A 230,686-nucleotide genomic window follows, 5' to 3' on the forward strand; every position below is an offset into this window, starting at 1 on the left:
GCCGCCCTGCATGAAGCGATCGCCGCCCATAGCCGGCTCGGTATCCATGTCGTTGCCGATCTCGGCTATCATGACGACTATTCAACGCCGCTGCATATTGTTGAGGATGCGGTGCGGCGTCTCGCCTGCCTGCCGGTTCTGTTTGTCGGCGTGCGCTGTTCGCTTCCCGCCATCATGGCGCGCCGGTCCGCCTCGCCGGTCAATGGCAGAGCTGCCTATCTCCAAGGGTCCGAGCAGGAACCGATACCCGCTCCCGTGCAGCGCTGGCAAACGGCTGTGCATGAGCATCACGCCTATGATTTGGAGATCGACACGACCGATAAGACAGCCGAAGATTGCGCGCAGGAGATTCTGACCCTGCTCAACACACGCGGCCCGCAGCCGCGGTGTTTCGAGCGGCTTATGAAACTCTCACAGAAATAAGATAAAAGGAGCCACCATGAGCCAGTTGGAACGCCGCATCGACCAGGGCACCGGCCGCGAGCCTGCCGATATCGTGCTGAAGGGTGGCAGGTTCTTCGATCTGGTCACCGGCGATCTGGTGGAAGGCGATATCGCCATTTGCGGGGATACGGTTGTCGGCACCTGCGGCGATTACGAAGGCCGCGAAGAAATCGATATTTCTGGCAAGATCGTCGTGCCCGGCTTCATCGACACACATCTGCATATCGAAAGCTCGCTGGTCACCCCGCATGAATTCGACCGCTGCGTCCTTCCCTATGGCGTGACGACCGTGATCTGCGACCCGCATGAAATTGCCAATGTGCTGGGCACCGAAGGCATCCAGTATTTCTTGGATTCGGCCCTCGAAACCATCATGGATATCAGGGTGCAGCTCTCCTCCTGCGTGCCGGCCACCCATTTGGAAACATCGGGTGCCGATCTGCCGATCGAGCGGCTGCTGCCGTTCCGCGACCATCCCAAGGTGATCGGCCTTGCCGAGTTCATGAACTTTCCAGGGGTCATCCATAAGGACCCGATCTGCATGGCCAAGCTCGAGGCCTTCCAGGGCGGCCATATAGACGGTCACGCGCCGCTGCTGCGCGGCCGCGATCTCAACGGCTATCTCGCAGCCGGCATCCGCACCGAGCATGAATGCACCACGGCGCAAGAAGCGCTGGAAAAGATCCGCAAGGGCATGCATATCCTGGTGCGCGAGGGCTCGGTTTCAAAAGACCTCCACGCGCTGATACCTGTTATCACCGAGCGCCTGTCGCCTTATCTGGCGCTCTGCACCGACGACCGTAATCCGCTCGATATCGCCGAAGAAGGCCATCTGGACTACATGATCCGCACCGCCATTGCCCATGGCGTGGAGCCGCTCGCCGTCTACCGCGCCGCCTCGATCTCGGCAGCCCGGGCTTTCGGGCTGCGCGATCGCGGCCTTGTCGCGCCAGGCTACCGCGCCGATCTCGTCGTCATCGATAGCCTGGAAAGCTGCAAAGCGCAGACTGTGTTTGCCGCCGGCCGCAAGGTAGATGACTCGCTGTTTGCCACCCGCAAGCCGGTCGACCCTGTCGGCCTCGACAGCGTCAAGGCGCGGATCGTCAAGGCGGCAGATTTCTCGGTGCCGGTCAGCGAAGGCGAAGTGCCCGTAATGGGCGTGCTGCCGGGCAAGATCATCACCGAATATCGCCGCTACCGAATGCCCTCTTCCGGCAATCAGACCACCGTCGATCTCGACCGCGACATCATCAAGGTCGCCGTCATCGAGCGCCATGGCAAGAACGGCAATCACGCCAATGGCTTCGTCCAGGGCTTCGGGCTGAAGAAGGGCGCGATTGCCTCCACCGTCGGCCATGACAGCCACAATATCTGCGTGGTCGGCGTGTCCGAGGATGACATGGCCATCGCCGCCAACCGCCTCTCCGACATCAAGGGCGGCTTTGTCGTCGTGGAAGATGGCAAGGTGACCGGCGAGATCCCGCTGCCCGTTGCCGGCCTGATGAGCCTCGAGCCCTTCGAAAGCGTCCGCGACACCCTGCATGAACTGCGCAAGGCCGCCTATGCGCTCGGCACCACGCTGCAGGAGCCCTTCCTGCAGGTCGCCTTCCTGCCGCTGCCGGTCATTCCGCATTTGAAAATTTCCGACAAGGGCATGGTTGATGTCGACAAGTTCATGCTGATCGGTTGAGCAAATTTGAGACTCTGTTCATGGTGGTGTCGGGCTTGACCAGTGCCGGCATTTGCGGGAACGAGCGATACAAAACCATGTCCACGGCGGCTGTCGTTGCCGGACGCGACGACGAGATGCGAGCAACCATTGCAACAGAGTAGCAGACAGATCCGCCTGACGCTCAACCGCCTCTATTTTGGCCAGAGCACGTCAGCAATTCGCTTTCAATTCACCTTGATGGTGATTGATCTGGTCATCATCCTGTTTTTCCTGGCAGGTCCATATCTGAAAGATGGCCCCAGCTACATCGTGCTGGATTACTGCTTTGCCGGGTGGATTGCGCTTGAACTGATTGCACAGCATTTCGCGTCTTCCAGCACACGACGCTGGCTCATGCGGCCAATGACCTGGATCGATCTTTTCGTGCTTTGCACATTGCTGCTGCCGTATTGGCTGTTCAATTTCGCATTCTTGCGGGTGATGCGAATTTGGGCCGTGGTGCAGCGACCAATCTTTACGCTGATGCTGAAGCGGCTAAGCCTGTTTGATAAAGCCGATATCGTGACATCCGCCATCAATCTGCTTGTCTTCCTGTTCATGTTGACGGGCTTCGTCTACACGTTCTTTTTCAACCATATGCCCGGTATCGAAGGCTTCGTCGATGCCCTCTATTTCACGGTCGCAACCGTGACCACGACCGGTTTCGGTGACATCACGCTGCCGGGCCCACTGGGCAAGCTTACGTCGGTCGTCGCAATGATTACCGGTATCTCGCTGTTCGTGCGTCTGGCACAGGCCGTGGTGCGGCCTCTGAAGGTCACCTATTCCTGTCCAGACTGCGGTCTGAACCGCCATGATAAAGACGCCGTGCATTGCAAAGCCTGCGGACGTCTTTTGAACATCCCGGATGAAGGGGCCTAAAATACCGGGCCGAAGGCAAATGCTTTCGAGATGATTTGCGGCGTCATCGGGCCTTTACGACTTTTTGAATTCCGTCGCCCACGACATCAGCGACGGATTTGGCCGACGCCACTACTGATTTGGCGATATCGTCGACCCGGTCTATGTCCTGGTGGAAGGCAGAGAGCGCATCGCCGTGCAGCACGGTGCCGGCCGAGACCTTGGTCTTGGTGGGATCAGCGTATTTGTCGCCCATCCGCAGTTCGTAATAGAGATGCGGTCCGGTCGACAAGCCCGTGGAGCCGATATAGGCGATGACCTGGCCCTGGGTGACGCGGTCGCCGACTTTCAGTCCCTTGGCCGTCCCTGAAATATGAGCATAGGTGGTGGTGTAGCTGAAATCGTGCTTCACCCTGATATACTTGCCATAGCCGGACTCGGAGGAGATCTTGATGACGGTGCCATCGCCCGCCGCAAGGATCGGCGAGCCCAGCGGCGCATCATAATCAACGCCGTTGTGAAATTCCGGCCGGTGCAGGATGGGGTGCATGCGCCAGCCGAAACCGTCATTGCTGCGGCCACCCGGCACCGGATTGCCCATTAACGGCTTGGAGACGGAGCGGCCGTTTTCATCGAGGAATTCGGCGGCATGGCTGAGGGGGCCGTGGTAGCGATAGAAGCGCTTTTCGTGGCCGTCCTCGTCGACGCCGAGAAAGACCAGTTCGACGGTCCCGCTTTCGGTCTTGCGAAACACCACATGCAGCTTCGACAAGGCGCCATCGTCGGAGACCTGCAAGTCGTTGAGCTTCAGCAGATCCACCACCTGCAAGGCGACGATGGCAGGCACTTTCTGCTGCTTCATCCGGGCCATGACTTCAGGATAATCGGCCTTCGCCTTTGCCAAAGCCGAACGCTGTCCTGGTCCGCCCTCGTCTTCCACGACCGCTTCGTCATCGTGGCGGGCAAGGGCTTCGGCCACCATGCGATCATAAATGGCGCGGTTGCGGATTTCGTCCCATTTGCCGTCGTTCTGGCGGGCGATCAACCGCTCCTGGCCGCGTCGATCGACATAGCGTGCCAGCAGGATGTGAGAGCTTCCAGCCCCGCTATCACCATCGGAATAAATGATCTCCAGACGCTCGCCGGATTGCAGGCAATCCCGACCAAGTTGATGGCCAAGCGCCAGCCAATCCGGGTCTGAAATGGTCAATGCGCCTTCGATATCGCTGAAATTCTGCAGCTTCTTCGGCATGGCCACCAGGCGCTTCACCGCAGGCGCCGGGCTTTCGGTGGCGACGCTGACATTGATCGGCACGCCGCGCTCCGGCTGGCTCTGCGGCCTTGGCCCCGGATGATAGGCTGGAACATCGCGGCCGTCCTTGTCGAGGATCAGCGCGAACGGGTTCGCATGCATCGCCGGTACATTGTCATAGCCCGCCGCCATCTGCGGCATGTCGGATCCGGCCTCCGCGACCTCGTCGCCGGGAACCTTCGACAGGTCGATCGAGGTCGAGAAATAGGTATTGCTGGTGACCGTGCCGTCCATGCGGTCCTCGATCATTTCCAGCTTTGCGGTCTTCTGCACCGCGACCGGCACCCGCAGGCGCGGCTGCTTGCGGGTCATCTGGCGAATGCGCTTCGACAGCATCGCAACGGCGACACGCGGCGGCGGGCTGGCCGCCGGCACGTCCATGACCTTCGCCAGCAGACAGGCGGGCGCCACGCTCAACACCGCCAGCACCGTCACCAGCCGCCAGTGATTGCGTAGCGAAAAGCAGTGAACCGTCTGGCGGAAAGGAATGCTGCCGAAATCGTCAGCTGTCGCCTCCCCGGGCCTCATCGGTTCAAACCCCACCATGGGACCATGTCTCCTTCGCATTTCTGCGCCGACATGCACTGCGTCACATGGCAAAAATGGGACCAAACACATCAGGCGTGACCGGTTATGGTCCCGTTTTCACGCCGATGTGAATACTTGTCCACAAAGCCCATCCCGCCAACAACCGAGGCGGGACAGAAAATCAAACACGCGCGCAGAAGCCGTCGAGCGCTTCCAGCGAAATCACGCCCTTTTCGAATCGGCTGCGGACATCAGGAAGCGCCAGCACCTCTTTGACCGTCATATGCTCGGGCAGGCGCACATCCTGCGGGCCTCGCCGCATGTTGAAGACGAACAGCAGCTTTTCGCCGTTTTCCTCGCGCAGGAAGGCAAGCACGTCCTCGTTGATTTCGACGAAGGACATGGTGCCGTCACGCATGGCCGGATGGGCTTTGCGGAAGGCGAGCACCTGGCGATAGTGGTTGAGCACCGAGGCCTTGGCCTTTTCCTGGACATCGACAGCCAGCGCCTGTTGCTCAGGCGGCACCGGCAGCCAGGGCTTATCCGTGGTAAATCCGGCCTGGGCCTTGGCCTTTTCCCAGACCATAGGGGTGCGGCAGCCATCACGGCCCTTGAACGACGGCCAGAAGCGAATGCCATAGGGATCGCGCAGGTCTTCGAAAGCGAGATCGGCTTCCGGCAAGCCGAGTTCCTCGCCCTGATAGAGGCAGATCGAGCCGCGCAGGCTGGCAAGAATGGTGATGGCGAGCTTGGCCACCTCGGGCATTTCCTCCGGCCCATGGGCAAAGCGCGATACATGCCGCACCACGTCATGATTGGAGAAAGCCCAGCAGACCCAACCGTCCTTGACCATCGACTGGAAGGCGGTGACGCAATCGCGGATATGCGAGGGCGTGAAGCTGGGCCCCAGCAAATCGAACGTATAGCACATATGCAATTTGTCATTGCCGCTGGTATAGGCGGCCAGCGTCTTCAGCGAGCGGGTGCCGTCGCCGACCTCGCCCACCGTGGTGCGGTCGTCATATTCGTCGAGCAGCGCCCTCAGCTTCTTCAGGAAGCCGATATTCTCCGGCTGGGTCTTGTCATGCAAATGCTCCTGCATGCCGTAAGGATTGACATCAGGCGCATCGAGGCCGGCATCGGCACTGTCGGGAATATGGGCGGGATTGTCGCGCAATTCCTTGTCGTGGAAGTAATAGTTGACCGTATCGAGGCGGAAGCCGTCGACGCCGCGCTCCAGCCAGAAACGGCAGGCCTCCAGCACCGCCTGCTGCACCTGCGGATTGTGGAAATTCAGGTCCGGCTGCGAGGCCAGGAAATTGTGCATGTAATATTGCTTGCGCACGCCATCCCATTCCCAGCCCGGGCCGCCGAAGATCGACAGCCAGTTGTTGGGCGCCGTACCGTCAGGCTTGGCATTGGCCCAGACATACCAGTCAGCCTTGGGATTGTCGCGGCTGGCGCGGCTTTCGACAAACCAGGGATGCCGGTCGGATGTGTGGGAAATCACCTGGTCGATGATCACCTTCAGGCCAAGCCCATGGGCCGCCTTCATCATCGCATCGAAATCGGCAAGCGTGCCGAACATCGGATCAACGTCGCAGTAATCGGAGACGTCATAGCCCATATCGGCCATCGGCGAGGTGAAGAAGGGCGACAGCCAGATGGCATCGAGCCCGAGCGAGGCGATATAGGGCAGCCGTTCGGTAATGCCCTTGAGGTCGCCGATGCCGTCGCCATTGGTGTCCTGGAAGGACCTGGGATAGACCTGATAGATGACAGCGCCGCGCCACCATTCGCTGGATGATGTCACTTTGGCCTTGCTGGCGCGTTCGGTCTTGGCAGGCATATGGTCCATCCTGTGTTCATGGAAACTGGCGCTCCAAGACTATAGGGTTCCAGGCTGCGATTGCCAGTGGTGACGATCCGGTTCGACAATCAATCCACCTGCATTCCCCGCCTTCATTCCCCCTCTTTCATTCCATTGTTACAATGCTGCCCCATAAGCCGGAGTGACAGTGGCGGGGGCTTCTGCGTGATTCCCCGGCGAGACCGGCCCGATAGCAGGGTTGTGCGCCTCGCCGGGGAAGCATCACCGGAACGGCTGTACTGTCTTTGGGCGCAGACCCACCCGGATCAAGGAGCACGCGCGATGAGATTGACGATCGTGACCGATGCCTGGCATCCGCAGGTGAATGGCGTGGTCCGCTCCATCGAAAATACCAATGCCGAGCTCGCCCGCATGGGCGTGACCGTTACTATGGTAACCCCGGCCGATTATCGCAGCATGCCGATGCCGACCTATCCGGAAATCCGCCTGTCACTGGCAAGCCCCTGGCGCATCGCCCGGGCTATGAAGGACAGCCGTCCGGACCTCATCCATATCGCCACCGAAGGCCCACTCGGTCTTCTGGCGCGGCGCTGGTGCCTGAAGGAAGGGCTTGCCTTTTCCACCAGTTACCACACCCGTTTTCCGGAATATGTCGCAGCCCGCGCGCCGATCCCGCTCTCCTGGCTCTATGCCTATGTGCGCTGGTTTCACCGCGCCGGCGGCGCCTGCATGGTGGCCACCGAAAGCCTGAAACGCGAGCTGGAAACCAGGCGGCTTGGCAATCTGAAGCTCTGGAGCCGAGGCATCGATACGCAGCTGTTCCAGCCGCAACCGCAGCAGCCCGATCCCTTCGGCTTGCCCCGCCCGATCTTCATGACAGTCGGCCGGGTGGCGGTGGAAAAGAACCTGCCGGCCTTTCTCGATCTCGACCTGCCCGGTTCGAAAGTCGTGGTTGGCGACGGCCCTGCCCGCGCCGATCTCGCCGCCCGCTATCCCAATGTGCTGTTTACCGGCGTCAAATTCGGCGCCGAGCTTGCCGCCGCCTATGCTGAGGCCGATGTCTTCGTGTTTCCCTCAAAGACCGACACCTTCGGCAACACGATCCTTGAAGCACTCGCCTGCGGTGTCCCCGTCGCCGCCTTCCCGGTCACCGGCCCGATCGATATCGTCTCAGACCCCAAGGCCGGTGCGCTTAACGACGACCTGCGCACCGCGTGCCTGGAAGCGCTGACCTGCTCACGCGACAGCGCCCGGGCGCTGGCCGAGACCTTTTCCTGGTCGGCGGCCACGAAGCAATTTCTGGACAATGTGGTCGAAGCCAAGGTCAAGGGCCGGCGGCGCATGTTGATACGGCGGCTCGTGCAACGCCGGGCGCAGCGGCAGGCTGCGTCGTTGGCGGGCGATAAGTAACGGCCAGAACCAAGCTTTTGAGAGCAGCACCCCTCATCCGGCTGCCGCCACCTTCTCCCCACAAGGGGGAGAAGGAGAGATGCCGCACCGTTTTCACATCACTACTGCTACAGCGTGCTTAGTGCGTCTTATAAAACGTACGCCCACTGAAAAGACCTTGAGGAAGCCGCAGCGCTTATGACTGTCCCTCGCCCCCTTGTGGGAGACGGGTGCCGAGCGAAGCGGAGGCAGGGTGAGGGGTTTGTCGAGCACTACGCCTAACATCCCCGCCCCAAAAATCACCGCTTCTTGCGCTTGCCCTCGAACGGGTTTTCCGACGCCTTCAGATGAATGCGGATCGGCACGCCGGGCATGGTGAAATCGGCGCGCAGGCCATTGGTGAGATAGCGGATATAGCTTTCCGGCAAGGCGTCGGGTCGGGTGCAGGAAATCATGAAGGCTGGCGGACGGGCCTTGACCTGGGTCATGTATTTCAGCTTCAGCCGGCGACCGGAGACGGCCGGTGGCGGATGCTGGACCTGCACGCTATCGAGCCAGCGATTGAGCTTGGCTGTGGAGATGCGCTTGTTCCACACCATGTCGGTGTCGATGATCGATTGCATCAGCTTGTCGAGTGCGTAGCCGGTCTGGCCGGACATCGGCACGGCGCGAATGCCGCGCGCCTGCGGCAGCAGCCGCTCGGTCTTCTCACGCAGGTCAGCCAGTACCGCCTGCGGGTCTTCCACCAGGTCCCATTTATTGAAGGCGAGCACGGCGGCACGGCCCTCGCGTAGCACCAGATCGACAATCTGGATATCCTGCTTTTCGAATGGAATGGTGGCGTCGAACACGATGACCACGGTTTCGGCAAAGCGAATGGCGCGCAGCGTGTCGGCAACCGACAGCTTTTCCAGCTTCTCGATTACCCTCGCCTTGCGGCGCATGCCCGCAGTGTCGAACATCTTGATGGTACGGCCGCGCCAGTCCCATTCCACCGAGATGGAATCGCGGGTAATGCCCGCCTCCGGGCCGGTCAGCAGCCGGTCTTCGCCGAGAAAACGGTTGATCAGCGTCGACTTGCCGGCATTGGGCCGCCCAACGATCGCCACGCGCAGCGGCTTGGTGTCGTCATAGGCGGGCTCGTCGTCCTCATCCCCATCCTCGGTCGGCCGAAGCACGATATCGGTCTCGGCTTCGTCGTCATCCTCGGGAAAGGCCCGCTCTTCGCCCAGCGCCTCGACGATAGCGTCGCGCAGGTCGATCATGCCCTGGCCGTGTTCAGCCGAAATCGGCACCGGCTCGCCAAGGCCAAGTGTGAAGGCATCGTAGAAACCACCGTCCGAGCCGCGTGCTTCCGACTTGTTGGCCACCAGCACAACGGGCTTGCCGCGCTTGCGCAGCATGTCGGCCAGCGTCTTGTCGACATGGGTCAGGCCCATTTTCGCGTCGACCACGAACAGCGACAGATCGGCCTCGTCGATGGCGATCTCCGTTTGGGCGCGCATGCGGCCTTCCAGCGTATCGGCGCCCGCCTCTTCAAGCCCGGCGGTGTCGATGATCTGGAAACGCAGGTCGATCAGCTTGGCTTCGCCCGGCCGCCGGTCGCGGGTGACGCCGGGGGTGTCATCGACAAGCGCCAGCTTCTTGCCAACCAGACGGTTGAACAAGGTGGACTTGCCGACATTGGGGCGGCCGACGATGGCGACGGTAAAGCTCATGATTGGTATCCGGTTCTATGCGGCCCGTCTTCGAGCAGGCCTTGAAACAGTAGCGCATCGGCCTGGAAATCGCGAAGCGTTTTCAGGCCGATGCGTAAGATTTGGTCAGTCATTTTTGCCGCTCTGCGCTCTGTCCCAGCAATTAAGAGGACATAGGCACCAGCACTGTCTTACTCAGGGCGCCTTGCCGGCGGCAGCGATATTGTCCAGCATGATCTGGGCGCGGTTGGCGACATTGCGCGGCGCTTCAGGATCCTCGGTGATCTGCTGGAACCACTCGCGGGCGCGCTCCATCTGGCCAGCCTTGTAGGCGGCAAGACCGAGTGCCTCGCGGGCGGAGTGGCGCAGACCCTGGGTGGGGGTCGCCAGCGCTTCGACTTCGGCAGACACCTGGTCATAGGTGCCGTTGTCGATCAGCAGCCAGGCGGCGCGGATATGCGAGACGTCACGAATGACCTGCGGAACGCTATTGTCCTTGCCGATGGCCGTGAAGGCATCGATGGCAGCCTTGGCATCGCCCTTTTCGGCCATGAGGCTCGCAGCACGCAGCCGCGCCAGCACCGGATAGGCACCAAAGCCGTCCTTCTCGAGATCGGTCAGCGCCTTCAGCGCCTCATCATTCTTGCCATCGGAGGCAAGCTTGGTCGCGGCCAGGAAGCGGTCACCGGACTTGGAGGAGCGGTCGTCGGTATAGTAATCGTAGAGACGATAGCCGGCAGTGCCGACCACGATCAGCACCGCAATGCCGATAAACAACGGCCCCAGACGCCGCCAGACGCGCTGCATCTGTTCGGAGCGAAGCTCGTCATTGACTTCGCGGATAAAGCTGTCGTTCTGATCTGCCATCACATCGTCCGGGTATTGGGGCTTGTCGCGTATTTAAGAATAGAGTGCGCCTTCTACCCGATTTTTCAGGCATTGTAAGGGGGCGGAGCGCAAATCCCCACTCCGCCACCCGAAATGTGCCATTACATCGGCAGCGGCGACACGCCGATCAGCAATTCATGCAGTTTCAGCACGATGGCAACGTAGGCGACGAGACCGATCACCACGGCGTAGAGATCGTATTTTGCCGAGACGAAAGGCGCCCGCGTCAAAAGCCCGGCGCGCTCGCGGCGCTTCAGCGAAATTCGTGTGATCACGCCCCAGGCGAGGAATGTGCCAAATAGCAAGATCGAGCGCAGGTCACCGTTGGACAGCAGGTGAGCAAGGGCCCAGATCTTCACAGACAGCACCATGGGATGCTTGGTCTTGGTGGCGATATGGCCAGCCGGCATCAGGCTGGCCACAAGACAGATCACCGCAAACAGCATCAGCGTCAGCGTCAGGTGCGTCATGCCTTTTGGCGGGTACCAGACGTCGATAAACGGCGAAATGCTGTAGCCGTAAACGACAAGGGCAAGGCCGATAAGGGAAATGACAGAGAAAATTCCACGCCAGCGGTTCGCCCCAAAGCGCGCTACCAGCGCATCGTGCTGGCGCGGCGCGAAGGTCGGCATGAGATGCAAGACAGGAAAGATAATCAAACCAATGATCAGAATAAGCATGGAGCAACCCCGCGATGACAATGGCTTAGAGATAGCTCCTCTCCCCAGTCTTGACCAGCCTGCATATCAGGGCGGAAATGTGGGACTGAGCGAAGGAAGGCGACCGGCGCCCGTTTCAGCACCGGCCGCCATTCCCCACCAAAGCTTCGCCGCATTTGCCTTCCATGCAGCGGCATCGCTCACGACAGGGTTGTTCGCTTGGCTTCGTTTCGCTTTTTCTCCCTCACCCCCGCCTGGCTTCTGGCCGCTGGCGTCTGCCTTTCTGGCCCCGCCCTGGCCGAAAACGCCAGCACCACGGCCCATAAGCCAAAGCAATTGCTGCTGATTTCCTTCGACGGTGCCGCAGACAACAGGCTTTGGGAGAGAAGCGGCGAGATCGCCCGGAAAGCGAACGCGCATTTCACCTACTTCCTGTCCTGCACCACGCTGATTGCCCGTGGCCCGGCGTCGAAAGCCTATCAGGCGCCGGGCGAGAAGCCGGGTAAATCCAATGTCGGCTTTGCCCCCGACGAGGCCGATGCCGCAGCAAGGCTTGGCCACATCTGGCAGGCGCATCAGGAAGGCCATGACATATCGAGCCATGCCTGCGGCCATTTCGATGGCAAGGACTGGAGCGAGGCTGATTGGACCGCAGAGTTCTCGACGTTCAAGGCGGTACTGGCGAGCGCCTGGCAGAAGAACGGCGTCGGCGACAAGCAGCCTGATGGCTGGCAGGATTTCGTGAAGACCGGCATCAAGGGCTTTCGCGCACCTTATCTCTCCACCAGCAAGGGCATGGTGGCAGCTGAAAAGAAGGCGGGCTTCGTCTACGATGCCAGCCTCGTCACCAAAGGCCCGCTACCACCGGAAAAGGATGGCGCGCTGTCGCGCTTCGGCCTGCCGCTCATCCCGGAAGGTCCGGGCGACAGGCCAATCATCGGCATGGATTATAACCTGTTCGTGCGCCACTCCGCCGGCTTCGACAACCCATCGAAAAGCGCCGAATTTGAAGACCGCACCTACCAGGCCTTCAAGACCGCGTTTGAGGCGCAGTACAGTGGCGACCGCCACCCCATGCAATTCGGCTTCCACTTCGTGCTGATGAACGGCGGCGCCTATTGGCGGGCGATGGAACGGTTGGTGTCAGAGGTCTGCCACCGCGAAGACGTTGCCTGCGTCAGCTATTCTGAAGCCGTGACCATGCTGGAACAGCAAAACGAAAACGGCCGGAAAAATCCGGCCGGGTCTTCGTTTTAGATCGATAGCTGAAGATCAATAAGGCTTGTCGGCCGCGATCTCGCCGTCGCTTTCTTCGCGCGCCAGATAGCGCTGGTCGATCTCAGGCAGCGGCTGATCATCGATGGCCGCCTCAAACGCTTTCAGACGCTTATGGATCGAGAGCAGTTCGATGATCGTGGTCCAGGCTGAAACCAAGTATTGGAAAGAGCTGCTGACAGCTTCAAACGCTGTCCGAATCTGCTGGTAGATGCCGTAGGTTATTGCCCCAGCAACGATGGTCGGAACCAGCATGAATACCAAGAATAGAGCATCCGCTTGCACATAGAAGTAGCGTGCGACGTTGAAGTAGAGATAGTGGAAATACATCCTGAAATAATTTTTCCGAACATTGCTGAAAAGCGCCTTCACAGTTGGTGGCTGTGCACGATCGGCGTGGTCCTCACCGTAGACCAGTTCCTTGCGGTAGGCGGCCTCGACACGTTGATTACGAAAATTCAACCCGGGAAGCTTGATCCCAACGACAGCCAGCAAAACAGTGCCAAAAACTGACCAGAACAAAGCGAGCCAAAACAAGGAATGCGGTATAGCACCAAAGAAGGGAAGAGAAGTTACGTAGGAGGACAGACCAAATAAGATTGGCAAAAACACAGCCAACGTCATTACCGAGTTTATCAGGCTGATCCCAAGCGTCTCAAGCGTAGACGCAAACCGCATCGTGTCTTCCTGGACGCGCTGCGAAGCCCCTTCGATGTGGCGCAGCTTCTCCCATTTCGACATGTAGAAGTTGTTCATCGCCGTGCGCCAGCGGAAAATATAATGGCTCGTGAAGAAGTCCGTGAGGATAGACACGAACATGCTGAGAAAGGCGATGTAGGCAAAAACGATCATCAGATCATAGAAGTTCTCGACCGTAATCCCAGGCTTTTTGGCCAGCGCATTCTGAAGCAGGTCCCCGAACGGACGGCGCCAATTATTGATCACAACAGAAATCTGAACGCCAAAATAGGTGACCAGAATGATCAGCATCGACCCCCACACCGACCAGACTTTCCATTCATGATCCCAGGCAATAAACGTCCAGGCCAGACCGAACACGCCAAGCGACACCATAAGATAGCTGTAGAACCACAAATTCTCCGGCATTAGAAAATAGGTGAGGTCATAAGGTTCCGCCGTGCCTTCAGGCGACACGAAACCGAGGCTTGCGCCCAGCCCCTCAGCAAACAAATACCAGCCGAAGATGGCAACGAGCGTCCAGACTAGAGCCGAGGTGAAGAACAGTTTCGGCTTGGGGAAGAAGGAATGAAACACAGGCAATTCCCATAAGATGAGGCCAGGATGTGATCGGGCAAACTATGCCAGAAGCCGCAGTGCAGCAATGGCGCAGATACCACCTTAACGATTTGTAATCGCTGCAAAGGTCGTCATACCGTCTTTCTCCACAGGCTTGCGGCCAGAATGAGGCTGGCGAGCAGCACGGCACCGGCCACGAGGCTTGGCAGGGCAAAGCTGCGGCTGGTGGCCGCAAGCCAGCCGGCAGCAAGAGGACCGATCGTCTGGCCGATGCCGAAGGCGACAGTCATGATCGACAGAGCCTTGCGGGGGCTTGCCGGCACAAGGTGTCTCGCCAGGCGCAGGCCATAGGCTGTAATCGCCATGAAGGTCGCGCCGAGAAGCGTGGCCCCGGTCAGCGGTGCGGCTATGCCCGGCAGGCCGACCGAGGCAAAGACACCAACCGCCGCCAGAAGCAGTGCGAGACTGTAGGCTCCGAAGAGCCCGAGCCGGCCGAGCACCGGGCGCCAGGCAAACAGCGAGACCGCCGCCATGATGCCCGCCAGAAACCAGGAGAGAAATTCTGCCACCGGACCGGCGTGGGCCATGCGTGCCATGGTGACGATGAACGTGGCGGTGATCACATAGCCGAAACCGAACAGGCCATAGGAGGCAAACAGCAGCAGAAACGACCGGCTCCAGGCGAGCGGCGGCTCCTTTTCATGGCGGACCGCGCTTTTGCCAGGGGCAGGCAACAGCCGGCGGACGGCGAGAAAGATCAAGACGGTCAGCGCCGCCCCGGCCAGCCAATCGAGCCGCCAGCCGGCAAGTGCCAAGACGCCGTCCAGGTGCGACAATCCAAACACCAGCAGCGAGGAGGCTGCGATACCCGCGCCGACACCTCCGAAGTGGATGGATTGCGCCTGTTCGCCTGTTCTCGGGTCCGCTTGTAAGCCGACATGGGCAAGCACAATAGCGCTGGTGAAGATCATCGCGAATGCGCTCGCCACACCGGACAGGAAGCGGATGAGCATGAACAGGCCGACATCACTCGTCAGCGCCATGGCCGCCAGAAGCAGGCTGGTTGTCAAAAGCGACAATAGGGCCAGCCACCGCTCGCGTCCGGCGGCCCAGCCCTGCCCCGCCAGCACGGCTCCGGCGAGATAGCCGAGAAAATTGGCCGCAGCGATCAGCCCGGCATCATCGGGACGCAAATGTAGGTCTGCCATCATGCCCGGCAGAATCGGGGTGAAGGAAAAGCGGCCGAACCCCATGGCCGCAGCCATGGCCAGCGCCCCAGCAAAGGCGACGGACGGAAAACGACGATGGCGGGTAGGTAGGACGGTCATGCTGAGCTTATGACACCGCCGAATGCCCCGGACAAACCAAAAAAGCTGATGATGTCCTTCATCTGCGGGAATGGCTGCCGTGCTGTCGCCTCCAAATCATCCACCGAAAAATCCAGAAGGATACCGGAAACAAGGGCATCGGGCCGATTTAAATTCTCGGCTCGATGCTGTAGGGGAGGCACAAACCATTCAAGGAGTGCATCATGAGCGATCTCAGCATCAGCCAAGCCATCGACAATATCTACGCCTCGATCAACAACGACAACGAGGACATCGACCTGCATATCGCAGCACTCAAGGCCGCCATGGGGCGAGAAGGCGTCAAGGAAGCGGTGTTCGAAACCGCCAAGCTCGCCCAGCCGAACCGCCAGGGCCGCAAGATGATGCAGGCCTATTTCAAGAAGAAGGGTATCGCCGTCGGCTTTACCGGCTGAGCAAATTGTCGAGATACTCATAAACTCAGACGAATGAGGATGCTGGCGGAAACTTAGTCCGCCAGCGTCAGAATCAACGGCCCGTTCTTAGTCGCCACGACCGTATGCTCAAATTGCACGGTTGGCGCCTTGGGGTCGCTGTAAAGCGTCCAGGGGTCGTCGCCATCCTCGGCCCATTGACCGCCGAGTGACAGGAAGGGCTCGATGGTGAAAACCTGCCCCTCTTCCATGATCCGGGTCTCGTCCGGGTCGGCCCAGGTGGAAAGCTCGCGCGGTTCTTCATGCAGCGACCGGCCGATGCCGTGGCTGGCGAGATTGGCAATCAGCGTATAGCGGTTCTTGGCGGCAAAGGCGCCGATGGCCTGGCCGATATTGGCGAAGGGCGCGCCTGTCTTGACCTGGGTGACGCCGAGAAACAGCGCCCTTTTGCCATCGCGCAGCAGCTTGTCGATCTTCGGCTTGCCAGGCGGCACGATGAAGGAGGCGCCGGTATCACCGAAAAAGTCGTTCTTGACGCCGGATACGTCGATATTGACGAGATCGCCGCGGGCAATAACCCGATCGCCGGGAATGCCATGCGCCACTTCCTCATTGACGCTGATGCAGGTGGCGCCGGGAAACTGGTAGCAGAATTCGGGCGCCGATTGCGCGCCATTGTCTTCCAGCACCTTGCGACCGATCAGGTCCAGTTCGCGTGTGGTAATACCCGGCTCCAGGGCGGCGCCCATGGTCTTGACCGCCAGCGCACAGAGATAGCCGATCTCCTTCAGGTGCTGGAGTTCTTCGTCGCTGGAGATGATCATAGGCAGACTTTCGAATTTGGCGCTTTTCTCGCTGCTTACGCGCCCGCCGCCATCAGCGTCAACCCACTCCTAAAACATGCGCGATCTTTAAAATCGCTCACATGATTGAGGTCTGTGTTTTGACGCCTGTCGAGATCGCAAAACCGCGAGACGGTTTTACGCGCTCTGCTTGACCGCCTCGCGCACCAGCGGCGCGACTTTCGTGCCGTAAAGCTCGATACCGCGCATGATATCCTTGTGCGGCATAGGGCCTATCGCCATTTGCAGCAGGAAACGATCGTTCTTGAACAGGGCGTGGTGGGCGATGATCTTGTCCGCCACCTCTTCCGGGCCGCCGACGAACAGCGCTCCATGCGGGCCGCGCATCGCATCATACTGGCCGCGATTGGTCGGCCCCCAGCCGCGCTCGCGGCCGATCCGGTCCATCACTTCCGCCTGCGGTGCGTAAAAGATATCGGCGGCCGATTGGGTGGTGTCATGGATGAAGCCATGGACGTTGATCGAGGTCTTCAGGATCGAAGAATCGACCCCGGCCTTTTCCCCGCTCTGCCGGTAAAGATCGACCAGCGGTTTGAACCGGCGCGGCTCGCCGCCGATGATGGCGATGGCCAGCGGCAGGCCGAGATAACCGGCCCGCGCCACCGATTGCGGCGTGCCGCCAACCGCGATCCACAGCGGCAGCGGGTCCTGCAACGGTCGCGGATAGACGCCGCGACCCTGGATCGGCTTGCGGGTTTCGCCCTCCCAGGTGACAATCTCGTTGTCGCGGATCTCCATCAGCAGCTGCAGCTTTTCAGCAAACAAAAGATCATAATCATCAAGCTCATAGCCGAACAAGGGAAAGCTCTCGATGAAGGAGCCGCGCCCGGCCATCATCTCCACCCGCCCGTTGGACAGGAGATCGACGGTGGCAAATTGCTGGAACACCCGCACCGGATCATCCGAACTCAGCACCGAAACGGCGCTCGTCAGGCGGATGTTCTTGGTCTGCACGGCGGCGGCGGCCAGGATCGTCGCGGGCGACGAGGCCATGTAATCCGGCCGGTGATGCTCGCCGAGGCCAAAAACATCCAGCCCCACTTCATCGGCCAGCCGGATTTCCGCCAGCAACTCATCCACCCGGCGCTTGGCCTCCTGCCCCTTGTTGGCTGCTTTGGGGTCGACATCGGCGAAAGTGTAAAGGCCAAGTTCCATGGGGTGTATCCTCTGTTGGTGCACCGGCAGATAAGTGCAAATGCACCGCTTGGCAAACCCTGGGGTGAGAACGCAGCGTTCACCGGATGTGGCTATCAAGTGTCTTGAACGTCAGGGCAAGTCCGCCCCTCACCCCGCCTCCGCTGCGCTCGGCACCCCTCTCCCCACAAGGGGGCGAGGGACATTCGCAACGCTTCAGCCTCCCAGACATATTTGATGGAGAAGAAGGAGGCGGCATATCTCCTTCTCCCCCTTGTGGGGAGAAGGTGGCGGCAGCCGGATGAGGGGAGTCGAAGCCCGCAGCAGTTCCTCATACCCATAAAAATCAACTGCTTATGATATATTCCTGATTCATTTTGGAATCGACTTGAATCAGTTTCTCACAACCTTGATTCACCGTCTCAAAACGAGGTTAGCGTCCGGCGCACGGCGTCCTGCCAGCCTTTCAGTTTGTCGGCGCGGATGTCCGCATCCATGGCTGGCTTGAAGCGGTGGTCGCAGGCCCAGGCCTGGGCGAACTCGTTCATGCCGGGCCAGAGACCGACGCGGCTGGCGGCAAGGAAGGCGGCGCCGAGTGCGGTGGTTTCGATAATCGCCGGACGGTCCACCGGGGCGTCGAGCAGGTCGGCGAGACGCTGCATGGTCCAGTCGGAGGCTGCCATGCCGCCGTCGACGCGCAGCACCATCTCGTCTTCGCCGTTCTGCCAGTCCTTGTGCATGGCATCCAGCAGGTCGCGGGTCTGGTAGCAGACGGCTTCAAGGGCGGCGCGGGCAAATTCCGCAGGGCCAGTATTGCGGGTCAGGCCAAACAGCGCGCCGCGCGCCTCCGGGTCCCACCAGGGCGCGCCCATGCCGGTAAAGGCGGGCACGAGATAGACGGGTTGGCCGGGATCGGCCATGGCCGCCAGCCGTCCGGTCTCGGCGGCATCGCCGATCACCTTCAGCCCGTCGCGCAGCCATTGCACGGCGGCACCGGCAATGAAGATCGATCCTTCCAGCGCGAAGGTGGTCTTGCCATCCATCCGGTAGGCGATGGTGGTGAGCAACCGGCTCTTGGAGGCAACGCGGTCGGCGCCGGTGTTGAGCAGCGCGAAACAGCCGGTGCCATAGGTGGACTTGACCATGCCGGGCGCAAAGCAGGCCTGGCCGATGGTCGCCGCTTGCTGGTCGCCCGCCACGCCCAGGATCGGCACAGCGGCACCGAAAACGGCCTGATCGGTGACGCCGAAATCGGCAGCGCAATCCTTCACCTCAGGCAGCATGGCCGCAGGGATTTTCAGGATCGACAGCAATTCCCCGTCCCAGCAATGCTCGGCGATGTTGAAGATCAACGTGCGCGAGGCATTGGTGGCATCGGTGACGAAGCTCTTGGCCCCGGTCAGCCGCCAGATCAGGTAGGAATCGACCGTGCCGAAGCAGAGCTTGCCGGCTTCAGCCTTCGCCCGCGCGCCCTCGACCTCGTCAAGCAGCCAAGCGAGCTTGGTGCCGGAAAAATACGGGTCGAGCAGCAGGCCCGTCTTTTCTGTAAACAGCGGTTCCAGCCCGTCGCGCTTCAGCCATTCGCAAAAGGCAGAGGTGCGCCGGTCCTGCCAGACGATGGCATTGTGGATCGCCTTGCCGGTGTCACGGTCCCAGACGACGACGGTCTCGCGCTGGTTGGTGATGCCGATGGCGGCAAGATCGGCAGCCGTGATGCGGGCGCGGGCCAGCGCATCGTGGATCGAGTGCATGACGCTGTCCCAGATCGCCTCGGGATCATGCTCGACCCAGCCGGACTGGGGGAAGATCTGCGGGAATTCCTTCTGGCCCGTGCCAACGATCCGCATGGCGGCATCAAAGACGATGGCGCGGCTCGAGGTGGTGCCCTGGTCGATCGCCAGCACAAATCCGCTCATGATACTCCTCCCAGAGTTTTTCTAGAATTTCAGTTTTCGCTTTCTTTCGCTTGCGACAAGATACGAAAGTTTTAACTCAAGTCAAAATGCAAAATGAACCGCAAACGAAGAAGGCGTCGGCCCGGTCTTCGGTCTGCCAGCAACTGCACCTGATGCCGACGTGATCGCACAGGACAATTGCATAGCATAGCGGTTTGGGCATAGGTTTAACCGTGCTGCAGCGCAACCATCTGCGTCGCGTCCACTGTAGCCAAGCCTGTACAAGCCAAGCCCATTTCAAAAGAATTCATCGCATAGGGAGTTACGTCATGACCAGGACTGTCGTCATCACCGGTTCCACCAGCGGCATCGGGCTTGGCATCGCCCGCGCCTTCGCCGCAGAAGGCGCCAATGTATTGATCAACGGCTTTGGCCCGCTCGGCGAAATCGAGGCGATCCGCAAGGAGCTGGAAGCCCATGGCGGTCGGGCACTCTACCATCCCGCCGACATGACCAAGCCCAAGGAAATCGCCGAGATGATCGAAACGGCGATTGCCGAATTCGGGGGCATCGACGTGCTCGTCAACAATGCCGGTATCCAGCATGTGGCACCGGTGGAGGAATTCCCCATCGACAAATGGGACCAGATCATCGCCATCAACATGTCGAGCGCCTTCCATACCATGCGCGCCGCCATGCCTTCGATGAAGGAGAAGAAGTACGGCCGGATCATCAACATCGCCTCGGCCCACGGCCTGGTCGCCTCGCCGTTCAAATCCGCCTATGTCACCGCCAAGCACGGCGTTCTCGGCATGACCAAGTCTGTCGCCCTCGAAGTCGCGACGATGGGCATCACCGTCAACGCGATTTGCCCTGGCTATGTACTGACGCCGCTGGTTGAAAAACAGATCCCGGATACGGCCAAGGCGCGCGGCATTCCCGAAAGCGAAGTCAAGGACGTGATGCTGCATCTGCAGGCCACCAAGGAATTCGTTTCCGTCGAGGATATTGCCGCCATGACGCTGTACCTCGCCAGCGACGCTGCCAAGCAGGTTACCGGCAGCAGCTTCTCCATCGACGGCGGCTGGACGGCGCAGTAACACTCCTTCGCAATAACAGACATTAAAGACACAGAAACAGGAACTGCCACTTTGCGTGGCAGTTCGTATAAACTGGTGATTCTGATCCGGGCATCCGCAATCGCTCTCGAAAGGCCATCATGACCGACAGCATCCGTTTCCTGCTCAACGACCAGCCCGTGACGCTTGATAGCGCCGATCCGACCGGCACGCTGCTGGACTATCTGCGCCTGCAAAAACAGCTGACCGGGAGCAAGGAAGGCTGTGCGGAAGGCGATTGCGGCGCCTGTACGGTTCTCGTCGGGCGGCTGGTCAAGGGCCAGCTGCGCTACGAGACCGTCAATGCCTGCATCCGGTTCATCGGGTCGCTCAATTCCACCCATGTGGTGACGGTCGAGCATCTGGCAGCAAAGGACGGCAGCCTGCATCCAGTGCAACAGGCCATGGTCGATTGCCATGGCTCGCAATGCGGCTTCTGCACCCCCGGCTTTGTCATGTCGCTCTACGGCCTGTGGCTGGAAAGCGAGGCCCCCAGCCGGGCGGAGATCGAGCGCGCGCTGCAAGGCAATCTCTGTCGCTGCACCGGCTATGAGCCGATCGTGAAGGCGGCCGAGCAGATGGGCCACACCCGTCCGTCTGCCCTGTTCGATCCCCTAGCGCGCGAACGCGAGCAGATCGTCAAGACGCTCGCAGCCATGGCAGAGAGCGACACGATCGTGCTTGATGGCGATGGCCGCAGCCTGATCGTGCCCAACAGCGTGGCAGCACTCGCCAATGTGCTTGCCGCCCATCCAAGCGCGACTGTTGTGGCCGGCGCAACCGATGTTGGCCTCTGGGTGACAAAACAGATGCGGGTGCTGAACCCCGTCGTCTTCATCAATCATTTGCAGGAACTGCAAGACATCACGGTCGACGCGACCGGGATCTCCATCGGTGCCGGCGTCAGCTACAGCGCGGCCTTCGACTGTCTCAGGTCCGAAATCCCAGCCTTCGGCCGGCTGATCGAGCGGATCGGCGGCCAGCAGGTGCGCAACATGGGCACGATCGGCGGCAATATCGCCAATGGCTCGCCGATCGGCGACACGCCGCCGGCCCTGATCGCGCTTGGCGCGGAACTGACCTTGCGCTCGGCGTCCGGCACCCGCACCCTGGCACTGGAGGATTACTTCCTCACCTATGGCAAACAGGACCGCCAGCCGGGCGAATTCGTGGAAAGCGTTCATGTGCCGCGGCCAGGGGCGGACAGCCATTACGCCGTCTACAAGATCTCCAAGCGCCGCGACGAGGATATTTCAGCGCTGTGCGGCGCCTTCTATCTGGAAAAGGACGCCAGCCACCGCGTCACCACGCTTCGCATCGCCTTCGGCGGCATGGCCGGCACGCCCAAACGCGCCAGCGCTGTGGAGGCGTCCCTGATCGGCAAGATCTGGAACCGTGAAACCATCGACGCCGCCCGCGCCGCCTTCGATGCCGATTACCAGCCGCTGACCGACTGGCGCGCCAGCGCGGACTATCGCCAGCTGACGGCCAAGAACCTGCTGACCCGGTTTTTCCTGGAGACATCAGGTGAAGGGCAAGAGTTGCGGCGGTTTGCGGTGGAGGAAGTTTGATATGGGAATGAAGGATCAAATTTCGGTCATGGCTTCGCCCCCCTCATCCGGCTGCCGCCACCTTCTCCCCGGCGGGGAGAAGAGGCAGGCTGCCTTCGTCGCATTTCTATCGCAACCGTATCGAGCACGTCATATCCGGCATTTCCTCCTGGGCAAGACATCACCTCTCGTCTCTTCTCCCCAGCGGGGAGAAGGTCCCGGCAGGGGGATGAGGGGGGCGAAGCCCAATTTTGTTGCTGTCGTTTCCAGGAGCCAAGCGCATGGATAAGGCCGTCTTCACCACCGCCGCTGCCATCAATGGCCCGATGCATCAATCGCTGCGCCATGATTCAGCCCATAAGCATGTGGCCGGAAGTGCTGAATACATCGACGACATTCCCGAACCATCAGGTCTGCTGCACGGCGCGCTGGGCATGGCGGATCGCGCCCATGCCGAGATCGTGTCTATCGATCTTTCGGCCGTCAAAGCCTATCCCGGCGTCGTCGCCGTACTGACGGCAAACGACATTCCCGGCGTCAACGATGTGTCATCAGGCGGGCGCCATGACGAGCCACTGATCACCAAAGACAAGGTAGAGTTCCACGGCCAGACGATCTTTGCCGTCATCGCCGAGAGCCGCGACGCGGCCCGCAAGGCGGCAAGACTGGCCAAGGTGGATTACCGCGACTTGCCGTTCTGGACCGATATCGACGCCGCCATATCAAACGAGGCGCCGCTGGTCACGCCGGGCATGGTGCTGAAGCGCGGCACGCCGGAGACGGAACTCGATAAGGCCGAACACCGCCTTCAAAGTTCGATGCGGATCGGCGGCCAGGAGCATTTCTATCTGGAAAGCCATATCGCCATGGCGATCCCTGGCGAAGACGAGGATGTCACCGTCTGGTCCTCGACCCAGCACCCTTCAGAAATCCAGCATATCGTCGGCCATGTGCTGAACACGCCCTCGCATGCGATCACCGTCAACGTGCGGCGCATGGGCGGCGGCTTCGGCGGCAAGGAAACCCAGGGCAATCAATTTGCGGCGCTTGCCGCTTTGGCGGCCAAGAAGCTCAACCGCGCCGTCAAGTTTCGCCCGGACCGTGACGAGGACATGTCCGTCACCGGCAAGCGGCATGATTTCAAGATGGATTTCGACGTTGCCTTCGACGGCGCCGGCCGCATCCATGCAATAGAGGCGAAGTTCGCCGCGCGCTGTGGCTATTCCTCCGACCTGTCAGGCCCGGTCACCGACCGCGCCCTGTTTCACGCCGACAGCAGCTATTTCTATCCGCATGTGAAGCTGACCTCGCAGCCGCTGAAGACCCATACGGTGTCCAACACTGCCTATCGCGGCTTTGGCGGCCCGCAGGGCATGCTGGGCGCAGAAAGGGTGATCGAGGAAATCGCCTATGCTCTGGACAAAGACCCGCTTGAGATCCGCAAGGCCAATTTCTACGGCGAGACCGGTTCCGGCCGCGACCTGACGCCCTATCACCAGCAGGTCACGGACAACATCATCGCCCGCGTGGTGGAGGAGTTGGAAACCTCCTGCGATTACCAGGCGCGCCGCGCCGCCATCCTCACCTTCAACAAGACGAGCGCGGTCATCAAGAAGGGCATTGCGCTCACCCCGGTCAAGTTCGGCATATCCTTCACCATGACCGCTTATAATCAGGCCGGCGCGCTTGTTCATGTCTATCAGGACGGCTCCATCCACCTCAATCATGGCGGCACCGAAATGGGCCAGGGCCTCTATACCAAGGTCGCCCAGGTGATTGCGGATGGGTTCCAGGTGGATATCGACAAGGTGAAAATCACCGCCACCACGACAGGCAAAGTGCCGAATACCTCGGCCACCGCCGCCTCCTCGGGCTCGGATCTGAACGGCATGGCAGCTTACGATGCCGTGCGCCAGATCAAGGAACGGCTTGTGGCCTTTGCCGCGGAAAAATGGGGGGTATCTGCTGCCGAAGTGGTGTTCCTGCCCAATCGCGTCAAGGTCGGCGGCGAGGAGATCCCCTTCCCCGACTTTATACGCCAGGCCTATCTCGGCCGCGTGCAGCTATCGGCTGCCGGCTTTTACAAGACGCCGAAGATCCACTGGAACCGCGAGACCGGGCGCGGCACGCCTTTCTACTATTACGCTTACGGCGCTTCCTGCACCGAAGTCTCCGTGGACACCCTGACCGGCGAATATTTGATCGACCGCACCGACATTCTCCACGATGTCGGCAAATCGCTCAATCCGGCCATCGATATCGGCCAGATCGAGGGCGGTTTCGTGCAGGGCATGGGCTGGCTGACCACGGAGGAATTGTGGTGGGACGGCAAGGGCCGGCTGCGCACCCACGCGCCGTCCACCTACAAGATCCCGCTCGCCTCCGACCGCCCGAAGATTTTCAACGTCAAGCTGGCCGATTGGGCTGAAAATACCGAACCGACCATCGGCCGCTCCAAGGCGGTCGGCGAGCCGCCCTTCATGTTGGCCAATTCCGTGCTGGAAGCACTGTCCATGGCAGCAGCCAGCGTGGCCGATTACCGGATCTGCCCGCGCCTCGATACGCCGGCAACGCCTGAGCGAATTCTGATGGCCGTGGAACGGCTGAAGGAGGCAAAGCTCTAGTGCCACACGTAATCGCCGAGGGGGGAGTATCCGAGGGGGTTTTGCGGACATCGCTTTCAACATTCCTGTCGCAGCACCGCGACAGCGTCGCCGTGACCGTAACCGAGGCCAAGGGATCGACCCCGCGCGAGGCGGGCGCGCTGATGGTGGTGGCAGCGGGCAGCGTATTCGGCACGATCGGCGGCGGCCAGCTGGAGTATCTCGCCATCGCCAAGGCCCGCACAATGCTGGCCGGCGGCGAAGACGAAGCGAAGCTCGACGTGCCGCTCGGCCCTGAGATCGGCCAATGCTGCGGCGGCCGCGTGGCACTGTCGCTTGCCCGGCTGACGCCATCGCGCACGCAAGCTCTGCTGGCCGGAGAACAGACAGCCCGCGCCGCCTTTCCCGAGGTGTTCGTGTTCGGCGCGGGCCATGTAGGCCTTGCGCTTGCGGCGGCTCTCGCGCCCCTGCCCTTGCGCACCCGGCTGATCGACGCCCGCAGTGAGATTGATGGCGAAGTGCCGATGGGTATCGTGCTTGACCGCAACCCCATGCCGGAAATGCTGGTGTCGAAACTCGCCCCCGGCGGTGCGGCGGTGATCGTCACCCATGACCATGCGCTGGATTTCCTGATTGCCCGCGAGGCGCTGGCGCGCGACGATCTCGCCTATATCGGCATGATCGGCTCGGCCAGCAAGCGCGCCACCTTCTCCCATTGGCTGGCGCGCGAGGGCGAGGATGTGACAAGACTCGAGCGGCTGATCCTGCCGATCGGCGCAAGCCCGATCAAGGACAAGCGCCCGCCCGTCATCGCAGCACTCGTGGCCGCCGAACTCGTCTGCCGACTGCTGTAAGCTTCAGGCAGGTCTGGGATGCGAGGCGTGGACGGTAATCGCGCAGAACGGCAAAGAGAGAAGACATGAGCGCCCTGGAAAAACTGCAGGCCCAGCGCCAGAAACTGGAGCCCCTGTTGGATCTGGCGCGCCAGCATTCGGCAGCGGATCTCGCGCTTCTGCCGGACGAGGAGCGCCGCAAGATCGAAGGCCTGCAGCAGATGGCCTGCAAAGCGGCGCGAGAGCTGGCCGAAGTCTCCATCCACGTCAAAGACTATGCCGGCGCCCGCAACCTGCTGGAAGCGATCTTGTCGATCCGCCCCGACGCCACCGTGCATATCAGGCTCGCCGATCTCATCAGGGCAGACGGTCGCTGGGCAGACGCGATTGAGCAGTACAAGGCAGCACTTGCGTCGGGCGAGCCGACCGCTGATCTCTACGCCAGCCTTGCCGATTGTCTGAAAGAAGCTGGCCGCTATGAGGAAGCCAACGAGGCCTACGACCAGGCCTTGACCCTCGACCCACACCAGACTGACGCGCTCAAAGACAAAAGCTTCCGCCTGCTGATGCAGGGCGAGTTCGACCTTGGCTTGGCGCTGATCGAACGGGCCATCGCAGCCGCCCCTGATGATCTCATCGGTCACTTCTATCACGGCCAGGCACTACAGGGCCTTGGGCGGATGAAAGAAGCACAGCAAGCCTATCGCGAAGTGCTAGCGCGCGATCCCGATCACGTCGACGCCTATCTGCTGCTCGGCATGCTGACGCGCTATGACAAGCAAGCGCCCGAGATCGCGGCGATGCAGGCACTGCATGCAAGGCTCACCGACGAGCCAGCCCGGCGTCTGAAACTCGGCTTTGCACTCTATAAAGCGCTGAACGACATCTCCCGTTATGACGAGGCTTATCCCTATCTCGAGGATGCCAACCGCGAGCGCCGCCGCCAGTTTCCGACCTATGCCGTCGAGCAGGATCTCGCGCTGATGCAGGCGCTGGAGGAGCGCTTTACGCCGGATTTCGTGGCGCACTGCCATGCGCTCATGGAACAGGGAGGATACCGGCAGTCGGAACGGCCAATATTCGTGACTGGCCTGCCACGCTCCGGCACCAGCCTCACCGAACAGATCCTCGCCAGCCACGCTGACGTCTACGGCGCTGGCGAGCTGGAAACGCTGAGCTATGCGATAGCCGATGCCTTCCTGGAGCCTCACAGCCAGATCCTGAAAGGTGAAGACAGCCTGACGCCGCAGGCGCTTGCCCATGCAACCCAGCGTTATATCGCCCCAGTGCGCGCCCGGACGGACAAGCCGCGCATCGCCGACAAGATGCCGGTCAACTTCCTCTGGATCGGCTTCATCAAGCTGATGTTTCCCGCCGCAAAGATCATCGTCACCCATCGCGATCCGCTGGCCAATGGCTTTGCCCTCTATTCCAGCTATTTCCCCAGCGACGGCATGCAATATAGCTATGACCAGACCGAGACCGCCCGCTATATCGCCGCCCACCGCCGGCTGGTCGCCCATTGGCAAAAGCTATTCCCCGATGATGTGATGGAGCTCGGCTACGAGCAGCTGACAATCGACCAGGAAGCCGAAACCCGCCGCCTGCTCGCCTTTTGCGACCTCCCCTGGGACCCCGCCTGCCTCGACTTCCATAAGGCCGAACGCGCCGTGATGACCCTGAGCTCCGCCCAGGTCCGCCAAGGCCTCTACAGCGGCGTCGACAAGAAAACCGCGCACTACCGTCCTTGGCTGGGACCGATGATCGAGGAGTTGGCGCAGGCCGGCTTGGTCGAGCGAGGCTGAGCTTTCCACCCCGGCAGAACCAATCACGCCGCCAGCCCAACCAACCAATCTGCCTAAAACGAATGCATGCACAAATTTCTGCGCTTTGATGGAAAAGTGCCCTTCCCTTGGCGCGCGGGATTTTGCAATGTCGACGGTCGGGAGAGCCAAAGCATCGGCCGAAAAGTGGGAACCGGTTTTCGGATGACCCGATGCGAATAGAAACCAGAGCATGGCGCCCAAAGTTCTGCGTCCTATGCTTTCATGAGGTCTATAATGTATGAATTCGCCATCGCCTGGGAATGGCTGGCTTTTGCGGTCCGCTGGCTGCATGTCGTGACCGCCATCGCCTGGATCGGCTCTTCCTTCTATTTCATCGCGCTCGATCTCGGCCTCGTCAAACGTGCCGGCATGCCGGAAGGTGCCTATGGCGAGGAATGGCAGGTGCATGGTGGCGGTTTCTACCATGTGCAGAAATATCTTGTTGCTCCCGCTTCGATGCCTGAGCATCTCACCTGGTTCAAATGGGAAAGCTATGCCACCTGGCTATCGGGCTTTGCCATGCTCTGCGTGGTCTATTACGGCGGCGCAGACCTGTTTCTGATCGACCGCAGCGTGCTCGACATCAGCCAGCCGCAGGCGATCGGCCTATCCATGGCCTCGCTTGCCATTGGCTGGATCTGTTACGATCTGCTGTGCAAATCGCCGATCGGCAAGAATACCTGGGGTCTGATGATCCTCCTTTATATCCTGCTGGTCGCCATGGCCTGGGGCTATACGCAGGTGTTTACCGGCCGCGCCGCCTTCCTGCATCTCGGCGCCTTTACCGCGACGATCATGACGGCAAACGTGTTCTTCATCATCATGCCCAACCAGCGAGTGGTGGTGGCCGACCTGATTGCCGGGCGCAAGCCCGACCCGAAATACGGGATGATCGCCAAGCAGCGCTCTCTGCACAACAACTACCTCACCTTGCCAGTCGTGTTCTTCATGCTGTCCAATCATTATCCGCTGGCCTTTGCCACGGCCTATAATTGGATCATCGCCGCCCTCGTCTTCCTGATGGGCGTCACCATCCGCCACTGGTTCAACACCACCCATGCCAGAAAAGGCCGACCGATCTGGACCTGGATGGTCACAACAGTGATCTTCATCGTCATCATGTGGCTGTCGACGGTACAAAAACCCGGCGCCGGCGAGCATGCAGCGCTGTCGCCGATGCAGCAACAGTTCATGGCCGATGCGCATTTCGGCACAGCGCGCGATATCGTCCAGGCGCGCTGTTCCATGTGCCATGCGGCCGAACCGGTCTGGGAAGGGCTGACCTTCCCGCCGAAGAATGTGAAATTCGAAACCGATGCCGAGATTGCGGCCCATGCCCGCGAGATCTATATCCAGGCCGGAAGAAGCCATGCCATGCCGCCCGGCAATGTCTCCGAGGTGACGCCGCAGGAGCGCGCCCTGCTGGTGGCCTGGTATGAAAGCGCTGTGAAAGGCCAAAGCCAGCAATGACCAAGACCCTGATCCGCGGGCGCCTGCTCTCCTTCAAGAGCCAGCCCCGGCACATCACCGATACCGACAGCTATCTCTATGAAACCGACGGCGCCGTTCTTATCGAAGACGGCATGATCCTCGCGTCAGGCGGCTATGATCAGGTCAAAGTTGACGCCGACGAGACCACTGTCGAGATCGACCATCGTCCGCATCTGATCCTGCCCGGCTTCATCGATTGCCACGTGCATTTCCCGCAGATGCAGGTGATCGGTTCTTATGCCGCCAATCTCTTGGAATGGCTGAACACCTATACTTTCCCCGAGGAATGCCGCTTCGTTGAGACCGCGCATGCCGAGCGTATCGCCACGCATTTCTTCGACGAATTCCTGCGCCAGGGCACGACGACGGCGGTGGCATACTGCTCCGTCCATAAGACATCGGCCGACGCCTTCTTTGCCGAAAGCGCAAGGCGCGGCACCCGCATGATCGCCGGCAAGGTGATGATGGACCGCAACGCCCCCCAAGGCCTGCTCGATACGCCTCAGTCAGGCTATGACGAGACCAAGGAACTGATCGAAAGCTGGCACGGCCGCGGCCGCAACCTCGTGGCCATCACCCCGCGCTTTGCCATTACCTCGACGCCAGAGCAGATGGAACGCACCCAGGCGCTCGCCCGCGAATTCCCGGATCTGCATATCCAGACGCATCTCTCTGAGAACCGCGAGGAAATCGAGTTCACCGCCAGCCTTTACCCTGAGTCAACAGACTATACGGATATCTATGCCCGCTACGGCCTTCTCGGGGAGAAAACCCTGTTCGGCCACGCGATCCACCTGTCAGAGCGGGAGGCAGATGCTCTCGCAGAGGCGAGATCCGTCGCGGTGCATTGCCCAACGTCAAACCTCTTCCTCGGCTCCGGACTCTTTCCGCTCAAGGCGATCCAGCGCCGCGACAAGCCGGTGCGCGTTGCCGTTGCCACCGATATCGGCGGTGGCACCAGCTATTCCATGCTGCGCACCATGGACGAGGCTTACAAGATACAGCAATTGCTGGGCGAGCGGCTGAACCCGCTCGACAGTTTCTACCATATGACGCTTGGCAATGCCGAGGCCCTGTCGCTTAGCGATAAGATCGGCACGCTGGCCCCAGGCACCGAAGCCGACCTGGTCGTGCTCAACGCCCGCGCCACCCCGGCCATGTCCCTGAAAATGGAAGCCGTGACCTCGCTCACCGAGGAACTGTTCCTGATGCAGACGCTGGGCGACGACCGGATTGTGGTGGAAACCTATGTGGCGGGCGTGGGGAGCAAGCCGAAATAGCTTAACGATCCATTCATTTTTCAGGTCTCTGAAAGCTGACTGAAAGCTAGCCCTGCTACACCTGTTCCACCGTATCGTGGAGGAGACGCGCCGGGGAGCGCGCCACAGATACCGCTACAGAGGAGGATTACCCATGCGTTCTACCCGCACATTTTTCCGCGCCCTTTCGCTTTGCGCGGTTGCGGCTGTCGCTCTCGCCGGCAGCACGGCGCTGTCGCAGGCGGCCGAAAAGATCACCATCATGGTTGGCGGCTATGAAAAGCAGATCTATCTGCCTGCCAAGCTGACCGAGAGCCTCGGCTACTTCAAGGAAGAAGGTCTCGATGTCGAGCTTCTGAACGAAGCCGCTGGCGTCGACGCTGAAAACCAGCTTCTGGCTGGCGCCGTCCACGGCGTTGTCGGCTTCTACGACCATTGCGTCGACCTGCAGGCCAAGGGCAAGTTCGTACAGTCCGTCGTGCAGTTCAGCCAGGCGCCGGGCGAAGTGGAGCTGGTATCCTCCAAGAACCCTGAAATCAAAAGCTTTGCCGACTTCAAGGGCAAGACGCTTGGCGTGACCGGGCTTGGCTCCTCCACCAACTTCCTGACCCTCTACATGGCCTCCAAGGCTGGCCTGAAGCCGGGCGAGATCGTCACCATTCCGGTCGGTGCCGGCGGCACATTCATCGCCGCCATGCAGCAGAGCAGCATCCAGGGCGGCATGACCACCGAGCCGACGATTTCGCGCATGATCAAAACGGGCGAAGCCTCCATTCTCGTCGACCTGCGCACCGTGGAAAAGACCCGCGAAGCACTGGGCGGCACCTATCCGGCAGCCTCGCTCTACATGGAAACTGCCTGGGTCAACGAGCATAAGGAAGAAGTCCAGAAGCTCGCCAATGCCTTCGTCAAGACGCTGAAATTCATCAATACGCATTCGGCGGCTGAAATTGCCGAAAAGATGCCGAAGGATTTCTACGTTGGCGACAAGGAGGGCTACATCAAGGCTCTCGAAGCCGGCAAGGGCATGTTCACCCCCGATGGCGTGATGCCGGAAGATGGCCCGCCGACGGTTCTGGCCGTGCTCTCGGAATTCTCCAAGAACGTCAAGGGCAAGAAGATCGACCTGTCCAAGACCTATACGACCGAATTCGTCAAGAACGCCAAGTTCTGATCGCGCAATTGATGACTTGAACGGGCCGCCCCTGCCCTACGGGCTGGCGGCCCACACTTTATCCTTTGAAAGAACAACACTCTGCGGGCCTGGCGCTCGCCGGAAGGATGTCCCATGGCCAATGACCAGAGCCGGACCCCGGCTATCGAACTCATCAATGTGACCCGCCGCTTCGTGTCCCCCACCGGCAAGACGCTAACGGCGCTGAAAGATTTCAACATGGCGGTCGAGCGCGGCGAATTCGTCGCCGTCGTTGGCCCGACCGGCTGCGGCAAGTCGACCACGCTCAACCTCGTCACCGGCCTTGCCAAGCCCAGCGCCGGCGAAGTGCGGCTGATGGGCGGCCCGGTCAACGGCATCGACCCGCGCGTCGGCTTCGCCTTCCAGAAAGATGCGCTGTTTCCCTGGAAGAACGTCATCGACAATGTCATGGCCGGCCCGCTGTTTCGCGGCAAGTCGAAGGCGCAAGCCGAAAAGTCGGCTAAGGATTGGCTTGCCCGCGTCGGCTTGAGCAAGTTCCTGCACCACTATCCCCACCAGCTCTCGGGCGGCATGAGAAAGCGCGTGGCGCTGGCGCAGACCTTCATCAACGAGCCGGAAATCCTGCTGATGGATGAGCCCTTCTCGGCGCTCGACGTGCAGACCCGCACCGTGATGCACGAGGAACTGCTGAAGCTCTGGGCCGAGCGCAAGGCCTCTGTCATCTTCGTCACCCACGATCTGGAAGAAGCCGTGGCGCTGGCCGACAAGGTCTATGTGCTGACCGCAGGCCCCGCGACCGTCAAATCGGTCTACCCGATCGAGCTGCCGCGCCCGCGCGTCGTCTCGGAAATCCGCTACGAGCCGGCCTTTGTCGAATACTGCAAGACGATCTGGGAAGACATGCGCCAGGAAGTCGAAACCAGCTATCGCCGCGCCAGCGAAGCCGCCTGAGGAGGACAAGATCATGGCAGACGTAACCCTACAAAGCCCGGCCACCCCGGCAGCCGCCACCTTCCGCGCCGGCACTTCTGACAAGGAAATCGAAGCCGCAGCGCTGAAATCCGTCAAGCGTCGCAAGCAGATCGTGCTGTTTTGGCAGATCGCCATCCTGGTCGGCGTGCTGACTCTATGGCAGGTCGCTTCCGACCAGACCTGGATCGACCCGTTCTTCTACGCCAGCCCCTATGCCGTAGTCGAGCGCATCTATGACTGGGCAGTCAATGGCACCACCGAAGGCTCGCTGTGGTTCAACCTCGGCATTACCATGCAGGAAGCGCTGATCGGCTTCTTCACCGGTTCATTCGCCGGCGTCGTGGTCGGCATCGGCCTTGGCCGCAACAAGCTGCTCTCGGACATTTTCTCGGTCTATATCAAGGCAATCAACTCGATCCCGCGCGTGGTTCTGGCGCCGATCTTCATCATGATCATGGGCCTGGGCCTCGCCTCCAAGGTGGCGCTCGCCTTCATCATGGTGTTCTTCGTGGTCTTCGCCAACGCCTTCCAGGGCGTGCGTGAAGCCGACCAGGACATGATCGCCAATGCCCGCATCCTCGGCGCCAGCGACTGGCAGGTGACCAAGGCCGTGATCGTGCCCTCGGCCATGAGCTGGATCTTCGCCAGCCTGCATGTCTCCTTCGGCTTTGCCATCATCGGCGCCATCGTCGGCGAATTCGTCGGCGCCCGCTACGGCATCGGCCAGCTGATCTCGATCGCCAAGGGCACCTTCGACGCCGCCGGCATGTTCGCCGCCATCGTGCTGGTCATGATCATCACACTCGCCGCCGAATATGTCATGACCCTGATCGAAAACCGCCTGGCCAAATGGCGCCCGCAGCAGAGCCTCGACACGCACTGAGGGGAGCTGGCCCGGAAGGGTTTGGATTTGGAAGCCGCTCGCAATGGAGATTGCGGGCGGCTTTTTTGTCATTGCCAATTAAACTGTTTAATCTGGATAATCGAACGACCGCTTCGTGCTATCATTCATGTTGTTGAAACACTTCGGTCGGACGCCTGTAAATAGCCGTCTGCTTGTAACTTCCGCAAAGCGCCACAAGCGGACATTCTGAGGTATGGTCGGCTAGAGGCGAAGGCTCCATTTGTTCGAACTTGTTTCAATGCTGCTATCGCCCGACATTGCGGAGGAAAGAATGCAGTTCTCAACGTCATCCTCTCCAATTTTTTTGAGATAGCCGATCAACTCAAGAAAGTCCCTGTCTGGCAGGGTTGTCAAAAGCGTTGGATGGTTGGCAATTATCCATTTTTGAAGTTGCGCACTGAAGGTATCTCTGGACGCTCCCTCCATCCGGAGATCGAGGGTTTTGACGTAGAAGGGTGTGATAACGGTCTTCGTGAATTGCATGCCAATAGGACTTTTTGCACTATCTGGCACGCATTCGGAGATGGCGGCCTGTAGCCGCTTCGAGGTCCCTTGAGGATCAGCACGATAGTTGGCCAACACCCGCTCCGCACCTCTGACGTTAGGAACCTTTATAGTAGCGATCACGCCACCTACTACGAGCGCCACTGCGGCGAAGACAAATATAACGCGCATCGTCCATCCTTGTTTGCGCAAGGGCATACGCGAAAACAGTCAAAGAATTATGCAATTGGGTCGAGTAATTTTATCTAATCGCGCACCCGTCATCTTGCTGAAATGGCTGCTTTGGGCCAATTGCGGACCCAAAGCCGCAGCCTGTCGGTCGTAAAGCCTAAAAGCAGCAGACCGTTCATACAGGGGACACAAATCAAAATGCAGTCAGCGCATCCGCCAACACATCTCCCACTGTCACACCCCCTTCACGCGCCGGTGGTTAACATCCGTCAATTCTGCCCAGACGCGAGGAACATGACGTGACGGACGCGACAACTGCCGGACTTGCTCACCCCTCCCACGCCCATCATCCGCTCGAACGCCCGTCGGCGATCGGTAAGTGGTTCATGCCGCTTTTCCTGGTCGTGCTGCTTGGTGGCCTTGGCTATATCGGCTATGCCCTGAGCCAGGATTTGGAAAGTGCGGCCTATGTGCCCTGGGCTCTGCTTGGGCTGGCGCTGTTGATTGCGCTCGGCTTCGAATTCGTCAACGGCTTCCATGATACCGCTAACGCGGTGGCCACAGTCATCTATACCCGCTCGCTGCCGGCGGAAATTGCCGTGGTCTGGTCGGGGCTGTTCAATTTTCTCGGTGTGGTGTTTTCGTCCGGCGCCGTTGCCTTCGGCATCGTGTCGCTGCTGCCGGTGGAGCTGATCCTGCAGGTCGGCTCGGGCGCCGGTCTGGCCATGGTGTTTGCGCTGCTTGCCGCCGCGATCATCTGGAACCTCGGCACCTGGTATCTCGGCCTGCCCTCGTCCAGCTCGCACACGCTGATCGGCTCGATCATCGGCGTCGGTCTTGCCAATCAATTCATGGCCGCCGCCGGCACCGCGACGAGCGGCGTCGACTGGTCTCAGGCCACAAATATCGGCCTGTCGCTGCTGATTTCGCCAATCATTGGCTTTGCGTTTTCCGCCCTGATGCTGCTGGTGATGAAGCTCGTGGTGCGCAACAAGGTGCTCTACGCCGAGCCGAAAGGCAACCTGCCGCCGCCGCTGTGGATCCGTGGCCTGTTGATCTTCACCTGCACCGGCGTCAGCTTTGCCCATGGCTCCAACGACGGCCAGAAGGGCATGGGCCTGATCATGCTGATCCTGATCGGCCTGGTGCCGACGGCCTTTGCGCTGAACCGCACGCCGGACCCGCATTATCTACGCGCCTATGAAACCGCCTCGCGCAATGTCGAGATGGCGCTGCAGGCCTATGTCAAGCCGGGCGCCACAGTCGCGGATGCCCGCGCCGAGGTTGCCAATGCCGTGAAAACCAAGAGCTGGAACGACAACACCACGCTGGCGCTACAGCAATTTGTGCACACCTCCACCGAACAGATCTCGAAATTCCCGACGCTGGAAGCCGTGCCGACCGCGATGATCGGCAATATGCGCAATGACATCTACCTGATCGGCGAAGCGCTGAAACTGATCGACAAGAACAAGCTGCTGCCGATGCAGCCGGCCGATCTCGATGCGGTCAAGGCCTACCACGCCGCCGTCGACAACGCGACGAAGTTCATCCCGCTCTGGGTCAAGGTCGCCGTGGCGCTGGCGCTCGGGCTCGGCACCATGGTCGGCTGGAAGCGGATCGTCGTCACCGTCGGCGAAAAGATCGGCAAGACCCACCTTACCTACGGCCAGGGGGCTGCCGCAGAAATGGTGGCCATGGTCACCATCGGCGCCGCAGACCATTTCGGCCTGCCGGTCTCCACGACCCATGTCCTGTCCTCAGGCGTCGCCGGCACCATGGCCGCCAACGGCTCCGGCCTGCAATGGTCAACCGTGCGCAACATGATGCTGGCCTGGGTGCTGACCCTGCCCGTCTCGATCGCGCTGTCCTTCGTGCTGTTCCTCCTGCTGCGGCAGGTGTTTTGAGGCAAACCTGCGGCGGCTGGGAGACTGGCCGCCGCCGATGCCGCTAGAAGTGTTTCCAGAAAAAGTGAAACCGATTTTCCTCCGGAAGTACGTAAAAAAGAGTTGGAAAACTCAGAAACACTCTACAGCGCCGTGCATTTTTATAAAACGCACGGCGCTGTAACACTTTAAATGTGCTGTATACCATTGTCCTGGGGCGGGAGCAGGGCTTTCAGCGAAGAAACACCGGCTGACATGACGATGGTAGCTATGGTCAGGGCACCAATAAGCTCCGCCTTTTCTCGTCCGATCTCGACAAAGTCCAGCCCTGCGTAAAAAGCCATAGCAGATTTGCTGCTTTCAAGCACTCTGATTTCGACAGTCTCAGCTTGTTCAATGACGCGGATGGCCGTCCTTAGCAGTTCTGAGCCAATTCCACGACGCTGCTGATCGGGCAAAACATACAGCCCCCAGACATAGGCAATGCGACCACGTTCGGCGATAACAATGCTGCCTTGAAGCTGCGTGTCGATAACTGCGCAGTAGCCTTTTTCTCCAGCGCCGGGCAGCATGGCTGCCACACCATGTTGCTCCAGATCGGCAAGCATGGTGGCTAGAGCATCTTCCCCAAGACTTCGACGGTAGGTTGCCATCCAACTGGAACGCCATAAATCGATCAGAGCGCCACTATCCGCATCGGTAATCCCACGAATTACGGTCATAGCGCCTCATTCTCGCACATCGGTCACCGTATTAGACAGTAACTCGAAATCGAAAGCTTCGATTGATAGAACTGGCCACGCATTGATCCCATCCTCCGGGAAGCGCGGCAGAAAATGAAAATGCAGATGATCCACGGACTGCTCAGCGGAGCTACCATTTGCATTGAGAAGGTCGAAACTGGTCGCTTCAAGCCTGTCTGCTTAACGCTTAGAAAGGCTTTGGACGATCAACAGCAGATCCGTGCCCAGTTCCGCAGGGCAGTCGCGAATGTCGTGATAATGCTCCTTGCTGACGATGAGTGTATGGCCGTGAACGTCTGGCTTCAACGGAAAAAAGCAAATAAAATGATCACTTTCCAGTACAATATAGGCCGGAGATTGCCTGCCGATGACGCGGCAAAAATACAGTCGTTTTTAATTTCATACTACGATCCTTAACCGAGAGGCATGCCAGCAACACGGCAATATTCACGCAGACGTCTCTCACGCCCTCGGCAACCGCACCTCCACCTTCAACCCACCATCATCAGACGTGCCGAGCGTTACCCTCCCCCCGGCGCCGTCGACGACTTCCTTGACGATGGCAAGGCCAAGGCCGCTGCCTTCGGCCTGGGTGCCGATGATGCGGTAGAAGCGTTCGAACACCTGGATACGCTCGGCCTCGGCAATGCCGGGGCCGCTGTCTTCGACGCGAAGCACGATCTCGTTGCCGAGCGGCGTCACCACCACGGTCACCGTGCCCGGTGCGGGCGTATAGCGCAGGGCGTTGTCGACGAGGTTGACCAGCATTTCCTTCAGCATCGTGCCGTCACCGATGACGGGGGCGGCCTCGTCGGCGTCGAGCCCGATATCGATGCCCTGGCGCAGCGCCTCTTCCACCCGCGCTTCCAGCACCTGCCGGGCAACATCGGCCATGTCGACCCGGTCTGCACGCGGGGCGCGGCTGCCGGGTTCGGCCCGGGTCAGGGTCAGCAATTGTTCGGCAAGCCGCGTCACCTGCCGGGTGGAGCGGATCAGTGCCTGCAGCGCCTCTTCCCGTCGCGCCGGATCGGTTTCGCGGGCGGCAAAACTCGCCTGGGTGGACAGCAGCGTCAGCGGCGTGCGCAACTGATGCGCGGCATTGGCGACAAAGCGCCGCTGCGCCGCCATCTGCTGCTGCACCCGGTTCATGTAATCATTGAGCGCCTGCACCAGCGGCCTGAGTTCCGTATGGACAATGCCCTCGTCGAAGGGCTCCAGCTGGTCGCGGCGGCGCTTGCGCACGGCATCGCGCAGGCGCAGCACCGGCGCCAGCCCCCGGTTCAGCCCCAGCACCGTCACCAATCCGGCCACAAGCACCAACAGCACCTGACCGTTGAAATCCGAAAGCCATAATTGCGTGCGCATCGCCTGCTGGCTGTAGCGGGTCACGGCCACGGTCACCGTCACGCCATCGGCCACGCCGCCTTCGCTATTGGGCGCCTCGACCGGATGCAGCCCGACAACGGGATGGTTGAGCATCAGTGCGCGCACATTCAGGTTGCGAAACACCATGTCCTCGCCCTGGCGCATCCGAGCCGGAACCTGCAGATCGGCATAGCCGGCCACCAGATTGCCCCAGGCCGTCGTCACCTGATAGAAGACGCGGTCGCCATGGCCGGTGTCGAAAATCTCCAGAGCAGCTGGCGGAATATCCACTTCAGCATTGCCGCCGGCATCGACCCGCACAGCTTCGGCGATCATCCGGGCGGAGCCAAGCAGCATATTATCGGTCACGAGATTGGCTGTCGTGCGGGCGAGAACCAGGCCGAAATAGAGATTGAAGCCGATCACCCCGACCAGCGTCACCAGCACCCAGGCCAGCAATTGCGCCCGCAGGCTGTGGCGCAGCCGCAGAAGAACCCGCACCGGCGAGAGACTGGCACCGCTCCGGCCCATCAGGCCGCCCGCAGCATGTAGCCGAGCCCGCGCAGCGTGGCGATCTGTACCGCTCCACCTTCCAGCTTCTTGCGCACCCGGTGCACGTAGATCTCGATGGCGCTGGGATCGGTCTCGGCATCGAAGCCGAACACGCTTTCCGACAGTGCCGCCTTGGTTACGGTGCTGCCGGCCTTCAGCATGAGATATTCCAGCACCGAATGTTCGCGCGGCGTCAGCGACAGCACCTCGCCTTTGAGAGAAAACTGCCGCGTCGCGCTGTTCAGCACCAGATCGGCCACGGCGATTTCAGGGCTCGCCAGATCATGGCCGCGCCGGATCAGCGCACGCAAACGCGCCTCCAATTCGGCCATTTCGAAGGGTTTTGCCAGATAGTCGTCGGCGCCGGAATCCAGCCCCGCCACCCGCCCGTCCAGCGAGGCATTGGCGGTGAGGATGATCACGGGCACCTTGCTGCCGGCGCGGCGAATGCGCTTCAGCAGCGTCATGCCATCCACTTTCGGCAGCGACAGATCGAGCACGACGGCGGCGTAATCGGCAAGCTCGAGGAAATGCTCCGCCTCCTCGCCGTCATGGGCGGCATCGACGGTGTAATGCGCCTGTGTCAGCGCCTTGGCCAGCCAATCGGCCAGTTCATGATTGTCTTCAACGATCAGCAGTCGCATGATGGCTTGGTCATCCCCTCTTCCGCGCCCATCATACAGTCCTGCACAGCAAATACAGCCGTGCAGGCGATGATTTCCGCTGCAATCTCGTTGAATGTCAGAGCAGCGAGTTCATGCAAGCCAGCCGCTGGCAAGCGCACTCGCCCAATCCGGCCGGCCCCGTTCGGAAGCCAGCCGCGCCATGTCGAGATGGCGGTAGGGCACCAGCCTCGACGTGACCGTCCAATGTCCCTCTGTCTTGTCGAGGATAGCATAGGAGGCAAGAGGCGTTCCCGCCTCGACCCTGTGGTAGAAGGGCACATCGTCGTCATAGGCCGGGCAGCCAACGCTGCCGGGATTGACGATCAGCCGTCCATCCTCCAACCGGATACTGCGCGGCAGATGCGAATGGCCGCACAGGATCAGCTCCTGGTCGATGCCTTTGGCGAAGGCTTCAATTTCGACCCGGGATCTCAGATGCACCAAACCATCGGGGCTGACGCTATCCAGCCAATAGACATCGTCAATCTCGGGCGTCGCATGGCAGAGAAACACCTGGTCGCGCCAGACGGTGGTTACCGGCAGTTGCCGCAGCCAGTTCAGATGCCGGGGCGACAACTGATCATAGGCCAAGGCGTCGGAGGCATGCATATCCGCCCGCGCCAGCTCGATCAGATAGCGATCGTGATTGCCCCTGACGGTCACGAGTTCGAGCAGCAACAGCAAGTCGCCGGTGCGCCCGGCCTCCAGCGGCCCGGAAAAGCAATCGCCAAGATTGACCACATGGTCATAGGCAATGCCTTGCGCGGCGATATCCGCCAGCACCGCCTCCAGCGCCAGGCAATTGCCGTGAATGTCGGCTATGGCGGCAAAGCGCATGGCTCAGCTGCCGCGATAGGTGGAATAGCCGTAAGGCGAAAGCAGCAGCGGCACATGGTAATGCGCCTGAGGATCCGAAATGCCGAAGCGGATCGGGATCACGTCCAGAAACGGCGGATCGCTCAGCGCCATGTTCTGGCTTTTCAGATAATCACCGGCATGAAACAGCAGCTCATATTGCCCAACGCGAAACTCTTCACCAACGAGAATAGGCCCGCCATCGACACGTCCGTCGTCATTGGTGAAGATCGTCTTGATTAGCTCCGCCTCCTCGCCCTTCATCCGCATGAGCTGAATGCGCAGGCCAGCGGCCGGTCGGCCAAGCGCCGTGTCGAGAACATGGGTGGTGAGGCCGGTCATGGGCGGGGCTCCAGAATCACGTAAGGGGCGTCGAAGAAAAACTCCTCCAGATTGTTTCCCGGCCCGTCGCGATCCGCAACCAGAAAATCGCTGACCGCGCCGATTGCCATCAAGGGATGGTGCCAGACATTGCAGCGATAATTCACCCCCTGATGCGGCTCTGCCAGAAACACCTGCGGCACACCCGGCTTTCCATCGCGGTCTTGCGACACCGCCACCAGGAAGGACCGGCCAGACAAAGGCGAAAAGCTTTGGCTGCCGAGCGGATGACGCTCCATCATGTCGATCTCATAGGGAAAGGACCTCGGCTGGCCACGGAAGATATTGAGGATCACCCGCGCGCACTCGCCAATCACCTCAGGGCTGGCCAGCCCGTGAAACCGCTCGGTCGTGCCTCCGTTGATCAGCCGCATCCGTTCCGGATCGGCCTCGATGACATCGCCGAACTGTGCAAAGGCTTCAGCTGTCAGCGGACGCACGGCAAGGATAAGGGCAGAAGACAAGGTCATGGCAGGGTCCGGCTTGGAAATTAGATGCCTCTCCTGCATAGGCAAAATCTGGGAGGAGCGGAAGAGCGGTGAGAGGCGCTTCTTGAGGTCACCTTGGAAGCCAAGCCTACACTATCTCGCAACGCACGAGATCTGTGGCACCCACTCGGCCTCATCCCCGCATATTCACTTGTATTCGTCCCAGACCAATAGCTTGATCACAACTAGATCCTCCTCCTTATACATCGTTTTGAAAGTGACGTATGCGGCCGTCATCATAGATGTCGAAACCCCGGTTAAAAAGAATAAGAACGATAAGACGGACGTAATATCGAAAATATAGCGCAGAAGTTGGTGATGCCCGTGTCTATAAAAGATCGGAATCACCATCAGAACCGAAAGCGATGCGGCAAATCCTCCAAGGCAGATAAGAGATGTTCTCCGCTTCATCTTTCGCTCCTTAAAACGCCGCGCGTTTTATAAAGGCGCGTAACAGACGCTTTAACATTTTAAATTATGCAATAGAAATCAACAGGGCTCGTAAATTCGCACGTCGGCACGTCGACCGAAATCGTAAGGCGCTCCACAGCGCGGGTTGCACCCGCCTCCTCAATAGCACAAGCGCCGCATACCTTATCAGATACGCGGCGCCTGTGTTGGTCACACTTTCGAAATCCGACCGTTTCGGATCCTATGCGGCCTCAGCCCACTTTCAGCTCAAGCTCCTTGACCGCCTGCGGCCGGCGCAGGACCAGGAATTCCCGCAGCAATTCGGCCTGCACGATGGCACTGATATGGCCAGCGGGCTCGGGGTTGAGCATGTCATGATGGTTGCAGGCCATGTCGCGCAGATAGACGCGGCCCTCGACATGCGGCAGCCAGGTTTGCGCGTCGTAATGCAGAATAGCCTCCAGCGCTTCGCCGCCGGCACTTTTCTCGGCGCGGAAGAAATGCATGTCCACATCGATCTTGCCGGGTGTGAAACGCTGCGCGATATCGAGATGGTGCAAAATTGTCGACTTGGCCCGCTCGACGAAGTCAGGATCAAACTGGTTGACCTGTTCCAGCAGAACATGGTTGTCGGCATCGAACATTTTCAGCACGAAATCGCCGAGTTCGGCCAGCGATGGGTTGGCGCCCGCCGCCGCCTCATCGAAGCCGAGGAAGCCGAGGGCGGCGCGCGCCAGCGCAGCATCGTCCTGCAATTGCGGCGCAGGTTTGAAATGATAGCTGTCGAGCATGCCGAGGAAGGCAATGCTCTCGCCTTGGGCACGCAATTGCCGCACCATTTCATGGGCGATCAGCCCGCCAAGCGACCAGCCGAGCAGATGGTAAGGCCCCTGTGGCTGGATCTTGCGGATCCGCTGCACGTAAAGCGTCGCTATTTCCTCGATCGAGCGCGGGAGAGCGTTGAGATCATGAAGACCGTCCGACTGCAGCGCATAGACAGGCACATCTTCGCTGAGATGCTGGGCCAGCGCAAAGAAGCTCCAACCAAGGCCGAGAACCGGGTGGATGCAGAACAGCGGCGGGCGCGTGCCCTTGGCACGGATAGCAAGCACCGGCTCGATCAACGGTGAGCTGCCACCGGCTCCATCCAGATGCACGGCAAGAGCCGCAATGGTCGGTGTCTCGAACACGGCGCCGAGCGGGATATCGCCCTTCAACTTGGTGCGCACGGCCGAGATCATGCCTGCTGCGGCAAGCGAGTCGCCACCGAGCACAAAGAAGCTGTCGTGGATACCGATCTGCTCCAGGCCAAGAATCTCGCACCACAGTGCAGCCAGTCGCTTTTCGGCCTCGGTACCCGGTAGGGCGACACCGTCAGTCACCGTCCATTGCGGCACCGGCAACGCGTGGCGATCAGTCTTTCCATTCGAATTCAACGGAATGGCTTCAAGCACGACATAAGCTGCGGGGATCATGTGCATGGGCAGCACACTGCCCAACCGTTGCGACAGATCGGCGGGATCGATTTCGGCCCCATCTCGTGGCACGACGTAAGCGACCAGGCGCTTGTCGCGACCCGGATCGTCGCGCAGGATGACCACAGCTTCGCGCACTTCGGGCAAGCCAGTCAGCGCCGTCTCGATTTCGCCCGGCTCCACGCGGAAGCCGCGGATCTTGATCTGATGATCGTTGCGGCCGAGATAGTCGAGCACACCATCCCGGCGCCAGCGCACAAGATCGCCGGTGCGATACATGCGCGCCTCGCCGCCGGCGAATGGATCGGCCATGAACTTTTCTGCCGTCAGATCGGGCCGGTCGAGATATCCCTTGGCCACGCCAGCGCCCCCGATATAGAGCTCGCCGATGAAGCCCGGAGGCACCGGCTGGCAATGACGGTCCAATACGTAAACGCTGGTATTCCAGATCGGCCGGCCGATCGGCGCGGTGTCGAGATCACTGCCGGACAACGGCATATTCGTCGACCAGACCGTCGTTTCCGTCGGGCCGTAGACGTTGAGCACGGGGTGACCGAGCCGCGACATCTTGTGGGCGAGATCCGACGGCAGCGCCTCGCCGCCGACCAGGCTGCGAAGCCCCTCCAGCCCTTCGGCATGATCGGCCAGCAGCGCCCGCCACAGAGACGGCGTTGCCTGCATGATGGTAACGCCATGGTTGCGGATCAGACCGCTCAGGACCGCCGGGTCACGCACTTCCGAGCGCAGCGCGATCACGGTCTGAGCGCCGGCCAAGAGCGGCAGATATAGCTCAAGTGCTGCAATATCGAAGGAGATCGTCGTTACCGCCAGCAGTCGATCGTCCGCATCCAGCTTCAGCAGGTCCTGCATCGACAGCAGGAAGTTCATCAGCGCCTTATGTGGAATTTCCACACCCTTCGGCCGGCCGGTCGAACCCGAGGTGAAGATGATATAGGCGGTATCGGTCAAGGCCGGACCCTGCGGCAATGCAGAACCCTCACGCTGCAACGGCCCGTCGAGGAAGATCAGGTTAGCGATCCCATCAGGCAGATTGCCGGACACGTCTTGCGTTGTGATTACGGCCGCCGGGCACGCGTCTTCCAGGATCATCGCCACGCGCTGGGCGGGATCGGCCGGATCGAGCGGCAGATAGGCCGCACCCGACTTCAGCACTGCCAGCAGCGCCACCACCATGTTTTCCGAGCGCGGCACGGCCACGGCTACCAAGGCACCGGGCCGCACGCCCTTTTCGACGAGATAGCCGGCCAAATGGTCGGAAGCGGTATCGAGTTCGCCGTAGGTCATCTTGCGACCACCGAAGGACAGCGCCACGGCATCCGGCGTGCGGGCGGCCTGGAGGCGGAAGAGTTCCGGCCAGGTCTTTTCCGGCAGCTTATGGGCGGTGTCGTTCCAGTCGATCAATATTTCCTGGCGCTCCCAGTCCGATAGCAGACTGATGTCGCTGAGCGGCCGCGACGGATCGGCAAGAACGGCTTCCAGCAGGCGGGTAAAGCGGGCTTCGTGATCGGCCAGTTCCTCCAGCGTATAGAGCGCCGGATTGGCATCGAAATCGATGCGCATGTCACCATCGTTGCCACGGTCATAGGCGAAGATGGTAAAGTCGCCCATCGTGCCGTTCGACAGATTATGCGCGGTGGTCGGGTGCCCCGCAAATCGCAGGTCGTAATCGAAAGGCTCGATATTGACGCTTAAAAGCGCGATCTGTTCATCCTGGCGCACCATGCGGAGATCGCGGCGCATGTCCTCATAGCGGTAGCGCTGATAGCGCAGCGCCCGGCTCATCTGCTGCGCCACCTGCTTGGACACGTCCGCCCAAGACACGCCAGGCGTCATTGGAAAGCGCAGCGGCACGGCATTGGCCGTCATCCCCGGCACCCGGCGCATCGCTTGGCTGATACGGGCAGTCACCATGGTAATCATGGTGAATTCCTCAACATTGGTCGCCTTGGCATAATAGGCACCGACCAGCGCAATCATCGCCTGCGGAACGGAGGCGCCGAAAGCACGGCTGGTCTCGGCAAGCGCCTTGACGGTCTTGCGGTCGAGCACCGTCGTATGGCGCAGCAATCCGCCCGAGGGCTCGCCCTTCTTCTTCATCAGCGTCACCGGCTCGGGCAGAGCCTTCAGTTGCTCGGTCCAATAGGCGCGGTCGCGCTCGAAATGCTGGGAGCTGCGATAGGCGCGCTCCATTTCCAGCAGTTCCTGCGGCGAGCCGCAATCATAAGGTTCCGGCTGGCGGCCTTCGTTGAGCGCGTCATAGATATCGACCATGCGCCGCGCCAGAAGCCCACCGGAAAAACCATCCATGATCAAGTGATGCGCCCAGTGATACCAGACCCATTCCGCCTCGGCGAGCTTAAGCAGCGACGAGCCCCAGAGATTATCGTTGGCAAGGTCGATCGGCTTGCACAGCTGCTTGCGCATCCAGGCATCGGCGCTGGCGGCTGGATCTTCCGTTCCACTGAAGTCGATCACTTCAAACACGCCGCAATAGGCAGCCATCACCACCTGATGCGGCTGGCCGTCGACTTCCTTGATACGTGAGCGCGTTACGGCGAAATCGTCGGAGAGGCGGCGCAGTGCCTGACAAAACAGGCCGGGGTGAATAGGACCATGAATTTCAATGGATTCGGCCAGCACGAAGCTAAAATCCGGCGGTACAACCTTCTGCTTGACCCACAAACCCGCCTGAGCAAGGGAAACCGGAAAGACCTGTTCATGTCTGCCTACGAAAGACATTGAAAATACCTCGCTGAAAATCGGCCGAAACCCGAAAACAATTAAAAGCAAAAGAAGATAAAAGCGGCGAGCAAGTAAAACGGCAATCCGTTACCTCAAAAATCCGCCATATTGGAATGTGTGCAGATATACCCGGTAAAAACCATCCAAAATTCTTAAAAAACCACAATAGCCCCGAGAGAAAGATCACGGGTAAAACTTAATTTCATTTGAAACAGTGGCCTATTAGGCCGAAGAGCAACTAAAAAAACCTGCGGATTGAAATGCGGAAACTCAAACTTCTGATAATGATGAAAACAGCACTGACCTGATTTGTAAAGTGACTGTGGCGCGATAACCCGTAAAAATCAATGAAAGCGGCGGCCAATAGATAATGCGCTTAATGCTGAATTAATCGACCCCAGGTGGTAGGCGCATGCCGTTCACCGGAATGATTTCGACCTTCGTCTAACTCAAGTATATACAATGAAAATGAACCAATTTTGACACCGGCGCTGCACGTCAAACTGACCCGGAACGGGAAAACTGCGGCTCGGCAACAAAAACGAAATCAACTTAAAGTGGCAAAACAAAAACACATGCGCTTTGCATGAATGAATAGTATCATGAACTTGCTGTTAGACCGATACCGGTATCGATGATTTTATCGTTTCGAAATGTCGGCAACAATAACGCGAGAGGTTACCTCGCACATCACACCTAGCAGCATTCAAAATGGACGGATGCGCAACCCTGAGCCGCAAAATCAGTCCGACCACTTTGCGAAAACCATTGCCACACCAGCGGCATCATCGAATGTAGCGTCACTTGCGGCAACAGACCGACAAAGCAGGACATAAAGGTCAGCCGCTTGAAGTAGAAGCAAGAGCCTTGCCCCGCCCTGCGCTTGTCTGCAGGAAAGACCGCAAACCGGTCATGCCTGTTTGAACATTTAAAGTGACCGAGGGCGTCAAACACACATTTGCGGGTGCTGACCCCTTATCGCGACACAAGCACGACAGGCACGTTAGAAAAAACGCCCCGGTCGTTGGACCGGGGCGCGACAGTGAAATCAGGCAGCTTCCGACTTTGCGGTCGGCACTTCGGCGATGGTCTTCAGGACCTGCGAAGCGATCTGGTAAGGGCAGCCCTGGGAGTTCGGGCGACGGTCTTCCAGGTAGCCGCGGTAGCCGTTGTTCACGAAGGAATGCGGCACGCGGATCGAAGCGCCGCGGTCGGCAACGCCGTAGGAGAACTTGTTCCACGGAGCGGTTTCGTGCTTGCCGGTCAGACGCAGATGGTTGTCCGGGCCGTAAACGTCGATATGCTCTTTCCAGTTCTTGGCGAAAGCAGCCATGAGGGCTTCGAAATAGTCCTTGCCGCCCACTTCGCGCATGAACTTGGTCGAGAAGTTGCAGTGCATGCCCGAGCCGTTCCAGTCGGTATCGCCGAGCGGCTTGCAATGGAATTCGACGTCGACAGCGTATTTTTCGCACAGACGCAGCAGCAGGTAGCGAGCGAGCCAGATTTCGTCAGCGGCCTTCTTGGAGCCCTTGCCGAAAACCTGGAATTCCCACTGGCCCTTGGCCACTTCGGCATTGATGCCTTCGTGGTTGATGCCGGCAGCCAGGCAAAGGTCGAGGTGCTCTTCGACGATTTCGCGAGCGATGTCGCCGACGTTCTTGTAGCCGACGCCGGTGTAGTAAGGACCCTGCGGAGCGGGGTAGCCATGTTCCGGGAAGCCGAGCGGACGGCCGTCCTGATAGAGGAAGTATTCCTGCTCGAAGCCGAACCAGGTGCCTTCGTCATCCAGAATGGTGGCGCGGCTGTTGGAAGAGTGCGGGGTAACGCCATCGGGCATCATCACTTCGCACATGACCAGCGCGCCGTTGGTGCGGGCGGGATCGGGGTAAACCGCAACCGGCTTCAGAACGCAGTCCGAGCTATGACCTTCGGCCTGCTGCGTGGAGCTGCCGTCGAAGCCCCAGAGCGGGAGCTGTTCGAGGGTCGGGAATTCCGCGAATTCCTTGATCTGCGTCTTGCCGCGAAGGTTCGGGACCGGCGTGTAGCCGTCCAACCAGATATACTCGAGCTTGTACTTGGTCATTGTCGATCTCTCATAAGTCCAGCGCCCTGCATCGGGCGCACCCTGGGATGAATCTCCGGCAGTCCGGGAGTCGGCTTTTATGAAGCATGAACCGTGCCAGATACGCGATCATCCCGACCAGACAATCCAAAAATTTGCACGAACATAAGGAACAACTGAATAGCCACGGGATTTTTAACGGTTTTACGACACAATCGGGCCAGCCTAGCCAGCGCAAAGTGATGCAAGTGCAAAACAAAGCCGCATCGACGCTCGGAGTTTAGCCGCAGCAGAAGTGCAATGCAGCATAAATTGATTTATTTTTGGGCAATTTGCACTTTCTATGTGCAATTTTTCCGAAAAAGTGCTAGGAGATTCATCCGGGCGGAGGAGCTCGAGGAACAACGGAAGGCATTGCGATGACAACGAGCCTTGGTCGGGAATCGGCAACAATCTACGAATTCCCAGTGCGCAACCCGCAGCGACTGCGGGAAATGCGCGAACGCACTCTCAAAAAGCCCATCATCCTGGAAAGCGGCGCCGCCAGCTGGTACCACGAAGAAGCGATCCGTGAGGCCGAAGAGGCGCGCAAGCAGTGATATAGGCCGTCCGGCCCAGCAGCCTGCTGGGCCTCATTGGCTCGGAACGCGACCGTTTGTTCAAAGCGGCGTCTTCCGGCGGTCAGCCCTCGGCGGGAAGCATAGCCTCGAGCCGCAGCCGCGCAATCTTTTCGACCTGCATGCAGGCGGTGGAGAACTCGGCATCCTGACTGTTGGCGATGCGCGTCTCGAAGGCAGAGAGAATATCGTCCTTCGTCAGCCCCTTCACCGCGATGATAAAGGGAAACCCGAATTTCTCGGTATAATTGGTGTTGAGCTCGGTGAAGCGAAGGTGCTCCGCTTCCGACAGCCGATCGAGCCCGGCTCCGGCCTGCTCATTGCGGCTCTCCTCCGTCAGCTCCCCCGCGATTGCCAGCTTGCCCGCGAGATCGGGATGCGCGCGCAATACGCCCAGCCGTTCCGCGACGCTGGCGGTGCGAAAAATCGCGCTCATACCATCGTGAACGCTATCAGCGGTCAAAGGCTCGTCAATCAGTCCGGCATCGAAGGCCCGCTCGGCGATGAAGGGCGAATGCTCGAAAATCCCACCAAATTGCGCAATGAAGTCCTGACGTTGCATTGATGCCCCCTCTTTGAATGTATCCCCGGCATCCGTCGGCAATGTCTGCACAGCCGCTCTCGGACGCGAGCCGACGCCGCAGGTTTTTGTTATCGCGCGGTATCGTTTGACAGCGCTTTTCCTGCTTCGCCATGATGGCATCCAATACGTCCTTGGTGGGAAAAGGCAAGGCCGGCCTTAGAGCTCCGATCCGGCAGGCGATTGGGACTGAAATTCCAGCTCGAATATGTAGACCGTGTGTTGAACATCGCGCCCGCACACCTATCTATGATGCGGGCGTACCGCAGCCGCGGCTTTCTTCGCCCTTTCCGAGATTCCCGAACACATAAGGAGCGCCGCATGCCAATCGCAAGAGGTTATGCCGCAACCGACGCCAGCAAGCCGCTGGAGCCCTTCACCTTCGAACGTCGTGAGCCAAACGACGACGACGTCGTGATTTCGATCAAGTATTGTGGCGTCTGCCATTCCGACATTCACCAGGCCCGCAATGAGTGGGGCATGTCTGCCTATCCGATGGTGCCCGGCCATGAAATTGCCGGCGTGGTCACCGCTGTCGGCTCCAAGGTCAGCAAGTTTAAGGTTGGCGACCATGTCGGCGTCGGCTGCTTCGTCGATTCCTGCGCCCATTGCGCCGCACGCGATCCTGACATCGAGCAGTATCTGCCCGGTCTGGTCCAGACCTATAACAGCGTCGAACGCGACGGAAAGACACCAACCCAGGGCGGCTATTCTGACAGCATCGTCGTCAAGGAAGGCTATGTCCTGTCGATCCCGGACAACCTGCCGCTCGACAAGGCAGCCCCCCTGCTCTGCGCCGGCATCACGCTCTATTCGCCGCTGGCACACTGGAAGGCCGGCCCCGGCAAGAAGGTCGCCATCGTCGGCATGGGCGGCCTCGGCCACATGGGTGTAAAGATCGGCGCAGCCATGGGTGCGGAAATCACCGTGCTCAGCCAGACCCTGTCGAAGAAGGAAGACGGCCTGCGTCTCGGCGCCAGCCATTACTATGCCACCAGCGATGCCGAGACCTTCAAGACGCTGGCCGGCAGCTTCGACCTGATCATCTGCACCGTCAGCGCCGATATCGATTGGAACGCCTATCTCAACCTCTTGAAGGTCGACGGCACCATGGTTCTGCTCGGCGTGCCGGAAAAGCCGGTTCCCGTGCATGCCTTCTCGGTCATTCCCGCACGCCGCAGCCTCGCAGGCTCGATGATCGGCTCGATCAAGGAAACCCAGGAAATGCTGGATTTCTGCGGCAAGCACGACATTACGTCCGATATCGAAATCATCGACATCAAGGACATCAACGCTGCTTACGAGCGCGTGCTGAAGAGCGACGTGCGTTATCGCTTCGTCATCGACATGGCAACGCTTGCCGCCTGATCGACATGGAGGGGGATGCTTTGCATCTCCCTATCCCTGCTTGATCAACGGCATAGAGCCAACAAAAAAATCCCCCGGAACCGACCGGGGGATTTTCTTTTCTGGAGTTTGAGGCGCTGGAGATCAGCGTGCGGCGCGCAATTGCAGGCGCGAGACGCCAGCGGCAACATTGAGGCCTGTGCCGGTTTCGGCACTGAGCGGCTGCAAGCCGAAATTCTTGTTGCTACCGCCGACCAGCGCATTCCCACCCAGACCTACGCCGACTGAAGCGCGGGCGGAAGCGCCGACATAGGTCCCCGCCAATGCGCCCTGACCGGTGGTCGTCGGACGAACATTATAGACTATCCAGCGAATGTAGCTTTTGCCGGTGACGCCGACATCCAGGCCCAGCTTGCCAATCGAGCCGGTATAGCGCTCGACCTTGCCAGTGCGCTGTTTGAAATCGCAGGTGACGCTGCGGCTGGAGCCGATCAACATGCCAACCCCGCCAGCCACTTCGCAAGACAGCGTACCCAGCCGTTCTTTCGGCTGCGTCGCCGTCATCTGCGATGCGGGATGCCGAGTAGCGTGACGTGTGTTGGCGGCTTCCGCGGCCGGCGCAATTGCCATGGCGAGGGTCGCAATAGCGACAGAAGCAAAAATCGTTTTCATCAAACATTCCTTTTCGATGGCCCGCTTGTCTGGGGGCTGCGCCGCGACCGGCTTTAACCGACAGAGCGCAGAGCCTTGCCCATCAAGCGATCGACAGCCGTTGATGCGGCTGTCGATGACGATAGAGACCTGCATTTCAGGCGAGCGTGCGGCGCGGTTTCAAAGTTGATCACCGCGCATCGCTTCTGCGCCTTTTTGCGGCCTGTTTACTTCACGGCGTCTTTCGCCTTGCCGACAGTAGACTGAACCTTGCCGGCAGCCTTATCCATCTTGCCTTCAGCTTCCATTTTCTTGGAGCCGGTTACCTTGCCAGCGGCTTCCTTGACGTTGCCCTTGACTTCCTTAGCTGCACCTTCAACGCGATTCTTATCCATAATCTTCATCCTATCTTCGTGAGGGAAGACCGTTGTTGGTTTTCCGTAGCTTAAACGCCCCGACACGAAAATGGTTCGCCGGTCATGACGGAAAAACGCTGCCGACGATGTAAAGTGGTGCAGATGTTATGAGGACACGCAACTTTAGCGGCAATTAATTAGGGGTACGGTTTTTTAGATTGTGCCCGTATTATGAAATAACTTTTTAAGCTTCGGATCTTAAAGTGACGTCGACTGGATAAGACGAGAACTACCCGATGATATCACCGCCACGAGCAGCCCTGAATTTCAAACCATGTATGGTGATCTTCAGCTGCGTTGTCCTGTTTCTTTCTCTGGCGGTCTGGTTCGAACTCTCCAGCTGGAATGCCCAGCTGTCGCGGACCAATTCTTATATGACGCAGACGGCGCGGGCGATCGCCCAGCATACCGACGATGTGATCGAAGTGGCGAAACAGCCGCTGGCCGGCGTCACCTTCCAGATCAGCGACAAAAACAAGACTGTCCTTCATAGCCTCGAGCTAATCCATGTCATGCGCGATATGGTCAAGCGGTCGCCTTATCTGCGCAGCCTTGCCTATATCGGTGCGGATGGACGCCTGATCGAATCAACGGTCGACAGCTTTGCAGGCGGTCTCGACCTCTCGGGGCAAGCCTATTTCACCCGGCATCGCAATGACATCAGTCTGGAGCCGCTGATCGATGGTCCCTACAAGGGGCTGTTGTCAGAGCAGTGGTTCATCACGCTGTCGCAACGGCTCAACAATGACCAGGGGCAATTTGCCGGCGTCGTCGTCGCTACCGTCGATATCAAGCACTTCGTCAATTTCTTCAATAGCTTCGACACTTTCGACGGTGGCACTTTCGCCATGATCGACGCGACCGGGCGGCTATTGATCCGTACGCCGATGAACGAATCTGCGATGGGCAAGAGCCTTGCCGATACGCCCCTCTATCGCGACGCGCTGTTGGTCAGCAACAGCGGCAATTTCAACTATGTTTCGCCCTTCGACAACATCCGCAAGGCATCGGGCTACTTCAAGAGCAGCAAGACCGGCATAACTGCACTGGTGGCCATTCCAAAGCAGGCGGTCCTGCGCCATTGGATCCGCCTGGCGCAAACCCGCTGGCTCTGTTCGCTGATCGCGCTGGCGGCTTCCGTTGGCCTGGCAATCTATTTGAGCCGTCAGTCGGAGCTCAGACGGCGCGACGAGCGGATTATCGCCGCGCGCGAGGCGGAATTTCAGGTCATTGCCAATGCCTCATCCGACCTGATCGAAAAGCTCGATGATCACGGCATCCGCCAATATGTCTCGGCAGCCTCGCGCTCGGTTTTGGGCATCGAACCGGAAAAACTGGTCGGTCAAAGCATTCTCGAAAGCTACGATGCCGATGCTCGGCAATACTGGATCGAGGCGCTCGCCAACATCACCGCCGGCTCTTCGGTCGAAAGGCTGATCGTCCGCCGGCAAAAAGAGTCCGGCGAGTTGGCTTGGCTGGAGACAGTCGTCACACGGGTGCGTAGTTTCTCCGCCGGCAGCGGCATGGTGGCCGTCACCCGCGACGTGACCAGCCAGAAGCGGGTACAGGAAGAATTGGACCGCCTTGCCAATACCGACGAGCTGACACAGCTCTCCAACAAGCGTCACTTCACCGGCCAGCTGAAACGTCTCGCCAGCGAGGCCCGGATGGTGGGCACGCCGCTGTCGCTGCTGGTGCTCGATGTCGACCGGTTCAAGCTGTTCAACGATACCTATGGCCATCTTCCCGGCGACACCTGTCTTCAGGCAATCTCCGCCGAAATACAGCACACCATCCGCCAGGGCGTGGATCTTGCCGCACGTTATGGCGGCGAAGAGATTGCCGTGCTGCTGCCAGGCATGACAGAAACCGAGGCCTGGGCCATGGCCGACCTCATCCGCCACCGCATCGCCCTGCTCGGGATCGTCCATCAGAAAAACCAGCCCTGGGGCCATGTCACCGTCAGCATCGGCGTTGCCAGCCTCTGCCACGACAACGATCCCTCCGACGATGCCCTGTTCGTCAAGGCCGACCAGGCGCTCTATCTGGCGAAGAATACTGGGCGCAACAAGGTGGTCGGATCTGCTGATGTCAGCGACCAGCAGACCGCCGCTGCGGCTTAAAAAGCAATTTGCAGCGAAGCGGCCGGACACGGCAATAGGTTACCACCGACTGCGGTCATCTGACTGACGAATGCTACCACGCCGGCTTATGGTTGGCGTGCCAGTGACGGGCGATCTCGAGCCGGGTCGGCGTCCAGACCTTGTCATGGGAGAGCACATAGTCGAGGAAGCGCCTGAGCGCCGCAGCACGACCCGGCCGTCCGACCAACCGGCAATGCAGACCGACGGACATCATCTTCGGCGCGCCCTCGATACCTTCCTGATAAAGCGTGTCGAACGCATCCTTCAGATAGGTGAAGAATTGGTCGCCGGAATTGAAGCCCTGCGGCGTGGCAAAGCGCATATCGTTGGTTTCAAGCGTGTAGGGAATGATCAGGAACGGCTTGCCGTTTTGGTCGGGCACCCAGAAGGGCAGATCGTCGGAATAATTGTCGGAGGAATAGAGAAAGCCGCCCTCCTCCATGACAAGCCGCAGCGTATTGTCAGAGGGCTTGCCCTGATACATGCCATAAGGCCGTTCGCCTGCCACCTCGGTATGCAGCCGCACGGCTTCCAGAATATGCTGGCGCTCGACCTCCTCGGAGAAATCCTTGTATTCCAGCCAACGATAGCCGTGGCTGGCGATTTCCCAGCCTGCCTCGTTCATCGCCGCCACCGCCTCCGGGTTGCGTGCCATGGCCAGCGTCACGCCATAGACCGTGACCGGCACGTTCAGCCCGGTAAACATCCGGTGCAGCCGCCAGAAGCCGGCACGCGAGCCATATTCGTAGATCGATTCCATATTGAGATTGCGCTGGCCGGGCCAGGGCGCGGCACCGACGATCTCCGACAGCAGGTTTTCGGATGCCTGATCGCCATCGAGAATACAGCTTTCGCCGCCCTCCTCGTAATTGATCACGAACTGCACCGCCACCCGTGCACCGCCCGGCCAGCGAGGATCGGGCGCATGCCGACCGTAGCCGATGAGATCGCGGGGATAGGATTTATCGGTCATGCAAATCACCCTCTGCTTTTTTGGCAACGGTAGGCCCGTGCCTAGCGCTTGTCGAGAGGATGTTGCGCTGCAATTTCAGGGAAGAAAGCGTGACGCACTGGCGAAACAACCGGCGGCGGCAATGGCGATGCCTGACGCGATCCGCTCAAGCGATCTTGCGCGCCGATACCCGCCCCATCGGATGCAGCGAATGCACGACCAGCGGCGCCCCCGGCTCCCGCTCGACGAACAGCGCCAGATTTGAAAACACCACCGACCCCTGCAGCACCGGCGCGAAATAGGTGGCGGCGGCCTGGTGAATCCGATCACGCTGGCTCATGGCGACCGGCCCGGTCAGCGGCATGTAGAACCGATATTCGTCCAGCACGTGCGGATCGCCCCAGCGGTAGAGGTTGGCAAATTGCGGCGCGCTCAATCGCTCAGGCGCCATGCGCTCGATCTCCGCATCGCTGAGCGGTGCGCGGAACCGGTCGAAATTCTGCACGACCAGGGAGGCGACCCGTTCGAGCTGGTTCGACGGCTGGGCGAGCGTCAGTGCGCAGAAGTCGCCAAGCCGCGCAACTTCCAGGCCAGACAGAGTGAAAGGCTCGACGATGCCGGCAAAATGCATCAGCTCGCGCAGCAGCTGCGCCTCGCTCGCCTCTTCATGCAGGGCAAAGGGCGCCTTCAGGCAGGCATGAAAACCGCTGCGCCGGGGCAGCGCGGTATGAAAAGCGAGGTCGTGCAGGCCAAACCCAGGCAGAGCAGGATGTTCCACCGGTTCGCCGGAATAAACATTGCGTCCCAGCCAGCTTGCGGCCGCGAGCGACAAAGGATCACGCGCAGAAGGTGTATAGCAGATCGAATATCGCATGCGAGTGGCCTCCGGCAGCGACGGGCATCTCACGGACGCACCAGGAACGCTGCAAATATTTGTATTTTTTATACAATTTTCAATTCACGGCATGCTTGACCGGTGTTGCCCGGCCCTGGCGGAACAGAATCACTCCCATTCGGTATTCCGCATGGGCTGTCAGATAGGCGATTTGCATGACACTATGACGAAAGATAGCAGTGCTGAATTCACTTTAGACGGGAAATCACAGCGGCTTGATCGAAGTCGGGCATGTCGGCAGCATGTCGCAATCCGTCCGAAAGACTGTTTTATTCGCGACGATAGCGCGTGAAGCCCTGGGGTAGAGCACGGTTCAGGCCGGGTTCTGCGGTCTCGAGGCGACCTGCAGATGATGGGCGAAGGTGAAACCCGGCGGCAAAACCGGCTCTTCGCCAAAGATCGGCCGCAGTGCCTGGCGGGCCAGGCTATGGGCAAGGCCGAAGCTGATCTTGAAGCCGCCGGTGAGCGCGATCAGCCTGGGGTGATCGGGATGGGCGCCAACCATCGGATCGCGGTCGATCGCCTTCGGCCGCAGCCCCGCCCAGCGCTCCACCACCGGCGCCTCAGCCAGAGACGGCACCAGCCGGCGGGCCTTGGCGATCAGGGTTTCCAATTGCTCGTCCGTGGACGAGGGCTCCGTCCAGCGATTTTCGCTGGTGCTGCCGATGGCCACATGCCCGCCCTCATGCGGCACGGCATAGACGCCATCGAGATAGATCAGCGGCAAATCGGGATCGATATCGGCCTTCAGAAGCGCCGCCTGCCCCTTCACGGCCATACCAAGGGGCTGGGCATCGTCCGGGCTGAACCGGTTAAGCAGCGGAAAACTCCCTACCCCGGCCGTGATGATGGCATGGCCAAAGCTGATCGTCCGACCATCCGCCAGTTCTGCCAGTTGCCGATCAGGATCGACGGCCTTTACCGCAGCACCTTCAATGATCCGGCAGCGCGACGACGCAGACAGTCCCACCTTCAGCGCCGCCGTGAGCCCGCGCGGCGACACCCGCGCAGCCAGCGTGTCATGCACCAGGCCGGCACCGGTCACCGCCGCATCCGGCCAGCCGTCGCCGGCCGGCGAGCGGTCGATGACACCCCAGGCAAATTGCCGATCGCCGGCCCGCCAGGCGGTGACGGCGTCCTTTTGATGGCGCTCGGCGATCACCCGAAGATGCGGCTTGGGTAGTGGAATGAGCCGACCGGACCGACGGTAGCCAACGGCAATTCCGGTCTCTTCTTCCAGCAGGCGCGCTTCATCCTCCAGCGCCAGCAGCGCTTCGAACTGGAACTGCTTCTTGGTGTCCCATTTATCCGGCATATAAGGCATCAGCGCCCCGAGCAGCCCGCCGCTTGCACCGCTGGCGAGGGTAGCGCCATCGACCAGAGCCACATCAAGTCCGGCTTGAACCGCAAACCGCGCCGCCCAGAGGCCCATAATGCCTCCACCGACGATGAGAACATCGGGCCGCAGTTGACCGGAGACCGAAGCCGTCCTATCGCCTGTTTCCATGACCCAATCTCCATTCTCAACCGATCCGATGCCAGACGATAGCGGGCCGCAAGCCGAGATAAGGCAAGAGGGGCCGCTGACCTGGCAGGACGGCGATATGCCCTATTCCACCGCCTTTGGCGATCATTTTTACTGCCAGACCGATGGCCGGCTGGAATGCGGCCATGTGTTTCTTGCCGGCAATCACCTGCCGGAACGCTGGAGCGAGCGCAAGGCGCAAGCCGGATCCGATGCCGCCACATTTCGCATTGGCGAACTCGGCTTTGGCACCGGGCTGAACGCCATGGAGACCTGGCGGCAATGGCAGGAGACACGGCCGACTGATGGCCACCTTACCTTCGTATCCTTCGAGCTTTATCCGATGCGCGGAGAAGATATCGACCGGGCGCTGTCGCGCTGGCCGCAGATCGACCGGGAGCGGCAGGGTCTGCTGTCGCTCTGGCCGGAGACCCCGCAAGGCCGTGTCGAACTCGACCTCGACGCCCAGACCCGGCTGATCGTCGTCTGCGGTGACGCGCTGACCTCGCTTACGGATTGGGCAGAGCCATTCGATGCCTGGTATCTCGACGGCTTTGCCCCTGCCCGCAACAGCGCCATGTGGTCGCTGGAGCTGATGACCCGGCTCTATGAACTGACCGCGCCGGGCGGCCGCTTCGCCACCTACGCCGCCGCCGGCTTCGTGCGCCGTAATCTCAAGGCGGCAGGCTTCGACATTGAGCGCCGTCCAGGCTTCGCTGGCAAGCGAGAAATGCTGTGTGGAGCAAGGGTGGAAGGTTGAGGGGGAACCTGTGGTGCTGCGTCAAGCAGTGGTCCCTGACAGCTTGACCATCACTCTGGATTAATGTGGAGAGTATTCACATCGATTACGCCTGAGCACCGACACTAAGGCAACCGCCATGCTGCGACCGTTTATACCGTCCCAAAATCATAAGCGTTCGAGGCAATTCTAAGAGGCGATTTGGGCCCGAACTGATCAGCCCAGACCTCACAAAGCCGTCTGCCAAAAGTTTTCGGCTTCAAAAACGTCCTCATCCCCGTTTGGGTCGACATCAAGCTCCACCACAGCGGAAATGCCGGCGCCGAGCCAGTAGCCGATGCAGTCGCGCAACCGGTCGGGGCTGACGGTTTCGAGCACGAGATCGTCGAGGCCGGCCTTGTGGCAGGCGGCCTTGTCATAGGTGGACAGGTCCGTGGCAAGGCCGATCAGCACCGTCGGCGTGTCCTGTCCGTGCCGCTCCTGCCGGCCGGTCGCGCGGTCCAACTCTTCCTCGGCGCGCATCTGGCGCACGACATCGAGCGCCCGTTCGCGATCCGTCACCAGATCGATCAGCATGATGGCCGGGCGTTGCAGGCGCCAAAGCGCAAGCGCCTCATGCTCCTCGGAGAGATAAGCATGGCCGATCTCGATGGACTGAAGAGCTCGCTGGAAGAAATCGCGCACTGCTCCACCGGAGGCCAGAATCAGCAGATCTGTCCGATCGCCCGCAAAAGACGCAGGGCGCGGCGGCAAATCATGGACAAGGGACGCTGGTGGTGCTGGGGAGTGAGGCCAAGATGGCGATGGCCCGGCGGCAACCTGATGGAGCAGGTCGCCGAGATCATCCCGACCGCTCCCCGGCTGGGCCAGTGTCTCCGAAGATCCCGCTTCGCGTCGTGCCGTGCGCAGAACATCAATCACGGCATTGCGCAGCAGATTTTCGCCGACCGGCTTGGCCAGTTGCACCTGCACATCAATCCCCTCGGCCGTACCGCTGGGATTTAAGGGAGCTTCGGTCGCCAGAAGAATGATCGCCAATCGTTCAAAGCGTGAATCGTTGCGAAGCTTTCGCACCAGATCCAGCCCCCCGTCACTGCGCCGGCAGCCATCGACCAGCAGCAGTTCAATGGGGCTACCCTGGCTTTCCGCCTGTTCCAGAACCGCCAGCGCCAAAGCGGGATCATCGACCGCGACGCCATCAAACCCCCAGCGAAACAGCTGATCGTTGAGAATGCCGCAGCCGATCGGACTGCTCTCGAAAGCCAGAACCCGCGCCCCGCGCAAATGGAACCCGGCCAGGCTCGGCACTTTCTCGGCCCCGAGCGTGAAAGGCAGAGTGATCGTCACCGCCACGCCATGGCCCGGTTTGTTGTCCACCTCCAGCGTGCCGCCGAACAGATCGACCAAACCATAGGCGATCGACAGTCCGACGCCAGAACCATAGCGGTAATGCGACACTCCCACATGAGTTGGAAAGCGTGAAAAGGCAAGATCGCGTTGCTCTGCGGTAATACCGGAGCCGGTATCCTCGATGCGCAGCACCAGCCAGACGCGATCAGCCCCGGCCTTGGCATTGCTGGTTTCGTCATCCGAGGCAGGCCGGGGCATCTCGCTTTCGGACGGAATGGGACGAGACTCGTGGCGCATGCCGATATCGATCAGCACATGTCCCCGGTCCGTCGCCCTGATCGCCTCGCCCAGCAGATTGGTAAGAATTTGCCGGAGCCGCCCGGCATCGCCCGACAGCATATGGGTCAACTGTCCCTGGCCGCTTACCAGAAGTTCCAGATCCTTCTCCGTGGCGCGGCCGGCCATAAGCGTCACGACATCTTCCACCGCTGCCAGCGGATCGAACGGCGCAGAGCGTAATGTCAGACTGCCGTCATCGATCTTGGAGAAGTCGAGAATGTCGTTGATGACAGTCAGCAGCGACCGGCCAGACTTGACGATCACATCGACGAAGGTCTTTTGCCGCGCGTCAAGCTGCGAGGCGAGCAGCAGCTCGGCCATACCAAGCACACCGTTCATCGGCGTACGGATCTCGTGGCTCATGCTGGCGAGGAAACGCGACTTGGCCTTGTCGGCGGCCTCGGCTTGAACGGCCAGCGTCGTCAGCTCCGCCTCCCGCCGCTTCGCCTCGCTGACATCGCCGATCACGAACAGCCACCGATCCTCCGCGCTGGCAATGATGTCGATGCTGCGCCAAGCGCCATCGCGCCGCTGCACCACCGCTGTGGCAGAGCCATTCTGCCTGACCCCGGATTTCATCCGCTCGAAGAAGCGCTCGGAATCATCACCGAAATCGCCGCGCTTGGCGCAATAGTCCGCCAATTCCCGCCAATCCGCGCCGCCCACGACAAGCTGCGGCGACAGGTCCAGAATTTCGGCAAGCTTGTCGTTTCGGTAGAGAATACGGTCGCGCTGGATGACGCAGAGCCCCTGCGCCATGACCTGGGTCGCCTCTTCCAGCAGCTTACCCACATCCTGCAGCCGGGCGCGCGCCTCATCGATTTCGCGTTCGCGCAGCCGTTGCTCGGTATCGTCGGAAAAGGTCAGCATCGTCTGGCCATCATCGAGCGGCGACGCCGTAATGGCGATATGCCGACCATCGGCCAACACTACCTCGATCCGACTGACGTTGTTGAGATCGCGCAATTGCTGACTGTAGGCGGCAATCCGGCTTTCAAGACCAGCCTCCTCTTCGCTGGCCGTCAGCGGCCAACCCTCGGCATGGGCGTGCCTGAGATAGTCGGCAAAGGGCGTTCCAGTCAGAGGCTTTTCCTCGGGCCAGTTGGCCATGTTGCGCGCCATCGGGTTGGAAAAGGTCAACACCTGGTCGGCTCCGACAATCATGACCCCGACAGGCATGGTGCGCAGGATCGCCTCAATATCGTCATAGAGCTTTTCAGCCTGGGCCTTGGCTTCGCGCATATTGGCTTCGCCGATCTTCAGCAGCGACACATCCGCCAGCGTTCCAACGATATAGTGGGCGCCATCCGTCGCCTCGATCCGCTTCAGGCTGGTCAAAAGCGGCACGGTACTACCGTTGGGCATCACGATCAGCTGCTCACGCTCGGTCGTGCAGCCGGTCTCCAGCACCTCGAGATTTTCCGCACGCAGCATTTCGGCCTCGGCCGGAAACATCTCGTCCTCGCGCAGACCGTAGAAACGCGTGCGGTCACCACCGAGCATCTGCTCGTAAGCCGCATTGGCAAACACCAGCCGGCGTTCGCTGTCGCGCAGAAATACCGGCTCCGGCACATTTTCGAGCGCGGCGCGATAAAGGCTGCTTTCGCGCTCATAGGTCTGAGCTTCCGTGATATCGCTGTAGAGCAGCAGGCTCTGGCCATTGTCCAGCCGGCGGGCGGTGACTGAAATCACGCGTCCGCTTGCCAGATTGAACTGCCGAGGGCACCCTTCGTCAATGAGACTGCAGAGAAAGTCTGGTGCCTCACCGGCATCATTCTCCTCGGGCGCCTTACCGATCTGACCGTCCAGGTAAGACCCAAGTAGCGCCCGGAACGGCATGCCCACCGAAATCTCGAGGCTTAGCCCATCGAGGATCTCGGTAAAATTCCTGTTGAAATAGACGATATGCTCGTCCGCATCGAGCAGCAGCACGCCAAGCGGAAGGAGGTCGAGAAGCATGGCATGATCCGCACCCGGAGCGAACAGCGCGGCACCTGCCGCAGATGATCCGGCAACGGACGCGGCTGCGGATGCGGTCTGTGGCGCGGACGCTTCTGCATCGCGCCGCCAGCCTCGGCTCTTGATCCGCCCGGGACGTTCGCGAAACACACCGAAGATATAAGGCATCTCGTCTTCGGTGACGAAACGCTCGATCTGCACCCGGCAATGGCGCCGGCCACTACGATCGAAGCACAGCGCCAGATGCTCTTCGGCAAAGACCAGCGCCCGACGCTCGACATCTTCCCACGCAAGGTCTTCAGGCCGGTCGGTCAAAGCGCCTGCCCTCTGCCCGATGACCTCTTCAGGTGTAACACCGAAAAAAGCGGCAAAGCCATCGTTGACGGCGACGAAACGCAACTCGCTATCCTTGATGAAAGCAGGCACATCGAGGCCGGCGATCTTCTCGCATGCAATCTTGAGCAATCCGCCTTCTACCGGCAACGCTATCCCCTTAATACCGCTAAACAGACTGCCAGCGGACGCGGGCCTCTGCGTGCCCTTTATCCCGCCTGTTTTCCGATCCTAACACCGCGCATGGATCAAAACAAAGCACCTGTGGAAATTTAGCCGGCATGTTCAATCTTTCCTGAGCCTTTTTGGAAAACCCTGCCAAAACATGCCTTCACTGACCCGCGCCGTATCTTTGTGGCCAAGACAGGGCGCAACCAAAAAGCGACCTTAAAATTCTCATTAAATTTCAGTAGATTAAATTGGCAATCATGCTCTTTGATTTGGGCTAGAATGACGAGAATTTAATCTTGGCTCCACAATTTTATCATCAATCTGCCCCGTTTCAGGATCATCTTGACATCATTCTCTTCGGAGAAAAAGTTCTGAAAGGATTGAGCCATGTCCGTATTTCGCATGAGTATGTCTGCGGGCCTTGTTGCCGCTCTGATAGGTGGCTCGCTGATGGCCACGGCCCCTGCCGCAGAGGCCCACGACCGTTTCTGGGGTGGTGTCGCAGCCGGTGCCGTCGGCGGCATCGTCGGCAGCGCCATCGTCAACGGAATGGATGGTGGACCGCGTTATTACCGGTCCTACGGCCCGCCGCCACCGCCGCCGCCGGTCTATTACCGGACCTACTATCGCCCGGTCTATGTTTCGCCCTGCCATTTCGAGCGCCGCTACGATGAATGGGGCAATAGCTACCGCGTCCAGGTGTGCCCGCGCTAAAAGCCGTGACGGATAAATTTGCCGATACCGACGCCCGCCCCGGCCCATGCCGAGGCGGGCGTTTTTGCATTCTGCAATTATTCCGCAGGTGCGAAGAGCCTTGACATTCGCAAGGAGAAAGCGCAAATGCAGCACAAGCTTTCAGCCTTCCGGCCGCCGCGTGAGCGCGCCATTGCATCTGAGCCATGCTGATTTCGGCAAGGTGATGCAGAAAAGGTCTGGGCGCTTCAGATATGACCGCAGCAGCGGTCAAACGCGCCGAAAGTGCTTCCAACTTACAAGTTCCCAATTCACGCGGGGTTCTTGACGCCAAAGACGGTCATCATCGCAATGAGGCGATCGTGACGAAGCGTCTTGGCGCCCCGAAAGGTTTATGAATTGACCAGTTTTAACGAACTTGGCCTGTCGCCGACTATTGTCGCAACGCTGACCCAGCTTGGCTTTACCATCCCGACCCCGATCCAGGCCCAGGGCATTCCTGTCGTCATGACCGGCCGCGACCTGATCGGCCTTGCCCAGACCGGCACCGGCAAGACCGCCGCCTTCGGCCTGCCGATCATCGAGCTGCTGATGAAGGACGAGCGCCGTCCCGACAATCGCACCACCCGCACGCTGATCCTTGCCCCGACCCGCGAGCTGGTCAACCAGATCGGCGACAACCTGCGCACCTTCATTCGCAAAACGCCGATCAAGATCAACCAGGTCGTCGGCGGCGCGTCGATCAACAAGCAGCAGCTGCAGCTGGAGCGCGGCACTGACATTCTGGTCGCCACCCCGGGCCGCCTGCTTGACCTGATTTCCCGCAATGCGATTTCGCTGCGCGCCGTCACCCATCTCGTGCTCGACGAAGCCGACCAGATGCTGGACCTGGGCTTCATCCACGACCTGCGCAAGATTGCCAAGATGGTTCCGGCCAAGCGCCAGACCCTGCTGTTTTCGGCCACCATGCCGAAGGCCATTGCTGATCTCGCCGCCAGCTTCCTCAACAATCCGGTCACCGTCGAAGTCTCGCCTCCGGGCAAGGCCGCCGATAAGGTCGAACAGTATGTGCATTTCGTCAACGGCCAGAACCACAAGACCGAGCTGCTGAAGAAGACACTCGCCGATCATCCCGATGGCCGCTCCATCGTCTTCCTTCGCACCAAGCATGGCGCGGAAAAGCTGATGAAGCACCTGGAAGTTACCGGTTTCTCGGTGGCCTCCATTCACGGCAACAAGAGCCAGGGTCAGCGCGAGCGCGCGCTCAAGGGCTTCCGCGACGGCTCGATCCGCACGCTGATCGCCACCGACGTTGCCGCCCGCGGCATCGACATCCCGGCCGTCAGCCACGTCTTCAACTACGACCTGCCTGAAGTGCCTGACGCTTACGTCCACCGCATCGGCCGTACCGCCCGTGCCGGCCGCGACGGCATTGCCATCGCCTTCTGCGGCCCGGACGAAGCCCGCCTGCTGCGCGACATCGAGCGGCTGATGGGCATTGAAATTGCCGTCGCCAGCGGTGAAGCTCCTGCTGACCGTGGTCGTCCTGCCCGTCCCACCCGCCGTCCCGGCGGTGGTGCCGGCGCCGGCAACCGCAACCACGGCAATGGCCAGCCCCGCAAGGACGGCCGCCCGCAGGCACGCGGCCCGCGTGAAGACGGCGGCGAAGGTGAGAACCGTTCGGCCCGTCCCGGCGGCAACCGCAAGCCCGGCAGCCGCCCGGCCCGCCGCCCCGACCGTCCGCGTCAGGATGGCCCGGCCCGCGCCGGTGCCGGCGGCCAGCGCCGCGAACGGTAAAAATCACTACACGCAAAATAAGGAAAGGCCGGTTTATCCGGCCTTTTCGTTGTTTACATTTTTTGTTTCGCATCGGACCGCCTCATGCTGATCAAGCAAACCGATTATCACCGCATTTACAGCGTCATCAATTCGCTGCTGCTGAGCGAGAACGCCAATCCGGCCACGGCCAGCATGTATTTCAGCGTCTTCGGTTCCTACCTTTTGAAGCAGCACTTCAAGATCAATGCGACGCCGAAAAGCGGGCTGGCGGCCTATCGCTTCGGCAATGAGGTCATGGTCTTTGCCGAGCGCAAGGATGACGGCTTCCTGAGCGGCGACGGCGACAATTTCCATTGCTGGGTCGAGGCCGATGGCTGGGCGATCGACTTCATGGCACCCGCCTTCATGCTCGACGGCAAGGCCTTGCCCGCCAAGATGCTGCAAAAGCCCCTGAGGGCCATGGCTGATGACATCAGCAGCCTCAACGCATCAGGCGATTTCTTCTATATCTCGACACCACAGGCCACCGCCCGCCGCTTCGCCGGCTGGAAAGACGCCAGCGCCATCGGCGACCTCGCCCGGATCGCCGAACTCTGGTTTCGCAAATCCCCGAAAAAGATGATGCCGTCGATCACGGTCACAGGCGAATTCGGCTCGCAGAAACAGGTGCAGCTGACAGGCAAGCCGCTGACGGGAACATGGTGAGGTAAGCCGCATAACCGGCGAGCGGCTACAGCGCCTATCTCCGCTATTTCGCCAGCAATGCGTTGATCAGACCATAGGTCGCCTGGACGCGCGCCTCGTTCGGATAGTTCTTGTTGGCGAGAACGACGACGCCAAGCTTCTCGCCCGGCACCATCGCGATATAGCCGCCAAACCCGTTGGTCGAACCCGTCTTGTTCAGGATGACATTCTTCTGGGGTGGCAGCGGCGGGCTGATCGCTTCGACTGGCTGTGGCTTCATGATGAAATCATAGCCATTGCCTGAGGTCATCTCGGCGAGGTCGGCGGGCCAGGGATACTGTTCCCAGATCATGTCCTGGGTGAAATAAGCTGTCTTGTAGCGGCCTTGCTGGGTTGTCTCGATCGCCTTGCGCAGATCGCCGGGAACCTTCCCCTGCCCCAGTTCCGCATCGAGAACCTTCAGCATGTCTCTGGCGCTTGATTTCACGCCGTAGGCCTCCGCATCCAGCACGCCAGGGCTTACCCGAATCGGCGCATTGGTCTTGCGGTCATAGCCAAAGGCATAATTGCGCATCTCGCTTTTCGGCACGTCGATCCACGTATGATGCAGCCCGAATGCTGGGAACAGCATGGTCTGCGCCACCTGCTTGTAGCTCGAGCCCATTGACTTGCCGGAGATATAGCCGAGCATGCCGATGCTGATATTCGAATAGCTGCGCGCCCCCGGCTGCGGCGGATGCCAATCCTTCAGCCAGGTCACCAATCCATCGACATTGGAAATGCTATCAGGCACCTGCAACGGCAATCCGCCCGAATGATGGGTCGCGAGATCCATCAGCGTCAGCTTGTCCCCGATCGTGCAAGCGTCATTGCACAGGTGATGAGCCACGGTGTCATTGAGATTGAGCTTGCCACGCTGCTCAGCCAAGGCCGCAAGCGTAACGTTGAAGATCTTGCTCATCGAGCCAAGTTCGAACAGCGTATCCGGCGTCGCCGCCTTGTTATCGGCCCGCGATCCCAGGCCAACCGCATAGAATTCATGTTTGCCGTTCCTGGTCACACCGACGACGAGGCCAGGAATATCATATTGTTTTACAACGGGTTCAAAGGCAGCTCGGGCCTTTTCATCCAATCCATCGGCCAGAGCATTGGGACCATTTATGGCCAGCATCGCCACGCAAACCGCCACCAGCGACAAGCACTTTTTCATTCCACCCGCTCCACATCACCATTTCCCACAACGGCTCGCAGATACCGGCATCGTCCGGGCAAAGTTGTGGCACGCGGCGACAAGGGGAGGTTTTCCATCCCCTAATTTGTCAGCAGCTGCTAAAAAGAGCAGGTCAGGCGGATGCTAAGCGCTTATGCGGCACTAGCAAGCCGCTGCTTCGCCATCCGGTAGATCACGTCATTACCCGCCATGGTGTCGGCCAGAAACCGGTCGAACCCGGCGCGGCATTGCTCGGTCAGCGATACGGTCTTGCCATGCATGGTGAGAAAGCCATGGCTCTCGGCATCATGCAGCAGCACCCGCACATGGGTTCTGGAGAGGCCGAAAATCTTGCCAAGGCCGGCCAACGAAATGGCCGGCACGCGGCCATCCGGCTGATGGAGGCACAATTTCATCAGCTTCGTCAGCACCATCATCCCACCCTGACGCGGCAGGAAGAACGCGATGGTCGGATTGGCCATGATGAACTGTCGCGAATGAGCAACGAATGAAAAACCGATCTGGCGGGCGATCTTCTGGAACGGCTCATCGCCCATAAGCGGTTCCGGATAGCCCGGCTGCGGAAACAGCGCCTGCAGCGGCGCGTAATAGACCCGCAGCGCCTGCTTGTCGTGATCGAGCATCTTCTGGCTGGGCATGAGGATCTTTGCGCGCCGATCCCCCGGCGCCACCGCCGCCTCGACATAGCCCAGATCGCTCAATCGTTTCAAAATATCGTAGATCCGCCCCTTGCTGGCAATACCCAGTGCCGTCAGCTCCCGCTTCAGCAAATCGGTCGTCGGCCAAGTGTTTCGATCATGCTCGACATAACCAGCATAGGCGGTGATCAGCGTCATGAACACGAAAGCTCGGCCTTCATCGAACAGCAAGCGGTTCAGAACCTGCTGATTCTCATGCAGCCCAAGCATCGCCTCAATATAAACGGAACGGGCTTTATCAAAATCAGGATGCGAAAGAAACTCTTCTGCAGAGCGCATGAGCGAGACGTCTTGAAGCAAGGCAAGAACTCCGACAAATTTTAACAGCAATGATGAGAGCGAACTCGGTAACTTCCAGCGACTGGATCTCCGCGCCAAACTGTAAAAAAAGTCGCTTTTATCCACCGTACGAAAGCCTGCCGAAGCGGCCATAATGTTATTGACAGTAATTATAGGATAAAAATAGTCAATGTGGATATTTGGGCGCAGCGAGGTAACAGCTCGGGCAATAGCCGTCCTCCCGGTACCACCTTCACCCCCAACATAATATTCCGTCTTTGATCAAGGTTGACTTGCGCGGCACGTCAACTCCGTGTCGCCGTCGCAGAGCACAGCGAATTGACTTTTCTCAGAAATGCTTCTTAGCTAAGTTCATTCAACGTCGAGGACGTCATCGTGGGAACCGCCGCACTGATCAACCGCAGCCTCCCCGTTTTGATTTTTTTTGTTTGCTTCATAACCATTGTACGGTTCCTGGCCGATGGGACTGCGAAGCTCGGCATCTGGTTGAGAATGGCCGCCTCGTTCGCTGGCGCATGGTGGGGGCTCATCCTAGCCGTTGCGTTTCTGCTGTGGATCGTGGTCGGGCTTGGGCTGCTCGCACGGTGGGGAAAATTGCCCAAGTGGATCGTCAAAAGGAAATGGGCGATGGATGTATTGAACAGGCTTACCAATCGCGCCGCCTTGGAAGAGCGACTTAAGGGCGATGCAACACCCGTGTTCATCGATGCTAACGCACTCGCCGAAGCGTTGAAAGCGCGTGTCATCGGTCAGGATGCAATCTGCGACGATATCGCAGCCCAAATTCGCCGGCGCATGGCGCTTCAGCAGCGTGGCAAGCCCGTCGGCATCTTTCTCCTTGCCGGGCCTCCCGGCACCGGCAAGACCTATCTTGCCAAGTGCCTGGCAGAAGAACTGCGGCGTGCCCTGATCCATCTCGATATGACGCAATTTTCCCAAGCGCTATCGGCCACGATGCTGTTCGGCTCCCCAAAAGGGTATGTCGGCTCAAACAGTTATGGCAAGCTAACGGCAGGGCTTCGTGATACGCCGGATGCCGTGGTCCTTCTCGATGAAATCGAGAAGGCGCACCCCGAGGTCCATAAGAAATTCCTCACCTCCTGGAACGACGGGTTCGTGACAGAGGCATCGGATGGTCGGCCGATTTCTACGACGCGCGCCATCTTCATGCTGACGACCAATGCCGCCTCCGACGATCTCGAGGATGTGCGTAAGCAGGACGGGACGGATCAAGACGCGCTGCGCCGCAATGCGACCACTGCGCTGAGAGACGCGGGCTTTGCGCCGGAAGTGCTCAATAGAATCGATCGCATCCTGATATTCTCCAAACTTTACGGCCTGGATGTCGCGCGAGTGACGGCGTTGGAAATCGAACAGATGGTTCGCAGCTATGGCCTTGAGGTGGCGGACCAGGGTATCGATCCTGAATTACTGTTTAAAATGATGCAAAGACAGGAAACGCTCGCCGAGGCTGCCTCGTCGCGCGACATCGTCCGCTCCATCGAGGAATCGATAGCCGATTCGCTGATCACCGCGCGGCAAGACGGCGCTCGGTGCGTTGCTTTGATCGAGAGCGGAGAAGGCGTGATCGCGATGCCGGTTGAGCAACGCATAGAGCCCTGATAGGACGCCATAGAAATGGAGCCGGAATCCCAACCACAAGGAGCCGTCGAGCTTTCTAGCCTTTGGAAGGCAGCACTCTATGGCGCGACAATGTGCACAGCTCTCGCGATCATGCCTTTGATCGTTACCACGGAACCATCGCAGCCCTTGCTGGAACCGGTTAGCACGGCACCGCAGACGGAATCCGACGCCAAAACCGCCATGTCAAAACCCACGCCAGCAACATCTTCGCAGCAGACGCAGACCGCGCAAGATCAAACGGCATCAACGCCATCGGCTCCGACACCAGCAACACCGTCACCACTTCCCCAGCAACAACCAAGCGCCGCATCATCGCCTTCTCTATCCCCGAATGCCGTCGCCCCCGCTGCAATTGCGCCTGAACATGAACCTGCAGCGGCGGCCCTATCCAGCGAGATTGCCGAGGCCGACCAGCACTGCAAGGATGGACAGCAATCGCAAGCTCCGCTGGTCCCGCCTCCTCCGAGACCCGCGATCATCCTCGGCTTTTTGACCCCAGCTCAATCCGAACACTCCGTTGAAATAACCCAGGCCAAGACGAATGTCCTGATTGACCCGGCCTACCGGGATAATCTCCGCGCCAGCGTCCACCCGGTGAACGCGCCGAAGGACGCAAAGACGATCGCGATCATTCCCAAGGGCATGAACGTCCATATGGGAGACCAGGTCGCGATTGTCGGCTGGCATGCCTCGCCGACCCTTGCCTGCCGATATGTTCCCAACTCCGTCGTTGTCAGGTAAGCTGAGAGCAGGCATCCAGGCTCATAGTGCCGCGCCCGACTACCAACAGTTCCGAAGCAGCTTGCCTGCAACACGGTTCATTAGATTAAGACACCGTTTTCTCCACCGCTCCGCCCGGATATTTGCTCCCAACCCATGTTCTTTCTTCGTGATAAAGCGAGTTGACTTATCCGCGAAAAGAGAACATTTATAGAACAAATAGAGAGAGACGAAATGTCTGAAGCTGAAAAAATCATCGTCGTGCAATTCAAGAAGAACCGAGCCGGTGTTGTGCCTGGAGACATGCGGCAGGCATCAAGCGTGGCTTCCGCAGAAAAAATAGCCGGTTCCATGGCCGCCCGCTGCCTCGGCGTTGCTGCATACGCAGTAACGATCGACGAAGAGAGCGGCAGCATGATGAACCCGCGCCTGCTCGTCTCGCATGGGCAGATTTCGGACCTCATGCCTGACTGATTAAGGCACAGTCTCGCCGTCGCTGCATCTTGGTTGGGCGCCCGTTGCGCATATCGCCTTGTCAACCGTCCTGGCGCGACCGAGGCAACGCCTGCCGCATCGTAGCAATGGCAGGGCTGGCATCGGCATTGCATTTCTCAATGCGGTTTGCGCGGCTGGGCGTAGAGGGCAAAATTCCTATGCGATGCCTTATCATATTTTCATTGAAACTGAACTTCTTCAGGTTGGAAGCAACCGGGGAACCGCAGCGCGTTTATCAATAGGCGACAGAACACAGATCCGGGGATCACGCCATGACGAGTTCGGAAGGGCCTGAGACAGCCATGAGCCCCGATCGTTCGACCATCGTGTCCGTGCGCAAGATCATCCATGTCGATATGGACGCCTTTTATGCCTCCGTTGAACAGCGCGACAATCCGCAGCTGCGCGGCAAGCCCGTCGCGGTCGGCGGGTCGGCGGCCCGTGGCGTGGTGGCGGCCGCAAGTTATGAGGCACGCGCCTTTGGCGTCCACTCGGCAATGCCCTCCGTGACCGCCAAGCGCAAGTGCCCGGATTTGATCTTCGTGCCACCTCGCTTTGACGTCTACCGCCAGGTCTCACACCAGATCCGCGAAATCTTTGCCGAATATACGCCGCTCATCGAGCCACTGTCGTTGGACGAAGCCTATCTCGATGTCACAGAAAACCTGAAGGGCATGGAGATCGCCACCGAGATCGCGCTGGAAATCCGCGCGAAGATCAAGGGAGCCACTGGTCTCAACGCCTCAGCCGGCATTTCCTACAACAAGTTTCTGGCAAAGATGGCGAGCGACCTGAACAAGCCAAACGGTCAGGCTGTCATCACGCCCAAAAACGGGCCAGGGTTTGTCGAAGCCCTCCCTGTCAAGAAATTCCATGGCGTGGGACCTGCCACGGCCGAGCGCATGCAACGTCATGGCATCGAAACCGGGCTCGATCTGAAATCGAAGTCGCTTCAGTTTCTTCAGACGCATTTCGGCAAATCAGGGGCCTACTTCTATGGCATCGCACGGGGTATCGACGAACGGCAGGTCAGAGCAGATCGCATCCGCAAGTCTGTTGGTGCCGAGGACACCTTCGTTGAGGACATCGATGATTTCGATCTGGCCAAAGCCGAATTGCGGCCTTTGGTCGAAAAAGTCTGGCGCTACTGCGAGGCGCACGACATCAGCGCAAAGACGGTCACCGTGAAGATTAAGTATTCGGATTTCAGCCAGGCAACCCGCAGCCGCACCGTGGCAACGGCCGTGCCTGACAGCGAGACCATCTTGGACGTTGCAGAGCCTCTGCTTGCGTCGGTGTTTCCATTCAGGCGCCCCGTCCGGCTTCTGGGTGTCACCCTGTCGTCGCTCAGCTCAAAAGAGAGCGAACACGAACCGCAGCTTGCCTTGGAACTCTAACGCGACAAAGTTTGTCAGGGAAAAGTGGAAACCGGTTTTCCCGAAAAGACAAACGAAAAAGCCTGCCGCGGGAGGAGGTGCGGCAGGCTTTTCGAATAGACCGAGCAACGGCTGGGAGGAGGAGTGCCGCTGCTCAAACAGACGTCCCCATGGGAGGAGGAGGAGTGGGCCGTCTGAACTCGAAGCGTTGCGGGAGGAGGTGCATCGCTTCGATAAAAACAAAATACCAAATTTCACTGCACAAGAAATAGAGTTTGTTGCAGTGCAGCTATGCCGAGAATGCAAAGCCCCGAAGCCAGAAGAGACACGCCCTGCAAAGCAGCCTCCCGTGCTCCAGACACAGAAACGCCCGCGTCATCGGCGGGCGTAAATCGTTTGGGAGCTAATGAAGAAAGCGTCTTAGCGGGCGACCGACTGGCGTGCAACGCTGTGGATGTCGGCGCGATTGATGCCGAGATCCTGCAGCTCACGAGTGCTCATGCGGCCCAGTTCGCCAACGGTCTGACGATACTTGCGCCAGTTATTGAAAGAGCGTGCTACGTTCATGATGATCCCCTTTCGTGAGGTCTCTTGACGCCAGCAACCTTCTCGGTTCCAACGTCGTTTCGATGATTGGAATATAGGCTCATTCCCGCCGATCGATAAGACACAAGGCACGACGCCTGCCATGCGCGAAACGCATAGGTATTGCCGTCAGCGACCAACCTTGCGCTTCAGCCCCTGAACCGATCGAAGGCCGTCAACCGCTTGATCGGCGGATCGGCATCCGGATAGCGGTAGATTTCGGCTCGCAGATAAGAAAGCTCTTCTTCTAGCGCTTGCTCATCGACTTCGACCCACCAGGATTTTGGGCGACCGTCGCTTCCGTCAGACCAGCGATAGCCTCTCGCTTTGAGATGGTCCTTCATGTCAAAGGGGCTGTTCTCGGCAAAGATCCGGACACGCGACCGCTGGCTTGCTCGATAGAGTTCAGCAAAGGCGGTGGAGGCCGTTCCATCATTGTCCCTTGCGAGAACCTCCAGGAGCGCAAAACAATCATCGACAGCACGATGGCCCTCGTGGAAAAAGCCCGCCTGCCCGATCAGATAACCGAGCTTGGTGCCTTCATATCCCCGCGTCGACCAATCGATCTCGGCATTCGAACAGGCCCAGGCCTTGCCCGCAAACATCTGAGACAGCATCTCGCAAAATGGACGGTCGAAACCGGCATTATGGGCAATCACCAAATCCGCAGGTTCGATCAGCGCCTGGACGGCTTCCATATCAATCGATTGCGCTGCAACCATCTCGTCTGTGATGCCGGTAAGTCTCGTAACGTCAGCGGGAATGGACACGCTTGGCTGCTGAAGCCCGCCATAGATGCCGGTCACGTCGCCGATATTGCCTGCGGCATCGAATGTGAAGGCGATCAGTCCGATTTCGATGACCTCATCCTTGCGCCAATTCAGGCCGGTTGTCTCGGTATCGAGGATGATGCCTTTGAGAGGAAATTCCGGGCGTGGGCTTGGCGCGACGCTCCGCGGTACGAGTTTTGTGAGAATACGGTAGCGGCCGGTCTCCGACAGATGGCGAACCATGCCCTCTTCACTCCACGAAGCGGCCGGCTGCTCCGGCGTCACGGGTTTTGATTTGGCACGAACACCGTGTCGGCTGCCCGAGACCTCCCCCGAAAACATGTCGAACTGCTCTGCCATTTCTGTCGCCATCACTCCGTCGCCGGTTGCCGCTGTTCAGAACACGACATGACCCGCAGATCAACCATAGAGGAGCGTTTGGGGCAGTTAAATTAACAGAAACTAACGTTCAGCCTCATATCGAACACGAAGAGTCCTCGCCTTCCTGCCGAGACGATCGGTGCCGCCGCACGCGCAACTGTCATTTACGACTTCGTACACGCATCCTTTTTGATCTTGGTGCGTTTAGTGGGTCCCACATTGAATGGCTTACTATGAAAACAATTGTCCATCCCGAAGACCGCCTCCGACTCCTGCTTGCGCACAAGAACCGAAAAATGGCTGTGTCGGCCCATGCCTATGTGCGTGGCAGTACCCGCAGGTTCTATGAATGGTTAAATCAGGCGGATCATGCAGAGATACCTGCCGGGCCTCCGGTTTGGATCTGCGGCGATTGTCACATTGGCAACCTTGGCCCCGTAGGAAGCGGCGGTGGCGGGCTTGCCATTCAGATCCGCGACCTTGACCAGGCCGTGATTGGCAATCCCGCCCATGATCTCATCCGCCTGGGGCTATCTCTAGCCATGGCTGCCCGGTCCTCGGACCTTCCTGGCGTTGTCACTGCCCTTATGATGGAAAAGATGGTGGACGGGTACACCTCGGCCTTCCTCCTGGAGGCAACAGACGACGCCGACGATGTCCCGGTTCCAAAAACTGTTGCGGGGGCGATGCATGCGGCCGCCAGACGGTCCTGGAAACATCTTGCCGATGAGCGGATCGAGGGCGAGGCGGTTCTTCCCCTTGGCTCGAGATTCTGGCCCTTGTCGCAAGACGAGCGGCAGGAGGTCGAAGAATTCTTTTCCGACGAGAAAATTCGTCGCCTCGCAGCCTCCCTGCGTGAATCTGGCGATCCCGACCATATCCCCGACCATATCAGTGTGAAAGATGCCGCCTATTGGAGGAAGGGCTGCAGTTCGCTTGGGCGGCTGCGTATTGCCGTGCTGCTTCAGATCGGCAAGGGGAAGGAGCGACGCTACTGCCTGATGGATGTGAAAGAGGCCGCAAGGGCAGCCGCGCCCACCGACCCTTCCGCAGATATGCCGTCAGACGATGGCGAACGCGTATGTCAGGGCGCGCTTGCTCTGTCTCCTCATCTCGGGCGCAGAATGGCGTCGGGACGGCTGCTCGGCCGTGCCGTATTCGTGCGGGAACTGCTGCCGCAGGATCTCAAGCTGGAAATCGACACGCTGTCACAGGAGGAGGCCGTGTCGGTCGCCGAATTCCTCGCATATATCGTGGGACGGGCACATGCGCGCCAGCTCGATGCTGCGGCGCGTTTGCGCTGGATAGCAGAACTGGGTCGCAGCAACGGGTCACCATTGGAAGCTCCGATCTGGCTGTGGAATGCCGTCGTGGAACTCGTATCAATTCATGAGGCTGCCTATCTCGAGCACTGTCGACGGTTCGCTCTGAAATTGGAGCGACCAGACGAGGTGGTCGGCTAAGAGGTAACCTTCAGCTTTCTCCCAGATCATCCAAGACCGAGGTTGCTTCGCCTGAACATCCTCAAGGTCTCGATCCCCGCCCGCAAGACCCGGGGACATGACCTTAGGGAGGATAGGACAGCGGCTCCATTGGCGCCGCCTGTCCATTCAGGCACTCTGCAAATCGGAGACTCCAACCTTCAAAATATCGTCAGAGCTTACCTTGTTCGACAGAGCTAAAACGCAGCGCTCTGCCGTCTGCCGCGACGATGGCATCCATCTCTTCTGCAAGCGCATCGCGATCATCGACACCACGCAAGAGACGGCCGGCCAGCGTATCGAAACGTCCGGCGGCAATGTCGGCAATCAGGAGCGCAGCCCGCGACGGCTCTACGTTGACACTATCATCGAACAGCTTCTGGATGCCGGGCAGATAGGTTTTTCCCGCCTCCGATGAAAGCTGCAACTCGGTCATTGCACTGCGAACGAGACCGGGATCGACGGCGAAGGCGCGCACGTCGTTGCCAATGGTGGTGTCGTTCAGGCACTCCGTGAGACGCATGATGGCGGCCTTGCTGGACGCGTAGCCAGAGCCGTTAGGAAAGCTGTTGCCCGTTCCGCCGCCAACGAGGTTGACGATCCGGCCGCCGCCCCGCGCCAACATCTTAGGGGCAGCCGTGCGGCACGTGTTGAATGTACCACGCAGATTGATTTCGACATCTCGCCACCACACAAGGGGATCGCATTCCCAAATAGGACCGAACCCCTGAAATGAACCGTGGTTGTTGACGAGTACGTCGACCGGGCCCAATTCGCTCACCACGCGGGCAAAGGCATTTTCAACGGCGGCAAGATCGATGATGTCCGTCGAAACAGCAATCGCCTGCCCGCCCTCTCCCTTGATAAGGGAAACCGTCTCCTCGATCTCGGTCACCGTTCGCGCCAAAACGGCGACCTTCGCCCCTTCCCTAGCCTGCTGTAGAGCGATCTCTCGACCTATCCCTCTGCCACCACCAGTGACGACGGCGACCATGTCTGAAAGGCGAGCCATGCTTCCTCCTACGGCGTTTTAAAAGTCGATCTGAAAGCAGGAAATATGTCGCCTCGGCGCCTGATGGCAATGATGGCGACGCGATAAAGTTGGCTTGCACAGCCACGTAAACCAACTCCTTCCTTCCATCTCTCAGTCATGAATTGCAGTCTCGGCCGTTTGGCGTTGACCTCGACACCGTTAGGCGCGCGGCGAAACAAACCGTCACCCCGCTGTGCATTGCCGAACCTCCTGGTTTCCCGTGTTCAGGCTTTTGCTCTCCATTGATCTTTTGAACTGATGGCATTGGTGGCGCATCGCCGCTGTCACAGCCCCGTCATAAAATAAGGCGACAGGTTGCGCTCGATCAACTTTGGATGCTGGCATGGATTATTTCAGACGCTTCAACTTCTTGTTCGCAACACCCTCGTTCGACAGCGAGGACTTGGAGGGCGTTCGTTACAAACAGATCATCCAGGAAATTGAGCGTTCCGGTTTTGAAGTGGTGCGTGCCCGCAATCTTGATGACGCAGAGATCGTTGTTCAGACTGACGCCGCCATTGGCTGCATGATGGTCGATTGGGGCAAAAAGGGACTTGAAGGCAAGACCTCCCACCTCATAAACCTGATGCGCCGCCGCGGGCTGGATTTTCCCATCATCCTCCTGATCCGTGGAAAGCGTTTCGAGGACGTGCCGGTCGAGGTGCTCGACTTCATCGACGGTTATGTTTTCCTGTCGGAGGAAACGCCCGCCTTCATCGCCAAGAACCTGATCAGCCGTCTGAAGCAATATGCCGAAACGCTGAAAACGCCGTTCTTTGGCGCCCTCGTGGACTACGCGGAGGAAGGCAACCATCTCTGGACCTGCCCCGGACACAATGGCGGCGTGTTCTACAGCCGTAGCCCGATCGGCCGCGTGTTCATGGAGCATCTCGGCGAAGCGGTTTTCCGCGACGACCTCGACAATTCCGTGCTCGACCTCGGCGACCTCCTGACTCATGAGGGCCCGGCGCTTGCGGCACAGAAGGAAGCGGCAAAGATCTTCGGCGCCGAAAAAACCTATTTCGTGCTGAACGGAACATCGACCTCCAACAAGGTCGCGCTGTCCGCGCTTGTCACGGATGGCGACCTCGTGCTGTTCGACCGCAACAATCACAAGGCCGCGCACCATGGCGCGCTGATGATATCGGGCGGCATTCCCATCTACCTCCCGACCACGCGCAACGCCTATGGTCTCATCGGCCCGATCGAGTATGCGTCTCTGGACGAGACAGCGCTGCGCGCGCGCATTCGCGCCAATCCCCTCGTGAAGGATCCTGATGCCTGGCAAAAGCCGCGGCCGTTCCGTGTTGCCGTCGTAGAGCAGTGCACCTATGACGGCACGATTCACAACGCCGAGATGATTCTGAAATCGATCGGTCATCTCTGTGACTACATCCTCTTCGACGAGGCCTGGGCCGGCTTCATGAAGTTTCACCCGCTCTATGCCGGGCGGTTCGCCATGGGGCTCGCCAATCTCGGTCCTGACTCCCCCGGCATCATCGCCACCCAATCCACGCACAAGCAGCTCGCCAGCTTCTCGCAGGCCTCGCAAATCCACATGAAAGATCGCCATATTACCGGCCAGAAGCGGCGCGTGGAGCACCGGCGCTTCAATGAGAGCTTCATGCAGCACGCCTCCACATCGCCCTTCTATCCCCTGTTTGCCTCGCTCGATGTCGGCGCGCAGATGATGAAAGGCCGGTCCGGCGAAGTGCTGTGGGACGATACGATCCGCCTTGGCATCGAACTCAGAAAAAAGATGCGCGCCGTGCGCAGGGAATTCGAGGACAAGGAGCCGCGCGCAGAGCGCCGTTGGTTCTTCGAGCCCTTCGTGCCGGATCGCGTCTTGATCCCTGATGTTGCAAGCCCCGGCGCTTCGCATGACGTGCCATGGGAGAGTATTGCCACCGACCAGCTGGCGACAAACCCCGCTTTTTGGCACCTTACCCCCGATGCATCCTGGCATGGGTTCAGCGGTATGGAACAGGGGTTCGCGATGACGGACCCCAACAAGTTGACGGTGCTGACGCCGGGCTTCGACCGCAAGACCGGCCTCTATGCCGAACATGGCATTCCTGCCCCGATCGTAGCGCAATATCTTCGCGAAAACCGCATTGTAGCCGAAAAGAACGACCTCAACTCCTTGCTCTTCCTGCTGACGCCAGGGGTCGAGGCCAGCAAGGCAGGCACCCTGATAAGCGGCCTCGTGGCCTTCAAGAAGCTGCATGACGACAATGCGTTGCTGGAAGAAGTGATCCCGGAATTCTACCGTCGGCGCCCGGCTCGCTATGCCGGCGTGCGCCTGCGCGATCTCTGCGGCGATCTGCACCGCTTCTTCAGGGATGCTAATGTCAGCGCTTTGCAGTCAAAGCAGTTTTCTGCGGCGCACCTACCACCCATGGCCATGTCGCCGCACGACGCGGCACGCAGCCTGGTGCGCAACGACGTCGATTACCTGCCGATCGACGAGATCAGTGGACGCATCGCGACGACCCCCTTTGTGGTCTATCCACCTGGTATCGCCACCATCGTTCCGGGTGAGCGCCTGACCGATCTGGCGCAGCCGATGATCGACTATCTCAAGATGTTCGAATCCTGTTTCAACACCTTCCCCGGGTTCGAAGTGGAAATCCAGGGCGTCTACCGCGAAACGGATGCCGCCGGGCGCGTGCGCCTCTACACCTACGTCGTTGCGGAGTAGTCCGGCCATGTCGCAACAGATAATGGACCATGACAACCGCATCGTCATCCGGCCGTCACGCGACGCAGACGTGGAGGCGATGCTCGCGATTTATCGCCGGCATATCCGCCACGGCCTGGATGAGGGCGTGGACGACAGCGACACGCCCGAGCCGGACGACCTGCGGGAGCGGCGCAAGAACCTGAAGAGCAAACGCTTTCCCCATCTCGTCGCAACCATCGACGGCACAGTCGTGGGCTATGCTTACGTGGTGCTGTTTCGCAAGCGGCCGGCCTATCGCTACACGGTCAAGCACTCGATCTATGTGCATCACGACCATATCGGCAAGCGCGTCGGAAGCCAGCTGCTGCGCGGTCTGATCGACGCCTGTGCTGCAGCGGGATTCCGGCAGATTATCGGTTACATCGACGCCGACAACGTGGCTTCGCTTGCCCTGCACGATCGTTTCAACTTCGTGCGCGTCGGCCTGCTGCCGGCCGTCGCCTATCGCTACGGCCGCTGGGCAGATAGCGTCATGGTGCAACGTTCGCTGGGGACGGGTGCAACCACGCCACCTCCCCCACCCCCATTATCCACACGCTGACGCTCCACCACGGCTTATATGCCTGTTGCCTTCCACTGAGAACTGGCCCGGCGGGGATGCGTGTTGTAAAACTCACCACGAGATACAAGGGGCGTCCGAAAGCCGCCCATTAAATTAAAGTAGATGCGACTCTCTACGAAGGTAGCAGTCACGCGGCCATTGTTTCGTGTAACAAAGCTAGGCGCACAATCTGTGCCAAGGTCGCGCCGCGCCAAAGCACCGAGCAGAAGCGCGAGAAGTTCTCGGTGCGCAATGCGCTCGTTTTACGGATATCGGGAAGTCTTTAGAATTTTTGGCGCACCCGACATCCGCCATCTTTCTGAGAAAAATGATATAAATAGTTGAATAATAAAGATAAAATGTTTTTTATGTCACCAAAATGTGTTACGTAATGTGTTAGAAATTAAGTATCGAGCATATCCCATTCGTCGCCCAGAACCCAACGAAGCGCAGACAGCTTGCCGTTGATCATACCCCATTCGAAATCATCCCAAGGGCCGATTTCATCCGAACCTAGTTCTTCTTCGGTGCGTTTCATCGCTTCAAGCATGCCCTTCCAAATCTTCTCGGTAGTCATTTTTCGGCGGCCTTCTGGTTTCGCGTTATTCCATTCTTCCTCAGTAACCACTTCCTCCTCGCCGTCCTCTACAGCAGCGATCTTGTTCCACTTTCGGTTATACCAAACCTGCAAAAAAAGCTTGTGTTCAGCCTCTACCAACTCCGAAAGCTGCCTCGATTGTTGGCTGTACTCTCGTTCGAAAGTTACTTCTTCAATTAGATCACTGGCAAATTCATTCAGTAGCGCACCGAGATTGGTTGAGTATCGCGAAGTGGTATCATCGAAAAGGTGTGCTAAATCAGGATGTGGTAAACGTGTGTCCGCGCCTTTTTGGCTGAAATCATGAGTATTGTGAGTTACAAACGCAAAGACTTGGCCATCTGTCCGTTGAGCCAATGCATCGACGTAGCTTTCAATAATGATAGCGTCGCCGATACCGTTTATTTGTCGGTGAAATGGCGCAATTTTTCCTATCGCGCGATCCGCGGCCCTCGCTTTCATTCCGTCGGTGGCCTGTATTGGGCTAGTGGTGGCGAAAAGCTTCTCGATTAGGTCCACGGCTTCATTGACGGCCTCACCGCCCGTTGCAATACGATGATCGACATCGTTGAGTTGCTGCAAGGTTGAGTTGCGCCCTTCCTCCGGTGCAAACTGCACGATGGCCTCTCGGACGCGCTTGAAATGGCTGGAAAGGCTCGCTTTACTTGCGGCCATCACTCTATCGCGATTTCTCGCGAATTCATCGACGACCATCTGCGGTAGTATCAATTCCACCTCGTCGACTTCCGTCATTGCGAACAGAGCGTCGAGAATTGGAAGATGCCGATGATCTTTAGTGAGATCTAGCCAGACAGAGGTGTCAATGAGCAATTTCAAGGTCATCGTCAATCAAATGCCATAGAGGGGTAGGGATGAAACGTACAATATAAAAATCCCCGTTACTACAACGAGGTTTGGCGAGTGGAGAAACTTAGCTGTCGGTTTTTATCGGCTTAGAAACGCGGATTTGAAAACCGTCATCTCACTTTCCGGCGCGGCGGCGCTAGAAAGCTCAGTTTCACGCCTGTCGAGATCGATGTTGATCAGGACGCGGGCCGCGAGGCTGTAGGTGAAGGCGTCCAGGCACTCGGCTCGCCTCCCGGGGATGCGCTCGAACGCCCGCGTCGGCTGACCTCGTATATAGCGTACAATGCGCCGCTCGCTCACAAGCTCCTCAAAGAACCGCGCTTCCCGACCCTATTAGCCGGGACTGCAAGTACGCGCTTTACGATATCGTTGAGAGGTGCTGTTACTGTATTTTTTGGTGTAAAATGGCGCACCCGACAGGATTCGAACCTGTGACCTTTGGAATCGGAATCCAACACTCTATCCAGCTGAGCTACGGGTGCGTTCAGTGGGCGCTTGTGGCGCGAACCGGTACATAGCCTAGTCTGCCGGTCGCATCAATGGTGAATTTGCGTTTGTTCCACAGAAGCGCCGCTCGTCTATTACCCCCCTAAAATGAGGAATTGAGTTCAAAGATGTTTTTTCCCTATATTGTTTCAGAAGGTAATCATTCAATCGCAGAATTATCTTGTACAGATATGTTAAGAAGGGTAAAGATGGGCCGTTAATAGGAGTCGCAACGTGCCGGATTGTGGGATCCGGCACCGGAGAGAGAGGCTTTCGTTAGGGGCAATGAGCAATCAACATATTATTGGCGAATCCGCCGCTGGTCGACAAGGGGTTGTCGATTATTCCGGTCTGGTCCATTCGCTTGGCTTTCGCGTTCGCAGGGCTCAGCTGGCTATTCTGCAGGATTTTCAGGATGTTCTCGGCGGTCATGACATTCGTCCGGCCGATTTTTCGGTTCTGTCGGTGATTGCTGGCAATTCCGGCATGAAGCAGAGCGACGTGGCATCGACGTTGTCGATTCAGCGCGCCAACTTTGTCGCTATCGTTGATGGCCTGGAAGACCGCGGGCTGATCGAGCGCCGACGCTCCGATACTGACCGGCGCGTTTATTTCCTGCATTTGACACCAAAAGGTACGCAGTTCCTTGAAGAACTTCTGCCGAAGTGGCGCGAGCATGAGGAAAAGTTCATCGGCCGCCTCGGCGGGTCTGAGAAGCGCGATCAGCTGATTGAGTTGCTGAAGTCCATTTCAGACTAAGCATGTCGCACAAAGCATGCCGCCGCTGTTCCGCAGTAACGACATGCAAAAGAACGCCTTAGAACACGTTGCTCGAAGATGGATAAGCGGCAATGTGTTCTAAAATAATTCGGGGATAATTTGTTATCCTCGATTTTACACCATGGGACAGGTGTCCGATACGAGTGGGGACGCTACTTCGGACACCGTTACGTCAAAGCTATACCAGTACTTTAAAGCACATCGGGTCGATGCGTCCGTTTAGGACGACACCGGAGACCCGAGTCCGACCGGCGATCAGCGAAATTTGGCCCGCCGCCCTGCGTCCGTCAGCGTCGCCCGTTGAAGAGCTTGGTCTACGAGCCGATTGGCGAGCGTCATGCGCGTATGTGCTGCCTCGATAAACAGAGGATGCACTTGATCAGGGTGATTGAGCCGAGCAAAGGCGCGGCGTTTTGCGTTCAAGCTCGCCACGCTGTCATCACTCGCAATTCCCAAATCTTCTGCCACCTGTTCAGGGTCTAGCCGAGCCAGATGTGCCGGCATTTCGGGTGGCGTTTCAGGCTCCTGCGTGCGCGTCCCCTCCTCCACGACAGGTTCATCATCCGGCATGAGTTCGAGATACTGCTCCTCCGCCCATTTCGTCGCTTGGGCGGCGGCGATCGATTGCGTAGGGACACGGCCATGCAGCGATGTTTCCTGGACAAAACCGGTATTGAGGCCGGCAACGCGGTAGGCTTGCGCCTCCGCCTCACGCTCAGCCTCTTCGGTCTCCTCCCGCGAAAGCCGCTCGACGACGGATTGAAAGATTGATTGTCCCAACAACATCGCGCCTGTCCTGATTTGCTCTTCAGCTTACAGCACAACGGACAGAACGGAAATTGGTTTCCCCTGCGACAGCAAGGAACCAAAAACAGAGCAACAGATGGCGAACTAGACGATCAACCGCACCGGTCCGCGGGTTAGGCCTTGCTCCAGATCGGCATGGGCGGTCGCCGCGGCGGCGAATGGATAATCCACGCCGTCAGGCTGATCGAAGCCGGCGCTCAACATGTCGAACCAGGCCGTGGCTGCCTGGCGGTAGGCATGACGATCTGCCAGGAGGGTGACGATGCTAGGCCGGATCAGAGCGCGGTTCACCAGCAGCGCCGGGTCGACGGCTTCAGGCCTTGCCGCGATTTGCCCGATCGAGGCCACCAGTCCAAAGGGCCGCACCGCGCGCAGGCTTGCGGCCAGGGTATCACCGCCGATGCCATCAATCACGAAATCAGCGCCCCTGCCCCCGGTAAGCGCCAGAGTCGCCTCGACGAAATCCTCCTGTCTGTAGAGAATGGGATGGTCGAGACCGTAGCGCATCGCAAGGTCGGCCTTTTCCTGAGAGCTGACCGTGCCAAGCGTGATCACACCCTTGCTTTTCGCCCATTGTGACAGAACAAGACCCAGGCCGCCCGCTGCCGCGTGAATGAGAACAACCTGCCCCGGTTGAAGCTGCGTCACCGTCTCCAGCAGCATATGCGCGGTCAGTCCACGCAGAAACGAGCCGCCGAGTAGCCTGTCATCCAGTGCCGGTGGCGGTTTGATCGCCATGGACGCCGGTATGATCCGCTCCTGCGCATAGCTGCCAGCCGGCAATCCCGCATAAATCACTCGATCGCCTTTGCTGAGGCCGGTAATATCCTCGCCCACAGCCTCGACAATGCCCACTGCCTCGACACCGGGCACGGCTGGCAGCGGCAAGGCATAGATGCCATTGCGATGGTAGACATCGATATAGTTCACCCCGATCACCGTCTGGCGCAGGTGGATCTCGCGAGGACCGAGCAACCCGAGATCACGCGTGACCGGTTTGAGAACCTCCGCGGAGCCGGGATTTTGATAAGCGATCACATCAGGCATTGGCCTCTCCTTTGTTTGCAAGCCCGGTATAAATCATCGCAAAGATGTGCAAAATTACCCGGAATCGCGCACCCGCTGTGGAAAAATGCACAAATGAATTGGGATGATTACCGTTGCTTTCTTGATCTCGCCAGGGCTGGCAGCCTGTCGGGAGCCGCCCGGCTGCTGCATGTCGACCATACCACCGTCGGACGCCGGATCGCTGCGCTGGAGGCTGCTCTCGGCGTCCGGCTGATCGAGCGTCTGGGACGGGAAATTCGCCTGACCGATCAAGGCCGGGCTCTGGCGGCGCTGGGTTCGCCGGTCGAAGACGCTATGGCGCGGATTGAGCGTGCCGCCGCCGGCAGCATTTCGGCTATGGCGGGAGAGGTGCATATCTCGGCGCCGCCCAGCCTTGCGGCCATGGTACTTGCGCCCAATCTCGCCCGCCTGCATCAATCGCATCCGGCAATCGAAATCACGTTATCGAGCGAAAAGAGCTTTGCGGATCTCAACCGACGAGAAGCGGATATCGCCTTGCGGCTTTCGCGTCCGCTTGCCAACGGTCTCGTCATTCGCAAGCTGAGCACGATCCCCTTCCGGTTCTTCGCAAGCCGCGCCTACGATCGGCCGGAGGAAGATTGGGAATTTATCGCCTATCATCAGGCAGACGACCCGCTGCCGCAACAGACCTGGCTGATGCAGCATATCGGCAACCGGCGTGTGGTCTTGCGCTGTAGCGATGCGGCAAGCCAGACCGCGGCGGCTGCATCAGGCCTGGGCGTTGCGCTGTTGCCGGACTATCTGGGAGACGGCGATCCACGCCTCAGGGCATGCGACAGTGCCCTGCATCCGCCACAGCGGGACTTATGGCTTGTCGTGCATGAGGATATCAGACACGCACCGAGGGTGCGGGTCGTCATGGATTATTTGATCGATCTCTTTGCCAAAAAGGCGGGCTCTCCTTGAACCCGCCCCATTGGGCAGAGGACTTCTCAACCACCAAACGCGGATCAGCTCTGGCTCTGCGACTGGCTCTGGCCTGAGGTGACGATGCGGACCGTAACCGACATATCCTCTCCGGCGAGACCGATGCGCATGCCGGAAACCGGAGCGGCGTCGGCGTAGCTGAGGCCGGTGGCAAGGCGCACGTAGCGGGCGTCCGGGCAGACATTGTTGGCCGCGTCGAACCCGACCCAACCGAGCGAGGGCAGATGCACCTCCGCCCAGGCGTGGGTTGCCGCCTGCTCTTCCACGCCTTCCATCATCAGATAGCCGGAAATGTAGCGGGCCGGCAGGTTCAGCAGCCTGGCAACGGCGATCATGATATGGGCATGGTCCTGGCAGACGCCGGTTGCCGCCTCCAATGCCTGTTCGGCGCTGGTGTCGGTCGTGGTCGCGCCCGGCTCATACGCCACCTGCTCATGCACCCGCGCCATCAGGTCGTGCATCCTTGCAAGTTCGTTGTCGCCGGTCAGGCTCTTCGCCAGTTCGCGCAGCAGCTTGCCCGGCTTGGTGAGCGGCGTGTCGCGCAGATAAAGCCAGAGCGGCACATAACCGGTATGGGGGCCGTGAACGCCGGCCCTGTCCTCGGTCTCCACCTCGCCAGAGGCCACGATTCGCACGCTTTTTGCCTCGCCTTCGAAGGAGACGAGATGGGTGTGATTGCCGAACTGGTCGTTGAACCCGGCCTCTACGGTGGCGCCATCGACAGCAATCGTCCAGGAGATAACGCGCAAGCCCGGATGTTCGATCGGCGTCAGCCTCAGCCGCTGCAGCGAAAACTGCACCGGCTCGTCATAGCTGTATTCCGTCACATGGTTGATTTTCAGACGCATCCTGTGCCCCGCCTCACGCATAGAACCGGTAGCCCTCGTTAATCTCATGGCCCAGCCTGTTGTTGCGGGCAATGAAACTATCGAGAAACTCGTGCAGACCCTGGTCCATGACCTGGGTGATATTGCTGGAATGCAGCGAAGCGCGAATGCTGTCGGCCGTGTCATGGGCCGGCAGGCGCTGGCCGTATTCCTTGGCGATATAGCCGAGATTGCTGACGATCTTCTCGTAGCAATAGGCTAGCGAGCGCGGCATCTGGCCGTTGAGGATCAGAAAATCCGCAATGTTGACCGCCAGATACTCGCCGTCATAAACCCAGCGATAAGAGCGATGCGCCGACACCGAGCGCAGGATCGATTCCCACTGGATGTTGTCGAGCGACGATCCGACCTGGGTCACGGACGGTAGCAGCACGTAATATTTCACGTCGAGAATGCGGCTGGTATTGTCCGCCCGCTCGATGAACGTGCCGATTCGGGCAAAATTGTAGATCTCGTTGCGCAACATCGAGCCGTGGAAGGCGCCGCGGATCAGCCCCGCCCGCCGTTTCACCGTATCGATGGTCTCCGGCAGGTCGGCCGATTTCAGCTTGCGCGACAGCAGCTGCTTCAGCTCGATCCAGCATTCGTTTGTGGCTTCCCAGGTCTCGCGCGTCAGCGCCGTGCGCACCATGCGGGCATTGTTGCGGGCCGCGTCGATGCAGGACATCACGCTCGACGGATTGGCGGTGTCGCGCATCAGGAAGTCGATGGCGTCAGCCGCCGTCACCTTCGGATGGGCTTCGAGAAAAATATCGAGCACATCGGCGCTTTGCAGCACACCGGTCCAGTCATCCTCGGTGGCGCCGGAGCGGGTCAGCGAGACGCGCAACCCGGCATCGACCAGGCGAGCAATGTTTTCGGCCCGCTCGATGTAGCGGAACATCCAGAAGAGGCCATTTGCAGTTCTTCCCAGCATGACCATCAGTCCTCCAGTACCCACGTATCCTTGGTGCCGCCACCCTGGCTGGAATTGACCACCAGCGACCCCTGTTTCAGGGCCACGCGGGTCAAACCGCCGGGAATGATCTGCACCTTGTCGGACACGAGCACATAGGGCCTGAGGTCGACATGCCGGGGCGCGATGCCCTTGTTGACCAGGATCGGCACCGTGGACAGCGATAGCGTCGGCTGGGCGATGTAGTTGCTGGGCCGGCTCTTCAGCTTTTCGGCAAACAGCGCCCTCTCCTTCTTGCTGGCTGTCGGGCCGACCAGCATGCCGTAACCGCCGGAGCCGTGCACTTCCTTGACGACAAGCTCTTCCAGATGCTCGAGAACGTAGGCAAGGCTATCGGCTTCCGAACAGCGCCAGGTCGGCACATTCTCGAGGATCGCCTTGCGGCCGGTGTAGAATTCGACGATCTCGGGCATGTAGGAATAGATCGCCTTGTCGTCGGAAATCCCGGTGCCGGGCGCATTGGCAATGGTGATATGGCCGGCGCGATAGACATCCATGATCCCGGGTATGCCGAGAGCCGAATCCGGCCGGAACGTCAGCGGATCGAGGAAATCGTCGTCGACCCGGCGATAGAGCACGTCGATCGCCTCATAGCCGCGGGTGGTGCGCATTTTCACCTTGCCGTCGATGACGCGCAGGTCGGACCCTTCGACCAGTTCCACGCCCATCATGTCGGCCAGGAAGGAATGTTCGTAATAGGCGGAATTGTAGATGCCTGGCGTCAGGACAGCCACGCGCGGCTTGCCCTTGCAGCCGGGAGGCGCCAGAGACGCCAGCGACTGGCGCAGCAGATAAGGATAATCCTCGACCCGCTGGACCTTGTTGAGCTGAAACAGTTCCGGAAACATCTGCATCATGGTTTCGCGGTTTTCCAGCATATAGCTGACACCGGATGGCGTGCGGGCATTGTCCTCGAGCACGTAGAACTCGCCCTCGCCAGTGCGCACGATGTCGGTGCCGACGATATGGGTGTAGACGCCGCCCGGCGGGCGAAAGCCGATCATCTCGGGCAGGAAAGCATCGTTCTTCTCGATCAGCTCGCGGGGGATGCGGCCGGCCTTGATGATTTCCTGCTTGTGATAGATGTCGTCGAGAAAGGCATTGAGCGCCAGCACGCGCTGCTCGATGCCCTGGGCCAGCTTGCGCCATTCCTGGCCGGAAATGATTCTGGGGATGAGATCGAAGGGAATAAGTTTTTCCGAGGAATCTTCATGACCGTAGACCGCGAAAGTGATGCCGGTCTTGCGGAAGATGGTTTCCGCATCCCGCGATTTCGCAATCAGGTGCTTGGGGTCCTGACTGGAATACCAGTCGAAATATTTTTGGTAGGGCCCGCGCGGACTGCCGTCCGCCCTAATCATTTCATCAAATGCCAATGGCGCTATCCCCGTTGTTTTAGCCATATGAATACAGTGTCTTTTCCAATGCAAGAAGCGTGCACAGTCGCGACAAAATATTTCACGCCGGCGAAACCTGTTGAATGCTCGCCGAAAAACGAGGCGGCTGCCATCATCCTGATCAGATCTGCCCACGGATGAGGCGAAACCGACGCGCAAAAGAAACGCAGTTGCGAAAATTATAAGCAATTACCATGGGTTATAGTTCGCAACGCTAAATTATATACATCTGGCCTAAATTAGCGATTTATTCGCACTTTCCGTCTACTTATTTGTTGCAACGAATATGCGCCTGCAGCGCCGCCACGTCGCGGATCAGCGCCGGGACAGATGGGAGAGCTGTAATGGGTATCGACGCGTTTCAAGGTGCAAAGACGACCAGCAAGCTTTTGGCCCTGGAGGCCTTGAAGGCCAATATCATGGTCGCCGATGCCGGCCTCAACATTACCTATATGAACCCTGCCGTCATCGACTTGCTGAAAGAAGCGGAGCCCGACCTGAAGAAGGAATTGCCGCGGTTCAGCGTATCGACACTCATTGGCAGCAATATCGACGTCTTCCATAAGAACCCCGCCCACCAGCGCGGAATGCTGGCGGCACTGAAGCAGCGCCATGCCGCCACGATCCGGGTCGGCACCCGCGTGTTCGATCTTCTGGTGACGCCGCTGAAGAAGGGAAGCAAGGTCTACGGTTTCGTGGTTGAGTGGGCGGATGCCAAGGAGCGCCTGCTTAACTTAGACTATGCCGCCCAGATGGCCGCAATCAGCCGGTCGCAGGCGATTATTGAGTTCAGCGTCGATGGCGAGGTTCTGAGTGCCAACGACAATTTCCAGCAGATCCTCGGCTACCGGCTGAGCGAGATCAGCGGCAAGCATCACAGCATTTTCGTCTCCAAGGACTATGCCACCTCGCAGGAATACCGCGACTTCTGGCAGTCCTTGCGGAGCGGCAAATTTCAGGCGGCGGAATTCAAGCGCGTCACCAAGGACGGTCGCACGGTCATCATCGCCGCCTCCTACAATCCAATTCTCGACATGGACGGCAAGGTTGTCAAAGTGGTGAAATTTGCCACCGACGTCACGGCGCGCGTACAAACCGTCTCGGCGTTGGGAGACAGCCTCAAGCGGCTGTGTTCCGGCGATTTCGCCTTCCAGTTGACGGAACCCTTCGCTGCCGATTTCGAATTCCTGCGCCATGACCTCAACCGCTCGGTCTCGCAACTCGGAGATACGTTCAAGCTGATTGCGGCCAGCACGAGAGTGATGAGCGACGGCTCGCGCGAAATCAGCCAGGGCGTCAACGACCTGTCACGCCGCACCGAAACCCAGGCCGCCAGCCTGGAAGAAACCGCCGCGGCGCTCGATGAAGTCACGGCCAACGTCAATTCCTCAGCCCAGCGCGCTCAGGATGCCCGCACCGTTGCCGCCAAGGCCAAGGCCAATGCCGAAGCTTCGGCCAATGTCGTCGCCCAGGCGGTAGAGGCCATGAGCCGGATCGAGGACAGCTCCTCGAAAATTTCCAATATCATCGGCGTGATTGACGAAATCGCCTTTCAGACCAACCTTTTGGCACTGAATGCCGGCGTTGAGGCGGCGCGTGCGGGCGAAGCCGGTCGTGGCTTTGCCGTTGTTGCCCAGGAAGTGCGTGAACTGGCCCAGCGTTCGGCCAAGGCCGCCAAGGAGATCAAGGACCTGATCCAAAACTCGACCACGGAAGTCGCAAGCGGCGTCAAGCTGGTCAGCGACACCGGCACGGCGCTGACCGACATCAGCGACCTCATCCTACAGGTCAACGATCACATCGTCGCCATCTCCACCGCCGCCCGGGAACAAGCAACCGGCCTTGGCGAAGTCAACAGCGCCGTCAACAGCATGGATCAGACCACCCAGCAGAATGCAGCCATGGTCGAGCAGAGCAGCGCCGCGGCCTCCACGCTGGCGTCAGAAAGCAACAAGCTGGTGGAGATGATCGGCCAGTTCAAGCTGTCGGGCACGGCGACTGCGGCCTCCGGCTTTGGCAGCCAGGCTCATACGCCCGCCCATGGGCGGGCCGCATGAGGACCGCAGCCCCCCGCGTGCGCTATCCATGCCAGACGCTTCTCGTTCCTTCCGCTGGCCCTCCCAAGCCACAGACCGCAGCCGGCCAGGACATGGTCTGCTGCGGTCACCTAAATTTGTCTTGGCGCCGAGACCGGTTGGCGCCACGATAAAAAAGGTATGGCGGCGACTTCTGCTGCGGGCCTGGCCTGCGAGCGTAACGCCGTTTGTGAGGCATCGGTGGTTCACGGCGCGGAACCGCCCGGTTTCGGCGTGAAATCGATTCCGATTTGCGGTTTTATACGGTAGGCTTGCGACAGGATTGTTCGAATCACGACATGCGGCGCAACCGGGCCTTTTCCGCCCGCGCAACCGATGGTCTTTATGGGTCGGCAGCCACCGTTCCGGGCCCAATGTGGACCGGATGTGCATAAGTGGAAACGGCAGGGAAAGACAAAGCATGAAGGACAAGGGCATGGGATCGCACGACGCGCCGGGCACGCAAATTGAGCCGACGCGGCGTACGCTGCTGGCCGGCATGGCAGCAGCATTGGCCGCGCCGCTTGCCATACCCTCGAGAGCACTGGCTTTCGACATTCCGACCGAGCCGCGCCTGCTGCACCATGATTACATGAAGATGCGCGAGCGGTTCCACACGAGGCTGCTGCAGAAAGGCCCCGCCCCCGACAAATACGAGCCGCTGGAACCGCCGGAAGGCGCCAGCCGGATCTTCTATCGCTCCGGTCGCGGTGGCGAGCTGACGCTTGCTGCCTGGGTGTCCAACTACAAGCGCGAGCGCAAGTCCAGACCAGCCGTGTTGTTTCTGCATGGTGGCAACGCCATGGGCGCCGGCCAATGGACGCCGCTGAAGGGCTATATCGACGCCGGGTATGTGGTGATGATGCCGACGATGCGCGGCGAAAACGGCCAGATGGGTATCTTCTCCGGTTTCTATGACGAAGTGGACGATGTCCTCGCCGCCGCCGAGCGGCTGTCGCATCTGCCGGGCGTCGACCGCGAGCGCCTGTTTCTCGCCGGCCACAGCGTTGGCGGCACGCTTGCCATGCTCGGCGCGATGAGCACCCACCGCTTCCGCGCGGCTGTGCCGATTTCAGGCAATCCCAACGCATTCCGCTTCTTCAAGCGGTACCCCGAAGATATCCGCTTCGACGACAGCCGCCCGCACGAATTCGAGGTGCGCAGCGCCGTCTGCTATGCCCATAGCTTCAAATGCCCGGTGAAGCTGCTACACGCCGAGACCGAAACCACCTTCGAAGACAATGCCGCCCTGCTCCTGAAACGGGCACGGGCCGCGGGTGCGACCATTTCTTCGGAAGAAGTGGAAGGCAATCACAGCAGCGAAATCCCGCACGCCGTGGAGGCCAGCATGCAGTTCTTCAAGCAGGTCGCAGCGTGACGGCTTGAAATTGCTTTAATCTAAACCGCGTCACGACGAAGGACGCTGCGGCTTCAAGCTGCAACGTCCGCCGTCACTGGAAGGCCGTCTTACGCCTCAGCGCCCGATAGAGCGTTGCACGGCTGATGCCCATGTCGCGCGCCGCCCGCTGCACGCTAAGCGCTCCTCCGCCGATAGCGCCGCGAACCTCCTCAAGATCCTGCATGCTGAGCTTCAGCGGCCGGCCGATGGCGCTGCCGCGCTGGCGTGCCGCCGACATGCCGGCGCGGGTACGCTCGGAAATCAGGCTGCGCTCGAACTCGGCCAAGGCACCCATGATGTGGAAAATCAGAATGCCGCCGGCCGAGGCCGTATCGATGCATTCATTGATGGAATACAGCCCCACCCCCAGGTCTTCAAGGCTCTTCACCATCTCGATCAGATGCGAAAGCGACCGGCCGAGCCGATCCAACCGCCAGATGACCAGCGTATCGCCCGGCATTAGCGCTGCCAGCGCCTGCGCCAAGCCCGGGCGGTTGCGGCTCGTTCCAGACAGGCCCTGATCGGAAAAGATCTGGTCGCATCCGACATCTTTTAATGCCTTGAGTTGCAGATCGAGGTTCTGGTCACAGGTCGAAACGCGAGCATAGCCAATACGCATTGATATCATTCACAACATGAAATTTGCCGCCCTAGCCCGGATGAATCCGTAGGAACGCGCCAAGAAGATGACGGAAGTAACCGTATCAGAATGGTTCCCTTTTAACCACAACTTATGGATACTAGCAATACAAAAATCTACCTGAGATTATTTTTTTGATGTCTGCGCAGTTCTGTCGAATGCATTTCTTGCAGGCGCAGGCGCGCAAGCAATGGCCAAACGCCCACCACCCCATGGCAGCATTCTAATCAAACAACATCTAAGGGTTGCATTTTCGAACTTTTGGGTTGCAAATTGGAAGGCTTTCGAGACGGCGAGCGTCCCGAACAGTCTGACGAGACCCCAACCCAAGGATCTGAAAACCATGCAATTTTCCCTATCTCTCGAGTTCGATACCGACGTTCTGAGCCTGATCAAGGACGCAGGGCAGCGTGTGGCAATTGCCAAGCCGGTCGGCTCCGGCGCCCCGAACGTCATCTGGGTCGATATCGATCCCTTCCAGGTTACAACCATCGAATGGGAAGAAAACTACTGGATCTATGCTTCGACCGACAGCGTTGAACATGGCGCTTCTATCAATAAACTGAGCGAAGTCTCGCCGGGCCCGGCGCTGGATGGCGGTTATTACGAATTCACCAACAACAATATCTTCGGACCCTTCCGGAAAAACAACAGCGCGCTCTCGGTCGCCTCCGGCACCTTCGCCGCGATCAACAACATGGACTACGACCGCTACTCGTCCCTGACCTTCGGTCTCGCCCAGGACGCTCTGGTCAACAAGAAGCTGGAAGAGCGCAAGCCGATTTCGGCTCAGACCGTACTCGCCACCCAGTCGATCCGCATGACGCCCTTCACCTATGTCTACATCTGGTTGCAGGCCGAATTCGAAAGCCAGACGATCATCACCGAAATCGCCGGCACCCCCAGCATCGCCAAGTTCGGCGGCAGCGTCACCGAGATCAGCCTGAAATACGATCCGATCCACGGCATCTTCGCCGGCGTCTGATCATAAACACGCTCGACCGCAAAGCCACCTTCCCCACCAAGGCCCTACCTTTGCGGCTGCGCGTCGGCGGCCGGTACTCCCACCCCTGCGTACCGGTCGCCGGTCAATCAACTCCGAAACCGACAGCAACCCGCGCAATCAAGTTCAGCGAGCTTGCGGCAACGCGATACGCCAGAACGAAACAATGGCTCAGGCCAGAAGGATCGGACACATTTGAAGATCGCAACAAGATGAAGCCGCGCTCGTCGATCCAAACACGGAAAATAGGAAACGACCGATGACAACCTACTATCGCTTAGGGAATTTCACGCCCATGAATTTCACACCACGCGATCCACAAGATCTCCAGGGCTATGCTCGCGGCCTCTCCGTTTCAACAACACTCCCTCTGAACCGAGCGCAGATGCTCGACGATGATACATTCACAATCGTCTCGGCGATTGCAACGCCAACGGCTAACGATCCCAACCATCACTCCGTTCGTCCAACTGAAGGCGGGAACGTCGCCTTGACACAATGGGCCCAAACCAGAGCCGCTTTGGCCGACGACAACAGTTGGGACAATCCAGCTGTCAGCAATTATTCGAATGACCTTTATGATTCAAGAACGGGACAGGTGAACTGAGATGGAACGAGATTTGACTTGGATCGCGAAAGTAGTGCCTGACTTCGATTTATCGCGTATCCCCAGTGACCTGCATGAGTTCATACCGGCAGACAAAACTGACCTCGAAGCGGTCACCGCCCTTAAAGCCAGTCTCTATGAACGGCTACGGCCGATCCTGCCCGTCCTGCTGACCTGGATGCAGGATTTGAACTGGCCTGTCGCCCAGGCGTTGGTGCCTGTGCTGGCATCCATAGGCGCACACCTCGTCAAGGATCTGGAGCCAATTCTGCATTCCGAGGACGAAATGTGGAAATACTGGATTCTAACCTGCTTGGTGGACACTCCCGATGGCGCGCTAGCCAAGGCGCTGCAACCGGCTCTTCAGAAAATTGAACCGGGAGAAAGCGAAGACATAAGAGCCATTATTTCCTCCATCCGCACAAGGCACTTCACGTGATAGAGCATTTCCAGGAAAAGTGGATGCCGGCCTCTCCCTCCGGAAATGCTTGGAAATAAAAGGTGAGAGCGTTTCAGTGTTTCCAAGAAACGCTCTCACGTCCGCCACCTCGACCTGTCGAGCGTGACAACGGGCTGGAGCCGACAGTCGGGGATGAAGGAAGCACCGCGCTCCCTGCGCCACATCCCGCTCTCGCCCGTTGCCAAACCCGGCAAAATAGACAAAACCGTCGAGAGCATGATGTGAGTGACGAGAAGACCATCACGCTTTATGAAGCGATCGGTGGCAATTCGACGGTGAAGGTGACGGTGGCGCGGTTCTGCCAGCGGCAACGGGGAAGACGCTGTTGTTCTTGCGGAACGGGCCAAAAATAAAATTCTCGTTCAAATTATCATAACCGCCATCCAGAGCAGACCCCGGAGTAACTGTCAGCATGTGAATAGACGCACCACGCTGGACATTGGCCCAGAAACATACATCCAGTATTCCTCTTCCCATCCGATGGTATTTGCCACCGCGACGGTTCGCCCAGAGGCTCTGAGAGAGGCGGGCACATCCGTGTCGAATTCAAGCGAAAGTGAAAATTTCATAGACAGACCTTTAGTATTTCAGGCGACGTTACAGCGCCGGGCGCGTTAAAAAACGCTCAAATGACGCTACAACCCTTTAATTCTGCTAGGTATTTTCCCCATTGAATCGATTCCGATTTAAAGAATTATACGGTAGGCTCAAGCACGGATGAAAATGCCCTGAATCGGATCATATTTCAGGGCGATATCGTTGACGCCACTGCCGAATGTGGCCACGCTGGGCGTGCCAGCGATTTCCGTGATGATCGTCTGGCTTTTGTGCTCTGACTGTAGCCAAAGGTGCAAATCAGCGGACGGAGCTATTCGAACGGATTGCGTGGCAAGGACCGTCTGGGCCGAAATCGGCTTGCGCTCGTGCAGGGTCTGATTGACCAAAGCGGTCTGAGACAGGCCGAATGTCAGCGATGGGTAATTATCATAGGTCATATTGTTGATTGCGGCAGAGGTTCCGGTTGCAGCGGTAAAGACGCTGTTGTTCTTGCGGAACGGGCCAAAAATAGAATTCTCGTCCAACTCATAGTAACCGCCATCCAGAGCAGGCCCCGGAGTAACCTCCGTAAGCTTGTCGATCGTCGCGCCATGACTAACATCGACCTTCGAAGCGTAAATCCAGTAATCCTCTTCCCATTCGATAGTGTTTGTTTGAAATGGATCGATTGTCAGCCAGATGACGTTTGGCGCGCCAGTTCCGACTGGTTTTGCAATCGCGACGGTCTGGCCAGCGGCCTTGATATTGGCCAGCACATCAGTGTCGAATTCGAGAGACAGGGAATATTTCATTAGTGGAACCCCTTTTTATCGTTTAAGTAGCAAAAAAATAAAAAGCCTCGCCCATGTCGGTCGGCGCAGGACAATATCGAACAAAATGCACGATACACCTTAAAACTGCATTAGCCTTGGCAACATCGGCAAACCAGCCCTGCGCCTCATCGCCACATCCTGCTCTCGCCCGTTGCCTCCCGCCGACAAACCCGGCAAAAGAGGCAACGACAGTCGAGGGCAGGATTTGAGTGACGAGAAGACCATCACGCTTTATGAAGCGATTGGCGGGGACGCGACGGTGAAGGCGCTGGTTGCGCGGTTTTACCAGTTGATGGATACGCTGCCGGAAGCGGCGCATTGCCGGGCAATCCATCCCGCTGACCTGACCGAGAGCGAAGAGCGGTTTTACGATTACCTCACCGGCTATCTCGGCGGGCCGCCGGTCTATATGCAAAAGCGTGGCCATCCCATGTTGCGCCGTCGTCATTTTGTCGCCGAGATCGGGCCACAGGAGCGGGATGAATGGCTGTTATGCTTCCGCCGCGCCATGGACGAGACTATTGCCCATGAAAAACTGCGCGAGATCATCTGGCCGCCGATCGAAAAGCTCGCTCATCACATGCAGAACAAGGAATAAACCATGATGCTCGCCCGGTTGCGGCCGCTGCTGCTCGTCTTGTCCGGCCTGTTCGGCGCATCAGGCGTCGGGCTGGCGGCGGCGGCAGCGCATGTGACAGGGGCCGGTAATCTGCTCGGCCCCGCCTCCTCCATCGCGCTTGCCCATGCGCCGGCGCTGCTCGCGCTTTATCTGGCTGGCGAGAAGGTGCGTACCGCGACTTTGTCGGGTCTGGTGATCGGGCTTGGCGTATTGTTGTTTGCAGGCGATCTCGCCGTCAAGCAATGGACCGGTCAAAGCCTGTTTCCCATGGCCGCACCAACAGGCGGTATCGCGATGATGGTCGGTTGGGCGCTTCTGGCACTCCGGGCGATTCTGCTGAGGAAATAATGCTTTTCATGGCGCGGTCCGGACCGCAAAGGTGTTGCCGTGTAACACCCCACTCTGCCTCGCCTCTTTGCCTGGAATGCATCTCCCCCTCAGGCAAGGAGATCGGAAAGAGGAGCGGCCTTTGCCAACCGGTATACGTTGAATTTGCCCTGATGTAGCTGGCTTTACTGCCCCTGCTGGCGGCGCTCGGCGTTGCGGCGCCATTGCGGGGCGGGAAAATCGATTACCTGGGCTGAGACGGCCTCCCGCCGCAGGCCTTGGGCCAGATGCTGGGTGCGCGACACCGGCCGCTCATGCAGGCCGGGAAGCCTGACAATCTCGGCCATCGCCGCCTGGCACTCGCGCGCATCCTCGGCGCGTTCGTAAAGCAGGCCGGCAAGACCCTCGCCCGCCTCGCCGCCCAGCTTGTGCAGCTCGATCATAAGGCTGCCGTCATTCATGTCATGCATAATCTGTCCTCAATTACCCCAGAATAACCTGTTTTCGTTTGTCTTTTCGGGAAAACCGGGTTCCACTTTTCCCTGACAAACTCTAGGCGCGGTCGTTCAGGCTTTGCAGCGCCCGCTCCAGGCTGGACTTCGAGCCGTTGCGCAGCGGAATGAAGGTCTTGCCGAATTTCTTGCAGCCGCTCTTCACCCGCAGGCAGGCGTCGTGGCTGATACAGTCGATCGGGCAGAACACGCAGTCGACCGAGGGCAGAACAGTATCGATGCGCGACACCGCTTCACGCAGGCCGCCATCGTGATGGATCAGTTCGGCGCCGAAATTGGTGGCGATCTGGCGCAGATGCGCTACCTGGCAATCGCGCCCGCCGACATAGAGGAAGCTCTTGATATCTGGCCCACCCCTGTCTTGCGCGCCCTTGTCGTCGACAGGCGCCGCCATCACGGACCGCTTCTCCCCCTGCTTCTTCCTTGCCTTGCCATTCTTTGCCATAGACCGTCTCCTCACTGCGGCGGCGGCGGCGTGGTGCCATTCCGATGTGCCATGCTGTTGTTGGTCGCACCCTACAAAACATGAGTAAAAGAGTAAAGTATATAGTGGAGGATTTTCATCATGTTTTTTGGCTCATATTCGCACCTTTCTCCGAGCCAAGAATCCGACGAAATTTCCTTTACTTATAAAGGCTTATGAAAATCATGCCATTTCGCCCACCTCATAATTTTACCGTTTGATAAATTTTTTTTCCTGAGCTACGATTTTGCTAATCGCTTCGAACAAAAAAGAGGGAACTGCGATGCGAAGACTGGAACCAGGCCTTACGGCCGGGCGGCTTGATGCTGCCGATTATGTGAAAAACTTCTCCGACCTGCATCCGCGCCTCGGCGATCACGAAGCGCTCGTTGCATCCGACCGCTGTTATTTCTGTCACGATGCGCCGTGCATGACGGCCTGTCCGACGTCGATCGACATTCCCATGTTCATCCGCCAGATTGCGACAGGCAATCCGACGGGATCGGCCAAGACGATCTTCGACCAGAACATCCTCGGCGGCATGTGCGCCCGCGTCTGTCCCACCGAACAGCTCTGCGAAGAGGCTTGCGTGCGCAACACCGCCGAAGAGCGCCCGGTGGAAATCGGTAGGCTGCAGCGCTATGCCACCGACCTCGCCATCGAGAACGGCCGGCAGTTCTATACCCCCGCCCCCTCCAGCGGCCGCAAGGTCGCGGTGGTTGGCGCCGGTCCGGCAGGCCTTGCCTGCGCGCATCGGCTGGCCATGCACGGCCATGCCGTGACTATCTACGACGTCAGGCCTAAGGCCGGCGGCCTCAATGAATACGGCATCGCCGCCTATAAGACGCCGGAGAATTTCGCCCAGGCGGAGGTGGATTACATCCTCTCGATCGGCAATATCGAGGTGCTCAACGGCCAGATGCTCGGCCGCGACTTCACCCTTGCCGAGCTTCAGGCTCAGTTCGATGCCGTCTTCCTCGGCACCGGGCTTGGTAACGTCAATATGCTGACAATCCCCGGCGCCGACAGCAATGGCATCGTGGATGCGGTGGAATTTATCGCCCATCTGCGCCAGGCCGAAGCGAAAAGCGATGTGGCTGTGGGCCGTGACGTCGTCGTCATCGGCGGCGGCATGACCGCCATCGATGCCGCGGTGCAGGCCAAGCTGCTTGGGGCGGAAAACGTTACCATCTGCTACCGCCGCGGCAAGGAGCACATGAATGCCTCCGATTTCGAGCAGGATCTCGCGGCCTCCAAGGGCGTGACCATCCGGCACTGGCTGCAGCCCAAGGAGATCGCCCATCACGGCGGCCGTGTCGCCTCGATCACCTTCGAATATACCCATTTGGAAAATGGGTTGATGAAAGGCACCGGCCACACCGCGGAGATCAAGGCAGATCACATCCTGGTTGCCATCGGCCAGAAGCTCGACCCGCAAGGTCAGGACAGCCTGGCGATGCAGGGCGGCAAGATCGCCATCGACGACGAAGGCCGCACATCGATCCCAGACATCTGGGCCGGCGGCGACTGCGCCTTCGGTGGTCAGGACCTGACGGTGTCTGCCGTCGCCATGGGCCGCGACGCGGCCGAGAGCATCAACCGGATGTTTGCCGTTAGCACGGCCGACGTCAGCGCTGTCGCTTGAGCCGGAGGGATTGAACCATGGCTGATCTCAGAAATAATTTCGTCGGTATCAAATCGCCCAACCCCTTTTGGCTGGCCTCCGCACCGCCTACCGACAAGGCCTATAATGTCGAGCGTGCCTTCAAGGCGGGCTGGGGCGGCGTCGTCTGGAAGACGTTGGGCTCCGAAGGCCCGCCGGTCGTCAACGTCAACGGCCCGCGCTACGGCGCGATCTTCGGGGCGGACCGTCGCCTGCTCGGCCTCAACAATATCGAGTTGATCACAGACCGGCCTTTGCAGGTCAATCTTCAGGAAATGAAGATGGTCAAGAAGAACTGGCCGGACCGCGCCCTGATCGCCTCGATCATGGTGCCCTGCGAGGAAGCCGAGTGGAAGGCCATCCTGCCGCTGGTGGAAGAGACCGGCGCCGATGGCATCGAACTCAACTTCGGCTGTCCGCACGGCATGTCGGAGCGTGGCATGGGCGCCGCCGTCGGCCAGGTGCCGGAATATATCGAAATGGTGGTGCGCTGGTGCAAGCAGTATAGCCGCATGCCCGTCATCACCAAGCTGACGCCCAACATCACCGATATCCGCAACCCTGCCCGCGCCGCCAAGCGCGGCGGCACCGACGCCGTCTCGCTGATCAACACGATCAACTCGATCGTGTCGGTCGATCTCGACAGTTTCGCGCCGGTCCCGACGGTGGGCGGCAAGGGCAGCCATGGCGGTTATTGCGGCCCGGCGGTCAAGCCGATCGCCCTCAACATGGTCTCGGAAATCGCCCGCGATCCCGAAACCTATGGCCTGCCGATTTCAGGCATCGGTGGCGTTACAACCTGGCGGGATGCGGCAGAATTCCTGGCGCTCGGCGCCGGCAATGTCCAGGTCTGCACCGCCGCCATGACCTATGGCTTCAAGATCGTCCAGGAAATGATCTCGGGCCTTTCCGACTGGATGGATGCCAAGGGCCACGCGTCGCTGGCCGACATCTGCGGCCGCGCCATACCGAATGTGACCGACTGGAAATACCTGAACCTCAACTATGTCGCCAAGGCGCATATCGATCAGGATGCCTGCATCAAATGCGGCCGCTGTCACATCGCCTGCGAGGACACGTCCCACCAGGCGATCACGAGCATTGTCGACGGCCTGCGCAAGTTTGAGGTGATGGAAGACGAATGCGTCGGCTGCAATCTCTGCGTCAACGTCTGCCCTGTCGAAAACTGCATCACCATGGTTGGGCTTGAACCCGGCACGCTCGACCAGCGCACCGGCAGGCCTGTCGATCCCAACTATGCCAACTGGACGACCCACCCCAACAATCCGATGGCGGTACAGGCGGCCGAATAATCGGCCTTTCAGGTTCAAAGCCCGCACATGCGAGCGAGACCTGCTTCATCAAAAAGGCGCCGGGCGGATCAACCGCCCGGCGCCTTTTTCACGTCCTCAATGCTGCTTATCAACCCGCATCAACGCCGCAATCGGCATTTGTATTTTAAATATTATTCATATAATATGAAACGAAAGCGACCAAATTCGCTTGAAAAATTTCAGGAATTTTAAAGTTTTTCATGTGCTGATTGTAAAAATTGATGAAATTATACGCTTCCGATTGCCGTGTATGTCGCCCTTGAACTACCGCAGACAAACGACCTCACAAACCCTTAGGTGCAATTTAAAACTTCCTCAGAGTTTTATTTGAGGTGACTGTGCCATACAGCAGAAAGACGCAAGCGTGACATTTCCGCAGTGAAGATCGGTTGAGCAAAAATCCCCGAATTCTTCCTAAAGTTGGAGCGCTTCGATAAATACTTTGAAATTGAGCCAATAAATCTGCATAAAGCCTAAAAAAGGAATCGGTCCACTGTCCAGTTCAAGCACTGTTTGCAGAAACGTGTTGCGAAGCGCTACAGGCGCAAACCGTGGCATCCGCAGATACTGCAGGAAATTGTGTGATTTCGCAGGTTCAAGAGTTCGATGATGGTCAAATCTGCCAGGATTGGTGGCATCGCTGAGCATATCAGGAAGCTGGCCGGCTTTTATTGGCCGGCGCTGATCGTCTGCGCGGCCGTATTCGTCACCATCATGCTGATCGACCGCCAGGACCGCAAAGCCTTTTCCGAAGACAGCAAGGTCTCTATCGGCGACAAATTGGGCCCGGTGCGCGCTCGGCTGGAAGGCAATATCAGGGCTGATATCCGCATGCTGCAAGGTCTGCTGGCGGCCATCGAAACCGAGCCGGACATGAGCCAAGTCCGTTTTTCCGCTATCGGTCGGCGGTTCTTCTCTCGGCCCGTCCGGCTGCGCAGCATCAGCCTCTCCAATGATCTGCGTAGTGGCGTTACCTATCCGCTGCTTCTGAACGAGGAGACCAATCGCGACTTTCTCGCCAGCCCGCAGGAAGCGCAGGCCGCGCTCCAGGCAGCCCGCACCAATACGTTTGTCGTCACGCCACCGATCGATCTTCCCCATGTCGGCCGCAGTCTGGTGATCTTCTATCCCGTCGCCTCCCCTCAGCTTGCCGAGGCGGCAACGGGCAATGCGGATCAACCCCCCGCTCCGGTCGGTGGTCATGGCCTGTTGCGCGGCACGGTCGATTTCGAGCGCCTGTTGCGCGGCAGCGGTCTTTACGATCTCGGCCTCGACCTCGATGTCGTGCTTTACGCAGACTCCAACGCACCGGATGCAGAAAACATTGCCTTTTTCGGCAATCCGGCACTGATCGATGGTCCCGCTGTGCGCATGCAGGTCAATATCGGCGCCCAGACCTGGATGCTGGCCGCAGCCCCCAAAACCGGCTGGCAACAGGCGGCCCGAGATCTCTGGCTGCACCGCCTTGTGATGTTCCTGCTGGCGCTGACGATCGTTACCCCTTTTCTATGGGTGGCGCATCTGCTGACAGAACGGCAACAGAATATTACCGACTTGAATGATCAGGAGCGCAAATTGCGCAACCTGTCGCAACGCCTGCAGATCGCGCTCGACTCCTCGCAGACCGGCGTTTGGGAAATGGACATTGCCAGCGAGGATCTGACCTGGGACAGTCGCATGCGCCAGATCTACGACTGCGACCCTTCGCGGCCGATCGTTACCCGCGAGGACTGGAGCAACAGTCTGCACCCCGACGACCGCGACAGCGCCTCCGAGGTGCTGGCCACCGCGATCCGCACCGGTTCCAGCTATTCGACCCAGTTCCGGATTATCGACCGCAACGGCCAGATCCGCCATGTCCGCGCCTTCGGTTCCGTCTACCGCGATGCCGATTTCCGCAAGAAGATGGTCGGGGTAAACTGGAATATTACGGCTGACGTCAAGATGCAGGAAGCGCTGCACGATGCCAAGACGGAGCTTGAGGCCCAGAACAGCGAGCTGGAGAGTGCCCGCCGCATTATGGAGCACACGTCGCTGCACGATCCGCTGACCGGCCTTGCCAATCGCCGCTTCCTCGACCGGCATCTGGCCGAGGTCGAGAACCGGCAGGGCGGCGGCAAGCCGATCATCCTGCTGCATATCGATCTCGACCGCTTCAAGGAAATCAACGACACCCTTGGGCACGCTGCAGGCGACGCAATGCTGCGCCACGCGGCCAGCCAGATCAACGGGCACATCGCCCCTGGCGATTTTGCCGCCCGCATCGGCGGCGACGAATTCGTGGTCGTCCGTCACGACGAAAGCAATACAGGCGCTGCCCGCGCGCTTGGCGAAGCATTGATCGAGGCGATCAACCAGCCGATCCGCTGGGAAGGCCAGGAATGCAGAGTTAGCGCCAGCATCGGCATTTCGCTGTCCTACAATGCCCAGCCACAGCTGGAACAGGCGCTGGTCAATGCCGATATCGCGCTCTACGAGGCCAAGCGCCGCGGCAAGAACCGGGTGGAATTCTTCTCCGACACGCTGAAGGAGGCCACACTCGCCACCAAGCGCACCGCCGACGCCATTTTGCGCTCGCTGGCGGACCACGATTTCATTCCCTATTTCCAGCCGCAATTCGATGCGCGCACCATGCAGATCACAGGCGTCGAGGCGCTGGCCCGCTGGCGCCATCCGCAACTCGGCCTGTTGCCGCCGATCGCTTTCCTCTCGGTAGCCGAAAGTCTGAATGTCGTCGCCTCCATCGACAACAGCATTCTCGAGCAATCGCTGGCCCAGGCCCGCCGCTGGCAGGATCATGGGTTGGAAACCCCGCATGTATCGGTCAATATCTCCGCCCAGCGCCTGTTCGATGATGGCCTCGTCGCCCGCCTGCAGGAAACGCCCCTGCCAGCCGGCGGTCTCGCCTTCGAGCTGCTGGAATCGATTTCCTTCGACGACAAGGCTGAAGCCGCCGCGACTGCCATCGGCCAGATCAAGGTGCTCGGCATCGATATCGAAATCGACGATTTCGGCACCGGCTATTCCTCGATCCTCAGCCTGCTGAAACTGTCGCCCCGCCGCCTGAAGATCGATCGGCAGCTGACCTTACCGATTCTGGAAAGCAAGCAGCAGCGCCGCCTGATCGGCTCCATCGTCGAAATCGGCCGCTCGCTCGGCATCGAAATCATTGCCGAAGGCGTCGAAACCCGCCAGCACGCCGAAATACTCGCCGATCTCGGCTGCCATACGCTGCAAGGCTACGGGCTGGCCCGTCCGATGAACGGCGATGATTTCTTCGCTCTCCTCAAGCGCCGCGCCACCGAGCGCATGGGTGCCGCTGCAGAGGGGATGGCCGCTGTCTAAGGGGCCATGCCACATTTCATCACAAATGCACGCTCGAGCGCTGTTGCGGGAAACGCTGCCTTCTTGAAGGCGCGCGTCCAAACGAATTGCACTAACGCTTTGCCTACACCCGTGATAAGACCTCGCTGATCCCGAAAGATTATGGTCCGGCAACAAGCCCGTGCGGCCCGCACGGCCTGTGGCCAATGATGCTCCGAGAAGATGACGTGACGATACCGACGACAACAGCCGCAACCGAGACACCCAGCAAGGTTGCCAGCCATAACAGCCATGCTCGCGGACGCGAAAAGCTCAAGGCCCATCTGGCGGTGCTGACATTTGCAGTTCTGCTGGCCACATCCTTTTCCTTCGGCGGCATGGCAACCCATATGATCGATCCGATCGCGCTGCAGGTCCTGCGCTACATCGTGACGATAGCGATCACCGCCACTCTGTGTTTTCAGGTAAAGTCCTATCCGCTCGCCTTGCCGCGCCGGCCCTGGCGCTACCTGATCATCGGGGCGTTGATGGCCACCTACATGATCAGCATGTTCATTGCGCTGCAATTTACTGCGCCAGTCGCAACAGGGGCGATCTTCACGATGATGCCGCTGATGAGTGCCGCTTTCGCCTGGCTGCTGATGCGCCAGAGAACGCGGCCCGGCGTGCTGGCAAGCCTGCTGATTGCCGCGACCGGCGCCATCTGGGTGATCTTTCGCGGCGACCTGCAGGCGCTGATCCATTTCGATGTCGGCAAGGGCGAGCTGATCTATCTGATCGGCGTCACCGCGCACGCGATCTATGTGCCGCTGCTGCGCAAGTTCAACGAGCGCGAGCCGGCGCTGATCTTCCTGTTATGGTCGGCGGTCGGCACGCTGGCCTTCATGCTGGTCCCCGGCCTGCCAAGGCTTGCGGCTCTCGACTACGGCGCCATCTCCTGGCTCGGCTGGGGGCTGGTGCTCTATCTTGCCGTCGTCACGACGCTGATCACTTTTCTTCTATTGCAATATGCCTCGCAGCGCCTGCCAGCGCCCAAGGTCCTCGCCTATAGCTATCTGACGCCGAGCTTCATTATAGTGCTCGAGGGCCTGATGGGCCATGGCTGGGCGCCACCGGCGGTGTTTACCGGCGCGCTGATCACTGCCGCGGGCCTGTTGGCCATGGCCCTGCTGCCGGACTGAGCCTTGGAGTGTTTCCAGGAAAAATAGGAACTGATTTTGCGCCCGGAAACACTCTAGCCGTCCGGCCTTAAACCCCGCAGGAACAGATCTTCCAGAAACCGCGCCGCGCGCTCGAACCGCTGCTGCTCCGCATCGCCCTCGCCCAGCACGGCGCGCACCTGCACGTCGAAATCGGCATAGTGTTGGGTGGTCGACCAGATCGAGAAGATGAGATGATAGGGATCGCAAGCCACGAGCTTGCCACTCGCAATCCAGCTGCGGATGACCTTGGCCTTTTCATCGACAAGATCCTTCAGCGGACCTCTCAGCACATCCTGAATGGTTGGCGCACCCTGCAGCACTTCATTGGCAAACAGCCGGCTTTCACGCGGAAAATCCCGGGCAAGCTCCAGCTTGCGCCTGATATAGTCGCGGATCTCTTCCTGCGGATCTCCATCGGCGTCAAAGGCGCGCAGCGGCTCAAGCCAATTGTCGAGCAGCCGGTCCATCAGCGCCCGATGGATCGCATCCTTGGTGCGGAAATAATAGAGCAGGTTCGGCTTCGACATTCCCGCAACTTCGGCGATCTGATCGATGGTGGCACCGCGAAGCCCTCGCATGGAAAACACGTCCAGCGCCGCCTGCAGAATGATCTCTTCCTTCTCCTCCTGAATTCGGGTCCGCCGCTGCGTCTTCGATGCCCTCGCTATTGCCATTCCCTCTCCCCGTTTTGTCCCTGTTCTTGCGATCATCGACCAAACCCGACCGCCGCTGACGCTTTGGCAGGCAGGAGAAAAAATTGGTCGGATTTTTCGCGTTTTGCGTCTTGAGTGCCGCGCCGGAAGCTGTAATGTTTACCAATCGGTCAAATATCGACCACTGCCCTCAGAAAGGCAATGGCCGGCAACGAACCGAGGCTCAAAAACAACAATAAGAGCCACTGCATGAGATTTTGCCTCCCGTCACCGGTGCGGCAACGGTCATGCGGCAGACATAAAAGTGGGAACAGCGGATTTCGAGAAGCATCGAAGCCCCTGCAAAAATTAGGAATTTTCAGATGACGGCTAAACCCGGCGCGAACTTGCGCGTGAATGGTGACCGGCTGTGGGACAGCCTGATGGACATGGCCAAGATTGGCCCGGGCGTGGCTGGCGGCAACAACCGCCAGACGCTGACCGACGAGGACGCCGAGGGCCGTGCCCTGTTTCAGTCCTGGTGCGAGGCGGCGGGCATGACCATGGGCGTCGACAAGATGGGCACGATGTTTGCCACGCGCCCCGGCACCGACCCGGACGCCCTGCCCGTCTATGTCGGCTCTCACCTCGACACCCAGCCGACTGGCGGCAAATATGACGGTGTGCTCGGCGTGCTGGCCGGGCTTGAAGTGGTGCGCTCGATGAACGATCTCGGCGTCAAGACCAAGCATCCCATCGTCGTCACCAACTGGGCCAATGAAGAAGGTGCCCGTTTTGCGCCGGCCATGCTGGCCTCCGGCGTGTTTGCCGGCGTGCATTCGCTCGATTACGCCTATGGCCGCAAGGATCCCGAGGGCAAGACCTATGGCGACGAGCTGAAGCGCATCGGCTGGCTCGGCGACGAAGAGGTCGGCGCCCGCAAGATGCACGCCTATATCGAATATCACATCGAGCAAGGCCCGATCCTCGAAGCCGAAAACAAGCAAATCGGTGTCGTCACCCACTGTCAGGGCCTGTGGTGGCTGGAATTTACCCTGACCGGCCGCGAAGCCCATACCGGCTCGACGCCGATGAACCTGCGCGTCAATGCCGGCCTTGCCATGAGCCGGATTTTCGAGATGGTCCAGGACGTCGCGATGAGCGAACAGCCGGGCGCCGTCGGCGGCGTCGGCCAGGTGTTTTTCTCGCCCAACTCCCGCAACGTTCTGCCGGGCAAGGTGGTGTTCACCGTCGACATCCGCACGCCCTCCCAGGAAAAACTCGACCGCATGCGCGCCAAGATCGAGGCGGAGGCAGCCAAGATCTGCGAGGCGCTCGGCGTCGGCTGTTCGGTGGAAGCCGTCGGCCATTTCGACCCCGTCACCTTTGATCCCACGCTGGTGGGTCGCGTGCGCGACGCCGCCGAACGGCTGGGCTACAGCCACATGAACATCATCTCCGGCGCCGGCCACGACGCCTGCTGGGCCGCCAAGGTGGCACCCGCAACGATGATCATGTGCCCCTGCGTGGGCGGCCTCTCGCATAACGAGGCCGAGGAGATCTCCAAGGACTGGGCCTCGGCGGGGTGTGATGTGTTGTTGCACGCGGTGCTGGAAACGGCGGAGGTTGTGGGGTGAGCATGGCCTCTGGCACCCCCTCATCCGGCTCTTCGAGCCACCTTCTCCCCGCTGGGGAGAAGAGGGAGCGTGCTGCACCCTTCGCGTGGGACCACGACGGTCGGGGAAAACGAAGCGAGTGCATCTGGGTCTCTTCTCCCCAGCGGGGAGAAGGTGCCGGCAGGCGGATGAGGGGGGCCGAAGGCCTCGAAGCCGCACGAAATCAGATTGCAGAACATATGAAGCCCCCCGCCAAGGGGGGCGTATCCAAGGCTGAAGTCAAGGTGGTCACCGGAGTTGCGGGCATGACCGACATTACCAAACGCCGCACAGGAAAAACCGGGCAAGCAAGGCAGTTAAGACAGAACGAGACAGAGGCTGAATATCGGCTTTGGAGCGATCTTCGAAACAGATTGCTCAACGGTCATAAATTCGCACGGCAAGTCCCGCTCGGCGCATATATCGCCGATTTCGTTTGCCGCGAGCGACGTTTGATCGTGGAACTGGACGGAAGCCAGCACGCTGAAAGCACCTCGGATGCCACGCGAACCGCATGGCTGAATGACCAGGGGTATGATGTGCTTCGGTTTTGGAACGGAGAGGTTCTCTCGCAAAAACGAGATGTTCTTGAAACAATACTTGCGGTTCTGGACGGTCGGATCACCGAAAGCTGCGAGACTTTGCGGTTTTATCCGGCGAAACGAGGATCGGCATGAGCGAGCATTGGGGCCTTCGGCCACCCCCTCATCCGGCTCTTCGAGCCACCTTCTCCCCGCTGGGGAGAAGAGAGAGTGTGCCGCGCCCTTTGCATGACGCCGAAGCGTCAGATGAATATGAAAAGGCCGCCTCTTGGTGTCTTCTCCCCAGCGGGGAGAAGGTGCCGGCAGGCAGATGAGGGGGGCCGAAGGCCACCGGAACGACAACGAAACACACGGGTGAACACTCATGAGCACAGTCATCAAGAACGGCACCATCGTTACCGCCGATCTCACCTACAAGGCAGATGTGAAGATCGAGGGCGGGGTCATTACCGAGATCGGCCCTGATCTTTCCGGCGATGAGACCCTTGACGCAACCGGGTGTTATGTCATGCCTGGTGGGATCGACCCGCATGTGCATCTGGAAATGCCGTTCATGGGCACCTATTCCGCGGATGATTTCGAGAGCGGCACGCGCGCGGGTCTGGCTGGCGGCACCACCATGGTGGTGGATTTCTGTCTGCCCGATCCCGGACAGTCGCTGCTGGAGGCGCTAGCGCGCTGGGACAACAAATCCACCCGCGCCAATGCCGACTATTCCTTCCATATGGCCATCACCTCCTGGGACGAGCGCATCTTCAACGAGATGCAGACGATCGTGCAGGACAAGGGCATCAACACCTTCAAGCACTTCATGGCCTATAAAGGCGCGTTGATGGTGAATGATGACGAGATGTTCGCCTCGTTTTCACGTTGTGCCGAGCTTGGCGCGCTGCCGCTGGTCCATGCCGAAAACGGCGATGTGGTCGCTGCCATGTCGGCCAAGCTGCTGGCCGAGGGCAATGACGGGCCGGAAGCGCATGCTTATTCCCGCCCCGCCGAAGTCGAGGGCGAAGCCACCAATCGCGCCATCATGCTGGCCGATATGGCAGGCGTGCCGCTCTATGTGGTGCATACGTCCTGCGAACAGGCGCATGAGGCCATCCGCCGCGCCCGGCAGAAGGGCATGCGCGTTTATGGCGAGCCGCTGATCCAGCATCTGACGCTCGATGAAAGCGAATATTTCGACAAGGATTGGGACCACGCCGCGCGCCGGGTGATGTCGCCGCCCTTCCGCAACAAGCAGCATCAGGACAGCCTTTGGGCCGGGTTGCAATCGGGCTCGCTGTCCTGCGTTGCCACTGATCACTGCGCCTTCACGACAGAGCAGAAGCGCTTCGGCATCGGCAATTTCATGCGTATCCCGAACGGCACCGGCGGGCTAGAAGATCGCCTGCCGATGCTCTGGACCTATGGCGTTGCCACTGGCCGGTTGACCATGAACGAATTCGTCGCGGTTACCTCGACCAATATCGCCAAGATCCTCAACATCTACCCGAAGAAGGGCGCGATCCTCGTGGGCGCCGATGCCGACATCGTCGTCTGGGACCCGAAGCGCACAAAGACCATCTCCGCCGCCAGCCAGCAATCGGCGATCGATTACAACGTCTTTGAAGGCAAGACCGTTAACGGCCTGCCCCGCTTCACCCTCACCCGCGGCCTTGTCGCAATCGAGGAAAGCACGATCAAGACCCGCGAAGGCCACGGCAAGTTCGTCAAGCGCGAGCCCTATCCGGCGGTGAGCAAGGCGCTGTCAACCTGGAAGGAGCTTGTGTCGCCGCGCAAGGTGGAACGCACGGGCATACCGGCCAGCGGGGTGTAAGGGGCATGATCAGCAAGAAGATTTCAGAAGCACCCGACGATTAGCGGGAGCGCCGGTCGCTGGATTGAGTTTTACATATTGGAACAAAAATGGAAAATAAAATCCAGATGTATTTCCCGTACGATTTTAAGTCCGCAGGGAAATTTTCCTTGCAATCCATAAACTCGGTTGCGTTTGGGTACTACTACGAGCTTCAATACATTAGAGGAACAAAGGGCGGCATCAAACCAGTTCGACGCGCAATATTCATCTCTAATGAAGAAGCACTGCTTTCAGCAGAATCAAACAGAACAGAAGGAACCGCATTTAGAATCTGTGCGATTAATACGCTATTCTTCTCGGGAGATCGGAATTTTGTTTTTTTCGAAAACGAAAATGACATAGAATTTAAAGATACATTACTAAATAGAGATTTTGATATTCAATCAGCTTTGCGGATCATTTCGCAGACAAACCAGCTTTGGTTCGGACCGATTAATTCCCGTGAAAAGAAAAAAAGGAAGGGAGGGTGGGATTTGCATTCGAAATCATACTGCGGAAATTATCAGTTGTGCTGGACCAGAGAGAAGTCGTCCCGCAGGAGATATAAAAAAATCAACCGCATAAAAAAATCCCTTTTAGGGATTATCATCGCCGGAGCTTGTTGCTGAATGACAGACAATCCCTACTCCGTCGTCTCTGCCAAAGACCTCTGTCTGACCTTCCAGACCAATGATGGGCCGGTGCATGCGCTGTCCAACGTGGATCTGGAGGTGAAAAAAGGCGATTTCGTTTCCTTCATCGGCCCGTCCGGCTGCGGCAAGACCACGTTTTTGCGGGTGATTGCCGATCTGGAGCGGCACACGTCAGGCAACATCACCGTTAACGGCATGACGCCTGAAAATGCCCGCAAGGAGCGCTCCTACGGCTATGTCTTCCAGGCGGCAGCGCTCTACCCCTGGCGCACCATCGAGCAGAATATCGCGCTCCCGCTGGAAATCATGGCCTATAGCACTGACGAGAAGAGAAAGCGGATCGAGCAGACACTCGAGCTGGTCAATCTCGCAGGCTTCGGCAAGAAATTCCCCTGGCAGCTCTCAGGCGGCATGCAGCAGCGCGCTTCCATTGCCCGCGCCCTCGCCTTCGATGCCGATCTGCTGTTGATGGACGAGCCCTTCGGGGCGCTGGACGAAATCGTCCGCGACCATCTCAACGAGCAATTGCTGAAGCTCTGGGACCGGACCAACAAGACCATCTGTTTCGTCACCCACTCGATCCCGGAAGCCGTCTATCTCTCCACCAAGATCGTGGTGATGAGTCCTCGGCCCGGTCGCGTCACCGACGTGATCGAGTCCACCCTGCCGCGCGAACGGCCACTGGGGATCAGGGAAACGCCGGAATTTCTGGAAATCGCGCATCGCGTGCGCGAGGGTCTGCGGGCGGGGCATAGCTATGATGAATAGAGTGCTGGTGTATGGCGCTATGCGCGGCACGAGAGGTGCAACCCCATGACCAACCTCCGCGCCCGCATCCTTCCCGTTCTCACTGTCATCCTGGCCATCCTGATCGTCTGGCATGTCTTCGTCGTCATCCTCAACGCACCCTTCGTGCGCGATCAGGCAGCACGGGCGGGCGAGACTGTAAGCTTTGCCCAGGTCGTCGAGCAAACCTTCAACCAGGAACGGCCGGTGCTGCCCGCGCCGCATCAGATCATCGCAGAGCTCTGGGACACGACCATCGACAAGCCGATCACGTCAAAACGCAGCCTTGTCTATCATGCCTGGGTGACGCTGTCGGCGACGCTGGCGGGCTTTGGCATGGGCACGGCGCTCGGCATTCTGCTGGCCATCGGCATCGTCCATAACCGGGCGATGGACAAGTCGCTGATGCCCTGGGTGATCGCCAGCCAGACCATTCCAATCATTGCGGTGGCGCCGATGATAATCGTGGTGCTGAATGCCATCGGCATATCAGGGCTGATGCCGAAGGCGCTGATCTCGACCTATCTGTCGTTCTTTCCGGTGGTTGTCGGCATGGTCAAGGGCCTGCGTAGTCCAGATGCGATCCTGATCGATCTGATGCGCACCTATTACGCCAGCAAGACCCAAACGTTCTGGAAGCTGCGGATGCCGGCTGCAATGCCCTACCTCTTCACCTCGCTGAAAGTCGCGATTGCCATTTCGCTTGTCGGAGCTATCGTCGGGGAATTGCCGACGGGCGCTGTGGCAGGCCTTGGCGCGCGGCTGCTGTCGGGCTCCTACTATGGCCAGACGGTGCAGATCTGGGCCGCTTTGTTCATGGCGGCCGGGCTTGCCGCCATTCTGGTGGCGCTGATCGGGGTTGCGCATAGCGCCGTGCTGAAACGGATGGGAGAGCGGGCATGAATTTCTACCTGATCTTCGCCCTCACCTTCTGGCTCGCCGCCTGGGCGATCAACGAATGGCTGGTGCGCCGCCGCTTTACGGAGCCTGGCCTGCAAAGGGCGGCCAATCTTGCCGTGCCGCTGCTGTTTGGTGTGACGCTGCTGGTGATCTGGGAATGCGTGGTGCGCGGCTTCGACATTCCGTCGATCCTGCTGCCGGCGCCCAGCATGATCTGGACGCGGCTGATCCATTCCCTGCCGATTCTTTGGGCCGATTTCCAGCAAACCTTCCTGAAATCGGTGATCACAGGCTATGTCGCTGGCTGCGGGTTGGGCTTCGTCGTAGCAGTCCTGATCGACCGCTCGCCCTTCCTGAAGCAAGGCCTTTTGCCGATCGGCAATTTCGTCTCCGCGCTTCCGGTGGTCGGCATCGCACCGATCATGGTCATGTGGTTCGGCTTCGACTGGCCCTCGAAAGTGGCCGTTGTCGTGATCATGACCTTCTTCCCCATGCTGGTGAACACCGTGCAGGGCCTGTCCGCGGCCAGCAATATGGAGCGCGACCTGATGCGCACCTATGCCGCCAGCTGGTGGCAGACGCTGATCAAGCTCAGGCTGCCCGCCGCGTGGCCCTTCATCTTCAACGCGCTGAAGATCAATTCGACGCTGGCGCTGATCGGTGCCATCGTCGCGGAATTCTTCGGCACGCCCATCGTCGGCATGGGCTTTCGCATCTCGACCGAGGTCGGCCGCAGCAATGTCGATATGGTCTGGGCTGAAATTGCGGTGGCGGCGCTGGCCGGCTCCGTCTTCTATGGTTTGGTGGCGCTGACTGAAAAGGCCGTCACCTTCTGGCATCCGTCTGTCCGTGGTGGGCAACGCTGATACAAGGCTCAATAACAAGAGAGGGAACGATAATGAAAAATAAAATCGCTTCACTACTGATGGCAGGCACCGTGTCCTTGCTGGCCATGCAGGTACCAATGCAGGCCCAGGCAGCCGACAAGCTGACCCTGCAGCTGAAATGGGTGACCCAGGCGCAGTTCGCCGGCTATTACGTCGCCAAAGACAAGGGCTATTACAAGGAAGAAGGCCTCGACGTCGACATCAAGCCCGGCGGTCCCGATATTGCTCCGGCCCAGGTTCTGGCCGGCGGCGGTGCCGATGTGATCGTCGATTGGCTGCCGTCAGCGCTGGCCACTCGCGAAAAGGGCGTACCGCTCGTCAACATCGCCCAGCCTTTCAAGCATTCCGGCATGATGCTGACCTGTCTCAAGGAAAGCGGCGTCAAGACTCCGGCCGATTTCAAGGGCAAGACGCTGGGCGTCTGGTTCTTCGGCAATGAATATCCCTTCCTGTCCTGGATGGCACATCTGGGCATCAAGACCGACGGCAGCGCCGATGGCGTGAAGGTGCTGAAGCAGGGCTTCAACGTCGACCCGCTGCTGCAGAAGCAGGCCGCCTGCATTTCCACCATGACCTATAACGAATACTGGCAGGTTATCGATGCCGGCATCAAGCCGGACCAGTTGATCACCTTCCCCTATGAGAAGGAAGGCGTCGCCACCCTTGAAGACGGTCTCTACGTGCTGGAGCCGAAGCTGAAGGACGCAGCCTTCAAGGAAAAGATGGTCAAGTTCGTGCGCGCTTCGATGAAGGGCTGGAAATGGGCTGAAAAGAACCCGGATGCCGCAGCCGGCATCGTGCTCGACAATGACGCGTCAGGCGCCCAGACCGAAAAGCACCAGAAGCGGATGATGAGCGAAGTCGCCAAGCTGACCGAAGGTTCCAAGGGCGCCCTTGACGAGGCTGATTACAAGCGCACCGTTGCCACCCTACTGGGCGGCGGCTCCGATCCTGTCATTTCCAAGGAACCGGTCGGCGCTTACACCCATGAAATCACCGATGCCGCACTGAAATAGTCTGCACGATCTTCAACTTAAAATGTATCCGCCGCCATGGCTCCATGGCGGCGGCGCGCTTTCAAGGTCAGGTTCGGCAACACTGAAGCTGAAGCCGGCCAGAAGATTCTTCCTTTAATTTCATATTGGTACAGGTCTAGCCAAAGGATCTGCGCAATCCCCGAGTATCGCGGTTCGGTCAGATCCGAGCGCCGCCGTGACCCTACCGTTTCCTTTACCTCATTTTGCGGTGCACGGCCTCATTGCAGTGCCATAACCGGGAACGCCATTGCGCCGCCTTCGGCCCTGTCGTAACCTCCACCCATTAAAACCAGGGTTTTCCCCAATTGGGCAGGCCTCGACTTTCTATTTAAAACCATTTCGACCTATTTAAAACCATTGCGGCCATATTAGTGTATTATGGCATAGCCATAGATCCCCAAGGGATTTTAAAAGCCATGTTCAAGATTTTGACGTGCCTGGCCGGCGAACACCGGGCAGCGGGAGGACAGCAAGCGTGACAGATCCTATTCATCCGGTTTTGCCGGGGATTGCGCGTGCGACATCGCGCCTGGCGCCTGTTGTGCTCGGCATCGCGCTGCTGCTGCCGCTTTCCAGTGCTGCCGTTGCCGAATCTGTTCCGGCCCAGTCAGCCCCGCCGCCGGCTGACAGCCAGCTGCCCGCCATCGTCGTGGCCGAGGCCGGCACCGCGACGCTGACCGACAAGGTCATCGGCACCGGCAGCATCAAGGCGGTCGAGGAAATTTATGTCCAGCCGGAAGTGGATGGCCTCGCCATCCGCAACCTGCTGGCCGATGTCGGCGACAAGGTCAAGGCGGGTCAGGTTCTCGCCACGCTGGATGGCGACAGCCTGATCCTGCAGAAGGCGCAATATGCCGCCAACCAGGCCAAGGCCGAGGCGTCCCTCGCCCAGAACAAGATCCAGCTGATCGATGCGCAGGCGAGCGCCGCAGAAGCCGAGCGGCAATTGACACGCGGCCAGTCGCTGGTCACAGGCGGCACGATTTCCACAGCCCAGGTTCAGCAATACGAAACATCTGCTATAAATGCCCGCAACAAGGTGGACAGCGCCCGCCAGGCCATCACCATTGCCGAGGCCGAATTGAAGGTCGTGATCAGTCAGGTCGCCGATCTCGACCTGAAACTTGCCCGCACCGACATCAAGGCACCCTTTGGCGGGCTGATCACCGCCCGCAATGCCCGCATAGGCGCCATTGCTGCCGGCTCCGGCCAGCAGCTGTTCACCATCATCCGCGAAGGCAAGATCGAGCTGGTCGCAGAGGTTTCGGAAAGCGACATGCAAAAGATGCAGGTCGGCCAACCCGCAGAAATCACCATTGCCGGGCAGGTCAAGCCGATCAGCGGCCATGTTCGGCTGATCTCTCCCGCCATCAGCGCCACGACCCGGCTGGGCGACGTGCATGTCCTGCTCGACGACAGCGATGCCGCCCGCCAGGGCATGTATGCCAGCGCGGTCATCACCGTCGCCTCGGCCTCCGGCATCGCCCTGCCACTCTCGGCCATCGACAGCAGCAAGGCTGGCAGCTTTACCCGCGTGGTCGAAAAAGGCGTTGTGCGCCAGGTGAAAATCGAGACCGGCATCGTTGAAAACGGGATGATCCAAGTGACCTCGGGCATCAAAACAGGCGACCTCGTGGTGCTGAAGGCCGGCGCCTTCGTGCGTGACGGCGACCGGGTGCGTCCGGTGAAAGAAGGCGCCAGCCATGCTTCGGCAGAGGCATCGGGCCAATCCACGACCGTTTCGAACTGACGAGGCAAGACGATGAATTTCTCCGCCTGGTCGATCCGCAATCCCATCGCTCCGCTGCTTGGCTTCTTTCTGTTGATGGTGCTGGGCTTCCAGTCCTTCCAGCGCCTGCCGATCACCCGTTTTCCGAATATCGATGTGCCTGTGGTGTCGATCAGCGTTACCCAGAGCGGCGCCTCGCCATCCGAGCTGGAAATGCAGGTGACCAAGGAGGTCGAGGATGCCGTAGCCTCGATCAACGGCGTCGATGAAATCTCCTCCAAGGTCAATGATGGCCTGTCCGTCACCTCTGTGGTGTTCCGCATCGAAATTCCCACTGCTCAGGCGGTGCAAGACGTCAAGGATGCCGTTGACCGGATCAGGAACGATCTGCCGGCAGGCATCGACGCGCCCATCGTCACGAAGGTCGATGTCGAGGGACAGGCGATCCAGACCTTTGCCGTTTCGGCACCGAATATGACGCTGGAGGAGCTGTCCTGGTTCGTCGATGACACGATCAAGCGGGCCCTTCAGGGCCAGAAGGGCATTGGCCGCATCGACCGTATCGGCGGCGCCGATCGGGAAATCCGTATCGAGCTGGATCCGGACCGGCTGAATGCGCTCGGTATCACCGCAGCCGATGTCAACAAGCAGCTTCGCGGCACCAACGTCGATATCGGCTCTGGCCGAGGCCAGGTGGCAGGCGCCGAACAGGCGATCCGCGTGCTCGGCGATAGCCGCAATGTCAGGGCGCTCGCCAATACCACCATTGCGCTGTCATCGGATCGCTTCGTCAAGCTCGCTGACCTCGGCCGGATCATCGACACCTATCAGGAGCCGAAGAGCTTCGCGCTGTTCGACAACCAACCGGTCGTCTCCTTCTCGGTATTTCGCTCCAAGGGTGCCTCCGACGTGGCAGTTGCCGAACTGGTAGCGAAAAGCCTGGACGACGTCCGCGCCAAGAACCCCGGCGTCGGCATCAACCTGATCAGTGACTTCGTCTATTTCACCTATGGCAATTACACCGCCGCCATCGACACATTGCTGGAAGGCGCGATTCTGGCCGTCATCGTTGTCTTCCTGTTCCTGCGCAACTGGCGCGCCACGATCATTTCAGCCATCGCGCTGCCGCTTTCGGCCATCCCGACTTTCTGGATTCTCGACCTGATGGGCTTTTCGCTCAACCTGGTCAGCTTCCTGGCGCTAACGCTGGCAACCGGCATCCTGGTCGACGATGCCATCGTCGAAATTGAAAACATCGCCCGCCATATCAAGATGGGCAAGTCGCCCTACCGGGCCGCCATCGAGGCTGCAGACGAAATCGGTCTGGCTGTTATCGCCACCACCTTTACCATCGTCGCCGTCTTCGTGCCGGTGTCCTTCATGGGCGGCATTCCCGGCCAATATTTCATCCAGTTCGGCCTGACTGTCGCTTTCTCCGTAATGTTTTCGCTGCTGGTCGCCCGGCTGATCACACCGATGATGGCCGCCTATCTGATGCGCCCGGAAGACGGCCATGACGATGACGAGCATGGCGAAGGCCGGTTCATGCAGCTTTATACCAAGCTGGTGCGGACAACGACGCGAACCTGGCTCTATCGCTACCTGACGCTCGCCGCAGCCCTGGTATTTCTGGTCGTCTCCGTCGGCCTGCTGCTGCGCGTGCCCACCAGTTTCATGCCCCCGGAAGATGCCGGCCGTGTCACTCTGTCAGTAGAACTTCCGCCCAATGCGACGCTGGCGGAAACCGAGATCCGCGCCCGCCAGATCACCGCCGCCTTGCAACCGCTGCCCGGCGTCGAGGCCGTGTTCGTGCAGGGCGGCACCTCGCCCGCCGGTGATCTCGAATTGCGCCGCGCCGCCGTGACCCTGCATCTGTTCAGGATCGAGCATTCGCTGGTCAAGACGGTGGTCAACAAGCTAATCGGCGGCTTGCCGTTGATCGGTCCTTTGCTGCCAAAAATGACTGCCGACGGTCGTACCATCCCGCAATGGCAGATCGAGCAGGCAGCCTTTGCCAAGCTGCGCGACATTCCCGATATCCGCGTTCAGAAGATGAACGACCGCGGCGCCCGCGACATGGCCTTCTACTTCCTGTCCAAGAACGAGGACGACCTGACCAATGCCGTCAGCATTCTCGAAGCCAAGCTGCGCACCGTGCCCGTTCTCGCCAATGTCAGCGCCGACGGCTCCCTGCCCCGGCCGGAATTGCAGATCCGCCCGAAGCCGGATGAGATGGCAAGGCTTGGCATCACCGCTCAGCAGGTTTCTGAAACCGTGCGGGTGGCGACGATCGGCGATATCGATGCGCAATTGCCGAAGATCTCGCTCGATGACCGGCTGATCCCGATCCGGGTTCAGGCCGCTCTCGACCAGCGCCGCAATCTCGGCGCGATCCGGGCGCTGAAGATCAAGAGTGCCTCGGGTTCGATGGTGCCGCTGTCGACCGTGGCCGACATCGACTACAGCCAGGGCATCAGCTCGATCAAGCGCAACCACCGCGACCGGGTCGTTTCCATCGGCGCCGACTTGCCGCAGGGCGTGGCGCTGGATACAGCGACGGCCGCCTTCAAGAAGGCAGTGGCCGAGGCCAATATCCCCGCCAGCGTCTACCTGAAGGAAACCGGCGATACCAAGGTGCAGCAGGAAATGCTGACGAGCTTCGTCAACGCGATGATCCTCGGCCTGCTGTTGGTGCTGACCGTGCTGATCCTGCTGTTCAAGGATATCATCCAGCCCTTCACCATCCTCCTGTCGCTGCCGCTTGCCATTGGTGGCGTGGCGGTGGCGCTGATGATGACCCACAACGCGCTGTCCATGCCTGTGCTGATCGGCATCCTGATGCTTATGGGCATCGTCACCAAGAACGCCATCCTGTTGATCGATTTCGCCATCGAAATGCGGCGCCACGGCATGGAGCGGGTCGAGGCCATGGTCGAGGCTGGCCGCAAGCGCGCCCGGCCGATCATCATGACCTCCATTGCCATGTCCGCCGGCATGCTGCCGTCAGCGCTCGGCGTGGGCGAAGGCGGCTCCTTCCGCTCGCCAATGGCGATTGCCGTGATCGGCGGCATCATCGTGTCGACGGTGATGAGCCTTGTGGTCGTGCCCTGCTTCTTCCTTGTGATGGACGACCTGTCCCGCCTGCTCGGCGCCACCTTCGGCCGCCTGGTCGGCAGCAAGGAACATGAGCGCCCTGTCCTCGATCCGGCCGCCCTGACCGAGTTGCAGGAAGCCACCGCCGGCCGCGTCGCCACCCTGGAGACCCGCGTCAACGGACTTGAAACTGGCATTGGCAGCAACCCGCAGCGGCGCTTTTCAAGCGGGCCGTAAAGGGACGTTTTGACCATCGGGAACCGGTCGTCTTGGACGGCCGGTGACCGACGACGAAGCCTGTCAACAGACCCGAGTTGAGCAACTGTACCCATGCGACCGGCTGCGGCGAAAACCTTTCGGTACATCGCAAGCATTTGGCCGCCTTCCTAACGTCATCAGCAGAAAAGCAACTAAAAAGTGCATTTTCTATTGATCGAAATCAATCCCTTCCCTGCATTTCCCAACTAATGTGACAGCATCGACCAGCGGCGGGGGCCGATGGCGGCAATGAGCCTGATCAGGACGCGGACGGACCCATCGGGTCGCACGCCCTTGGGTTGAATTGCGCTGTTCATCAGATCCCTCTTGTGACGGCTCATTGTCTGTCCGTCCCCAGGCAGGTGCTGCCAGGTGCTGCAGCGTCGTATCGATGCGGCGGCACCGATCTCGGTATTCGTTTGGGGGCGGGCCGCATCGGCGCCCGTATGCCTGGCATGGTGGAAAAGGACGGTCTGGCAGTGAACAAGGTTTTGAATTTGAACAGTCGGGAACGCAATATTCTGGTAAAGTCGCCGTTGCTGGCCACGCTTGGCCCTGGCTCCTTGACCCGGATGATTGACCTGGCGACGGTCTTGAGCTTTGAGGCTCGCGACATCCTGTTTCGCGATGGCGATCCGGCCGATTATTTCTACTGCGTGCTCACGGGCTATGTCCGGCTCTACCGGCTGAACAAGGATGGCCGCGAGGCTGATATCCGCATCAGCGGCAGCGGCGACACCTTCGCCGAAAGCCTGCTCGCCATGGGCGACAGCTATCATTACAACGCCCAGGCCGCCGAAAACGTCACTGTCGCCCGCTTCGATCTCGCCAAGGTGCGTGCGCTGGCCGAGCAGGAACATGATATCGCCCGTGCCGTGATCCGTTGCCTGTCCAACTATCTGCGCAGCACCATGGACTGCATCGCCAATGACCGGCTGCAGACAGCGCCGCAGCGGGTGGCACAATATCTGATCGACAATTGCCCGGTCAGCGGCGGCGCCGTCTCGATCCGCCTGCCTTTCCAGAAGAGCCTCTTGGCCGGCAAGCTCGGTCTGGCCCCGGAAGCCCTGTCGCGCGCCTTCTCGACGCTTCGCGGTAATGGCGTGACGGTGCGCGGCCGGATGATACAGATCAACGATATCGACGCGCTCAGGCAGATCTGATTTAAACTTACACCGTTCGCGTCTTTCAGGCCGGGACGAAGCGCCAGCGTGTTCCGGCCTTTTCCATGCGCACGAAGCCGGTGACATGGCCGCCAGAGGCAATCCAGCCCTCTTCGCTGGCACGCACGAAAATGCGGCGGCGGCTTGCCGCGCCCTGGGCAGCATCCGAATCGTAGATGAAGCAGAAATCGGGATCATCGAGCTGAAGGCCGGGCGCATGCACAAGATCGCCCCACAGCAACAGCTTTTCCGCCCCTTCGCCGATCAGATAGCCACTATGGCCAGGTGAATGGCCGGGCATCGACACCATCTCGATGCCATCGGCAACCGGGCCTTCCGGCATCGCCCGCACGCGGTCGCCGTAGGTTTCCACCAACCGGGCGGCAATCTCGAAGCCGCCACGCCTATAGGTAGGAACTGTCTCCTTCAGCGCAGCATCGGTGAAGAAGGCCAGATCCGCCTCGGGAACAATGATCTCAGCCTCTGGAAAATAACGGCCAGCCTCACCGAACAGGCCAAGCGCATGGTCGCCATGCAGATGGGTTATCAGCACCCGGCGCACGTCGCTGCGGCCAACTCCAGCCGTTTCCAGCGCCGCCCATCCAAGGCCCAGTTCCGGTCCCCAGTGCGGCCCCGTTCCAGCATCGACCAGCGTGATCCCGTCAGGGCCAGACAGGACGAAAAAATTGACATCCATGTCGATGGTCGGCACCTGCGAGGCCGCGACAGCACCGTCGCGCAGCGCTGGACTGCTGGCATGATGCAGGTGATCGATCGGTGCCCGATAGACACCATCAATGATCGTTGTGATGTCATAGCGCCCGAAGCGGCGTGGCTCAGCCATCTCAAAGAGCTCCCTGGGTTTCGAGGAAACGAACAATGTGATCGATGCCGTCGCCTCGCTTCATGTCGGTAAAGACAAACGGCTTGCTCTCCCGCATTCGCGCCGCATCTCGGTCCATCACGTCGAGATCGACCTCGACATAGGGGGCGAGATCCTTCTTGTTGATGACCAGCAGGTCGGAGCGGGTAATGCCCGGGCCGCCCTTGCGCGGGATTTCCTCACCCTGGCAGACGGAGATCACATAGATCGTCACATCCGCAAGGTCGGGCGAAAAGGTCGCGGCCAGATTGTCGCCACCAGATTCGATGAAGACCACGTCGAGGTCGGGAATCCGCGCATTCAGATCGGCAATCGCCTGGAGATTGATCGAGGCGTCCTCACGGATCGCCGTGTGCGGACAGCCGCCGGTTTCGACACCCACCACCCGGTCCGACGACAAGGCCTGCATGCGGATCAGCGCATCGGCATCCTCGCGGGTATAGATATCGTTGGTCACCACAGCCACCGAGTAGCGCTCGCGCATCGCCTTGCAGAGCTTCTCTGTCAGCGCCGTCTTGCCGGAGCCAACCGGGCCGCCAATGCCAACCCGCAAAGGACCATGTGCCGATTTCATGCTTTTCCCCTTTTTGAAATTATAGGCAGTCAGTTCAGCAGCGATCATGGGACGAGCCATTACGAGCGAAACAGCCGCACCGCCTGCTGCTCATGCCGCGCCGAGACGATATCGACAGCAATTGTGGCACTGCCGAGATCGTCCAGTGTGCTGCCCGCCGCACGCCTTGCCGTCTGTGCCGCGGCCTGTTCAAGACCGGCCAGAATAGCAAGACCGCCGTTCTGGCCGGTCAGTCCAAGCCGGATGCCAGCCGAGACCTGCTGCGACAGCGCGGCATGGAGATAGGCCGCGATCAGCGCCTCGCAGCCTATCATCTGGCTGGCGCCAACCGCACCGACGATGACGGGATAGGCCACCGGGCCGCTCGCAAGACCCGAGACCATCTCAGCCCAGGGACCGGCAGCATCGCGAAAGGCTGCGCCCAGCGCCGTTGTTTCCAGATGCCGCTCGCGCGAGCCCGCCAGCGCCAGCGCCAGATCGGAAACCTCAGCCAGCGGGCCTGGCTCACGCCAGACGCGCCAGGCTTGCGCCAGCAGCACGGCATCGTTCCACAGCGGTCCATGGGTCAGCAGGGAGGAAAGCCAGCGCGACAGCGCTTCCGTACGGACGAGATGTCGCGCGCTTTGTAGCGGAGGCTCAGAAGAACCGGGGTTCCCCTCCAGCAGGCCGTCTTCCACCGCCTTTTCCAGGCCGGACGAATAGGCGAAGCCGCCGACCGGAAAGGCGGGCGACAGCCAGGTCATCAGACGGATCAGGCCAAGCGTGTCGAGGGCGGCGCCAGCAGTGGCATCAGCCATGGGAATGACCCGAGCCTTGATGGCTGTGATGGCTGTGATGGCCGTGGCTGCCATGATTTCCATGGCTGTGATAGGCGCCACGCACTGGTTGGAACGGTTCCACCACGTCGCTAACCTCCGCACCCAGACCTTCCAGCATGGCGCGGATGACAGGATCGCGGCCGATCAGGATACGGCCCGTCTCGATCTGGGCCGGCAGATGCCGATTGCCGAGATGCCAGGCAAGCTCGAGCAAATGTTGGCCATCACGCGGCGTGATCGCGTAGAGCCGCTCTTCGGCAGCCTTCACCTCGATCTGGTCGCCGTTCTCGATCACCAGCCGGTCGCCATCGGCAAACAGTACGGCTTCCTTCAGGTCCAGCATCACCATCTCGCCGTCGGCAAGATGCAGCAATTTACGGCGTAAATGCCTGCCGTCATGGGCCAGAACCACCGTCGAGACCGCTGGATCAAGCGCATCCTTGGCTAAAACGTAAGAGGTCACGCGCAGCATCGCCACTCCATGATCCCGCAAAGCGCCGCAGCGCTGCAGGGTCGCTATCGATTTCTTAAAAAGCGGATCGGCGGAGGGTGTCCGCCAGACGGTTACGAAAGGACCTTAGTCCCCGCAACATCTGGACTTTGCGCAAAATCCACGCCCGGCGCAACAGGCAAATGACGCAGGAGGCAATGCACGCGCCGCGCCTTCAGAAGGCCGGCTGAATTTCCGGGACCAGGGGTAGCGGGTCCTGCAACAGTTCATGCACGATGCAGTTGCGTCCATTGGCCTTGGCGCGGTAGAGCGCCCGGTCCGCGGCGGCATAGACAGCCTCCGGCCGACGCTCCAGCGAAATCTCGGTAACGCCGATCGAGATCGTGGTTGAAATCGGCTTGCCGTCGAATTGCAGGCGCAGATTTTCGATAGCGCGGCGGATCGCCTCGATCCGCTCCAGCCGCTGATTCAGCGTGCCGCCGTGGATGATCAGCCCGAATTCTTCGCCGCCAAGCCGGGCGCTGACATGCGGCGCACTTGCAAAATGACTGAAAATTTCCGCCACCGCGCGAATGACGAAATCGCCGGCGCTATGGCCATAGACATCGTTGATCGCCTTGAAACGATCGAGATCGGCAATGGCAAGCGAGGCATCGTGGAGCGCCCCTTCCATGGCCTCGGCGAAGGCACGGCGGTTGAGCAGGCCAGAAAGGCCATCAATTCGGCTCAGATGCTCATATTTCGCCTTGGCGATGGCAAGGGTGCGGACCTCACGGGCCACGAAGACGCCGTTGACGGTCGTCACGAAGCCACTGATGAGCCAGGTCATGGCAACGCTGAGCTTGACCGCCTCTCCAAGCGGCATCCGGATCAACCCGAACACCCAGAAAGCCGGCAAAAACACAAGCTGAACTGCCAGCGACAAGGCCACGGACGACAGAATAAGAGGCATGACAAAGCTAAAAATATTGCCCCGTAGCGACAAGTCTTCAAAACCCTGACGCAGCGAAAGCCACTTCAATATTCGAATCACCTCTCGGCCCCCTTTTCTGCTTTTCTCTGGGATAGGCCTGTTTTGTGTGTCGTTTCCTAAATCAATGCTTAGAATTTTAGCGACCGCCGCCGCCGGTCATCGCACCGTTTCAGTACACTGGCCCTATGCCGCGATCATCAGGGCAAAGGCAGGGGGACTTATAAAATTTGAAATACAGACGTGAAAAAACCCGGCTCGAGGCCGGGTTTTCGAAAGGTGACGCTGGCAGAGCTCCAACAGTCGTTCTGCCGCATTTCCAAACAGGAAATGGGTTTTCACTTTCCCTGGAAATGCTTTGTTTTCACGCATTTCCGGACGGGAAACCGGTTCCCACTTTCCATGGAAATGCTTTAGGCCGCCTGCTTTGCCTTGAGCTGTTCCAGGATATTCTGCGGCGAGGAAACGCCATAGGGATCGCTGTCGGCGTTGTCGCAATAGCCTTCTTCCTCAAACCACTGCTCGACCACGCCGTCATTGATCACGGCGGCGTAGCGCCAGGAGCGCATACCAAAGCCGAGATTGTCCTTGGAGACGAGCATGCCCATCTTGCGGGTGAATTCGCCGGAGCCATCGGGGATGAGCTTAACGTTTTCAAGGTTCTGCTGCTTGCCCCAGGCATTCATGACAAACGCGTCATTGACCGAAATGCAGTAGATCTCGTCGATGCCGGCGGCCTTGAATTCGCCGTACAGCTTTTCGAAATCCGGCAGCTGGAAGGTCGAGCAGGTCGGGGTGAAGGCACCCGGAAGCGAAAAGAGCACGACCTTCTTGCCCTTGAAATAATCGTCCGAAGTCATGTCCTGCCAACGGAACGGATTTGGCCCGCCCACCTGCTCATCACGAACACGGGTGCGGAAGGTGACGCTGGGCACTTTTCTGCCAATAAGCATCGCTGTTCTCCTTGACTGTCGATGATAGAAGGCAGCCGGTTGCGGCTGCCCGGATCGGGCACCGATTACCCCGGATCGCCTTGCGATGCAGCATGAAATTAATGGAAATGGTGCATCGCATGCCAGACTTGCAATATGCGCATAACAAGATCGACGCATAACGGCGGCAGATCTCGCAGCCAATACCACCTAAAAAAGCCGATTACATCTGCGCTGGAAGATGGCACACCTGCAACGCAACCATGAAAGGTTCACAATCGTACAGTAGTGATCCGTTTCGAGATTAGAGCGTAAGCAAAATGATGCAGGTCACTGTAATCACATAAAAAAACAGAAAAAACAGTCGCTGAAGCATTGCAAAAAACTTTGCCACGTATTTTAATCATGGAATATTCGGTGTTTACAATGTATTAAGCGTGCAACTAGAAGAAGCGTTTATTAGATCGTTCCGATGCCGATTGCCGACAACGATCTTTGGTACCGGGTAGGTTGGAGACGGATACGATGGTGAATGCTGATCAGCAGGCTGGGAAGCCCCAGCCCTTGAATGCTGCAAGCGACAAGCCTCGGCTCTCGGTGCTGGCCCCGACCCGTTATCCCTGGCGTTTCAATTCGCCGCGTCAAAGCCGCCATAACATCGAAAACCGCGATTTCGTGCCGATGAACTACATCTCGCCGAAGCTCGAGGGTATCACGGTTTTTCAGCCCTTGCCGCCGCGCCGTTTCGACCTCATCCACGCCTTCAATCGTATTCCGGTCAGCCCGACGCCATTCCTGATCTCGTTCGAGTCGCACATGCCGCGCGGCTTCGGCATCGAACAATCCACGCTCTACCGCTTCATGACCAGCCGTCTGCTGTCGGACCGTTGCCTTGGCATCGGCGCGATTTCCGAACATGCACGCCGGATCTTCCAGAAGACCCATCGCAACAATCCGGCCTATGAGCGGCTGAACCGCAAGCTGTTCATGCGCTATCCCAATATGGTGATCGAAGATCGGCCCGATACGCTCAACGACAATGGCCAAGGCCCGATCCGTATCGTTTTTGTTGGCAATCACTTCGCCCGCAAGGGTGGCTGCGTCGGCCTGCGCATGGCTGAAATAGCGCTGGAACGCGGCATCGACTTGCAAGTCGACATCGTCTCCAGCATCGAAGTCGGGCCGATGTCCTGGACCGACCCGCTACAGCCCGGCTATTTCGACCGCTACCGCCAGATGCTCTCGCTGCCGAATGTCCGCCATGTACAGAATGTGCCCAACAGCGAGGTGCTGAAAATCCTGCGCAATGCGCATTTCTCGCTGCTGACGACCTTCTGTGACACCTTCGGCTTCAGCGCCATCGAATCCATGGCCAATTACGTGCCCGTCATCGCCACCGCGCAGGGCGCCCTGCCCGAATTCATCAAGCACCGCCAGAACGGCCTGATGCTACCGATGGAAACCACTGATATCGGCGAATGGAAACATATCGCCGACGACCGCACCACGCCGGAATTCGCCGAAGTCCATGCCCGCGAAATCGAGCGCCTGGCCGAGACAAGCCTTGCCGAAATAACCACCCTGATGGCCGACCGTAACGCCTACCAGGCCATGCGTCGGGCTGCTTATGTTACCGCCAAGTCCACCTTCTCGGCGAGCGACGCCAATGAGTTCTGGGACGATTTGTATGTCGAGGCGCTGAACCGCTACCGCACCGGCCAAACGTCTTCGGGAATGGCGCAGAAGCCGTTTTCGGGGTGAGTAAGAGAAGGCACTGGTAATCGTATCGCGCAAGTGGCTCTGTCGACGCAGGAGAGCCATAGAGCATGCCCGGACACAAAGCCGCTCCGCACTTTTGCTGGACATGCTCTAGCTACCTGCTGACTTCTCCAAAAGCCGGTCGAACAGAGCCGACGCGACCGCCACCTCGGTGCCGGCCAGACCGACGGAACAGAACAGGCTCACCTCGTCCGCCGTCTGGCGCCCCGGCACCCTCCCGGCCACGATATCCGAAAGCTCGACTAAGCTCTGCTCCTTGCCCGATCCGTGCAGGAAAAAAGGGGAAGCATAGGCACCGGTCTGCTCCCGAGAGTCGGTGGCGATGACATTGGCTCTACCGACGATATCCAGCGCGAGTTCATGGGCTTTAGCGGTCTTCGGACCGATCGTCGTCACATGTACGCCAGCCTTGAGATCGGAGGCGCTGACAACAGGTATCGGGCTCGATGTGGCGCAGATGACGATGTCAGCATCACCGACAGCCTCGGACACGCTCACCGCTGCCCTCACCTCGATACCGAGGTCGCGCTGCATCTCCTGCGCAAACGCCATTCGATTGGCCTCGTTCCGGCTATAGACCAAGGCGAGATCGAGGCTTCGAACCGCTGCTGCGGCGGCAAGCTGCGTTCTCGCATGCCGGCCGCTGCCGAGCACGGCGGCAATACGCGCCGTTGGCGCGCTAAGGTGCCGGATGGCAACGCCGCCGATTGCCCCAGTGCGGATAGCTCCCAGCCTCTGGCCAAGGACCAGCCCTTTCAGCCTGCCAGTCTCGGCGGACCAGACGGCGACGATCTGCGAATGCTCGTCGCTGTCGAACGTGTCGTAAACCCGGAATCCCGCGACTGGCTGCTCTCCCAGCGTCCCGCCGATGGTGAACACCAGATCCCCGTGCCCGGGAAAGGAGACATTGTGCCTGGGCGGAGACACGGCCTTCCCGCGAGCCTTGGCAAGCAGCACCGCCTCCACCGCGTCGATAGCCAAGGGCATGGACGCATATCCAGCGAGATCTTCATCATGCAAAATGATTGTCATCGCGATAACTCCAGATTGTATAAATGATGAGTAGCGGCGGTCGTGGCGGTGATCAACCGCCCCTTGAGGTCAGAGCAACGCATTGATGCATTGGCAACGGCAGTCGTTGAAAATGGTACGCCGTGATCCATCTCACTCATAATTCAACCACGATGGACCGAGATGGCTTTTTTACTCACCGTCACTTTATCATTCACCATCTCACTGGCCGTCGGCGTCATTCTGCACGAGCTTGGCCACGTCTGCGCTGCATGGCTTGTCCGATTACAGGTTCGAGAGGTCAGAATAGGGATGGGCAAGACCTTTTTTCAGAAAAAGCTTAGACATGGCGATTTTGTTCTGAAGTCATTCCCCATCTGCGGAATGGTCTCTACCTATCTGCCGTTGAAGTCGGAACGTCGCTTGGCAACAATATTTTTTTGTTCAGGCGGGATAATAATGAATACCTTATTATTAATTATTTCTTTCATCGTACTGATGGAATTCCGAGATACAGATATTTTTAATCTCGCTATTTCTTGCAGCATCGCGGTTCAGAGCGCTCTGATAATCAGGAACAGCTTTCCACGGAAAACTATTGTTTACGGAAAGTTTATACCGAACGATGGGCTCGCAATTTCTCATTTAATATTCAATAGGCACGATGAAACACAATTATACAGAAAAATATATTTCGAAAATATCAAATACATCAACAACGAAGAAGAAAATTTCCAGGTTAATGCTGCATCAGAACGAGCGGCCTATCACCTTTATTGGGTTCAGAACGGAAACTTCGACCAGATTGCGCCTCATGTCCATGCCCTACAAAGCGAATTAAAGAATTCCATTTCGAAAATTGAAAAAGTGCTTATACTCGAAACGTTGGTAACAGTCTTTCTGTCTCAGCCCCGCGTAACCAAGCTTGATAAGCTCAATTCCTGGTCTGAAACCGCCCTTTCCTTGCGCCCCGATCTAGATGCCGTGAAGGCGACAAGAGCTTCAGTTCTTATCGAAAGTGACAAGATAGAGGAAGGGCTCAAACTGCTATCGACAGCGGAGGCGCCTGATGCCCTCAATCGGACTTTTATGCTCGCCTATGAGGCTCTCGCATATCACAAGGCGAACGACCGCGACAAAGCAAAGGCATTCTTCAGAACCGCTTTAACTGATTATGACCGGCTTTTCAAAGATAGCCGGCCATATTATCCGCTGCTCCTGCGGATCGGCGCACAGTTGGAGGTCGAGATGCCACCTGCCTGACACAGCAGAGTGAGCTGCGCACCACCTCAGCCGTAGCCTACTCTATTGTTCTTCCTGACAAATCAGAACAAGAAATACCGCTGCGCCATCGGCAGGACTGTTGCCGGTTCGCAGGTCAGGAGTTCGCCATCGGCGCGCACTGCGTAGGTTTCTGGATCGACCTCGATATGCGGCGTCAGGCTGTTATGGATCATCGAGGCCTTGGAAATGCCGCCGCGGGTGTTCTTTACCGCCAGCAATTGCTTGGACACGCCGAGCCGCTGGGCAAGGCCGCCGTCGAGTGCTGCTTGCGAAACGAAGGTGACGGAGGAATTGGTGCGAGCCTTGCCATAGGCTCCGAACATATGACGATAATGCACCGGCTGCGGCGTCGGGATCGAGGCGTTCGGGTCACCCATGGGTGCTGCGGCAATCATACCACCGAGCAGCACCATGTCTGGCTTGACGCCGAAGAAGGCCGGGTTCCAGATGACCAGATCGGCGCGCTTGCCGACCTCGACCGAACCGATCTCATGGCTGAGGCCGTGGGCGATGGCCGGGTTGATGGTGTATTTAGCGATGTAGCGCTTGACGCGCATATTGTCGTTTTCGCCGGTTTCGCTGGGCAGGCGGCCACGCTGGCGCTTCATCTTGTCGGCAGTCTGCCAGGTACGGATCGCGACTTCGCCGACGCGGCCCATGGCCTGGCTGTCGGAGGAGATGATCGAGAAAGCGCCGATATCGTGGAGAATGTCTTCCGCCGCGATGGTTTCCTTGCGGATGCGGCTTTCGGCAAAGGCGATGTCTTCAGGGATCGTCTTGCTGAGGTGATGGCAGACCATCAGCATGTCGAGATGCTCGTCCAATGTGTTGATCGTGTATGGCCGCGTCGGATTGGTCGAGGACGGGATGACATTCTGCTGGCCGCAGATCTTGATGATGTCGGGCGCGTGGCCACCACCGGCACCTTCCGTGTGGAAGGCATGGATGGTGCGGCCCTTGATGGCGCCGACCGTATCCTCAACGAAGCCGCTTTCGTTTAGCGTATCAGTGTGGATCATCACCTGCACGTCGTATTCGTCGGCGACCGACAGGCAGCAATCGATCGCGCCTGGCGTCGTCCCCCAGTCCTCGTGCAGTTTCAATGCGCAGGCACCGCCCAGCACCATTTCCTCCAGCGCGCCCGGCAGCGAGGCATTGCCCTTGCCGGCAAAGGCAAGGTTCATCGGGAAGGCGTCGGCCGCTTCGATCATCCGGGCGATGTGCCAGGGCCCAGGCGTGCAGGTGGTGGCAAGCGTGCCATGCGCCGGGCCGGTGCCGCCGCCCAGCATGCAGGTGAGGCCTGACATCAGCGCTTCCTCGATCTGCTGCGGGCAGATGAAATGGATATGCGCGTCCATGCCGCCGGCGGTGACGATCTTGCCTTCGCCGGCAATCGCCTCCGTGCCCGGACCGACGATAATGTCTACGCCCGGCTGCGTATCCGGGTTGCCGGCCTTGCCGATGGCGACGATGCGTCCGTCCTTCAGGCCGATATCGGCTTTGACGATGCCCCAGTGATCGATGATCAGTGCGTTGGTGATAACGGTATCGACCGCGCCATTGGCACGCGTCACCTGGCTCTGGCCCATGCCGTCGCGGATGACCTTGCCGCCGCCGAATTTCACCTCGTCGCCGTAATGGGTGTAATCCTTCTCCACCTCGACGAACAATTCGGTATCGGCCAGCCGCAGCTTGTCACCGGTCGTCGGGCCGAACATGCTGGCATAGGCAGCGCGAGACATCTTGTAAGGCATGAAATCAGGCTCCTTCGGACAGGGCGGATAGAGAAGAAGGCTCAAGGCGCGTCAGCCGCCCGGCCTCGATATGGGCATTGATGAGTTGCCGTTCTGCCGCGAAGGGATGGCCGCTCCAGCCCTCGTGCGAAAACCCGGCAAGAAAAACGGTATCGCCAGCAAAAGTCGGATCTTGCAGGATATGGCTCACCACCACAAGGCCGCTGCTCGGCACGACATAGGATCCGGGGTCATAGGGGGTGAGCGCAGCCACCGCAGACTCGTGGGTGCTCCCGGGCAGCACGAAATGATCCTTGCCGCCGCTGCGGGCAAAGGCATCGAAATCCTCGGTATGATCCTCGAACAGGTCCTCGAGTTCTGGAAAGTCCTGCAGCACCTCGGGCTTCATCGCCTCGAGCTTTACGGGATCGCGCACGGACCAGATGGCCCCGCTTTCGCTCACGGCCCGGCTGTTGCGCCAGGTGCGGCTACGCAACATTGTCTTTGCCGGTCGACCGGTATTGCAAACCGCGACAATGTCGGTACGTCGGCCTGCCCGACCGAAATTGCGGACATTGTTGAAGCGGATCACCAGATCGGCAGCGTCGATCGCATCCGCAACCTCCTGCGGAACGTCGCCATTGCCAATGATCATAATGCGCCGGGTCATAATGCTTCCGTTCAGATTATGGCTGTTGCGCCACGGATTTCAGTTGCTGTGTCCGAGCCCTGGTCAAGTTCGCCCTGCAGGTGGACATTTCCATGCCATACATGCTGCCGTCAGGTTCGGAGGTCGCCTCGTCTTCGCACTGCTTCTCGAGATGGGCGATCCATGCCCGTTGCGCCTTAAGCAGGGCCTGTTCAGCCCCCTTGCTTGCAGCACCGGAAGCCGCATCCCGCTCGGCCACCACCTTACGGGTGATTTTCCACTGGCGTTCAGGGCCTTGTCCGCCGCTTCGAAATCCGCGACGGCGCAGGCGGTCATGTCGACCTGGGTTTCGGGGTTCTTGCAATCAAGCTCCTGCGCAACAGCCGCCGGCCCAAGACAGAGCGCCAGAGTGAATGCAAGGATGATCCGCCGCGCCAGGACGGTCACAGTGCGCCCATCACCTTCTGGCGGAAGCCGAAGACCTCGCGCTTGCCGGCTAGCGGGATGAGCGTCACCTCGCGGGTCTGGCCCGGCTCGAAGCGCACCGCCGTGCCCGCGGGAATGTCGAGCCGCATGCCGCGCACCTTGTCGCGGTCGAAGGAGAGCCCGGCATTGGTCTCGAAGAAATGATAGTGGCTGCCAACCTGCACCGGTCGGTCGCCGGTGTTCGAGACTTCGATCGTCACGGTCGGCTGGCCGGCATTCAGTTCGATCTCGCCGCTGGCGGCAATCAATTCACCCGGTATCATCTTGGATCTCCCTTGGATCTCGCGGCCAGACGGAGCCTCGGCGGCTCAGGCGGCCCGGCCGGGCTTGCAGCCCTCAGCCTTTAAAATGCGTGTCGTGGACGGCGGATTGTTGACGAGCTTTTCAGCCGGGCGGATAGGCCGGCGCACAAGCTCGCCACCGCAATTTGGGCAGACGCCGGAGAGCACGCCCTCGGCACAGTCAGCACAATAGGTACATTCGAAACTGCAGATCATCGCCTCCCGGCTCTCGGGCGACAGATCGCGATCGCAGCATTCACAGTTTGGCCGAAGCGCCAGCATCGCGTCAGCGGATCGGTTCGTGGACGGTCACCAGCTTGGTGCCATCTGGAAAAGTCGCTTCGACCTGGACGTCATGGATCATTTCGGCAATGCCCTCCATCACCTGGTCACGGGTAATCACATGGGCACCGGCCTCCATCAATTCCGATACGGAACGGCCATCGCGGGCACCCTCGACCACAAAATCGCTGATCAGCGCGATCGCTTCCGGATAGTTCAGCTTGACGCCGCGCTCCAGCCGCCGCCGGGCCACCATGGCCGCCATGGAAATCAGAAGCTTGTCTTTTTCTCTCGGGCTCAGATTCATGGATGCTCCACTGGTCGGCGCGCAGACTTCGTCTGCATCATGGTTTGATCGTTATGGTCGTACTGGAACGCAGTCAGCGATATCCCGGCCGGCCATGCTGTGTGTCTCGCGCAGAACCGATCGACAAAACACCTATACGCTTCGTCAACCCTGCTTGGATTACAGCGTCCAAACTTTTGGCACAGATGCGCCATCGCGCAAGACCGAAATGACCGGGACAACAGACTTTCTCAGGGTAAATCCATCACTGCCGATAAAACGAGCAATCAGCTTGTCATTCCAGACGCTTATGCCGACAAAAACATCTCCGGGCCCCCGGCTTTTGCCGATGCCGCCGCCATGCCCCAGCCGCTCCAAAGCCGCCTTATGCGCTTCCGCTTTCGGCCCGGCATAAATCAGCGTAGCAAAGGCAACATTGCCGCCCAAAACTGCCTGCTCGGCCGCGACATCGGCGACCGCGCCTGACAGCGCCAGATCTTCAGCATGAATAAGCTTGCCGGCACGGCGGATGCGCCAGCGGTCGCGCACCATGCCTTCACGCATCGCCTCGCCCATGGCCTTGCGGCCGAGAAGAATGGCCTCCACGCCGAGGAGTTCAGCATTCTCATGCAGATCGACCTCCAGTCGGCGAGTCAGCGACGCACGGTCAAACAGGATCGATTCCTGCGGCAGCCAGTGCACGCAGGCGCCGTCCCCGACGTTGATGCTGGTTTCGACCAGCGCGGTGTCGGCGGATGCCTTGTAGATCTTCTCACAGGCTTGAGTGGTAAGCGTCAGATGCGTGCCTGGAGCAGCGTTAAAACTCCAACCCATCCGGTCGCCGCCGGTCAGGCCGCCGGAGGAGTTGATCAGCACCGCCTCCATACGCCCGTCGAAACTTTCGGGGATGCGGATCTTGGCGCAGCCATCCTGAAACAGCACGTCGAGGCGGGTGCGCCCACCAAGCAGTTTCGTCTCCAGTCGCCCCCGGCCATTGGCGCGCTGCGGCCGACCGGTGGCCACGACACTCTCCTGCGGCAAGGAGGCCGGCCCGTGATGCACATTCATTCCGCTGGATCTTCCCCTGTTGTGCTCAGAGCATCGCGCCGAAAAACGGAATCGGCGCAATGCTCTAATTTTGATATTCGCATCGGATTTATCCGAAAACCGGTTCCCACTTTTCGGTCCGATGCTCCTCTAACAGTCCGTTCAAGAATTGCCGCTGGCCAGCGGCGATTGTCGGATAGACGGTTACGGCTTTGCTTTGGAAAAGAACTCCCACATCAGATCGGTTGCATTAAAGTCGAAAGAGACTTTGCCGATCACTTTCTGGATCTTCAGGGAGGCCGTGCTGCCCGGCCAGGTATGCCCGGCACCGGACAGGCGGTAGGAGACGATCCGGGTACCCTGTCCGCAGGCGAAACTTTTGGTCTCGACCCGACCCTCAGTGGTGACCGTCGGCGGCTGGCAGGCATCGAGCTCCGCCCAGCGGTTGAGTGCTGCATCGGCGCCATAACCCCAATAGGGCAAGCCCTGGCCAGCGATCGGGTTGATCTTGTCGTCGAGACCGGCGAACGCAATCAGCGAGATCGGCTTTGCCGGCTTGCAGGTTGCGGCATCGGGCACGAAACCGGCGCCTTCTGCCTTCGGCGTGCCGGCGCGCAGGCCGACGACGAGCCCTGCCGCGGCAAACTGGGTGTTTCCGTCGCAGAGGAATTGCGACACCATCCGCCCGCCGCCGGAATAGCCAGTGGCATACATTTTGGCCGGATCGACGCAGAAATTCTCCTCGACCGCCTTCACCACGTCGCGGATATACGCCTCTTCATCGGCATCGCCTTTGGCCACGCCGGGCACGTTCCAGGCGAAATAGCCGGGCCGCTTCATCGGCATCGAGCCTTGCGGCGCAACCGCGATGAAGCCTTCACGCTCGGCAACCCGCTCCCATTCGCTGCGGTCGAGTTGCTCATTGGCATTGCTGTCGGACCCGTGGAAATCGAACACGACAGGCAGCTTGGCTTGGCCGCTATAGCCCGAAGGAATGTAATAGGAAAATACCCGCTCTTGTCCGCCTGACGTCAGGCTCATGTCATAGCGACCGACATCGCGCGGCTGGCCGCAGCCGGCAGCAAAGGCAGCTCCGGTCGAGACGGCCAGAAAGCAGCCGAGGGCTACGGCGAGGCTGACTCCCGCACGATGGAAATTTGAAATTTTACGTTTTGGTTCAAAGATTTGCATGTGACCCTCCCTAGGGAGGATCACGGTAGCAAAACATCAGGCAGAGGCAAATCAAATTGCGCAGCGCGAGCCTTAAAGCGCGTCAGCCGCCATCGGGTTGTCCACAGCAGCGGGCTGTTTCGCCTTGGCCTTCATGGTGACGGAGCAGGCAGGGTTGGTAGCAGCGGCGGTGCCGGTCTTGGTCGCATCGGCACAGACATCCTTGGCGACATTGTCGGCAATCAGACGGCCATCACCGCTATCGAAGAAGGCCCACATGCGCTTTGCCGCATAGACATCCTCGACATTCTTGCCCTTGGCCAGTGTAAAGCCGACCGTTTGCCCCGGCCAGTCATGGGTCTGATCGGCAATCGTGTAGGAGAGGATGCGTGCACCGCCTTTGCAGCGGTCGAATTCGGCGGAGGAAACCTTGACGCCCTTGACGATCTTGCGATTGCCGTCGCAACCATCGAGCGCCGCCCAACGGTTCAGGGCAACTTCACCGCTATACTGCCAATAGGCCTTGCCGCCGCCGACGTAAGGGTTTGTCGTATCCTTCAGACCCCAGAAGGCGATGATCGACACCGGCCGGCCGGGATGACAGCTGGCCGGATCCGGCAGCCACCGGCCCTTGTCTTCGACAGGCACGCCAGCGCGCAGGCTCATGATGAAGCCGGCAGCCGTAAATTCCGTGTTGCCGCTGCAGATATATTGCGACAGCATCCGGCCACCGCCGGAATAGCCTGATGCGTAGATCCGGTCAGGATCGACGCAGAACTTCGCCTTCACCTGGGCCAGCGTATCGCTAAGAAAGGCGACATCGTCGGGGCCATTGCCCTCGGGAGGCGCAACGCTGGAGACAACGCCCGGCACGTTCCAGGCATGCGTGCCCTCGACTTTACCGGACAGGCCACCCTGCGGCGCAACAACGATGAAGCCGTTTTCGCGGGCGACGTCAGGCCATTTGCTGCGGATCATCTGATCACGCGGAAAGCTGTTGGATCCATGCAGATCGAAGACGACAGGCACTTTGGCCTTGCCCGTATAGCCCTGGGGAACGAAAGCAACTGCCGTCCGCTCGACACCGCCGGACATGAATGTCAGGTCCTGCAAGCCTGCCCGGGCGGTGACGCCGCATCCGCCGGCGGCAAACGCGCTGCCGGTCGATGCGAGGATGCAGACAGAGATCAGGGCAAATGCGCGCGCGAAGAATCCCAGCCGCCGCTGGCCGGTCAGTCCATCGAGTGTCATGAAGCCGCCTTCAGTTAGCAACAGAGCATTTCCGGGGAAAGTGGAAACCGGCTTTCCATCTGGAAATGCTCAAAACAAAAACCCAGCGCAGTTCAGTGTCTTCATGAAACACTGGACTGCACTGGGCGGAAAATACCACATGTTCCGTCTGCTTCAACAGAAACATCGCATTTGAAGATCAAGGCTGACCTGCGTCAAACACAAAGCGTGAATATACGATGAACGGCACCGATAGATTTTTATATCAATGAGTTAGGTCAGACTTGCACCGAGGTGTGGCTAGCCTGAATGCGACATTCAGCCACAGTAGGCGCCCGATCAGACCGTCAGATGCCGGCGCGCTTCCACAGTATCGAGTGTCTCGGCGCCGCCCTCATGGACGATTTCGCCGCGATCCATGATGTAGACATGGTCGGCCAGTTCCCGGCAGAAATCCAGATATTGCTCCACCAGCAGGATGGCCATGCCGGTTGAATCCCTGAGATAGCGGATCGCCCGGCCGATATCCTTGATGATCGACGGCTGGATGCCCTCGGTCGGCTCGTCGAGAACCAGGATTTTCGGCCGCGTCACCATGGCCCGGCCGATGGCAAGCTGCTGCTGCTGCCCACCCGAGAGGTCGCCGCCGCGCCGCGACAGCATGGTTTCGAGAATGGGAAACAGGCTGAAGATGTCGTCGGGGATCGACCGGTCCTTGCGCGCCAGCGGCGCAAAGCCGGTTTCCAGATTTTCCTTCACCGACAGCAGCGGAAAGATCTCCCGCCCCTGCGGCACATAACCGATGCCATGCCGGGCCCGGTTGAACGGCGCCATGCCATTCAACACCGCGCCCTCGAAGGCAATGGTCCCTGCCGAGACCGGATGCTGACCGGTGATGGCCCTGAGCAGCGAGCTCTTGCCCACCCCATTGCGCCCCAACACGCAAGTGATCTTGCCCATCGGCGCGGTCAGACTGACGCCGCGTAGCGCCTGGGCCGCACCGTAGTGGAGATTGAGGTTTTCAACTGTCAGCATCGATGTCCCAACTCTATGTCAAAATGGCGAGGCGCAGAGCCTCGATACTTGCGGACTGATCCGGCGTTGGCGGGCCGCAAAGCGCGACCACGTCTTCAGCCATTCCAAACAAATCCCGGCATTCTGCGAATGTCAGGCGTTCGCGCCAGAGGTCCCGAAACCGACGCACGGGATCGGTCGGATTGATCACGCGACGAGCCGCCCATTCGGCGAAAACCAGCACTTCATCCATGTCTCCCTCAGCAATGATGCCGGCCATGCGCTGGCGGATATAGGTATTCGCCTCGGCAAGACTCTGCGGCTTCTCATGCGCGAGGCACAGAAAATATGCGACGGCGGCAATGGCGGGATCGCGGATAGAGGCCAGAGGCGCCGTCTCGGCCGCCATGCGGAACTTTTTCCGCCTGAAGGCACCGCGCATCTTCTGAACGGAATCGATGATTTCACCGCCCGCTTCCCGCATCAACTTCAGCCGCCACCACCACACCGCAGCCCCCGCGGCAACCGTCACCAGAAAGGCAAGAATTGGCATAATGAAACCCCCCAGATATTGAAAAGTCTTTCATAAGCCAAATTCCGTGTCGCAAACAAGAGAGACTGCTGTCCTATTACCGCCCCAGATAATTCTCGATAACCTTCGGATCGCTGGAGACGAAATCGATCGATCCCTCCGCCAGCACCGAGCCTTCCGCCAGACACGTCACCTTGACGCCGAGGTCGCGGATGAAGCCCATGTCGTGCTCGACCACAACGACCGAGCGGGTCTTGGCGATCTCGCGCAGCAGGATGGCCGTTTCGGCGGTTTCTGCATCGGTCATCCCGGCCACGGGCTCGTCGACCAGCAGCAGCTTCGGCTCCTGGGCGAGCAGCATGCCGATTTCCAGCCACTGTTTCTGGCCGTGGCTGAGATTGGCGGCGAGGTCGTCCTTTCGGGCCGTCAGCCGCACGGTCTCCAGGATATTGTCGATCCGCTCGCGGTCCTTTGGCGTCAGCCGGTAGAACAGGGTGGAAAACACGCCGCGCGGCTTGTTGAGCGCCAGTTCCAGATTGTCCCAGACCGTGTGGCTTTCGAACACAGTGGGTTTCTGGAACTTGCGGCCGATGCCGAGCTGGGCGATTTCGGCCTCGTCCTTCTTGGTGAGGTCGATCTTGCCGCCGTCGAAGAACACGTCGCCGCTGTCAGGCCTTGTCTTGCCGGTGATGATGTCCATCATCGTCGTCTTGCCGGCACCGTTCGGGCCGATGATGGCGCGCAACTCGCCTGGCTCGACTACGAAGGACAGGGAGTTCAAGGCTCGAAAGCCGTCGAAGGAGACGCTGACGCCGCTGAGATAAAGAAGTGAATTGGTGGTCTTATCGGCCATGACTTACTCCGCCGCCTGGGGATTGCCATTGATGGTATCGGCCTTTGCGGCCGCTTTGTTCTGACGCCGCCGGGTTACAAACTGGGCAACCGTGCCGACGATGCCCTTGGGCAGGAACAGGGTGACGGCAACGAACAGCCCGCCGAGCGCAAACAGCCAGGCATCCGGGAAGAGGCCGGTAAACACCGTCTTGCCGCCATTCACCAGAACCGCGCCAATGATTGGCCCGATCAGCGTGGCGCGCCCACCGACGGCGGTCCAGATCACCACTTCGATAGAATTGGCCGGCGAGAATTCGCCGGGATTGATGATGCCGACCTGCGGCACGTAGAGCGCACCGGCAACGCCAGCCATCATCGCCGAGACCACGAAGGCAAACAGCTTCATGTTTTCGACCCGGTAGCCGAGAAATCGCGTGCGGCTCTCAGCGTCGCGGATACCGACCAGCACCTTGCCATATTTGGACCGCACGATGCCGGAAACCAGCAGCAGCGAGCCGGCCAGGAACAGCGCCGAGAGCGAAAACAGCGCGGCGCGGGTGCCATCGGCCTGAATGTTGAAGCCGAGGATATCCTTGAAATCGGTCAGGCCATTATTGCCGCCAAAGCCCATGTCGTTGCGGAAGAAGGCGAGCAGCAGCGCATAGGTCATCGCCTGGGTGATGATCGACAGATAAACGCCGTTGACCCTTGAGCGGAAAGCGAACCAGCCGAACACGAAGGCGAGCAGGCCCGGCGCCACCAGCACCATCAGGGCGGCAAACCAGAACATGTCGAAGCCATGCCAGAACCACGGCAGCTCCTTCCAGTTCAGGAACACCATGAAATCGGGCAGGATGGGATCACCATAAGTGCCGCGCGGGCCGATCTGGCGCATCAGATACATGCCCATGGCATAGCCACCCAGCGCGAAGAAAGCGCCATGGCCGAGCGAGAGAATGCCGCAGAAGCCCCAGACCAGATCGAGCGCCAAGGCCAGCATGGCATAGGTCAGGTATTTGCCGAACAGCGCCACCAGATAGGTCGGCATATGCAGGGCGCTGTCGGGGCCAGTCGCAAGGCTCAGCACCGGCACGAGAATGGCAAGCGCAATGAGGATGGCGACGCCGGCAAGCACCTTGCCGTCAAGCGAGCGGAACAGAAATGCCGTGATCATGCTTCCACCGCCCTTCCCTTGAGTGCGAAGAGACCGCGCGGCCGCTTCTGGATGAACAGGATGATGAGAACCAGAACCAGGATCTTACCGAGCACCGCTCCGGCATAGGGTTCGAGGAACTTGTTGACGATCCCAAGCGAAAACGCCCCGACCAGCGTGCCCCAGAGATTGCCGACCCCGCCGAACACAACGACCATGAAACTGTCGATGATGTAGCTTTGTCCGAGGTTCGGAGAGACATTGTCGATCTGGCTGAGCGCCACGCCTGCCATGCCGGCTATGCCGGAGCCGAGCGCGAAGGTGAAGGCATCGACGAAGGGCGTGCGGATACCCATTGATGACGCCATCCGCCGGTTCTGGGTTACGGCGCGCATCTGCAAGCCAAAGGACGAGCGCTTCAGCAGCATCAGCAGCGCGAAGAATACCGACAGCGAGAACACCAGAATCCACAGCCGGTTCCAGGTGATGGTCAAGCCGCCAAGTCCGAAAGAGCCGGACATCCAGGAGGGATTGGCGACCTCTTGGTTGGTCGGGCCGAACAGGCTGCGCACCAACTGCTGCAGCATCAGCGAAATGCCCCAGGTGGCCAGCAGCGTTTCCAGCGGCCGCCCGTAGAGGAAGCGGATGACGCAGCGCTCGATGACCAGGCCGAAGGCACCGGTGACGAGAAAGGCAACCGGCAGGGCAATGGCCAGCGACCAGTCGAACAGCTCAGGCGCATGCGCCCGGATCGCCTGCTGCACGATGAAAGTGCAGTAGGCGCCGAGCATGACCATTTCGCCATGCGCCATGTTGATGATGCCCATGACGCCGAAGGTGATGGCTAAGCCGATCGCAGCCAGCAGCAGCACCGAGCCGAGCGAAATGCCGTAGGTGATGTTCTGCACCGAATTCCACAGCGCAATATCGGCCTGGATCTTGGTGATCGCTGCGTCGATATCGCCCTTCAGCGCCGGATCGGCTGATGGGACGGCGTTGCCGAGAATAGCGACGGCATCCTGGCCGCCAACAGCACGGATCAGCGCGATGGCCGCGCGCTTGTCGTCCAACGGCAGATCGGAGCCGATCACCGAGACGGCACGGGCTTCGGCGAGCAGCTTTTTCACCTCGCCGTCTTTTTCCTTGGCAAGTGCTGTGTCGAGCAGTTCGAGATTGTCCTGCGACGGCGCCTTCAATAGCGCATCGGCGGCCTCCAGCCGCACCGCACGGTCGGGGCTGAGCAGGGTCAGCCCGCCCTGGGCGGCACGGATCGCGCGGCGCAGGCCGTTGTTGATCTTGATCTTGACCAGACCGCCCTTAGCTTCCTTGCCAACCTCGGCGCCGCTCAAGGGATCGATCAGTGTCATCTGGCTACCGGCCGCCTTGCCGATAAACACATTGCCATCGGCCTTGCGCAAATAGAGATCGCCACCGCTCAGCGCCTCAAGCGCGGGCACGAGCTTGAGGTCCCCGGTCTTGCCGAGATCGCCGACGATCTTTTCCGCATCGGTAAAATTGGCGGTGCCGAGCGCTTTGATCAGCGCGGCTGGATCGTCGTCTGCGCGGGCGGGCAAAGCCGCCAAGGCCAGAAACAGCGCGAGGATCATTGCAAAAGCTGGGGCCAGCTTCGGGATGATGATGTCGATCGGTCGAGAAAACATGCCTTGCCCCTTGAAGGTCTGCATCGTGTGGAAAAGAACCCCTCACCCCGCCTCCGCTGCGCTCGGCACCCCTCTCCCCACAAGGGGGAGAGAGACAGTCGCCATCGCTGCGGCACCACAACGTAGTTGTTGAACAGTGAAGTGCGCGGCATTCGTCCTTCTCCCCCTTGTGGGGAGAAGGTGGCGCCCTCATTTCGAAAATAGAGGGGCGGATGAGGGGATTTGCTCCCACCGGAAAAAGCTGCGGATGCTCAAGCACCCGCAGCAAGTTTCAGGCTGGGAGAGATCAGGAACCCTTGCCGCCGCACTTGCCGGTGGCAACGTTGAAGTTGCCGCAGTTCATCGGCATGCGCCAATCGGAGATCAGGTCCTTGCTGTCGGGCAGGAAGTCGGACCATTCGTCGCCGACCACTTCAGGTGTCTGCGAGACGATGTCGAACTGGCCATTTTCCTGGACTTCGCCGATCAGAACCGGCTTGGTGATGTAGTGGCTTGGCATCATCGTGGCATAGCCGCCGGTCAGGTTCGGCACGGAGACGCCGACCAGAGCGTCGATGACCTTGTCCGGCTCGGCGGAACCGGCCTTCTCGACGGCCTTAACCCACATGTTGAAGCCGATATAGGCGGCTTCCATCGGGTCGTTGGTTACGCGCTTGTCGTTCTTGGTGAAGGCATGCCAGGTCTTGATGAATTCGGCATTGATGGGGGTATCAACGCTTTCGAAGTAGTTCCAGGCGGCGAGATGGCCGACCAGCGGCTTGGTGTCGATGCCGGCCAGTTCTTCTTCGCCGACCGAGAATGCCATGACCGGGATGTCTTCGGCCTTGACGCCCTGGTTGCCGAGTTCCTTGTAGAAGGGCACGTTGGCATCGCCGTTGACGGTGGAGATAACGGCGGCCTTCTTGCCGGCCGAACCGAATTTCTTGATCGCGGCCACTTCAGTCTGCCAGTCGGAGAAACCGAACGGCGTGTAGTTGACCATGATGTCTTCCTTCTTCACGCCCTTGGACAGAAGATAGGCTTCGAGAATCTTGTTGGTCGTGCGCGGATAGACATAGTCGGTGCCTTCGAGAACCCAGCGCTTTACGCCTTCGTTCTGCATCAGGTAATCGACGGCGGGAATGGCCTGCTGGTTCGGGGCTGCACCAGTGTAAAACACGTTGCGCTCGCTTTCTTCACCCTCGAACTGCACGGGGTAGAAGAGAACCGAATCCAGTTCCTTGAAAACAGGCAGAACCGACTTGCGCGACACCGAGGTCCAGCAGCCGAACACGGCGGACACCTTGTCCTTGGAGATCAGCTCACGAGCCTTTTCGGCAAACAGCGGCCAGTTGGAAGCCGGGTCGACGACCACGGGCTCAAGCTTCTTGCCGAGAACGCCGCCCTTCTTGTTCTGCTCGTCGATGAGCATCAGCATGGCGTCCTTCAGCGTCGTCTCCGAAATCGCCATCGTGCCGGACAGCGAATGCAGAATGCCGACCTTGATCGTGTCTTCGGCCGCGAACGCACCGTGGAAGGCGGTGGTCGACAGCATGGCGCCCATGAGCGCGGTAGCCAGACGGGTCTTCAGGTTCATTGCAGTTTCCCCTTTTGTCTTACGGTTATTGTGTGGGGAAACTATCGGCTGCTGCGGCGCAAAATCGTATACGTCAATTGACGTAGGCAGCGGTGACGTAAGGCGCCTTACCCCTAAAAAGAAAGGGGTTTATGTTGGAAAAGGCTTCAACCAAGCTGGTAAAAGCTTGATTTTTGACAAATTCGAACCTTATAAACTGATAAAGTGTCTAAAGAGACGACCGCATCGCCCGCGCTGCAGCAAACGGGCCATGACGGCAGAGCCAATTGCGTTGCGGACGTCCCTGATGCCCTTTTCTTCCCGCCGGCGGCTTTTAAAAGACGCCACGGCCACCTCCCATGCCAAGCTTGATACGATGATCGGCAGTTTTACCTCGGCCGCCGCCTATCGCGCCTATTTGCTGGGAATGGCCCGTTTCCGACTGCCCCTGGAGGCAATGATCGCCGACGAGGCGCTGAGCGCGCCTTTCGCGGTTTGGCCCGGTTCATGGCGGCCCGTCAGTATCGGCAATGGCCTGCGCGCTGATCTCGTGGCCCTTGAGATGGACTTGAATTCCAATGGAGAAGGCTGGCACGCCGCCCCGCCGAAGCCGCAGACCACCGAGGACTGGCTTGGCCTGTTCTACGTGCTGGAAGGCTCGGCGCTCGGCGCACGGGTCCTGTCGAAGCGGGCAGCGGCGCTGGGTTTCCGGCCGGACTACGGCGGTGCGCATCTTTTTTCCCAGACCGGGAACTATTCGAGCTGGCCGGCGTTTTTGAACCTTATGGAGGAGCTGCGGGATCTCGATGACGGGAAGCTCGCGGCTTCTGCCGTTTCAACCTTCGCCTTCGCGTATACCGCCTTCGAAAGCGCCATGAATGCCTGCTACGCAGACCGTTGATCTCAGCAATTGCGATCGCGAACCTATCCATATTCCCGGCAGCATACAGCCGCATGGCTGGCTTCTGGCCTGTGATGCTGAGATGGCCACCGTGCTTCGCCACTCCGCCAATGCTGGCGAGATGCTGGATCGAAGCGGCGACATCAACGGCATGGCCCTCGACAAGCTGATCGGTGACAAGGCCACCCACGATCTGCGCAACGCGCTGGCGACGGCCCCGCAAGCCGCCCGGCCTGCCCTGCTTCCAAATGTCGAGCTTGCCTGCGGCCGACGCTTCGACGTCAGCGTTCACCGCCAGCGCGCCAATGTGATCATCGAATTCGAGCCTGCCTGGACTGGTCGCCAGCCCCTGCAATTGGCCCGCGAGATGATCGGTCGCATCAAGGACATCGAGGATGTCGACCGACTGATCCGCGCGTCTGCGAAGCTGGTCCGGGCCGTGCTCGGCTATGACCGGGTGATGATCTACCGCTTCGACAACGATGGCTCCGGCAAGGTAGTCAGCGAAGCGAAATCGATGGAACTGGAAAGCTTCCTCGGCCAATATTTCCCAGCCTCCGATATTCCCCAACAGGCGCGTAAACTCTACGTGCAGAACTCGATCCGGGTGATCACAAGCGCCAGCGGCAACAGGGTAGCGATCGAGCCGGTGCTCGACCCGTCCGGCCAGCCGCTCGACCTGTCCTTTGCACATCTGCGCAGCGTGTCGCCAATTCATCTCGAATATCTGCGCAACATGGGCGTCGGCGCCTCCATGTCGATCTCGATCCTGCTCAATGGCGAGCTCTGGGGCCTGATCGCCTGCCATCACTACCGGGAAAAGACCCTGTCGATGGCAGAAAGGGTTGCCGCCGAACTGTTTGGCGAGTTCTTCTCGCTCAATCTCCTGGCCCTGAAGCAAAAGCATAAATTGAACCTCGCCAGCGAGGCGCGCCAATCGCTCGACCGCTTCGTGCAGCTTGCCTCGCATCACGAGGATCTCAATGCGCTGTTTGCCGATTGCCTGCCGGAATTTCGAAGCCTCGTTGCCTGCGACGGTGTTGGCCTCTGGCTGAACGGCGCCTGGACCTCGATTGGCGCGAGCCCTCCTGCCGGCGAGGTCGAGCCGCTGGTGCGCTTCGTCAACGGCGTTGCCGAGGGTCAGATCTGGGCCAGCCATGCGCTGTCGAACTTCCTGCCACGCGCCGAAAGCTATTCAGACACGGTATCCGGCGTCATGGTCGTGCCGCTGTCGCAGATCCCGCGTGACTACATGCTGTTCTTCCGCAAGGAGCGGCTGCAGACGCTCAACTGGGCCGGCAATCCCGACAAGTCCTATGAGGTCGGCCCGCTCGGCGACCGGCTGACACCGCGCAAGAGTTTCGCCATCTGGAAGGAAGCGGTGATCCGCCAATCCGACCACTGGAGCGACAGCGACCGGGAAATCGCCGAGGCCATCCGCGCCGTCACCGTCAAGGTCGTTTTGCGTCACAGCGAGTTGATGCAGGAAGAGCGCAACAAGGCCGATATTCGCCAGCGGGTGCTGAATGAGGAACTGAACCACCGGGTCAAGAATATTCTGGCGGTGATCAAGTCGCTGGTCGGGGTCCCGACGAGGCCGGAGCATCAGCTGCGCGATTACGTCACCTCGCTGAAAGGCCGGGTGCACGCGCTGTCCCATGCCCATGACCAGGTGATCCGCGGCAGCGGCAATGGCGAATTGCGCGAACTGCTGGAGGCTGAACTCAGCCCCTACAGCAGCGACGGCTCGGTACTGTCGCTCGAAGGACCGCTCGTCGTCCTCGACAGCCGCGCTTACGCCGTGACCGCCCTCGTCATTCATGAGCTGGCGACCAATGCTGCCAAATACGGCGCCCTATCGCGTGGCGGTGGCACGCTCGGGTTGATTTGGCGCTGGACGGACGCAGGCGATTGTGAAATCCTCTGGACGGAGCGCGGCGGGCCAACGGTGACCACGCCGACGCGCAGGGGCTTCGGCTCCGCCCTCATTGATCGAAGCATTCCCTATGATCTCGGTGGCAAGAGCACCGTAACCTATGACCCGGGTGGTCTGACTGCGCATCTTTTGCTGCCTTCCCGCTTTCTGTCCGGCATTGGGCAGGCGTCAGAGGCTGCGCCCGTGCCGCACCCCAAGACAGAGACCAGAGCCATGGCGACTATCGACAAGACCCTGCCGATCCTGCTGGTCGAAGACCAGATGCTGATTGCGATGGATGCGGAAATGATGCTGGGCGATGCCGGCTTCACCACGGTCATGACGGCCGGGTCCGTGCCTGATGCGCTGGCCCAGATCAAGGGTGCAGTGCCGGCACTTGCCGTTCTCGACATTAATCTCGGCAACCATACCTCGGTGCCTGTCGCAGAAGAGCTCTACCAGCGCGGCATCCCCTTCCTGTTTGCCACAGGCTATGCCGAACGCTCGATCATCCCCGACGCCTTCCGCGATGTCACCATCATCAACAAGCCCTACGACAGCGATGCCTTAACGGACGCCGTCATGAACCTGCTGCGCCAGCCGGACGCGACGCACGGCTAGAGCATCGGATCGAAAAGTGGGAACCGGTTTTTAGAGTACACTGCACAAACAAAAGCCTAGGCCACTCGTTCAATTCCGTTTCATACTAAACGACGCAAAGGTCCTGCGGCTTTGCCGCCCCCTCATCCCCCTGCCGGGACCTGCCGCCACCTTCTCCCCAGCGGGGAGAAGGTGGCGGCAGCCGGATGAGGGGGGCGAAGCCCGAAATCGCTTGCGCCATTAATTGTGGAAACGGAACCGGCCCGATGCGCTAAACCGGCGCAAGACAAGGGCGGCAGCGTGGCCGCCCCTAACTGGCCTCAGCCAGCCTTGGCGTTACGCAGCTTTTCGGCCTCGGCGTAGAATTTCTTTTCCCACTCATTGTGGTTGTCGAGACCCTCGCGGATGAAGGGCGTGAAGATCGCCAGATTCATCAGGCACCAGTTGACCAGGCGCGCCGGGAATTTCAGCGGCTTGACGAAATCGACGAACAGCACGACGCGGGTCTTGTCCGAGTGGTTCCAGGCCTCGTGTTCGTAGGCATCGTCGAAAATCAGCACCTTGCCTTCGTCCCAGTGGCAGATCTGGTCCTTGACGCGGATGGCGATCTTTTCGCGCGGCTCCGGCACAATCATGCCGAGATGCAGGCGCAGCACGCCGTTATAGGGGCCGCGATGGGCCGGCAGGTGCTTGCCGGGCTCGAAGATCGAAAACATCACGGTGGTGAGGCCAGGAATATTCTGCATCGCCTTCCAGGTTTCCGGGCAGGCGCGGATATTGGCCTCGGACTTCACGCCGAAACCGAGCAGGAAGAAGGTCTTCCAGTTGTTGTCGCTGGAGATCGTCTTCACATCGGTGGAAATGTCCTGGAAGCTCGGCAGCTCGTCCTTGCGCAGCAGGATCTTGTCCAGCTCTGCGCGGATTGACGGGTAGGCCTTTTCGACCTCGGCAGCCCAGGGGAAAGTGGCGTTATCATAAACCGGCGGATTGCCGAGCTTGGCATATTTGAAATTCAGCGTTTCCGCCCAGGCAACGATGCCCATGAAAAACCGGGTGATACGGCTTGGTCGGTCCATCGGCTGGATGCCGGATGTGCCGAAGGCCTGTTCCTTGTCGGCGACGGTAGAAGGCTGGGATGCTGGCATATCCATCGGCAAATCACTTTCTAATGCACTCTCCGTGCTGTGATGCCGATCGCACCCGCACGGGTTTTGAAAAACCAAAACGCCCGAATCATGGAAAAATCGAGGCAGTGACTTGCCACCGCCCTGTCTCTCCCGCTGATCTGGTGTCTGCGGCACTGTAAAACCAGTGTCACAAAACCACTTTCCTTCGCAATTGCAAAAAATCACAGTGAGCTATGCTCAGGAGCCGCCGGTGCTCTTGCAAAACCATGCGCTTGCCGTGACAGTGAAGCGCAATCCCTGACCCCATCAGAAAGCGCCTGATTTCCGGCATGGCCGCACGCCAACGCATCATCCCTGTCCGACGCCAATACAATCGCTGGGTGGCCGACCAGACGCTGGAAGATTATGCGCTGCGCTTCACTGCCAAAAGCGCCCGCCGCTTTTCCTCCAGCCGGATTTCCCAGACCGCGATCGGCGCGATTTCCTTCCTGGCGCTGGAGGCGATCGGCGGGGCGATCACGCTCTCCTATGGCACGACCAATGCGTTTTTCGCCATCCTGGTCGCAGCCGTTCTGATGCTTCTGGTCGGCGTGCCGATCAGCCGCTACGCGATCCGCGAGGGGGTCGACATCGACCTTCTGACCCGCGGTGCCGGCTTCGGCTATATCGGCTCGACGCTGACATCGCTGATCTATGCCAGCTTCACCTTCATGCTGTTTGCCATTGAGGCCTCGATCATGACCGGGGCCTTGGCGCTGGCCTTCGGCATACCGCCTGCGATCGGCTACGTGATTTCGGCGGTCGTCGTCATTCCCCTGGTCACTTACGGCATCCAGCTGATCTCAAAATTCCAGCTCATCACCCAGCCGATCTGGGTGGTGTTGAACATTGCGCCCTTCGTGTTCATCGCCTTTCAGGACTGGGAGAAATTCGACCTCTGGCGCGCCTTTGCCGGCATCCACCAGTTCAACTCAGGCGTGGTTTCGGTCGCGCCCTTTCGGCTTGTCGATTTCGGCGCCGCCTCCGCCGTCATCCTGGCACTGATGCCGCAGATCGGCGAACAGGTGGACTTCCTGCGCTTCCTGCCGCCGGAAGGTGGGCGCAAGCTGCATCACCGCCTGATGGTCTTCCTGGCCGGTGCCGGCTGGGTGGTGCTGGGCGTGCCGAAGCTGCTGGCGGGATCGTTTCTTGCCGTGCTGACCCTGTCGTCGGGCGTTGCCCTCTCCGATGCCGCCGACCCCGCCCATATGTATCTGACGGCCTTTGGCTATATCCTGCCCAATCCGCAGCTTGCCACTCTGCTGATGGTTGGTTTCGTGGTCATCTCGCAGCTGAAGATCAATGTGATGAACGCCTATGCGGGTTCGCTCGCCTGGTCGAATTTCTTCTCCCGCCTCACCCACAGCCATCCGGGCCGGGTGGTGTGGCTGGTCTTCAATGTCGGCATTGCGCTGCTGTTGATGGAGCTTGGCATCTACCGCCTGCTGGAAGCGACGCTTGGGATCTTCTCGATCATCGCCATGGCCTGGCTCTGCACCATCTCGGCCGATCTATTCATCAACAAGCGGCTCGGCCTTGCGCCTGAGGGTATCGAATTCAAGCGCGCCCATCTCTACGATATCAATCCGGTCGGCTGCGGCACGCTGCTGATTTCGGCCAGCCTCGCATTGTTTGCGCATTTCGGCTTGTTTGGCGAAACGCTCGCCTCGCTCTCCACCTTCGTGACGCTGATCGCGTTCCTGATCTCACCGCTGATTGCCTGGGCAACCGACGGCAAATATTATCTGGCCCGCAAGCCGCGCCATGCCTGGAAAAACCTCAGCCATATCACCTGCTCGATCTGCGAACATGCCTTCGAGCCTGAGGACATGGCCTGGTGCCCCGCCTATGCCGCGCCAATCTGTTCGCTGTGCTGCTCGCTCGACAGCCGCTGCCACGATATGTGCAAGCCGAAGGCGCGGCTGAACACCCAGGTCGGCACCGTCGCCCGCACGGTTCTACCCGGCGCCATCGTTGAAAAGCTGACGACCCGGCTTGGCCGCTATGCCATGACCAGCATCGGCGCAATTTCGCTTGTCGGAGCCATCCTGGCCTTGATCGCCCATCAGGTTTCCGCCGCATCGCCGGAAACTTCCGGCGTCGTCAATGGCACGATCCTGATCGTCTTTTTCGTGTTTTCGGTCATTGCCGGCATTGCCGCCTGGTTCTACGTGCTCGCCCATGACAGCCGGGTGGTGGCAGAAGAGGAATCCTACCGTCAGAACAGCCTGTTGTTGAAGGAAATCGCCGCTCACAAGAAGACCGACGCCGCCCTGCAAAGCGCCAAGGAAACCGCCGAAGCCGCCAACCGCGCCAAGAGCCGCTATGTCGTCGGTCTCTCCCACGAATTGCGCACGCCGCTCAACGCCGTGATGGGCTATGCGCAACTTTTGGAACAGGACGAGACCATCCCGGCCCCGCGCCAATCGGCGATCAAGGTGATCCGCCGCTCTGCAGATCATCTGTCTGGCCTCATCGACGGATTGCTCGACATTTCCAAGATCGAGGCTGGCCGGCTGCAGGTATTTTCCGCTGAGTTGAACATTCACGATTTCCTCGATCAGATCATCGACATGCTGCGCCCGCAGGCCGAGGCCAAGGGCCTGACCTTCACCCACACGCGAACCAAACTCCTGCCGCAATATGTGCGCGCCGACGAGCGGCGCCTGCGGCAGATCCTCGTCAATCTCTTGTCTAACGCCATCAAGTTCACCGATGCCGGCACGGTTACCTTCGATGTCGCCTATCGCAGCCAGGTGGCGAGCTTTACCGTTGTTGATACCGGCCGTGGCATTGCGGAGAAGGATCTCACCCGGATTTTCGAGCCGTTCCAGCGCGGCGAAGCCGATACGGTGCGGCCGATGCCGGGCCTTGGCCTTGGCCTCACCATCACCAAGCTGCTCACCAACACGCTTGGCGGCGAAATCGCCGTGGAGAGCGAGAAGGACAAGAGCACGACGTTTAGGGTGCGGCTGATGCTGTCGTCCGTCGACCGTCCGAGCACGGCGCCGATACCGGAGCGCAAGATCGTCTCCTACGACGGTCCGCGCCGCACCATCGTTGTTGTCGACGATAACGAGGACCACCGCGAGCTGATGCGTGAAGCGCTGGCGCCGCTGGACTTCATCGTGCTGACCGCGACCGGCGGCCCGGATTGCCTGGCGCTGATCGAGGGCGTCAAGCCCGACCTGTTCCTGGTCGATATCTCCATGCCCGGCATGAACGGCTGGCAATTGGTGGAACGGCTGCGCGATGCCGGCCAGAGCGCGCCGATCCTGATGCTGTCGGCCAATATCGGCGATGGCGCCGTGCGCGAGCCCGGCTCCGGCGGCCACAACGATGCCATCGCCAAGCCCTTCGACGTCAAAATGCTGCGCGACAAGCTGGCCCGTCACCTGAAACTGCGCTGGCTCTATGCCGAGGACATGGCCCCCACGCCTGCACCGACAACGCCCGAACGCCGCGACCCCGGCCCCGCCCATCGCGAGGACCTGCGCAAGCTTGCCGAGATCGGTTATGTCAGAGGGCTGGAGACCAAGCTGCAGGACCTCGCCAAATCGCCGGACACGCAAGCCTTCGCCGAGGAAATGCGCCCCTTCGTCCAAGGCTTCGACATGGCCGGCCTGATCGCCTGCCTGGATCGGTATCAGGAGGGCGAAGTATGACACCAGGTGAAGAGAAAGCCTGGCGCCGATATGCGGGCGCTGTTCTTTGGGCGCGACGATTCCCCCCAGCCGATCTCCTCACCCGAGGGGGAGATGGCCAGCAGGCCAGAGGGGGGCGACCTGGCGTAAACACGTGCTTTAAGCATCCCCTCACCTTGTGGTCTGGCTTCGCCCCCCTCATCCCCCCTTTCTTTATGACAAAGAGGGCGCCACCTTCTCCCCGCTGGGGAGAAGAGACAGGACGACACCATTCCACCCACTCTCTGGCAACGCACCCGCTGGACATCACAGACCATGGCTGAACCGACCGCACCCCGCGACATCATCCTTCTGGTCGACGACAGCCCGGAGGCCCTCGGCTTCCTGACCGATGCGCTGGAACAATCCGGCTTTTCGGTGCTGATCGCCACGTCGGGCCAGGCGGCGCTCGGCATTGTCGAGCGCATCAGCCCGGACCTGATCCTGCTCGATGCGGTCATGCCCGGTATGGACGGGTTCGAGACCTGCCGGCAGATCAAGGCCAATTCGGCGGTGGCGCCGGTGCCTGTGATCTTCATGACCGGGCTCAGCGACACCGAACATGTCGTGCATGCGCTCGAGGTCGGCGGCGTCGATTACCTGACCAAGCCGATCAATATCGATGAGTTGCGCGCCCGCATCCGCGTCCATCTCGCCAATGCCCGCTCAGCCCAGAGCGCCCGCGTCGCGCTCGATGCCACCGGCCGGCATCTCATTGCGCTGCGCGGCGACGGCAGCCTGTTGTGGTCGACGCCGCAGGCAAGCCGGCTGATCGCCACGGCCACCGGCCGCGAGGACGGACTGGATAGCGTCATCGCCACGCTTGGCAACTGGATGCAGGCCCGAACCACGGCGACCACCGACAGAGCCCGCGTTGCCGCGCTGACCTTTCCGCCGGAGGGCCAAGCCTTTGCCCAGGAAGGCTTGGCCAGCCTGCAGATCGCCTATCTCGGCGCCATGGGCGCCGACGAATATCTTTTCCGCCTCTCGGCCGCCGCCCGCAGCGAAGACGAGCGCCTGCGCCAGGCCTTCGGCCTCACTCAGCGCGAATCGGAAGTGCTGCTGTGGATCGCCCGCGGCAAGCCCAACCGCGACATCGGCGAAATCCTAGGCCTCGCCGCCCGCACGGTGAACAAGCATCTCGAACAGATCTATGTGAAGCTCGGCGTGGAGAACAGGGCGTCCGCAGCGGTGAAGGCGGCGGCAGTGCTGCGGGTGGAGTAACCTGTCGACCGCGATGATGCGAACGCGCTCAATCTCTGGACGATTTGCCTTGCCGCCGGACTGAAGCGATCCAGACGATACCGTTGACGGCTATCAGGCACGCACTGGCCAAGGCGAAAATGAGGGCCGTATCGTAGGCACCTTGATTGGTCAGGATGAAGCCAAACACATGGTCGTAACACCAATCCCCGCATTCGAGCCTGGCAAAATAGGACGCTGTGTTGACCAGACTGAACAGGCACCACGTCAACAATCCCTGATAGAGGATGATCGAAACGATCATCAGCTTCCATTTTGAATCCATTTTATATCGCTCTTTGGCTCGACCAGCTGCTCGTCGCGCGCCCCGCTCTCAATCTCCTAACCAAATAAAGCGAAGACTGCGACATACGCAAAGGCTCGATTCCGACATGCGCCTCTCGATGGCGAGATTGGCGCAGCACAAGCCAGGGCATTTGCTTCCCGCGTAAGCGCGAAACACGTAAAAGGATCACCATGAACCGCTTCGTCATCCTCTCCGGCTGCTCCGGCGGCGGCAAATCGACTTTGCTGGCCGCCCTTGCCGCCAGGGGCCATGCAACAATAGAAGAACCTGGCCGTCGCATCGTTGCCGAAGAACAGGCCGGAGACGGCAAGGCGCTGCCCTGGATCGACCTCGCCGCCTTCGCCAAACGTGCTATCGCCAGGGCTCTTGATGACCGCGAACGCGCCAGCAATCTCCCCGGCTTCGTCTTCTTCGACCGCAGCCTGATCGACGCCGCAGCAGCGTTGGCGACCGCCAGCGGCAATGACGCGATACTGCAAAGCCTGAAGACCGAACACCGCTACCATAACAAGGTCTTCCTCACCCCGCCCTGGCCGGAGATCTACCGACAGGACAGCGAACGCCGCCACGATCTGGCGGCCGCGGAAGACGAATATCGGCGCTTGCTGGAGATCTATCCGGCGCTTGGATATGAGACGGTGGTTTTGCCGATGGTGAGCGTAGAAGAGCGGGTAGAATTTATTTTAGCAGGAATTGAAACAGAAAAATGAAGTCACGAAATACGTCCATCGCCCAGCTAATTTGACTATCCGCAATTATCTCCTCTCTAAGAGGACGATCACGACCGCGTCTTACCACCCGCCGCAGATTTGCTCTTCAGAAGCTTATCAACGAGGCGAAACGTCTCCCGGTCAACCGACATGTCACAATGCGCTTGAATAAGGGGGCGATCAATCCATGGACGAACACGCTCCGGCGCATTCAGCGCAAGGTGAAATAGGACCGTTCTCATATGGAAATGGCTGCTATTATCATAAATATCGCTGCTGCTGCTACCGCCGTTTGAACTGGGTAGCCAACCAGTTTCCATCATTTTTTGCAGAATTTCGTCTTCATCGATGTGATGGATAAAGAAGAAAAGCAAGTGGCAACCCTTTGCCAGTGAAAAATGATCAAGGCCTTGTAAGAACCAATCGACGGTGGGTCCGTGGTTCGAATAAAGATGCAAACCATAAGCGTGCATTGCGCTCAGGAGTGCTGCCCTGTAGCGCCGATGTTCATGGCCGAAATCAGCCACTCTCAGATGCTCTTCAACTGTCAAGCGTCCCTTGAAAACGATATCCATGATGTCAGGCAAATCGCGAATGCCAAAATGGTTTTGCGCACCAGCCCTGAACAAAGGAAATGCGAACGTACCCAGCATTGCAAATACCTTGTCGGCCTTTTCGATAGGAAGGTCACTTGCGGCCTGCATGAATGGCTCGCCATAGCCCGCCTTGACAAGACGCCAAATCAAATTAACCGCATCACCATAGCCATCAGCACTCTCGAAAATTGGAAAGCCATCCTGCAGTCGTTGATAGCGTTCCGTGTACCATTCTCTCCAAATGGGTGGAGGTTGATGGTCTGCAACCAGCTGCACAGCGCCTTTGATATCAACAGTCCCGGCATCACGAACATCATAGGCGAAAGCAGCAATGTGAGGGCTGTCCCAATGTCCATAGTAATTGCGGGAGAAAACCAGATGCAATGGCACTCTGTTTTCTTCGAACTCGCATCGACGCGCTGCCCAGCGACCATCATCAAATGCCGTTGCCGCCGCAAGTCTGATCTCTTGCTCTACACTTTTACCACACAAGCCGCGAATGCGCACAACCTTCGCTCCTGGTTCGATGAGCGTTTTAGTCAAATTGCATTTCTTTCGCGCCTTGCCTTTGTAAATTCCATCTTGAAGAAATGCGAATGTTGTCTGATCCGGCTCTGTGTAGGTGACAATCTCGCCCTTAATATCATTCAGAAATTTTTGATACTCAGGCATTTTTGCCAGATCGGCCAACCATTCATGCTGGCGCGTTTCTATGTTCCAGACATCATCCTTTTGTGGATCGATAAAAAAGCGAAATGTAAGGTTATAGCCAATCCTCACCAAAGCTTTTGCCGTACGAAGCGCACGATCATTGTCTCCGACCCCTGCCAACACGCAGATTGCGTTGAATATAAAATGTTGATTGTCCCGGATTGGACTTTCGAGATAGTCCGCAAGCTTTTCATCGAACAAAGCAAGCGCCCGTTCCGGCCTTTTTGCGTTTAGCGCGTTCATTAAAATGAGCGATTCGAACTTTCGAACGGATTCCAGACGGTCATCCATCGAGCCAAGTAAGAGCGTCTTTTCTTGCTGCTCCAACACCCATGCGGGGTCATAAACAAACGGTCCATAGGCATTGATTGCGGGATGGGACAACACCTCTGAAACAAACGCATCATCAAGAGAGCTATCACGCCAGTCCCTTCGGCTACCGGGCTTAAACTTCAAAATCCACCCTCGTGTTTCTGCTTGTTGCTCCCGCTCCAGCCAATCAAGAATAAACGGTATGCGGAGAAAATTAAAATGATGCAGCAGGTTAGTCATTGGGGCGTCACGTTTCTCATACCGATGCACGACACGAAAGAGGTCGCCCAAATCCAAAAGAAAAGGAGCCATGTCAGCATGCCGACCGGCGCGTCTCAAAGCCTGCAAAATACATAACGCCACCACGCCAACAATTGCTGGAGGCTTTTTATAGCTTTCTCGATCATGGCCATCGGCAAGCTTTGTAAAAGCGTCGGTCCATCCGCCATAAGCATTGAGCAGAGCGCGATCCGGAGCCTCATCATCAAGACAAGCGAGCAAACCTGCGGCAAGCGTTCTCGCAGCATTTTCAGAGACGTCGCTCATGAAGAGTCCTCACAACAATTTATCTGAAACTCAAATTTTGCCGGTCATCATAACCACTGCGACCAGCGAGAATAATTTCAAAATAGAGCGCTGAGCATCTTCAACCACAAACGAAAACAAAAACAGCCGCAGGAGCATCCCCTGCGGCTGAAAATTCTCACCTATCACACGCCTGCCAACCGGCCGGCGCTCACCCCATCAAGCAGCCATTGCCTGGGCATCACGCGGAATTTCCACGTCGATTTCCAGAATGGAGACATGCTCGTCGCGGTCGACCTTGATGCGGACTTTTTCGGCGTCGACCTGGACATGCTTGGCGATGGCGGCCAGGATTTCCTCGCGCAGGATAGCGACGAGGTCGGAGCCCTGGGCGGCACGTTCGTGGGCGAGCAGCACCTGCAGGCGTTCGCGCGCCATCGGCGCCGAGGTTGGTTTGCGGAACAGATTGAAGATGCTCATGCTGCCCTCCGCGAGAAGATCTTGCCGAACAGGCCGCGCTTTTCCTCAGGCATGGACACCGGCAGTTCCTCGCCGGCCAGCCGGCGAGCGGCTTCGAAATAGGCCTGGGCGGCCGGGCTCTTGGCATCGGCGAGCGTGACCGGCGCGCCAACGTTGGAAGCCTTCAACACGTCGGCGCTTTCGGGGATGATGCCGAGCAGCGGGATCGACAGGATTTCGAGCACGTCCTCGACCTTCAGCATGTCGCCGCGCTGCGCGCGGGTCACGTCGTAGCGGGTGAGCAGCAGGTGCTTTTCCATCCGCTCGCCGCGCTCGGCCTTGACCGTCTTCGAATCGAGCAAGCCGATGATCCGGTCGCTGTCGCGCACGGAAGACACTTCAGGATTGGTGACGACAACGGCAACATCGGCATGGCGCATGGCCAGCGTCGCGCCGCGCTCGATACCAGCAGGGCTATCGCAGATCACCCAGTCGAAATGCTTCTTCAGCTCAGTGATGACCCATTCCACGCCTTCAGGCGTCAGATTGTCCTTGTCACGGGTCTGCGAGGCCGGCAGCAGATAGAGCGTCTCGACCCGCTTGTCGCGGATCAGCGCCTGCGGCAGCTTGGCATCGCCCTGGATGACATTGACGAGATCGTAGACGACGCGGCGCTCGGCGCCCATCACCAGGTCAAGGTTGCGCAACCCGACATCGAAATCGATGACCACGACTTTCGCGCCGGTCTGAGCAAGCGCCGCACCAAGGGCAGCCGTGGATGTTGTCTTGCCGACCCCACCCTTGCCTGACGTCACAACGAGGACTTTCCCCATTTCGCTCTCCTGTCTTTCGCCGCACGCGGCACAAGCTTCCGTTTATTGTTGGTGCCGGGCTTCACTGCCCGGCATCGAAACTTAAAATCTAGGCCCCGAAGTCAGCGCCAGGCTGACGTCCCGATCGGCAAGAGATAAATTCAGGCCATTTTTTCGGCCTTGATCGTCTCGCCGTCCAGCCACATCTGCACCGGCTTGCCCAGCAGCTCCGGATCCATGTCTTCGGCCATCTTGTAGATGCCGTCGATGGCCAGCAGCTCGGCTTCCATCTTGCGGCAGAAAATCCGTGCTGTCGTATTGCCGACCGAGCCGGCCATCGCCCGACCGCGCAGCGCGCCATAGATATGGATCGAACCGCCGGCAATGATTTCAGCGCCAGAGGCGACAGAGCCGATGACCGTCACGTCGCCTTCGGTGAAGATTACCGACTGGCCGGAGCGCACCGGCTCGTGCAGAACCAGGGAATGCACAACCGAGCGCGCGGTTGGCGAGGTAATCACCGTGGGCAGCGCCGGCACTGCGGCCTCATCGGCCTCGGCACTCTTTGCGTTCGTCTCTGGGCTTTCCGCCGTGTCCGCGCCTGCCTCGGCCTTCCCCTCGCCTGCCGCAGGTGCTGCGGCATCGCTTGACTGCTCCGCCTTCGGCACCTCGACGTCAGACACCGGCCGGCCACCCTTGAGGATCGGCGGCATACCACGCTCGACCATCGACGGGCGTGCGCCTTCAAGGCCCATGATGCTGACATTGCGATTGGCAAGCTCGGCAATCAACTGCTTCAGCTCATCACGCGTAATCGCCAGATCCGCCACATCAAGCACGACCGGGCGACCAAGAAAGAACCCGGCCGAGCGCGACGCCAGATTGTCCAGCCGTTCCAGCCAGTTATCGACCGGCAGGTCCGGCGACAGCACGACCGCCAGAAAGGATCGGCCCTTGATACGGATGGAACGGGGTTCTGTTAGCACTTCAGTCATCTTTATGAACAAATCGTTGATGGTGTTTTGGGCTGATTTGGTTAACAAATGGTTAACGCGCCTGTCCAATATCTTAAGATCTTCGATAAAGATATTGCTAATTGACTATGCGAATCAGTCAGTTGCTAAATTAACGCGCTGCACAATCCTGGAGAGCGTCGAAAAGCGACAAATCAACGGCAAGACATTTAAAATCTCTCGGGTTCAGATTGAACCTCAGCGATTTTCGGTCCTTTTGCGTCTGTCTTTTCGGGAAAACCAGCGTCCATTTTTTCCTGACAAACTCTAAAAATGCAAAAAGCCCGGCACGAGGCCGGGCTTTTCGTTTGAGATCAAAAGGTCTGAAAGACCGGATCTTACCGTGCGTACGTGTTTCCAGACGGAAAACCGGTTTCCGCTCCTTCTGGAAACCCTTAGTTTTCGAAGTAGGAATACTTGCCGTCCGGGCCCTTCTTCCAGGTGTACATCACGTAGTCGGGACGGGTGATGTCGCCCTTGGCGTCGAAGCCAATGTCGCCGATAACGGTCTTGAACGGACCCTTGGCTTTCATGGTTTCAGCAACCTTTTCCGAGTCTGTCGTCTTACCGGCCTTGGCAGCGTCGGCAATGATCTGCAGAGCGGCATAGGAGTAAAGCGTGTAGGCTTCCGGCTCGAAACCGGCGTCGCGGAACTTCTTGACGACGTCCTTTGCGTTCGGGTTGTTACGCGGATCCGGCGGGAAGGTCATCAGCGTGCCATTGACGGCGTCGCCAGCGATCGAAGCCAGTTCGTTGGAGGTGATGCCGTCGCCGGACATCATCGTTGCCTTCACGCCTTGGTCCGCCATCTGGCGCAGGATCAGACCGGCTTCCGTGTGCAGGCCGCCGTAGTAAACGACGCCGACGCCGGCTTCCTTCATCTTGGCGATAAGGGCCGAATAGTCCTTTTCACCGGGGGTGATGCCTTCGTAGACCACTTCCTTGACACCAAGGGCATTCATCGCCTTCTTGGTTTCGTTTGCCAGACCCTGGCCATAAGGCGTTTTGTCATGAACGACAGCAACCTTCACGCCCTTGAACTTGTCGGCGATGTACTTGCCGGCAACCGCGCCCTGCTGGTCGTCACGGCCGCAGGTGCGGAACGTGTTCCACAGCTTGCGCTCGGTGAACTGCGGATTGGTGGAAGCCGGAGTAACCTGCAGAATACCGTTTTCGGCATAGACATCCGACGCCGGGATCGAAACGCCGGAGTTGAAGTGGCCGATGACGAATTTCACGCCGTCTGCCACGAACTTGTTGGCGACGGATACGCCCTGCTTGGCATCCGACACGTCGTCGCCCAGCACGATCTTGATTTTTTCCCCATTGATGCCGCCAGCCGCGTTGATGTCGGCAGCAGCCTGCTCGGCACCCTTCTGGAGCTGAGCGCCGAACGCTGCGTTCGGGCCGGTCAGCGGGCCTGCAACGCCGACGATGATGTCAGCCCAGGCGGTGCCGCTGAAGGCAACCATGGCTGTCAGCGCCACGGCTGAAAGAAGCGACTTCTTCATTCTGATACTCCCAGTTGCTAGGGCAGGTTTGTTTCGATCCCCCGCGCAACACCCACCAAGATTGCGCCGGTAACTTTTCCACTCTTTATAATTGCGATTTCTCTAACCTATCTGAGGCGAGAAACCCGACGCTGTCAATCTTTCTTCTTCCACGACAGCGGCGAAGTTTTTTCATAGAGCCAGTAGTAGTTAGCCGACATCTGCCGGGTGCGGCGCACCTGAAAGCCGATGAGTGAAAACACCAGCAAAACCACGAAATCGATAGCGTAGAGACCAGCATCCAGCATCGACCCGTCGAACAACGCGTGATGCAGGAATCGCATCACCAGCGCCAGAAGCAACGTGTAGATCACGACGCGCACATAGCCTTCCCAGCCCTCGGCAACGGCCTTGCCGGTGCGCCAGGCCGTCCAGAAGCCGAGCAGCACGACCAGGAAGCGCAATACCATCCGCACCTGGTCATCCGTTTCGAAAAACAAACCCTGCATGTCTTTTCCCCTTGGGTTTATCCCGCTGCGGCTTAATGCCGTCCGCCTTCGAGATAGGCGGCACGAACCTGCGGATCGGCCAGCAATTCGCGGCCCGAACCGCTCATCGTCACCTGGCCGTTGACCATGACATAGGCCCGATCCGACAGTTTCAGAGCTGCAAACGCGTTCTGCTCAACGAGGAACACAGTCAGTCCCTCTTCCTGGTTGAGCTTTTTGATCGCCTCGAAAATGCCTTTGACGATCAGCGGTGCGAGGCCGAGCGACGGCTCGTCCAGCAAAAGCAGCTTGGGGCGCGCCATCAGCGCACGGCCGATGGAGAGCATCTGCTGCTCGCCGCCCGACAGCGTGCCACCGCGTTGCGACTGGCGTTCCTTCAGACGTGGAAACAGCGTGAAGATCTTCTCGACGTCCTCGTGGAAATATTTGAGGTTGTCGAGACCGGCCCCCATCTGAAGGTTTTCCATGACCGTCATGCGAGGAAAGATCCGCCGCCCTTCAGGCGACTGGGCGATGCGCTGACGGGCAATCAGATGCGTCGGCATCTTGGTGATATCGACGCCGTCGAAAATCACCCGGCCGGCGCGCGCCTGCGGGCTGCCGCAAATCGTCATCATCAGCGTCGATTTGCCGGCGCCGTTGGCGCCGATCAGGCTGACGATTTCACCCTTGTTGACCTCGACGCTGACCCCACCGAGCGCGCGGATATTGCCGTAATAGGTCTCGACGGCCTCGACCTTCAAAAGCGCTTCTGCAGCCATCACACATTGCCTCCGGCCACGGCTTCCACGTCGGAAATCGCGTCGTCCAGTTCTTCATCTTCGACACCGAGATAGGCCGCAATGACCTTCGGGTCGTTCTTCACGTGATCGGGCGTGCCATCGGAAATCTTCTGGCCGTATTCGAGCACCACGACATGGTCGGAAATTTCCATGACCACGGACATGTCATGCTCGATCAGCATGATCGAGGTGCCGGTCTCCGTGCGGATGCCGTTCAGCAACGTGTTCAGCGCCAGCGACTCGCGCGGGTTGAGGCCGGCAGCCGGCTCGTCCAGGCAGAGCAGTTCCGGCTCCGTGCACATGGCGCGAGCGATTTCCAGGCGCCGCTGTGCCCCGTAAGGCAGATCGCCGGCCGGGTCGTCGGCGCGGTCGATCAGTTCGGCCCGTTCCAGCCAGAATTCGGCCTTCTCGATCGAAAGTGCCGCCGCCTTCTTGTAGGCGGGCAGGCCAAGCAGGCCGAGCACCGTATAGCCGGATGCCTTCATCAGTGCATTGTGCTGGGCCACCAGCAGGTTTTCCAGCAGGGTCAGGCCGGAAAACAGCCGGATATTCTGGAAGGTACGGGCAACCTTGGCCTTCTTGGTGATCTCGAAGTCCGACAGGCGTTCCAGCAGGAATTCCTTGCCGCCCTTCTGGCGTAACGTGATCATCCCCATGGTCGGCTTGTAGAAGCCGGTGATGCAGTTGAACACAGTCGTTTTGCCCGCGCCGTTTGGCCCGATCAGCGCGGTGATCTCGCCGCGGTTGGCCTGGAAGGAGCAGTCGTTGATCGCCATCAGGCCGCCGAATTTCATCGACAGGTGATCGACCTTCAGGATTGCGTCTTTGTTCATGGTCTCGGTTCCGGAGGACATCAGCCGTGACCCTCCTTGGTAAAGCTGCCGGAGACTGCCTTGCGCTCCCGAAGAAACGCGGTCGGCTCGCGGCTGCCGACGAAGCCGCGGGGCTTGAACAGCATCACGACGACCATGGCAATGCCGAACAGCAGCATGCGGTAAAGCTCAGGGGTGAAGTCGGGCCCGAACACATGTTTCAGGAAGTCCATCTCGCGCAGCAGTTCGGTGCCGCCGACCATGACAATCGCGGCAACAGCAATGCCGGTCAGCGAACCCATGCCGCCGAGAACGACGATGGCAAGAATAACCGCCGATTCGAGGAAGACGAAGCTTTCCGGCGAAACGAAGCCCTGGCGTGCAGCAAAGAAGGAGCCGGCAAAGCCACCGAACATCGCGCCGATGGCAAAGGCCGTCAGCTTGGTCTTGACCGTGTCTATGCCGAGCGAGCGGCAGGCGATCTCGTCCTCACGCAGAGCTTCCCAGGCGCGACCGATCGGCATGCGGCGCAGCTGGATCGTCACATAGGCGGTGAGCATGCAGAGCGCCAGCGCCAGATAGAACAGGAAGATCTTGTAATAGGCTGACGACATCGGCAGACCGAAGGTCTTGGCAAAGCCATGCGGCGAGGCATCGAAGGGAATGCCGAACAGCGTCGCCTTGGGAATGCCCGAGACGCCGAACGTACCCTGGGTAACGTCGGTCCAGTTGATCAGCACCAGCCGGATGATTTCGCCGAAAGCGAGCGTCACGATGGCGAGGTAGTCGCCGCGCAGCCGCAGAACTGGAAAACCGAGCATGATGCCCCAGAAGGCGGCCAGAATGCCCGAGATCGGCAGCAGCAGCCAGAAGGATAGGCCGAAATGCTGCGACAGCAGGGCATAGGAATAGGCGCCGACGGCGTAGAAGGCGACATAACCCAGGTCAAGCAGGCCAGCGAGACCAACGACGATGTTCAGGCCCCAGGCGAGCATGACGTAAATCAGGATCTGGATGCCAAAATTGTCGATGTATTTCAGCGAGCCCTGCGTGCCCATCAGGAACAGGATGACAGGCGGATAGAGCAGCAACGCGACAAGCGCGATCTTCAGGAAATGCGCCTTGAAAAAGGTTGGCTTCGCATCGGCGGCCACGGCCGGCCGGCCGGCCGCCCTTGCCTTGCGCGCCGCAGACCACGGACGCAGAAATGCGACGACGGCGAAACGACCGACAGCGGCAATCGCCACGAAGATCGCCAGCATGCCCCAACGCGTATACCAGACCAGTTCATTGTTGATATTCTGATCGGTCTTGATGCCGATGAACAGCACGAACAAGCCGAGCGCCACAACGCCCGCGAAGACGGCTTCCTTGATGGCCCGAACCAACAGGCCCGGCTGCGCCTTGGCGCCAGAAGTTTCCAATTGTGCCATGATCTTAGACCTTCTCGACTTCGGGACGGCCCAGGATGCCGGTCGGCTTGAAAATCAGCACGAAAGCCAGGATACCGAACGTGGCGACGTCCTTGTAGGCGATGGTGAAATAGGCAGACCAGAGCGACTCGATCAGGCCGATCAGCAACCCGCCGAGCACGGCGCCCGGCAGCGAGCCGATACCGCCGAGAACAGCGGCCGTGAAGGCCTTGACGCCAGGAATGAAGCCGTCGGTGAACGAGGCAACACCATAATACATCAGATACATCGTGCCGGCGACAGCCGCGAGCGCAGCCCCCATGACGAAGGTCACGGAAATGGTGCGGTCGACGTCAACGCCCAGCAGTGCCGCCATCTTGCGGTCCTGCTCGGTGGCGCGCTGGGCGCGGCCAAGCGGCGTCTTGTTGACGATATACCAGAAGGCCGCCAGCAGCACCGCAGTGACCGCCACGATGATCAGCTGCTTCAGCGAAATCGTGATGGCGCCGAAGTGGAAGACGTCATTGACCAGCGCCGGGATCGGCTTGTTGCGCGGACCCTGGGAGACCTGGATGAAGTTGGAGAGCGCGATCGACATGCCGATCGCCGTGATCAGCGGCGCAAGACGGAACGAGCCGCGCAGCGGGCGATAGGCGACGCGCTCGATCGTCCAGTTCCACAACCCGGTCATGACCATCGACACGACAAGCATGATCAGCAGCGCCAGCGCCACAGGAATACCGGCAAAAAAGGTCGTGAGAATAAGAAAGACGATCAGGGCCGCGAAACCACCGAGCATGAAAATATCGCCATGGGCGAAATTGATCATGCCGATGATGCCATAGACCATCGTATAACCAATGGCCACCAGGCCATAGATCGAGCCGAGCGTCAGCCCATTGATGAGCTGCTGGATGAAGTAATCCATACATTATCCCCCGGATGTCCGTCTGGAGCGGCATCCATATGTTGTCCCGTTCGGGTTCTTGGTGTTGGGAGCGATTTGATATCGGTTTCGACAAAAATGTGAAGCCTAAAAGCTTTTCACAGAGTATTTTTCTGTCAATTGCCCAATTTATCGCCATAGGAAGCGCAATTTCAGCATTTTCTAGGCGTCGGCGCTCAAAAAGCGCGCATGCCGTGCAGCTTATACACGCGTGAAAAAATCCGCGCCACGGCGCCAGGCATTTACGCGGGCATCAACAGCCGCAGCGCGAGATCGACGCGCCGCACAATCTCGTCGTCGAGATCGTCGGCATCGGCGCCCAGCATCATGACTTTAGTCTGCAACGGCCCGAGCACGGCGCCCACGAAGATATCGGCGATATCGCGCCTGTCTACACCGTCAAGACCACTCGGGGTTGGATTGGAGACAAGCTCGCTCGCCAGAAAGGAGCGGATGGTTTCGACGCACTCAAGATAGAATTGCCGGGCGAGTTCCGGATGTTTGCCAGCCTCGGCGGTGATCAGCCGCGTCACGATGATTTGGCGCGGTGACAGAACGAAGCGCGCCAATGCCTCAAGCGCAAAGCGCGCCCGCTGCCGCGGATCGAGCGTCCTCCCGCGCTGGACATGGATATCCAGCTGCAACTGTTCATGGGATTCGATCAGCGCCGTAAACAGCGACCGCTTGTCGGGAAAGAACCGGTACAGCGTCTTCTTGGCCATGCCTGCCGAGCGCGCCACTTCTTCCATCGTGGCATCGCCATATCCCAAGGCATCGAAAACAGCCTCAGCGGCCTTGACGATCCGCTCGCGCCGCTCGGCATCGGACATGACAGGCAAACGGCTGACGACAGGATGGCTGGACATTGGCATTCTCGCGTTAAAGTTTCAGCTTGACAAACGGAAACGAAAGCGTTTCCTGATCTGCGGAAGGAAACGACTGCGTTTCCATTCTATCGCAAAATCCGACGGGCCGGAATGGCCCAGTCGAAGACAGCGAAATTCGACTGCGACGAACCGTTTCCCCGGCAATCCCCCTGATTGAAGATCCGGCCCATCGGAAGCGTCGAACCCCGCATGGCCAGTTCAGGAAAACGAGAATGCACGGAAAGCAACATTTTTTGGCCCTGTCGCTCGGCCTCCTCTGCGCCATGGGACCCTTCGGAACGGATATGTATCTCGGCGCAATGCCTGATATGGCCACAAGCCTATCAACCTCGGCAGCGACGATCCAGCTGTCCGTGATGAGTTTCTTTGCCGGATTTACCATTGGACAATTGTTCTATGGACCGATCTCGGACCGCACTGGCCGCAAGCCGATGATCTATCTGGCGCTGGTCATTTTCGGCATCGCCTCCTTAGGCTGCCTTGCTGCCGCCAGCGGCGAACAATTGCTGGCCTGGCGCTTCCTGCAGGGCATCGGCGGCTCGATCGGCATGGTAATCGCAACCGCGATCATCCGTGACCTGCATACCGGCCTTGCCGCGGCCAAGCTGATGTCCATGGTCATGCTTGTCATCGGCATAGCCCCGATCATCGCCCCCTTTGCGGGCAGCCTGATCCTGAATCTTGCCGGTTGGCACGCGATCTTCATCTTCCTTGGTGCCTATGCCGCGCTTTGCGCCCTCGCCGTCACGCTCTGGCTGCCCGAAACCCGGTTGCCGGCGCAACGGGCTGCCAGCCGTCCAAGCCGGGCAGTGCTGACCTATGCCAATCTGCTCTTCAACCGCAGTTTCATTCCCTATGCCGCAACCATGTCGCTCGCCCAAGGCGGGTTCTTTGCTTATATCGCAGGCTCTTCGTTTGTGCTGATGACCGTCTATGGGCTCTCGGCAATTTCCTATTCGATCATGTTCAGCATCAATGCCGTCGGGCTCGTCATCGGCGCACAGATCGGCAGTCGACTGACGATGCGCTATGGCTCGAAAACCGTCGTGCGCAGCGCGGTGCTGATCTACACCGCCATGGCTCTGCTGCTGGTCATCACGCAGTTGAGCTCTACCGCCAATCTGGCAACAACCTGCGTGCTGCTTTTCGTGCTGGTCGGCTCCATGGGCGGCATCATGCCGGGCTGCAATGTGTTGGGCATGGAGGCCCATGGCAGCGTGGCAGGCACGGCTGCGGCCCTGATGGGCGGCCTTGCCTTCGGCGCCGGCGCGTTGGCAAGCTTTTTCCTCGGGCTGCTGGAAGACGGCACGGCGCTACCTCTGGTCAGCATCATGGCGGCTTGCGGCGTCCTGGCAGTTTTCGTCTCGCAAGTTTTCTTCGAGGACAATCATCCCGCACGAAGCGCGAAAGAGGCCTGACGGCCCTCACCTGCTGAGCGTCATTTTGCGCCATGCCAAAAGCCCGGCATCGTTGCAACGCCGAAACACGGCGCTGTAGCACTTTCAATTCGCTGCACATTTTCTCCTGAAATCGGTATCGATTTAAGGAGTCATTCAATAGAAATTCTGACCACCAACAATTTGGGACTTCCAATAACGAACTGGACGGTTACAACTTATGTAAGGCGATATCGGCGATGTCCATGTCGCGGAGGAGAAGAGAGAGACCCGCGGTGCCTAGCAGACCGGCTTTTCGAGGGAGACGAAAAGGAATGATTGGGGGCCATGATGCAAGGTTTGCCGAAACGGAGAGCATCGTGACTCCAAGGCAGGAGATTGTCCGGCAGGATCTGCAGGTTCGCCGGGAACAGCGTGCCGCCATCAAGCGTCAGGCGCCGCGCGTGATATGGCTGACTGGCCTTTCGGGATCGGGCAAGTCCACCATCGCCAATGCTCTGGAAAGCCGATTGCACGCGCTGGGCTATCACACCTATATTCTCGACGGTGACAACATCCGCCATGGATTGAACCGCGATCTTAGCTTTTCCGACGCCGATCGGGTGGAAAACATCCGTCGCGTTGCCGAAGTCGCCAAGCTGATGGCGGATGCCGGGCTGATCGTCATCGTCTCCTTCATCTCACCATTCCAGGCCGACCGCGACATGGCCCGCACCCTGATGGAAAATGGTGAATTCGTTGAGGTCTACGTCGATACGCCGCTGCAGGAATGCATGCGGCGCGATCCGAAAGGCCTCTACCGCCGGGCGCTGATGGGTGAGATCAAACAGTTCACCGGTATCAGCTCGGCCTATGAAGCGCCGACCAAACCGGACGTTCACCTGAAGACCACGACCGGTGCGCCATCGGATATGGCTGCGGAAATCCTGCAATATATCGACGTGGCGCGGTCATAGCTGAAACTTGGACGAGTCCAGCCATCCAACGCAATGCGCTCAAAGTGCAACTGGCCAGCCTGTGCATGACGAACAATGTGTTCGATTAGCTGTTGCAGGAAGACACGCCGGGCGCTAGCCCTCGATCGGGTAAAAGACTTGATGACACGGGGCATGCGATGATCGAACTGTTTGAACGGGCTGCCCTTGCAGCCGGACGCGATATTATGGACGTGTTCCACAATGGTCCGACCGTCCGCACCAAGAGCGACGCCTCGCCGGTGACAGAAGCAGACGAGCGCGCCGAGGCAATCATTCTTGCAGCTCTTTCCGCAGGCTTTCCAACCATTCCCGTTATCGCCGAGGAAGCGGTCGCTGCCGGCCATATGCCTGAGACCTATGACCAGCCGTTCATTCTGGTCGATCCGCTCGATGGCACGAAAGAATTCATTCGCAAAAGCCAGGATTTTACCGTCAACATTGCCCTTATCGAAAAAGGCGTGCCTGTCATGGGTGTCGTCTATGCTCCCGCCCGCGGCACTGCCTATCTCGGCAGCGCGAATGGTGCCTATCGGATAGAGGTCGACGCTGCCTTTCAGCCGGTCTCCCGCCGGCCGATCCACGTACGCCAAACCGGCGAGACAGTGATTGCCGTTGCCAGCCGCGCCCATGCAGGGCCGGAAACCGAGGCATTCCTCGCGCAAAAGGCAATCACTGACACAAGGTCGGTCGGCTCATCGCTGAAATTCTGCCTGCTGGCCGAAGGTGAAGCCGATGTCTATCCGCGCTTCGGCCGCACGATGGAATGGGATACGGCGGCTGGCGATGCCGTGCTTCGCGCCGCCGGTGGCATGACCGTAAACCTTGACGGCACACCGCTGCTCTACGGCAAACGTAACCAGGACCACGATAGCGACTTCGCCAATCCCTCCTTCGTCGCCTGGGGCGGTCGGCGGGAGTGATCGGCAAAGGCCCAGGTCATAAGGATCTGGGCGTGAACGCCAATTCGGCTTTTCTCCATAAAATCAGCCCCTCCCCGCCGCTCTTCTCCACCCGCATCCCCGCGCCGCGATAATCACCGCGAGCACCTGAACCGGTGCGTGTCCGGCACGGGCGGCGTGAGATAGCCGCTGCCTGCCCGGCGCCTCCGGTTCGGATTTAACCGGCAGCGGTGGATGGCATCGATGTGCCTGCCATGGCAGCCAGCGATGGAGAAACCGATGACAGATACCAGCCCACGCCTCGCCCTACCTTATATCCTGCCGTCGCAGGCGCAGAAACATGTCACTCACAACGAGGCGCTACTGGCACTGGATGCCGTTACACAATTGGTAATTGAGGACAGCCTGACGGCAGCACCCACCGATCCCGTCGATGGCGCCTGCTACTGGGTGACATCGACCGCGACCGGCACCTGGGCTGGCAAGGAGGGTCGGATTGCGGCCTGGCAGGATAGCAGCTGGGCCTTTCTCAGTCCCTCCGCTGGCTGGAGAGCCTATTTTCGAGTGAGCGGCCTGTTGCGGATCCATGATGGCAGCACCTGGCAGGATCTCGCTTTGCCGGACACGGCGACCTTCAAGCAATTAGGCGTCAACGCCAGTGCCGACGCCACCAACAGGCTGGCGGTATCCAGCGACGCCACGCTGTTCAATCATGCCGGCGGCGATATGCGCCTGAAGCTCAACAAGGCCGGCCAAGGCAATACCGCAACCCTTCTCTATCAATCCAACTGGCAGGGGCGGGCGGAAATGGGCCTTGCCGGTTCCGATCAGTTCAGCCTCAAGGTTTGCAACGACGCCGGCAACTGGACGACTGCCCTGCTGGTTACCGGCGACGGCTACGTGACCCAACCAGCCCGGCCAGCGGCAAGGGCAGAGCTCAATAGTCCATCATTGGCGATTTCGTCCGGCATGCTTACCGGGTTCAACGGGTTTGCTTTCAGCCAAGGCAATATCCAGCTTTCAACTCCAATCGGGAGCGGCAACGGCCAGACCCTCAAGGTACCGGTAGCCGGGATCTACCTTGTGGCGCTGACCCTCGCCACTTCCTCGACCGCCGGCTATGCAGCAAGCCTTGTCGACGCATCCCGCGCGCAGCTTTTGCGAATAACATTCGGTACCACCACAGGAACCACCGAAGCGCATGGCTCAGCACTGCTATCGTTGGAGGCCGGTGCAGAACTTTGCCTTTCCCATAGCGGCAGCGCCATGCTTGCCGCCTCAGGGATGGCTTCGAAACTTTCGATTTATCTAATATAAACGATAATATCGCCTGATATAGCTGTGCAAAACGGGAAATAGTGTCCCTTTTTGAGACTGTAGACCCAAGAAGAGACACTCATTTCACAAGGTTAACCATTCATTAAGTTTGTTCATGACGGGCGCGATGTTTCGGACTAAATAACCTCAACGAACTTTAGTCAGGGGCATTTGGCAGTGGGGTCTTGGAGCGAAGTCCAGCCATTTCACTGCGAAAACCGAGGCCGAGATCGGCGCGAGGTGGTGAGCGCCGGTTCGAGAGGGGACGAGGCTGGAATGGGTGTACCGCAAGCACAGCAAAGCCTTCACACGCGGCGCGTCAACCGCCGTCGCTCCACCGTCTCGAGTAGCCGCTCGCATCACATCGCCAAACGGGCGCTGGACATTACCATATCGTTGTCAGCGCTCATCGTGCTTCTTCCGTTTCTCCTGTGCGTCGCGCTGATGATCAGGCTCAGCTCGCCAGGCCCGGCGCTGTTCCGCCAGGTGCGCTGGGGGCGCGATCAGCGCAAGATCCGGATCTACAAGTTCCGCACGATGCACGCCTCAGAATGCGACTACAGCGGCATTCGCCAGACCACTGAGAATGATCCTCGCATTACGACAGTCGGCGCCGTGCTGCGCCGCTCCAATATCGACGAATTACCCCAGTTGATTAACGTGCTGCTCGGCGACATGTCGCTGGTCGGCCCGCGGTGCCACGCCGTCGGCATGCTGGCCGCTGGCGTACCCTATGAGACTTTGGTGCCCGATTATCATAGACGCCACCTGGTCAAGCCCGGTCTCACCGGCCTTGCCCAGATGCGCGGCCTGCGCGGCCCGACAGGATCCGCCGCCAAAGCCCGCGCCCGCATTGCCGCAGACCTCTATTATGTCGACAACTTTTCCTTCTGGCTCGACCTCAGGATCATCATCGGCACCATCCATTCGGAGCTGACATCAGGAAAAGGCTTCTGACGGGCGCGTTAGTAACCCGCCGCTATCGTCTGGACATGGGCCTGACATGAGTGGTTCAGGACAAAAACTTTCCGACAGACGCAAATTTGTGCCGAAAAAACGCAGACGGTCTGCGCGCGTTTGCGAACGTCGGGACCAAACTTGCCGCGTTTGAAGACGCTTCAAGGCCGTGCTTACTGGAAAGAAAATTTCCACTACCAAGATTTGTCCGTCAAATAACGGGTAGTTTCACCGCAACAAGCGTTATACATCCGAAACAAAAGAAGAACACTTAACCAAAAAAAGTAGAAAATCGAATCGTAAGGTGATTCGATTCTGTTTACCCTTTGATTTTGCAGGACATATACATCAAATCGGTCACAAGTGCGCCACTACCACTTTGATAGCGCTTGCACAGTGGGCGCCAACCAAGTTTCGACGTGACATCAGCGGTTTACGCCAAGCTACTAAAATTATTATCAAATTGTTACCTGGTGCTTAGGTAATTTTTAAAGGTGCCGCGTTAGATTTCGGGTCTGTGGTCTTGAGTTTGTATTAGAGAGTCCAATGACCGAAACGATACGCCCGCGAGTTAAATATGTTATCGGCCCTGACGGCAGTCCGTTGACGATTGCCGATCTGCCGCCAGCAAATACCCGCCGCTGGGTCATCCGCCGTAAGGCCGAGGTCGTCGCTGCCGTCCGCGGCGGCCTGCTGAGCCTTGAAGAAGCCTGTGAACGTTACACGTTGACGGTCGAGGAATTCCTGTCCTGGCAGGCCTCGATCAACGACCACGGCCTGCCGGGCCTCAGAACGACGCGCATTCAGCAGTATCGTCACTGATACCTTCGTCAAGACCGCCGGGCCCATCACCATGATGCGGGCCTGGCCATCGTGACACGTATGCCTTCGCCTCCCCTACTCTGCCTCAGTTCCAGACCGATCTGCTCGGCGATATCTTCATATGCGCCGAAGCCGCAGTTGAAAAACCGCATCCTGGCCGCCAAGGCTTAAGGTGATTTGATCGATAACTCTCTGGACAGCGGCAAGATCAGACGAAAATCGTCGATCCCTTACCTGACAGCAGCGACACAATCGATATCGTCGATCGGCATTCGACCTTGCAATCCCAAGCGGATAAGGGCCGAAAGGGCAAAGCCTTCGACAATCCAAATCAACGTCATTGTCAGAAAAAAAGCAGGAAGCCTGCGCCGCCGAGCCGACGCGGTGCAGTTCAGCGAGCCCTGACATGGCTGACGGTGTGACAACCAGTCCTGCCCAACAGTTTTAGCGCCATGACACGCTATGTCACGACGCTCGAAACCTTCGCACTGTTTTGAGGGCAGGCTCGCAAAGCCCTGCCCTATAGAGGTTCGCACCTTTTTAGACCAATTACCCGGGATCTCTCACCGGATGACGGCATCAAACGGATGCCATCGATGAGAGGCCTCGGTTTTTGTCTTAGGCGCGAGCCCGCTGTTGGCCATCGCGCTCTTCGAGCGCTGCTGCCTTGGCATGTTCGGCTTCGGCCAGTTCGAGCGCCAATTCGGCGGCGTCCTGCTGAACCTTCAGCTCGCGAATCGAATCCTGCAGATTGTCGGCGCGCTGGCGGGCGGCCTTTGCAAAAGTCGGATAGGCGAAATGCGATGCATCGGTGATGCCCGCCTTCTTTTCTTCCAGAGAAATCTGATTCTCCAGCTCCTTCGCCATGCGTTCGAATTCGGACATCATTAACTGCAATTGCTGCAGTTGCCGACGCTTCTCCGTAACCTGAAATGCCTTCAGGCGAACTAGGCTGTCACGCGACTTCATACGCAATACTCCCGTGATGCGAGACACCCCGCTTTCACTCAATTTTGACATCGCCCGCGGACATTGAAACGAATCACCTCGAAAAAATCTCGCGGCGTTAACAAAAAACTACCTTTGGTAACCTTTCGTTTACGGGCATCGTTAATGATAAGGGAGATCTTTTAAAGGTCGGTAAATGCCCGGGTCCAAAAAGCAGGACAATGACAATGATGAGTCAATTGAATCGCTTAAGGGGGATTTCTCCCTTTTCGATTCATCTGTGGCGATGAGAAAATGACATATGAATCAGGAGGCTAGGCATTATGCTTAATAAATTCGTTACACCTTGCCAGAGGGAATCAGAATTTGTTAACCATTTGGTGGCAGCCTTCAAATCAGGCAACGACTGGATCCGTATCGCGTAGGGGGCCATTCAAAACCTTTCGGCGGCGGTAAAGGGGATAATTATGCGGGTTCTACTCATCGAAGACGACAGCGCCACAGCGCAGAGCATCGAACTGATGCTTAAGTCCGAAAGTTTTAACGTTTACACCACCGATCTCGGTGAAGAAGGCGTCGACCTCGGGAAACTATACGACTACGACATCATCCTGCTGGACCTCAATCTTCCCGACATGTCGGGTTACGAAGTCCTGCGCACGCTTCGCCTGTCCAAGGTGAAGACACCGATCCTCATCCTGTCCGGTATGGCCGGCATTGAGGATAAGGTGCGCGGTCTCGGCTTCGGCGCCGACGACTACATGACGAAGCCGTTCCACAAGGACGAATTGGTTGCCCGCATCCATGCGATCGTGCGCCGTTCCAAGGGTCATGCCCAGTCGATCATCATCACGGGCGAATTGATCGTCAACCTCGACGCGAAGACCGTCGAAGTCGGCGGCCAGCGCGTGCACCTGACCGGCAAGGAATATCAGATGCTGGAGCTGCTCTCGCTGCGCAAGGGCACGACGCTGACCAAGGAAATGTTCCTTAACCATCTCTATGGTGGCATGGACGAGCCGGAACTGAAGATTATCGACGTCTTCATCTGCAAGTTGCGCAAAAAGCTGGCCAATGCTGCCGGCGGCGCAAACTACATCGAAACCGTCTGGGGCCGTGGCTACGTTCTGCGCGAACCCGATAGTTCCGAGTATATGGAAACGGCCTGATCAAGGCATAAACCGACTGCCGAGCACGCGGCGTTTTTCGAAACGCCCGTTCGCCTTCGTCGTTGCCCCATCGACACAGCCTGTCTCGATTAAGACCCCTGCCCTCGGCGGGGGTTCTTTTGTTGCTGAAACGACGGAAAGCGAGGATCGATGCGGGAAAGCGGGTGCCGCGATATCAGTTGAGAAATGTGGAAGCTCGACGCGTCGATAGATGTCGACCATTGGGACGCAAACCATCAAGTCCCATCAACGGTCCTCAATCAACCTGAAAATGAAAGCGTCAAGCGGCTTCGCGATTGCCGAAAACCTGGGTCAGCGAATTGCGATCGAATGGCTTTAACAGGAAATCGGACGCGCCTGCCCGTTTGCCTTGCATCATGTGCTTCAGATCGGCTTCAATGACGCAATAGTAAATTCGCACCGACTTGCCCTCGGGCATGGCGCGGATATTGGTGATCAGGCTCAGCGCACCCTCGAGGCCGGAATCGACAATGATCGCATATGGCAGCTGCGCGTCGCACGCCGTCATCGCCTCGCGACCTGTCGCCGCTTCTGTCACGACATAGCCCAGTTCAGACAGGATCTTGCGGCCAACCTTGCGAACGATGTCGGAGGAGTCAGCGATGATCAGCGTCTGCATGTCGGTCCCCTTCGATGTGCATACGGCGTCGGCGCTATCAGCCGGTCCCCGCTTTGCGCCGCCCTTCCCACGGCTTCATTGCCGCGCCCTGTGCCTTAATTCTAAAGCCAGAAGCCTAAGGAAACATTACCCGCAGGCACAACCGATTCACCACGTCGGATAGAGACTGCCCGGATCAGAGACACTGTCACGGGACATTCGGCAGCCGGATCGTCATCCGGCCACCGTCCGCGCGACATCTTCAAGCAGCTGGAACTGATTCGGCCGTAAAGGTGATTTCGCCTTCACCGATCACATATTTCAGCTCCATACCGGCTTCATCAGCCAGAAGCACCGTGTAATACGGCTGGATTGAATGGGCATCGATCGCTTCTTCCAGCTGACCATTGCAGATTTCTGCAAATTTCGGTGGCACGCGCAGCATCCGGCCCTTGGCGACGATGGTAAATTTCGCGTCATATTCCGGATTTTCCAGCGTCACGTCGAGTGAGCCGCCACGCGGGATCGCGCCGTAAGCCACCAGCATCAGGTTCATCAGCAGCTTGACGCGGTTCTTGGCGATGATGGCGCGAGGACCGTTCCAGGTGATCTCGGTCTTCTTTTCAGCGATGGCGAAATCCTTCACGGCCTTTTCGGCCTCGCCGGTATCGATCGATGCGCCGACCGAGCCGGACGCGCCGAAGGCAAGCCGCGCGAACTTCAGCCGTACCGAGGCATTGAGTGCGCTGGTGCGGATGAGGTCCATGGCGTCGGCGTCAGCGCCGCCTTCATCCAGCAATTCCAACCCGTTGTTGATGGCACCGACAGGCGAGATGACATCGTGGCAGACGCGGCTGCACAGCAGGGCCGCCAGATCAGGTCCGGCCAGCGTAAGGTTCACGTTCTTGAGCATCGAATTCTCCTCGACGGCAAAGTCTGTTATCGGCTGAACACACGGGGGCTCACCCCATCAAGCCGCATGATGTCAACGCCATAATGACACCATATTTGGTAAACCCATTGTTAATACGAAGTCATCAAGATGAAGAGCGGCCATATAAGGGCCGATTCGAGTGAAATCCGAGGAGGAAGCGATGCGCTTTTCCATCGTTCGGGACCTTTTGAAGGCCTGGATTGTAACGGCTGGCGTGGTTGCGGCAAGTCTTGTTTGGCAACCGACGACGGCTATGGCCCAGGGCGATCAATATACCATGCAGGAAGTGGTCGATGCAGGCCATTCCTTCTTCGGATCCACCAGCGGCGCGCTTGCCAAGGTGATCGAAAAGGCGTTTGCGCAGTACGGCCTGCCCAATGGTTATATTCTTGGCCAGGAAGGCTCCGGCGCCTTTATCGCCGGCCTGACCTATGGCGAAGGCACGCTCTACACCAAGAATGCCGGTCAGCATCCGGCCTTCTGGCAGGGCCCTTCGCTTGGCATCGACTACGGCGGCAATGGCAGCCGCACCATGATGCTGGTTTACAATCTGCCCTCCGTCGGCAGCCTCTATAGCCGCTTTGGTGGCGTCAGCGGCTCTGCCTATGTGGTGGCCGGCGTCGGCATGACGGCGCTCAAAAACAACAACATGGTGCTGGTGCCAATCCGCACCGGCGTCGGTGCCCGTCTGGGCGTCAATGTCGGCTACCTGAAACTGACACAGTCCTCCACCTGGAACCCCTTCTGAGGTGGAGTGGGCGCGCTCAAGATCTATGATTTTGAGGCGCCCCGAATGGCCGCTCCATGCCGGCGCAAGCAGAAAGCGGCATGGAACGTCGGGCGGTTTTGCGCTAAAAAAGGCACAAAGGCCGCGTAGACAAAACCGTCACCTGACCCAGCTGAAAATGTTCTAACGGATATGGCATTGCCGTGATCGAATACGCCCTGCTCTTCGCATTGGGATTTGCCGCAGCAGCCCTGCTGGCGGCCTTGATCGCCCCTGCCATCCACGGCCGCATCGTTGCCTATACCGAGCGACGGCTGCGGGCCACGGCACCGCTCGGCCCCGAGGAAGTCCGCGCCCAGAAAGATATGGTGCGCGCACTCTATGCGGCCGAAAGCGCCAAGCTTTCCCATGATCTAAGACGCGAGCGCGAGTATTTCGTCGCCGTCAAGGCCGCCGCCGATCAGGCCCAAGCCGAAGCCATCCGGGCGCTGAATGCCGAGGACGGCTTGAAGGAGCAGATCCGCGCGATGAGCGACGAGGCCGGCGCTCTGCGCGCCGAACTGCGCAAGAACCAGACCCGGATCGACGAAATGAAGGTCGCGCTGGAGCGCACTGAAGCCATGGTCGCCAGTCGCGATCTCGATATCGAGAAGCTCACCGTCAAGCTGCACCGGATGGAGGCAGATCTTGCCGCCCGCAGCCGCGAGACCGCCACCCACAAACATCAGACCGAGGACCTGCAGCTGCGCGTGCAGGATCTGCGCACCGAGCGTGAGACGCTGCGCGACGAGGTCAAGGCTGCAGCCGCTCGCGCACAAAAGGCCGAGCAACGTCTGCTGCAGGAAGAAGACAAAGTGCTGCGACTGGAAGAACGGCTGGAACGCCTGCAAAAGACAGCCGGCCCAGTGGAACAGGTGGCGAAATGAGCAAGGATCTTCCCACCGGCACTGAAACGCTTGCAGCAGACCTCCGGCGCCGTTGCGAGACCCTGTCTGCCAAGCTCGACGATGCCGCCAGCCCGCAACAGGATGCAGCCCTGCGCGCAGAGATCGCGGACATTGCCGCCGGCATGATCGTGCTCACCGCCCGAAGCGAGGGTAAAGACTCGCCGATCCCATCGCTTCTGGCGAAAGCCGCGCCCGGTAGCGCGGCAAGTGACGCCTCGGGTGACGATGTTGCGCAGCCGCTGCGGGACCGGATCAAGGCGCTGGCGCCGGATCTGCTAGGCGATTGATCACACTTGGTTCTGTCAGGTTGAGAAGCCCCGTACAGAACACCACGGCTTTAGCGTGCTGCTTACCCCCCTCTGTCCTGCCGGACATCTCCCCTTCAAGGGGGGAGATCGGATCGATCGACAGCTCGTCTCTCCCGATACCTCAATGATATCCTGGATTTGCGAGAGGCGTTGCAAAACATAATGTGGAGCGAAACGTCCAATCCTTGTCGATCTCACCCCTTGAGGGGGAGATGCCTGGCAAGGCAGAGGGGGGGAGCCACGGATAAAAGCGCGACTGTCTTTACGTCGTATTTTATTGTTTTCGCTTATCTTTTAGGGAAAACAGGGTTCCACTTTTCCTTGACGAACTCTAGCCCAACTTCCCCAGTGCCAGCGCAGCACAGTGCAGGGCAATCCCGCTCGCCGTGCCCAAATTAAGGCTGTCGAGCCGCGATGATTGCGCGATGCGCACGGTCATGAAGCGCGCCAGCACTTCGGGCGGCAAGCCCTCGCCTTCCGTGCCTACCACAAGCGCCAGCCTTTGCCGGTCCTTGAGACCTGAAGCGATGGCACCGATTTCCGTCTGCCCTGATGGCGTCAGCGCTGCGACCATGAAGCCCGCGGCATCCAGCGCAGAGAGCAGCGCAATCCCGCTCTGTTCGCGCGCATAGGGCACTGAAAGTACCGAGCCGACCGAAACGCGGAGCGCCTTGCGGTACAGCGGATCGCAACTGGTCTCGTCGAGCAGAACCGCATCGGCCGAAAAGCCGGCGGCATTGCGAAACATCGAGCCGACATTGTCGTGGTTGGAAATGCCGCAGCCGACCAGAACCAGGGCCTTTTCCGGCAGGCCGGCAATCAGATCGCTGGCGCAAGGAGCAGTCAGCCGGCTGCCGAGCGCCAACACGCCGCGATGCAGGTGAAAACCGGCGATGGCATCGAGAACGGCGGCACTGGCAACGTAGACAGGCAGATCGTCGGGCCACTCCTCGAGCAGCGGCGCCAGGCCCGCCACCCGGTTTTCCAGCAGCAGCAGCGCCTCGGCGCGGATACCGGCATTTGCATGATGCGCGGCAAGCAGCATGCGCAGCACCACAGTACCCTCGGCAATGAACCGGCCTTCGCGGCCAACGAGATCACGCTCGCGGATAGCGCTGAAGGCAGCGATGCGCGGGTCCTGCGCATCTGATATGGTGATGACCTCAGCCACGGCCTATTGCGTCACCGCCACATCGGCGATCATCCGCCCGACCTGGAGATCGAAGACATAGGCACGTCCCTGCCCTTCGGCGGTGGTGCCATAAAACAGGATCTGCGTGCCCGACAGCGAAGTCGACGTCACCTTAAAGCCGGCCGGCAGTCTGGCTGCAAGCGACAGCGGCTGGTCGGAGGGAATGGCCAGGCCACCCGCCGTGGTCTTTTCCGGCGTGGGCGCGTGCCGGACCTTGTAGACAACGGCCGCCAACACGGCCATAAGGCTGACAAACATGATGGCCGCCGAGACGAGTTGCAGACGCAGCATCTTGCGGCGGACTTTTTCGAGCGTCGGATCGAGCGGCTTGTCTTTCTGTTCGTCGGTCTCGACTTGGCTCATGAACGTCAACCTTTTCCTGATGGAGCTGCTCCTGCCGCCCATCGGGCCTTGGCCGCAAGGGCTGAAACACAGGACGCGCTATGACTGACCCCTTTAAACAAGCCGGCGAGCCAAGGAAAGAGCTGATTGCCGACGAGAGCGCCGAAGGCCGGCTGGACGCCTGGCTGGCGGGCACGCTTGGGGGTGACCTGTCGCGCAACCGGGTGAAGGCGCTGATCGAACAGGGCGCCGTCTCTATCAACGCTGCTGTCATCACCGAGCCGAAGCGCAAGATCAAGCCTGGCGACCGGATCGTCATCGCCATGCCGGAGCCTGAAGACCCCGAGCCCAAGGGCGAAGATATCCCACTGACCGTGCTCTACGAAGACAAGGACCTGATCGTGCTGTCGAAGCCGGCCGGTCTCGTCGTGCATCCCGGTGCGGGCAACTGGACAGGCACACTGGTCAATGCGCTGATCCACCATTGCGGCGACAGCCTGTCGGGCATCGGCGGCGTCAAGCGCCCTGGCATCGTCCATCGACTCGACAAGGAAACCTCAGGGGTCATGGTGGTCGCCAAGAACGACATCGCCCACCGCCACCTCGCCGACCAGTTTGCCGACCATGGCCGTACCGGCCCGCTGGAGCGCGCATATCAGGCCATCGTCTGGGGCCGGCCACGCGGCTTGCGCGGCACGATCGATGCGCCTCTCGGCCGGGCCGGCGACCGCACCAAGCGCACCGTCAAGCAGGCCGATACCGACGACGCGCGCGAGGCAATCACCCATTACGAAGTGATGGAGCGCTACGGCGAAAAGCCGGATGCCACCTGCCTTGCCTCGCTGGTGGAATGCCGGCTGGAAACCGGCCGCACCCACCAAATCCGCGTGCACATGGCCCATATCGGCCATCCCTTGCTCGGCGACCCTGAATATGGCGCCGCCTTCAAGACCAAGGCCAATCTGCTGCCGGATGCGGCCAGAACCATCGTCACGCAGTTCCACCGGCAGGCGCTGCACGCCTATCTGCTGGCCTTCGAACATCCCGTCACCGGCGAGACCATGCATTTCGAGGCACCGATGCCCGATGACATGGAGCGGATAATCGAGGCCCTGCGCGCCATCGAGTGAACCCTTTGCGCTTTTGTACGTTAGCGCACGTCCGGCATGGCTGAAAAGCAGCTGTGTCTTCGGACGCGCAAACGGACAAAGGGCAGACATGGATACCAAGCAAGCCGTCGGACAATCGCGTGACCTTCATGACGGCAAGTCCTTCTGGGCCGCGACACCCAACATTTCCGTCGACAGCCAGGCCAAGCCGGCCCGCCGCGACTATGACGTGATCATCATCGGCTCGGGCATCAGCGGCGCGCTGATGGCGGACGCGCTGGCGCGGGAGGGTCGGCGCATTCTCGTGGTCGACCGACGCGCGCCGGTCAGGGGCAGCACGCTGGCCAGCACCGCGATGATCCAGCATGAAATCGACATTCCCCTCTCTCAGCTGTCAAAGGCGATCGGCACCGAAAAGGCGAGCCGCGCCTGGCGGCGCTCGGCCGCGTCAGTCGAACATCTCGGCACGCGCATCGATGCCCTCGGCATCGCCTGCCAGTTCCAGCAGCGCAACAGCCTGTTCCTGGCAGGCGACGAGATGGGATATCGCGGGCTCTCAGCCGAAGCGGATCTGCGCCGCGATGCTGGCCTTGAGGCCGATTATCTGAACGGCACCGAAGTGAAGGACCGGTTCGGCATCGATCGCACCGGCGCGATTGTGTCGCCCTATTCGGCCAGCGCCAACCCGGCCCAGATGACTGCTGGCCTGTTGAAGTCGGCTTTGGCGCGTGGCGTGGAAGTGGTCTCGCCGCTTGCCATCAGCGATATCAGGGAGACCCGCGATGGGGTGATGATGGCGACGACAGGCGGTATGTTGCTGTCAGCAGCCGACCTCATCGCCTGCACCGGCTATGAATATCTGAAGATGATGGAAAGCCCGCTGCACAAGGTGATCTCCACCTGGGCGCTTGCTTCCGAACCGAATGCAGAGCGGCCGGACTGGCTGGACGACCATCTCGTCTGGGAGGCATCCGAGCCTTATCTCTATTTCCGTTCCACGCCGGATGGCCGGATCATCGCCGGTGGCGAGGACGAGGACGATCCGCTGGCCCATCAGGACCCGGACAAGGCCGCCCGCAAGTTCGAAATCATTCGGAAAAAACTGAAGGATCTCGCCGGTATAGAGATGGACCGCATCGCCTATGGCTGGGCCGCCCCCTTCGGCACAACCCGCGACGGTTTGCCGATCATCGACCGCGCGCCTGGCACCGATCATGTTCATGTGGTCATGGGCTTTGGCGGCAACGGCATTACCTTCTCCACCATCGCCGCCCAGATCGTCTCGGCGCGGATAGACGGCGGCAGGGATCCGGATGAGGACCTCTTTGCATTTCGCTCATAGAGGCGACGGGAAAAGACGAATAAAAAAATCGGAACCCTGGGGAGTCTGAGGGGTTCCAACCGTATAGTCCAAGTTCCGCTCGAAACGTCGTCCCGGTAAATCGACCGTGAACGCGGGTAGGAGCTTGAATCCCGCTAATGCCACACTTATCTGACATATGATTTCGTGCGGGATGAGGAAATCCGCACGACCGAGCTTGCCCTATTGCCATCGGGAAGTTCATGAATAAAGGGGGTGCTTTATGGCCCGCAATAGCTTGCCTTCGATAACCGCCGGTGAAGGCGGACTGAACCGTTATCTAGACGAAATCCGCAAGTTCCCTATGCTGGAACCGCAGGAAGAATACATGCTCGCCAAACGCTATGCCGAGCATGGCGACCGCGATGCCGCGCATCGCCTCGTTACGAGCCACCTGCGCCTGGTCGCCAAGATTGCCATGGGCTATCGCGGCTACGGCCTGCCGATCGGCGAAGTGGTCTCGGAAGGCAATGTCGGCCTGATGCAGGCGGTCAAGAAATTCGATCCCGAGCGCGGCTTCCGCCTTGCCACCTATGCGATGTGGTGGATCAAGGCGTCGATCCAGGAATATATCCTGCGCTCGTGGTCGCTGGTCAAAATGGGTACGACCGCCAATCAGAAACGGCTGTTCTTCAACCTGCGCCGCCTCAAGGGTAAGATCCAGGCCATCGAGGAAGGCGATCTGAAACCAGATCAGGTCACGGAAATTGCCACCAAGCTGCGGGTCAGCGAGGAGGAAGTGATTTCCATGAACCGGCGCCTGTCCGGCGACGCCTCGCTGAATGCGCCGATCCGCGCCAGCGAGGGCGAGTCCGGCCAGTGGCAGGATTGGCTGGTGGACGACCACGAAAGCCAGGAAACCACCCTGATCGAGCAGGACGAGTTGGAGACGCGCCGCAACATGCTGGCCCGTGCCATGGGCGTGCTGAATGATCGCGAAAAGCGCATTTTCCAGGCCCGCCGCCTGGCTGAAGATCCGGTTACGCTCGAAGAGCTGTCAGCCGAGTTCGACATCAGTCGCGAACGCGTGCGCCAGATCGAGGTCCGTGCTTTTGAAAAGGTCCAGGAGGCCGTTCATAAAGACGCTCTGGAGCGCGCCAAGGCGCTGCGGGTGGTCGAGGCGTAAGCAGCCACGTTCATCTGTTCATTTCATGAGGGCCGTCGCGCAACAAACGCCACGGCTTTTTGTTTATCCAGCGACCGCCACCAGCGCCAAGAGCGACAGGACCAGCGCCGGGATCATCACGACTGCGCCGATCTTCAGGAAGTCCAGCGCGCCCATATGCAGGCCTTCGCGCCTGAGCGCCGCAAGCCAGAGGATGGTGGCGAGCGAGCCTGTGACGGAGAGATTGGGGCCGAGGTCGACGCCGACGAGCACGGCGCCCGAGACGGCGCTGCCGACATGGGCGCTCTGCACCGTCGCACCAGCCACAAGGCCGGCCGGCAGGTTATTGACGAGGTTGGAGAGGAAGCCGACCAGCAGACCGGCACCCATCGCCGCCGTCTTCGCATCATTGGCCGCTGCCTCAGACAGATGCTGGGCCAGCATCACAGTCAGCCCGGTCTTATCAAGCGCTTCGACCAGCACGAACAGGCCAGCCACCAGCGGCAGCACGCTCCAGGAGATGCCCTTCAGTGTCTCTCCCAGTTCTTGCCCCATGCCCCCCTGCCCGCTCAGGGCGAGAACCAGAACTGTTGTCAGGACGCCGGCAATGAAAGTCGGCAGGCCGAGATCAAGCCCGATTGCCGAAGCCACCATCAGCACGACAGCGGTCAACACCAGCCCGTAACCGGCCAGCTTGGCGCTTCGCGACAGATGCGGGGTCTCGATGTCATGCTCCAGCGTCTCCTCGCGGATCGCCTTTCGCTGGCTCCAGTAGAGCATGGTGAAGGTCACGACGATGGCAACCACGGACGGCAGCGCGAAGGTGGCAAGCCAGGTCGATAGCGGCGGCATCTCGCCCCCACCAAAGATCACCAGATTGGCCGGATTGGAAATCGGCAGCACAAAACTTGCGGCATTGGCGATGAAGGCGCAGATCAAGAGATACGGCATCGGGTTCTTCAGCTTCGCCGCCTTGGTCGCCGCATAGACCGCCGGCGTCAGCACGACAGCCGTCGCATCATTGGACAGAAAGGCCGTGACCAGAACGCCAACACCGTAGAGCAGCACGAACAGCCGCACCGGCGACCCCTTGGCGCGCTGGGTGGCGAGCGCCGCCAGCCAATCAAACAGGCCCTCGCGCCGCGCCAGTTCTGACAGCAACATCATGCCGATCAGGAACAGATAGACATCATAGCCCTTGGCAATACCGGCCCAGGCATCGTTGAGGCCGATCTGGCCGAGCGCCAGCAGCACGGCCGCGCCAAGCACCGCCCAGATCGCCTCCGGCCAGCCGAAAGGCCGGCTGATGACCCCGAGAACGGACAGGGCCGAGATGCCCCAGGTGAGATAGATTGCGGTCATGGAAAATCCGAAAACACGCGGCCGAATCCGGCCGGGAAAAAACTGACGGGCCGCGGAAACCGGAAGCTGATCTCCCCTCGGCTCCTCCCATTTAGGCCCTTGATCGCAAAGAGCAAGCGCAGGGGAACATTTTTGCGCTTTGCAAATTCCCAAACCGTCCCGACCGCCCTATTTGAAGCTAAATATTTGATTTTTCAACCTTTCCGAAAGGGCTATCGTGAACGCACAGTCTCAGATTGTCTCCGTGAGCCGCCGCTCCCTGATTGCCCTTGCGGTGCTGAACTTCTTCCTTGCCGATGCCCGCGACGGATTGGGCCCCTTTCTGGACGGCTTTCTCGCCACGCAGGGGTGGAAGCCGATGACGCTTGGCATCATCGCCACCATGGGCGGCGTGATCGGCATGGTGGCAACGCCGCTGTTTGGCGCCCTGGTCGATGCCACGCCCTATAAGCGGACACTGATCACTCTGCCTGTGATCGTCGTCACTGCCGCCGCCCTCTGGACCCTGGCAACGCCCAATGACTTCTCGGTGTTCGGCGGCCAGTCCGCCACGGCGCTTGTCGGTGCAGTCATCGGTCCTGCACTGATGGGGCTGACGCTCGGCCTCGTCGGCAACAAGGCCTTTTCCGGTCAGGTGTCGCGCAATGAGGTCTGGAACCACACTGGCAACGTATTTTCACTCGCCTGCGTCTTCTACCTCACCACCCATTTCGGCCAGAACGGCGTGGTCTGGTTGATGGTTGCGTCGGCCTTGGCGACCATTGTGGCCGTGCTTGCCATTCGTCCGCAGGAGATAGACCAGGATGTAGCGCGCGGCCTCGGGTCAAAGGATCAGCCGGATCAAGGCGCCAGTCATGGCCATGCGGCGCCGTCGGGCTATTCCATGCTGGTGCACAATCGCGGCTTGATCGTACTGGCGCTGATTCTGATGATCTTTCATTTCGGTAATGCACCGATCAGCCGACTGATCGCCCAGGACTTTTCGATCCAGCTCGACAGCCCGTTCAAAACCACGGCGATCACCACAGGCGTATCGCAATTGGCAATGATTGCCGTGGCAACCGCCACGCCGTTCCTGATCGACCGCTTCGGCCTGCGCTCGGTGTTCTTCATCGCGCTTCTGGCGCTCCCGGTACGCGGCATGATCGCCGGCAGCTTTTCGAGCTTTGCCGCCATCTATCCGGTGCAGATCCTCGACGGCATCGGCGCCGGCCTGATCGGCATTGCCACGCCCATTGCCGCCGAGCGCATCCTGTCAGGCTCCGGGCGCTTCAATGTCGGGCTGGGCGCGGTCATGACGGTACAGGGCATCGGCGCCTCCTCCAGCAATGTCGTCGCGGGCTGGCTGACCCAGGAAGGCGGCTATTCGCTCGCCTATTTCGTGCACGGGGGCATTGCCGCGTTGGCGCTGCTGCTGTTCGTTTTCAACAGAGAGAAAGTGGCGCCCGATCTGCCGGACCATGGGAAGAAGGTGGCGCCTGCATAATCGGACCGAAAAAGGGGAACCGGTTTTCGGAAATATCCGATGCGCAAACAAATAGTTAGCGTATCGCGCCTACCTGATTCACAGTTCAAGACGCAAACATTCTCGTTCGTGGCCTACCCCCTCTGTCCTGCCGGACATCTCCCCCTCACGGGGGGGGAGATCGATAAGGATCGGGCTTCTCACTCCACATCATCTCTTCGGCACGATCTTCGTTAAGGCCTGAAAATTCCTGAGGTTTCAGGAGAAACGAGCGGTCGCCTCCATCCGATCTCCCCCTTGAGGGGGAGATGCCTGGCAAGGCAGAGGGGGATAGACCACGGATAAAACGGTAGCATCGTGCACTGTGGGCCTGATTACAAAATCCGATAGCAGCTAAAAACGCAAAAGCGCCGCGCGTTATCAAACGCGCGGCGCTTTTATTTTGGTCATGTCCGGATATCAGCCGCCGCTGCGGCCATTGCCGAGGGCTGCCCATTCCTTGATGACGCTGTCGAAGATCGGCTGGCCGACCGTGCCCTTGTCGAGGGTGATCAGCGCCCGGCGACCGTTGCGATAGGTGACGGGAATGTCGATCCATTCGCGACCGCGCAGCAGGTCGACATTGCGAGCAACGACTTCGGCGAAATCGTTGAAGGCGATCATGAACGTATCGTCGGTGATCTTGGCCGGTACGGCGACGATCGGGTCGCCACGGTCCTGCTCGGATATCTTCATTGCCACGCGCTGAACGCTGTCGATGCCACCGCCTTCGAAATTCTGCGGCACGGAGAAGACGATTTCCATGAGATGGCTGGCCGGCAGCGAGCTGTCGGTATTGCGCTTGAAGGTGATCAGCGCCGTCAGGCCCTTATCCGGAATGGTCAGCTTACCCTGGATTTCAGGTTCGGGCTTGCCGGTGTCGCCGGTCTCGCGCTTGGCCTCCCAGATCACATAGCCCTGCGAGGTCGTTGGCGTCGTCTGGCCGAGGCGTTCCTCGTAGAGATAGGCCTTCTGGCCGTTCTCAGGCACGGTAAACGGTGCACCCTGCACTGGAGTCGTTGCAGCAGCCCCGGCAGGACCTGAGGCCGGCGCACCCGGATTGGCAGGCCCGTTCTGCTGCGCCACCGAGCGGCCTTCATTGCCGCTGGCAGGAGCACTCGAGGCGCCGCCATCCACTTCCGTGCCGTCAGGCATCAGCTTTTGCGTAAATTTCTGGCCACTGGCGCCTGCATCGCCAGCCGGGATCGACGCCGGTTTGCCGGCATCGGCGGTACTGGAAGCAGGCGTGCTGGACGATGAGGACGAGCCCATCATGCCATTGATCGATTGCTTGAGATCGGCAAGCGCGCCCGGCAGATTGTCGCGATGGGCATAGGCGAAATAGCCGCCGCCGCCCAAGAGAATGACGATCACACCGGTCAGCACATAAGGCAGTACGCTGCGGCGCTTCTTGCCGCGCATATTTGCCTTGCGCTCGGCCTTTGCCAAGACGGCGGCGATTTCTTCCGACGTGTTGGCGCGATTGGCTGATGCATCTCGCGCCGGCTTTTTGGCCGGCTTGGCGGCGGCAGGCGGCACGGTAGCGGCGAAATCGTCGAACCAGGCCGGATCTTCTCCGGCTTTGCCCTTGGCCGTCGTACCAGAGGCGGGCGCTGCTCCGGGTTGGCCAAAGCTTGCAGCCTGGTCAAAGCCGTTGGATTGGTCAAAGCCCGTGGACTGCCCGGGCACATCCCAATCGAGCAGATCCTTGGCCTCTTCCTGGCCGCGTGGCTCGGTTGCCTTGTTGTCGCGCACGAAAGCGTCGAAGGCACCAAGCGTCTCTGTCTCATCGAACACAGGCTGACGGGCCGGAGGGATCGGCGGTAGGCTTGCCGGCTCCGGACGCTTTTCCTCGGAGGCATGCCTGACACCGCTGTCGCGAGCGGCAGGGGTAGCCGCTGGAGCCGGTGCTGCGTACGGAACTGGCTCCAGATGGCTGTCGAGCCATTCGTCCATCGGCGGCTTCTGCGGCGTAATGGGTGCGGCAGGAGCAGGCTGAAACGGCGGCTGCGCAGGGCCATCTAAGGCCACATGCGGTCTGTATGGAGCCTCCGGTTCCGGCTGAGAAATCTGCACCGGCTCTTCCCATGGCGCAGGCTGGTAGGCAGGCGCAGGCTCATAAGCCGGTTCGGGCAGATGATCCGGCTCCGGTGCATGGGCGTGCTGATGATCGCGGTCGTCATGCCCGTGGTCGTGGTCGTGCCCATGGTCGTGATCGTGCTGCTCATGCTCCGACTGATGCGGTGCCTCGTAAGCAGGCTCCTCATGAGCAGGCTCGTGATGAACTGGCGCCTCGTAGACCGGTTCGGCGACGGGTTCCGGCACGTGAACCGGCTCGGGCGCAGCCATGGGCTGCGCGACCGGCTCCGGTTCGGGCACATAGACCTCGTCCTCCACGTCAGGCAGGGCCTCGGCATATTCAGCCTCGACCTCGATGATGGCGGCCTCGAGCTTATCCAACTGGCGGCGCAGCATCTCTTCGGATGGCTTCGGCGTCATGTTGTCGAGCTGGCGCATGACGGCTCCGCGCGCCTTCTCATACACCTTCACGCGCATTTCCGGGGTATTGTTCGACAGGCCATCAACGGCACGTCGAATAACTGCTACGAAATCTGCCATTCGTACTTTCTCGTGATCACCGGCGCCTGCCGACAAGACAAATTAAATCAACTGCAACCTTAGTCCTCAAATGGATCGGTCACAAGTATGGTGTCGTCCCGCTCGGGGCTGGTGGACAGCAGCGCCACGGGCGCACCGATCAGTTCTTCCACCTGGCGAACATACTTGATCGCCTGGGCGGGAAGATCGGCCCATTTGCGGGCGCCGACGGTGGATTCCTTCCAGCCTTCGAGCGTAATGTAGATCGGCTCGACCCGTGCCTGGGCGCTCTGGCTGGCCGGCAGATAGTCGATTTCCTGACCGTCGAGCCTGTAGCCGACGCAGATCTTCAACTCTTCAAGGCCGTCGAGCACGTCGAGCTTGGTGAGCGCGATGCCTGTAATACCCGAAGTCTTGACCGTCTGGCGCACCAGCACGCTATCGAACCAACCGCAGCGGCGCGGACGGCCGGTGTTGACGCCGACCTCGCGGCCCACGGTGGAAAGATGCTTTCCAATCTCGTCGTTCAACTCGCAAGGGAAAGGTCCCTCGCCGACGCGGGTCGTATAGGCCTTGGTGATGCCGAGCACGTAGCCGATCGCGGTCGGCCCGAGGCCGGAACCCGCAGCAGCCTGGCCGGCAACAGTGTTGGACGAGGTGACGAAGGGATAAGTGCCGTGATCGTTGTCGAGCAGCGCGCCCTGGGCGCCCTCAAAAAGGATGCGGGCGCCAGCCTTGCGCTGATCGTCGAGCACACGCCAGACCTGGTCGACATAAGGCAGGATCGCAGCCGAAACCTCGGCCAGTTCCTTCTCGATCGACTCGACGGAAATTTCCGGAAGGTCGAGACCGCGACGCAGCGCGTTGTGATGGGTCAGCAACCGGTCGATCTTGGCCGGCAGCGTTTCGGGATCGGCGAGATCGATGACGCGGATGGCGCGCCGGCCGACCTTGTCTTCATAAGCCGGGCCGATACCGCGGCGGGTGGTGCCGATCTTGGTGCCGCTGTTGGAGGCAGCGTCTTCGCGGAAGCCGTCGAGGTCGCGGTGCAGCGACAGGATCAGCGGCGCGTTGTCGGCAATGCGCAGGATCTCTGGCGTAATCGTCACGCCCTGGGCGCGCAGTTTTTCAACTTCCTGTACGAAATGATGCGGGTCGACGACAACGCCGTTGCCGATGACGCTCAGCTTGCCGCGCACCAGGCCGGAGGGCAGCAGCGCCAGTTTGTAGCTGACGCCGTCGATGACCAAGGTATGGCCGGCATTGTGGCCGCCCTGGTAGCGCACGATCACATCGGCGCGCTCCGACAGCCAGTCTACGATCTTGCCCTTGCCTTCGTCACCCCACTGGGAGCCCACCACCACGACATTCGTCATTTCAAAATCCTGTCTATACGCCTGAAGCGTAACCTCGTCTCGGACAACGGCACACCGGCCGACACGCCGCAAAACCGTCACCTGTTCCCTATGCCTTGTGGCCGGCCGCACCGAACGAGACATGTCGTCCCGTCATCGGCTGGCCCGTTTGCGCCGGGCGATCTGATGCCCTGCGCGCCCCCAAACCCGCGCATCTATACTGTGTTGTTTTGCGGAAAGCGACCCGTTTCTATGACAGGATCCAGCTTTTTGCATGGCAAAACCAACGACAACCGGGGCAAAATTTTCTTTCTTCCCCCGATTTCTCTGTGGCGATTTATCGGGTAGGCAGGCACCCAGCAAATCATGACGCGCAAGGGTTGAAAACCGAATGCAGATCAGAGCCTATGCTTACCTTGTCGCGACGACCCTTTTTTGGGGCGGCAATGCCGTCGCTGGCAAGCTGGCAGTCGGCCATATCAGTCCGATGATGCTCAATTTTGGGCGCTGGTCGCTGGCCTTCGTGCTGCTCCTGTCCATCTCCGCCGGGCAGATTCGCGCCGAATGGCCAATCGTTCGCCGCCATATTCCGCTGCTGCTCGGCCTTGGCGCCATCGGCTATACCGGCTTCAACGGCTTTCTCTACTCGGCGCTGCAATATACCTCAGCTGTCAACGGCGCCATTGAACAGGGCGGCATCACGGTGCTGATCTTCGTTCTGAATTTCCTGATCTTCCGTATTCCGGCCTCTGCCACCCAGATTGCCGGCTTCATGATCAGCTTTATCGGTGTGGCGCTCACCGCCGGTCATGGCGATCTGGTGGCGCTGCTATCGCTGAGGCTTAATCTGGGCGACGGACTGATGCTGCTCGCAGTGCTCTGCTACGCGATCTTCACCATCGCTTTGCGCTGGAAGCCGGACCTGCATTGGAAGACCCTCATGGCGGCGCTGGCTTTCGGGGCGCTCATCGCCTCGCTGCCGCTGGTCGCCTGGGAAGAGGCAAGCGGCAAACTGATCCTGCCCGATGCAACCGGCTACGCACTGATCCTGTTTTGCGGGCTCCTGCCCTCGCTGGTGTCGCAGACGCTCTATATCGCCGGCGTCAACATGATCGGCGCCAACCGCGCCGGCCTGTTCATCAACCTTGTGCCTGTCTTCGGCACCATCCTGTCGGTGGTCGTGGTCGGCGAGCGCCTCGAAACCTTTCACATTGTGGCGCTGGTGCTCGTCATCGGCGGCATCGCGCTCGCCGAATGGGGCAAGCCAACCCTCAAGACCACCTGACCGGTCTAACTGTCAGACCAGTGCGGCCTGCCCGCCGGCAATCCGCACGACGCTGAGCCGACCGGAGACATAGGCAGCGGTATCGACGCCGATCCGGTTTTTGCCGAAGGTAACGGTGTCAGTCGGCGTATGACCGTGCACGACAGTGAATGGTAGTTCCGGGCCGCGGCCAAGGAATGGCTCGCGGATCCACATCAGGTTCTCGTCGGTCTGATTTTCCAGCGCAACGCCAGGCTTGATGCCCGCATGCACGAACAGGAACTGGCCGACCTTGACCATAACAGGCAGCGACTTCAGCCAGACATAATGGTTTTCCGGAATGACGCGGGCGAGGATGTCCTGCAGACCAGCATAGCCACCGGCCTTATGCAGCGCATGGTCAATGTCCACACCGTATGAATAAAGTGTCGCGGCCGCACCGAAATCCAGCCAGCGGCGGCCAGCCGAGGGATCGTCGAGAAACTGGCAGAAGGCCTCGTCATGATTGCCGCAAAGCGACACGCGCTCGAAACCGGGCGCAAGCGGCGCCATCAAATGCTCCACCACCCGGCGCGAGGACGGACCACGGTCGACGTAGTCACCGAGCATGACGATCAGCTTCGGGCCGTCGAAGGTGCTGGCATCCTGCAGGATGCGGCATTCCGCCTCCAGCAGTTCGGCATAGCAACCGTGCACGTCGCCCACCGCATAAACTGCGGCGTAGGCGTCGGGTGCAATATCCAGACGGCTCCGCATGCCAACCAAACCGGCTTCCGATCCGACATCGAGAAATTTACGCAACAACTTAATCATATCGGTCCCAGCTTCCCGCACTCTTTTTACGCCTGTCGCTGCCGTATCTCAACCGCTTGGCCGGCCAATAATGATAATTACCAATCATTAACGTTAACACGCTTTTGGATCGCGTCCTTTTCGGCATCGCGCCGCGCTGAAATCGGTGCTTTTCGAAGCCCGCAACTGGGCTTAAGTCTTTGAACAGGCATTGAGGACACATCATGACCAAGCCATTTTTCTGGAATGAACTGACCACCTACGATTTCAAAAATCTCTCGGCGGACACGACAATTGCCGTGCTGCCCATCGCCTCTACCGAGCAGCATGGACCGCATCTGCCTATTGCAACCGATGTTGCCATCGGCAACGGCATGCTGGCCGAGTTGAAAGTCCAGCGCCCTGATGATCTCGACTTTCTGGTGCTGCCCACTCAGGAGATCGGCAAGGCCAACGAGCATGTCTACGGCCCCGGCACGCTGTCGCTGCCCGCCGATCTGCTGATTGCGGCCTGGACGGCAATAGGCGCCAAAGTGGCCGAAGCCGGACTTCGCAAACTGGTCATCGTCAACTCCCATGGCGGCAATGTCGACATCATGAGCATTGTCGGGCGCGAATTGCGGGTGCGCCACCAGATGGCCGTCGTCTCTACCCAATGGAGCCGGTTCGGAACCCCGCCGGGGCTGATTTCCGACCATGAGAACCGCTACGGCATCCATGGCGGCGAAGTGGAAACCGCGCTGATGCTGCATTTCCGTCCCGATCTGGTGCGGATGGACAAGGCAGAGAACTTCGTCTCCAGGGCGGAATGGATGAAAGAGCGCTCGGATCTCATCCAGCCCCTGCCGCCGCATGCGCTGGCTTGGATCGCTCATGATCTCAACCCCGCCGGCGTGGTCGGCGACGCCTCCAAGGGCACGGCAGAAAAAGGCGAAGCGATCTGCCGCCATCAGGTTGCCGGCTTCATCCAGCTTCTGCGCGACCTCACGGATTATCCGCTGTCGGCACTCTATTCCCCGGCATAGCCCCGGCACCCAGCGTTACACTGGCAGGGGGGAGGTATCCCCTGCCCTGCAATTCCTCGACCAGGGCCTGGATTTCCTGCAGCAGATATTCGACGAACAGGCTGGTCGCCGCATCCAGCGGCGCCCGCGCGCGGGCAAACAGCTTCATCGGCTGATGACGGCTATGGGGCTCGGCAAGCGGGCGAAACACCAGATCGCCGCGCCGGCATTCGACGATGACATCGAGCGGGTTGAGCAGCGTCAGGGCCGTGCCGCATTTGACCAATTGCTTTAGCATGTCGGATGCATTGGTCTCCAGCAACGGCTCGACCGGCAGCGGCAGATTGGACAGCGCCAGATTGATGACATTGCGCAGGCTGGTGCCGGGCTCGGCCAAAACCAGCTTTTCCTGAACGATATCGACGAGATCGACCGGCCCGGCCTCATGCGCCAGCGGATGATCCGGCGGCAGCACCGCCCCGACAGGAATGTCGAAATTGGCGATGGTGCGGATGCCAGGCGTCGCCGGAATGTTGAAGCCGATGCCGATATCCACTTCGCCTGTCAGCACGGGATTGAGCGTGTTCGAGCCGGCGTCATTGCGCAAATGCACCTTGATGCGCGGATGCGCCGCCAAAAACCGCCCGATGATTTCAGGCAGCGGCCCCGAGGCCAGCCCCACCGTCGCGACAAGCGAAACCTTGCCGACCTGCGGCATTTTCAGGCTGCGGATCCGCGCCTCCAGGCGTTCATACCCCTTCAGCACGTCCCTGATATGTTCGACGCAAAGCTCTCCCGCCGCCGTTAGCCGGAGACCACGCGGCAAGCGCTCGAAAATCGGCGTGCCAAGCTCTTCCTCAAGGGCAAGAATCTGCCGATTGACAGCCGAAGATGCAACGTTAAGTCTAGCAGCCGCTTTACGAATTGAACCGCAACGGGCAATCTCGTCGATATAGAGCAGCTTTCGGGAGTGAAGCATGGCCTAATCCATAAGTTTATTTTTTAAGCAGATTGAACAACAAGCATACATCACTGCCAACCGATGCCAAAATAGCATCAAGCCGGACGAATTTTGATGCTTTTCAAGCCGCAAGGCAACCGCTCATATGCGAAAGATGCGAGCGGACCAGGGCGGCGGACAGGGTATCGGAAGACGGAAGCGATCCGAGGGATCAGGGGAAATCAACAATGACCAAAACCATTATGCAAAAAACAATTCAAAAGGCCTTGGCCGCCGCCGCAGTCGCGGCCGGAACGCTTGTCAGCACATTGGCGGGAACCTGGGCCACGCCGGCACTGGCGCTTGACGAGGTCAGCTACGGCACCAATTGGCTGGCCCAGGCCGAGCACGGCGGCTTTTATCAGGCCGTGGTCGACGGCACCTATGAAAAATACGGACTGAAGGTCAAGATCGTCCAGGGCGGCCCGAATGCTGCCAACGAAGCCCTGCTGCTGGCCGGCAAGGTTGATTTCTACATGGGCTTCCCGCTGCAGGAACTCAGCGCCGTCAAGCAGGGCATTCCCATGGTCGACGTCGCCGCGATGTTCCAGAAGGACCCGCAGGTGCTGATCGCCCATCCGGACCAGGGCATCGACACGTTTGCAGACCTCGCCAAGCTCGACACGATCTTCATGGGCAAGGACGGCTACACCACCTATTTCGAGTGGATGAAGAAGAACTTCAAGGGGTTCAAGGACGAGCAGTACAAGCCCTATACCTTCAGCTCCGCGCCGTTCCTCGCCAACAAGAAGTCGGCGCAGCAGGGCTATATCACCTCGGAACCCTATGAGATTGAAAAGCAGGGCGGCTTCAAGCCGAAGCTCTTCCTGCTGGCCGACAACGGCTACAGCTCCTATTCCACGATGATCACCACCACCCAGACGATGATCGACAAGAAGCCCGACGTCGTCCAGCGCTTCGTCGATGCCTCGATCGAGGGCTGGTACAATTACCTCTACGGCGACAACAAGGCCGCCAATGCGCTGATCAAAAAAGACAATCCTGAAATGACCGATGCCCAGATCGCCTTCTCGATCGACAAGATGAAGGAATATGGCATCGTTGAATCGGGTGCGACAACTGACAAGGGCATCGGCTGCATGACCGACGAGCGCTACAAAGGCTTCTTCGATACGCTGGTGCAGATTGGCCTGTTCGACGCCAAGCTCGACTATAAAAAGGCCTACACCACGAAATTCGTCTGCAAGGGCGTCGGCATGAACTTGAAGAAATAAGGCCAAAAGCGAAGGCCGCAGCGGACCCGGCCTTCGCCACCCCTCTTCCCGCCATCGCGCGGTTTGCAACAGCCTTTCTCCCCGTGGGAGACGGGATCCAACAACAGGGCCTGGAATAATTGTGACCGAACCTCAGCCAGATCAGCGCAGCGAAAGCCACAAGCGTCCGGTCGTCACCCTATCGAATGTCTCGAAGGTGTTTTCCAGCGGCACCGTTGCCCTGTCGACCATGTCGATGACCGTGGAGCCAGGCGAATTCGTCAGCCTGCTCGGCCCGTCGGGCTGCGGCAAGTCGACGGCGCTGAGGATCATCGCCGGGCTTGGTGGCGTCTCCAGCGGCAGCGTCGACTGGCCGTCTTCGCGCATCAACGCCAAGGGCTTGCCAGAAGGCGATATCGGCTTCGTTTTCCAGGAACCGACCCTGCTGCCTTGGCAAACCGTGTTCGGCAATGTTTATCTGCCGCTGCGCCTGCAGGGTGTTTCCAAGGCCGCCGCCACGTCTACCGTGCTCGAAACCCTCGATACCGTCGGCCTCAAGGATTTTGCCGATGCTTATCCGCGCCAGCTCTCCGGCGGCATGAAGATGCGCGTCTCTATCGCCCGCGCCCTGGTGACCAATCCGAAACTGCTGCTGATGGACGAGCCCTTCGCAGCACTTGACGAAATCACCCGGCAGAAGCTCAATGACGATGTGCTGCGCCTGTGGCGCGAAACCGGCATCACAGTGATCTTTGTCACGCATTCGGTGTTCGAGGCCGCCTATCTTTCCAACCGCATCGTCGTCATGAAGGCGCGACCAGGCCGGGTGCATGCGGATTTTCCCATTACCACCAGCCTGGAACGCGACGCCCATTACCGGACCTCGGAAGAATACCGCCAAGTCTGCGAAAAGGCCTCTGACGTCCTGCTGGAGGCGATCGGCACGACGAGCCATGACGCATTGGAGCATCAGCATGGCTGAGCCGATCACCACCCTGCCGCAGCGCGGCTTCCTTGCCCGTCATGGAGAAACCGCCCTCAGGGTCGTCATCCCCTTTGCCGTCGTGGCGCTGCTGATCCTGATCTGGCATCTCGCCGTCGTGGTGTCCGAGGTGCCGCAATATATCCTGCCGAGCCCGATTGCGGTGGCCAACTCACTGTATGACGACTGGGACATTCTGGCGCCGGCGCTCTGGGTCACCACCAAGATCACCCTGATGTCGCTGGCATTGGCGCTGGTCGGCGGCGTCGGCTTCGCGGTGTTTCTAGTGCAGTCGAAATGGATTGAAACCGCCTTCTATCCGATTGCTGTCATTTTACAGGTGACCCCGATCGTTGCGATCTCGCCGCTGATCCTGATCTATGCGCCCACGACCCAGGTGGCGCTGCTGATCTGCGCCTTTCTCGTCGCCTTCTTCCCGATCCTCTCCAACATGGTGCAGGGTTTGAAGAGCGTCGATCACAACCTGCTCAACCTGTTCGATCTCTATGGCGCCTCGCGGCTGGAAACGCTGCTCTACCTGAAACTGCCGGCCTCGCTGCCCTATTTCATGACGGGCCTGCGGATCGGCGGCGGTCTGGCGCTGATTGCCGCGGTGGTCGCCGAATTTGCCGCTGGCTCTGCCGGCGCAGGCTCCGGCCTTGCCTTCCGCCTGCTGGAAGCACAGTACCGACTGAATATTCCCCGGCTGTTTGCGGCACTTTTCCTGCTGTCGTGCCTGGGCGTGCTGATCTTCGCGATTACATCCTTCATCTCATGGTTGGCGCTGCACCGCTGGCATGAAAGCAGCATCAAGCGAGAAAACTGATGAGCAAAGCCTTCGTGACCCTGCCGCAAGCCGACCGCTTCGCGCTGATAAACGCGACCCTGGCCGGTATCACGGTCGAGGACGGCTTGCCGTCCTCTCAAGCCCGCGAAGGCCTTGTGCAAGCCGACCTGATTATCGCAGGCGGCAAGATCGAAGCCATTCTCGCCGCCGGCACCGCTCCGGCTGATCTACCAGCCGCTGACCTCAGCAATGCCATGGTCTGGCCGACCTTCACCGACATGCACACCCATCTCGACAAGGGCCATATCTGGCCGCGCAAGCCCAACCCGACCGGCGATTTCATGGGTGCGTTGTCTACCGTCAAGGCAGACCGCGAGGCCCGCTGGACAGCTGAGGATGTCGCCACCCGGATGGATTTTTCGCTGCGCTGCGCCTATGCCCACGGCACCAGCCTGATCCGCACCCATCTCGACAGCAGCCCGCCGCAGCACCGGATTTCCTATGAAGTCTTCGCCGACATGCGTGAAAAATGGGCTGGGCGCATCGATTTGCAGGCCGCAGCCCTCTTCGCCTTCGAAGAAATCACCGACGAGGCCTTTTTTACCGACCTGCTACAGGTCTTGAAAACCCATGGCGGCATTCTCGGCGGCGTCACCCTGCCCTTAGCTGATCTCGACCATCGGCTCGACCTCTTGTTTCGCGCCGCAAACGACCATGGCCTCGACATCGACCTACATGTCGACGAAACCCAGGACGCTTCGGTTCTGACGCTGAAATCCATTGCCGAAGCGAAGCTGCGCAACGGTTTCGAGGGCTCCGTCGTGGTCGGCCATTGCTGCTCGCTGACCCAGCAGGCAGACGATGTCGCCAAGGCAACCATCGAGAAAGTGGCAGAGGCCAAGCTCGCCGTCGTGTCGCTGCCGATGTGCAACATGTATCTGCAGGACCGCCATGCCGGCCGCACACCGCGCCAGCGCGGCGTGACATTGTTTCACGAGTTGACGGCAGCGGGTGTGCAGACGGCTGTTGCCTCGGACAATACCCGCGACCCCTTCTATGCCTATGGCGATCTCGATTGCGTCGAGGTGCTGCGCGAGGCGGTGCGCATCGTCCATCTCGACCATCCCCTCGATGAGACCGCCCGGATCGTTACCCGCACCCCAGCCGATATTCTCGGACGGCCCGATCATGGCCGCATCGCCACCCGCGCCAAGGCCGATCTCGTGCTGTTTTCGGCTCGCAGCTGGAGCGAGCTTCTGTCTCGCCCACAGGCGGACCGCATCGTGCTGCGCTCCGGCCAGGCCATTGACACTACGCTGCCCAGTTACCGCGAACTCGACCCCCTGATGGAAAGCTGACCCATGCCCGATTACGCCAAAATCAAAGCCGAGCTTGCCGGCATCGCCGTCGAGGACAATCCGGCCCTGGTCAAGCAGAAGTCCCGCGACTTCTACTGGTATTCGCCGATCCTTAAGGCCGAACTCGATCACGTTACCGCCGATCTGGTCGTTTCGCCTGTTAGCGAAGAGGAAGTGATCCGCACGCTGAAAGTCGCCTATGCCCATGGCGTGCCGATCACCCCGCGCGGCGCCGGCACCGGCAATTACGGCCAGGCCATGCCGTTGTCGGGCGGCATCGTGCTGAACCTGATCAACATGAACAAGGTCAAGGAAATTCATCCCGGCCGGGTGATCTGCGAACCTGGCATCGTCATTGCCGAGCTCGACCGCCAGACCCGCGCCCATTCCGGCCAGGAACTGCGCTTCCACCCCTCGACCGCCCAGACTGCATCGATCGGCGGCTTCGTCGCCGGTGGCTCCGGCGGCGTGGGCTCGATCACCTGGGGTGGCCTGCGCGACCTCGGCAACGTGTTGCGGTTGCGCGTCGTGACCATGGAAGCCGAGCCGCGCGTGCTGGAGCTGTCGGCCTGGGACCTGCAGAAGGTGAGCCATGCCTATGGCACCAATGGTATCATCACCGAAGTGGAAATGCCGCTGGCCCCGGCTTACGACTGGGTGGATGTCATCGTCGGCTATGACGACTATATGGATGCCGTACGCTTTGCCGATGCGCTCAGCCATCGCAACGGTATCCTCCTGAAGGAAGTGGCGCCGATCTCAGCCCCCGTGCCCTACGAGTATTTCACCCGCCATAAGCCATGGCTGAAACAGGGCCAGTCGATTGTCGTGCTGATGGTCGCCCCGCATTCCATGGAGCCGCTGGTCGCCTATGTCGAGAAAATGAAGGGCGATCTGCGCTTTCGCTCCGACACAGTCGAGAGCATGAAGGGCATTCCCCATGCCTATGAACTCACCTGGAACCACACGACGCTTCGGGCGCTGAAGGTCGATCCAGCCATCACCTATTTGCAGGTGCAGTATCCGGGACCGGATCATGTCAAAAAGGTCGCCCAGATGAATGCGCTGTTCGGCGACGAGGTGATCGGCCATCTGGAATTCATGCGCTTCGACGGCGCCATCCAGTGCTCGGGCCTGCCGCTGGTGCGCTATACCACCAAGGAGAGGCTGGAAGAGATCATCAAGATCCACGAGGATAATGGCTGCCCGATCTTCAATCCGCATCGCTATACGCTGGAAGAAGGCGGCATGAAGCAGACCGATACGGTGCAACTGGCCTTCAAGCAGGAAACCGATCCGCAGGGCCTGCTCAATCCCGGCAAGATGATTGCCTGGGAAAATCCCGACTTCGACTTTTCCGCCGGACGCAACTATCTGTTTCCCGGACTGCAATCCATGGGCGCCGATTGAGCGCCCACATCCCGAACTCGTGACGTCTTACGGCATTTTTCGCGTATACAATCAAATACTCAGGGAATGCTATAAAACATCCAGATGTACTGCCTGATTTCAAATTTGGCCGATTCCGACGCCAAGCATTATGCAGTACACGTTAGCTCTGCGGCATGAGGTCGCTTCCATAATCCGAAGGTACTCCCGGCAGGAACTTGTTCCTGCCCATGCATGACGGTCGCCCATCGCACGCCCGATCCCGGCAAGCGACGGGATGGACTATCAAAAGGCATAGGGACAACGGCGCGGATGTTTTTGATGCGGCTGGCCGGCGATGCGACGGCAGCGCCAACCATGGACTTTTGCATGCGCGTGCTTGTTCTTCATTCCCATCCCCTGGCGGAAAGCTACAACCGGGCTCTTTACCAGCAGACCTGCGACAGCCTGCAGCAGGCCGGCCACGAGGTGGATGGCTGCAATCTCTATGACGAGGGTTTCAACCCGGTGCTTTCGGCGCAGGAGCGGCGGACCTATCATGATTACCCCGAAAATATCGAGCCGGTGAAGGCCCATGTCGAGCGCCTCAAGGCCGCCGAAGGTCTCGTCATTGTGTCACCAGTCTGGAACTTCAGCTTTCCAGCGATGCTGTCAGGCTATTTCGACCGGGTCTGGCTTCCCGGCGTGACCTTCGAACTCGCCGACGGTAAATTGACGCCGACGCTGCGTCACATCCGAAAGGCGGCAGCCGTCTTGACCTATGGCGCCACGCCGCTGCGCGCCTTCCTAGCCGGCAATCCGCCCAAGAAGTCGGTCACACGGGTGATCCGCGGCCAGATAAAGCTCGGCGCGCCGGTCAAATTCCTCGCCCATTACGACATGAACAATTGCACACCGCAAAGTCGTGCTGCCTTCCTTGAGAAGGTGCGAGGCGAGATGGAGCGATTTTAGAACCTGTCGGCGGGCTCGCGGGTTCGATTCTTCCCTGCGTTAACCAAACGGCAAGCGGTCTTCTCTAGCATTGCGGGCGTAGCGGAAAATACCAACCCAAGCGCGATAACAGGCTCATGCAGAAGTGCAAAGCAGCAGAACCGGTGCAGCAAGGCCAGGCAACCGGCCTGTGGTCTATCGTGCCATTCTGTCTGCTGATCATGTCGGGCATGGGATTGGCCATGCTCTGGCCGCGTGGCTCCTATCTGCTGGTCGTCGCGCCTCCCCTTTCCTCGCCGGCTGCGACCATGGCCATCATTGCCGGGGCCGATGGCGCTTTGGTGCAGCAGGGTCGCTTTGACTGGCTTGCGGTGGCTTATTCCGCTCATCCCGATTTTGCTGCACGCTTGCAAGCCAGCGGCGCCGTTCTCGTCCTTGCCAGCCCGCTGACAGCCGGCTGCCTGATCGAATCCGGCGCCAGACGGTGAGACCAGCTAAACCGGCACCTTAATTTAAGAATACCTTAAATTAGATTTGTCAAATTAATTGCCTTATTCCTGACACAGGGAACCACGCGACAATGGACGCTTTGCTTTCTCTTCGCCAAAAACTCGGACCGGGTATGATCGGTCTCGTCTGGCTCAACGCCACGCTCGTCGTCATTGCCGACTTCGTTCAAGGCCAACCTCAGCCGCTGCTTGATCTCGGGATCAGCTTGGCGATTGCCATCCTCTGCCTTGGAATATGGCGGCAGGACCGGACCGGCACCCAAACGATGATGGCAACCGCCATCGCCAATGCCGTATTGGTGTCGATGCTGGTCTATGCCTTCAGAGGCTCACCGCTGCAAAGCGACATGCACATGTATTTCTTCGCCGTTTTGGCGATCATGACGATGTGGGTCTATCTGCCGGCAATCATCGCATTTTCGGCAGTGGTCGCCGTTCATCACACCGCGTTCTATTTCCTGTTTCCCTTCGCGGTATTTTCTGGCGATTCCGATTTTTCCCGCGTCGTGTTGCACGCCGCCGTTCTCGTCTTCGAAACCGCAGCCTTGGCAATTCTTATCCGCATCGTGACAACGTCGATGAAGTCGGCAGAGTCGCTGGCGCAGGAAGCGCAGGAAGCTCAAGCCGCCGGCGAGGCCTTGCGGATAGACAATCTGAAAATCCAGACAACGGCGGCGGAAGAACGCATCCAGGCCTTCGAAACGGCTGAGAAGGAAGCGAAAGCCACCATGAAACGTGCGATCCGGGGACTGGAGCTCGCCCTGACGCGACTGGCGAAGGGCGAACTGAACTTCCAGATCGACGAACCCTTTGACGAGGCGTTCGAGGGCCTGCGTCAGCACCTCAACGACACGATCCGGCAATTTGCCGATGTGCTGGCAAGCGTTGTAGAGGCGGTCGTCATCATCGACGGTAATAGCCGTGAAATTTCCGCAAGCGCCAACGACCTGTCACGGCGCACGGAAAGCCAGGCGGCATCCTTGGAGGAGACGGCAGCAGCCCTCGGCTCGCTCACGTCCAATATCCAGCAGACCAGTGAGAACACACTGAAGGCCCATGGCATGGCCAGGACCGCCACTGATAATGCTGCCCATTCCAGCACGGTGGTCACCGAGGCCGAAGATGCCATGCGCCGGATAGAGGAAAGCTCGGGCAAGATCGCCAGCATTATATCCGTAATAGACGAGATTGCCTTCCAGACCAATCTTCTGGCGCTGAATGCAGGCGTCGAAGCGGCACGCGCCGGCGAAGCAGGCAAGGGTTTCGCCGTCGTTGCCCAGGAAGTCCGCGAACTCGCCCAGCGCTCGGCCAATGCGGCTAGAGAAATCAAGCAGCTCATTTCGGCTTCTTCCAGCGAGGTCGAAGGCGGCGTGCGACTGGTACGCAATGCCGGCAGCGCGCTGCAATCGATCAGCGGAAGTATCCAGGACATCGGCACGCTGATCGGCACGATTGCCGATGCAGCCAAGGATCAGTCGCTCGGATTGAAGGACGTCAACAGCGCCATCGGCGACATGGACAAGACCACGCAGCAGAACGCTGCAATGGTTGAGGAATCGACGGCTGCCGCGATGACCCTGGCCGCGCAGGCCGAACAGTTGAAGCAAATGGTCGACCATTTCACGCTGCCGGAACGGGGCCGACAGAACCGCACCGCATCCCGCTCTGAACCGTTGCGCATGAGTGCCTGATCAATACCTTTGCCTGCCCTTGTTTCGCCGGCAGGACAAAGACAGATCTCGGGAGTTTCGACGCCCGCTACGATAAGCCGCAGCGAGATAGCGCAGGGGCTCCCCAGGAGGGAGCCCCTGCAACCCATCAATGCGCCGGCTTCAGCGAGGCGATAATCTCCTGCAGCTCAGGACCGTGCTTTTCCTGTTTACCCTTGGTGCCCCAATAGGTGATGACCAGCAGCTTGCCTGGGCGCGGTGACAGCAGCGACAGACCGACATTGACGTCGCCGTCATTGTCTGTGCCCGTCCAGTCGAAATTGGTCATGTCCATGCCATTGACGGTTTCGTCCGACTGCTTTTGCGTGGAGCCATCGATCTTGACGCCGTTTTCCTTCAGGAAGGCGATGGCATCGTCAATGACCTTGTCGGTCGTCTTGGCGTTGGCGACATCGACGGCGATATAGATAGCGCCATCATCAGAGGTGGCGTCGATGCCGCTCTCGGTTTCCTTCGGCTCCCAGCTGGCGGGAATGGTAATGCGGGCAACCGGATTGTCGCTCGGAAACAGCAAAGTGTCCGCATAGGACAGACACGGCATCAGCAGAGTCATAAAGGCAGCGGCGGCAAGTCTTTTCACGAAAAATCCCCCAACGTGATGTGTAGAATAGCTCTACTAATTCCGGAGCATCTATCGCGCGAAATGCATTGCACGGCATCTACTATTTCCGGGTTCATCTTGGGACTGAACGAAAAAAGGCCCTGCAGGCGGATCGGCCGGCAGGGCAAAGTGACTGGAGATTTCAGGCTCCCGAGGGAGCCTCAGTATACGTGGACCTTACTGGACCACATCAACAACCGTGTAGGTCTGGGGATCGACGATGACCCGCTGATTGTTGACCACGGCATAGCTGTAGGTCGGATCGTCAGGAATCGGGGTCAGGATCACCTGGCGCGGCAGCGGCTTGCCGACAACGACCTTCTGCTCGACCACATAAGGCTGGGCCGGAACCGGCTGCTGCTGGACATAGGTGACGACGCGTTCCGGCGGCGGATCAATGGCAGTACCGGCAACGGCACCAACGACGCCGCCAACCGCAGCTCCGACAGGACCGCCGACAACGGCACCGGTAACAGCACCACCGGCCGCACCGGTCACGGTGCCACTCTGGGCCATGGCCGAGCTAGCGGCGCCTGTTGCAATAGAGCCGGCAAGGGCGGCAGTAACAAGAAGTGCAATCTTCGCTTTCATCAGACTATTCCTTCCTTCGAATTGGTATGATCACAAAACGAAGGAGAGAAATGTTTGTTCCTAATTTTTTAAATAACGTAAACTGAACACTCCGTTCATCTTCGGTTCATCACAATAAAATCCATCAAAGAGCAAGTCACCGCAGGAGGTTTTCTCGTCTACGCGACACTATAAATAGGATTATACATATATTTTGGGAAAATATGCACGGAGAAGGATAGCGTTCCGGCTGAATGGCCGGAACGCGTTACCCCAGTTTGGCCGCCGTCACTTCGACTTCAACCAGAAATTCCGGACGGGTGAACCCGGCGACGATAAGAAGCGTCGAGACCGGTTTTGGTTCCCCCGTATAATGATCGCGCACCCGCATATACGGCGCGAAATCCTCGCGCCGGGTGACGAAACCACTGATGCGGATCACATCGGCATAACTCATGCCGGCCTCAGTGAGGATGGCGCCGATGGCCTGAAAGCACAGATGCGCCTGCCCCTCGACGTCATCGGGTATGCTGTCATCTGGGGCAATGCCGAGCTGGCCCGAAGTGACCAGCAAGCTCGCGCCAGGAGGCACGAGCAGACCGTGATTGTAATGACCGAACGGCTTGCGCACTGACGGCGGGTTGAAGACCTGCTTCACGGCAATTACGCCTCCCAGCCGACCACACCCTTGATTTCAAGGAAATCGTGGATGGCCCAATCCGCATATTCACGGCCGTTGCCCGATTGCTTGTAGCCGCCGAAGGGCGCGAACGTGTCCCAGTCGGGGTAATTCAGATAGACCGAGCCAGCCCGCATCTTCTTGGCGACATCGCGGGCGTGCTCGATATTGGTCGACTGCACATAGGCAGCGAGGCCATAGACCGTGTCATTGGCAATTTCGACAGCCTCGGCCTCATCCTTGTAAGGCAGGATCGAGAGCACAGGCCCGAAGATTTCCTCGCGGGCGATGGTCATGTCGTTCGAGACATTACCGAACACGGTCGGGCGGATGTAATAGCCGCGGTTGAGCCCTTCCGGCCGGCCAAGACCGCCGGTGACCAGAACAGCCCCTTCTTTTATGCCGGCCTCGATCAGCCGCTGGATCTTGTCATACTGGATCTGACTGACGACGGGGCCAAGCTGGGTTTCGTCACCGCGCGGATCGCCGGTCACGAAGGTTTCCGCCTCGGCCTTGGCATGGGCCAGCGCCTCGTCGTGACGATCGGCCGGCACCAGCATCCGGGTCGGCGCATCGCAGGATTGACCGGAATTGCCAAAGCAGCCCTGCACACCCTTGCGCACCGCAGTTTCGAAATCGGCGTCGGGCAGGACGATATTGGCGGATTTGCCGCCGAGTTCCTGGGCAACCCGCTTGACCGTTTCCGCCGCCGTCTTGGCGACGATAATACCGGCCCGGGTCGAGCCAGTGAACGACACCATGTCGACATCGGGATGGCCGGCCATGACCTGGCCGACATCTGGGCCGTTGCCGCTGACCATGTTGTAGACACCCTGGGGCACGCCCGCCGCTTCCATCACTTCGGAAAAGACGATGCCGCTGATCGGCGCGATTTCCGAGGGTTTCAGCACTACGGTGCAGCCGGCGGCCAGCGCCGGCGCCACCTTGCAGACGATCTGGTTGAGCGGCCAGTTCCACGGCGTGATCAGCGCACACACGCCGATCGGCTCCTTGACCACCATGGTCCCGCGTCGTTGCTCGGAAAACTTGAATGTCTCCAATCCGGCAATCGTCGCTTCCATGTGGGCGCGGCCCGCCCAGGCCTGGCTGTCGCGCGCAAAGGAAAGCGGCGCGCCCATTTCCCGGCTGACAGCCTGGGCAATATCCTCATAGCGCCGGTTATATTCGTCGAGAATACGGTTCAAGAGCGCCAGCCGCTCTGCGACCGGCCATTGCGAAAAGCTGGCAAAAGCGCGCTTCGCTGCGGCCACCGCCTTGTCGACATCAGCCTTGGTGCCGACGGAGATCTGCGTATAGGCCTCTTCCGTCGAGGGATCGATCACATCGAGCACGGCGGGGTGAACCGGATCGACCCAGGCGCCATCGATGAAGAATTTCAGGTGATTGCTCATGAACTGCCTCCGGTGTTCGTTTGACCGGAGCCTACCGCATAATTTCGCGAATCGGAATCGATTTAAGGGTAAAATTATCCAGCGAATTTAACAGTAAACGGTGTAAATCCAGCGCGTCAGAGCAAAGGGCTGGAGACCACGTCAATGGCCGTCGCCCTCATCCACTCCGCCTTTACGTTGATCCCGTCTCGTCTGCCGTCGTTCTCGCTGCCGGCAGTGGTACGTTTCGAACACGCCGAGATGGTCGAAAGTCAAACTGTCTTCTTCTGGAATGGTCGCTCTTAGCTGTTCTACGCTGATGCCACACCGCACCTCACTGGCGATGTGGAGCGCTCTGATTGCGCGCTTTTTGAGCCGACCTTTCCAGGTATCCGCGGATAGACCGGCAGCGTCTGCAGACACCCGATGGGAAAAATCATGAAATTGCTCGTCAGTCGCCTCGATAGCCCAGTCTATCACTTTTAATCGTACGCGAATGTCAAAGTCCTCGATACCTTTCACCAAGCCTTGAGCCGCCGCTTCATCATACCACCCGCTATCGATGAGATAGCCAACAAACGCTCTCCGGCATTGCGGCATCACATCATCGGCAAGTTTGAGGACGGCATTTTTTACCATCTCGCTGCGAGGCGACACCTCATACAAGAAGTATGTGACTCTCAGCCTGTCGTTGACGTCTTCTGTGGCGATAAAATCGATGAGAACCGATAGATCGATACCGTTTTCCCATCTCTTGAAAACCGTCCAAAGAGCCTTGTAACCGAGGTCGCGATCAGTCTTGGATGCCGCCAATTGCAGCAAGTCCTTCGTGGAATAGCTGGATAAGTCGTTTTGCATCATTGGGCGGATATAGAAATCCGCGAGCCGAGGCATACAAAATGCCTTTGAGGGTTAGCCAACCACCCCACATTCCACCAGAATATCGGGCGCCATACAGTCATCAAGGATGCGGTTTCATGATCCAGCGCATCCCCTGGCTTATCAAACTATCTTGCACGTCTCGATAAGCGAAGCAATGGTTCCCGAGCTCTCAAGTCCGGCGGCAAAGAATGTCAGCCTGCAAGCAGGTTTATAGGGCTATGGCTGGCTCGGATCCTCGGGCAGCTGCCAATCGATCGGCGTCATGCCGTGCGCCTCCAGATAGGCATTGGTCTTGGAAAACGGTTTCGAGCCGAAAAAGCCGTTATGGGCTGAGAGCGGCGAAGGATGCACGGATTTCAGCACCAGATGCCTTGTCTGATCGACAAAGCTCGCCTTCTTCTGGGCATAGGCACCCCAGAGGATGAAGACGACGTGTTCGCGGGTTTCGGCCACGGCATGAATGATCCGGTCGGTAAATTTCTCCCAGCCCTTGCCCTGATGCGCGCCGGCGCGGCCCTCTTCCACTGTCAGCACGCTGTTCAGGAGCAGCACGCCCTGGCGTGCCCAATGTTCGAGAAAGCCGTGGCGTACCGGGGCTATACCGAGATCGGCCTGCAATTCCTTGTAGATATTGACGAGCGACGGCGGAATGCGCACCCCAGGCTGCACCGAAAAGCACAGGCCATGCGCCTGGCCAGCGCCGTGATAGGGGTCCTGGCCGAGGATCACCACCCGCACCGTGTCGATGGGGGTGAGATCGAGCGCCCGGAAATAATCCGGACCACGCGGGAAGATATGCTTGCCCTGCTGCTTTTCAGCGAGCAGGAACTGCTTGAGGTCCTGCATGTAGGGCTGGTCGAATTCGTCTCCGACCGCCTGTTTCCAGCTTTCGTCCAGCTTCGGCTCGGCCATAGCACCCTCCTCTTCAGGTCAAAAATTTCAAACCAAGGCCGGCATGAGGTTCATGAGCAGGACCATGACCAGGCCGACCACCGAGACGATCGACTGAATGACGGAAATGGTCATGGTCGCCTCGCCCATGCTCATGCCGAAGGATTCCTTCACCAGCCAGAAGCCGGCATGATTGGCGTAGTTGAAGAACAGCGAGCCGCAGCCGATGGCAAGCGCCAGCAGCGGCACATTCATCGCCTGCCCGGCCGCCAGCGGCGCGAGAAGACCGGACGCGCCGACAATACCGACCGTGGCGGAGCCCGTCGACACCGACAGCAGCATGGAAATGATCCAGCCGAGAATGAGCGGCGACAGGGAAAATTGCTGGCTGAGATGCAGGATGGCATCGCCCACCTTGGCATCCGTCAGCACCCGCTGGAAAGCGCCGCCGCCAGCGATGATCAGCAGCACATTGGCAATCGGCTTCAGGCTAGCCGAAAGCGCGGCGCGGAGATCGTCGGCACGGCCATAGCCCTTGCGCCCCAGCAGCAGGGCCGCAAACAACACGCCGATCAGCATGGCAATCACGGGATCGCCAAGAAAAGCCGTGACCGACAGGATGTCGGCACCCTTGTCGAAGGCGAGTTCGGCAATCGAATGGGCAAGCATCAGCACCGCGGGCAGCAGCGCCGCCAGCAGGCTCAAGCCAAAGCCGGGCCGCGATGCGGATTGATTTGTGCCTTCGGATCGGGCCGAAAATTGCTCGATCAGCGCAGGCTCCGGGCGCACGGCAAGTCTTGGCGTCACCCAGGCGCCGTAGATCGGGCCGCCAAGGATGATCGCCGGGATGGCGGCGATGAAGCCGTAAAGCATGGTAGCGCCGACATTGGTGTGCAGCGCCGCGATTGCCGTCAGCGGTCCCGGATGCGGCGGCACCATGCCATGCATGGAGGCGAGCGCTGCGATGACAGGCACGCCGACATAGACATAGGCCGAGCCGCGCACCTGCTTTGCCTCGTCGAGCTTGCGCGCCACGCTGAAGATCAGCGGCAATAGCACAACAAGGCCGACCTCGAAAAACATGGGAATGCCGATGACGAAGGCAGTCCCGGCCATGGCCCAGGGCAATAGCCGCACGGGAACCTTGCGCACGATCACTTCGGAAATTCCATCGGTCACGCCGGTATCAGCCAGGATCTTGCCGAGCATGGCGCCAAGCGCCACGACGATGCCGACCGCGCCCAGCGTATTGCCAGCGCCCGTGACGATGGATTTCACCAGCTTATCCTCAGGCATGCCGGCGGCAAAGCCCACGGCCACGCAGGCGACCATCAGCGCCAGCAGCGGATGCATTTTCAGCCGGGAGACGATCATTACGACCAGGAAAACCACGCCAGCGAGCGCGATGGCGAGCAATTGTATGTCTGAAGCGGTCATGATCTCTCCGGGCCGTTCTCATTCTGTCACGGCAGTGCACATTCGGGTAAACGCGCAAGGCCGCAAATCACTGTCAGTATCCGCCGGCATCCTTGGCGTCGCCGTCTTTCAAGGCAGCCAGATGCGCGGCGGCGGCATCGGCCAGCAGGCCGACATCGCTGGTCATGGCGAGGAAGCCGATGCCGGCATCACGCGCCAGGCGGGCAAGCGCGGCATCGCCGGTCATGATGCCGATGGGTTTGCCGAGCGCCTTGGCGCGGCGGATGATGTCGGCGACGGCGGCCTGAACCTCGGGCACATCGACCCGGCCGGGAAAGCCGAGATCGGCGGCAAGATCCGCCGGGCCGATCAGCAGGGCATCGACGCCCTCGGTAGCGGCAATGGCTTCCAGATTGTCCATGGCCTGACGGCTTTCGATCTGCACGATCAGGCAGATCTCTGCGTTGGCCGTCGCGACATAATCGGTAATGCGGCCGTAATTGGAGGAGCGCCCGAGACCGGCACCGAGTCCGCGAATACCCTCAGGCGGGTAGCGGCAGGCACGGGCGGCGGCCTGCGCTTCCTCTGGGCTGTTGACCATGGGGATCAGCAGGGTCTGGCAACCGATATCGAGCGCCTGCTTGATCAACCAGGCCTCGTTGACCGGCAGCCGCACGATGGGATGGGTGCCGAGATGGGCTGCCGAGGCCAATTGCGCGGCGAGAAGCGGAATATCGTTCGGTCCATGCTCGGCATCGATTAACATCCAGTCGAAGCCGGCGCCGGCACAAAGCTCGCTCACCTGCGGGCTCGCCAGCGCCACCCAGAGACCGTAGAGCAGGCCGCGTTGGCCAAGTGCCTGTTTGAAACGGTTCACGGGTGCGGGCATCGCTATCTCCTGCTCCATAGCATCGTGCAGAAAATCAGAAGCGCGCACGATGCTATAAATTCCTTCCGCATCGGATGTCCGAAAACCGGTTCCCGCTTTTCGGCCGATGCTCTTGCCCCTCCTCTTACGCCTCATGGGTGACAGGGTTCAAGGTCGTTTGCGACGTGGTCTACAACCTTGATCCCGAAACAATTGACAGCGTAACCCCTTTGCTTCTACCTCATCGGCCAAGGAAGAGGTGTTGCATGGCGCGTAAAGCAGGCTCGAATGGACGGCTGGATGACGCGGCCCGGGCGGGTTGGCTCTATTACGTGGCCGGCCGCACCCAGGACGAAATCGCCGCAGCCATGAATATTTCCCGCCAGAGCGCTCAGCGGCTGGTGTCTCTGGCCGTGGCGGAAAAGCTGGTCAAGGTACGTCTCGACCACCCCATTGCCGTCTGCCTGGAACTCGCCGAATCCGTCAAGGAAAGCTATGGCCTGAAACAGGTGGAGGTCGTGCCCACCGATCCCGGCTCTGACGCGACGGCAACGGGCATTGCCGAGGCCGGTGCTGCCGAACTCGAACGCTGGTTGAAGCGTCCTGAACCGCTGACCATTGCCATGGGCACCGGCCGCACGCTGCGCGCCATGATCGACCAGTTGCCGCAGATGGAATGTCCGCAGCACAAGATCGTGTCTCTGACCGGTAATATCAGCCCGGACGGATCGGCCGCCTATTTCAACGTCATCTTTTCCATGGCCGATGCGGTCAAGGCGCGGCATTTTCCGATGCCGCTGCCGGTTATCGTCTCCAGCGCCGAAGAGCGCGACCTGCTGCATCGCCAGCCGCTGGTCGCTCCCACTATTGCCCTTGGTCGTCAGTCGGATGTGACCTTCGTCGGCATTGGCGAAATGACGTTGAACGCGCCGCTGCTGCTGGACGGGTTCCTGAAGGAAGCCGAGATGCGCAGCCTGCTGTCTGCCGGCGCCACCGGCGAGATCTGCGGCTGGATTTTCGATGCCAAGGGCAAGCTGCTTGACGATCCCGTCAACAGTCGTGTCGCCAGTATGGCCATTCCCTCGCGAGAAACCTCGACCGTCATCGGCATGGCGCGGGGCAAGCGCAAGCACGCGGCCATCCGCGCCGCCGCCCGTGGCGGCCATGTCAACGGGTTGATCATCGACGAGGACGCCGCCCGCTATCTGCTGGGGCTGTGATGCCTCACGAGAGAACCGGAAAGGACGCGGCTAAGCCGCTTTCCCCTCCTCTGCTCGGATCAGGTCGCGGCTGATGGCACCGGCCCGCCCGTCCATCCCGCCCTGAAAACCCGCTGCTTGCGCCCAGATTTTTCCCGCAGCAGCAGCAGGGCAGCGATGGCAATGCGGATGAAGAACGGCACGGAAAACACCTGCAGCATCGTGACCGCGCCGCCGGGAATGATCCCGAGCACCAGCGTCACCATGGCAGCATTGCTGACGACCCAGACGGCGAGGAACTGGCGGCGCATGCGCAGCCATGCCGGCGGGTAGGCCGGGCCCGTTGCCGCGACCAGGCCTTTGGTGCCCCAGCTGACATCGTGGATGTTCGCGAAGGCATAGGTCAGCATGTAAAAGCTCACGACAAGCGAGGTCGGAATATAGAACAGGAACAGCCTGACCAGATCCGGCAGCCTGTTGCTCGAATGCCGCCATACCGCCAGCCCCAGAACGAAAATCGATGCCGAGAAAACAGCCAGCGAACCGCTTGCGGCATGGGCAAGACTCGTGAACAATCCCGGCAAAGCCAAGGCCAGCAGCGTGGCAATGCCGATCCCATGCAGCAGCGTCTGCATCGACCCGCGCCCGGCTCCCTTGGCGTCCCGCCCCGTCATGCTCACCATGCAATAGAGCCAGAACAGCAGAACCCCTGCCGCCATGACCGGCGCCAGGGGAACTCCCATTACGCTGCGGATCTCGTCCTGGAGAAAACCGGTGCTGAGCGAGACCAGCAGGGCGAGCGTCGAGGGAATGAACCATTGCTCCAGGTTTTGCCAGAGCGCCCAGAGCACGGCGAGTGACAGGCTGACGCGGCGACCGGGCCTAGTCTCCAATCCCGATCCCGGCCCTGCGGGGCTCCTGCAGATCACCTGCCCCAGACTGGCCACGACAGCAAGCCTTGCCGACAGCGTGCTGTTGGTCCAGCGCCGGCGCTGGCGTAGCAGCTCGCCAACCGTCTTGCAGCCATCAGTGAGGATGGTCGCATCCCGCTCATAGCGGATCGTGGCAGAGCCATGGCTCTTGACGATTTCCGCCCCGATGATCCGGTCTTCGGCCAGAAACAGGTTGGCCTCCAGCAGACCGTCCGGCCTCGACAGCCCGCGCAGATAAGCGTCGAGCGGATCGCCGGCCGGGCTGCGCTGCAAGGCAGACATCCGCATCAGGCTCGCCTGACCAGGCACGACTTCGAGATAGCCGAGACCATGGCCGATCGGCCAATCGGAAATCTTCTGCCACAGGAAGTCGGCCTGCTGCCAGCTTTGCAGCCAATCGGTGAGCGCCACCCCCTCCATCATCACATTGGTGGCCAGTGCCGCACAATCAGGCTCCCGCCGCATCCGCTCCAGAAGATGGACCAGGCAATCGGCCACCGGCCGCGATCCGGCATCGATCTGCAACACGAAGTCGGGGTTCCGACAGGGTACAATACCGCGGAAAAACAGCGCATGGCTGTCGAGCTTGCCCCTGTTGCGCTCCTTCACCGCCAGATGCACCACAAGCGGCGGCAGGTCCTGACCGGGATCGTCCAACCATGCCTCTTTGGCAAACTCCTGCGCGGCGATCTGCCGTGTCTGCACCCGGACACGATCTGACAGGATATCGAGAGAATTGACCTTATGTGCGTCGTCAAGGCCACAATCCCGGTCGAGATCGAAGCCGAGACGGTTGATCAAGGCCTCGGTCTGCGGGTGGACACGGTCACGCCCGTCGAGAACGATCACCACTTCAAGCGAAGTGCCACCGGCATCGCGGCCCGGCAGCCGGGCCTGATTGGCCGTGAGGCAGGCCAAAGTGTCCTCCAGCGCGTCCGGCGGTTCGTTGTAAAGGGTCAGGCAGACCAGAAGGTCGGCATTACCCACCGGTTGCTCGTCGAGCCAGATGGCGGAATGGTGGTGGGAGGGAAGTTTCGCGTGCGGCAGGACGGAAACAGCCATAGCGGCACCCCGTCCGGCTGCACCGTCACGTGCAACTGGAGAATGAAAAGTCACGATAATATCCTTGGTCGGTTCAAAAATTTTGGACGCGCGCAGGCGATCAAGCCGGTCGCCCGGGCCTGAACCATCTGCATTGGTCGGATAAAAGAGATGCCGGGCGCCCGCCTGGAACACGGTGACATCGGATCGCGGTTCAGCTCAGCCGAACCGGAACTTGGTTAGAACAGCGCCATCGCCGCATAGCCCTGATCGGCAATCGGGTTGACCGGCAGCCGCCAGAAATCTCCGACGACCGAGGCATAGACCCGGCGGAAATCCGTGGTGAAAAAGGGATTGCCTTCGCCATCCAGCTTTTCCAGATCGGCGCGGCTGCCATGCAGGCCGGGCCGCACGGCACCGCCCATCAGCAGCACGGGACAGCAGGAGCCGTGATCGGTGCCACCGGAGGCATTTTCGGCCGGCCTGCGGCCAAATTCCGAATGAGCGATGACCAGCGTATCCTGCCAGACGCCGATATCCTTTAATCCACGCCGCAGGCCCGTCAGTATCGCTTGTACCTTGGCCAGCAGCCGCTCGTGCTCGCCGCGCAGGTTGGAATGCTGGTCGAAGCCGCCAATGCTGATCTTCCACAGCGGTGCCTTCACATCCTGCTCGATCATCCACAGCAACAGCGCCGTCTGGGCATCGGTCGGCTCGATATAGTGATTGCGGGTAAACCAGGCCTCGAACCGGTTGTCGCCCTTCAGCTTTGCCGCGACGTCTGCAATAACGTCCTGCTGCTCCTTCATCATCCGGTTGAGATAGGACAGTGCGGCATGATCGTCCGCTACGCCCATGTCAGGCATCGCTTCTGCTTGAACGCCATGCCCGGCACCGTATCCGGCAAATGTCTCGTCGACCGTCAGGATACGAGTACCCTCGCCTTCGAGCAGATCCTGATTGCCGGAAAAGATCACGCCATCGGCATCGAACGGCCCGGCAGACGGACGGTTGGCTTGCAGCACCTGACCGACCCAGCCGCCATGGGCAATGCCGTCCTTGGAGGCACCCGCCCAGATTTCCGCCGATTTGAAATGAGAGAGGTTGCCATGGGGATAGCCGACATCCTGGACCACGGCGATTTCGCCGTCGTGGTAGAGATCGGCCATTTGCCGCCAGGCGGCATTGAAACCCATCTCGTCGTTGAGCGGTAGAATGTCATTGCCCTTGAGGCCGATCGTCGGCCTCAGATTGCGGTAGGCCGGATCCTTGAAGGGCACCAGCGTATTCAGCGCATCATTGCCGCCGAACAGATCGAGCAGGATCACCCTGCGGGTCGTCGCCGCGGCCTGCGGACCGGCCGCAGCAAGCGCCTGGCGCGCCCAGAGTGGAGTGGATGCAAAGGACAGGCAGCGTGCCACGCAAGCGGCAAACTCCCGCCGGGATAAACCGGCATGGTTGAACATGGTAAAAGACTCCTCAGTCAAAAAATCTTGGAAAATCAGAACAATATCATTTGAGATTGTATTGCGGATCGAGCGTCATCGTCCGGATGCGGTCGGCGAGCACCGCGCCGCCTTCGTCTGCCGCGGCCCCCACCGCAGGCTGCATCGGCATCGATACCGGTTGAGCCGATGCCGGCCGCTGCCCATCATTGGACCCGGAGGCTCGATCCGCCCCTCCCCGATCCGTAAGCTCCCTTCCTAAAAGCCATTGCGACGCAACCGTTTCGCGGCTTTCCACCCCATCCGCCGCCATGACTGAAAGCAATGCCAGGCTCTCCTCCAGGCTTTGCCGGGGATGCGGCAGGGCGGGCAAAGCCAGCCGGGCGGTGGTATACTCGATATGGCTGTTATGATCCGCCCTGAGATCGTCGATAACAGCCTGGCGCGGATCAAAGGGCACGATATCAAAGGCAAGGCCGACATCGCAGTAGAACATGCCCTTCGGTGCATCCGCGCATGTGGCGTTTGCGGGAGACCAGCGGCCAAGCTGCGGCGGATAGCGGCGACCATCCACCTCCACCCAATTGACGAATAATTGGCTATCGGGATCGCCGGAGGCATGGATGACCTCGACGCTGCGAACCGGTAACGGCAGGCCTTCGGCTGGAATGATCGCGGTTTCCCACATGGGTTTGAGCTCGGCCGTCTCGCTCTTGCGCCGCTGGTTTTGCAGGTTGAGCCCGATGGTTTGGTCGACCGTCCCAACTTCGACGCCGTTGACCTTCACTTTGAACCTGGTGGGCGTGGTGATGAATTGCGCGCTGAAGCGCACGGCGAGATCATCAGGCTTTGGCTTGCGGTCGGCCACCTCTATTCCATCCCACAACCGCGACAGCACCGTCTGGCGGTAAGCCAGCGTCTTCATGTTCAGCCAGGCCTTGCCCTCCCGCCAGCCGGCAACCGAGGGCGCCATGAAGGGCGCCTGACCAAGCCGGTCGAGATAACCGACGAGCACGGCGGCATCGTCCGGCATCAGGCCAAAGGTGCGACAAAAGCCGACGACGAGGTCGATCGGAGACTTGACCAGATCGCCGCGATGGTCCGGGCTCCAGAATTCCGGGCTAAGCAGCAGCGCCCGCAGGAAGGGCTTCAAATCATAATCGTGATCGCGAAGCACCACGGCAAGACGCTCACTTGCTTCCGGGCTCGGACGGATCGACACGAAGGCGGCGTAGAATTTCGCAGCAATCAGCTCCGCCGTCTGCGGCTGCGCCAAGAGAATGTCGACAAGGCGGTCAGTATTATCGCCGCTCCTGGCCGCGATGACTTGGCCGAGCACATGTTTCTCGCCATCATCAGCCTCCTCAGGCGAGTACCGATAGGTCCAGCCGCCGTCGAAATCGACGCCGTGCCCGGCAAGCGCCCGCGCCACTTCGGTCACGTCGCGCTGGTCGTAATGACCGATGCCGAGCGTGAACAATTCCATCAACTCGCGGGCCAGATTCTCGTTCGGATGGCTCTTGGTGTTGCGGACATTGTCGAGGCTGGTCAGCATCATCGGATCACGCAGGACATCTGCGAGCAGCGTGCGGAAATTGCCGTGGCCCTCGCGACGAAACAGGGCGACCTGATCGAAAAACGGCGCGCTCACCCGGCCCGGATCGAAGCGCGAGACGAAATGACCGTGCCAGAACAGAGCCATCCGCTCGGCAAACGGCGTTTGCGTGGTGATCATATGCCCGATCCAGGCCACCTGCATCTGGTCGCGCTCGGCCACCCGCTGCAGCACCATATCCTGATCTTCCCAGCCCTTGGCCCAGTAATTCGGTCGAGGTAGCGCCACAAACGGCGGCGGCACCGGCAGATCGGGCCGATCCAGACCGACAAGCAGCCGATCGACGGCCTCTTCCCGGGTCAGCGGCGCCACGGCCACCATCTCGCCAGGGCTCGCGCCAAAGCCGGTTCGTTGCAGCAAGTGCCGCGCTTCGCCCATATCAAGAGCAAAGGCCGGCCCGAAAGAAGACACAAGCAAAGCCACCGGCAGAACAACTCTGCCGCTCAAAAATAATTTAAATATCACGGTATCGCTCCCCAGCGAAAACGTATCACCCCTAATATCTGCATATTGTATTTATAAGCGTCTAACCGTCAACAGTATTAATAAAAATTAAAAAGTAAAATCGATTAAAATAGCCTCACAAGACCGAATTACATTTTCATGTTTCTGAAATATATAAATGTATTAATGCCACTGATATAAGCAGCGGCCGGAAATATATCAAAAACGACATAAATCTATTTTCCGACAAGAAATTCTTTAATCCGACACTTCAGCACTTGGCGACCAGCGCCGGCGCGCGCTCCACAATAGACATCGCCTCTATACTTTCGCGCACCAACGCGGGAGCAGCACACGCTCTTCGCGCTGCAGCAACGAATTCCCCTTGACAATTGGGGGCAGTAAATGAGTAATTGCCCAGCATCAAAGCGAATGCTCAGTTTTGGTCGATCCGGTCTCCTGGCTTTTGCAGGAGGCCACCGGATCTGCCAAACCGCTTTAGGGACCGACCGCATCGAATTGCGCTTCTGGGAGGAAGATATGACTTTGAAAACTGTATTGCTGGGCGCCTGCTCGGTGCTGGCCATGGCTGGCATGGCATCTGCGGAAACGCTGACCATCGCCACCGTCAACAATGGCGACATGATCCGTATGCAGAAGCTGACGGACGACTTCACCAAGAAAAATCCTGGCATCGACGTGAAGTGGGTCACGCTCGAAGAAAACGTACTGCGCCAGAAGGTCACCACCGATGTTGCCACCAAGGGTGGCCAGTATGACGTGATGACGATCGGCATTTACGAAGCACCGATCTGGGGCAAGCAGGGCTGGCTGGCACCGCTGGACAAGCTGTCTGCCGACAAGGATTACGATGCAGAAGACCTGCTGCCGCCGGTGCGCTCTGGTCTGACCGTCGATGGCAAGCTCTATGCAGCACCTTTCTATGCCGAAAGCTCGATGGTGATGTATCGCAAGGACCTGTTTGAAAAAGCAGGCCTGAAAATGCCGGATGCTCCGACCTGGGACTTCATCAAGGAAGCAGCCGACAAGATCACCGACAAGTCCAAGGAAGTGTACGGCATCTGCCTGCGCGGCAAGGCTGGTTGGGGCGAAAATATCGCCTTCCTCTCCGCCATGTCCAACTCCTTCGGCGCAAGCTGGTTTGACGAACAGTGGAAGCCACAGTTCGATCAGCCGGAATGGAAGAAGACCCTTCAGTTCTACGTGGACCTGATGAAGAAGGACGGCCCTCCCGGCGCGTCTTCCAACGGCTTCAATGAAAACCTCGCCCTGTTCCAGACCGGCAAATGCGGCATGTGGATCGATGCGACGGTTGCAGCGTCCTTCGTGACCAACCCGAAGGAATCCAAGGTTGCCGATCAGGTCGGCTTTGCACTGGCTCCAGACAATGGTCTTGGCAAGCGCGGCAACTGGCTGTGGTCCTGGAACCTCGCCATCCCTGCCGGTTCCAAGAAGGTCGAAGCCGCTGAAAAGTTCATCGCCTGGGCAACCAGCAAGGACTATCTGAAGCTGGTCGCCGAAAAGGATGGCTGGGCCAACGTTCCTCCGGGCACGCGCACCTCGCTTTACGCCAATGCCGATTACCAGAAGGCAGCACCGTTTGCGAAGATGACGCTTGACAGCATCAACTCGGCAGACCCGAAGCACCCAAGCGTCAAGCCCGTGCCTTACGAGGGCGTGCAATATGTGGCCATTCCGGAATTCCAGGGCATCGGCACCGCCGTTGGCCAGCAATTCTCGGCAGCCCTTGCCGGTCAGACCACGGTCGATCAGGCGCTGAAGACCGCCCAGACACTCACCGAGCGTGAGATGAAGAAGGCGGGTTATCCGAAGAAGTAAGGGAAAAAAGCCCTCTCTGCCCTGCCGGGCATCTCCCCCTCAAGGGGCGAGATGCCCGGCAGATGACTCTCGCCCCCCAATCCACACGTCGAAGAACACCGCCCTAAGCTGTGTTTGAAATGGAAGATATCGGATCGGGTTCTCCCCCCTTGTGGGGGAGATGGCGGCGGCCAGAGGGGGTTTCCCAACCACACCATCAAAACTCCAACACCCCAAAGAGGCGCGGCAGACATGGCGACGACCCATACCCACTCCTCGGCCCGATGGATGATGGCACCCTCTGTCATCCTGCTGTTTGCATGGATGATCGTGCCGCTGGCCATGACCATCTATTTCTCGGTGCTGAACTATAATCTGCTGATGCCCGGCGTGCATGAATTCGTCGGCTTGCTGAATTACGAATACTTCCTCACCGATCCGGCCTTCTTTGCAGCTCTCACCAATACATTGATCTTGGTTGGCGGCGTGCTGGCCATCTCGATCATCGGCGGCATTGCTATGGCGCTGTTGCTCGACCAGCCGATGTTCGGCCAGGGTATCGTCCGCATTCTGGTGATTTCGCCCTTCTTCATCATGCCGACCGTTGCGGCCCTGGTGTGGAAGAACATGCTGATGAACCCGGTCAACGGGCTGTTTGCCTTCGCCTTCAGACTGGTGGGGCTAGAGCCGCTGGACTGGCTTTCCGCCATTCCGCTGACCTCGATCATTGTCATCGTTGCCTGGCAATGGCTGCCATTTGCCACCCTGATCCTGCTCACCGCGCTGCAATCTCTCGATGAGGAGCAGAAGGAAGCAGCGGAAATGGATGGAGCCGGGCCGATCTCGAAATTCATCTACATCACCCTGCCGCACATGTCGCGGGCAATCACCGTTGTGGTGCTGATCGAGACGATCTTCCTGCTCTCGGTGTTTGCCGAAATTCTTGTCACCACCAATGGCGGCCCCGGCACCGACAGCACCAACCTGACCTATCTGATCTACAATCAGGCCCTGCTGCAATTCGATATCGGCGGCGCATCCGCAGGCGGCATTGTCGCGGTGGTGCTGGCCAATATCGTTGCCTTCTTCCTGATCCGCCTCATCGGCAAGAACCTGGAGAGCTGATCATGGCCCGCGAAATTTCTACCCAACGCAAGCTGACCTTCACCCTGATTGCCTGGGCGATTGGTCTGCTGATGTTCTTCCCGATCCTCTGGACCTTCCTCACCAGCTTCAAGAGCGAAGGCGATGCCATCGCCTCGCCGCCAGTGTTCCTGTTCTTCCACTGGACCACGGAAAACTATGTCGAGGTGCAGGGTCGCTCCGACTATTTCGCCCACTTCATGAATTCGGTGGTGATCTCCTTCGGCTCGACCCTCGTGGGCCTCGCCATCGCCATTCCTGCCGCCTGGGCCATGGCCTTTTCGCCCACCAAGCGCACGAAAGACGTGCTGATGTGGATGCTGTCGACCAAGATGATGCCGCCGGTGGGCGCGCTGATCCCGATCTATCTGCTGTTTCGCGATAGTGGATTGCTCGATAGCCGCATTGGTCTGGTCGGCGTGCTCACGCTGATCAACCTGCCGATCATCGTCTGGATGCTCTATACCTATTTCAAGGAAATCCCCGGCGAGATCCTTGAAGCCGCCCGCATGGACGGGGCGTCGCTGGTCAAGGAAATCATCTATGTGCTGACGCCGATGGCTGTTCCGGGCATTGCCTCGACGCTGCTCCTAAACATCATCCTGTCGTGGAACGAGGCCTTCTGGACCCTCAACCTGACGACCTCGGCGGCAGCACCGCTCACCACCTTCATCGCCTCCTATTCCAGCCCCGAAGGCCTGTTTTACGCCAAGCTCTCGGCTGCCTCCACCATGGCGATCGCCCCGATTGTCGTGCTCGGATGGTTCAGCCAGAAACAGCTGGTGCGTGGTCTCACCTTCGGCGCTGTGAAATAATAAGGAAAACGAACATGGGCAGCATTCAGCTTAAAAACGTCTCGAAGGCCTTTGCCGAACATAAGGTCATTCCCGGCATTGATCTCGAAATCAACAATGGCGAATTCGTCGTCTTCGTCGGCCCTTCCGGTTGCGGCAAGTCCACCCTGCTGCGGCTGATTGCCGGGCTCGAGGATACGTCAGGCGGCAAGATCTTCATCGATGGCAAGGACGCCACCGACACCAAGCCGTCTGAACGCGGTCTTGCCATGGTGTTCCAGTCCTACGCGCTGTATCCGCATATGAGCGTGCGCTCCAATATCGGCTTTCCCTTGAAAATGGCCGGTGTCGACAAGGCCGAGATCGACCGCAAGGTCACGGATGCCGCCCGCATTCTCAACCTCACCGACTATCTCGACCGCAAGCCGCGCCAACTCTCCGGCGGCCAGCGCCAGCGTGTTGCGATTGGCCGCGCGATTGTGCGCTCGCCCTCCTGCTTCCTGTTCGACGAGCCGCTCTCCAACCTCGACGCAGCACTGCGCGTCAACATGCGGCTGGAAATTACCGAACTGCACCAGAAGCTCGGCGCAACCTCGATTTACGTCACCCACGACCAGGTGGAAGCCATGACCATGGCCGACAAGATCGTGGTGCTGAACAAGGGCAATATCGAGCAAGTTGGCTCGCCGATGCAGCTCTATCATCACCCCGCCAACCTCTTCGTCGCCGGCTTTATCGGCTCGCCGAAGATGAACCTGATTTCAGGCGAAGCCGCCGCTCCCTATGGTGCGAAAACCATCGGCATCCGTCCCGAGCATGTGACGCTGTCGACCTCTGCAGGCAAATGGCAGGGCAAGGTGACCATCGCCGAACATCTCGGCTCCGACACGCATCTGCATGTCGACGTCCCCGGCATCGGCCTGATGACCGCCCGTGCTGATGGCGATTTTACCGCCCGCCATGGCGATACGGTGTTCATTACGCCAGACGACAGCCGCATCCATCGCTTCAACGAGCAGGGCCTGAACGTGAAGGAGATGGCCGTATGACTGGCAGACTCGAGGGAAAATCCGCCCTGATCACCGGCTCGGCCCGCGGCATCGGCCGCGCCTTTGCCGAAGCCTATGTTCGCGAAGGCGCAACGGTCGCCATTGCCGATATCAACATGGAACGAGCAACGGAAACCGCCAAGGCTATCGGCGACAAGGCCTATGCCGTGCATCTGGATGTGACCAATCAGGCGTCCATCGATGCCGCCATCAAGGCCGTGGAAGACAAGACCGGCGGCCTTGATATCCTCATCAACAACGCAGCGCTGTTTGATCTGGCTCCAATCGTCGAGATCACGCGCGAGAGCTATGACCGGCTGTTTTCGATCAATGTCGCGGGATCGCTGTTCATGCTGCAAGCAGCGGCAAAGTCGATGATTGCCCGTGGCAAAGGCGGCAAGATCATCAATATGGCCAGCCAGGCCGGACGGCGCGGCGAAGCGCTGGTGGCGATCTATTGTGCCACCAAGGCGGCCATCATCTCGCTGACCCAATCGGCGGGGCTGGACCTGATCAAACACGGCATCAACGTCAACGCCATTGCCCCCGGCGTGGTCGATGGCGAACATTGGGATGGCGTCGATGCGCTGTTTGCCAAGCACGAGAACCGCGCGCCCGGAGAAAAGAAGAAGCTGGTTGGCGAAGCCGTTCCCTTTGGCCGTATGGGCACAGCCCAGGATCTGACCGGCATGGCAATTTTTCTGGCCTCCAGCGACGCCGATTATGTGGTGGCCCAGACCTATAACGTCGATGGCGGCAATTGGATGAGCTGACATGGGTGGGGAGCGGTGGAGTTTTGCGATGCCTTTGGGTCTCAAAAGAGCGCTTCGCGTACCCCTTCTGGCTGCCGCCATCTCCCCCACAAGGGGGGAGAAAGCAGACGGCAAGCCGCTCGTTCCGGTTAAACCATTCGCAATATGCGGGTGTCGATTGCTGATAGAGGCGCACGTCGGCCCCACGGTCTCTCCCCCCTTGTGGGGGAGATGGCGGCAGCCAGAGGGGGTCTTTTCCCCACCCATTTCCCGAAATTCATTCAGGACATAACCCGATGACCACAAAACTCTCCCTCTCCACCCTGAAGGACGCCAGCGCCAAGGCTGCTATTCCGGCCTATACCCGCGACAGCCTCACGGCAGGCATTGTCCATTTCGGTGTCGGCAATTTCCACCGCGCCCATCAGGCCATCTACCTGCATGAGCTGTTCAATCTCGGCAAAGATCTCGATTTTGCGATCATTGGCGCAGGCGTGCTGCCATCCGATGCCAAGATGAAGGAAAAGCTCGCTGCTCAGGATTATCTGACCACTGTCGTGGAGCAGGATGTGGCGAAGAGCGCTGCCACCGTCACCGGGCCGATGGTGGATATGATCGCCGCCCCTGACTTTGCCGGCATGATCGCAAAGCTGGCCGATCCCGCCATTCGCATCGTTTCGATGACCATCACCGAAGGCGGCTATTTCATCGATCCCGCCACCGGCCATTTCGATCCCAAGCACCCGGCCATCGTTGCGGATGCTGCAAACCCCGACCAGCCGAAGACAGTGTTTGGCCTGATAATCGCAGGCCTTAAGGCCCGCCGCGCCGCCAATATTCCGCCCTTCACCGTGATGTGCTGCGACAACATCCCCGGCAATGGCGAGGTAACGGAAGCCACCATTATCGGTCTTGCCAAACTCTCCGATCCCGATTTTGCCGAGTGGATTCACCACCACGTCGCCTTCCCAAATTCCATGGTGGATCGCATCACCCCCGCCACCGGTCCGCGTGAAATCGACATGACCCGCGATGCTTATGGCATTGACGATGCCTGGCCGGTGTTCTGCGAAGAGTTCAAGCAATGGGTGCTGGAAGACAAGTTCCCGCTCGGCCGCCCGGCCTTTGAGGAAGTCGGCGTTACCTTCGTTGAAGATGTCGCACCCTATGAGCTGATGAAGCTGCGCATCTTGAATGGCGGCCACGCGGCTATTGCCTATCCGGCAGCGCTGATGGACATTCATTTTGTCCACGAAGCCATGGAAAATCCGCTGATCCGCGCGTTTCTGGCCAAGCTGACCCACGACGAAATTATCCCCGTCGTGCCGCCAGTTCCCAATACCAGCTTGCAGGATTATGCGACGCTGATCGAGAGCCGCTTCTCCAACCCGAAAATCGGCGACACCATTCCGCGTCTGGCGCAGGACGGCTCGAACCGCCAGCCGAAATTCATCCTGCCATCGACCGCAGATCGTCTCGCCAAGGGTCTTGACGTCGTCGGGCTGGCGCTGGTCTCTGCCCTCTGGTGCCGCTATTTCGAAGGCAATTCCGACAGCGGCAAGGCTATTGTCTTCAATGATGCGAGCGCCGAGCGCCTGCAGAAGACAGCCATTGCTTCGCAGCAAGATCCGCTGCTATTCCTTGCGCTTGACGATATCTTCGGCTCCGTGGGGCAAAACGACAGGTTCCGGCAGCGTTTTTCCAAGGCGCTCCAGCACCTTCGCACCCATGGCACCGCAAAGACCCTGCAGAGCTACATCGATGGCAGCTTAGCCGCGGCTTAAGTCGAAACGTATTTCCAGACGCCAGACCGGCTGACGCTTTTGCTGGAAATGCTGAAAAGGATAAGATGATGCATGACCCGGCCACCAAGCTGGTGATCTTCGACTGTGACGGCGTGCTTGTTGATAGCGAGCCGATCTCGGTCGAGGTCATGGTGGCCGAGTTCGAAAAGGCCGGCGTGGCGATCGATGCTGACTATGTCTATCGCCATTTCCTCGGCCGCAGCATGGCGACCGTGGTGGAAACCGCGAAGACGGAATTTTCGCTGGCCATCGACGAGGCCTTTCTCGCCAGCCTGCGCGCCCATCTCTTCGACCGCTTCCGCCGCGACTTGCAGCCGATTGCCGGACTGACGGATGCGCTCGACGACCTAAGCCGATCAGGCATCGCCTGGTGCGTCGCCTCCTCCAGCCAGCCGGATCGCATTGCCCTGTCGCTCGACGTGACCGGGCTGATCGACCGCTTCCGCCCACATATCTTCAGCGCCACCATGGTGAAGAACGGCAAGCCGGCCCCTGACCTCTTCCTCTATGCGGCAGATAAAATGACCGTGCCTCCCTCGGCCTGTGTCGTCGTGGAAGACAGCCCCGCTGGGCTGAAGGCTGCGCGCGCCGCCGGCATGCGGGCGCTGGCCTTTACCGGCGGCGGCCATGCGGTGGGTGATATCTACCATCGCAGCATTGACGAGCTCGCCCCGGACGCCAAGTTTGACGTCATGGCAGATCTGGTCCAATTTATTCCATAAGCGGTTGTTCACACATGATTGGCGGCACGGGAGCGAGCCGGCCCGTGCTGCGGAATGGACTGTGAAGGCAAGAGTTTGTCAGGGAAAACGAGAGATCGGTTTTCCCGCAAAGACAAGTGAACACGAGGGAATCGAGAGTTTGTCAGGTTCAAATCTGAAACCCGGCAGACTCTAGGGCGGAAACAACATCATCATGCGAGACCATCTGATTGCCGTGGATGTCGGCACCGGCAGCGCACGCGCCGGCGTCGTGGCAAAGGACGGACGGCTGCTGGCACGGCGCGAGCACCCGATCCTGCTATCCCGCCCCAGCGATCACAGCGGCGAATATAGCTCCAGGGATATCTGGGCGGCCTGCTGCATTGCCGTCAGGTCTGCTCTTGCCGCCTCAGGCGTGCCTGCCGCCGCCATCGCCGGACTCGGCTTCGACGCAACCTGCTCACTGGTCCTGCTCGACCGCCAAAGTCAGCCGCTCTGCCTCAATCCAGACGCGCCTTTCGACACCATTGCCTGGCTCGACCACCGCGCCACCGCAGAAGCGGAGGAATGCGGCCGGATCGACCACCCAGTGCTCGCCCATAATGGCGGCGCGCTGTCACCAGAGGCGGAAATCCCCAAGCTGATGTGGCTGAAGCGCCAACGGCCTGAGCTTTGGGCGCGCCTTGGCCATGCCTTCGACCTCGCCGATTTCCTCACCTGGAAAGCCACCGGCAGCACCGCCCGCTCGATCAGCACCCTGACCTCGAAATGGACCTTCTTCGGCCATGCCAAACCCGGCTGGCAGCAGGATTTTCTGGACCAGATCGGCCTTGAGGACCTTGTGGCCCGCGCCGGCCTGCCGGAGGACGCCGTTGCGGTCGGCAAGCCAGTTGGTATGCTGAGCCTGGAAGCCGCAGAAGCCCTGGGCCTCGATGCCGGCATTCCCGTGGCGTCAGGCATGGTCGATGCCTATGCGGGCGCGCTTGGCGTGCTCGGCTCCACCGATCTTGCCGCGTCCGAGGTCAACCATGTCGCGCTGATCGGCGGCACCTCCAGCTGCCTGATCGCGCTGAAACCGCAGCCCTTCTTTGGCTATAGCCTGTGGGGCCCCTATTACGAGGCGGTATTTCCCGATCTCTGGCTGGTCGAGGCCGGGCAATCGGCCACAGGCGACCTGCTCAATCATATCCTGCGCAGCCATGTCGAAGGCGGCGACCCCAGCGTCGACACCCACCGCCGCGTCATCGCCCGCATCCAGGAACTGCGCGCCTTGGAAGGCCCCGCATTCGGCGAGAAAATCAACGTTCTGCCGGATTTCCACGGCAACCGCTCGCCCCTTGCCGATCCGACCCTGACCGGCACCATCTCCGGCCTGACGCTGGATCGGTCTTTCGATGGGCTTTGCCGGCTCTACTGGCGCGCCTGCGTCGCCATCGTGCTCGGCCTGCGCCAGATCGTCGAGACCCTGGCCGACAAGGGCGTGCACCCCATCCGCCTGCACCTGACCGGCGGCCATGTGAAAAACCCGCTGCTGGTGGAGCTTTATGCCGACGCGACGGGCTGCGAGTTCTCGGCCAGCGACGAAACCGACGCCGTACTGGTCGGCACCGCCATCAATGCCGCCAGCGCCGCCGGCCTTTATCCGAGCCTTGTGGAGGCCGGTCGCGCCATGGCCGAACAGGGCCGACCGGTGACGGCAAACCTTGAGATGAAGGGTCGCTATGACCGCGACTACGCCCGCTTTCTCGCCATGCAACGCCACCGCGCGGAGTTGAACGCTTTGTAAGACGGTTTGCCACAACCGAACGACGGCATCCCCGCCGGCCAGGATGGTGCTGCGCCGTTGCCAGGAGTTTGTCAGGGAAAAGCAGACCCTGATAAATTCCAGAGCACGTATCAGCAGTTCGATATTCCTTCCGCGTCCTGGCCATCCGAACCGCTGCCCGGGACGTGCATGGCTGGCAATACGGATGCCACCTTGCACAGAAGGCCAATCCTTTCTATATCCTGCCCACTAGACCGCAGCCGAAAATGACCGCTGCAAGGCCGCATTGCCCGGCAGAGACGGACGAGACCACTGACATCCCGCAGCCAATGAAGAAATGACGCCTTTGAACACGCTGGATTTTGACAAGAAGCCGGAAGAGACCCGTGTCGTCGTTGCCATGTCTGGTGGCGTCGATAGTTCGGTCGTGGCCGGCATGTTGAAGCGCGAAGGCTATGACGTTCTCGGCATCACGTTGCAGCTTTACGACCATGGCGCCGCCGTGCACCGGGCCGGTTCCTGCTGCGCCGGCCAGGACATCGACGATGCACGCCGTGTCTGCGAAACGCTCGGCATTCCCCATTACGTGCTGGATTACGAGCAGCGCTTCCGCGATACCGTGATCAATCCGTTCATGGACAGCTATATCGCTGGCGAAACGCCGATCCCCTGCGTGGCCTGCAATCAGACGGTCAAATTCGCCGATCTCCTGGCAACCGCACGGGAACTCGGCGCCGATGCGCTGGCGACCGGCCATTACATCCGCTCGCGCGCCCTGCCCTTGGCAGATGATCCCGGCCACCGAGCCCTGTTCAGGCCGATCGACAGCGAGCGTGACCAGAGCTACTTCCTGTTTGCCACCACCCAGGAACAGATCGACTATCTGCGCTTTCCGCTCGGCGGCCTCTCCAAGGCCGAGACCCGAAAGCTGGCCGAGGACATGGGCCTTGTCGTTGCCCAGAAGGCCGACAGCCAGGACATCTGTTTTGTGCCGCAGGGCAAGTATGCCGATATCATCAACAAGCTGAAGCCGAATGCCGCGCTTGGCGGCGATATCGTCCACCTCGACGGCCGGGTGCTCGGCCACCACGAGGGCATCCTGCATTACACCATCGGCCAGCGTAAGGGCTTGGGCGTCGCCACCGGCGAACCGCTCTATGTCGTCTATCTCGATGCCCGCTCGCGCCGGGTGATCGTCGGGCCGCGTGAGGCACTGGAAACCCGCCGTGTCTACCTGCGTGACATCAACTGGCTCGGCGACCGGACCATCGTTGAAGAAGCAAAAGACGGTTTTCCCTGTTTCGCCAAGGTGCGCTCTACCCGTCCGCCAACCCCTGCGACACTGCATGCCGACGCTGATGGCATCTATGTCGACCTGGAAATGGGCGAGGCCGGCGTCGCCCCGGGGCAGGCCTGCGTGCTCTATTCGGCCGAAGGTGCAGATGCCCGCGTCTATGGCGGCGGCTTCATCGAGCGCTCGGAACGCCAGGCCGAGGCCGAGGCGCATCTGAAGGCACTTCTCAATGGTGCCGTTGCCGCTTAAACCTCTGTTTCACAAGATAAAAATACCGATTTCGTCAGGGGACGGCTCAAGCGCATCCTTTTTTACATTTTGCCGGCTTGACTTTGCAATGACGCTCGACTTATAAGCCGCCCATCGCTTCGGACGGCTTTGTTTCACAAGCCGGTTCACCGATGTGTGGCGGGGTAGCTCAGGTGGTTAGAGCGTGGGATTCATAACCCCAAGGTCGGCGGTTCAAGTCCGCCCCCCGCTACCATTTCAATCCAAAAATCAAAGTCCATTCTGCTGAATGCATGATTTTGCAGCGACTGCTGCGGTGTGCTGAACGCAACCCGGCACAATCGAAAGCTTCATCTTTTTTAGCTGCACGCAAAGTTTGAATTTCTGGGAATTGTGTCAATTTTAAAGTTGACTCTATTTGTATAGTTCATATTGTCCGCCTGTGCCGCGAAGGACCTGCTTCGGGGCGCACCTATTGCATGTAAGGAGAGGCGGAGAATGACAAGATCGACGAAGGCGCCCGCTGGGCGTATGCAGCCTGCCAGCCACAGACTGTCGCGCCATGCGCAGACACTGCTTGGCGGCATCGCCGCAATGGCGCTGCTGGCGACAGCACCCGCTTTCGCCCAGGACGGCGAAACCAACCTCTCGACCATCACCGTCAAAGGCAAAGGCACCGCGACCGGTCCCGACGCCAATTTCGTTGCAGAAGATACAACCGTCGGCAGCAAGACCGACACGCCTCTGATCGATATTCCCCAGGCTGTTTCCGTCATCACTATGAAAGAGATGGAAACCCGTGGCGTGACCGATCTTCAGGCCGCTGTCGCCTACACGTCGGGCGTCGTCTCCGACGAATGGGGCTCGGACGATCGCTACGATTACTATCGCATCCGCGGCTTCGACACGACGACGCTCGGCTTTTACCGCGATGATCTCAGCGCCCGCATTCCCGGCTGGTACACCGCCGCCCGCACCGAGCCTTATGGCCTTGAGCGCGTAGAAGTATTGAAGGGCTCCACCTCGACCCTGTTCGGCCTCAATGGCCCGGGCGGCATGATCAACGCCGTCACCAAGCGTCCGACCGATCAATTTCACGCCGAGGTCTATACAACGTTTGGCGAGGATCACATCGAGACCGGTACGGATTTCGGCGGCCCGATCGACAAGGACGGTGTCTTTACCTATCGCCTCACCGCCAAATGGCAGAATGCCGACCTCGGCAGCGATCATTCCAATGACGACCGCTTCTATATTGCCCCCGCGCTGACCATCAGCCCGGATGACAGCACTTCGCTGACCTTCCTGACCGATTACAACAAGCGCAACACCACGCCCGCCGTCGATTTCCCTGCCGGAATCAAGATCGACAGCACCAAGTTCTACGGCGAGCCTGACTTCAACAAGTTCGACACCATCCAGAAGGATATCGGCTACCAGTTTCGCCATGAAATCACCGATGGCCTGACCTTCCGCCAGAATGCCCGCTATTCCCATGTCGATCTGGATTACGAGACCGTCTACGGTGCCTCGACCGATCCGACAGCCAGCCGTTCGGCCTTCTCGGTCGATGGCAAGTCCGACCGCTTTGCCATCGACAACCAGCTGGAATACGACACCAGCACCGCACGTCTCGACAGCAAGTCGTTGCTGGGCGTCGACTACTCCTTCGACAATACCTATGAAAACATGTTGGCGGGCAGCGCTCCTGGCATCAGCATCAGCAATCCGGTCTATTGCGGCCGCGCCTGCGTCAGCATGTCCCCCTATATCGATTGGCGGGTGAAGCAGAAGGCGCTCGGCGTCTACGCCCAGGAACAGTTGACGCTGGACGATCGCTGGATCCTGACATTCGGCGGACGCTACGACCACGTCAATACGACGGCCGACTACTTCAACTCCGCAACGAGAGACGACAACACCTCGGATGCCTTCACCAAGCGCGTCGGGCTGAGCTACAAGATCACGCCGGAACTGGCGGCCTACGCCAATTACTCGACCTCGTTCCAGCCGACGATTACTCCAACCGCCAACGGGTATACCCTGGCGGGCACGCTGAAGCCGCAGGAAGGCGAACAGTATGAAATCGGCCTGAAGTACAAGCCTGACAGTTTCGACGCCCTGTTCACGCTTGCCCTGTTCGACCTCACCCAGACCAATGTGCCCACCAATGTGTCGCAGGTCCTGCAGCGCCAGATCGGCAAGGTCCAGGTGCGCGGCGTCGAACTGGAAAGCAAGGTTGCGTTGAACGACCGCTGGAACATGACCCTCGCCTATTCCTATTGGGATGCCGCGATCAAGCAGGACAGCACGGCCAGCGATACCGGCAACCGTCCGTCACGCACGCCGCAGAACGTCGCTTCCGCTTGGCTGGACTATACCATTCCAGGCGATGGCTGGCGCGGAGACCTGACACTGGGCAGCGGTGCACGCTATGTCGGCTCGACCTATGGCGACGAAGCCAACACCGTCCGGGTCCCCTCCTATATCGTGTTCGACGCCATGGCGAGCTACAAGGTCACCGACAACGTCACCTTCGCGGTAAATGCCAAGAACCTGTTTGACAAGAAATATGTCACGACCACCTATTTCGGCTCGTCCTACTACGGCGACCGTCGTACGGTGCTGGGAACGCTGAAATACACCTGGTAAGGGCAGCGCTGAGCACCTGATTGTATGATTGGAAAAGCCGGCGGCGTCGAAAGAGACCGCCGGCTTTTTCGTTTGTAGAGGGTCAAACGGCCGGCTTGCACTTACTGCTGGTTCTGCGGCAGTCCGTCGGTAATCTCGTAATAATCGCCCTTGTCGGCGACGAAGATATGCAGGCCGAGTTCAGTCCCGGTCGGCCCCTCGAAGGCCCCCATGGCCACGGCGATCCAATCCTTGTGCGGCGGATCGAAAAACAGCGAGGCGCCGCAGACGCTGCAAAAGCCGCGTCTCACTTTCTCCGAGGAGTGATACCAGGTGATCTTATCGGCACCGTCAATCTCGATCCTGTCCCTGGCAATCTCGGTCGAGACGAAATAATGGCCAGAATGCTTGCGGCATTTCGTACAGTGGCAGGCATCCGGCGGTGGCAGATCGCCGTTTACCCGAAAACGAACCGCACCGCACAGGCATGATCCTTTATGCATCGCTCTTCCTCCCTGATCCTGTCGCCAGCAGCTTGCCAGCAAAAGGAAATCAAAGTCACGTCAATCTGCAAGGAGGATTAAGCCCAGGACGCTCTCGCCCTTCTCGCCCAAAGGGGAGAGATGCCGGCGGGCAGATGAGAGGGCGGCGCTGAAACAGCAACCTGAAACGCTACGCCCGCCGCCGCATCAACAGGATCAGGACGGGTGCGCCGATCAGGGCCGAGACCAGACCGGCGGCGATTTCATAGGGGTGGACGATGGTGCGTCCGAGGAAGTCGGCCATGGTCATCAGCATGCCGCCGATCAGCACCGCACCGATCGTCTGCGGTCCGGCCCGCGTCAGGCCGACCTCGCGCGCCAGATGCGGCGCCATCAGACCGACAAAGCTCAGTGGGCCGACGGTCAGCGTCGCGGCACCACTCAAGGCGCCAGCCAGCAGCAATAGCAACAGCCGCGCCGATGCGAGCGGTACGCCTAGCGCCCCTGCGGCAGAGGGGCCGAGCGGCAGAAGGTCGAGCCAGCGGCGCAGCAGGCCGGCGGCAAACAGCAGGATGACGGCGATCACGGCAACGGAGACGGCACCCGTCATCGTCACGTTATAGGTGGAGCCGCTCATCCAGCGCATCAGGAAGGAGGCACGCGGATCGCCGCTTGCCGCGAGCACGCCGACGACGGCATCGACCATGGCACTGAGCGCAATACCCGCCAGCAGAACCCGTTCAGGCGCAAGGCCCGAGCGGGCAGCAAACAGGAAAATGATGGCCAGCACGGCAAGCGAGCCGGTCGCGGCAAAGCCGAGTTGCTCCCCAAGATTGGGATCGGCGACGACAAAGACCGCTATCGTCACGCCCAGGGTGGCGCCGGCGCTGATGCCGAGCACTTCCGGGCTGGCCATTTCATTGCCGGTCAGCCGCTGCAGGATCAGGCCCGCCGCGGCAAGCATGGCGCCTGAGGCAAAAGCGGCCAGCACCCGTGGAAAGCGCAGCGGCAGGATATCGCCGTAGAGCGACGGCGACAGAAAGGCCCAGCCGCCGGTGACGCTACGTCCAAACAACAGCGCCAGGGCCACGACCGCCATAGCGCCGATAAACCCAAGCAACAATACCCGGCCTGGAGAGCCGATCTGACGCGGCCTCAAGGCCCGCTCGACCATCACCCGGTGACGGGTCTTGAGCAGCGGCAGCAGTACCAGAAGCAGCGGCGAGCCGAACAGCGCCGTGACCGCGCCTGTTGGCAGCAT

At 59.6% G+C, this 230,686-nt stretch carries 198 protein-coding genes, 2 tRNA genes and 2 pseudogenes (2 of these 202 cut by a window edge); 99 read left to right on the forward strand and 103 right to left on the reverse strand.

Annotated features, from left to right (window positions below; all coding sequences use genetic code 11):
- The 3 genes from BJF91_RS14360 to BJF91_RS14370 form a co-directional block, all read left to right on the forward strand.
- Window positions 1-423 carry the 3' portion of a chloramphenicol phosphotransferase CPT family protein gene (locus tag BJF91_RS14360; RefSeq protein WP_075615149.1) on the forward strand. It extends 237 nt beyond the left edge of the window, so the window shows 423 of its 660 coding nt (coding positions 238-660); its start codon lies off the left edge, out of view; the stop codon is at window positions 421-423.
- 16 nt (window positions 424-439) lie between these two features.
- Window positions 440-2,134, forward strand: a complete 1,695-nt coding sequence (gene ade / locus BJF91_RS14365) for an adenine deaminase (protein ID WP_139310703.1) — start codon at window positions 440-442, stop codon at window positions 2,132-2,134.
- Window positions 2,135-2,263: 129 nt separating this feature from the next.
- Entirely contained in the window at window positions 2,264-3,037 is a 774-nt protein-coding gene (locus BJF91_RS14370) for a potassium channel family protein (protein ID WP_075615151.1), read from the forward strand.
- A 43-nt stretch (window positions 3,038-3,080) separates the two neighbouring features.
- Here the strand turns inward: BJF91_RS14370 and BJF91_RS14375 are convergent, their stop codons facing one another.
- On the reverse strand, window positions 3,081-4,874 hold the full coding sequence (locus BJF91_RS14375; RefSeq protein WP_075615152.1) for a M23 family metallopeptidase: 1,794 nt from the start codon (window positions 4,872-4,874) through the stop codon (window positions 3,081-3,083).
- Between the two features lie 163 nt (window positions 4,875-5,037).
- Window positions 5,038-6,705 (reverse strand): beta-galactosidase BglA, encoded by a 1,668-nt coding sequence (gene bglA, locus BJF91_RS14380; protein WP_075615661.1) that lies wholly within the window; start codon window positions 6,703-6,705, stop codon window positions 5,038-5,040.
- Between the two features lie 303 nt (window positions 6,706-7,008).
- Here bglA and BJF91_RS14385 point away from each other — a divergent pair, with 303 nt between their 5' ends.
- Entirely contained in the window at window positions 7,009-8,097 is a 1,089-nt protein-coding gene (locus BJF91_RS14385) for a glycosyltransferase family 4 protein (protein WP_075615153.1), read from the forward strand.
- Window positions 8,098-8,375: 278 nt separating this feature from the next.
- On the opposite strand, the gene der is transcribed toward BJF91_RS14385, so the two are convergent.
- The 3 genes from der to BJF91_RS14400 form a co-directional block, all read right to left on the reverse strand.
- The gene (gene der, locus BJF91_RS14390; RefSeq protein WP_075615154.1) at window positions 8,376-9,794 is read right to left on the reverse strand and encodes a ribosome biogenesis GTPase Der; all 1,419 of its coding nucleotides are present in this window, start codon (window positions 9,792-9,794) and stop codon (window positions 8,376-8,378) included.
- 174 nt (window positions 9,795-9,968) lie between these two features.
- On the reverse strand, window positions 9,969-10,640 hold the full coding sequence (locus BJF91_RS14395) for a tetratricopeptide repeat protein (RefSeq protein WP_075615155.1): 672 nt from the start codon (window positions 10,638-10,640) through the stop codon (window positions 9,969-9,971).
- Between the two features lie 122 nt (window positions 10,641-10,762).
- The gene (locus BJF91_RS14400) at window positions 10,763-11,341 is read right to left on the reverse strand and encodes an NnrU family protein (protein ID WP_075615156.1); all 579 of its coding nucleotides are present in this window, start codon (window positions 11,339-11,341) and stop codon (window positions 10,763-10,765) included.
- A gap of 198 nt (window positions 11,342-11,539) precedes the next feature.
- On the opposite strand from BJF91_RS14400, the gene BJF91_RS14405 reads away from it, so the two are divergent.
- Window positions 11,540-12,577, forward strand: a complete 1,038-nt coding sequence (locus BJF91_RS14405; protein ID WP_139310704.1) for a polysaccharide deacetylase family protein — start codon at window positions 11,540-11,542, stop codon at window positions 12,575-12,577.
- Between the two features lie 15 nt (window positions 12,578-12,592).
- Here the strand turns inward: BJF91_RS14405 and sbmA are convergent, their stop codons facing one another.
- Both sbmA and BJF91_RS14415 read right to left on the reverse strand, forming a co-directional pair.
- Window positions 12,593-13,870: a peptide antibiotic transporter SbmA gene (gene sbmA / locus BJF91_RS14410; RefSeq protein WP_075615157.1), complete on the reverse strand. Its 1,278-nt coding sequence runs from the start codon at window positions 13,868-13,870 to the stop codon at window positions 12,593-12,595.
- 113 nt (window positions 13,871-13,983) lie between these two features.
- Window positions 13,984-15,180, reverse strand: a complete 1,197-nt coding sequence (locus tag BJF91_RS14415) for a YbfB/YjiJ family MFS transporter (RefSeq protein WP_075615158.1) — start codon at window positions 15,178-15,180, stop codon at window positions 13,984-13,986.
- 203 nt (window positions 15,181-15,383) lie between these two features.
- Between BJF91_RS14415 and BJF91_RS14420 the strand changes: the two genes are divergently transcribed.
- Window positions 15,384-15,614: a hypothetical protein gene (locus tag BJF91_RS14420; RefSeq protein WP_075615159.1), complete on the forward strand. Its 231-nt coding sequence runs from the start codon at window positions 15,384-15,386 to the stop codon at window positions 15,612-15,614.
- A gap of 53 nt (window positions 15,615-15,667) precedes the next feature.
- On the opposite strand, the gene map is transcribed toward BJF91_RS14420, so the two are convergent.
- The 3 genes from map to glpK form a co-directional block, all read right to left on the reverse strand.
- A complete protein-coding gene (map, locus tag BJF91_RS14425; RefSeq protein ID WP_075615160.1) occupies window positions 15,668-16,417 on the reverse strand; it encodes a type I methionyl aminopeptidase in 750 nt (249 codons plus the stop codon).
- 156 nt (window positions 16,418-16,573) lie between these two features.
- A complete protein-coding gene (locus BJF91_RS14430) occupies window positions 16,574-17,611 on the reverse strand; it encodes an LLM class flavin-dependent oxidoreductase (protein ID WP_075615161.1) in 1,038 nt (345 codons plus the stop codon).
- A gap of 401 nt (window positions 17,612-18,012) precedes the next feature.
- Window positions 18,013-19,506, reverse strand: coding sequence for a glycerol kinase GlpK (gene glpK, locus BJF91_RS14435; RefSeq protein WP_075615162.1), 1,494 nt, complete (start codon window positions 19,504-19,506; stop codon window positions 18,013-18,015).
- Between the two features lie 308 nt (window positions 19,507-19,814).
- On the opposite strand from glpK, the gene BJF91_RS14440 reads away from it, so the two are divergent.
- The 10 genes from BJF91_RS14440 to BJF91_RS14485 all read left to right on the forward strand — a co-directional run bounded on the left by BJF91_RS14440 (window position 19,815) and on the right by BJF91_RS14485 (window position 33,176).
- A complete protein-coding gene (locus BJF91_RS14440; RefSeq protein WP_075615163.1) occupies window positions 19,815-20,585 on the forward strand; it encodes a 3-hydroxybutyrate dehydrogenase in 771 nt (256 codons plus the stop codon).
- A gap of 119 nt (window positions 20,586-20,704) precedes the next feature.
- A complete protein-coding gene (gene xdhA, locus BJF91_RS14445) occupies window positions 20,705-22,174 on the forward strand; it encodes a xanthine dehydrogenase small subunit (protein ID WP_075615164.1) in 1,470 nt (489 codons plus the stop codon).
- Window positions 22,175-22,434: 260 nt separating this feature from the next.
- Window positions 22,435-24,777, forward strand: a complete 2,343-nt coding sequence (gene xdhB / locus BJF91_RS14450) for a xanthine dehydrogenase molybdopterin binding subunit (protein ID WP_075615165.1) — start codon at window positions 22,435-22,437, stop codon at window positions 24,775-24,777.
- A 41-nt stretch (window positions 24,778-24,818) separates the two neighbouring features.
- Window positions 24,819-25,610 (forward strand): xanthine dehydrogenase accessory protein XdhC, encoded by a 792-nt coding sequence (gene xdhC, locus BJF91_RS14455; protein ID WP_075615166.1) that lies wholly within the window; start codon window positions 24,819-24,821, stop codon window positions 25,608-25,610.
- 65 nt (window positions 25,611-25,675) lie between these two features.
- Window positions 25,676-27,394 (forward strand): tetratricopeptide repeat-containing sulfotransferase family protein, encoded by a 1,719-nt coding sequence (locus BJF91_RS14460; RefSeq protein WP_075615167.1) that lies wholly within the window; start codon window positions 25,676-25,678, stop codon window positions 27,392-27,394.
- A 255-nt stretch (window positions 27,395-27,649) separates the two neighbouring features.
- The gene (gene puuD / locus BJF91_RS14465; RefSeq protein WP_075615168.1) at window positions 27,650-28,885 is read left to right on the forward strand and encodes a urate hydroxylase PuuD; all 1,236 of its coding nucleotides are present in this window, start codon (window positions 27,650-27,652) and stop codon (window positions 28,883-28,885) included.
- Window positions 28,882-30,186, forward strand: a complete 1,305-nt coding sequence (gene guaD, locus BJF91_RS14470) for a guanine deaminase (protein WP_075615169.1) — start codon at window positions 28,882-28,884, stop codon at window positions 30,184-30,186. The genes puuD and guaD overlap by 4 nt, the downstream gene beginning before the upstream one ends.
- 133 nt (window positions 30,187-30,319) lie before the next feature.
- On the forward strand, window positions 30,320-31,339 hold the full coding sequence (locus BJF91_RS14475; RefSeq protein ID WP_075615170.1) for an ABC transporter substrate-binding protein: 1,020 nt from the start codon (window positions 30,320-30,322) through the stop codon (window positions 31,337-31,339).
- A gap of 114 nt (window positions 31,340-31,453) precedes the next feature.
- Window positions 31,454-32,272 (forward strand): ABC transporter ATP-binding protein, encoded by an 819-nt coding sequence (locus BJF91_RS14480; protein WP_075615171.1) that lies wholly within the window; start codon window positions 31,454-31,456, stop codon window positions 32,270-32,272.
- Window positions 32,273-32,285: 13 nt separating this feature from the next.
- On the forward strand, window positions 32,286-33,176 hold the full coding sequence (locus BJF91_RS14485) for an ABC transporter permease (protein ID WP_075615172.1): 891 nt from the start codon (window positions 32,286-32,288) through the stop codon (window positions 33,174-33,176).
- A 222-nt stretch (window positions 33,177-33,398) separates the two neighbouring features.
- Here the strand turns inward: BJF91_RS14485 and BJF91_RS14490 are convergent, their stop codons facing one another.
- Window positions 33,399-33,872 carry a hypothetical protein gene (locus BJF91_RS14490; RefSeq protein ID WP_075615173.1) on the reverse strand — a complete coding sequence of 158 codons (474 nt, stop codon included), beginning with the start codon at window positions 33,870-33,872 and terminating at the stop codon, window positions 33,399-33,401.
- Window positions 33,873-34,243: 371 nt separating this feature from the next.
- Between BJF91_RS14490 and BJF91_RS14495 the strand changes: the two genes are divergently transcribed.
- Window positions 34,244-35,779, forward strand: a complete 1,536-nt coding sequence (locus BJF91_RS14495; protein ID WP_234801646.1) for an inorganic phosphate transporter — start codon at window positions 34,244-34,246, stop codon at window positions 35,777-35,779.
- 167 nt (window positions 35,780-35,946) lie between these two features.
- Here BJF91_RS14495 and BJF91_RS14500 read toward each other — a convergent pair whose 3' ends face one another.
- Both BJF91_RS14500 and BJF91_RS25630 read right to left on the reverse strand, forming a co-directional pair.
- A complete protein-coding gene (locus BJF91_RS14500) occupies window positions 35,947-36,480 on the reverse strand; it encodes a GNAT family N-acetyltransferase (protein ID WP_075615175.1) in 534 nt (177 codons plus the stop codon).
- Between the two features lie 6 nt (window positions 36,481-36,486).
- Window positions 36,487-36,627 (reverse strand): annotated as a pseudogene (locus BJF91_RS25630) (hypothetical protein); the annotation flags it as partial.
- Between BJF91_RS25630 and BJF91_RS25635 the strand changes: the two are divergent.
- Entirely contained in the window at window positions 36,601-36,918 is a 318-nt protein-coding gene (locus tag BJF91_RS25635; protein WP_234801625.1) for a hypothetical protein, read from the forward strand. The pseudogene BJF91_RS25630 and the gene BJF91_RS25635 overlap by 27 nt on opposite strands.
- Before the next feature lie 45 nt (window positions 36,919-36,963).
- Here the strand turns inward: BJF91_RS25635 and BJF91_RS14510 are convergent, their stop codons facing one another.
- The 7 genes from BJF91_RS14510 to BJF91_RS14545 form a co-directional block, all read right to left on the reverse strand.
- Window positions 36,964-38,397 carry a sensor histidine kinase gene (locus tag BJF91_RS14510; protein WP_075615176.1) on the reverse strand — a complete coding sequence of 478 codons (1,434 nt, stop codon included), beginning with the start codon at window positions 38,395-38,397 and terminating at the stop codon, window positions 36,964-36,966.
- Complete coding sequence (locus tag BJF91_RS14515; protein ID WP_075615177.1) at window positions 38,397-39,062, reverse strand: response regulator; 666 nt, start codon at window positions 39,060-39,062, stop codon at window positions 38,397-38,399. The genes BJF91_RS14510 and BJF91_RS14515 overlap by 1 nt, the downstream gene beginning before the upstream one ends.
- Window positions 39,063-39,173: 111 nt before the next feature.
- Window positions 39,174-39,920, reverse strand: a complete 747-nt coding sequence (locus BJF91_RS14520) for a metallophosphoesterase family protein (RefSeq protein WP_075615178.1) — start codon at window positions 39,918-39,920, stop codon at window positions 39,174-39,176.
- 3 nt (window positions 39,921-39,923) lie between these two features.
- Window positions 39,924-40,280: a hydroxyisourate hydrolase gene (gene uraH / locus BJF91_RS14525; protein ID WP_075615179.1), complete on the reverse strand. Its 357-nt coding sequence runs from the start codon at window positions 40,278-40,280 to the stop codon at window positions 39,924-39,926.
- Entirely contained in the window at window positions 40,277-40,789 is a 513-nt protein-coding gene (locus tag BJF91_RS14530) for an ureidoglycolate lyase (protein ID WP_075615180.1), read from the reverse strand. The genes uraH and BJF91_RS14530 overlap by 4 nt, the downstream gene beginning before the upstream one ends.
- Window positions 40,790-41,469: 680 nt before the next feature.
- Window positions 41,470-45,453, reverse strand: a complete 3,984-nt coding sequence (locus tag BJF91_RS14540; protein ID WP_075615182.1) for a non-ribosomal peptide synthetase — start codon at window positions 45,451-45,453, stop codon at window positions 41,470-41,472.
- A 1,051-nt stretch (window positions 45,454-46,504) separates the two neighbouring features.
- Window positions 46,505-47,539 (reverse strand): glutamine synthetase beta-grasp domain-containing protein, encoded by a 1,035-nt coding sequence (locus BJF91_RS14545; protein WP_075615183.1) that lies wholly within the window; start codon window positions 47,537-47,539, stop codon window positions 46,505-46,507.
- A gap of 398 nt (window positions 47,540-47,937) precedes the next feature.
- Between BJF91_RS14545 and BJF91_RS14550 the strand changes: the two genes are divergently transcribed.
- Window positions 47,938-48,117, forward strand: coding sequence for a DUF2735 domain-containing protein (locus tag BJF91_RS14550; protein ID WP_075615184.1), 180 nt, complete (start codon window positions 47,938-47,940; stop codon window positions 48,115-48,117).
- Between the two features lie 82 nt (window positions 48,118-48,199).
- Here the strand turns inward: BJF91_RS14550 and uraD are convergent, their stop codons facing one another.
- Complete coding sequence (gene uraD, locus BJF91_RS14555) at window positions 48,200-48,697, reverse strand: 2-oxo-4-hydroxy-4-carboxy-5-ureidoimidazoline decarboxylase (protein WP_075615185.1); 498 nt, start codon at window positions 48,695-48,697, stop codon at window positions 48,200-48,202.
- Between the two features lie 339 nt (window positions 48,698-49,036).
- On the opposite strand from uraD, the gene BJF91_RS14560 reads away from it, so the two are divergent.
- Window positions 49,037-50,083 (forward strand): NAD(P)-dependent alcohol dehydrogenase, encoded by a 1,047-nt coding sequence (locus BJF91_RS14560; RefSeq protein WP_075615186.1) that lies wholly within the window; start codon window positions 49,037-49,039, stop codon window positions 50,081-50,083.
- Window positions 50,084-50,206: 123 nt separating this feature from the next.
- Here the strand turns inward: BJF91_RS14560 and BJF91_RS14565 are convergent, their stop codons facing one another.
- Together BJF91_RS14565 and BJF91_RS14570 are read right to left on the reverse strand one after the other, a co-directional pair.
- Window positions 50,207-50,734, reverse strand: coding sequence for a DUF992 domain-containing protein (locus BJF91_RS14565; RefSeq protein ID WP_075615663.1), 528 nt, complete (start codon window positions 50,732-50,734; stop codon window positions 50,207-50,209).
- A 206-nt stretch (window positions 50,735-50,940) separates the two neighbouring features.
- The gene (locus tag BJF91_RS14570; RefSeq protein WP_075615664.1) at window positions 50,941-51,108 is read right to left on the reverse strand and encodes a CsbD family protein; all 168 of its coding nucleotides are present in this window, start codon (window positions 51,106-51,108) and stop codon (window positions 50,941-50,943) included.
- Between the two features lie 299 nt (window positions 51,109-51,407).
- Between BJF91_RS14570 and BJF91_RS14575 the strand changes: the two genes are divergently transcribed.
- Window positions 51,408-53,252: a sensor domain-containing diguanylate cyclase gene (locus BJF91_RS14575; protein ID WP_075615187.1), complete on the forward strand. Its 1,845-nt coding sequence runs from the start codon at window positions 51,408-51,410 to the stop codon at window positions 53,250-53,252.
- A gap of 73 nt (window positions 53,253-53,325) precedes the next feature.
- Here the strand turns inward: BJF91_RS14575 and puuE are convergent, their stop codons facing one another.
- The 3 genes from puuE to BJF91_RS14590 all read right to left on the reverse strand — a co-directional run bounded on the left by puuE (window position 53,326) and on the right by BJF91_RS14590 (window position 56,627).
- The gene (gene puuE, locus BJF91_RS14580) at window positions 53,326-54,246 is read right to left on the reverse strand and encodes an allantoinase PuuE (protein ID WP_075615188.1); all 921 of its coding nucleotides are present in this window, start codon (window positions 54,244-54,246) and stop codon (window positions 53,326-53,328) included.
- 145 nt (window positions 54,247-54,391) lie between these two features.
- Complete coding sequence (locus BJF91_RS14585; protein ID WP_075615189.1) at window positions 54,392-55,099, reverse strand: DUF1045 domain-containing protein; 708 nt, start codon at window positions 55,097-55,099, stop codon at window positions 54,392-54,394.
- A gap of 334 nt (window positions 55,100-55,433) precedes the next feature.
- On the reverse strand, window positions 55,434-56,627 hold the full coding sequence (locus BJF91_RS14590) for an NAD(P)/FAD-dependent oxidoreductase (protein WP_075615190.1): 1,194 nt from the start codon (window positions 56,625-56,627) through the stop codon (window positions 55,434-55,436).
- Between the two features lie 28 nt (window positions 56,628-56,655).
- On the opposite strand from BJF91_RS14590, the gene mnmD reads away from it, so the two are divergent.
- Entirely contained in the window at window positions 56,656-57,405 is a 750-nt protein-coding gene (mnmD, locus tag BJF91_RS14595; protein WP_075615665.1) for a tRNA (5-methylaminomethyl-2-thiouridine)(34)-methyltransferase MnmD, read from the forward strand.
- 207 nt (window positions 57,406-57,612) lie between these two features.
- Here the strand turns inward: mnmD and BJF91_RS14600 are convergent, their stop codons facing one another.
- Complete coding sequence (locus BJF91_RS14600) at window positions 57,613-61,497, reverse strand: PAS-domain containing protein (protein ID WP_075615191.1); 3,885 nt, start codon at window positions 61,495-61,497, stop codon at window positions 57,613-57,615.
- 426 nt (window positions 61,498-61,923) lie between these two features.
- Here BJF91_RS14600 and BJF91_RS14605 point away from each other — a divergent pair, with 426 nt between their 5' ends.
- The 3 genes from BJF91_RS14605 (at window position 61,924) to BJF91_RS14615 (ending at window position 64,713) form a co-directional block, all read left to right on the forward strand.
- Complete coding sequence (locus BJF91_RS14605) at window positions 61,924-62,250, forward strand: hypothetical protein (RefSeq protein WP_075615192.1); 327 nt, start codon at window positions 61,924-61,926, stop codon at window positions 62,248-62,250.
- A gap of 378 nt (window positions 62,251-62,628) precedes the next feature.
- Window positions 62,629-64,026 carry a DEAD/DEAH box helicase gene (locus tag BJF91_RS14610; protein WP_083943349.1) on the forward strand — a complete coding sequence of 466 codons (1,398 nt, stop codon included), beginning with the start codon at window positions 62,629-62,631 and terminating at the stop codon, window positions 64,024-64,026.
- A gap of 84 nt (window positions 64,027-64,110) precedes the next feature.
- Window positions 64,111-64,713 carry a DUF2026 family protein gene (locus BJF91_RS14615; protein ID WP_075615194.1) on the forward strand — a complete coding sequence of 201 codons (603 nt, stop codon included), beginning with the start codon at window positions 64,111-64,113 and terminating at the stop codon, window positions 64,711-64,713.
- A 43-nt stretch (window positions 64,714-64,756) separates the two neighbouring features.
- On the opposite strand, the gene ampC is transcribed toward BJF91_RS14615, so the two are convergent.
- Both ampC and BJF91_RS14625 read right to left on the reverse strand, forming a co-directional pair.
- Complete coding sequence (gene ampC / locus BJF91_RS14620) at window positions 64,757-65,902, reverse strand: class C beta-lactamase (protein ID WP_075615195.1); 1,146 nt, start codon at window positions 65,900-65,902, stop codon at window positions 64,757-64,759.
- Window positions 65,903-66,054: 152 nt separating this feature from the next.
- On the reverse strand, window positions 66,055-66,900 hold the full coding sequence (locus tag BJF91_RS14625) for a hypothetical protein (RefSeq protein ID WP_075615196.1): 846 nt from the start codon (window positions 66,898-66,900) through the stop codon (window positions 66,055-66,057).
- 396 nt (window positions 66,901-67,296) lie between these two features.
- Here BJF91_RS14625 and BJF91_RS14630 point away from each other — a divergent pair, with 396 nt between their 5' ends.
- The 4 genes from BJF91_RS14630 (at window position 67,297) to dinB (ending at window position 71,177) form a co-directional block, all read left to right on the forward strand.
- A complete protein-coding gene (locus BJF91_RS14630; RefSeq protein ID WP_234801626.1) occupies window positions 67,297-68,544 on the forward strand; it encodes an AAA family ATPase in 1,248 nt (415 codons plus the stop codon).
- Window positions 68,545-68,559: 15 nt separating this feature from the next.
- Entirely contained in the window at window positions 68,560-69,306 is a 747-nt protein-coding gene (locus tag BJF91_RS14635) for a hypothetical protein (protein WP_139310705.1), read from the forward strand.
- A 213-nt stretch (window positions 69,307-69,519) separates the two neighbouring features.
- A complete protein-coding gene (locus BJF91_RS14640) occupies window positions 69,520-69,759 on the forward strand; it encodes a hypothetical protein (protein ID WP_075615198.1) in 240 nt (79 codons plus the stop codon).
- Between the two features lie 293 nt (window positions 69,760-70,052).
- Window positions 70,053-71,177 (forward strand): DNA polymerase IV, encoded by a 1,125-nt coding sequence (gene dinB, locus BJF91_RS14645; RefSeq protein WP_407639883.1) that lies wholly within the window; start codon window positions 70,053-70,055, stop codon window positions 71,175-71,177.
- Window positions 71,178-71,576: 399 nt separating this feature from the next.
- On the opposite strand, the gene BJF91_RS14650 is transcribed toward dinB, so the two are convergent.
- Both BJF91_RS14650 and BJF91_RS14655 read right to left on the reverse strand, forming a co-directional pair.
- On the reverse strand, window positions 71,577-71,723 hold the full coding sequence (locus BJF91_RS14650) for a DUF1127 domain-containing protein (RefSeq protein WP_075615200.1): 147 nt from the start codon (window positions 71,721-71,723) through the stop codon (window positions 71,577-71,579).
- A gap of 167 nt (window positions 71,724-71,890) precedes the next feature.
- Window positions 71,891-72,883, reverse strand: coding sequence for a 3'-5' exonuclease (locus BJF91_RS14655; protein ID WP_407639884.1), 993 nt, complete (start codon window positions 72,881-72,883; stop codon window positions 71,891-71,893).
- Between the two features lie 242 nt (window positions 72,884-73,125).
- Between BJF91_RS14655 and BJF91_RS14660 the strand changes: the two genes are divergently transcribed.
- Window positions 73,126-74,355 (forward strand): DUF2252 family protein, encoded by a 1,230-nt coding sequence (locus BJF91_RS14660; RefSeq protein ID WP_075615201.1) that lies wholly within the window; start codon window positions 73,126-73,128, stop codon window positions 74,353-74,355.
- Between the two features lie 190 nt (window positions 74,356-74,545).
- Here the strand turns inward: BJF91_RS14660 and BJF91_RS14665 are convergent, their stop codons facing one another.
- Complete coding sequence (locus BJF91_RS14665; protein WP_075615202.1) at window positions 74,546-75,385, reverse strand: SDR family NAD(P)-dependent oxidoreductase; 840 nt, start codon at window positions 75,383-75,385, stop codon at window positions 74,546-74,548.
- Window positions 75,386-75,749: 364 nt separating this feature from the next.
- On the opposite strand from BJF91_RS14665, the gene BJF91_RS14670 reads away from it, so the two are divergent.
- Window positions 75,750-78,107, forward strand: a complete 2,358-nt coding sequence (locus BJF91_RS14670) for an Orn/Lys/Arg family decarboxylase (protein WP_075615203.1) — start codon at window positions 75,750-75,752, stop codon at window positions 78,105-78,107.
- Window positions 78,108-78,129: 22 nt separating this feature from the next.
- Window positions 78,130-78,690 carry a GNAT family N-acetyltransferase gene (locus BJF91_RS14675; protein ID WP_075615204.1) on the forward strand — a complete coding sequence of 187 codons (561 nt, stop codon included), beginning with the start codon at window positions 78,130-78,132 and terminating at the stop codon, window positions 78,688-78,690.
- A gap of 403 nt (window positions 78,691-79,093) precedes the next feature.
- Here BJF91_RS14675 and BJF91_RS14680 read toward each other — a convergent pair whose 3' ends face one another.
- The 3 genes and pseudogenes from BJF91_RS14680 to BJF91_RS14690 all read right to left on the reverse strand — a co-directional run bounded on the left by BJF91_RS14680 (window position 79,094) and on the right by BJF91_RS14690 (window position 80,637).
- Complete coding sequence (locus tag BJF91_RS14680; RefSeq protein WP_075615205.1) at window positions 79,094-80,131, reverse strand: PIN domain-containing protein; 1,038 nt, start codon at window positions 80,129-80,131, stop codon at window positions 79,094-79,096.
- 102 nt (window positions 80,132-80,233) lie between these two features.
- A pseudogene (locus tag BJF91_RS25585) lies at window positions 80,234-80,467 on the reverse strand (terminase gpA endonuclease subunit); the annotation flags it as partial.
- Between the two features lie 93 nt (window positions 80,468-80,560).
- Window positions 80,561-80,637 (reverse strand) — tRNA-Arg (locus tag BJF91_RS14690).
- Between the two features lie 289 nt (window positions 80,638-80,926).
- Between BJF91_RS14690 and BJF91_RS14695 the strand changes: the two genes are divergently transcribed.
- Window positions 80,927-81,400 (forward strand): MarR family winged helix-turn-helix transcriptional regulator, encoded by a 474-nt coding sequence (locus BJF91_RS14695; protein ID WP_075615207.1) that lies wholly within the window; start codon window positions 80,927-80,929, stop codon window positions 81,398-81,400.
- A gap of 276 nt (window positions 81,401-81,676) precedes the next feature.
- On the opposite strand, the gene BJF91_RS14700 is transcribed toward BJF91_RS14695, so the two are convergent.
- Window positions 81,677-82,207, reverse strand: coding sequence for a hypothetical protein (locus tag BJF91_RS14700; protein ID WP_075615208.1), 531 nt, complete (start codon window positions 82,205-82,207; stop codon window positions 81,677-81,679).
- Between the two features lie 105 nt (window positions 82,208-82,312).
- The gene (locus tag BJF91_RS14705; protein ID WP_075615209.1) at window positions 82,313-83,275 is read right to left on the reverse strand and encodes a quinone oxidoreductase family protein; all 963 of its coding nucleotides are present in this window, start codon (window positions 83,273-83,275) and stop codon (window positions 82,313-82,315) included.
- Between the two features lie 93 nt (window positions 83,276-83,368).
- On the opposite strand from BJF91_RS14705, the gene BJF91_RS14710 reads away from it, so the two are divergent.
- Window positions 83,369-84,223 carry a LysR family transcriptional regulator gene (locus BJF91_RS14710; RefSeq protein ID WP_075615210.1) on the forward strand — a complete coding sequence of 285 codons (855 nt, stop codon included), beginning with the start codon at window positions 83,369-83,371 and terminating at the stop codon, window positions 84,221-84,223.
- Window positions 84,224-84,267: 44 nt separating this feature from the next.
- On the opposite strand, the gene BJF91_RS14715 is transcribed toward BJF91_RS14710, so the two are convergent.
- Genes BJF91_RS14715 through BJF91_RS14725 form a run of 3 tightly spaced genes read right to left on the reverse strand, consistent with a single transcriptional unit; the run spans window position 84,268 to window position 87,462 of the window.
- Window positions 84,268-85,092 carry a transglutaminase family protein gene (locus BJF91_RS14715; protein WP_075615211.1) on the reverse strand — a complete coding sequence of 275 codons (825 nt, stop codon included), beginning with the start codon at window positions 85,090-85,092 and terminating at the stop codon, window positions 84,268-84,270.
- 13 nt (window positions 85,093-85,105) lie between these two features.
- The gene (locus BJF91_RS14720; protein ID WP_075615668.1) at window positions 85,106-86,047 is read right to left on the reverse strand and encodes an alpha-E domain-containing protein; all 942 of its coding nucleotides are present in this window, start codon (window positions 86,045-86,047) and stop codon (window positions 85,106-85,108) included.
- A gap of 5 nt (window positions 86,048-86,052) precedes the next feature.
- Window positions 86,053-87,462, reverse strand: a complete 1,410-nt coding sequence (locus BJF91_RS14725; RefSeq protein ID WP_075615212.1) for a circularly permuted type 2 ATP-grasp protein — start codon at window positions 87,460-87,462, stop codon at window positions 86,053-86,055.
- A gap of 365 nt (window positions 87,463-87,827) precedes the next feature.
- Between BJF91_RS14725 and BJF91_RS14730 the strand changes: the two genes are divergently transcribed.
- Both BJF91_RS14730 and BJF91_RS14735 read left to right on the forward strand, forming a co-directional pair.
- The gene (locus BJF91_RS14730; RefSeq protein ID WP_075615213.1) at window positions 87,828-89,540 is read left to right on the forward strand and encodes a methyl-accepting chemotaxis protein; all 1,713 of its coding nucleotides are present in this window, start codon (window positions 87,828-87,830) and stop codon (window positions 89,538-89,540) included.
- A gap of 454 nt (window positions 89,541-89,994) precedes the next feature.
- A complete protein-coding gene (locus tag BJF91_RS14735; protein ID WP_075615669.1) occupies window positions 89,995-90,936 on the forward strand; it encodes an alpha/beta hydrolase family protein in 942 nt (313 codons plus the stop codon).
- A 73-nt stretch (window positions 90,937-91,009) separates the two neighbouring features.
- Here BJF91_RS14735 and BJF91_RS14740 read toward each other — a convergent pair whose 3' ends face one another.
- Complete coding sequence (locus tag BJF91_RS14740) at window positions 91,010-91,576, reverse strand: recombinase family protein (RefSeq protein WP_075615214.1); 567 nt, start codon at window positions 91,574-91,576, stop codon at window positions 91,010-91,012.
- Window positions 91,577-91,940: 364 nt separating this feature from the next.
- On the opposite strand from BJF91_RS14740, the gene BJF91_RS14745 reads away from it, so the two are divergent.
- The 3 genes from BJF91_RS14745 (at window position 91,941) to BJF91_RS14755 (ending at window position 93,646) form a co-directional block, all read left to right on the forward strand.
- Entirely contained in the window at window positions 91,941-92,582 is a 642-nt protein-coding gene (locus tag BJF91_RS14745; RefSeq protein WP_075615215.1) for a hypothetical protein, read from the forward strand.
- Window positions 92,583-92,859: 277 nt separating this feature from the next.
- Window positions 92,860-93,207, forward strand: coding sequence for a hypothetical protein (locus BJF91_RS14750; protein WP_075615216.1), 348 nt, complete (start codon window positions 92,860-92,862; stop codon window positions 93,205-93,207).
- A 1-nt stretch (window position 93,208) separates the two neighbouring features.
- A complete protein-coding gene (locus BJF91_RS14755; protein WP_075615217.1) occupies window positions 93,209-93,646 on the forward strand; it encodes a DUF5071 domain-containing protein in 438 nt (145 codons plus the stop codon).
- Between the two features lie 728 nt (window positions 93,647-94,374).
- Here BJF91_RS14755 and BJF91_RS14760 read toward each other — a convergent pair.
- Window positions 94,375-95,016 (reverse strand): hypothetical protein, encoded by a 642-nt coding sequence (locus BJF91_RS14760; protein WP_075615218.1) that lies wholly within the window; start codon window positions 95,014-95,016, stop codon window positions 94,375-94,377.
- A gap of 226 nt (window positions 95,017-95,242) precedes the next feature.
- Here BJF91_RS14760 and BJF91_RS14765 point away from each other — a divergent pair, with 226 nt between their 5' ends.
- Window positions 95,243-95,635: a group II truncated hemoglobin gene (locus BJF91_RS14765; RefSeq protein WP_075615219.1), complete on the forward strand. Its 393-nt coding sequence runs from the start codon at window positions 95,243-95,245 to the stop codon at window positions 95,633-95,635.
- A gap of 3 nt (window positions 95,636-95,638) precedes the next feature.
- A complete protein-coding gene (locus tag BJF91_RS14770; RefSeq protein WP_075615220.1) occupies window positions 95,639-96,004 on the forward strand; it encodes a DUF423 domain-containing protein in 366 nt (121 codons plus the stop codon).
- Between the two features lie 164 nt (window positions 96,005-96,168).
- On the opposite strand, the gene BJF91_RS14775 is transcribed toward BJF91_RS14770, so the two are convergent.
- On the reverse strand, window positions 96,169-96,453 hold the full coding sequence (locus tag BJF91_RS14775; protein ID WP_075615221.1) for a hypothetical protein: 285 nt from the start codon (window positions 96,451-96,453) through the stop codon (window positions 96,169-96,171).
- A gap of 82 nt (window positions 96,454-96,535) precedes the next feature.
- Window positions 96,536-96,889 (reverse strand): DUF2325 domain-containing protein, encoded by a 354-nt coding sequence (locus BJF91_RS14780; RefSeq protein WP_234801647.1) that lies wholly within the window; start codon window positions 96,887-96,889, stop codon window positions 96,536-96,538.
- Window positions 96,890-97,241: 352 nt separating this feature from the next.
- Between BJF91_RS14780 and BJF91_RS14785 the strand changes: the two genes are divergently transcribed.
- The 4 genes from BJF91_RS14785 (at window position 97,242) to BJF91_RS14800 (ending at window position 104,460) form a co-directional block, all read left to right on the forward strand.
- On the forward strand, window positions 97,242-98,603 hold the full coding sequence (locus BJF91_RS14785; protein WP_075615223.1) for an NAD(P)-dependent oxidoreductase: 1,362 nt from the start codon (window positions 97,242-97,244) through the stop codon (window positions 98,601-98,603).
- A gap of 17 nt (window positions 98,604-98,620) precedes the next feature.
- Window positions 98,621-99,934 carry an NAD-dependent dihydropyrimidine dehydrogenase subunit PreA gene (gene preA / locus BJF91_RS14790; protein ID WP_075615224.1) on the forward strand — a complete coding sequence of 438 codons (1,314 nt, stop codon included), beginning with the start codon at window positions 98,621-98,623 and terminating at the stop codon, window positions 99,932-99,934.
- Window positions 99,935-100,561: 627 nt separating this feature from the next.
- Entirely contained in the window at window positions 100,562-103,300 is a 2,739-nt protein-coding gene (locus tag BJF91_RS14795; protein WP_075615225.1) for a putative bifunctional diguanylate cyclase/phosphodiesterase, read from the forward strand.
- A gap of 206 nt (window positions 103,301-103,506) precedes the next feature.
- Window positions 103,507-104,460, forward strand: a complete 954-nt coding sequence (locus BJF91_RS14800) for a DMT family transporter (protein ID WP_234801628.1) — start codon at window positions 103,507-103,509, stop codon at window positions 104,458-104,460.
- A 53-nt stretch (window positions 104,461-104,513) separates the two neighbouring features.
- Here BJF91_RS14800 and BJF91_RS14805 read toward each other — a convergent pair whose 3' ends face one another.
- On the reverse strand, window positions 104,514-105,155 hold the full coding sequence (locus BJF91_RS14805; RefSeq protein WP_075615226.1) for a TetR family transcriptional regulator C-terminal domain-containing protein: 642 nt from the start codon (window positions 105,153-105,155) through the stop codon (window positions 104,514-104,516).
- A gap of 341 nt (window positions 105,156-105,496) precedes the next feature.
- On the opposite strand from BJF91_RS14805, the gene BJF91_RS14810 reads away from it, so the two are divergent.
- From BJF91_RS14810 to BJF91_RS14860, 11 genes are all read left to right on the forward strand, one after another.
- On the forward strand, window positions 105,497-106,750 hold the full coding sequence (locus tag BJF91_RS14810) for a Zn-dependent hydrolase (protein WP_075615227.1): 1,254 nt from the start codon (window positions 105,497-105,499) through the stop codon (window positions 106,748-106,750).
- Window positions 106,751-106,917: 167 nt separating this feature from the next.
- Entirely contained in the window at window positions 106,918-107,445 is a 528-nt protein-coding gene (locus BJF91_RS14815) for an endonuclease domain-containing protein (protein WP_407639885.1), read from the forward strand.
- 229 nt (window positions 107,446-107,674) lie between these two features.
- Window positions 107,675-109,129, forward strand: a complete 1,455-nt coding sequence (gene hydA, locus BJF91_RS14820; protein ID WP_075615229.1) for a dihydropyrimidinase — start codon at window positions 107,675-107,677, stop codon at window positions 109,127-109,129.
- A gap of 89 nt (window positions 109,130-109,218) precedes the next feature.
- On the forward strand, window positions 109,219-109,779 hold the full coding sequence (locus BJF91_RS14825; protein WP_075615230.1) for a hypothetical protein: 561 nt from the start codon (window positions 109,219-109,221) through the stop codon (window positions 109,777-109,779).
- On the forward strand, window positions 109,780-110,571 hold the full coding sequence (locus tag BJF91_RS14830) for an ABC transporter ATP-binding protein (RefSeq protein WP_075615231.1): 792 nt from the start codon (window positions 109,780-109,782) through the stop codon (window positions 110,569-110,571).
- 45 nt (window positions 110,572-110,616) lie between these two features.
- Window positions 110,617-111,492: an ABC transporter permease gene (locus BJF91_RS14835; RefSeq protein WP_075615232.1), complete on the forward strand. Its 876-nt coding sequence runs from the start codon at window positions 110,617-110,619 to the stop codon at window positions 111,490-111,492.
- Window positions 111,489-112,355: an ABC transporter permease gene (locus BJF91_RS14840; RefSeq protein ID WP_075615233.1), complete on the forward strand. Its 867-nt coding sequence runs from the start codon at window positions 111,489-111,491 to the stop codon at window positions 112,353-112,355. Before BJF91_RS14835 ends, BJF91_RS14840 begins: the two co-directional genes overlap by 4 nt.
- A gap of 32 nt (window positions 112,356-112,387) precedes the next feature.
- On the forward strand, window positions 112,388-113,392 hold the full coding sequence (locus tag BJF91_RS14845) for an ABC transporter substrate-binding protein (RefSeq protein WP_075615234.1): 1,005 nt from the start codon (window positions 112,388-112,390) through the stop codon (window positions 113,390-113,392).
- Window positions 113,393-113,954: 562 nt separating this feature from the next.
- Window positions 113,955-115,163, forward strand: coding sequence for an efflux RND transporter periplasmic adaptor subunit (locus BJF91_RS14850; protein ID WP_234801648.1), 1,209 nt, complete (start codon window positions 113,955-113,957; stop codon window positions 115,161-115,163).
- A 12-nt stretch (window positions 115,164-115,175) separates the two neighbouring features.
- Window positions 115,176-118,472, forward strand: a complete 3,297-nt coding sequence (locus tag BJF91_RS14855; RefSeq protein ID WP_075615235.1) for an efflux RND transporter permease subunit — start codon at window positions 115,176-115,178, stop codon at window positions 118,470-118,472.
- 476 nt (window positions 118,473-118,948) lie between these two features.
- Window positions 118,949-119,656 (forward strand): Crp/Fnr family transcriptional regulator, encoded by a 708-nt coding sequence (locus BJF91_RS14860; protein ID WP_139310739.1) that lies wholly within the window; start codon window positions 118,949-118,951, stop codon window positions 119,654-119,656.
- A 25-nt stretch (window positions 119,657-119,681) separates the two neighbouring features.
- On the opposite strand, the gene aidB is transcribed toward BJF91_RS14860, so the two are convergent.
- From aidB to BJF91_RS14890, 6 genes are all read right to left on the reverse strand, one after another.
- The gene (aidB, locus tag BJF91_RS14865) at window positions 119,682-120,500 is read right to left on the reverse strand and encodes an AidB family quorum-quenching N-acyl homoserine lactonase (protein ID WP_075615236.1); all 819 of its coding nucleotides are present in this window, start codon (window positions 120,498-120,500) and stop codon (window positions 119,682-119,684) included.
- A 1-nt stretch (window position 120,501) separates the two neighbouring features.
- On the reverse strand, window positions 120,502-121,113 hold the full coding sequence (ureG, locus tag BJF91_RS14870) for an urease accessory protein UreG (RefSeq protein ID WP_075615673.1): 612 nt from the start codon (window positions 121,111-121,113) through the stop codon (window positions 120,502-120,504).
- Window positions 121,114-121,172: 59 nt separating this feature from the next.
- Window positions 121,173-121,910, reverse strand: a complete 738-nt coding sequence (locus BJF91_RS14875; RefSeq protein WP_075615237.1) for an urease accessory protein UreF — start codon at window positions 121,908-121,910, stop codon at window positions 121,173-121,175.
- Complete coding sequence (gene ureE / locus BJF91_RS14880) at window positions 121,903-122,403, reverse strand: urease accessory protein UreE (RefSeq protein WP_075615238.1); 501 nt, start codon at window positions 122,401-122,403, stop codon at window positions 121,903-121,905. Before ureE ends, BJF91_RS14875 begins: the two co-directional genes overlap by 8 nt.
- Before the next feature lie 193 nt (window positions 122,404-122,596).
- Entirely contained in the window at window positions 122,597-123,415 is an 819-nt protein-coding gene (locus BJF91_RS14885) for a GGDEF domain-containing protein (protein ID WP_162843871.1), read from the reverse strand.
- Between the two features lie 350 nt (window positions 123,416-123,765).
- Window positions 123,766-124,305 carry a peroxiredoxin gene (locus BJF91_RS14890; RefSeq protein WP_075615240.1) on the reverse strand — a complete coding sequence of 180 codons (540 nt, stop codon included), beginning with the start codon at window positions 124,303-124,305 and terminating at the stop codon, window positions 123,766-123,768.
- Window positions 124,306-124,809: 504 nt separating this feature from the next.
- On the opposite strand from BJF91_RS14890, the gene BJF91_RS14895 reads away from it, so the two are divergent.
- On the forward strand, window positions 124,810-126,045 hold the full coding sequence (locus BJF91_RS14895) for a glycosyltransferase family 4 protein (RefSeq protein ID WP_075615241.1): 1,236 nt from the start codon (window positions 124,810-124,812) through the stop codon (window positions 126,043-126,045).
- A gap of 108 nt (window positions 126,046-126,153) precedes the next feature.
- Here BJF91_RS14895 and BJF91_RS14900 read toward each other — a convergent pair whose 3' ends face one another.
- Window positions 126,154-127,095 carry an ornithine cyclodeaminase family protein gene (locus BJF91_RS14900; protein ID WP_075615242.1) on the reverse strand — a complete coding sequence of 314 codons (942 nt, stop codon included), beginning with the start codon at window positions 127,093-127,095 and terminating at the stop codon, window positions 126,154-126,156.
- Between the two features lie 162 nt (window positions 127,096-127,257).
- Between BJF91_RS14900 and BJF91_RS14905 the strand changes: the two genes are divergently transcribed.
- Window positions 127,258-128,337 (forward strand): site-2 protease family protein, encoded by a 1,080-nt coding sequence (locus tag BJF91_RS14905; protein WP_075615243.1) that lies wholly within the window; start codon window positions 127,258-127,260, stop codon window positions 128,335-128,337.
- Between the two features lie 62 nt (window positions 128,338-128,399).
- Here BJF91_RS14905 and ureC read toward each other — a convergent pair whose 3' ends face one another.
- The 15 genes from ureC to urtA form a co-directional block, all read right to left on the reverse strand.
- A complete protein-coding gene (gene ureC, locus BJF91_RS14910; RefSeq protein WP_075615244.1) occupies window positions 128,400-130,112 on the reverse strand; it encodes an urease subunit alpha in 1,713 nt (570 codons plus the stop codon).
- Between the two features lie 4 nt (window positions 130,113-130,116).
- Window positions 130,117-130,761, reverse strand: a complete 645-nt coding sequence (locus BJF91_RS14915; RefSeq protein WP_075615245.1) for a Urease operon accessory protein — start codon at window positions 130,759-130,761, stop codon at window positions 130,117-130,119.
- Between the two features lie 16 nt (window positions 130,762-130,777).
- On the reverse strand, window positions 130,778-131,104 hold the full coding sequence (locus BJF91_RS14920; RefSeq protein ID WP_234801629.1) for a lysozyme inhibitor LprI family protein: 327 nt from the start codon (window positions 131,102-131,104) through the stop codon (window positions 130,778-130,780).
- Window positions 131,105-131,183: 79 nt separating this feature from the next.
- On the reverse strand, window positions 131,184-131,489 hold the full coding sequence (locus tag BJF91_RS14925; RefSeq protein ID WP_075615246.1) for an urease subunit beta: 306 nt from the start codon (window positions 131,487-131,489) through the stop codon (window positions 131,184-131,186).
- 45 nt (window positions 131,490-131,534) lie between these two features.
- Window positions 131,535-131,789, reverse strand: a complete 255-nt coding sequence (locus BJF91_RS14930) for a DUF1272 domain-containing protein (RefSeq protein ID WP_075615247.1) — start codon at window positions 131,787-131,789, stop codon at window positions 131,535-131,537.
- 4 nt (window positions 131,790-131,793) lie between these two features.
- Window positions 131,794-132,096, reverse strand: coding sequence for an urease subunit gamma (locus tag BJF91_RS14935; protein WP_075615248.1), 303 nt, complete (start codon window positions 132,094-132,096; stop codon window positions 131,794-131,796).
- A 159-nt stretch (window positions 132,097-132,255) separates the two neighbouring features.
- Window positions 132,256-133,143, reverse strand: a complete 888-nt coding sequence (locus BJF91_RS14940) for an urease accessory protein UreD (RefSeq protein WP_075615249.1) — start codon at window positions 133,141-133,143, stop codon at window positions 132,256-132,258.
- A gap of 183 nt (window positions 133,144-133,326) precedes the next feature.
- Window positions 133,327-134,313, reverse strand: a complete 987-nt coding sequence (locus BJF91_RS14945) for an alpha/beta hydrolase family esterase (protein WP_075615250.1) — start codon at window positions 134,311-134,313, stop codon at window positions 133,327-133,329.
- A 72-nt stretch (window positions 134,314-134,385) separates the two neighbouring features.
- A complete protein-coding gene (locus tag BJF91_RS14950; protein WP_075615251.1) occupies window positions 134,386-135,543 on the reverse strand; it encodes an alpha/beta hydrolase family esterase in 1,158 nt (385 codons plus the stop codon).
- A gap of 318 nt (window positions 135,544-135,861) precedes the next feature.
- On the reverse strand, window positions 135,862-136,557 hold the full coding sequence (gene urtE, locus BJF91_RS14955; protein WP_075615252.1) for an urea ABC transporter ATP-binding subunit UrtE: 696 nt from the start codon (window positions 136,555-136,557) through the stop codon (window positions 135,862-135,864).
- A gap of 13 nt (window positions 136,558-136,570) precedes the next feature.
- On the reverse strand, window positions 136,571-137,089 hold the full coding sequence (locus BJF91_RS14960; protein WP_075615253.1) for a hypothetical protein: 519 nt from the start codon (window positions 137,087-137,089) through the stop codon (window positions 136,571-136,573).
- A 76-nt stretch (window positions 137,090-137,165) separates the two neighbouring features.
- The gene (gene urtD, locus BJF91_RS14965) at window positions 137,166-137,921 is read right to left on the reverse strand and encodes an urea ABC transporter ATP-binding protein UrtD (RefSeq protein WP_075615254.1); all 756 of its coding nucleotides are present in this window, start codon (window positions 137,919-137,921) and stop codon (window positions 137,166-137,168) included.
- Window positions 137,922-137,924: 3 nt separating this feature from the next.
- Complete coding sequence (gene urtC / locus BJF91_RS14970; RefSeq protein WP_075615255.1) at window positions 137,925-139,076, reverse strand: urea ABC transporter permease subunit UrtC; 1,152 nt, start codon at window positions 139,074-139,076, stop codon at window positions 137,925-137,927.
- A complete protein-coding gene (gene urtB / locus BJF91_RS14975) occupies window positions 139,073-140,662 on the reverse strand; it encodes an urea ABC transporter permease subunit UrtB (protein WP_075615674.1) in 1,590 nt (529 codons plus the stop codon). Before urtB ends, urtC begins: the two co-directional genes overlap by 4 nt.
- A 340-nt stretch (window positions 140,663-141,002) precedes the next feature.
- Window positions 141,003-142,292, reverse strand: coding sequence for an urea ABC transporter substrate-binding protein (gene urtA / locus BJF91_RS14980; protein ID WP_075615256.1), 1,290 nt, complete (start codon window positions 142,290-142,292; stop codon window positions 141,003-141,005).
- A gap of 286 nt (window positions 142,293-142,578) precedes the next feature.
- On the opposite strand from urtA, the gene BJF91_RS14985 reads away from it, so the two are divergent.
- Complete coding sequence (locus BJF91_RS14985; protein ID WP_075615675.1) at window positions 142,579-143,172, forward strand: biliverdin-producing heme oxygenase; 594 nt, start codon at window positions 142,579-142,581, stop codon at window positions 143,170-143,172.
- Window positions 143,150-145,708, forward strand: coding sequence for an HWE histidine kinase domain-containing protein (locus BJF91_RS14990; RefSeq protein WP_075615257.1), 2,559 nt, complete (start codon window positions 143,150-143,152; stop codon window positions 145,706-145,708). Before BJF91_RS14985 ends, BJF91_RS14990 begins: the two co-directional genes overlap by 23 nt.
- Window positions 145,709-146,007: 299 nt before the next feature.
- Here the strand turns inward: BJF91_RS14990 and BJF91_RS14995 are convergent, their stop codons facing one another.
- Window positions 146,008-146,838 carry an aspartyl/asparaginyl beta-hydroxylase domain-containing protein gene (locus BJF91_RS14995; RefSeq protein WP_075615258.1) on the reverse strand — a complete coding sequence of 277 codons (831 nt, stop codon included), beginning with the start codon at window positions 146,836-146,838 and terminating at the stop codon, window positions 146,008-146,010.
- A 305-nt stretch (window positions 146,839-147,143) separates the two neighbouring features.
- Between BJF91_RS14995 and BJF91_RS15000 the strand changes: the two genes are divergently transcribed.
- On the forward strand, window positions 147,144-150,518 hold the full coding sequence (locus BJF91_RS15000) for a hybrid sensor histidine kinase/response regulator (protein ID WP_075615259.1): 3,375 nt from the start codon (window positions 147,144-147,146) through the stop codon (window positions 150,516-150,518).
- A gap of 294 nt (window positions 150,519-150,812) precedes the next feature.
- Window positions 150,813-151,760: a response regulator gene (locus tag BJF91_RS15005; protein WP_075615260.1), complete on the forward strand. Its 948-nt coding sequence runs from the start codon at window positions 150,813-150,815 to the stop codon at window positions 151,758-151,760.
- 28 nt (window positions 151,761-151,788) lie between these two features.
- Here BJF91_RS15005 and BJF91_RS15010 read toward each other — a convergent pair whose 3' ends face one another.
- Entirely contained in the window at window positions 151,789-152,064 is a 276-nt protein-coding gene (locus BJF91_RS15010) for a hypothetical protein (RefSeq protein WP_075615261.1), read from the reverse strand.
- 191 nt (window positions 152,065-152,255) lie between these two features.
- Here BJF91_RS15010 and BJF91_RS15015 point away from each other — a divergent pair, with 191 nt between their 5' ends.
- Complete coding sequence (locus tag BJF91_RS15015; RefSeq protein WP_075615262.1) at window positions 152,256-152,795, forward strand: AAA family ATPase; 540 nt, start codon at window positions 152,256-152,258, stop codon at window positions 152,793-152,795.
- Window positions 152,796-152,863: 68 nt separating this feature from the next.
- Here BJF91_RS15015 and BJF91_RS15020 read toward each other — a convergent pair whose 3' ends face one another.
- The 11 genes from BJF91_RS15020 to BJF91_RS15080 form a co-directional block, all read right to left on the reverse strand.
- A complete protein-coding gene (locus tag BJF91_RS15020; protein ID WP_139310706.1) occupies window positions 152,864-154,960 on the reverse strand; it encodes a hypothetical protein in 2,097 nt (698 codons plus the stop codon).
- A 198-nt stretch (window positions 154,961-155,158) separates the two neighbouring features.
- On the reverse strand, window positions 155,159-155,419 hold the full coding sequence (gene minE / locus BJF91_RS15030; protein WP_075615265.1) for a cell division topological specificity factor MinE: 261 nt from the start codon (window positions 155,417-155,419) through the stop codon (window positions 155,159-155,161).
- Complete coding sequence (minD, locus tag BJF91_RS15035; protein ID WP_075615266.1) at window positions 155,416-156,231, reverse strand: septum site-determining protein MinD; 816 nt, start codon at window positions 156,229-156,231, stop codon at window positions 155,416-155,418. The genes minE and minD overlap by 4 nt, the downstream gene beginning before the upstream one ends.
- Window positions 156,232-156,371: 140 nt before the next feature.
- Window positions 156,372-157,205 carry a septum site-determining protein MinC gene (gene minC, locus BJF91_RS15040; protein WP_075615267.1) on the reverse strand — a complete coding sequence of 278 codons (834 nt, stop codon included), beginning with the start codon at window positions 157,203-157,205 and terminating at the stop codon, window positions 156,372-156,374.
- Window positions 157,206-157,618: 413 nt separating this feature from the next.
- Complete coding sequence (locus tag BJF91_RS15050) at window positions 157,619-158,734, reverse strand: branched-chain amino acid ABC transporter substrate-binding protein (RefSeq protein ID WP_075615269.1); 1,116 nt, start codon at window positions 158,732-158,734, stop codon at window positions 157,619-157,621.
- Between the two features lie 134 nt (window positions 158,735-158,868).
- Window positions 158,869-159,222, reverse strand: a complete 354-nt coding sequence (locus tag BJF91_RS15055) for a DUF6867 family protein (protein WP_075615270.1) — start codon at window positions 159,220-159,222, stop codon at window positions 158,869-158,871.
- 32 nt (window positions 159,223-159,254) lie between these two features.
- Window positions 159,255-159,983, reverse strand: coding sequence for an ABC transporter ATP-binding protein (locus BJF91_RS15060; RefSeq protein WP_075615271.1), 729 nt, complete (start codon window positions 159,981-159,983; stop codon window positions 159,255-159,257).
- Window positions 159,983-160,858, reverse strand: a complete 876-nt coding sequence (locus BJF91_RS15065) for an ABC transporter ATP-binding protein (RefSeq protein ID WP_075615272.1) — start codon at window positions 160,856-160,858, stop codon at window positions 159,983-159,985. The genes BJF91_RS15060 and BJF91_RS15065 overlap by 1 nt, the downstream gene beginning before the upstream one ends.
- A complete protein-coding gene (gene livM / locus BJF91_RS15070) occupies window positions 160,858-162,249 on the reverse strand; it encodes a high-affinity branched-chain amino acid ABC transporter permease LivM (protein ID WP_075615273.1) in 1,392 nt (463 codons plus the stop codon). Before livM ends, BJF91_RS15065 begins: the two co-directional genes overlap by 1 nt.
- A 4-nt stretch (window positions 162,250-162,253) precedes the next feature.
- Window positions 162,254-163,156, reverse strand: a complete 903-nt coding sequence (locus BJF91_RS15075) for a branched-chain amino acid ABC transporter permease (protein WP_075615274.1) — start codon at window positions 163,154-163,156, stop codon at window positions 162,254-162,256.
- A gap of 260 nt (window positions 163,157-163,416) precedes the next feature.
- Entirely contained in the window at window positions 163,417-164,040 is a 624-nt protein-coding gene (locus tag BJF91_RS15080) for a TetR/AcrR family transcriptional regulator (protein WP_075615275.1), read from the reverse strand.
- 233 nt (window positions 164,041-164,273) lie between these two features.
- Here BJF91_RS15080 and BJF91_RS15085 point away from each other — a divergent pair, with 233 nt between their 5' ends.
- The 6 genes from BJF91_RS15085 to sciP all read left to right on the forward strand — a co-directional run bounded on the left by BJF91_RS15085 (window position 164,274) and on the right by sciP (window position 170,430).
- Window positions 164,274-165,479, forward strand: coding sequence for a multidrug effflux MFS transporter (locus BJF91_RS15085; protein ID WP_075615276.1), 1,206 nt, complete (start codon window positions 164,274-164,276; stop codon window positions 165,477-165,479).
- Between the two features lie 293 nt (window positions 165,480-165,772).
- Window positions 165,773-166,414, forward strand: coding sequence for an adenylyl-sulfate kinase (gene cysC / locus BJF91_RS15090; RefSeq protein ID WP_075615277.1), 642 nt, complete (start codon window positions 165,773-165,775; stop codon window positions 166,412-166,414).
- 158 nt (window positions 166,415-166,572) lie between these two features.
- Window positions 166,573-167,355 carry a 3'(2'),5'-bisphosphate nucleotidase CysQ gene (gene cysQ / locus BJF91_RS15095; RefSeq protein WP_075615278.1) on the forward strand — a complete coding sequence of 261 codons (783 nt, stop codon included), beginning with the start codon at window positions 166,573-166,575 and terminating at the stop codon, window positions 167,353-167,355.
- Between the two features lie 258 nt (window positions 167,356-167,613).
- The gene (locus BJF91_RS15100; protein ID WP_075615279.1) at window positions 167,614-168,651 is read left to right on the forward strand and encodes a DUF2793 domain-containing protein; all 1,038 of its coding nucleotides are present in this window, start codon (window positions 167,614-167,616) and stop codon (window positions 168,649-168,651) included.
- 276 nt (window positions 168,652-168,927) lie between these two features.
- Entirely contained in the window at window positions 168,928-169,608 is a 681-nt protein-coding gene (locus BJF91_RS15105; RefSeq protein ID WP_083943320.1) for a sugar transferase, read from the forward strand.
- Window positions 169,609-170,154: 546 nt separating this feature from the next.
- Window positions 170,155-170,430, forward strand: coding sequence for a CtrA inhibitor SciP (sciP, locus tag BJF91_RS15110; protein ID WP_075615280.1), 276 nt, complete (start codon window positions 170,155-170,157; stop codon window positions 170,428-170,430).
- Between the two features lie 618 nt (window positions 170,431-171,048).
- Here sciP and BJF91_RS15115 read toward each other — a convergent pair.
- Complete coding sequence (locus BJF91_RS15115; protein ID WP_075615281.1) at window positions 171,049-171,399, reverse strand: flagellar export protein FliJ; 351 nt, start codon at window positions 171,397-171,399, stop codon at window positions 171,049-171,051.
- Between the two features lie 446 nt (window positions 171,400-171,845).
- Here BJF91_RS15115 and ctrA point away from each other — a divergent pair, with 446 nt between their 5' ends.
- Window positions 171,846-172,547, forward strand: a complete 702-nt coding sequence (gene ctrA / locus BJF91_RS15120; protein WP_054157231.1) for a response regulator transcription factor CtrA — start codon at window positions 171,846-171,848, stop codon at window positions 172,545-172,547.
- A gap of 280 nt (window positions 172,548-172,827) precedes the next feature.
- Here ctrA and BJF91_RS15125 read toward each other — a convergent pair whose 3' ends face one another.
- Together BJF91_RS15125 and chpT are read right to left on the reverse strand one after the other, a co-directional pair.
- Window positions 172,828-173,187: a response regulator gene (locus BJF91_RS15125; protein WP_075615282.1), complete on the reverse strand. Its 360-nt coding sequence runs from the start codon at window positions 173,185-173,187 to the stop codon at window positions 172,828-172,830.
- 241 nt (window positions 173,188-173,428) lie between these two features.
- On the reverse strand, window positions 173,429-174,079 hold the full coding sequence (chpT, locus tag BJF91_RS15130; protein WP_075615283.1) for a histidine phosphotransferase ChpT: 651 nt from the start codon (window positions 174,077-174,079) through the stop codon (window positions 173,429-173,431).
- A 181-nt stretch (window positions 174,080-174,260) separates the two neighbouring features.
- Here chpT and BJF91_RS15135 point away from each other — a divergent pair, with 181 nt between their 5' ends.
- The 3 genes from BJF91_RS15135 (at window position 174,261) to BJF91_RS15145 (ending at window position 176,061) form a co-directional block, all read left to right on the forward strand.
- Window positions 174,261-174,848 carry a DUF1134 domain-containing protein gene (locus tag BJF91_RS15135; RefSeq protein ID WP_075615284.1) on the forward strand — a complete coding sequence of 196 codons (588 nt, stop codon included), beginning with the start codon at window positions 174,261-174,263 and terminating at the stop codon, window positions 174,846-174,848.
- 182 nt (window positions 174,849-175,030) lie between these two features.
- Entirely contained in the window at window positions 175,031-175,753 is a 723-nt protein-coding gene (locus BJF91_RS15140) for a hypothetical protein (RefSeq protein WP_075615285.1), read from the forward strand.
- Complete coding sequence (locus BJF91_RS15145) at window positions 175,750-176,061, forward strand: hypothetical protein (RefSeq protein WP_075615286.1); 312 nt, start codon at window positions 175,750-175,752, stop codon at window positions 176,059-176,061. The genes BJF91_RS15140 and BJF91_RS15145 overlap by 4 nt, the downstream gene beginning before the upstream one ends.
- 352 nt (window positions 176,062-176,413) lie before the next feature.
- Here the strand turns inward: BJF91_RS15145 and BJF91_RS15155 are convergent, their stop codons facing one another.
- Both BJF91_RS15155 and BJF91_RS15160 read right to left on the reverse strand, forming a co-directional pair.
- Window positions 176,414-177,253, reverse strand: a complete 840-nt coding sequence (locus BJF91_RS15155) for a TrmH family RNA methyltransferase (protein ID WP_075615287.1) — start codon at window positions 177,251-177,253, stop codon at window positions 176,414-176,416.
- Between the two features lie 3 nt (window positions 177,254-177,256).
- Window positions 177,257-177,637: a hypothetical protein gene (locus BJF91_RS15160; protein ID WP_075615288.1), complete on the reverse strand. Its 381-nt coding sequence runs from the start codon at window positions 177,635-177,637 to the stop codon at window positions 177,257-177,259.
- Between the two features lie 80 nt (window positions 177,638-177,717).
- On the opposite strand from BJF91_RS15160, the gene BJF91_RS15165 reads away from it, so the two are divergent.
- The 3 genes from BJF91_RS15165 (at window position 177,718) to rpoH (ending at window position 181,211) form a co-directional block, all read left to right on the forward strand.
- Entirely contained in the window at window positions 177,718-178,746 is a 1,029-nt protein-coding gene (locus BJF91_RS15165) for an RluA family pseudouridine synthase (RefSeq protein ID WP_075615289.1), read from the forward strand.
- A gap of 88 nt (window positions 178,747-178,834) precedes the next feature.
- The gene (locus tag BJF91_RS15170; RefSeq protein WP_075615290.1) at window positions 178,835-180,067 is read left to right on the forward strand and encodes an NAD(P)/FAD-dependent oxidoreductase; all 1,233 of its coding nucleotides are present in this window, start codon (window positions 178,835-178,837) and stop codon (window positions 180,065-180,067) included.
- 241 nt (window positions 180,068-180,308) lie between these two features.
- The gene (rpoH, locus tag BJF91_RS15175) at window positions 180,309-181,211 is read left to right on the forward strand and encodes an RNA polymerase sigma factor RpoH (protein ID WP_075615291.1); all 903 of its coding nucleotides are present in this window, start codon (window positions 180,309-180,311) and stop codon (window positions 181,209-181,211) included.
- Between the two features lie 63 nt (window positions 181,212-181,274).
- On the opposite strand, the gene BJF91_RS15180 is transcribed toward rpoH, so the two are convergent.
- Window positions 181,275-182,552, reverse strand: coding sequence for an arsenic transporter (locus BJF91_RS15180; RefSeq protein ID WP_075615292.1), 1,278 nt, complete (start codon window positions 182,550-182,552; stop codon window positions 181,275-181,277).
- 244 nt (window positions 182,553-182,796) lie between these two features.
- Here BJF91_RS15180 and BJF91_RS15185 point away from each other — a divergent pair, with 244 nt between their 5' ends.
- Window positions 182,797-184,038, forward strand: coding sequence for an MFS transporter (locus BJF91_RS15185; RefSeq protein ID WP_234801630.1), 1,242 nt, complete (start codon window positions 182,797-182,799; stop codon window positions 184,036-184,038).
- Between the two features lie 438 nt (window positions 184,039-184,476).
- Here the strand turns inward: BJF91_RS15185 and BJF91_RS15190 are convergent, their stop codons facing one another.
- Window positions 184,477-186,675 carry a hypothetical protein gene (locus BJF91_RS15190; RefSeq protein ID WP_075615294.1) on the reverse strand — a complete coding sequence of 733 codons (2,199 nt, stop codon included), beginning with the start codon at window positions 186,673-186,675 and terminating at the stop codon, window positions 184,477-184,479.
- Window positions 186,676-186,734: 59 nt separating this feature from the next.
- Window positions 186,735-188,030, reverse strand: coding sequence for an adenylosuccinate synthase (locus tag BJF91_RS15195; protein ID WP_075615295.1), 1,296 nt, complete (start codon window positions 188,028-188,030; stop codon window positions 186,735-186,737).
- Window positions 188,031-188,400: 370 nt separating this feature from the next.
- Between BJF91_RS15195 and BJF91_RS15200 the strand changes: the two genes are divergently transcribed.
- Window positions 188,401-189,294, forward strand: a complete 894-nt coding sequence (locus BJF91_RS15200) for a DMT family transporter (RefSeq protein WP_075615296.1) — start codon at window positions 188,401-188,403, stop codon at window positions 189,292-189,294.
- A gap of 12 nt (window positions 189,295-189,306) precedes the next feature.
- Here the strand turns inward: BJF91_RS15200 and BJF91_RS15205 are convergent, their stop codons facing one another.
- Window positions 189,307-190,086, reverse strand: a complete 780-nt coding sequence (locus BJF91_RS15205) for a metallophosphoesterase family protein (RefSeq protein WP_075615297.1) — start codon at window positions 190,084-190,086, stop codon at window positions 189,307-189,309.
- Window positions 190,087-190,289: 203 nt separating this feature from the next.
- On the opposite strand from BJF91_RS15205, the gene BJF91_RS15210 reads away from it, so the two are divergent.
- Entirely contained in the window at window positions 190,290-191,090 is an 801-nt protein-coding gene (locus tag BJF91_RS15210; RefSeq protein WP_075615298.1) for a creatininase family protein, read from the forward strand.
- Here the strand turns inward: BJF91_RS15210 and BJF91_RS15215 are convergent.
- On the reverse strand, window positions 191,050-192,048 hold the full coding sequence (locus BJF91_RS15215; protein WP_234801631.1) for a LysR family transcriptional regulator: 999 nt from the start codon (window positions 192,046-192,048) through the stop codon (window positions 191,050-191,052). The two genes, BJF91_RS15210 and BJF91_RS15215, sit on opposite strands and share 41 nt — an antisense overlap.
- 224 nt (window positions 192,049-192,272) lie before the next feature.
- Here BJF91_RS15215 and BJF91_RS15220 point away from each other — a divergent pair, with 224 nt between their 5' ends.
- The 8 genes from BJF91_RS15220 (at window position 192,273) to BJF91_RS15255 (ending at window position 200,929) form a co-directional block, all read left to right on the forward strand.
- Window positions 192,273-193,304 (forward strand): ABC transporter substrate-binding protein, encoded by a 1,032-nt coding sequence (locus tag BJF91_RS15220; protein ID WP_075615677.1) that lies wholly within the window; start codon window positions 192,273-192,275, stop codon window positions 193,302-193,304.
- 121 nt (window positions 193,305-193,425) lie between these two features.
- Window positions 193,426-194,265, forward strand: a complete 840-nt coding sequence (locus tag BJF91_RS15225) for an ABC transporter ATP-binding protein (RefSeq protein ID WP_407639886.1) — start codon at window positions 193,426-193,428, stop codon at window positions 194,263-194,265.
- Window positions 194,258-195,091 (forward strand): ABC transporter permease, encoded by an 834-nt coding sequence (locus BJF91_RS15230; RefSeq protein WP_075615300.1) that lies wholly within the window; start codon window positions 194,258-194,260, stop codon window positions 195,089-195,091. The genes BJF91_RS15225 and BJF91_RS15230 overlap by 8 nt, the downstream gene beginning before the upstream one ends.
- Window positions 195,091-196,410, forward strand: a complete 1,320-nt coding sequence (locus BJF91_RS15235) for a cytosine deaminase (RefSeq protein WP_075615301.1) — start codon at window positions 195,091-195,093, stop codon at window positions 196,408-196,410. Before BJF91_RS15230 ends, BJF91_RS15235 begins: the two co-directional genes overlap by 1 nt.
- A 3-nt stretch (window positions 196,411-196,413) precedes the next feature.
- Window positions 196,414-197,820, forward strand: a complete 1,407-nt coding sequence (locus tag BJF91_RS15240; protein WP_075615302.1) for an FAD-binding oxidoreductase — start codon at window positions 196,414-196,416, stop codon at window positions 197,818-197,820.
- Window positions 197,821-198,168: 348 nt separating this feature from the next.
- Window positions 198,169-198,750 carry an NAD(P)H-dependent oxidoreductase gene (locus BJF91_RS15245; protein WP_075615678.1) on the forward strand — a complete coding sequence of 194 codons (582 nt, stop codon included), beginning with the start codon at window positions 198,169-198,171 and terminating at the stop codon, window positions 198,748-198,750.
- Between the two features lie 116 nt (window positions 198,751-198,866).
- On the forward strand, window positions 198,867-199,217 hold the full coding sequence (locus BJF91_RS15250; RefSeq protein WP_075615303.1) for a hypothetical protein: 351 nt from the start codon (window positions 198,867-198,869) through the stop codon (window positions 199,215-199,217).
- A 134-nt stretch (window positions 199,218-199,351) separates the two neighbouring features.
- Window positions 199,352-200,929 carry a methyl-accepting chemotaxis protein gene (locus BJF91_RS15255; protein ID WP_234801632.1) on the forward strand — a complete coding sequence of 526 codons (1,578 nt, stop codon included), beginning with the start codon at window positions 199,352-199,354 and terminating at the stop codon, window positions 200,927-200,929.
- A gap of 127 nt (window positions 200,930-201,056) precedes the next feature.
- On the opposite strand, the gene BJF91_RS15260 is transcribed toward BJF91_RS15255, so the two are convergent.
- The 8 genes from BJF91_RS15260 to BJF91_RS15295 all read right to left on the reverse strand — a co-directional run bounded on the left by BJF91_RS15260 (window position 201,057) and on the right by BJF91_RS15295 (window position 208,287).
- Window positions 201,057-201,548 carry a histidine kinase gene (locus BJF91_RS15260; protein WP_075615305.1) on the reverse strand — a complete coding sequence of 164 codons (492 nt, stop codon included), beginning with the start codon at window positions 201,546-201,548 and terminating at the stop codon, window positions 201,057-201,059.
- Between the two features lie 198 nt (window positions 201,549-201,746).
- Entirely contained in the window at window positions 201,747-202,160 is a 414-nt protein-coding gene (locus BJF91_RS15265) for a DUF1236 domain-containing protein (RefSeq protein ID WP_075615306.1), read from the reverse strand.
- A 247-nt stretch (window positions 202,161-202,407) separates the two neighbouring features.
- Entirely contained in the window at window positions 202,408-202,797 is a 390-nt protein-coding gene (locus tag BJF91_RS15270; protein ID WP_075615307.1) for a RidA family protein, read from the reverse strand.
- A gap of 5 nt (window positions 202,798-202,802) precedes the next feature.
- Entirely contained in the window at window positions 202,803-204,230 is a 1,428-nt protein-coding gene (locus BJF91_RS15275; protein WP_075615308.1) for an aldehyde dehydrogenase family protein, read from the reverse strand.
- Between the two features lie 141 nt (window positions 204,231-204,371).
- Entirely contained in the window at window positions 204,372-205,070 is a 699-nt protein-coding gene (locus BJF91_RS15280; RefSeq protein WP_162843872.1) for a hypothetical protein, read from the reverse strand.
- A gap of 237 nt (window positions 205,071-205,307) precedes the next feature.
- Window positions 205,308-206,003, reverse strand: coding sequence for a uracil-DNA glycosylase (gene ung, locus BJF91_RS15285; protein WP_075615310.1), 696 nt, complete (start codon window positions 206,001-206,003; stop codon window positions 205,308-205,310).
- Between the two features lie 27 nt (window positions 206,004-206,030).
- A complete protein-coding gene (locus tag BJF91_RS15290; protein ID WP_075615311.1) occupies window positions 206,031-207,419 on the reverse strand; it encodes a GntP family permease in 1,389 nt (462 codons plus the stop codon).
- Window positions 207,420-207,492: 73 nt separating this feature from the next.
- Complete coding sequence (locus BJF91_RS15295; protein WP_075615312.1) at window positions 207,493-208,287, reverse strand: HpcH/HpaI aldolase family protein; 795 nt, start codon at window positions 208,285-208,287, stop codon at window positions 207,493-207,495.
- A gap of 245 nt (window positions 208,288-208,532) precedes the next feature.
- Between BJF91_RS15295 and BJF91_RS15300 the strand changes: the two genes are divergently transcribed.
- The gene (locus tag BJF91_RS15300; RefSeq protein WP_075615313.1) at window positions 208,533-209,486 is read left to right on the forward strand and encodes a sugar-binding transcriptional regulator; all 954 of its coding nucleotides are present in this window, start codon (window positions 208,533-208,535) and stop codon (window positions 209,484-209,486) included.
- Between the two features lie 59 nt (window positions 209,487-209,545).
- On the opposite strand, the gene BJF91_RS15305 is transcribed toward BJF91_RS15300, so the two are convergent.
- From BJF91_RS15305 to BJF91_RS15315, 3 genes are all read right to left on the reverse strand, one after another.
- Window positions 209,546-211,513, reverse strand: coding sequence for a glycosyltransferase family 2 protein (locus BJF91_RS15305; RefSeq protein WP_139310711.1), 1,968 nt, complete (start codon window positions 211,511-211,513; stop codon window positions 209,546-209,548).
- Window positions 211,514-211,677: 164 nt separating this feature from the next.
- Window positions 211,678-212,904 (reverse strand): DUF1501 domain-containing protein, encoded by a 1,227-nt coding sequence (locus BJF91_RS15310; RefSeq protein WP_075615315.1) that lies wholly within the window; start codon window positions 212,902-212,904, stop codon window positions 211,678-211,680.
- Window positions 212,905-212,950: 46 nt separating this feature from the next.
- The gene (locus tag BJF91_RS15315) at window positions 212,951-214,909 is read right to left on the reverse strand and encodes a DUF1800 domain-containing protein (RefSeq protein ID WP_234801633.1); all 1,959 of its coding nucleotides are present in this window, start codon (window positions 214,907-214,909) and stop codon (window positions 212,951-212,953) included.
- A 573-nt stretch (window positions 214,910-215,482) separates the two neighbouring features.
- On the opposite strand from BJF91_RS15315, the gene BJF91_RS15320 reads away from it, so the two are divergent.
- From BJF91_RS15320 to BJF91_RS15370, 11 genes are all read left to right on the forward strand, one after another.
- On the forward strand, window positions 215,483-216,802 hold the full coding sequence (locus tag BJF91_RS15320) for an ABC transporter substrate-binding protein (protein WP_075615679.1): 1,320 nt from the start codon (window positions 215,483-215,485) through the stop codon (window positions 216,800-216,802).
- 231 nt (window positions 216,803-217,033) lie between these two features.
- The gene (locus tag BJF91_RS15325) at window positions 217,034-217,906 is read left to right on the forward strand and encodes a carbohydrate ABC transporter permease (RefSeq protein ID WP_075615317.1); all 873 of its coding nucleotides are present in this window, start codon (window positions 217,034-217,036) and stop codon (window positions 217,904-217,906) included.
- Between the two features lie 2 nt (window positions 217,907-217,908).
- Window positions 217,909-218,739 carry a carbohydrate ABC transporter permease gene (locus BJF91_RS15330; RefSeq protein WP_075615318.1) on the forward strand — a complete coding sequence of 277 codons (831 nt, stop codon included), beginning with the start codon at window positions 217,909-217,911 and terminating at the stop codon, window positions 218,737-218,739.
- A 14-nt stretch (window positions 218,740-218,753) separates the two neighbouring features.
- A complete protein-coding gene (locus tag BJF91_RS15335) occupies window positions 218,754-219,767 on the forward strand; it encodes an ABC transporter ATP-binding protein (protein WP_075615319.1) in 1,014 nt (337 codons plus the stop codon).
- Complete coding sequence (locus tag BJF91_RS15340) at window positions 219,764-220,540, forward strand: L-iditol 2-dehydrogenase (RefSeq protein WP_075615320.1); 777 nt, start codon at window positions 219,764-219,766, stop codon at window positions 220,538-220,540. The genes BJF91_RS15335 and BJF91_RS15340 overlap by 4 nt, the downstream gene beginning before the upstream one ends.
- Window positions 220,541-220,815: 275 nt before the next feature.
- Window positions 220,816-222,303 carry a mannitol dehydrogenase family protein gene (locus tag BJF91_RS15345; protein WP_075615321.1) on the forward strand — a complete coding sequence of 496 codons (1,488 nt, stop codon included), beginning with the start codon at window positions 220,816-220,818 and terminating at the stop codon, window positions 222,301-222,303.
- A 68-nt stretch (window positions 222,304-222,371) separates the two neighbouring features.
- Window positions 222,372-223,046: an HAD family hydrolase gene (locus tag BJF91_RS15350; RefSeq protein WP_075615680.1), complete on the forward strand. Its 675-nt coding sequence runs from the start codon at window positions 222,372-222,374 to the stop codon at window positions 223,044-223,046.
- A gap of 193 nt (window positions 223,047-223,239) precedes the next feature.
- Entirely contained in the window at window positions 223,240-224,811 is a 1,572-nt protein-coding gene (locus tag BJF91_RS15355; RefSeq protein ID WP_075615322.1) for an FGGY-family carbohydrate kinase, read from the forward strand.
- Between the two features lie 325 nt (window positions 224,812-225,136).
- Complete coding sequence (mnmA, locus tag BJF91_RS15360; protein ID WP_075615681.1) at window positions 225,137-226,333, forward strand: tRNA 2-thiouridine(34) synthase MnmA; 1,197 nt, start codon at window positions 225,137-225,139, stop codon at window positions 226,331-226,333.
- A gap of 158 nt (window positions 226,334-226,491) precedes the next feature.
- Window positions 226,492-226,568: transfer RNA gene (locus BJF91_RS15365), tRNA-Met, on the forward strand.
- A gap of 338 nt (window positions 226,569-226,906) precedes the next feature.
- Window positions 226,907-228,964: a TonB-dependent siderophore receptor gene (locus BJF91_RS15370; RefSeq protein WP_407639891.1), complete on the forward strand. Its 2,058-nt coding sequence runs from the start codon at window positions 226,907-226,909 to the stop codon at window positions 228,962-228,964.
- A 101-nt stretch (window positions 228,965-229,065) separates the two neighbouring features.
- Here the strand turns inward: BJF91_RS15370 and BJF91_RS15375 are convergent, their stop codons facing one another.
- Together BJF91_RS15375 and fhuB are read right to left on the reverse strand one after the other, a co-directional pair.
- Entirely contained in the window at window positions 229,066-229,446 is a 381-nt protein-coding gene (locus tag BJF91_RS15375) for a GFA family protein (RefSeq protein ID WP_075615324.1), read from the reverse strand.
- Between the two features lie 169 nt (window positions 229,447-229,615).
- A protein-coding gene (gene fhuB, locus BJF91_RS15380; protein WP_075615325.1) for a Fe(3+)-hydroxamate ABC transporter permease FhuB crosses the window boundary here: on the reverse strand, window positions 229,616-230,686 show its 3' portion. It continues 894 nt past the right edge of the window; only the last 1,071 of its 1,965 coding nucleotides appear in the window; the start codon falls outside the window, past its right edge; the stop codon is at window positions 229,616-229,618.

Origin of the sequence: Gillisella taibaishanensis (assembly GCF_001938985.1) — a bacterium.
Lineage (GTDB): Bacteria > Pseudomonadota > Alphaproteobacteria > Rhizobiales > Rhizobiaceae > Allorhizobium > Allorhizobium taibaishanense.

Bases quoted from the DNA above. Each gene is read 5' to 3' on its own strand.
- BJF91_RS15180 (WP_075615292.1), bottom strand. From the start codon at position 182,552: ATGACCGCAATCTATCTCACCTGGGGCATCTCGGCCCTGTCCGTTCTC.
- BJF91_RS14680 (WP_075615205.1), bottom strand. From the start codon at position 80,131: ATGACCTTGAAATTGCTCATTGACACCTCTGTCTGGCTAGATCTCACT.
- BJF91_RS14705 (WP_075615209.1), bottom strand. From the start codon at position 83,275: ATGCCTGATGTGATCGCTTATCAAAATCCCGGCTCCGCGGAGGTTCTC.
- BJF91_RS15005 (WP_075615260.1), top strand. From the start codon at position 150,813: ATGGCTGAACCGACCGCACCCCGCGACATCATCCTTCTGGTCGACGAC.
- preA (WP_075615224.1), top strand. From the start codon at position 98,621: ATGGCTGATCTCAGAAATAATTTCGTCGGTATCAAATCGCCCAACCCC.
- BJF91_RS15275 (WP_075615308.1), bottom strand. From the start codon at position 204,230: ATGAGCAATCACCTGAAATTCTTCATCGATGGCGCCTGGGTCGATCCG.
- BJF91_RS14655 (WP_407639884.1), bottom strand. From the start codon at position 72,883: ATGGCGACAGAAATGGCAGAGCAGTTCGACATGTTTTCGGGGGAGGTC.
- BJF91_RS14695 (WP_075615207.1), top strand. From the start codon at position 80,927: ATGAGCAATCAACATATTATTGGCGAATCCGCCGCTGGTCGACAAGGG.
- BJF91_RS15010 (WP_075615261.1), bottom strand. From the start codon at position 152,064: ATGGATTCAAAATGGAAGCTGATGATCGTTTCGATCATCCTCTATCAG.
- guaD (WP_075615169.1), top strand. From the start codon at position 28,882: ATGACCAAGACCCTGATCCGCGGGCGCCTGCTCTCCTTCAAGAGCCAG.
- BJF91_RS14700 (WP_075615208.1), bottom strand. From the start codon at position 82,207: ATGTTGTTGGGACAATCAATCTTTCAATCCGTCGTCGAGCGGCTTTCG.
- BJF91_RS15050 (WP_075615269.1), bottom strand. From the start codon at position 158,734: ATGAAGAAGTCGCTTCTTTCAGCCGTGGCGCTGACAGCCATGGTTGCC.
- BJF91_RS14785 (WP_075615223.1), top strand. From the start codon at position 97,242: ATGCGAAGACTGGAACCAGGCCTTACGGCCGGGCGGCTTGATGCTGCC.
- BJF91_RS14830 (WP_075615231.1), top strand. From the start codon at position 109,780: ATGACAGACAATCCCTACTCCGTCGTCTCTGCCAAAGACCTCTGTCTG.
- BJF91_RS15320 (WP_075615679.1), top strand. From the start codon at position 215,483: ATGACTTTGAAAACTGTATTGCTGGGCGCCTGCTCGGTGCTGGCCATG.
- BJF91_RS14665 (WP_075615202.1), bottom strand. From the start codon at position 75,385: ATGGCTCGCCTTTCAGACATGGTCGCCGTCGTCACTGGTGGTGGCAGA.
- BJF91_RS14605 (WP_075615192.1), top strand. From the start codon at position 61,924: ATGTCCGTATTTCGCATGAGTATGTCTGCGGGCCTTGTTGCCGCTCTG.
- BJF91_RS15100 (WP_075615279.1), top strand. From the start codon at position 167,614: ATGACAGATACCAGCCCACGCCTCGCCCTACCTTATATCCTGCCGTCG.
- BJF91_RS15245 (WP_075615678.1), top strand. From the start codon at position 198,169: ATGCGCGTGCTTGTTCTTCATTCCCATCCCCTGGCGGAAAGCTACAAC.
- BJF91_RS15000 (WP_075615259.1), top strand. From the start codon at position 147,144: ATGGCCGCACGCCAACGCATCATCCCTGTCCGACGCCAATACAATCGC.
- BJF91_RS14770 (WP_075615220.1), top strand. From the start codon at position 95,639: ATGATGCTCGCCCGGTTGCGGCCGCTGCTGCTCGTCTTGTCCGGCCTG.
- minE (WP_075615265.1), bottom strand. From the start codon at position 155,419: ATGAGCATCTTCAATCTGTTCCGCAAACCAACCTCGGCGCCGATGGCG.
- BJF91_RS14635 (WP_139310705.1), top strand. From the start codon at position 68,560: ATGGAGCCGGAATCCCAACCACAAGGAGCCGTCGAGCTTTCTAGCCTT.
- BJF91_RS15135 (WP_075615284.1), top strand. From the start codon at position 174,261: ATGCGCTTTTCCATCGTTCGGGACCTTTTGAAGGCCTGGATTGTAACG.
- BJF91_RS15250 (WP_075615303.1), top strand. From the start codon at position 198,867: ATGCAGAAGTGCAAAGCAGCAGAACCGGTGCAGCAAGGCCAGGCAACC.
- BJF91_RS14950 (WP_075615251.1), bottom strand. From the start codon at position 135,543: ATGACACTCGATGGACTGACCGGCCAGCGGCGGCTGGGATTCTTCGCG.
- BJF91_RS14480 (WP_075615171.1), top strand. From the start codon at position 31,454: ATGGCCAATGACCAGAGCCGGACCCCGGCTATCGAACTCATCAATGTG.
- BJF91_RS15295 (WP_075615312.1), bottom strand. From the start codon at position 208,287: ATGCCCGCACCCGTGAACCGTTTCAAACAGGCACTTGGCCAACGCGGC.
- BJF91_RS15210 (WP_075615298.1), top strand. From the start codon at position 190,290: ATGACCAAGCCATTTTTCTGGAATGAACTGACCACCTACGATTTCAAA.
- BJF91_RS14375 (WP_075615152.1), bottom strand. From the start codon at position 4,874: ATGGTGGGGTTTGAACCGATGAGGCCCGGGGAGGCGACAGCTGACGAT.
- BJF91_RS15105 (WP_083943320.1), top strand. From the start codon at position 168,928: ATGGGTGTACCGCAAGCACAGCAAAGCCTTCACACGCGGCGCGTCAAC.
- BJF91_RS14615 (WP_075615194.1), top strand. From the start codon at position 64,111: ATGCTGATCAAGCAAACCGATTATCACCGCATTTACAGCGTCATCAAT.
- BJF91_RS14575 (WP_075615187.1), top strand. From the start codon at position 51,408: ATGGTGATCTTCAGCTGCGTTGTCCTGTTTCTTTCTCTGGCGGTCTGG.
- BJF91_RS14640 (WP_075615198.1), top strand. From the start codon at position 69,520: ATGTCTGAAGCTGAAAAAATCATCGTCGTGCAATTCAAGAAGAACCGA.
- BJF91_RS15230 (WP_075615300.1), top strand. From the start codon at position 194,258: ATGGCTGAGCCGATCACCACCCTGCCGCAGCGCGGCTTCCTTGCCCGT.
- BJF91_RS14415 (WP_075615158.1), bottom strand. From the start codon at position 15,180: ATGACCGTCCTACCTACCCGCCATCGTCGTTTTCCGTCCGTCGCCTTT.
- puuE (WP_075615188.1), bottom strand. From the start codon at position 54,246: ATGACCGATAAATCCTATCCCCGCGATCTCATCGGCTACGGTCGGCAT.
- BJF91_RS14760 (WP_075615218.1), bottom strand. From the start codon at position 95,016: ATGAAATATTCCCTGTCTCTCGAATTCGACACTGATGTGCTGGCCAAT.
- BJF91_RS15205 (WP_075615297.1), bottom strand. From the start codon at position 190,086: ATGATTAAGTTGTTGCGTAAATTTCTCGATGTCGGATCGGAAGCCGGT.
- BJF91_RS15080 (WP_075615275.1), bottom strand. From the start codon at position 164,040: ATGTCCAGCCATCCTGTCGTCAGCCGTTTGCCTGTCATGTCCGATGCC.
- der (WP_075615154.1), bottom strand. From the start codon at position 9,794: ATGAGCTTTACCGTCGCCATCGTCGGCCGCCCCAATGTCGGCAAGTCC.
- BJF91_RS14650 (WP_075615200.1), bottom strand. From the start codon at position 71,723: ATGAACGTAGCACGCTCTTTCAATAACTGGCGCAAGTATCGTCAGACC.
- BJF91_RS15345 (WP_075615321.1), top strand. From the start codon at position 220,816: ATGACCACAAAACTCTCCCTCTCCACCCTGAAGGACGCCAGCGCCAAG.
- BJF91_RS14780 (WP_234801647.1), bottom strand. From the start codon at position 96,889: ATGGCGGCGCCTGTCGACGACAAGGGCGCGCAAGACAGGGGTGGGCCA.
- mnmD (WP_075615665.1), top strand. From the start codon at position 56,656: ATGCCAGACGATAGCGGGCCGCAAGCCGAGATAAGGCAAGAGGGGCCG.
- BJF91_RS15160 (WP_075615288.1), bottom strand. From the start codon at position 177,637: ATGAGCCAAGTCGAGACCGACGAACAGAAAGACAAGCCGCTCGATCCG.
- BJF91_RS15310 (WP_075615315.1), bottom strand. From the start codon at position 212,904: ATGTTCAACCATGCCGGTTTATCCCGGCGGGAGTTTGCCGCTTGCGTG.
- BJF91_RS15020 (WP_139310706.1), bottom strand. From the start codon at position 154,960: ATGAGCGACGTCTCTGAAAATGCTGCGAGAACGCTTGCCGCAGGTTTG.
- BJF91_RS14660 (WP_075615201.1), top strand. From the start codon at position 73,126: ATGAAAACAATTGTCCATCCCGAAGACCGCCTCCGACTCCTGCTTGCG.
- BJF91_RS14750 (WP_075615216.1), top strand. From the start codon at position 92,860: ATGACAACCTACTATCGCTTAGGGAATTTCACGCCCATGAATTTCACA.
- BJF91_RS14670 (WP_075615203.1), top strand. From the start codon at position 75,750: ATGGATTATTTCAGACGCTTCAACTTCTTGTTCGCAACACCCTCGTTC.
- sciP (WP_075615280.1), top strand. From the start codon at position 170,155: ATGACCGAAACGATACGCCCGCGAGTTAAATATGTTATCGGCCCTGAC.
- BJF91_RS15115 (WP_075615281.1), bottom strand. From the start codon at position 171,399: ATGAAGTCGCGTGACAGCCTAGTTCGCCTGAAGGCATTTCAGGTTACG.
- BJF91_RS14490 (WP_075615173.1), bottom strand. From the start codon at position 33,872: ATGCGCGTTATATTTGTCTTCGCCGCAGTGGCGCTCGTAGTAGGTGGC.
- uraD (WP_075615185.1), bottom strand. From the start codon at position 48,697: ATGCAACGTCAGGACTTCATTGCGCAATTTGGTGGGATTTTCGAGCAT.
- BJF91_RS14990 (WP_075615257.1), top strand. From the start codon at position 143,150: ATGCCTGCTACGCAGACCGTTGATCTCAGCAATTGCGATCGCGAACCT.
- BJF91_RS15055 (WP_075615270.1), bottom strand. From the start codon at position 159,222: ATGCAGGGTTTGTTTTTCGAAACGGATGACCAGGTGCGGATGGTATTG.
- BJF91_RS14515 (WP_075615177.1), bottom strand. From the start codon at position 39,062: ATGCGACTGCTGATCGTTGAAGACAATCATGAACTGGCCGATTGGCTG.
- BJF91_RS14835 (WP_075615232.1), top strand. From the start codon at position 110,617: ATGACCAACCTCCGCGCCCGCATCCTTCCCGTTCTCACTGTCATCCTG.
- BJF91_RS14545 (WP_075615183.1), bottom strand. From the start codon at position 47,539: ATGACCAAGTACAAGCTCGAGTATATCTGGTTGGACGGCTACACGCCG.
- BJF91_RS14530 (WP_075615180.1), bottom strand. From the start codon at position 40,789: ATGACCTTGTCTTCTGCCCTTATCCTTGCCGTGCGTCCGCTGACAGCT.
- BJF91_RS14475 (WP_075615170.1), top strand. From the start codon at position 30,320: ATGCGTTCTACCCGCACATTTTTCCGCGCCCTTTCGCTTTGCGCGGTT.
- BJF91_RS15340 (WP_075615320.1), top strand. From the start codon at position 219,764: ATGACTGGCAGACTCGAGGGAAAATCCGCCCTGATCACCGGCTCGGCC.
- BJF91_RS15220 (WP_075615677.1), top strand. From the start codon at position 192,273: ATGCAAAAAACAATTCAAAAGGCCTTGGCCGCCGCCGCAGTCGCGGCC.
- bglA (WP_075615661.1), bottom strand. From the start codon at position 6,705: ATGCCTGCCAAGACCGAACGCGCCAGCAAGGCCAAAGTGACATCATCC.
- BJF91_RS14400 (WP_075615156.1), bottom strand. From the start codon at position 11,341: ATGCTTATTCTGATCATTGGTTTGATTATCTTTCCTGTCTTGCATCTC.
- BJF91_RS14945 (WP_075615250.1), bottom strand. From the start codon at position 134,313: ATGCAAATCTTTGAACCAAAACGTAAAATTTCAAATTTCCATCGTGCG.
- BJF91_RS15075 (WP_075615274.1), bottom strand. From the start codon at position 163,156: ATGGATTACTTCATCCAGCAGCTCATCAATGGGCTGACGCTCGGCTCG.
- BJF91_RS15350 (WP_075615680.1), top strand. From the start codon at position 222,372: ATGCATGACCCGGCCACCAAGCTGGTGATCTTCGACTGTGACGGCGTG.
- glpK (WP_075615162.1), bottom strand. From the start codon at position 19,506: ATGAGCGGATTTGTGCTGGCGATCGACCAGGGCACCACCTCGAGCCGC.
- BJF91_RS14745 (WP_075615215.1), top strand. From the start codon at position 91,941: ATGCAATTTTCCCTATCTCTCGAGTTCGATACCGACGTTCTGAGCCTG.
- BJF91_RS14560 (WP_075615186.1), top strand. From the start codon at position 49,037: ATGCCAATCGCAAGAGGTTATGCCGCAACCGACGCCAGCAAGCCGCTG.
- BJF91_RS14795 (WP_075615225.1), top strand. From the start codon at position 100,562: ATGATGGTCAAATCTGCCAGGATTGGTGGCATCGCTGAGCATATCAGG.
- BJF91_RS14890 (WP_075615240.1), bottom strand. From the start codon at position 124,305: ATGCTTATTGGCAGAAAAGTGCCCAGCGTCACCTTCCGCACCCGTGTT.
- BJF91_RS14875 (WP_075615237.1), bottom strand. From the start codon at position 121,910: ATGGCTGATGCCACTGCTGGCGCCGCCCTCGACACGCTTGGCCTGATC.
- uraH (WP_075615179.1), bottom strand. From the start codon at position 40,280: ATGACCGGCCTCACCACCCATGTTCTCGACACGGCGCTTGGCCGACCG.
- BJF91_RS15265 (WP_075615306.1), bottom strand. From the start codon at position 202,160: ATGAAAGCGAAGATTGCACTTCTTGTTACTGCCGCCCTTGCCGGCTCT.
- BJF91_RS15190 (WP_075615294.1), bottom strand. From the start codon at position 186,675: ATGGCAGATTTCGTAGCAGTTATTCGACGTGCCGTTGATGGCCTGTCG.
- BJF91_RS14420 (WP_075615159.1), top strand. From the start codon at position 15,384: ATGAGCGATCTCAGCATCAGCCAAGCCATCGACAATATCTACGCCTCG.
- BJF91_RS14710 (WP_075615210.1), top strand. From the start codon at position 83,369: ATGAATTGGGATGATTACCGTTGCTTTCTTGATCTCGCCAGGGCTGGC.
- ctrA (WP_054157231.1), top strand. From the start codon at position 171,846: ATGCGGGTTCTACTCATCGAAGACGACAGCGCCACAGCGCAGAGCATC.
- xdhA (WP_075615164.1), top strand. From the start codon at position 20,705: ATGACCGACAGCATCCGTTTCCTGCTCAACGACCAGCCCGTGACGCTT.
- BJF91_RS14740 (WP_075615214.1), bottom strand. From the start codon at position 91,576: ATGCGTATTGGCTATGCTCGCGTTTCGACCTGTGACCAGAACCTCGAT.
- BJF91_RS14715 (WP_075615211.1), bottom strand. From the start codon at position 85,092: ATGCGTCTGAAAATCAACCATGTGACGGAATACAGCTATGACGAGCCG.
- BJF91_RS15195 (WP_075615295.1), bottom strand. From the start codon at position 188,030: ATGACGAATGTCGTGGTGGTGGGCTCCCAGTGGGGTGACGAAGGCAAG.
- BJF91_RS15170 (WP_075615290.1), top strand. From the start codon at position 178,835: ATGGATACCAAGCAAGCCGTCGGACAATCGCGTGACCTTCATGACGGC.
- BJF91_RS15290 (WP_075615311.1), bottom strand. From the start codon at position 207,419: ATGACCGCTTCAGACATACAATTGCTCGCCATCGCGCTCGCTGGCGTG.
- ureE (WP_075615238.1), bottom strand. From the start codon at position 122,403: ATGCTGCGCGTGACCTCTTACGTTTTAGCCAAGGATGCGCTTGATCCA.
- BJF91_RS14675 (WP_075615204.1), top strand. From the start codon at position 78,130: ATGGACCATGACAACCGCATCGTCATCCGGCCGTCACGCGACGCAGAC.
- ureC (WP_075615244.1), bottom strand. From the start codon at position 130,112: ATGCCTTACAAGATGTCTCGCGCTGCCTATGCCAGCATGTTCGGCCCG.
- BJF91_RS14730 (WP_075615213.1), top strand. From the start codon at position 87,828: ATGGGTATCGACGCGTTTCAAGGTGCAAAGACGACCAGCAAGCTTTTG.
- BJF91_RS14995 (WP_075615258.1), bottom strand. From the start codon at position 146,838: ATGGATATGCCAGCATCCCAGCCTTCTACCGTCGCCGACAAGGAACAG.
- BJF91_RS14935 (WP_075615248.1), bottom strand. From the start codon at position 132,096: ATGAATCTGAGCCCGAGAGAAAAAGACAAGCTTCTGATTTCCATGGCG.
- BJF91_RS15255 (WP_234801632.1), top strand. From the start codon at position 199,352: ATGATCGGTCTCGTCTGGCTCAACGCCACGCTCGTCGTCATTGCCGAC.
- BJF91_RS14510 (WP_075615176.1), bottom strand. From the start codon at position 38,397: ATGGGCCGGAGCGGTGCCAGTCTCTCGCCGGTGCGGGTTCTTCTGCGG.
- hydA (WP_075615229.1), top strand. From the start codon at position 107,675: ATGAGCACAGTCATCAAGAACGGCACCATCGTTACCGCCGATCTCACC.
- BJF91_RS14430 (WP_075615161.1), bottom strand. From the start codon at position 17,611: ATGGAACTTGGCCTTTACACTTTCGCCGATGTCGACCCCAAAGCAGCC.
- BJF91_RS15375 (WP_075615324.1), bottom strand. From the start codon at position 229,446: ATGCATAAAGGATCATGCCTGTGCGGTGCGGTTCGTTTTCGGGTAAAC.
- BJF91_RS15065 (WP_075615272.1), bottom strand. From the start codon at position 160,858: ATGTCCTCCGGAACCGAGACCATGAACAAAGACGCAATCCTGAAGGTC.
- BJF91_RS15325 (WP_075615317.1), top strand. From the start codon at position 217,034: ATGGCGACGACCCATACCCACTCCTCGGCCCGATGGATGATGGCACCC.
- urtA (WP_075615256.1), bottom strand. From the start codon at position 142,292: ATGAACCTGAAGACCCGTCTGGCTACCGCGCTCATGGGCGCCATGCTG.
- ureG (WP_075615673.1), bottom strand. From the start codon at position 121,113: ATGAAATCGGCACATGGTCCTTTGCGGGTTGGCATTGGCGGCCCGGTT.
- BJF91_RS14805 (WP_075615226.1), bottom strand. From the start codon at position 105,155: ATGGCAATAGCGAGGGCATCGAAGACGCAGCGGCGGACCCGAATTCAG.
- ade (WP_139310703.1), top strand. From the start codon at position 440: ATGAGCCAGTTGGAACGCCGCATCGACCAGGGCACCGGCCGCGAGCCT.
- urtD (WP_075615254.1), bottom strand. From the start codon at position 137,921: ATGGCCGATAAGACCACCAATTCACTTCTTTATCTCAGCGGCGTCAGC.
- aidB (WP_075615236.1), bottom strand. From the start codon at position 120,500: ATGGCTGAGCCACGCCGCTTCGGGCGCTATGACATCACAACGATCATT.
- BJF91_RS14810 (WP_075615227.1), top strand. From the start codon at position 105,497: ATGACGGCTAAACCCGGCGCGAACTTGCGCGTGAATGGTGACCGGCTG.
- BJF91_RS14845 (WP_075615234.1), top strand. From the start codon at position 112,388: ATGAAAAATAAAATCGCTTCACTACTGATGGCAGGCACCGTGTCCTTG.
- minC (WP_075615267.1), bottom strand. From the start codon at position 157,205: ATGACTGAAGTGCTAACAGAACCCCGTTCCATCCGTATCAAGGGCCGA.
- BJF91_RS15330 (WP_075615318.1), top strand. From the start codon at position 217,909: ATGGCCCGCGAAATTTCTACCCAACGCAAGCTGACCTTCACCCTGATT.
- minD (WP_075615266.1), bottom strand. From the start codon at position 156,231: ATGGGGAAAGTCCTCGTTGTGACGTCAGGCAAGGGTGGGGTCGGCAAG.
- BJF91_RS15280 (WP_162843872.1), bottom strand. From the start codon at position 205,070: ATGATGCAAAACGACTTATCCAGCTATTCCACGAAGGACTTGCTGCAA.
- BJF91_RS14930 (WP_075615247.1), bottom strand. From the start codon at position 131,789: ATGCTGGCGCTTCGGCCAAACTGTGAATGCTGCGATCGCGATCTGTCG.
- BJF91_RS14855 (WP_075615235.1), top strand. From the start codon at position 115,176: ATGAATTTCTCCGCCTGGTCGATCCGCAATCCCATCGCTCCGCTGCTT.
- BJF91_RS14940 (WP_075615249.1), bottom strand. From the start codon at position 133,143: ATGAATGTGCATCACGGGCCGGCCTCCTTGCCGCAGGAGAGTGTCGTG.
- BJF91_RS15015 (WP_075615262.1), top strand. From the start codon at position 152,256: ATGAACCGCTTCGTCATCCTCTCCGGCTGCTCCGGCGGCGGCAAATCG.
- BJF91_RS15085 (WP_075615276.1), top strand. From the start codon at position 164,274: ATGCACGGAAAGCAACATTTTTTGGCCCTGTCGCTCGGCCTCCTCTGC.
- BJF91_RS14900 (WP_075615242.1), bottom strand. From the start codon at position 127,095: ATGACAATCATTTTGCATGATGAAGATCTCGCTGGATATGCGTCCATG.
- map (WP_075615160.1), bottom strand. From the start codon at position 16,417: ATGATCATCTCCAGCGACGAAGAACTCCAGCACCTGAAGGAGATCGGC.
- BJF91_RS14520 (WP_075615178.1), bottom strand. From the start codon at position 39,920: ATGCGCTTTGCCGCCATAGCCGACATTCACGGCAATTGCCTGGCGCTG.
- BJF91_RS15215 (WP_234801631.1), bottom strand. From the start codon at position 192,048: ATGCTTCACTCCCGAAAGCTGCTCTATATCGACGAGATTGCCCGTTGC.
- BJF91_RS14825 (WP_075615230.1), top strand. From the start codon at position 109,219: ATGGAAAATAAAATCCAGATGTATTTCCCGTACGATTTTAAGTCCGCA.
- BJF91_RS14440 (WP_075615163.1), top strand. From the start codon at position 19,815: ATGACCAGGACTGTCGTCATCACCGGTTCCACCAGCGGCATCGGGCTT.
- BJF91_RS14840 (WP_075615233.1), top strand. From the start codon at position 111,489: ATGAATTTCTACCTGATCTTCGCCCTCACCTTCTGGCTCGCCGCCTGG.
- urtC (WP_075615255.1), bottom strand. From the start codon at position 139,076: ATGATCACGGCATTTCTGTTCCGCTCGCTTGACGGCAAGGTGCTTGCC.
- BJF91_RS15145 (WP_075615286.1), top strand. From the start codon at position 175,750: ATGAGCAAGGATCTTCCCACCGGCACTGAAACGCTTGCAGCAGACCTC.
- BJF91_RS14985 (WP_075615675.1), top strand. From the start codon at position 142,579: ATGCCCTTTTCTTCCCGCCGGCGGCTTTTAAAAGACGCCACGGCCACC.
- cysC (WP_075615277.1), top strand. From the start codon at position 165,773: ATGATTGGGGGCCATGATGCAAGGTTTGCCGAAACGGAGAGCATCGTG.
- BJF91_RS14775 (WP_075615221.1), bottom strand. From the start codon at position 96,453: ATGCATGACATGAATGACGGCAGCCTTATGATCGAGCTGCACAAGCTG.
- BJF91_RS15060 (WP_075615271.1), bottom strand. From the start codon at position 159,983: ATGGCTGCAGAAGCGCTTTTGAAGGTCGAGGCCGTCGAGACCTATTAC.
- BJF91_RS15200 (WP_075615296.1), top strand. From the start codon at position 188,401: ATGCAGATCAGAGCCTATGCTTACCTTGTCGCGACGACCCTTTTTTGG.
- cysQ (WP_075615278.1), top strand. From the start codon at position 166,573: ATGATCGAACTGTTTGAACGGGCTGCCCTTGCAGCCGGACGCGATATT.
- BJF91_RS15235 (WP_075615301.1), top strand. From the start codon at position 195,091: ATGAGCAAAGCCTTCGTGACCCTGCCGCAAGCCGACCGCTTCGCGCTG.
- BJF91_RS14550 (WP_075615184.1), top strand. From the start codon at position 47,938: ATGACAACGAGCCTTGGTCGGGAATCGGCAACAATCTACGAATTCCCA.
- livM (WP_075615273.1), bottom strand. From the start codon at position 162,249: ATGGCACAATTGGAAACTTCTGGCGCCAAGGCGCAGCCGGGCCTGTTG.
- BJF91_RS15165 (WP_075615289.1), top strand. From the start codon at position 177,718: ATGACTGACCCCTTTAAACAAGCCGGCGAGCCAAGGAAAGAGCTGATT.
- BJF91_RS15370 (WP_407639891.1), top strand. From the start codon at position 226,907: ATGGCGCTGCTGGCGACAGCACCCGCTTTCGCCCAGGACGGCGAAACC.
- BJF91_RS14540 (WP_075615182.1), bottom strand. From the start codon at position 45,453: ATGTCTTTCGTAGGCAGACATGAACAGGTCTTTCCGGTTTCCCTTGCT.
- BJF91_RS14625 (WP_075615196.1), bottom strand. From the start codon at position 66,900: ATGCGCTCTGCAGAAGAGTTTCTTTCGCATCCTGATTTTGATAAAGCC.
- BJF91_RS14385 (WP_075615153.1), top strand. From the start codon at position 7,009: ATGAGATTGACGATCGTGACCGATGCCTGGCATCCGCAGGTGAATGGC.
- BJF91_RS14570 (WP_075615664.1), bottom strand. From the start codon at position 51,108: ATGGATAAGAATCGCGTTGAAGGTGCAGCTAAGGAAGTCAAGGGCAAC.
- BJF91_RS15240 (WP_075615302.1), top strand. From the start codon at position 196,414: ATGCCCGATTACGCCAAAATCAAAGCCGAGCTTGCCGGCATCGCCGTC.
- xdhB (WP_075615165.1), top strand. From the start codon at position 22,435: ATGGATAAGGCCGTCTTCACCACCGCCGCTGCCATCAATGGCCCGATG.
- BJF91_RS14720 (WP_075615668.1), bottom strand. From the start codon at position 86,047: ATGCTGGGAAGAACTGCAAATGGCCTCTTCTGGATGTTCCGCTACATC.
- BJF91_RS14590 (WP_075615190.1), bottom strand. From the start codon at position 56,627: ATGGAAACAGGCGATAGGACGGCTTCGGTCTCCGGTCAACTGCGGCCC.
- BJF91_RS14895 (WP_075615241.1), top strand. From the start codon at position 124,810: ATGGTGAATGCTGATCAGCAGGCTGGGAAGCCCCAGCCCTTGAATGCT.
- BJF91_RS25635 (WP_234801625.1), top strand. From the start codon at position 36,601: ATGCAGATGATCCACGGACTGCTCAGCGGAGCTACCATTTGCATTGAG.
- BJF91_RS14915 (WP_075615245.1), bottom strand. From the start codon at position 130,761: ATGACCCGGCGCATTATGATCATTGGCAATGGCGACGTTCCGCAGGAG.
- BJF91_RS14565 (WP_075615663.1), bottom strand. From the start codon at position 50,734: ATGAAAACGATTTTTGCTTCTGTCGCTATTGCGACCCTCGCCATGGCA.
- ampC (WP_075615195.1), bottom strand. From the start codon at position 65,902: ATGAAAAAGTGCTTGTCGCTGGTGGCGGTTTGCGTGGCGATGCTGGCC.
- puuD (WP_075615168.1), top strand. From the start codon at position 27,650: ATGTATGAATTCGCCATCGCCTGGGAATGGCTGGCTTTTGCGGTCCGC.
- BJF91_RS15355 (WP_075615322.1), top strand. From the start codon at position 223,240: ATGCGAGACCATCTGATTGCCGTGGATGTCGGCACCGGCAGCGCACGC.
- BJF91_RS14735 (WP_075615669.1), top strand. From the start codon at position 89,995: ATGGGATCGCACGACGCGCCGGGCACGCAAATTGAGCCGACGCGGCGT.
- BJF91_RS14905 (WP_075615243.1), top strand. From the start codon at position 127,258: ATGGCTTTTTTACTCACCGTCACTTTATCATTCACCATCTCACTGGCC.
- BJF91_RS14960 (WP_075615253.1), bottom strand. From the start codon at position 137,089: ATGCCAATTCTTGCCTTTCTGGTGACGGTTGCCGCGGGGGCTGCGGTG.
- BJF91_RS14395 (WP_075615155.1), bottom strand. From the start codon at position 10,640: ATGGCAGATCAGAACGACAGCTTTATCCGCGAAGTCAATGACGAGCTT.
- BJF91_RS15125 (WP_075615282.1), bottom strand. From the start codon at position 173,187: ATGCAGACGCTGATCATCGCTGACTCCTCCGACATCGTTCGCAAGGTT.
- urtB (WP_075615674.1), bottom strand. From the start codon at position 140,662: ATGATCCTCGCGCTGTTTCTGGCCTTGGCGGCTTTGCCCGCCCGCGCA.
- BJF91_RS14925 (WP_075615246.1), bottom strand. From the start codon at position 131,489: ATGATACCGGGTGAATTGATTGCCGCCAGCGGCGAGATCGAACTGAAT.
- BJF91_RS14585 (WP_075615189.1), bottom strand. From the start codon at position 55,099: ATGCGATATTCGATCTGCTATACACCTTCTGCGCGTGATCCTTTGTCG.
- BJF91_RS15300 (WP_075615313.1), top strand. From the start codon at position 208,533: ATGGCGCGTAAAGCAGGCTCGAATGGACGGCTGGATGACGCGGCCCGG.
- BJF91_RS14755 (WP_075615217.1), top strand. From the start codon at position 93,209: ATGGAACGAGATTTGACTTGGATCGCGAAAGTAGTGCCTGACTTCGAT.
- BJF91_RS14860 (WP_139310739.1), top strand. From the start codon at position 118,949: ATGGTGGAAAAGGACGGTCTGGCAGTGAACAAGGTTTTGAATTTGAAC.
- BJF91_RS14485 (WP_075615172.1), top strand. From the start codon at position 32,286: ATGGCAGACGTAACCCTACAAAGCCCGGCCACCCCGGCAGCCGCCACC.
- BJF91_RS14500 (WP_075615175.1), bottom strand. From the start codon at position 36,480: ATGACCGTAATTCGTGGGATTACCGATGCGGATAGTGGCGCTCTGATC.
- ung (WP_075615310.1), bottom strand. From the start codon at position 206,003: ATGGCCGAGCCGAAGCTGGACGAAAGCTGGAAACAGGCGGTCGGAGAC.
- urtE (WP_075615252.1), bottom strand. From the start codon at position 136,557: ATGCTGACAGTTGAAAACCTCAATCTCCACTACGGTGCGGCCCAGGCG.
- BJF91_RS14460 (WP_075615167.1), top strand. From the start codon at position 25,676: ATGAGCGCCCTGGAAAAACTGCAGGCCCAGCGCCAGAAACTGGAGCCC.
- dinB (WP_407639883.1), top strand. From the start codon at position 70,053: ATGACGAGTTCGGAAGGGCCTGAGACAGCCATGAGCCCCGATCGTTCG.
- chpT (WP_075615283.1), bottom strand. From the start codon at position 174,079: ATGCTCAAGAACGTGAACCTTACGCTGGCCGGACCTGATCTGGCGGCC.
- rpoH (WP_075615291.1), top strand. From the start codon at position 180,309: ATGGCCCGCAATAGCTTGCCTTCGATAACCGCCGGTGAAGGCGGACTG.
- BJF91_RS15335 (WP_075615319.1), top strand. From the start codon at position 218,754: ATGGGCAGCATTCAGCTTAAAAACGTCTCGAAGGCCTTTGCCGAACAT.
- BJF91_RS14815 (WP_407639885.1), top strand. From the start codon at position 106,918: ATGAGGGGGGCCGAAGGCCTCGAAGCCGCACGAAATCAGATTGCAGAA.